158 protein-coding genes, 1 tRNA gene, 3 pseudogenes and 1 riboswitch are annotated in these 206935 nt (G+C 39.9%); of the genes and pseudogenes, 53 read left to right on the forward strand and 109 right to left on the reverse strand.

Annotation, left to right across the window (positions count from 1 at the left end; all coding sequences use genetic code 11):
* The 4 genes from Q4600_RS10410 to dnaQ all read right to left on the reverse strand — a co-directional run bounded on the left by Q4600_RS10410 (window position 1) and on the right by dnaQ (window position 4167).
* Window positions 1–77, reverse strand: a tRNA-Asp gene (locus Q4600_RS10410).
* A gap of 467 nt (window positions 78–544) precedes the next feature.
* The gene (locus Q4600_RS10415; RefSeq protein WP_303516041.1) at window positions 545–1765 is read right to left on the reverse strand and encodes a DcaP family trimeric outer membrane transporter; all 1221 of its coding nucleotides are present in this window, start codon (window positions 1763–1765) and stop codon (window positions 545–547) included.
* Window positions 1766–2098: 333 nt separating this feature from the next.
* Window positions 2099–3409, reverse strand: coding sequence for a TIGR03503 family protein (locus Q4600_RS10420; RefSeq protein WP_102528757.1), 1311 nt, complete (start codon window positions 3407–3409; stop codon window positions 2099–2101).
* A gap of 23 nt (window positions 3410–3432) precedes the next feature.
* A complete protein-coding gene (gene dnaQ, locus Q4600_RS10425; RefSeq protein WP_102528756.1) occupies window positions 3433–4167 on the reverse strand; it encodes a DNA polymerase III subunit epsilon in 735 nt (244 codons plus the stop codon).
* Window positions 4168–4240: 73 nt separating this feature from the next.
* On the opposite strand from dnaQ, the gene rnhA reads away from it, so the two are divergent.
* Window positions 4241–4714, forward strand: coding sequence for a ribonuclease HI (gene rnhA / locus Q4600_RS10430; RefSeq protein WP_102528755.1), 474 nt, complete (start codon window positions 4241–4243; stop codon window positions 4712–4714).
* Window positions 4715–4721: 7 nt separating this feature from the next.
* Here the strand turns inward: rnhA and Q4600_RS10435 are convergent, their stop codons facing one another.
* Entirely contained in the window at window positions 4722–5453 is a 732-nt protein-coding gene (locus tag Q4600_RS10435) for a class I SAM-dependent methyltransferase (protein ID WP_303516050.1), read from the reverse strand.
* Window positions 5454–5820: 367 nt separating this feature from the next.
* Here Q4600_RS10435 and gloB point away from each other — a divergent pair, with 367 nt between their 5' ends.
* Window positions 5821–6612: a hydroxyacylglutathione hydrolase gene (gene gloB / locus Q4600_RS10440; protein ID WP_303516053.1), complete on the forward strand. Its 792-nt coding sequence runs from the start codon at window positions 5821–5823 to the stop codon at window positions 6610–6612.
* A 143-nt stretch (window positions 6613–6755) separates the two neighbouring features.
* Entirely contained in the window at window positions 6756–8273 is a 1518-nt protein-coding gene (locus Q4600_RS10445; protein ID WP_303516056.1) for a LysM peptidoglycan-binding domain-containing protein, read from the forward strand.
* A gap of 164 nt (window positions 8274–8437) precedes the next feature.
* On the opposite strand, the gene Q4600_RS10450 is transcribed toward Q4600_RS10445, so the two are convergent.
* The 3 genes from Q4600_RS10450 to Q4600_RS10460 are packed head-to-tail and all read right to left on the reverse strand — an operon-like array spanning window position 8438 to window position 11350.
* Window positions 8438–8980, reverse strand: coding sequence for a BsuPI-related putative proteinase inhibitor (locus Q4600_RS10450; protein ID WP_102528751.1), 543 nt, complete (start codon window positions 8978–8980; stop codon window positions 8438–8440).
* On the reverse strand, window positions 8980–10797 hold the full coding sequence (locus Q4600_RS10455) for an AsmA family protein (protein ID WP_303516060.1): 1818 nt from the start codon (window positions 10795–10797) through the stop codon (window positions 8980–8982). Before Q4600_RS10455 ends, Q4600_RS10450 begins: the two co-directional genes overlap by 1 nt.
* Before the next feature lie 58 nt (window positions 10798–10855).
* Window positions 10856–11350, reverse strand: coding sequence for a putative 4-hydroxy-4-methyl-2-oxoglutarate aldolase (locus tag Q4600_RS10460; protein WP_303516062.1), 495 nt, complete (start codon window positions 11348–11350; stop codon window positions 10856–10858).
* Window positions 11351–11522: 172 nt separating this feature from the next.
* On the opposite strand from Q4600_RS10460, the gene Q4600_RS10465 reads away from it, so the two are divergent.
* Entirely contained in the window at window positions 11523–11843 is a 321-nt protein-coding gene (locus tag Q4600_RS10465; protein WP_248955316.1) for a hypothetical protein, read from the forward strand.
* A gap of 299 nt (window positions 11844–12142) precedes the next feature.
* Here Q4600_RS10465 and Q4600_RS10470 read toward each other — a convergent pair whose 3' ends face one another.
* From Q4600_RS10470 to Q4600_RS10545, 16 genes are all read right to left on the reverse strand, one after another.
* The gene (locus Q4600_RS10470) at window positions 12143–13789 is read right to left on the reverse strand and encodes a methyl-accepting chemotaxis protein (protein ID WP_303516066.1); all 1647 of its coding nucleotides are present in this window, start codon (window positions 13787–13789) and stop codon (window positions 12143–12145) included.
* A 487-nt stretch (window positions 13790–14276) separates the two neighbouring features.
* Window positions 14277–15431, reverse strand: a complete 1155-nt coding sequence (locus tag Q4600_RS10475; RefSeq protein WP_102528746.1) for a GGDEF domain-containing protein — start codon at window positions 15429–15431, stop codon at window positions 14277–14279.
* A gap of 237 nt (window positions 15432–15668) precedes the next feature.
* Window positions 15669–16169 (reverse strand): GNAT family N-acetyltransferase, encoded by a 501-nt coding sequence (locus Q4600_RS10480; RefSeq protein WP_102528745.1) that lies wholly within the window; start codon window positions 16167–16169, stop codon window positions 15669–15671.
* Between the two features lie 475 nt (window positions 16170–16644).
* Window positions 16645–17178: a cell division protein ZapC gene (locus Q4600_RS10485; RefSeq protein ID WP_102528744.1), complete on the reverse strand. Its 534-nt coding sequence runs from the start codon at window positions 17176–17178 to the stop codon at window positions 16645–16647.
* Window positions 17179–17367: 189 nt separating this feature from the next.
* Window positions 17368–18390, reverse strand: a complete 1023-nt coding sequence (gene pyrD / locus Q4600_RS10490; RefSeq protein ID WP_102528743.1) for a quinone-dependent dihydroorotate dehydrogenase — start codon at window positions 18388–18390, stop codon at window positions 17368–17370.
* A gap of 65 nt (window positions 18391–18455) precedes the next feature.
* Entirely contained in the window at window positions 18456–23300 is a 4845-nt protein-coding gene (locus tag Q4600_RS10495; protein ID WP_102528742.1) for an NAD-glutamate dehydrogenase, read from the reverse strand.
* A gap of 266 nt (window positions 23301–23566) precedes the next feature.
* Complete coding sequence (locus Q4600_RS10500; protein ID WP_102528741.1) at window positions 23567–25921, reverse strand: RND family transporter; 2355 nt, start codon at window positions 25919–25921, stop codon at window positions 23567–23569.
* A gap of 138 nt (window positions 25922–26059) precedes the next feature.
* Entirely contained in the window at window positions 26060–27070 is a 1011-nt protein-coding gene (locus tag Q4600_RS10505) for a YCF48-related protein (RefSeq protein WP_229370312.1), read from the reverse strand.
* Between the two features lie 48 nt (window positions 27071–27118).
* The gene (locus tag Q4600_RS10510) at window positions 27119–28483 is read right to left on the reverse strand and encodes a DUF1329 domain-containing protein (protein ID WP_102528739.1); all 1365 of its coding nucleotides are present in this window, start codon (window positions 28481–28483) and stop codon (window positions 27119–27121) included.
* A gap of 13 nt (window positions 28484–28496) precedes the next feature.
* Window positions 28497–30548 carry a DUF1302 domain-containing protein gene (locus Q4600_RS10515; protein WP_303516077.1) on the reverse strand — a complete coding sequence of 684 codons (2052 nt, stop codon included), beginning with the start codon at window positions 30546–30548 and terminating at the stop codon, window positions 28497–28499.
* Between the two features lie 315 nt (window positions 30549–30863).
* Window positions 30864–31079, reverse strand: coding sequence for a DUF2835 domain-containing protein (locus tag Q4600_RS10520; RefSeq protein WP_102528737.1), 216 nt, complete (start codon window positions 31077–31079; stop codon window positions 30864–30866).
* Between the two features lie 85 nt (window positions 31080–31164).
* Window positions 31165–33726 (reverse strand): aminopeptidase N, encoded by a 2562-nt coding sequence (pepN, locus tag Q4600_RS10525; protein ID WP_303516080.1) that lies wholly within the window; start codon window positions 33724–33726, stop codon window positions 31165–31167.
* Between the two features lie 95 nt (window positions 33727–33821).
* On the reverse strand, window positions 33822–35936 hold the full coding sequence (prc, locus tag Q4600_RS10530; RefSeq protein ID WP_303516083.1) for a carboxy terminal-processing peptidase: 2115 nt from the start codon (window positions 35934–35936) through the stop codon (window positions 33822–33824).
* A 22-nt stretch (window positions 35937–35958) separates the two neighbouring features.
* Window positions 35959–36594: an RNA chaperone ProQ gene (proQ, locus tag Q4600_RS10535; protein WP_303516085.1), complete on the reverse strand. Its 636-nt coding sequence runs from the start codon at window positions 36592–36594 to the stop codon at window positions 35959–35961.
* Window positions 36595–36863: 269 nt separating this feature from the next.
* Window positions 36864–37322: a GAF domain-containing protein gene (locus Q4600_RS10540; protein ID WP_102528733.1), complete on the reverse strand. Its 459-nt coding sequence runs from the start codon at window positions 37320–37322 to the stop codon at window positions 36864–36866.
* A gap of 20 nt (window positions 37323–37342) precedes the next feature.
* The gene (locus Q4600_RS10545) at window positions 37343–37633 is read right to left on the reverse strand and encodes a YebG family protein (RefSeq protein WP_303516090.1); all 291 of its coding nucleotides are present in this window, start codon (window positions 37631–37633) and stop codon (window positions 37343–37345) included.
* A gap of 229 nt (window positions 37634–37862) precedes the next feature.
* On the opposite strand from Q4600_RS10545, the gene Q4600_RS10550 reads away from it, so the two are divergent.
* From Q4600_RS10550 to Q4600_RS10560, 3 genes are all read left to right on the forward strand, one after another.
* Window positions 37863–38492, forward strand: a complete 630-nt coding sequence (locus Q4600_RS10550) for a paraquat-inducible protein A (protein WP_102528760.1) — start codon at window positions 37863–37865, stop codon at window positions 38490–38492.
* A gap of 61 nt (window positions 38493–38553) precedes the next feature.
* Window positions 38554–39207, forward strand: coding sequence for a paraquat-inducible protein A (locus Q4600_RS10555; protein WP_303516273.1), 654 nt, complete (start codon window positions 38554–38556; stop codon window positions 39205–39207).
* Window positions 39194–41833: an MlaD family protein gene (locus tag Q4600_RS10560; protein WP_303516093.1), complete on the forward strand. Its 2640-nt coding sequence runs from the start codon at window positions 39194–39196 to the stop codon at window positions 41831–41833. The genes Q4600_RS10555 and Q4600_RS10560 overlap by 14 nt, the downstream gene beginning before the upstream one ends.
* Window positions 41834–41937: 104 nt before the next feature.
* Here Q4600_RS10560 and Q4600_RS10565 read toward each other — a convergent pair whose 3' ends face one another.
* Window positions 41938–43164, reverse strand: a complete 1227-nt coding sequence (locus Q4600_RS10565) for a nucleoside recognition domain-containing protein (protein ID WP_303516096.1) — start codon at window positions 43162–43164, stop codon at window positions 41938–41940.
* Between the two features lie 135 nt (window positions 43165–43299).
* On the opposite strand from Q4600_RS10565, the gene rsmF reads away from it, so the two are divergent.
* A complete protein-coding gene (gene rsmF / locus Q4600_RS10570; protein ID WP_303516099.1) occupies window positions 43300–44751 on the forward strand; it encodes a 16S rRNA (cytosine(1407)-C(5))-methyltransferase RsmF in 1452 nt (483 codons plus the stop codon).
* Between the two features lie 426 nt (window positions 44752–45177).
* On the opposite strand, the gene Q4600_RS10575 is transcribed toward rsmF, so the two are convergent.
* From Q4600_RS10575 to apbC, 8 genes are all read right to left on the reverse strand, one after another.
* A complete protein-coding gene (locus Q4600_RS10575) occupies window positions 45178–45966 on the reverse strand; it encodes a TatD family hydrolase (protein ID WP_102528728.1) in 789 nt (262 codons plus the stop codon).
* Between the two features lie 44 nt (window positions 45967–46010).
* Window positions 46011–46337 carry a PilZ domain-containing protein gene (locus Q4600_RS10580; RefSeq protein WP_055024454.1) on the reverse strand — a complete coding sequence of 109 codons (327 nt, stop codon included), beginning with the start codon at window positions 46335–46337 and terminating at the stop codon, window positions 46011–46013.
* 12 nt (window positions 46338–46349) lie between these two features.
* A complete protein-coding gene (gene holB / locus Q4600_RS10585; RefSeq protein ID WP_102528727.1) occupies window positions 46350–47309 on the reverse strand; it encodes a DNA polymerase III subunit delta' in 960 nt (319 codons plus the stop codon).
* A 34-nt stretch (window positions 47310–47343) separates the two neighbouring features.
* Window positions 47344–47973, reverse strand: coding sequence for a dTMP kinase (gene tmk / locus Q4600_RS10590; protein ID WP_102528726.1), 630 nt, complete (start codon window positions 47971–47973; stop codon window positions 47344–47346).
* Window positions 47970–48980: an endolytic transglycosylase MltG gene (gene mltG, locus Q4600_RS10595; protein WP_303516104.1), complete on the reverse strand. Its 1011-nt coding sequence runs from the start codon at window positions 48978–48980 to the stop codon at window positions 47970–47972. The genes tmk and mltG overlap by 4 nt, the downstream gene beginning before the upstream one ends.
* A 20-nt stretch (window positions 48981–49000) precedes the next feature.
* Window positions 49001–49846, reverse strand: coding sequence for an aminodeoxychorismate lyase (gene pabC, locus Q4600_RS10600; RefSeq protein WP_303516106.1), 846 nt, complete (start codon window positions 49844–49846; stop codon window positions 49001–49003).
* A gap of 265 nt (window positions 49847–50111) precedes the next feature.
* On the reverse strand, window positions 50112–50750 hold the full coding sequence (gene udk, locus Q4600_RS10605) for a uridine kinase (protein WP_102528723.1): 639 nt from the start codon (window positions 50748–50750) through the stop codon (window positions 50112–50114).
* Window positions 50751–50759: 9 nt separating this feature from the next.
* A complete protein-coding gene (gene apbC / locus Q4600_RS10610; protein ID WP_303516113.1) occupies window positions 50760–51875 on the reverse strand; it encodes an iron-sulfur cluster carrier protein ApbC in 1116 nt (371 codons plus the stop codon).
* Between the two features lie 155 nt (window positions 51876–52030).
* Between apbC and metG the strand changes: the two genes are divergently transcribed.
* Window positions 52031–54073 (forward strand): methionine--tRNA ligase, encoded by a 2043-nt coding sequence (gene metG / locus Q4600_RS10615; RefSeq protein WP_303516116.1) that lies wholly within the window; start codon window positions 52031–52033, stop codon window positions 54071–54073.
* Window positions 54074–54147: 74 nt separating this feature from the next.
* Here metG and Q4600_RS10620 read toward each other — a convergent pair whose 3' ends face one another.
* Window positions 54148–56109: a monovalent cation:proton antiporter-2 (CPA2) family protein gene (locus tag Q4600_RS10620; protein ID WP_248955334.1), complete on the reverse strand. Its 1962-nt coding sequence runs from the start codon at window positions 56107–56109 to the stop codon at window positions 54148–54150.
* A gap of 29 nt (window positions 56110–56138) precedes the next feature.
* Window positions 56139–56906, reverse strand: coding sequence for a Nif3-like dinuclear metal center hexameric protein (locus tag Q4600_RS10625; protein WP_303516120.1), 768 nt, complete (start codon window positions 56904–56906; stop codon window positions 56139–56141).
* A 197-nt stretch (window positions 56907–57103) separates the two neighbouring features.
* Between Q4600_RS10625 and Q4600_RS10630 the strand changes: the two genes are divergently transcribed.
* Window positions 57104–57466, forward strand: coding sequence for a hypothetical protein (locus Q4600_RS10630; protein WP_102528718.1), 363 nt, complete (start codon window positions 57104–57106; stop codon window positions 57464–57466).
* A 77-nt stretch (window positions 57467–57543) separates the two neighbouring features.
* Here the strand turns inward: Q4600_RS10630 and Q4600_RS10635 are convergent, their stop codons facing one another.
* Window positions 57544–57987: a glycine zipper 2TM domain-containing protein gene (locus Q4600_RS10635; RefSeq protein ID WP_303516275.1), complete on the reverse strand. Its 444-nt coding sequence runs from the start codon at window positions 57985–57987 to the stop codon at window positions 57544–57546.
* A 101-nt stretch (window positions 57988–58088) separates the two neighbouring features.
* Between Q4600_RS10635 and aat the strand changes: the two genes are divergently transcribed.
* From aat to infA, 3 genes are all read left to right on the forward strand, one after another.
* Window positions 58089–58796 carry a leucyl/phenylalanyl-tRNA--protein transferase gene (gene aat, locus Q4600_RS10640; RefSeq protein ID WP_229370341.1) on the forward strand — a complete coding sequence of 236 codons (708 nt, stop codon included), beginning with the start codon at window positions 58089–58091 and terminating at the stop codon, window positions 58794–58796.
* The gene (locus tag Q4600_RS10645) at window positions 58786–59499 is read left to right on the forward strand and encodes an arginyltransferase (protein WP_102528715.1); all 714 of its coding nucleotides are present in this window, start codon (window positions 58786–58788) and stop codon (window positions 59497–59499) included. The genes aat and Q4600_RS10645 overlap by 11 nt, the downstream gene beginning before the upstream one ends.
* Window positions 59500–59583: 84 nt before the next feature.
* Window positions 59584–59802, forward strand: a complete 219-nt coding sequence (gene infA / locus Q4600_RS10650) for a translation initiation factor IF-1 (RefSeq protein ID WP_011496276.1) — start codon at window positions 59584–59586, stop codon at window positions 59800–59802.
* A gap of 134 nt (window positions 59803–59936) precedes the next feature.
* On the opposite strand, the gene clpA is transcribed toward infA, so the two are convergent.
* Together clpA and clpS are read right to left on the reverse strand one after the other, a co-directional pair.
* Window positions 59937–62195, reverse strand: a complete 2259-nt coding sequence (clpA, locus tag Q4600_RS10655) for an ATP-dependent Clp protease ATP-binding subunit ClpA (RefSeq protein ID WP_229370343.1) — start codon at window positions 62193–62195, stop codon at window positions 59937–59939.
* Between the two features lie 60 nt (window positions 62196–62255).
* A complete protein-coding gene (clpS, locus tag Q4600_RS10660; RefSeq protein ID WP_102528713.1) occupies window positions 62256–62564 on the reverse strand; it encodes an ATP-dependent Clp protease adapter ClpS in 309 nt (102 codons plus the stop codon).
* 195 nt (window positions 62565–62759) lie between these two features.
* Between clpS and cspD the strand changes: the two genes are divergently transcribed.
* A complete protein-coding gene (gene cspD, locus Q4600_RS10665; protein WP_055024439.1) occupies window positions 62760–62966 on the forward strand; it encodes a cold shock domain-containing protein CspD in 207 nt (68 codons plus the stop codon).
* A gap of 241 nt (window positions 62967–63207) precedes the next feature.
* Here the strand turns inward: cspD and Q4600_RS10670 are convergent, their stop codons facing one another.
* Window positions 63208–65433, reverse strand: a complete 2226-nt coding sequence (locus tag Q4600_RS10670) for an NADP-dependent isocitrate dehydrogenase (protein WP_303516127.1) — start codon at window positions 65431–65433, stop codon at window positions 63208–63210.
* A 283-nt stretch (window positions 65434–65716) separates the two neighbouring features.
* On the opposite strand from Q4600_RS10670, the gene Q4600_RS10675 reads away from it, so the two are divergent.
* The 6 genes from Q4600_RS10675 to Q4600_RS10700 all read left to right on the forward strand — a co-directional run bounded on the left by Q4600_RS10675 (window position 65717) and on the right by Q4600_RS10700 (window position 71543).
* Window positions 65717–66376 (forward strand): rRNA large subunit pseudouridine synthase E, encoded by a 660-nt coding sequence (locus tag Q4600_RS10675; RefSeq protein ID WP_303516129.1) that lies wholly within the window; start codon window positions 65717–65719, stop codon window positions 66374–66376.
* A 134-nt stretch (window positions 66377–66510) separates the two neighbouring features.
* On the forward strand, window positions 66511–66990 hold the full coding sequence (locus tag Q4600_RS10680; RefSeq protein WP_248955338.1) for an NUDIX hydrolase: 480 nt from the start codon (window positions 66511–66513) through the stop codon (window positions 66988–66990).
* Between the two features lie 167 nt (window positions 66991–67157).
* Window positions 67158–68276 carry a tRNA 2-thiouridine(34) synthase MnmA gene (gene mnmA, locus Q4600_RS10685; protein WP_303516135.1) on the forward strand — a complete coding sequence of 373 codons (1119 nt, stop codon included), beginning with the start codon at window positions 67158–67160 and terminating at the stop codon, window positions 68274–68276.
* 3 nt (window positions 68277–68279) lie between these two features.
* Window positions 68280–68900, forward strand: a complete 621-nt coding sequence (gene hflD, locus Q4600_RS10690) for a high frequency lysogenization protein HflD (protein ID WP_102528708.1) — start codon at window positions 68280–68282, stop codon at window positions 68898–68900.
* Between the two features lie 40 nt (window positions 68901–68940).
* Window positions 68941–70311 (forward strand): adenylosuccinate lyase, encoded by a 1371-nt coding sequence (gene purB, locus Q4600_RS10695; protein ID WP_102528707.1) that lies wholly within the window; start codon window positions 68941–68943, stop codon window positions 70309–70311.
* Window positions 70312–70412: 101 nt separating this feature from the next.
* The gene (locus Q4600_RS10700; RefSeq protein WP_303516141.1) at window positions 70413–71543 is read left to right on the forward strand and encodes a cupin domain-containing protein; all 1131 of its coding nucleotides are present in this window, start codon (window positions 70413–70415) and stop codon (window positions 71541–71543) included.
* Window positions 71544–71694: 151 nt separating this feature from the next.
* Here the strand turns inward: Q4600_RS10700 and lpxM are convergent, their stop codons facing one another.
* The 4 genes from lpxM to pheS all read right to left on the reverse strand — a co-directional run bounded on the left by lpxM (window position 71695) and on the right by pheS (window position 76501).
* Window positions 71695–72630 carry a lauroyl-Kdo(2)-lipid IV(A) myristoyltransferase gene (gene lpxM, locus Q4600_RS10705; protein ID WP_303516143.1) on the reverse strand — a complete coding sequence of 312 codons (936 nt, stop codon included), beginning with the start codon at window positions 72628–72630 and terminating at the stop codon, window positions 71695–71697.
* Between the two features lie 180 nt (window positions 72631–72810).
* Complete coding sequence (gene ihfA, locus Q4600_RS10710) at window positions 72811–73110, reverse strand: integration host factor subunit alpha (protein WP_102528704.1); 300 nt, start codon at window positions 73108–73110, stop codon at window positions 72811–72813.
* A 4-nt stretch (window positions 73111–73114) separates the two neighbouring features.
* Entirely contained in the window at window positions 73115–75502 is a 2388-nt protein-coding gene (pheT, locus tag Q4600_RS10715; RefSeq protein ID WP_303516146.1) for a phenylalanine--tRNA ligase subunit beta, read from the reverse strand.
* Between the two features lie 15 nt (window positions 75503–75517).
* On the reverse strand, window positions 75518–76501 hold the full coding sequence (pheS, locus tag Q4600_RS10720) for a phenylalanine--tRNA ligase subunit alpha (RefSeq protein ID WP_102528702.1): 984 nt from the start codon (window positions 76499–76501) through the stop codon (window positions 75518–75520).
* A 395-nt stretch (window positions 76502–76896) separates the two neighbouring features.
* Here pheS and Q4600_RS10725 point away from each other — a divergent pair, with 395 nt between their 5' ends.
* Window positions 76897–78405 carry a methyl-accepting chemotaxis protein gene (locus tag Q4600_RS10725; RefSeq protein ID WP_303516151.1) on the forward strand — a complete coding sequence of 503 codons (1509 nt, stop codon included), beginning with the start codon at window positions 76897–76899 and terminating at the stop codon, window positions 78403–78405.
* Between the two features lie 166 nt (window positions 78406–78571).
* Here Q4600_RS10725 and Q4600_RS10730 read toward each other — a convergent pair whose 3' ends face one another.
* The 10 genes from Q4600_RS10730 to yceD all read right to left on the reverse strand — a co-directional run bounded on the left by Q4600_RS10730 (window position 78572) and on the right by yceD (window position 86671).
* Window positions 78572–79444, reverse strand: coding sequence for an NAD(P)-dependent oxidoreductase (locus tag Q4600_RS10730; RefSeq protein WP_229370364.1), 873 nt, complete (start codon window positions 79442–79444; stop codon window positions 78572–78574).
* A gap of 33 nt (window positions 79445–79477) precedes the next feature.
* The gene (locus tag Q4600_RS10735; RefSeq protein ID WP_102528699.1) at window positions 79478–79963 is read right to left on the reverse strand and encodes an acyl-CoA thioesterase; all 486 of its coding nucleotides are present in this window, start codon (window positions 79961–79963) and stop codon (window positions 79478–79480) included.
* A gap of 272 nt (window positions 79964–80235) precedes the next feature.
* A complete protein-coding gene (gene fabF / locus Q4600_RS10740; RefSeq protein WP_102528698.1) occupies window positions 80236–81480 on the reverse strand; it encodes a beta-ketoacyl-ACP synthase II in 1245 nt (414 codons plus the stop codon).
* Between the two features lie 210 nt (window positions 81481–81690).
* Window positions 81691–81924, reverse strand: coding sequence for an acyl carrier protein (acpP, locus tag Q4600_RS10745; protein WP_011496723.1), 234 nt, complete (start codon window positions 81922–81924; stop codon window positions 81691–81693).
* A 160-nt stretch (window positions 81925–82084) separates the two neighbouring features.
* The gene (fabG, locus tag Q4600_RS10750) at window positions 82085–82831 is read right to left on the reverse strand and encodes a 3-oxoacyl-ACP reductase FabG (protein ID WP_102528697.1); all 747 of its coding nucleotides are present in this window, start codon (window positions 82829–82831) and stop codon (window positions 82085–82087) included.
* A 9-nt stretch (window positions 82832–82840) separates the two neighbouring features.
* A complete protein-coding gene (gene fabD / locus Q4600_RS10755) occupies window positions 82841–83767 on the reverse strand; it encodes an ACP S-malonyltransferase (RefSeq protein WP_303516159.1) in 927 nt (308 codons plus the stop codon).
* 178 nt (window positions 83768–83945) lie between these two features.
* Complete coding sequence (locus Q4600_RS10760; RefSeq protein WP_102528695.1) at window positions 83946–84905, reverse strand: beta-ketoacyl-ACP synthase III; 960 nt, start codon at window positions 84903–84905, stop codon at window positions 83946–83948.
* Between the two features lie 9 nt (window positions 84906–84914).
* Complete coding sequence (gene plsX / locus Q4600_RS10765; RefSeq protein ID WP_303516162.1) at window positions 84915–85943, reverse strand: phosphate acyltransferase PlsX; 1029 nt, start codon at window positions 85941–85943, stop codon at window positions 84915–84917.
* 15 nt (window positions 85944–85958) lie between these two features.
* Window positions 85959–86129 (reverse strand): 50S ribosomal protein L32, encoded by a 171-nt coding sequence (gene rpmF, locus Q4600_RS10770; RefSeq protein ID WP_011496728.1) that lies wholly within the window; start codon window positions 86127–86129, stop codon window positions 85959–85961.
* A 17-nt stretch (window positions 86130–86146) separates the two neighbouring features.
* The gene (gene yceD, locus Q4600_RS10775; RefSeq protein WP_102528693.1) at window positions 86147–86671 is read right to left on the reverse strand and encodes a 23S rRNA accumulation protein YceD; all 525 of its coding nucleotides are present in this window, start codon (window positions 86669–86671) and stop codon (window positions 86147–86149) included.
* Between the two features lie 240 nt (window positions 86672–86911).
* Here yceD and Q4600_RS10780 point away from each other — a divergent pair, with 240 nt between their 5' ends.
* Window positions 86912–87598, forward strand: coding sequence for a nucleoside triphosphate pyrophosphatase (locus Q4600_RS10780; protein ID WP_303516166.1), 687 nt, complete (start codon window positions 86912–86914; stop codon window positions 87596–87598).
* A 1113-nt stretch (window positions 87599–88711) separates the two neighbouring features.
* Entirely contained in the window at window positions 88712–89938 is a 1227-nt protein-coding gene (locus Q4600_RS10785) for a hypothetical protein (RefSeq protein ID WP_303524394.1), read from the forward strand.
* Between the two features lie 142 nt (window positions 89939–90080).
* Here the strand turns inward: Q4600_RS10785 and Q4600_RS10790 are convergent, their stop codons facing one another.
* On the reverse strand, window positions 90081–90737 hold the full coding sequence (locus Q4600_RS10790) for an HAD-IA family hydrolase (protein WP_102528690.1): 657 nt from the start codon (window positions 90735–90737) through the stop codon (window positions 90081–90083).
* Entirely contained in the window at window positions 90734–91690 is a 957-nt protein-coding gene (gene rluC / locus Q4600_RS10795; protein ID WP_229370376.1) for a 23S rRNA pseudouridine(955/2504/2580) synthase RluC, read from the reverse strand. Before rluC ends, Q4600_RS10790 begins: the two co-directional genes overlap by 4 nt.
* A gap of 607 nt (window positions 91691–92297) precedes the next feature.
* Between rluC and rne the strand changes: the two genes are divergently transcribed.
* Both rne and Q4600_RS10805 read left to right on the forward strand, forming a co-directional pair.
* A complete protein-coding gene (gene rne, locus Q4600_RS10800) occupies window positions 92298–95507 on the forward strand; it encodes a ribonuclease E (protein WP_303516173.1) in 3210 nt (1069 codons plus the stop codon).
* Window positions 95508–95697: 190 nt separating this feature from the next.
* A complete protein-coding gene (locus tag Q4600_RS10805) occupies window positions 95698–97257 on the forward strand; it encodes a SulP family inorganic anion transporter (protein WP_102529315.1) in 1560 nt (519 codons plus the stop codon).
* A 109-nt stretch (window positions 97258–97366) separates the two neighbouring features.
* On the opposite strand, the gene Q4600_RS10810 is transcribed toward Q4600_RS10805, so the two are convergent.
* Window positions 97367–98290 carry a bifunctional methionine sulfoxide reductase B/A protein gene (locus tag Q4600_RS10810; RefSeq protein ID WP_102529314.1) on the reverse strand — a complete coding sequence of 308 codons (924 nt, stop codon included), beginning with the start codon at window positions 98288–98290 and terminating at the stop codon, window positions 97367–97369.
* A gap of 182 nt (window positions 98291–98472) precedes the next feature.
* Here Q4600_RS10810 and Q4600_RS10815 point away from each other — a divergent pair, with 182 nt between their 5' ends.
* Window positions 98473–99312: an isopenicillin N synthase family oxygenase gene (locus Q4600_RS10815; RefSeq protein WP_229370384.1), complete on the forward strand. Its 840-nt coding sequence runs from the start codon at window positions 98473–98475 to the stop codon at window positions 99310–99312.
* 119 nt (window positions 99313–99431) lie between these two features.
* Window positions 99432–100376 (forward strand): ribosome biogenesis GTPase YlqF, encoded by a 945-nt coding sequence (gene ylqF / locus Q4600_RS10820; RefSeq protein ID WP_229370387.1) that lies wholly within the window; start codon window positions 99432–99434, stop codon window positions 100374–100376.
* A 79-nt stretch (window positions 100377–100455) separates the two neighbouring features.
* Here ylqF and Q4600_RS10825 read toward each other — a convergent pair whose 3' ends face one another.
* Entirely contained in the window at window positions 100456–100932 is a 477-nt protein-coding gene (locus Q4600_RS10825; RefSeq protein ID WP_303516276.1) for a low molecular weight protein-tyrosine-phosphatase, read from the reverse strand.
* 130 nt (window positions 100933–101062) lie between these two features.
* Window positions 101063–101899 (reverse strand): DNA ligase, encoded by an 837-nt coding sequence (locus Q4600_RS10830; protein ID WP_303516180.1) that lies wholly within the window; start codon window positions 101897–101899, stop codon window positions 101063–101065.
* Window positions 101900–102171: 272 nt separating this feature from the next.
* Here Q4600_RS10830 and Q4600_RS10835 point away from each other — a divergent pair, with 272 nt between their 5' ends.
* Window positions 102172–102546 (forward strand): diacylglycerol kinase, encoded by a 375-nt coding sequence (locus Q4600_RS10835; protein WP_102529310.1) that lies wholly within the window; start codon window positions 102172–102174, stop codon window positions 102544–102546.
* A gap of 64 nt (window positions 102547–102610) precedes the next feature.
* Here Q4600_RS10835 and Q4600_RS10840 read toward each other — a convergent pair whose 3' ends face one another.
* Entirely contained in the window at window positions 102611–103462 is an 852-nt protein-coding gene (locus tag Q4600_RS10840) for a LysR family transcriptional regulator (protein WP_303516185.1), read from the reverse strand.
* A gap of 524 nt (window positions 103463–103986) precedes the next feature.
* On the opposite strand from Q4600_RS10840, the gene Q4600_RS10845 reads away from it, so the two are divergent.
* Both Q4600_RS10845 and Q4600_RS10850 read left to right on the forward strand, forming a co-directional pair.
* On the forward strand, window positions 103987–104874 hold the full coding sequence (locus tag Q4600_RS10845; RefSeq protein WP_102529308.1) for a hypothetical protein: 888 nt from the start codon (window positions 103987–103989) through the stop codon (window positions 104872–104874).
* A 145-nt stretch (window positions 104875–105019) separates the two neighbouring features.
* Window positions 105020–106045, forward strand: coding sequence for a GGDEF domain-containing protein (locus Q4600_RS10850; protein WP_102529307.1), 1026 nt, complete (start codon window positions 105020–105022; stop codon window positions 106043–106045).
* On the opposite strand, the gene Q4600_RS10855 is transcribed toward Q4600_RS10850, so the two are convergent.
* From Q4600_RS10855 to pdsO, 3 genes are all read right to left on the reverse strand, one after another.
* Window positions 106037–106648: a class GN sortase gene (locus tag Q4600_RS10855; protein WP_303516190.1), complete on the reverse strand. Its 612-nt coding sequence runs from the start codon at window positions 106646–106648 to the stop codon at window positions 106037–106039. The two genes, Q4600_RS10850 and Q4600_RS10855, sit on opposite strands and share 9 nt — an antisense overlap.
* Window positions 106635–109112 (reverse strand): marine proteobacterial sortase target protein, encoded by a 2478-nt coding sequence (locus Q4600_RS10860; RefSeq protein ID WP_303516193.1) that lies wholly within the window; start codon window positions 109110–109112, stop codon window positions 106635–106637. The genes Q4600_RS10855 and Q4600_RS10860 overlap by 14 nt, the downstream gene beginning before the upstream one ends.
* A gap of 90 nt (window positions 109113–109202) precedes the next feature.
* Entirely contained in the window at window positions 109203–109973 is a 771-nt protein-coding gene (gene pdsO, locus Q4600_RS10865; protein WP_229370400.1) for a sortase-associated OmpA-like protein PdsO, read from the reverse strand.
* Between the two features lie 250 nt (window positions 109974–110223).
* Here pdsO and pdsR point away from each other — a divergent pair, with 250 nt between their 5' ends.
* The 3 genes from pdsR to Q4600_RS10880 all read left to right on the forward strand — a co-directional run bounded on the left by pdsR (window position 110224) and on the right by Q4600_RS10880 (window position 114392).
* Window positions 110224–110916, forward strand: a complete 693-nt coding sequence (gene pdsR, locus Q4600_RS10870) for a proteobacterial dedicated sortase system response regulator (RefSeq protein WP_102529303.1) — start codon at window positions 110224–110226, stop codon at window positions 110914–110916.
* Window positions 110916–113081, forward strand: a complete 2166-nt coding sequence (pdsS, locus tag Q4600_RS10875; RefSeq protein ID WP_303516196.1) for a proteobacterial dedicated sortase system histidine kinase — start codon at window positions 110916–110918, stop codon at window positions 113079–113081. Before pdsR ends, pdsS begins: the two co-directional genes overlap by 1 nt.
* 117 nt (window positions 113082–113198) lie before the next feature.
* Window positions 113199–114392 carry a cystathionine beta-lyase gene (locus Q4600_RS10880; RefSeq protein ID WP_102529301.1) on the forward strand — a complete coding sequence of 398 codons (1194 nt, stop codon included), beginning with the start codon at window positions 113199–113201 and terminating at the stop codon, window positions 114390–114392.
* A 95-nt stretch (window positions 114393–114487) separates the two neighbouring features.
* Here Q4600_RS10880 and Q4600_RS10885 read toward each other — a convergent pair whose 3' ends face one another.
* The 3 genes from Q4600_RS10885 to yegD all read right to left on the reverse strand — a co-directional run bounded on the left by Q4600_RS10885 (window position 114488) and on the right by yegD (window position 117220).
* Window positions 114488–114970: a zinc ribbon domain-containing protein gene (locus tag Q4600_RS10885; protein WP_102529300.1), complete on the reverse strand. Its 483-nt coding sequence runs from the start codon at window positions 114968–114970 to the stop codon at window positions 114488–114490.
* Between the two features lie 346 nt (window positions 114971–115316).
* Window positions 115317–115748 (reverse strand): CreA family protein, encoded by a 432-nt coding sequence (locus tag Q4600_RS10890; protein WP_198589606.1) that lies wholly within the window; start codon window positions 115746–115748, stop codon window positions 115317–115319.
* A gap of 107 nt (window positions 115749–115855) precedes the next feature.
* On the reverse strand, window positions 115856–117220 hold the full coding sequence (gene yegD, locus Q4600_RS10895; protein ID WP_303516199.1) for a molecular chaperone: 1365 nt from the start codon (window positions 117218–117220) through the stop codon (window positions 115856–115858).
* Window positions 117221–117548: 328 nt separating this feature from the next.
* Here yegD and ppk1 point away from each other — a divergent pair, with 328 nt between their 5' ends.
* Both ppk1 and Q4600_RS10905 read left to right on the forward strand, forming a co-directional pair.
* Entirely contained in the window at window positions 117549–119699 is a 2151-nt protein-coding gene (gene ppk1 / locus Q4600_RS10900; protein ID WP_303516200.1) for a polyphosphate kinase 1, read from the forward strand.
* 2 nt (window positions 119700–119701) lie between these two features.
* On the forward strand, window positions 119702–121198 hold the full coding sequence (locus Q4600_RS10905) for a Ppx/GppA phosphatase family protein (RefSeq protein WP_303516201.1): 1497 nt from the start codon (window positions 119702–119704) through the stop codon (window positions 121196–121198).
* A 156-nt stretch (window positions 121199–121354) separates the two neighbouring features.
* Here the strand turns inward: Q4600_RS10905 and Q4600_RS10910 are convergent, their stop codons facing one another.
* Complete coding sequence (locus Q4600_RS10910) at window positions 121355–122332, reverse strand: rhodanese-related sulfurtransferase (protein ID WP_248955359.1); 978 nt, start codon at window positions 122330–122332, stop codon at window positions 121355–121357.
* A gap of 242 nt (window positions 122333–122574) precedes the next feature.
* On the opposite strand from Q4600_RS10910, the gene Q4600_RS10915 reads away from it, so the two are divergent.
* Window positions 122575–123285 (forward strand): glutathione S-transferase, encoded by a 711-nt coding sequence (locus tag Q4600_RS10915; protein WP_303516204.1) that lies wholly within the window; start codon window positions 122575–122577, stop codon window positions 123283–123285.
* A 192-nt stretch (window positions 123286–123477) separates the two neighbouring features.
* Entirely contained in the window at window positions 123478–123684 is a 207-nt protein-coding gene (locus Q4600_RS10920) for a hypothetical protein (RefSeq protein ID WP_102529295.1), read from the forward strand.
* 208 nt (window positions 123685–123892) lie between these two features.
* Here the strand turns inward: Q4600_RS10920 and Q4600_RS10925 are convergent, their stop codons facing one another.
* The 11 genes and pseudogenes from Q4600_RS10925 to hinT all read right to left on the reverse strand — a co-directional run bounded on the left by Q4600_RS10925 (window position 123893) and on the right by hinT (window position 132778).
* Entirely contained in the window at window positions 123893–124441 is a 549-nt protein-coding gene (locus Q4600_RS10925; RefSeq protein WP_102529294.1) for an NAD(P)H nitroreductase, read from the reverse strand.
* Between the two features lie 91 nt (window positions 124442–124532).
* Complete coding sequence (locus Q4600_RS10930; protein WP_303516279.1) at window positions 124533–125123, reverse strand: DoxX family protein; 591 nt, start codon at window positions 125121–125123, stop codon at window positions 124533–124535.
* Window positions 125124–125217: 94 nt separating this feature from the next.
* Window positions 125218–126063 (reverse strand): DUF6279 family lipoprotein, encoded by an 846-nt coding sequence (locus Q4600_RS10935; protein WP_248955361.1) that lies wholly within the window; start codon window positions 126061–126063, stop codon window positions 125218–125220.
* 44 nt (window positions 126064–126107) lie between these two features.
* Window positions 126108–127193, reverse strand: a complete 1086-nt coding sequence (locus Q4600_RS10940) for a phosphotransferase (RefSeq protein WP_303516206.1) — start codon at window positions 127191–127193, stop codon at window positions 126108–126110.
* A 68-nt stretch (window positions 127194–127261) separates the two neighbouring features.
* The gene (pnuC, locus tag Q4600_RS10945; protein WP_303516208.1) at window positions 127262–127912 is read right to left on the reverse strand and encodes a nicotinamide riboside transporter PnuC; all 651 of its coding nucleotides are present in this window, start codon (window positions 127910–127912) and stop codon (window positions 127262–127264) included.
* 42 nt (window positions 127913–127954) lie between these two features.
* A complete protein-coding gene (locus Q4600_RS10950; protein WP_102529289.1) occupies window positions 127955–128215 on the reverse strand; it encodes a YkoF family thiamine/hydroxymethylpyrimidine-binding protein in 261 nt (86 codons plus the stop codon).
* A 148-nt stretch (window positions 128216–128363) separates the two neighbouring features.
* Complete coding sequence (locus Q4600_RS10955) at window positions 128364–130550, reverse strand: TonB-dependent receptor (RefSeq protein WP_303516210.1); 2187 nt, start codon at window positions 130548–130550, stop codon at window positions 128364–128366.
* Between the two features lie 115 nt (window positions 130551–130665).
* A riboswitch (TPP riboswitch) is annotated at window positions 130666–130777 on the reverse strand.
* 148 nt (window positions 130778–130925) lie between these two features.
* Window positions 130926–131315, reverse strand: a complete 390-nt coding sequence (locus Q4600_RS10960) for a YcfL family protein (RefSeq protein WP_102529287.1) — start codon at window positions 131313–131315, stop codon at window positions 130926–130928.
* 82 nt (window positions 131316–131397) lie between these two features.
* Window positions 131398–131931, reverse strand: coding sequence for a PaaI family thioesterase (locus Q4600_RS21180; RefSeq protein ID WP_324295150.1), 534 nt, complete (start codon window positions 131929–131931; stop codon window positions 131398–131400).
* A gap of 99 nt (window positions 131932–132030) precedes the next feature.
* Window positions 132031–132432: pseudogene (locus Q4600_RS21185) on the reverse strand (PaaI family thioesterase); the annotation flags it as partial.
* Window positions 132422–132778: a purine nucleoside phosphoramidase gene (hinT, locus tag Q4600_RS10970; protein WP_102529286.1), complete on the reverse strand. Its 357-nt coding sequence runs from the start codon at window positions 132776–132778 to the stop codon at window positions 132422–132424. The pseudogene Q4600_RS21185 and the gene hinT, both read right to left, overlap by 11 nt.
* Before the next feature lie 226 nt (window positions 132779–133004).
* Here hinT and Q4600_RS10975 point away from each other — a divergent pair, with 226 nt between their 5' ends.
* Window positions 133005–134762 carry a M61 family metallopeptidase gene (locus Q4600_RS10975; RefSeq protein ID WP_303516215.1) on the forward strand — a complete coding sequence of 586 codons (1758 nt, stop codon included), beginning with the start codon at window positions 133005–133007 and terminating at the stop codon, window positions 134760–134762.
* Between the two features lie 144 nt (window positions 134763–134906).
* On the opposite strand, the gene Q4600_RS10980 is transcribed toward Q4600_RS10975, so the two are convergent.
* The 16 genes and pseudogenes from Q4600_RS10980 to htpX all read right to left on the reverse strand — a co-directional run bounded on the left by Q4600_RS10980 (window position 134907) and on the right by htpX (window position 154037).
* Entirely contained in the window at window positions 134907–135758 is an 852-nt protein-coding gene (locus Q4600_RS10980; protein WP_102529284.1) for a CsgG/HfaB family protein, read from the reverse strand.
* A 1-nt stretch (window position 135759) separates the two neighbouring features.
* The gene (locus Q4600_RS10985; protein WP_102529283.1) at window positions 135760–136167 is read right to left on the reverse strand and encodes a curli assembly protein CsgF; all 408 of its coding nucleotides are present in this window, start codon (window positions 136165–136167) and stop codon (window positions 135760–135762) included.
* A gap of 13 nt (window positions 136168–136180) precedes the next feature.
* Window positions 136181–136771, reverse strand: coding sequence for a CsgE family curli-type amyloid fiber assembly protein (locus Q4600_RS10990; protein WP_303516218.1), 591 nt, complete (start codon window positions 136769–136771; stop codon window positions 136181–136183).
* Window positions 136768–137400, reverse strand: a complete 633-nt coding sequence (locus Q4600_RS10995) for a LuxR C-terminal-related transcriptional regulator (protein WP_102529282.1) — start codon at window positions 137398–137400, stop codon at window positions 136768–136770. The genes Q4600_RS10990 and Q4600_RS10995 overlap by 4 nt, the downstream gene beginning before the upstream one ends.
* A gap of 223 nt (window positions 137401–137623) precedes the next feature.
* Window positions 137624–138940, reverse strand: coding sequence for a hypothetical protein (locus Q4600_RS11000; protein WP_303516219.1), 1317 nt, complete (start codon window positions 138938–138940; stop codon window positions 137624–137626).
* A 26-nt stretch (window positions 138941–138966) separates the two neighbouring features.
* Complete coding sequence (locus tag Q4600_RS11005) at window positions 138967–139515, reverse strand: hypothetical protein (protein ID WP_102529280.1); 549 nt, start codon at window positions 139513–139515, stop codon at window positions 138967–138969.
* A 283-nt stretch (window positions 139516–139798) separates the two neighbouring features.
* A complete protein-coding gene (locus Q4600_RS11010) occupies window positions 139799–141655 on the reverse strand; it encodes a bifunctional protein-serine/threonine kinase/phosphatase (protein WP_303516222.1) in 1857 nt (618 codons plus the stop codon).
* A 115-nt stretch (window positions 141656–141770) separates the two neighbouring features.
* Window positions 141771–143237: a NarK family nitrate/nitrite MFS transporter gene (locus tag Q4600_RS11015; protein ID WP_102529279.1), complete on the reverse strand. Its 1467-nt coding sequence runs from the start codon at window positions 143235–143237 to the stop codon at window positions 141771–141773.
* An 11-nt stretch (window positions 143238–143248) separates the two neighbouring features.
* Window positions 143249–143575: a nitrite reductase small subunit NirD gene (gene nirD / locus Q4600_RS11020; protein ID WP_102529278.1), complete on the reverse strand. Its 327-nt coding sequence runs from the start codon at window positions 143573–143575 to the stop codon at window positions 143249–143251.
* The gene (gene nirB / locus Q4600_RS11025) at window positions 143572–146226 is read right to left on the reverse strand and encodes a nitrite reductase large subunit NirB (RefSeq protein ID WP_303516226.1); all 2655 of its coding nucleotides are present in this window, start codon (window positions 146224–146226) and stop codon (window positions 143572–143574) included. The genes nirD and nirB overlap by 4 nt, the downstream gene beginning before the upstream one ends.
* Window positions 146227–146560: 334 nt before the next feature.
* Complete coding sequence (locus Q4600_RS11030) at window positions 146561–147190, reverse strand: ANTAR domain-containing response regulator (RefSeq protein ID WP_303516228.1); 630 nt, start codon at window positions 147188–147190, stop codon at window positions 146561–146563.
* A gap of 59 nt (window positions 147191–147249) precedes the next feature.
* A complete protein-coding gene (locus Q4600_RS11035; RefSeq protein ID WP_303516229.1) occupies window positions 147250–148440 on the reverse strand; it encodes a glycosyl transferase in 1191 nt (396 codons plus the stop codon).
* Window positions 148433–149323 (reverse strand): uroporphyrinogen-III C-methyltransferase, encoded by an 891-nt coding sequence (gene cobA, locus Q4600_RS11040; protein WP_303516230.1) that lies wholly within the window; start codon window positions 149321–149323, stop codon window positions 148433–148435. Before cobA ends, Q4600_RS11035 begins: the two co-directional genes overlap by 8 nt.
* The gene (locus tag Q4600_RS11045) at window positions 149323–152172 is read right to left on the reverse strand and encodes a nitrate reductase (protein ID WP_303516232.1); all 2850 of its coding nucleotides are present in this window, start codon (window positions 152170–152172) and stop codon (window positions 149323–149325) included. The genes cobA and Q4600_RS11045 overlap by 1 nt, the downstream gene beginning before the upstream one ends.
* A 387-nt stretch (window positions 152173–152559) precedes the next feature.
* Window positions 152560–152895 carry a cytochrome c3 family protein gene (locus tag Q4600_RS11050; RefSeq protein ID WP_102529272.1) on the reverse strand — a complete coding sequence of 112 codons (336 nt, stop codon included), beginning with the start codon at window positions 152893–152895 and terminating at the stop codon, window positions 152560–152562.
* A gap of 286 nt (window positions 152896–153181) precedes the next feature.
* Window positions 153182–154037: pseudogene (gene htpX / locus Q4600_RS11055) on the reverse strand (protease HtpX).
* Between the two features lie 393 nt (window positions 154038–154430).
* On the opposite strand from htpX, the gene pepE reads away from it, so the two are divergent.
* Window positions 154431–155141, forward strand: coding sequence for a dipeptidase PepE (gene pepE, locus Q4600_RS11060; protein ID WP_248955374.1), 711 nt, complete (start codon window positions 154431–154433; stop codon window positions 155139–155141).
* Between the two features lie 132 nt (window positions 155142–155273).
* Here the strand turns inward: pepE and Q4600_RS11065 are convergent, their stop codons facing one another.
* Entirely contained in the window at window positions 155274–157529 is a 2256-nt protein-coding gene (locus tag Q4600_RS11065) for a TonB-dependent hemoglobin/transferrin/lactoferrin family receptor (protein WP_303524399.1), read from the reverse strand.
* 634 nt (window positions 157530–158163) lie between these two features.
* Here Q4600_RS11065 and Q4600_RS11070 point away from each other — a divergent pair.
* The 3 genes from Q4600_RS11070 to Q4600_RS11080 all read left to right on the forward strand — a co-directional run bounded on the left by Q4600_RS11070 (window position 158164) and on the right by Q4600_RS11080 (window position 163172).
* Window positions 158164–159915 (forward strand): sulfatase, encoded by a 1752-nt coding sequence (locus Q4600_RS11070; protein ID WP_303516238.1) that lies wholly within the window; start codon window positions 158164–158166, stop codon window positions 159913–159915.
* Between the two features lie 96 nt (window positions 159916–160011).
* Window positions 160012–161997 carry an FAD-dependent oxidoreductase gene (locus Q4600_RS11075; protein WP_303516240.1) on the forward strand — a complete coding sequence of 662 codons (1986 nt, stop codon included), beginning with the start codon at window positions 160012–160014 and terminating at the stop codon, window positions 161995–161997.
* The gene (locus Q4600_RS11080) at window positions 161997–163172 is read left to right on the forward strand and encodes a hypothetical protein (protein WP_303516241.1); all 1176 of its coding nucleotides are present in this window, start codon (window positions 161997–161999) and stop codon (window positions 163170–163172) included. Before Q4600_RS11075 ends, Q4600_RS11080 begins: the two co-directional genes overlap by 1 nt.
* 68 nt (window positions 163173–163240) lie before the next feature.
* Here the strand turns inward: Q4600_RS11080 and Q4600_RS11085 are convergent, their stop codons facing one another.
* The 7 genes from Q4600_RS11085 to Q4600_RS11115 form a co-directional block, all read right to left on the reverse strand.
* Window positions 163241–164758, reverse strand: coding sequence for an efflux transporter outer membrane subunit (locus tag Q4600_RS11085; protein ID WP_303516242.1), 1518 nt, complete (start codon window positions 164756–164758; stop codon window positions 163241–163243).
* Entirely contained in the window at window positions 164751–167900 is a 3150-nt protein-coding gene (locus Q4600_RS11090) for an efflux RND transporter permease subunit (RefSeq protein WP_248955377.1), read from the reverse strand. The genes Q4600_RS11085 and Q4600_RS11090 overlap by 8 nt, the downstream gene beginning before the upstream one ends.
* Entirely contained in the window at window positions 167900–169123 is a 1224-nt protein-coding gene (locus Q4600_RS11095; RefSeq protein ID WP_303516245.1) for an efflux RND transporter periplasmic adaptor subunit, read from the reverse strand. The genes Q4600_RS11090 and Q4600_RS11095 overlap by 1 nt, the downstream gene beginning before the upstream one ends.
* Before the next feature lie 330 nt (window positions 169124–169453).
* Window positions 169454–169672 (reverse strand): hypothetical protein, encoded by a 219-nt coding sequence (locus Q4600_RS11100; protein WP_303516247.1) that lies wholly within the window; start codon window positions 169670–169672, stop codon window positions 169454–169456.
* Window positions 169673–169945: 273 nt separating this feature from the next.
* Window positions 169946–173533 (reverse strand): VCBS domain-containing protein, encoded by a 3588-nt coding sequence (locus Q4600_RS11105; protein WP_303516248.1) that lies wholly within the window; start codon window positions 173531–173533, stop codon window positions 169946–169948.
* Between the two features lie 65 nt (window positions 173534–173598).
* Window positions 173599–176637 carry a TonB-dependent receptor gene (locus tag Q4600_RS11110; protein ID WP_248955381.1) on the reverse strand — a complete coding sequence of 1013 codons (3039 nt, stop codon included), beginning with the start codon at window positions 176635–176637 and terminating at the stop codon, window positions 173599–173601.
* Between the two features lie 311 nt (window positions 176638–176948).
* Entirely contained in the window at window positions 176949–177920 is a 972-nt protein-coding gene (locus tag Q4600_RS11115) for a polysaccharide lyase family 7 protein (protein WP_241906423.1), read from the reverse strand.
* A 1220-nt stretch (window positions 177921–179140) separates the two neighbouring features.
* On the opposite strand from Q4600_RS11115, the pseudogene Q4600_RS21190 reads away from it, so the two are divergent.
* Window positions 179141–179263: pseudogene (locus tag Q4600_RS21190) on the forward strand (tyrosine-type recombinase/integrase); the annotation flags it as partial.
* 316 nt (window positions 179264–179579) lie between these two features.
* On the opposite strand, the gene bioD reads toward Q4600_RS21190, so the two are convergent.
* From bioD to bioB, 4 genes are all read right to left on the reverse strand, one after another.
* Complete coding sequence (gene bioD, locus Q4600_RS11125) at window positions 179580–180254, reverse strand: dethiobiotin synthase (RefSeq protein WP_303516281.1); 675 nt, start codon at window positions 180252–180254, stop codon at window positions 179580–179582.
* A 16-nt stretch (window positions 180255–180270) separates the two neighbouring features.
* Window positions 180271–181086, reverse strand: a complete 816-nt coding sequence (locus tag Q4600_RS11130; RefSeq protein ID WP_303516251.1) for a methyltransferase domain-containing protein — start codon at window positions 181084–181086, stop codon at window positions 180271–180273.
* A gap of 65 nt (window positions 181087–181151) precedes the next feature.
* A complete protein-coding gene (locus tag Q4600_RS11135; protein ID WP_303516252.1) occupies window positions 181152–182264 on the reverse strand; it encodes an 8-amino-7-oxononanoate synthase in 1113 nt (370 codons plus the stop codon).
* An 18-nt stretch (window positions 182265–182282) separates the two neighbouring features.
* Complete coding sequence (bioB, locus tag Q4600_RS11140; protein WP_102528380.1) at window positions 182283–183335, reverse strand: biotin synthase BioB; 1053 nt, start codon at window positions 183333–183335, stop codon at window positions 182283–182285.
* Window positions 183336–183445: 110 nt separating this feature from the next.
* Between bioB and bioA the strand changes: the two genes are divergently transcribed.
* Entirely contained in the window at window positions 183446–184801 is a 1356-nt protein-coding gene (gene bioA / locus Q4600_RS11145) for an adenosylmethionine--8-amino-7-oxononanoate transaminase (RefSeq protein ID WP_303516254.1), read from the forward strand.
* 383 nt (window positions 184802–185184) lie between these two features.
* Here bioA and Q4600_RS11150 read toward each other — a convergent pair whose 3' ends face one another.
* Window positions 185185–185706: an Lrp/AsnC family transcriptional regulator gene (locus Q4600_RS11150; protein ID WP_303516256.1), complete on the reverse strand. Its 522-nt coding sequence runs from the start codon at window positions 185704–185706 to the stop codon at window positions 185185–185187.
* A gap of 219 nt (window positions 185707–185925) precedes the next feature.
* Here Q4600_RS11150 and Q4600_RS11155 point away from each other — a divergent pair, with 219 nt between their 5' ends.
* The 5 genes from Q4600_RS11155 to Q4600_RS11175 all read left to right on the forward strand — a co-directional run bounded on the left by Q4600_RS11155 (window position 185926) and on the right by Q4600_RS11175 (window position 195605).
* A complete protein-coding gene (locus tag Q4600_RS11155; protein WP_303516258.1) occupies window positions 185926–188076 on the forward strand; it encodes a TonB-dependent receptor in 2151 nt (716 codons plus the stop codon).
* Window positions 188077–188125: 49 nt separating this feature from the next.
* A complete protein-coding gene (locus Q4600_RS11160) occupies window positions 188126–189496 on the forward strand; it encodes a cytosine permease (protein ID WP_303516260.1) in 1371 nt (456 codons plus the stop codon).
* Window positions 189497–189616: 120 nt separating this feature from the next.
* Window positions 189617–190735, forward strand: coding sequence for a DUF917 domain-containing protein (locus tag Q4600_RS11165; RefSeq protein WP_303516262.1), 1119 nt, complete (start codon window positions 189617–189619; stop codon window positions 190733–190735).
* A 667-nt stretch (window positions 190736–191402) separates the two neighbouring features.
* Window positions 191403–194378 carry a TonB-dependent receptor gene (locus Q4600_RS11170; RefSeq protein ID WP_102528375.1) on the forward strand — a complete coding sequence of 992 codons (2976 nt, stop codon included), beginning with the start codon at window positions 191403–191405 and terminating at the stop codon, window positions 194376–194378.
* A 345-nt stretch (window positions 194379–194723) separates the two neighbouring features.
* Window positions 194724–195605 carry an NAD(P)-dependent oxidoreductase gene (locus Q4600_RS11175; RefSeq protein ID WP_102528374.1) on the forward strand — a complete coding sequence of 294 codons (882 nt, stop codon included), beginning with the start codon at window positions 194724–194726 and terminating at the stop codon, window positions 195603–195605.
* Between the two features lie 86 nt (window positions 195606–195691).
* Here the strand turns inward: Q4600_RS11175 and Q4600_RS11180 are convergent, their stop codons facing one another.
* Both Q4600_RS11180 and Q4600_RS11185 read right to left on the reverse strand, forming a co-directional pair.
* Window positions 195692–196294, reverse strand: a complete 603-nt coding sequence (locus Q4600_RS11180) for a glutathione S-transferase family protein (protein ID WP_368501606.1) — start codon at window positions 196292–196294, stop codon at window positions 195692–195694.
* Between the two features lie 60 nt (window positions 196295–196354).
* Window positions 196355–199777 (reverse strand): PAS domain-containing hybrid sensor histidine kinase/response regulator, encoded by a 3423-nt coding sequence (locus Q4600_RS11185; RefSeq protein ID WP_248955390.1) that lies wholly within the window; start codon window positions 199775–199777, stop codon window positions 196355–196357.
* Between the two features lie 186 nt (window positions 199778–199963).
* Here Q4600_RS11185 and acs point away from each other — a divergent pair, with 186 nt between their 5' ends.
* The 4 genes from acs (at window position 199964) to Q4600_RS11205 (ending at window position 205206) form a co-directional block, all read left to right on the forward strand.
* Complete coding sequence (acs, locus tag Q4600_RS11190; RefSeq protein WP_303516266.1) at window positions 199964–201916, forward strand: acetate--CoA ligase; 1953 nt, start codon at window positions 199964–199966, stop codon at window positions 201914–201916.
* A 212-nt stretch (window positions 201917–202128) separates the two neighbouring features.
* Window positions 202129–203877, forward strand: a complete 1749-nt coding sequence (locus tag Q4600_RS11195; RefSeq protein WP_303516268.1) for a DEAD/DEAH box helicase — start codon at window positions 202129–202131, stop codon at window positions 203875–203877.
* A 79-nt stretch (window positions 203878–203956) separates the two neighbouring features.
* Window positions 203957–204799 carry a hypothetical protein gene (locus Q4600_RS11200; protein WP_303516269.1) on the forward strand — a complete coding sequence of 281 codons (843 nt, stop codon included), beginning with the start codon at window positions 203957–203959 and terminating at the stop codon, window positions 204797–204799.
* A 146-nt stretch (window positions 204800–204945) separates the two neighbouring features.
* Window positions 204946–205206: a GrxA family glutaredoxin gene (locus tag Q4600_RS11205; RefSeq protein WP_055026330.1), complete on the forward strand. Its 261-nt coding sequence runs from the start codon at window positions 204946–204948 to the stop codon at window positions 205204–205206.
* Window positions 205207–205321: 115 nt separating this feature from the next.
* Here the strand turns inward: Q4600_RS11205 and Q4600_RS11210 are convergent, their stop codons facing one another.
* The gene (locus Q4600_RS11210) at window positions 205322–206473 is read right to left on the reverse strand and encodes a DcaP family trimeric outer membrane transporter (RefSeq protein ID WP_303516271.1); all 1152 of its coding nucleotides are present in this window, start codon (window positions 206471–206473) and stop codon (window positions 205322–205324) included.
* Between the last annotated feature and the right edge of the window lie 462 nt (window positions 206474–206935).

The following is a 206935-nucleotide window of genomic DNA, read 5'->3' on the forward strand; positions in this document are numbered from 1 at the left end:
TGGCGGAGCGGACGGGACTCGAACCCGCGACCCCCGGCGTGACAGGCCGGTATTCTAACCAACTGAACTACCGCTCCACTTAAGTTGCGAAGAATAATAGAGATGTCGTCAAAAACCGTCAACCGTTTTTTTTATTTTTTTGTCTGTTTAGCCAAAAAATGTTCAACCAAGCTTAATTCATGAGCTTTTTGGATGTAAATAAACCAGTTTAGTGCCCTTCTTGTGATGTCATTATTTTCATCAAACAATAAAACTCATAACCAATAAATATCTAATCAGTAATTAACCACGGGGTTACTCTCTTTTTTCAAAAGAAGAACCTATTTATTGATAAATACTTAAACAAGCGTGAATACTGAATCAAGTGTGAATACTGAAGCAAGTGTGAATACTTAAGCAAGTGTGAATACTGAGTCCATAGCTGATCTACAGCTTGGTCAGCTATAGACTTTTATAGCTTGATAAGCTGCTTTAAAGCTCCTATCAATACTGCTTTTAAACATGAAAAAGCTAGCATTAAAGTGAGCCACAAAACGTTAAGCAGTTACAATACGTATTTAGCTGAAAACATAATGCGATTTAACTCTCCTTCATCGCCATTTTCTTTACTGTTTTTAGCGTACATGTACTCAACACCTACTGTCAGAGGCTTAACAGGTGAATAGAGTAAATTAACATAGCCAGAGTATGAGTCTTTATTGACCTCATCTGCCATCAAGCTGGTATTGTTATCAGCACTAAAGGCTGAAGCTGTTAAGCTAGTACGCCATTTATCATTCCACCAGTGACGATAAGCAATAAAACCCCCATAGGATGAAATGGTGTCAATATCGCCATCAGCATCAATAACGCCGGCATTTACATAATTTAATGCCATATAACGACCTAAACCTTCTCCATATGTCGCTGTAAATTTTAAATCATCTTTTCCGACTGGAAGTATGCCGCTAACGCTTACACCGTAACCCATAGCTGTGGCATCTAACTGAATATCATTGATTTCGGTTTCTATATTGAGCTGCCTTGCAATACCGGCAAAAGAAAACTTAGCCCCCTGCTCTGTTTTAATGTTATATCTTGCGACAACGTCTGGCACCATGCCACTACCACTCACAATTCTGCTTGTACTTTGATAAGCATTTAGTGTTGTTTCGGGGTTTTCTAATGAAAATTGAAACCCACCATTGGTATATCTAACTTGCGTTTGACGAACAAACGGTGTCCCTTCAGCAGCACCAACAAAATCAAGGTTTTCAGGTAACGCTGCAGGGTTTTGAAAAGTGGTCCAAGACTGGCCTACAGTCCAATTGTCAAAACTGACAAAGGCATGACGAATACGCGGCGAATAGCTATTAGAAACACGTTCATTGCCATCAGCATGTGTCATAAAATCTAACTCAATAAAACTCGTTAATTTATGATCGTCGATACTGCTAACCGTTTTAAAATTAAATCTTGATTCCCTAGCTTGAAAATCAACAACCTGACTGCCATTACCATCAACGCCATAGATAGTGCCAGGCACATAAAACTGCCTTGAGATTGAACCAGAGTCAGGTGCGCCATTACTATAATCACTGAACATGGTATCGACTTTTATATAGCCACCAAAGTTCACGTCAGTGTCATCAATCACTGATGCGCTTACATTTGTTGCGGCAAGTGCGCTGGCGACCACTAGCCCTATTAAGCTCAATCCTTTGTTTAATTTAAAAGATTTAACATCTGATGACTTTAGCTTGGCGTTAACTACACAGTTTTTCATTACATCACCTTATTTTTATTTATAACCTTCCATCGCATCCGTAAATGATGAGAAAGATTGGGATTTAGGAATTTTTAATATCCATGGTGTGATGATAAAACTGGAATTTGTTCCAAAATGTGGGTTACTAGAAGGTTTACAAAAAGAAACTCAGTCGTAACAAGAAAGTTAAAAGCGAGTCCCAAAGATTTGATTTTAGTGATAAATGTCGCTTTTTGGATTGAGTACCATAATGTGAATAAGCTTTCTTTAACACGCTAAATGATTAACTAATAGAAGATTGATGGTGAGATGATTAAAAATGGAGCTAACATTGTAGCTCCAACGTAGTAGTTACTTTTCGTCTGGCATGGTTAAATCAAGATCATCAATGCTTGGTTCGTCAGTATTCTCAGCACCACCCTCTTGCTCTAAACGCAGTTTTGTGGCCGCTAACGCTTTGTTTAGCGCTTGTTTCTTGCGCCAAATAATTAAACCTAGAATGCCAATCACTAATAAACTGCCGTTAATGACTAAAATCCAGAATATGGCTTTGTCTTTTGCTGCTGCCTCTTCTTGCGCTGCTTTAATCGCTGCACGCTGGGCTAACTCTTCGGCTGATGGTGGCGGCGCAGGGGGTTCAATTAAATTGAAAAACTGCTCGGGTAAGTCCAGTACAATCTCACGGCCTTCAATGGTCGTTGAGACTGCTGAGCCTTTAATTCGATAGCTACCAAAGCCAGTGACCGATGGGATAGCGAGTAAGGTTTCAGCGAACTGAACCTCATTAAAGCTTATCGGTAACTTAAGGCCAGCGGGTCCGACAATATCAAAATGAAAATGAGTTTGTTCAAGTTGTAAAACGTCGTCATCAACGTTTAACTGAAGATGCCAAACACCGTTTAATTTATCTTCGGGTTCAATTACATCTACAGCAATCGGTTTTTCTGATAAGTAAAATGGGTAGCTAATTTCTCGTTGAAATATATTATTTCGAGCTTCAACCGTTAAGGTGTAATTTCCCCACGGTTGATTGAGGTTTTTCTTACCAGTAAAGATACCATCATCAGGTACTTCATCTAGCCCTTCGCCATTGTCTTTATAGGAACCTACGATGACAGTTCCGGTGGTAAAGTTTGCGTCAGTGTTTTTATGATGACTGGCAAACTTAACAGTCCACTCAATCATGTAATCAAGCCCGGGCAGCCTGACTGTTAATCCATCCCCTAATAAACGCGATGTCACTTTTAAACGCTCGCCTTGAAATAAAGGCTGTGGAATTGGCTCAACGTCAATTTCAAGGTTAGACACTTTTTGAATGGTTGAATTGGGCGCTAAACTGCCCAACAGCTGCCATGGACCAGGCATTGGCTTTTGGATTTTTATCATATCACCAGTCAAGCCATCAACCCATTTGACAGACTCAGGATGCCTATCGGCATACCATTTAGAACCATCGGGTAATATGACAATAACGGGCGCGGAGCCGTATTCACGTTGCACTAATAATGTCAGTTCATCGACCATATGATCAATTCTGAACCTATTTTTAAGTTCAGTGGCCTGTGTATATGGCACAGCTAACGCCAATTGAGAAAAGGTGCTTGCAATCAGTATTAGCAGTGACAATGCCAGTGACATTAAATACGGTTTAATTCCATTCATTACTTGCGCTTTTACCTTAATTTTTAGGCTTCACCTCTCCAGAGGCACTTCCCCGATTTCTTGACTAAATCAAGACGTTCGTCATGTAATACTAATTCATCGGCCGTAGCTGAGATCACTTTAAGATTAAACTCATTTTGATCAATTAATTGTATCCCACCACCCTCTTGCCCCGCTTTTTCATTGGACAAATTAAACTTAATTTGTCCGCCCGTCATGATCAGATAAACATCTGCAAGAATTTCGGCATCTAATAACGCGCCGTGATAAGTACGACGCGAAAGATCGATACCATAACGACGACACAGGGCATCAAGGTTGTTCTTTTGCCCAGGGTGAAGATGTTTTGCAACGGTTAATGAATCGAGAATGCCACAAATATCAGCAGTTTTGGGGCCGATGGGTTGAAGGTTTGCAAATTCGTGATCCATGAAGCTGATATCGAACGGCGCGTTATGTGCGACGATTTCAGCCCCATCAATAAAGTCGATAAATGCTTGGGCTATTTGATGAAAACGTGGCTCTTTTGCTACTCGTTCATCAGTGATGCCATGTACTTCAATTGCTTCAGGATCAATGAGCTGACCAGGGTTAATATATTGATGGTAAGTTCTACCGGTTAATTTACGGTCAATGACTTCAACACAACCAATTTCAATAATGCGGTGACCAATATAAACAGGCCCGCCTGCTTGGTTCATACCCGTTGTTTCTGTATCTAAAATAACCTGGCGACTTGCGCTAGAAATAATATTCATAGGTAACTCAATTAATAGTTGTGTATTTAAGTATAATTGCCGCAATTAATACGTATTGTATGGTAACAATTTGATGTCAGAACTAAAACAAATCAAAATTTATACTGATGGCTCATGTCTGGGTAATCCAGGTCCTGGCGGATACGGTATTGTAATGAAATATAAGCAGCAAACCAAAGAATTGTCTGACGGATTTAAATTAACCACTAATAATCGCATGGAATTATTAGCCCCAATCATAGCATTAGAAGCCTTATATGAACCGTGTAATATTATTTTAACGAGTGATAGCCAATATATGCGTCAAGGGATCACGCAATGGATCCACGGATGGAAAAAAAGAGGTTGGATAACATCCACTAAAACACCCGTTAAGAATGTCGATTTATGGAAACGCCTCGATGCAGTCAGTCAAATTCACCAAATGGATTGGCGCTGGGTTAAAGGTCATGCTGGACACGCTGAGAATGAACGCTGTGATGATTTAGCTAGGTGGGCAGCAGAAGCTAAACCGGAGCAAGAAGATGAAAACTATAAGCCTGAATAAATTTTACTTAGTTTGGGTTTTTTAATTTATTTGAATGACCCGTTCTACCTGCTGTTGATGCTGGCGCCCATTGAGGTGCCCGCGCTTTTTTCTTTTCTCTAATCGGTGTCAAAGGTGACTCCATTTTTCTCGCCACAATAAGATAAACACTACCAATACCAGGAAGCCATCGCTCAATTCGGTTTTGCCACCAAGCACCTTGGTTAATATCGCCTATAAGCGGGTGATATATAAATCGTTCATCTTGCAATATTTTATAACCCAAAAGCCCTAGCCAATCTTTGACCCTTGCAGGCATGAAGAATTGTCCAGACCAAGGAAGTTTTGTTTGATATTTAGGCATAACCTTTCCAATAAATGCAGTGCTAACCGGATTAAACCCGCAAATAAAGATATAACCACCGCTGATCATCACTCTATCGACTTCCCTAAGTAACCGGTAAGGATCTTGTTCAAACTCTATAAGAAAGCTCATTAAAACCGCATCCATAGAACCACTATTGAGCGGTAAATGGTGGGGGTCAGCAATGATTGATGCTCCTTCTCCATCGTGAATAGAAAAATGACGAGCAATGTTGCAGTGTAAACTGGAGATTTGATGGCTAAGAGGGCCAAGTTTAAGTAAATGATAACCGAATATTCTTGGCCACCAACTAGCCAGTTGCTGCTCAACTGCTAATTGGATCTCATCACCACAAGGTAATTGATGCCATTGCTGCGGTTTCTCATTTTTTGACATGAACAATAACCCTTTAAGATTGTAACGCCTCACTTGAGTATAACGATTTTTGAGTTTTTTTGAACTAAAGTCCCTAAGGCGATTCAATAAATTATGCTATTGACAACAGTAGGTAAATTAAGCAGAATTTTCGAATATCTGGACTTTGGCTACCAACATGCGAGCCGCTCAAAGTTTAACGATCAATACCAATTCTGTATCAACATATGCTCTTCATTTCTAGTCTGTATTTCCGCTTTAATAGATGATTCAATCAAGGCAATTTGTTCAGATAAGGTATACAAGACTCTCAAGTGGCAGGCCATTATTTGGCGTCTCTAAGATAATCCGTTAATCTGTAGCTTCATCTATTATCAAGGTTGCTTTCATGCTCTCTGTTATTACCATCCCAGCTTTTAATGACAATTACATTTGGCTTTTCCATCAAGCTAATTCTAACAAAGCTTATGTGGTCGACCCAGGTTGTGCACAGAGTGTATTAACCTATTTAAATCAAGCTGATGCTCAAGGCAATAAACTAGAATTAGTGGGTATTTTGATTACCCATCATCATGCTGACCACACCGGTGGTATCGCTGAACTACAGCAAGCTCATCAACAGCAGTTAGCGGTATATGGTCCAAGCAAAGAAAAAATTAGTGGTCTGACTCAATTAATCGAGCATGATCAGACAATGTCACTACCCCATATAAGCAGCCCTGTTAAGGTCATCGAAGTGCCAGGCCATACCCTTGGTCATATTGCTTATTCAATAGAGGACGCCTTATTTTGTGGCGATACCCTCTTTAGTGGCGGCTGCGGACGATTATTTGAAGGAACGGCTGAACAAATGAGGGCTTCATTAGCGAAACTATCATCCTTAAATGCAAATACAAAAGTCTATTGCGCCCATGAATATACCCAAGCAAATTTAGCCTTTGCCATCGCTGTTGAGCCGAATAATAGTGCACTGCAGCAATATCAACAGTCAGTTCACAAGGCAAGAGAGAACAACATTTCAACAATCCCTACTACTATTGCAACAGAATTAGCAATTAATCCATTTCTGAGAAGTAATTGTACAGAAATCAAACAATCTATTTCTGAGCAATTTAATGTAGAGAATCCGACCGATTTACAGACATTTACCCTATTAAGGCAATGGAAAAATAATTTTTAAAAATACTGACAAAGCCAAGCAAACGTAACTAAGCAAAGACATCAAGCGTGTTTTGCTCTACAATGCCGCTTTAATTTTGACCAATACTTTAGGCTTACAACCTTGTTAAGCCTGTTTTGCAAGACTTAGGAATATTGTTTTTGATGCACAAATCTTTATATATTTTTATTGGTGGAATGGCCTTTTTAACAGGTTGTCAAACTCTTACAACACCAAAACCGACCCCAGAGCCGATTGCTATTCAAAAGCCTGTAGAGCCTGAAGACACTATCGTAAAAGTTGAAAAACCAGTTGAAATTACCGATGTATGGCAGCGTATTAGCCTACAAATGGAAATGCCGATAGATGATCATAAACTGGTTAATCAGTATCGTGACTGGTATCTGGCTAACCCTAGACATTTGGAAATTGTTTCAAAACGTGCTGAGCCATATCTTCATTACATTGTAGAAGAGCTAGAAAAGCGTGATATGCCAATCGAAATCGCGTTATTACCTATTGTAGAAAGCTCATTCGACCCTTCAGCTTATTCAGCAAGTGCTGCGTCTGGACTCTGGCAATTAACCTCACCTATCTCCAATCATTTTGGCGTAAAGAGTGACTGGTGGTACGACGGTCGCCGTGATGTGCCAGCTGCAACGATTGCCGCATTAGATTTTCTTGAATACCTGTACGACCGTACAGGCGAGAACTGGTTGTATGCCATTGCAGCTTATAATACTGGTGAAGGCCGTGTAAATAATGCTGTGCGCCGTAATAAAGCTGCAGGTAAAAGCACAGAGTTTTGGGCTTTATCATTACCTAGAGAAACACAGCGCTATGTCCCGCAGTTAATTGCCTTATCTGACGTTATTAAAAATGCTGATAAATATGGCATTAATCTAACACCTATCAGTAATGAACCTCATATCGCCATCGTTGATATCCAAAGTCAGATGGACTTAAAGCTTGCTGCTGATTTAGCAGATATGAATATTAATGAGCTTAAAAGTTTAAATCCTGGGCTTGACCGCTGGGCGACATCACCTGATGGTCCCCATACTTTGGTTGTGCCTTACGACAAAAAAGATGTTTTTGAGCAAAAGCTTGCCCAATTAGATCCAAAATCAAAGCTAAATTGGCATCGCTATAAAATTCAATCTGGTGATACGGTCAGTCATATTGCGAAACGTTTTGATACTTCACCCTCGTTTATCCGTTCTAGTAATAACCTAAAGAACAACAATATCCGTGCTGGCCGATATCTTATAATTCCAGTTCCACCTGAAGGGGCTGATTTAACAACCGATGAGCTATTAGCACAAAACCAGTTAACACCTAAAGCGATGACGTATACCGTTAAGTCTGGCGATTCATTATGGGTTATTGCACGTCAGTTTGATGTCTCTGTAGATGCGTTAATTCGCTGGAATAGATTACCTAAAAATGGCGCATTAAGCATAGGTAAAGTACTGACGATTGGCAGTCCAACATCTAGTAATGCCACAGAGCGTACGGTTAATTATAAAGTGCGTTCAGGGGATTCTTTAGCACGTATCGCTAATCGGTTTAATGTCTCAGTCGATGACTTAATCAAGTGGAATAAGCTGCATAACACTAAATACATTCAACCAGGTCAAATGTTAAGACTCGTTGTTGATGTGAGTAAAGTGAACGCGTAACAGTGTTAATCTAATGAAATGATGATTGTCGATGAATACCACATTCTATAATGTAGCATTCAATAACATTCAATAACATTCAATAGCACAACGAATAAAAACGGCCAGTGAAATCACTGGCCGTTTTTTATTTCATGCATACTAAATCAGTTCAATAAGCTGTTTTATTTAACGATAAGCGGCGTTGAACCTGCATTGATTAACGGTAAGCTACTGCCTTCGGCTTTACCTGCAAATTTTACTTCAAAGCGATAACCAGGGCCTGAAACTTTTTCCATAATCGCAGCAGGAACACTGAATCTAGATTTAATCGTTTGTGCTGGTGCTAACGTCACATCTCTTAACGCTTGGGTATACATCATATCTTGCGATGATGACCATACCTTTTGCCCTTTAGGATCGTATAACCACAAATCAGCTGTCATTCCCGAATTAAATCTTAGATTAACACTACGACTTTGGCTGTTAGTGACTGTATGTGTCAATGACATTGCTTTACTTGGATCGGTATATTCTTTAGCTTCTAAAAATCCGACTAACAGTGTTTCAGCCATTGTTGAGACTCCAGCGCCTAACATAATTGTTTTGGCTTGCATTACGGGTTTCACCTCTGCCGCTGCCTCTTTGCTGTTTTGTGCTGTAACATCGGTACTTGTCGCACTACAACCTACTAACAGTAAACTTAAGCAACCTATAAAACGTTTCATTAAAACCCTCCTAATTTTTTAAACAAGCTATCTTTTAGCTTATCAGTTTCACCTTTTAACTTAGCATCAAACAATGCGCTAGTATCAATACCAAATTTAGGGTCTTGCATACTGCCTTTAATGGTTAAAGGTATATCCACACCAGCTAACGCATCGCTGCCACCGCCTTGACCTGCAAGTGAACCAACGACAGATGTCGTAAGTTTATAATCAACAGTTTGCGAGTCAATATTGGCACTACCATTACCAGCTAAACGTATTAATGGCGAAGCCATTGATAAATCTGGGTTAGTAAATACCGCATTTTTCAGTGAATAAGAACCGGTTAAACTGGTGAAGTCAGTTTTGAGTTCTTCATCATTTTTAGCTGATAAATCCCCTTTTAACTTATCTTGAGCACTACGGATCATTTGCGGAATATTCACCCCGTAAAGCGAACCATCAGCAATAGCAAAATCACCATTTGCTAATAGGTTTTTCTTCAAGTTGTCAGGGATTAAACTCTTACCAGAACCTTTGACATTAAAGTTTGCAGCGCCAGAAATTAAATCAATATCAGCAGCATCTTTTAATAGCGGACGGAATTGTACCCCTGAAAGCGTTTGCTCGAAATTGTAACTTGCCACTTTTTGGCGTCCATCAAGTTTTGCTTTAGCTGTGATACTACCCTCGTACAAATTAGCTGAAAAATCACTCAGATTAGCAATACCATCTTTCACAGTCGCTTTCATTTTCCAGTCTTGAGTTAATAAATTTGAAACCTTTATCGACTTAACCGTCATGCCTAAGGTTAAATCAATCGTTTTAAGCGCCGATAAATCGGGCTCCTCGGCAGGTGTTGTTGAAGCAACTTGCTCTGTTTCTTTGGTTTCAGTTTGTTCACTTGCTGGCATTATGGAATCAAGGTCTATATCACCAAAATCCATCTGCACATTAATTTTCGGGATCTTATTGCCATAGTTCACTTTGATGTCACCAGTAGCATTAATATCCATTGCTGACAGCTTACTAATTGCAACCTGAAGCGTTTGCGAATCAAGTGCAACATGAATATCAGTGACTAGTTGGGTTGATAACTTCTTATTGGGGATACTGTCACCGGCTACATCAGTATTGATAGAAAAACCACTTATCATCACTTTCGATAAATCATGTTGCACAGTCAATTGGCCTTCGCCGTTACTATTTACCGTCATATCAGGCATCTGCGCTGAAAAGTCATAAGCAAAATCAGCAGCATTGCCTAACGAGAATTCACCTAAGGTTAAGCTATTTAACATGAAGACTTGTTTGGTATCACTAACCTCATCAATGAGGTTAATCCTAGTATTGGTAATTGATACGCCACCGATTTGTAGGCTTTGAAGTTGCAAATCGCTTTTTTCTGAAGGTGCAGCCTCTTCTTTAGGTGCTGTGGCAGCCTTGTCACCACTAAGACCATCTAAACTGTTAGCGCCATCTTTTTTTGTCACCATGTTAAGTGTCAAACCATCTAATGAAAGCATGGCAATTTCAACTTCTTGGCTTAATAGCGGCATCAATGCCACATTGGCAACCGCTTCATTGATTTCAACAAAAGTCGCTGGGGCGAAGTTCTCAGGGTTGGACAATGTTATTCCGCCCAAATTAATGCCGATAGAAGGAAAGAAACTCCAACTTAAATCATCTTTAATAGCAAACTCACGCCCAGTTTGTTCTTTTACCGCATCTACAATTTGTGGTTTAAAACTATTGAGATCAAAAAATACCGTTAAATACACAACCAGTATTAAAATCAAACTAGCCATAATACCTAATAGCCATTTAAGTGCCTTCATGTTTGCATCCTTGTAAGCAAATTGAAATTTAATGAGAAATTCTGTTCTATATATGAGTTTAGCTTAATACCATTAAATCTAAAGGTTTTTCAGAGACTGCTATACCATTTTTATCGGCATAAACCATCATGTTAGGTTTTATTGTGACTCCAGCGATTTCAATATTCGCATTCACTAGGCCGACATCTTTTTTATCGGTTTTGATTGGGTTGCTCGCAAGTGCTTGAACACCAATATCAATAGTAGCAAGGGTACCAACATCACGCACAGCGCCATAAATAATGATCCCTTCCCAATCATTATTTGCCGCAGATTCTGCAATCATATCACCTAATAACGCACGTCGGCATGCACCGCCACCATCAACGACTAGGACTTTTCCTTTACCTGAACTGGCTAATGTTGATTTAACTTTTGAATTATCTTCAAAACACTTAACCGTCACTATTTCGCCATAGAAAATAGTTTTACCACCATATGTATTCCAATTCGATTGAACCAAAGTCAGTTTATCTTCATAATAATCAAATAAATCAGGCAATAAATCTAACATCTCACACTCCATGTACTAATTTAATAAGACTATCATTAATATAAACGTGTATAGCTATTGAAACAATTCATTAATCTGAATAGACTGTCGCTATAGTTGATTGTTCATGGATGAAAACACTGCAATATCCTTATTGCTATTCATTAACCCACCTTTCTAAGTAGTTTTCAATATGACAGATATTAATTTACAAAATGTTATTAATGCTTTCGATGAATTAGATTTTGAAAATCGTACCACTAAGAGTTTAGAGAATGCTCGTAACAGAGTTCAAATGAAGACCTATTTGTCTTCTTTAGATTACAGCTTACGTCGTATCAAAATTCTTGAGGAAGTCGTTTCTGAGTTAGTTGAAGAAAAGCAAACCGAACTCGTAAAACAAGAGCATATTCAGACATATAAAGCCAAAGTTATTCAGCTTTCTAGAGAGTTCAAAATCTCTTATCAAGATGTGTTAAGTATTATGTTGAAATTAAAACAAGATGAGAAATGAATACAAAGTAAGTTATTCACTCAACTCTGAAGATATTAATTATATTTTATTCAGATAAAACTGATGTCTTTGGGAAAATGAAATTTCTGAAATACAGCATTAAATTATCTTAAATATAATCATCAATATCCGCTGTAGCAATTTACCTATCGTTAAACTCACTTAAAATAATATACCAGATAAACATATGACCTAAGTGAGTGATGACTTTTATAAAGCGAGTTAGCTTTTACAGTTAATCCTGTCATTGATATAAAATTTGTATCAATGACACAAAAGCTGAGTATTCGAAAAAGCCATTAGACTTTAAAATTACCAACAATACTTTCTAATTGAGTAGAACCTTCTGCTATTTGTATACTACTATTAGAAAGTTGTTCATTGTGAGTTTTATTTTCAACAGACATGTCATTGATTCTTGTAATGTTCATATTAAGTTCAGATATAACAGCGCTTTGCTCTTCAGTAGCGCCAGCAATTTGAATGTTCATTTGCGATATGTCACCAATCGCTGTTTTAATCGAATTGAGTGCAGCTTCTACTTTTTGGGTTTCTGTCACCGTTTCATCAGATTGCGTTATCGCGCGTTCGACTGACTGGTTAACATTTTCAATAGCTTCTCTGATAGCATCAATAATGCCATTAATTTCGCGGGTAGAATCTTGAGTTCGGCTCGCTAATGTTCTTACTTCATCAGCTACAACTGCGAAACCTCGACCAGCTTCACCAGCTCTTGCTGCTTCGATCGCTGCATTCAGAGCCAATAAGTTAGTCTGCTCCGCAATACCTACAATAACATCCAATATTTGCCCTATTTGGCTGGAACTGACCTTTAATCCTTTCGCTACAGTTTCAGTTTGTTGAAGTTCCGTGGATAAATCGCCAATTTTCACTATCGCATTATCAACAATCTCAGCCGTTTTATCCGCTTCGCTATCAGCAACATTAGCACTTGATGCTGCAGTTTGGGCGTTTGAAGCCACTTCAGCTGCAGTCATCGACATCTCATTAATTGCAGTGGCGACATTTTCAGTTTCCATTTGCACGTTGGAAGATATTTGATTGGCCTGTGAAGAAATAGTCGATAAATCATTAGCCAGAGTATGACTCTCTGACACAGAATCCGCGACCGAGGACACTAACTTTTGAATTTTATCAGTGAAAATATTAAAGTTTTGCGCGATTTGGTTTAATTCATCTTGACCAGCTTCAGACAACCTTAATGTTAAATCCCCTTCGCCTTTCGCAATATTCTCAAAAGCAGTAATGGTTTGCGACATGGGTTCAGCAATACTGCGAGTAATGACAAACAAAATAATGATGATTGGCAACCATACAATCAGTAAAAGTATTAAATATTGCATAGCAAATTCTGTCTTTTGAGCTTGGATATCATCGATATAAATGCCGGTTCCGATAATCCATCCCCATGGCTGAAAACGCTCTACCACACTCATTTTAGGACTAGGTGAATCTTGTTCTGGCTTATTCCACATATAATTCACAGTGGCATTCTTAGCGGAGTTTGTATGTTCAATCATTAACTGGAATAAAGGAACATTATCAGGATCACGCATTGATAACACGTTAGTATCGATTAATTTTTTAGCGAAAGCATGCTGCACCATTATCCCATCAAGGTTGATAGTAAAAAAATACTCATTGCCAGAATAACGTAGTTCATTTAGCGCTGTTATTGCCGCCGCCTTTGCTTCAGCCTCGGTTAATTTTCCTTCTTGTGACTGCTGATGAAACTGCGAAATAACTGAACTCGCTACCCCAACCAAAGAAGTTAACTTCGATTCTTTTTCTTGTACTAGAACATTATCAATACGATTAAAAGCGAAGAAGAACATTAGGATAGTGGCAAATGCAGCCACGATAATCATTGCTAGTAAGCGATTTGCAATGCTTGTTTTACGAAAGAAAAGATAGACAGCATTCATGATATATCACCGTATTCTTATAATAGGGATTAGATCACATGCGTGATCACTGTGAGGCTTCCCAGATCAAATACCACTTAATTAAGTTTAGAAATACCACACCTATACAATCGACCATATATGGGAATTATTTAGGGTTTAACGCTACAAATATCTAAATAAAAATATTATCGATAGATCTAGTCTGTTTTTCACACTACAACTAATGCAACAATTTAAACATCAAAGAGGCATAAAAATTGAGATAATTACTAGTGTTAACCATCTAATTTAACAACGAAAAATTTGTAATATAAAGAGTTACTATTCAGTAAAAGTAGTTGATGTATTTACATCTCGCAAGTACTTAACTGCCCGTCATGGTTAGTTATTCTTTAATTAGACAATAATATTTTATATTAGATATTAATGCTTAAATGAAGAAAATTAAAACAGAAACGCTGCTACCGCTTTATGGTTAGGGTTAGGGCTATAACTAGAGCTATAACTATGGCTTATCGCTATATATTTCGATTCTATTTTTACCTTTTTGTTTCGCTAGGTATAAAGCTTTATCGCCTTGATTAATTAACTCATGCATATTCAATGACTGATTTTTGTTGGTAGCTAAACCAATAGAAACGGTGACTCTTAAGTTTTTATCAGGCCAATAGAGTTTTGCCACGTCGGTTAATATTGATTCCGCAATTTGCTGTAGCTCTGACTCACTAAAGCAATGGAATACCGATAAGAACTCTTCCCCACCATATCGAATGTTCATCCCTGTATAACGTCCACAATGCTGCCTGATGATTTGTGCAACACCATAAATCACATTATCACCCACTTGATGCCCGTATACATCATTGATTGATTTAAAGTTATCTATATCAATCATGAGTAAACTCATACCTTGCTTTGATTGCTTTGCATTTTGGACAAATAGAGCTGCATTTTGGGTTAAGTAGAGTCTATTTTTTAATTCGGTTAATGGATCGGTTACCGCTTGTAGCGATAATTTACGCTGGCTGGCTTTTAACTTAAGTTGCTGACTGCGGATTTGTGAATATTGTTCAAAACTTGTATGTGTTTCAGACTCTCGTCTTAAACAAGCAATAAGGCACATGATATAAATAGCCGACATGATAGATAAACGATCTATTTCTTCTGCAAAATCATGCTCTAACCTTAAAGGAGATATCATCCATACGTAACAAATTGCCATAAATGTAAGTGCGATAAAACTGGCTTTGAACGGCAAGCGTGACAAGGCGCCGACATAAGCCATGACCAATATACCGCCCGATTGATAGTTAAAATCCCCTCCGTGCATTGCCATTTGGCCAATATAAGTCAATGACCAATAAACACATAACACTAAAGTTAATTCAGCTAAATCTAAATGTTTTGGCGAATAACGTTTTAATAATAATAAAAGTGCCACACATAAAAAAGAAAAAAACAGGCGGGTCATTGTTGCTAGCCACGCATCTTCCTGTAAGTGCTGATAGTCAAAATAACCAAATAACAGGTATATCGGAATAACTGAAAGCACAAACCCCGAATAAGGCAACATGACTTGGTAAATGTGAAAGTGTTTAAAGCGCCAAAAGGTATATTCTGAACGATGTATTTTGGCAGAGCCTTTCAAATAATCGAACATATAATTCCCTGAGTTATTTTAAGGTTATACTTGTTTAATTTGATTGTAGGACAACTGAAATTAGGTAGCAATAATTGACCATAAAATCATAAAATAGTTATCGAAAACAATCTTTTTTGGAAATAATCTAATAGAACACGCTGTAATGACAATCTATCTGAGAGTTGTGAATTTCGATTAAAGATTGGTGCAATGGATGAAGGAGTACAGGGAACGTTGTAAAAGATCACTCGCCATTTAACAACCCGAATCTGTACTAAACTTTTTAAGCATCCAAACATCACAGCCACCGTGAATGGTACCATCCAGAGGTTGGTTAAGATGCTCAAAACCTACTTTCTCGTATAGCTTAATCGCAGCGGTCATACTGGTTAATGTATCTAAATAACATTGTTTAAACCCCATATCTTCAGCAAATTCCAAGCAAGCTTGAGTGAGTTGCATGCCTATACCTAATCCACGGCTCTCGGGTAGCAAAAATAACTTACGAAGCTCACAAGTATCTTCTGACTCATTGAAAGAAGCGACGCCACCACAACCTAAAATTTTCCCATCTAACGATGCCACTAGATAGATACTCTTATTATTGTAATGATAATGCTGACTCATTTGCTCTACTTCAGGATCTGACGGTCCAAAACCTTCGCCAATCGCACCAAATTCCTTGCCAACGGTTTTAATAATTAATGCAACTTCGCTATCTTGTTCTGCAACAATTGGTTTAATCACTATATTCATCTTCATAGTCTTTTAGTATTCCAACATTTATGACTTTTCACCTTACCAGCTAAATTTAACATTTCAAAGATTAGCAATATTCATTAATACATATAGACATGATTATACTAAAACGAACCTTTAAAGCTCACAACTGCATCAAGTAATAGGTTTTGATTTTTAGCTATTCTAGGCATTTTTACGATGAGTAATAACAAGAGTTGCTCAGTAAGACATGCATCTGACTAATAATAAGTGATGAAAGGAGTTAATGTTGTGAAAAGTAAACTTTGTTGCAAAGTCATCTTATACAGCAAAATAGATATAGAATAGTTAAACTTTATAGCTTCTAAAACAATTATAGATAAGCTTCGCTAAAGTGTGAAGCCTAAACTGATGTTGTAAAAAACGATGTTAAAGAAACCTATGTTAGAGAAACCAATGTTAGAGAAACCAATATTAAAGAAGCTAACCTCGAAGAATCAATTCTATTTGATTATGCAGCAACCACAAGTTGAGCTTTTCTAAGCGGGTTGAGTCTATTATGCATCACTTTAATTGTTTCAAATTGCTGCAGAGTTTTGTTCTCAGATAATGGACACTCTTTAGACAGTACCATCACTAATGCAGCTTGTAGGCTATTCTCAACTACCATGACTAAAACGCGAGTACCATTAGCATTGAGGTTAAATAACTTACCGACTTCACAATAAACACATTCTTGGCTTATTTCAAAAAACCAAGATTTAGGCATTTGTGGTTTTAACAAAAAATGGGCAGCGGTTGCATTTAGTGCTGTTTGAACAACAGCAGCATCTGACATATTGATAACTTTTGGAAGCGTTTCAAGCAAGTTGATATAGAATTTAGCGTGCTCGACACTAAATTCCGATGTTATTAATGCATCAGGAATGAGCGCTTTAGTTTTGTATGGGGTTAAGAACTCCATCTCGGAACCTAATGAAATACTTAATTGCTTATAGTTTTCATTATATTCCCACTGCCAGTCCTTATTTGGCATTAATAACATTTTTTAGTACCTAATTATAAGAATACAAGGTGATAATAGTTTATATTTCAGACAATATCAAAACATTATTGAATATTTTTGATATAAAGATCATAAAGTTACAACGATCGAAAGATCGTTATTTCGATCGCTATAACTTTATTAGATCTAAAAAAAGGATCTTTGGTTGGTTTTTAAACTATTCAGATCTTATTTTGCTTTATAGGCTTTTACAATATCATTAATTAATCCAGGACCTTGGTAAATAAAGCCAGTATATATCTGAACTAATTGAGAACCTGCGTCAAATTTAGCTAAAGCATCTTCTGCACTATTAATTCCGCCAACGCCAATAATTGGGATCTCACCGTTTAAATATTCAGCTAATTGTTTGATCACTTTAGTTGAAAGATCGGTTAACGGTTTACCACTCAAACCACCCATTTCATCCGCATTATCAAGGCCAACCACAGCATCACGACTTAATGTAGTGTTTGTGGCAATTGCGCCGTCAAATTTACTTTTCAATAATGACTCAGCAATTTTCTCAATTTCTTCAGTGGTTAAATCTGGCGCTATTTTCAATGCAACTGGAACATATTTATTATACTTTTTAGCTAGCTCTGCTTGCTTTTCTTTTAGCGAGCTTAATAAATCATCTAACAATTCACCGTATTGCATTGTACGAAGACCCGGTGTATTTGGTGATGAAATATTAACCGCAATATAATCTGCATGTTGATAAACTTTTTCCATGCAAATTAAGTAATCGTTTTTGCCTTCTTCAACCGGAGTATCTTTATTTTTACCAATATTCACACCAACAATAATGTCTGTTTTTTTAGCCATTAAGTTTCGGACTAAATTATCAACACCTTTATTATTAAAACCCATACGATTAATAATCGCTTTAGCTGGTTTTAATCTGAATAAACGTGGTTGCTCGTTACCTGGTTGTGGTCGAGGAGTGACAGTGCCGACTTCTACATGCCCAAAACCCATGGCATGGAATGCATCAATCGATTCACCGTCTTTATCTAAGCCTGCAGCAAGGCCTACAGGGTTATTGAATGTAATACCCATGCAAGTCACTGGAGCAGCGCTAACATTTTGACTATAAAATAGGTTTAAAGGGTTGTTTCCAGTGTTTTTTAAACTTCCAATAGCGATGTTATGCGCTACTTCTGGATCCATTTGAAACATTACTTTTTGTGCAACTTTGTAAAAAAACATGCTTTCTCCTAAACCTAAAAAAAACCCCGGCTATTTGCCAGGGCTTGTTCACTTATTATAAATAATTATCTCGGTCCTTCGCAATGAAGGATCAACAAATTAAGTTCACGTAACGCCACCGAGAATTTGGCAAAGTCATGACTTTGAGAGACTTTAAAGTCTGCTAATAGGTGGAACCAACGTTCCAATAGCTTCTCGTTATTGTCTATCCATTGCTGAATAATTGAATCGGCATTACAAGTATCTGTACACGCTCGCAGCACAGTAGAGCTCAGTGCGCGTTGCTGCCAATCCAATTCTTCTCTGAAGGCGGCACGAGCAAGCGCTTGCCAATGGTTAGATACGGGCTGATTACTAATTTGTTCAAGGAACCAATGTAATTCAACTTTTGCACCAAGTCTGAAATAGGTTTCAGCCACAAGCTGAACTGACTTACCTTCGATTTGGGCAATTTGGGCGATATCTAACGCTGAGAACAAGGTACTCATTTTAGCAACAACTTGTGCTAAAGACTCAGGTACTTTTTGTTCTGTTAGTGATTTTATTTCAGTTGAAATCGCAATCACTTCAGCAGCAATCATATACTGATCAACATTGGTCTTTAATTCTTCAAATACAGGTTTGAAGAACGCCACTGTTTGCTCAATATTTTCACCTTTGGTGCGATGACGGATGAACCAGCGACAAGCACGGCGCATATTGCGACGTAATTGATGCAGCATTTCACTTTGCACGTCAGCAGACACAATACCGTTTAATTCAGTAATTGATTGAGTTAAATCAGCTAAACCGAAAACTTCGCGAGCCATAGTATAACAAATTGCGGCTTCGGCTACTGTGGCACCTGTCTCATCTTGCATGCGTTGCACGAAATTAAAGCCCATGTCATTAACAAGTTCATTAGCTAATGAAGTCGCAATAATTTCACCGCGCAATGGATGCGCAATCATTTTATCAGCATATTTGTCTTGTAATTTCTGAGGAAAATAAGCCGTTAGCAATTTACTTAAGAATGTATCTTCAGTGATTTCTGCTGTAACTAATTGCTCTTTTAATACCATTTTTCCATAAGCAACTAACACAGATAATTCTGGACGAGTTAATGCTCTGCTATTGGCTAAACGATCTGCAAGTTCATCATCTGTTGGAAGGAACTCTAACGCTCTATCCAACTTGCCATCTTTTTCAAGATACTGAATATAACGAATGTGTTCTTTTAATTGTGAAACACCGTGAGCCTGCGTCACTGAAATTGTACGAGTTTGATCATTACAATCTTGAAGTACAATATCCCCCACTTCATCAGTCATTGATTCTAATAAGCGGTTACGTTGCTTAACGGTAAGTTCACCGTCTGCCACTAACGTATTGAGTAAGATTTTAATGTTCACTTCATTATCTGAACAATCAACACCGCCAACATTATCAACAAAGTCAGTATTAACTCGACCACCATTAGCCGCAAATTCAATACGGCCTAATTGTGTCGCACCTAAATTACCACCTTCACCAATGATCTTAGCGTTTAATTCATTACCATTGACACGAATAGCATCATTTGCACGATCGCCAACTTCAGCATGCGTTTCAGAAGTTGCTTTAACGTAAGTACCAATACCACCATTCCAAATCAAATCAACACGCATTTTTAGCAATGCTTGCATTAACTGGTTCGGGGTCATGGTGTCTGAATCAGTTTCAAGCATTCCCTTGATTTCTTTAGTCAACTTAAGTGACTTAGCAGAACGATTAAAAATCACCCCACCTTTAGACATCAATTTAGTGTTGTAATCTTCCCAGCTTGAACGCGGTAGATTAAACAAACGCTCACGCTCTACGTAACTCTTTTCAGTATCCGGGTTTGGATCAACAAAGATATGCATGTGGTTAAATGCTGCAACGAGCTTAGTATGGCGCGATAACAACATACCGTTACCAAATACATCGCCAGCCATGTCACCCACTGCTAAACAGGTAAAATCAGTTGTTTGGCAATCAATACCTTCTTCACGGAAATGACGTTTAACCGATTCCCAAGCGCCTTTCGCAGTAATACCCATTTTTTTATGGTCATAACCGTTACTGCCGCCAGATGCGAAAGCATCACCTAACCAGAAGTCATACTCAATGGCAATTTCGTTGGCAATATCAGAGAAAGTCGCAGTACCTTTATCAGCTGCAACAACGAGGTATGCATCATCTTCATCATGACGTACTACATCTTTTGGCGGTACCACTTTGCCTTCAATGATGTTGTCGCTGATATCAAGTAAACCACGGATAAATAATCGGTAACATGCTTGGCCTTCATTAAAGAATGCCTCGCGGCCACCTTCAGTTGGTAGCTGTTTACACACGAAGCCACCTTTTGCACCAACAGGTACAATAACGGTGTTTTTAACCTGTTGCGCTTTTACAAGACCAAGCACTTCAGTACGGAAATCTTCACGTCTGTCAGACCAACGTAAACCACCACGCGCTACTTTACCGCCACGTAAATGAACACCTTCAACTCGCGGAGAGTATACGAAGATTTCAAATTTCGGTAATGGGCGAGGCATTTCAGGAATGTCTTCAGGTAAGAACTTAAACGAAATGTACGGCTTGTTTTCGTTTTTGTTCAATGTTTGATAGAAATTGGTACGTAGTGTTGCGTTGATCAAATCTAAATAACGACGAATAATACGATCATCATCTAAGCTCGATACGTCCTCAAGACGCAAATCCACCTGTTCTAAAAACTTATTTAACGTACGAGTTTTTAATTTTGGATTAAATTTACGAATGAACATTTTAACTAGTAAGTCAGCTATTTGCGGATAGCGATTAAACGTTTCTTCAATGTATGACTGACTAAAAGTTGCATCTATTTGACGCATATATTTAGCGTAAGCACGCAAAATAGACACTTCACGACCCGTTAAGCTGGTCGCTAAAATCATTCGGTTAAAGCCATCATCTTCAAGTTCTTTATCCCAAACTTGTGATAATGCATTTTGAAAACGATCTTGGCTATCAGCAAGGTTTTCAATGGCAGCGCCCTGCACTGTCATTAAGAAGTCTAAAATCCAGAAGGTTTGACCATCTGCAGTTTTAACTTCGTACGGACGTTCATTAATGACCCGCAAACCAAAGTTTTCAAGCATAGGTAGCACATCAGAAAGATGAATAGGTTCATCTTTATGAAATAGCTTTAAGCGAACTTTATTATCATTTAATGCCGTTTCTTGTGGCTGATAAAAAAGCATGCCCAATTTATGTTCGTCGTTCAATGCTTCAAGGTGTTGAATATCAACCACTGCTGAACTAGGCAACACATCTTCTTTATAACTCGGTGAAAATGCCGTGAAGTAACGCTTAATAAGACCCGTTCCTGACTGCTCACCAAGAGCATTATTCAGTGAACTATGTAGTTTATCTTCCCAAGAGCGAGCTGCTTCAATTAGGTTTTTCTCAATAGCAGCCACATCGACGTCCATATTATTATTGTCAACTTTAATGATGTAATGAGTACGCGCTAAAGTTGATTCTGAGAAGTAAGTGGTAAATTCAACATCTTCACTACTGTTAAAATGTTGAGCCAAAATGCGTTGTGTATCTTGACGTAATTTGGTGTTGTAACGATCTTTTGATACATACACCAAACAAGATAAGAAACGACCAAAACCGTCTTTACGGACAAATAACTTTAATTTGTCACGATCTTGCATTTCTAAAACGCCGCGAGCGATATGAGCAAGCTCATCTTCTTTAGCTTGTATCAGCTCATCGCGAGGTAAGTTCTCAAGGATATTCATTAACGCTTTATAGTCATGAGAGCGAGGCGTTAAACCAGATTGCTCCATAACGCGTTCAACTTTACCAGCAAGTAGCGGAATTTCACGTGGGCTTCGGTTATATAAATTAGAAGCATATAGGCCTAAGAATCGGTCTTCGCCTATGACATTACCTGCTTTATCAAAACGTTTGATACCCACATAATCGACATATGCAGGGCGATGTACACGACTTTTGGTTGAGCTTTTAGTAAGCACTAATAAGCTTTCATCCAGCGCTTCTTTACGGGCAGAAGCTGAGAACGTAGACAAAAGTAATCCACGATCTGCATGTTCAGCACTCGAGCGGCTCATTAAGCCTAAGCTTGAATCCAAATCTGGTACTAACTCAACATCACCTTCAACACGCTTTAACTCGTAATGTCTGTAACCAAGTAATGTAAAATGATGATTATTGAGATAAGTTAGGAATTTAGTCGCTTCTTCCATTTCAGCTTTATCGCCTGGAAATGGTTGTTTTGGTAATTGCTTAACCGTCTCGGTTAACTTATCTGACATTTGCTGCCAATCATCAACTGAAGACACAACATCAGCAAAAACTGATTCAAGTTCTTTACCAATGGCTTTAATATCGGCTTCGCTACTTTGACGATCGATTTCAATTAAAAATACCGCAACATTTTCAGTTGCTTCTGGCGCATCTTTAATAAAAGAAACTTCTTTAACCAATTCCTCATCACGAACTAATGCTAACGGTGTATGTAACACCATGTGCGCCGTAATGCCCATGCGGTTTAATGCCATAGTCACTGAATCAACCAAGAAAGGCATATCTGGTTGAATAATTTCAATAATACTATGGGTAGACTGCCAGCCATGTTTCGACTGACTTGGGTTAAACACACGGATGTGGCTGTTGGTTTTAGCTGATTTGTTTAGCGCATTCCAAAGGCTTAGTACGGCACCATAAAGGTCGCTGTCATTACGAGCATTTAAGTCGTCTTTTGACATATGGGCGTATATACAATTGGCAAATTGCTCAACTTGTTTAGCTTGAGAATTAGGGATTTTTTTATGAATTAAATTGACTACATTTTCTAGTAGTACTGAAGGCATTGCATCTTTAAAGGCCATGTTGCAGTTTCCTTAAGCGTTTATGGCAGCGCTTTTATCATTATATTGGATGCTTCGGCTTGTTGATTCAGTCTAAAACTGAGATCTGGAGCAAAGTTTATTACTAATTAACTGCTATATCGAGCACTATTTTAGTGGTAGATCCTCTAAAATCCTTGTTAACTATAGAATTATAGTCACTATTTGACCAATCAAGCGTTTAGATAGACTAACTATGCAAAAAAAAGAGGAGCCTAAGCTCCTCTTAATATTTTCAAACCGTTTATTTACTTGGGTTTGCGCCAGAATACCGCTGACAACGCAGGTAAAATAATTATCGCACCCAACATATTTACTAAAAACATGAAAGTTAACAAAATACCCATGTCCATTTGGAACTTAAGTGCTGAAAAGAACCAAGTACTCACACCAATAGCTAAAGTTAACCCTGTAAAGATGACCGCACTACCACGTTCAACTAAGGCTTCAAAGTAGGCTTGCTGGACTGCCATACCTTGAGTAAGTTTACCTGACATGGTCGATAAAATATAAATACCGTAATCCACGCCAATACCCACACCCAATGCAATAACAGGTAATGTACTCACCGCTAAACCGATATCTAGCCACGTCATTAATGCTTGCGCTAATGTTGAAACCACATATAAAGGCACAATCACGGCGATAGTCGCTTTAATTGAACGGAAGCTGATGAGACATAAAACAAACACCGCGCCATAAACATAAATCATCATTGGTAGCTGTGCTTCGCTAACAGCCTCATTTGTCGCTGCCATCACGCCAACTGGCCCTGAAGCTAATTTAAACTGCAATGTGTCAGTATTAAGCTGCTCAGCAACTTGTTTTACTTTGGCAGTCACAACTTCAATGGTTTCTGCTTTATGATCTTTTAAGAACAAGAAAACTGGCATCACTGAACAATTACCGTTAAGTAATCCAGAGGTAGTTGGCACACGGCCTACAGCTTGCACTAAGCTCGCTGTGGTACGAGGAAGCACTTGCCATTTAGGATTACCTTCGTTGAAACCGGCATTCACTCGCTTAGAGACTGACGCTAAACTTGCGGTCGACTCAACACCTGGTGTATTGCCAACCATCCATTCAAACTGATCAATTTCATTTAGAATGGAATGATATGTACAAGCTTCAGGTGTCGCTTCAACAATCACAGTCATATAATCAGTCGTAATTGAATAATTGTCTGTTATATGGAAAGTATCTTGGTTATATCGAGAATCTAAATGAAGTGCTGGCGCACCGCCCTGCAAGTCACCAATTTTGATATTGCTTGCTTGCTGAAAACCAAAGCCGTATAGCACTGCGGTGCAAACTAGTACAATGACAGCATATTTAGGTGTCGCGAATTTTGACAAGCTGCGCCACAAACCTTCAATTTTGGCTTTTTTAACTGGATCTTCTTTTTCTGGCTTAATCGTGGTGTATGAAATCACCAAAGGCAATAGAATGAGATTGGTTAAAATAATAACAGCCACACCCAGTGAAGCTGAAATAGCGAGTTCTCGGATAATACCAATATCAATCGCCAATAACGTTAAAAAACCAACGGTATCTGATAATAGCGCTACGCCGCCCGGCACTAATAAACTGCGAAATGCCGATGCTGAAGCTGCTTTGGTATTTTGACCATCGAGTACACGACGTCTAACAGCATTGATCATTTGAACGCCATGACTAACGCCAATTGCGAACACTAAAAACGGTACTAGAATTGACATAGGATCTAAGCCAAAACCGACCACAGTTAATAACCCTAGCTGCCAGAAAACAGCGACAAGGCTGCACACAAGTGGGAGAACCGTTAGAATTAACGACTTAGAAAATAAATACACCATGACTGCAGTAATCAAAATCGCAATCAAGAAAAACAGTAATACGCCTTTTGCCCCTTCTGCGACATCACCTGCCATTTTAGCAAATCCAATAATATGGATTTTAATCGTTTCCGTTTCGTATTTGCCGCGTAATTGGTTTTCTAATTGTTTAGCGAATTGAATCGTGTTGAGTGGTTTAGTCGTAATATCTTTTTCAGCACCTTCAGACTCGGCCATTTCTTCGTCTGTTTTAGCCACAAAATCCATTAACTGCGCTGTTAACATCGCTGATGAATAATCATTTGATACTAAACGACCAACAATACCTGCCTTTTCCACATTGTCACGAACAACATTCAGGCCATATTCATCGTTACGAAAATCTGCAGGTATCACTGGTCCGCCAGCAAAACCATCTTCAACAACTTCAGTAAAACGTGTTGAAGGAGAATATAAAGACTTAACTTGGGAACGCTCTACACCCGGGATAAAAAACAGTTCATCATGAACCTGTTTCAGGGTTTCGAAATATTCAGGATTAAATATATCACCGCTAGTGTCTTCAACAGACACCATAATCCTATTCGCACCACCAAAATCTTTTTGATGCTTTGTATAGGTTTTCATGTACTCATGATTAAGCGGTATGTTTTTACTAAAAGCCGCATCCATTTTTAATTGGCTTGCTTGATAACCAAGAAAAAGTGTAATTAACATGAATGACAAAATCACCCACATGCGGTTTCTGAAAAGATGGGTTTCAAATCCATTGACCAGTTTTTCTAACATCTTATCGGCCCTATTATTGTTGTTTTATTTTTACACTAACTTAGTGTTTATTTTGCTCAATTTACACCGTAACCGTATCTTCCAGACACGTTTACTTGCCCCGTCACTGAACAAATCCATCGTAAAGCTTAAGCGACTCTATTTGAGCTGAAATAAACCTTTTGAACCAGCAAACCAAACTTGACCTTGATTATCACTTTCAATAGCGACGATATTTTCGCCTTGTCTACGTGCAATGATATTAGCTGTATCAGTATTATCTAACTCGATAACAACACCTGCGTTACCAACAAGGTACAAAGATCCAGAATCAGTAATATAAGCGTTATTAATTGAAGACTTCACCGGTAAAGCGATTTCTTGCCATTGACTGAATTGCTTATCGGTTTTGAAAACATGGCCACGCAAGCCCATGACAAACACTGCGGCATCTGTTTCTATAGCATTAAACATTGAACCTTCATAATCAAAAGGCTGTGTAACAAACGTTACGCCATTATCATCTGATGTGGCGACAAGTCCTAATTCACCTACCATCAACAGTCGATTATCAGCTAATTGGATGACACGGTTAAAGTGAGGTAATAACGCTGATCTTTCTGATAAATATAAAGCTTCATCTTCAGCTTTTAAATCAGCAAGATATGAGACATCTTCAGGGAATAGTAATTCTTCATGAAACTCTTGAACCCAATTCTTGCCACCATCAGCTGTGCGATAAAACAAACCATACGCGCCAACGGCAATACCTTCATTTTCATTAAAAAATAAAATATCCAAAAGCGGTTTTTCAACTTCTGTAGATTGGAATTGTACTTGCCAAGTTAACCCACCATCTTCAGTGTGAATGATGGTTGCATCATGACCTACCGCCCAGCCTTGTTTTTCATTTAAAAAGAACACTTTGGTTAATTGGGAAATTACAGGTGAACTCACTTGTTGCCAATCTTGTTGTTTAACTAACACATGACCGCGTTCACCCACCGCAACAAGGTTTTCACCTGCTTTGGCAATATCTAGGACTAATGAAGACTCAGCGAGTGGCTGTATTTGAACGGTAAGAGGATCGAATTGAGCATGGACTGGCGCAGTAGAAATTAAACAACCTAAGCTGATTGCGACAACATTGCGAAGTGTGCGAAACGACATACAAACTTCCTTAGAAATAATAGGGGCGCAATGCGCCCCATAAAGGTCTTAGCGAATACCTGCGCGACGTAATGCGTCAGGTGTGAAATTAGCTTCAGAAAGCTTAGCATCGAAATCGTACATGCGGCCTTCATTATCTAATCCCATTGCTAAATATCGACGAGATTGTAAATCGTGGAAAATTTCTAACGTGCTCCAATGTGTTGGAACTTCGTAGTAGTTAATCGAATGTGCTGTACCTACACGGTATAACTCATCACGGTTATCGTACATATCCGTTAGCGAAACCTGCCATGAATCTTCATCGATATAGAAAACACGTGTTTTATAAATATGACGCATGCCATCTTTAAGGGTTGCTTTAACTTCCCAAACACGGTGCTTTTCCCAACGAGCAAATTCAGGGTTGATATGACCTGGTTTTAAGATTTGATCATATTCAAGTGAATCTGAATGAAGTTTGTAATCGTTGTAAGGGATATAAAGCTCTTTCTTGCCGACCAGTTCCCAGTTATAACGCACAGGAGATCCGTTAAACATATCGAAATCATCAGTTGTTCTTAGACCATCAGACACTGTACCTGGTGTATCAAAGGCAACATTTGGCGCTTTACGAACACGGCGTTGACCTGTGTTATAAGTCCAAGCTTGGCGCGGAAGTGCTTCTTGATCCATTGTCTCTTTAACAAGCAAAGCAGTACCTGCAAGACGCGCAGGTTGACGTACAACTTGTTTAAAGAAGAACAAAGTATTTGATTCTTTTAATTGATCCAGAGTCACTTCAGGACGGCTGTAGCTAAAGCGAATTTCTTCAGCCGTTTCAATTAATGTATAAGAACCACCTGCCGTTGGAGCCGCTTGGCTACGAGCAGTTTTGATATCAACACCACGATAACGCAGGATGTGGTTCCAAATCACTTCTAAACCATTATTTGGAATTGGAAATGGCACACTAATAGAAGCGCCACTTACACCGTTACCATTAGCAACCAACTCTGCATTTAAGGCGTTAGCTTTAGTTGCATCATAGACATACTGAGGTAAAGAAGCCGTACGACGACTTTCATACACATTCATTTTGTATGTATCTGGGTATAATTCAAAAAGCTTGTTTTGACCCGGCGTTAAAAATTCAGCGTACTGTGCTTTGTTAGCATTTGTAATGGTGAACAAAATTTTATCAGAAGGAAAAGGATCTGGATGATGCATTCCCTTTTCATAGCCAGCAACTGGAGAAGTAATACCATTATCCCAAGCAGGGATAGAACCGTCAGCATTACCCGCTTTAACAGCACCTATTGGCGTAAGTTCATTACCCAATTTAGCTGCTTCAGCTTCAGATACTTTCGCCATCGCTGCCGGCGCACTAAACGCCATGATCATTGCAGCCGATAATATCGTCAGTTTCTTCATTATTATTATCCTTCTAGATAGAATACTTGACGTTAAACGAGACGTAATCTCGGTCAGTCATTGCATTTGTTGTTCCTACACCACCAAAGAAGTTGTTGTAAGAAATATCTGCTCCCCAGCGGCTGCGATAATCAAAACTAACGCCTAAAGCAACTGATTTACGACCTTCAGTAAATAAGAACATTGGATCAGGAGTGATACCGTCTACATCGTGAGAGAAAATCACACGTGGAGACATGTTCACGCCAGCAAAGATATTATTGTAGTCAGCTTTAGCCACTAAACGATAACCCCAAGCAAAATCAGTTGGGAATGGATTCGTTTCAGGACCATCATGCAAGGCTTCGATAATACCTGGCATATCAGGGTTACCACCTGAACGCGCGGTTCCAGGACCATTTAAGCGTAGTTCATCAAAACCAGGCATGTCATGGATCCACACACCACCGACTTCAGCAAGCATGGTTAAATTATCTGTTCCAAAGGTAGGACCAAATAAATGTGTCAATGTAAATTGAGCTTGAGTCGTATCGGATAAAATGAAACCATCAATGGTTTCACCAGCCTCTACACCTTCAATTTGCGACACACCATCTAAATCAGGGCGTATACCAGCATTAGCAAGTTGCTGTGGCATACCTGCAAATAACAGTTCAACGTCATCAATTTGTAATGGTTCATCAACACGGTGAGAAACTTCACCCGCAACAGATGTGTCACCGACTAAGGTGTTAAAACTCGCGCCGTACAATTGAATATCTTCAGGGTATACCACTTGAGCCTTAGTAAACGATTCCATACTAAGCATCAACTCACGGTCAATTTCACCGCCACTTGCAGCTAAACGGCCGTAGTCTCTTGCTAAAGCTTCACTGCTAAAGTTAGATGCTGTACCGCTGATAATAGGGCGGCGACTGTGATAATTCATGTAGTACAAGCCAAATTCAGTTTCACCTAAACTCGGCGCGTAATAACCTAACTTGATACCGTATTGACCATCATCACTTGGTTCTGCTTCATCTTGAAGTAAAGCCACTTTAGTAGCATATGGCACCATGTAAGCTGCGAATGCAGGATCAAAACTAGCCGCAGCTGCTGCACCATAAAGCGCGGCATACTCAGACATTAAAAAATCAAGATTGATATCAGGGTTTGAGTTGAAACCTAACTGAGCGTTTTGGTTATAACCACCAAAACCAACAAAGTCATTGGTTGCAAAGTTAGAACCCGCAGATGGAACCCAAACTGGCTCCCAATCATATTGATAATAAGCTTCAACATTTAAATTTTCGGTAACACCTAACGATGCCCAAACCATTCCTTGCGGACGGAAAGCTTCTTTAAGTTCAGCACCAGGTGTATTCAAGATATTTAAATCAACGGGGTTAATGACACCAATACCGTGAGGAATTAATGTGCTTTCACCCCAAGAAACAACTTGGTTACCGATACGAACTGATAATGGGTTTTTACCATCATTTAAGTCAAAGTTACCGTAAACAAATGCATCTAATAAACGAATGTCTTTACATTGAACTTCTTCTGCTCGGCTATCCTCACAAGGATCATATTCTTTGCCAGTCAATGGATCGTTATAATCAAAATCGCCATCACTTAATTTGCGATCATAAAAATACATGCCACGTACAAACAAACCGAAGTTCTTATATTCTAAAGATAGCTCATGCAAACCTTTAAAACGTTCAGAGGTAGTGTCACCCTGAGAATAGAGTAAGTTACTTAAGTCGTTGTTACTTGAGTATGAACCAGGCTGGCCCCAAATTTGAGCTGAAGAGTAGATAGGCGTTTGCCCAAATGGCGCACCGAAACCAGAATAACCAGACCAATCAAACTGTGGCTGGTTAACTTTACCGATTTGGCCTTCCCAATCACGCTCAGAAACACGCCAGCTTGCGCCGACTGTCCATGTTGAGTCAAAGGTGCCTTGTACTTCACCCCAATCAAATGATACAGCATTAGCGCTACTGCTCATCCCTAAAGTCAATGCCGACACCACCCCCAAAGCGAGTGCCGACTTGTTAAAGCGTCTTTTAACAATATTCATTTTTGCTTCTCTCCGTAACCTGCCGGATTCGTTGTTATAGGATTTGAACCAACATTTTGTTAGCCTGCAGGCAACACCATTGTTACAGCAATTAACATCATTGAGCAAGTTCAAAAAACAGAAAATTTGTTAACGAATTGGTGCAGTTAGGAGAAATTAATACAGAATAATCGAACGCTTATTTGAATTGGATCACACGAATTGACTACAAGCAGTAAAAATGAAATAAAAACAAAACTTTTTCAACAGGTTACATAAAACCAAGTGAAGCTAAATCACCATTTAACAATCAATTGGTCGTTTGAAGTAATTACTCTAAACTTTATTAAGAGAAATAAATTTTCCAGCAGGTTCTAGTTGCAAAATGAATTGCCCCTGTATCCCTGCAGAGGTCACAAATGGTCTAAAATATTTACCATTTATGTGTAAAATTTTGCCATTAATATCCTTTACCTCGACATTTTTAACTGTGCCTTGGTAATAAGGAAGAAAATCTTTAAAACTGATGTACATTGAAAATATAAATTGCATAACTCAATTACTACAAATTATAGAGTGAAATAATGATAGGCAACGATCTAGCATTTAAAATGATAAACCGTCACCCAATTTTAGATTAAGCGTGTTCTAACGCCTTTTCTACTTTCTCAAACAAATCTTTCGATAGGTTAGGTAGCGCTTTTAATCGTAATAAACAGGCTTTCATTTTTTGTTGGCGGCCATCATCAAATTTACTGAACTGAATAAGTGGTGTGATCATTCTGGCAGCAATTTGCGGGTTCAACTCATTCAGTTTAACCAAGATATCCGTTAAGTATTCGTAACCACTGCCGCTCGCATCATGGAACTGGTAAGTATTTGCAGCGACAAAGAAGCCAATTAACGAACGCACTCTATTTGGATTGTTAAAGCTAAAACTTTCATGTTCAGTGAGTGCTTTGATTTTTGTTAAGACTTCAGGCGTGTTTTGTGAAGCTTGTAAACTAAACCATTTATCCATAACCAGTGGCGTTGAAACCCACTTTTGCTCAAAGTCTGCCATCAACGTTTGTTGACAAGTTAACTGACCTGAAACCGCAGCTTTAAGTGCAGCTAGGCTATCGGTCATATTCGTAGCTGCATGATATTGCTCAGTCACTAAGCCTTCATATTCTGATGACACACGCGATAACAATACTAAACAGATATTCTTAAAGGCTCGCGAAGCTGCATTATCTTCCTTAATCAATGAACGATAACGCGTCACTAACTCATCTAAACAGGCTTCAGCAAGTTCATCGATAACAAATTCTCTAGCAGCTTGTAAAGCATCTAAGTCGACAGTTTCAACCTGTTCAATTAAAGCAGCCGCACTCGGGAATGCCAGTATTTCTGCCACTAACGCTTTGTCTAAGCTTTCATCTAGAATAATGCCTCTTATTGCTTCAATCACTCTAGCATCGAGATGCATTGCCTCTTTAGCAACTAAACTGGCGACATTTTGCCAAACAGCTTGGCTGAATAAACCAACAGAAGCTTCCCAACGTGCTACTTCGCTTGATGCAAAACGTGTTAGATGTACAAGTTGGTCAACATTAAATTCATAATCTAAGCGAACTGGTGCTGAAAAATCTTGCAGTAAAGAAGGCACTGGCATTGCGTCAATATTATCAAATACAAATGTCTGTTCAGCTTCTTTCACATCAAGCACTTGGTTTGTTAAAGGTTGACCAGCAGAATTCAATAGCTCAAGGCTGAATGGAATATGCAGAGGGTTTCCTTTCACTCCTTGAGAAGTAACCGATTGACTGACAGTTAACTGGTACTGCTTGTTATCTGCATCATATTGATCAACCACAGTCACCACAGGGGTACCGGCTTGGCTGTACCAATTTCTGAATAAGGTTAAGTCGATACCACTCGCCGTTTCCATTGCATTGACGAAATCATCACAAGTTACCGCTTGGCCATCATGGCGTTCAAAATAACATTTCATCCCTAACTGGAAATTTTGCTCACCTAATATGGTATGCATCATCCGAATAACTTCAGCGCCTTTGTTATAAACAGTCACGGTATAGAAGTTATTCATTTCAATAACAGATTCAGGACGAATTGGATGCGACATAGGGCCTGCATCTTCAGCGAACTGTTGATTCTTCATGACGCGAATGGCTTGAATACGATTGACAGCACGAGAGCCTAAATCTGAACTGAACTCTTGATCTCTAAATACCGTTAAGCCTTCTTTTAAGCTTAACTGGAACCAGTCACGACACGTCACACGGTTACCGGTCCAGTTATGGAAATACTCATGGCCAACAACCGATTCAATACCATGATAATCTTCATCTGTCGCACTGGCAGTATCAGCTAATACGTATTTAGTGTTAAACACGTTTAAGCCTTTATTTTCCATCGCGCCCATATTGAAAAAATCAACGGCAACAATCATATAAATATCGAGGTCGTATTCTAAATCAAAACGGCTTTCATCCCATTCCATCGATTTTTGTAACGACACCATTGCATGGTCAGCTTTATGCAAGTTTCCTTTATCTACAAATACTTGCAGTTTTACCTCTCGGCCACTACGAGTAATAAACTTATCTTCAAGTAAATCGAAGTCTCCTGCTACAAGGGCAAATAAATAGCTAGGTTTTGGGAATGGATCTTCCCAACGCACAAATTGACGAGATTCACTCACATCGCCCTTTTCAACCAAATTACCATTGCTTAATAAAAACGGGAATGCCGCTTTGTCAGCTTCGATTCTTACCGTATAGATAGCTAAAACATCAGGACGGTCAAGGAAGTAAGTGATCCTTCTGAAGCCTTCAGCTTCACATTGGGTACAGTAAGCGCCATCAGACATATATAAGCCTTCTAGGCTTGAGTTTGCTTCAGGATCTTGCTTAGTAACGAGCATTAACTCAAAATCATTTAAAGAGGTGCTGATAGATAATTGGTTATCTTTTTCTTGGTAATCAGCTGGCTCGCCATTGATATGCACAGACACTAAATTAATTTGCTCGCCTACTAGCACCAATGCTTCGCTGTGCTCGCCTACCCTTTGTATTTTGCTTATCGCAATAACTTCAGTGTCTGAACCCTTTAAATTAAAATCTAACTCGATGTGACTAATAGTGAAAGTCGGTGCTTGATAGTCTTTTAAATGTTTTGCTTGAGCTTGAGTCATAAATAATCCTTGAATAACACTTAGCATTTAACGGGCATAAAATTTACATAATAAAAAACGCGCTAAAAGCGCGTTTTTTGACAATGAAATAGCGTTTATTTCACTGCAGATTTTTTAGCATCAACCATGTCTAGGGTGATTAATGCTGTTTCTTCTAAAAACGCATCCGGTACTTCTAATTCGTCTTCTTCAGACTCTTCAGCATCTGCCGTTTCGTTTTCAGCAACTTCTGTTGATTCTGCATCAGTTTCAGTGGCTTCTTCATCTTCTTCATCAAGTGATGCTAAAGGCTCAAGACCATTTTTAACACGACGCTCATTAGTGCGGTCAAGAATACGCTTTTCATCTTCTTCACGAGAAGCAATGCGCTCACTTTCCACTAATGAAATCGTTTTATCATCATGATGCTTTTTAAATTCAGCAATATCATCAAAGATATAACCAAATTCTACATCGGTTTTGATACGCTGCTGATGCTTGGTATCAAGTTTAGATACCAATTCAGGGTAGATATTACCTAAAGTACCGTATTGCGCTACCGGAACTTTATCCCATGGTAATGCGTTCTTCTCTTCAGATTCACCATATTCACCAGGCTCAAGTGCACTAGGGAAATTGATATCTGGAGTAACCCCTTTTAACTGTGTACTACCGCCATTAATACGGTAAAACTTAGCAATGGTGTACTGTACATGCCCAATAGGTTTTTCGTACATATCATAAATGCGACCTAAGCTTTTATGCTGCTGAACTGTACCTTTACCAAAGCTCGCCTCACCTACAATCAATGCACGATCATAATCCTGAAGCGCTGCAGCAAAAATCTCTGATGCTGAGGCACTGTAGCGATCAACCATAACTGTTAATGGTCCGCTATAGGCACTTTTACCGTCATTATCACGGTTTTGAGTAACTCGGCCATTAGCATCACGGATTTGAACCACTGGTCCCATATCAATGAATAAACCAGTCAGTAATGTCGCTTCGGTTAATGCACCGCCGCCATTACCACGTAAATCAATGATAATACCTTCAACGTTATCTTCTTTTAATTTAGCAATTTCTTTTTCTACATCAACGGATAAGTTCATGTAAAAACCCGGAATTTGAATAACACCGACTTTACGGTTAGCGTATTCGCCTTCAGTAGGCTCAACAACTTTAGAGGTTGCAGCGCGATCTTCTAAGCGAATTTTGTCACGAACAATCGTCACTTCAAATGCTTTCGCGTTTGCGCCACCTTTGTTAGGCAAAATTTGAAGATTAACTTCACTGCCTTTAGGGCCTTTAATTAATTCAACAACATCATCTAATCGCCACCCGATGACATCGACTATCTCTTCGTCTTTTTGACCGACACCAATAATTTTGTCTTCTGGAGATAGTTTTTCACTGCTCGCGGCAGGACCACCAGCAACTAAGCTTTTAATTACCGTGTAATCATCATCCATTTGCAACACTGCACCAATACCTTCAAGGCTTAGGTTCATTTCCATTTGGAAACGTTCAGCATTACGTGGAGAGAGATAACTTGTATGAGGTTCAACAGTGCGTGCAAAGGCATTCATAACACCTTGGAACACATCTTCACTGTGAGTTTGACTTAAACGTTTGATGGCATTGTTGTAACGCTTGCCAAGAATTTCGACTGTTTCTTCCCAGTCTTTATCAGCAAGTTTTAAATTTAATGCATCGTATTTGACACGTTGGCGCCAAAGTTCATTTAATTCTGCTTCATCTTTTGGCCATGTAGCTTCTTCGCGGTCAAACTCATAGGCATCATCGGCTTCTGTGAAGTCGAATTCTTTGTCTAATAAAGTCAGTGCGTAAGCAAAACGTTCATAGCGACGTTGTTGCAATAAAGAGAACATAGTGAAAGCAGGTTCGATATTGCCTGTTTTGACCATATCGTCAAACAGATGTTGATATTGTTTAAAGCTATCAACATCTGCTTGTGTAAGCACATTACGTCTGAAATCTAGCTGTTGCAGATAACGATCATAAATCAACTCAGAAAAAGCATCATCAAGTTCAAAGCGATGGTAATGAGAGCGTGTGAATAAATTCGTTACCCTCTTACTCGCAACCTTGTGTTGAGGCTCTTGCTCAAGTTTAGGTAACTCGTTGATTTGAATAGTTGGTGAAATTGCCCAAGCCGAAAAACCGACAAATAAAGTGGCAATCGACGCAGCCAAAGTGAGTTTTCGCATCAACAAGTTACTCCTTAAATGATCACGATAATAAAATATGCTCTGCACGTACTTTAACGACTAAACCAGAATCAAGCTGTACATGGACATCTTCTTTCTTGATATCAGTGATAACGCCAGCGACAGGATTTTGTCCTAACTTGACACTAACACGTTGTTTTTGTTTAAGCTCGTCAAATTTTGCAGGGACATAATTAACTTTTGGTGCAGCAGGCTTTTTAGGCTTAGCTGGGCGGTCTTTCTTAACAGGAGCTGCTTTTGAAGAAGGTGCTTTTTTAGCTGGCTTCTTAGGATTTGCTTTAGCAGCTTGTGCTTGACGCTTAGCCTTGGCTTTTTCTTGACCTTCTTTTAAAGTCTGCTGAGCATGATCGATATGCTCTTGCTCAAGTTCGCCACAGTCTTGTCCGTCAAGATCAATACGTTGAACGCCGGCTTTAACACCTTTAAGGTAGCGCCAGCTACTTGTATAACGTCTAAGTGCAACACGCAGTTGTGTTTTACTTACTTTAGAATCATCAGCCAACCTTTCAGCTAAATCTTGAAACAACCCAATTTTTAATGGCTTAGTTTCACCTTCTGCAATAAAGCATAAAGGAAATGTTTCATATAAATACGCTAAAACTGCGTTGGTGTCGGTCAACTTGTCTGTTGATTCCATTTTTACTTCCACGTTATATAAGGGGACTGGTTTATAGCTATCTTAGCTAGTTACAGTCGTTTATCTTTCGTTAAACAGAGTCTTGCTTAACGTTCAAATTAGCATTTCCTACATGATTGCTAAAGCAATTGAAACATGCCCTAACAAATTAACTTACTTGCCTGCATATTTACAGTAAATAAATTTTAAACATAGTAATGCGTGCAGCTCAGTATTATAAAGCCCATGTCAGCGATTGCGACCTGCAATTTAGCTTATTTGTTCGCAAATTAAGCAAATAAGCAAGATTCGAAGCTTTTAACTAAGATTTCTAAGCCTTTTTGATCATCTTTATCAAAACGATTCAAAGAAGGACTATCAATATCTAACACAGCTATGACATTTTTCCCGTCATGAACTGGCACTACAATTTCCGAATTACTGGCTGCATCGCAAGCAATATGACCTTCAAATTGGTGGACATCTTCAACAAGTTGAGTTTCATCTAAGGCTGCAGCTGTGCCACATACACCTTTGCCAATCACAATGCGTGTACAAGCAACTTTTCCTTGAAATGGTCCTAACACTAATTGGTCGTTGCGCTTAATATAAAAGCCAACCCAATTGATATCATCCAAATTGTCATTTAATAAGGCTGAGAAATTTGCCATACCAGCAATTAAGTCGTCTTCGCCTTCCATTAAGGCCAACACTTGTCTGTTCAAGGTGTCATACATTTCAGCTTTCATTTTACTTCCTAACTATTCTTTTATTCTGCTGCCGCTTTTTTGGGTGCTTTTTTGGCTGCAGGTTTAACTGCAGGCTTAGCTTTTACGACGCCTTTGAGTAGATTTGCGAGTTCATCTTTATTAGATGCAAGATAAAAAGCAAGTTTCTCTACACTATTTTCGTCAATTTTTAACTCAGCGCTAGTAATAAAAGGAACTAAGTTATCCGCAATATCGAGCATTTTGTCATAGGCATCGGCTTCTTTTTTAGATGTGAACGTCATCTTTTCCACCCCTTCTCTGACCACGACAAACTTTGTAATTACCGCCATGATTAACCTCCTACTGTTTTTATATACAGTGCATAGAGTGTCATAGAACTAACTTCTGATGCAAGTATTCTGATTATTCTGGTATTATCTCATTTCATTGTAACTCGAATCATGATGAATAAACTCAGATAGTGGTCATAATTAGTCACAATAAGTGGCTATAATATGTCTCAACTTGGATCATTGTTTCGCTGCTCATATTTACTAAATGGATGGTTTTAGCTTTTATATGCCCAAAAATTTAGATCAAGACACTATTATATTGTGCCGCTCTTGTGATTTAGCTGTGCAGCGCCGTGCTTTGCCCTCTAATGTTCGTGCATTATGTCCACGTTGTCATACGGCACTGTATGATGTGCCATATTGCTCTTTAAATGGCATGCTTGCTCTATGTATTGCAGCCATTCTGTTTTATATCCCTGCTAATTTTCTTCCCGTGCTTGAAATACATTTTTTAGGCAGTATTCGAGCAACCACAGTTTATGAAAGTGCATTTGCTGTTTGGGTTCAGGGTTACTGGATTGTTGCTGTCGCCGTTATCGCTGCAGCGGTCGTCGCTCCAGGATTACTTATATTGTCGATATTGCTGCAAATTATCATTGTAAAGCGCCGACTTCATTCTGCTTTTTGGCAACAAACATATCGTAAATTGCTGAAAAACCATGGCGTACTTTCTCAATTAACAATGTTAGAAATCTATGTCATTTCTTTTTTAGTCGCAGCATTCAATTTATCTGACTTTTCAGATATCTATTTAGGCATGGGCACTTTTTGTTTTGGGATGTTATTTTTGGTTATCCTGTTCTTACAGCGAGAATATAACTTAGAACATATGTGGAGAATGGTTCATGACGAATAATACTTCACACTCAACGACTCAAGCGTCAACGTGTACTGAGTCTACAAGTACTGAGACAAAGATGTTGCAAGAAGATAACGCCACTAACAAATCCAATCTTGGCCAACAAGGTAAAGATATTGGCATGACGCTTTGCGGTACATGTCGCAATATTAACCCTATCGACCAAGGGCATTGTAGCCGTTGCCATTCTAAAATTCAGCCGCGCAATTATCAAAGCCTACAACAAAGCTGGGCATTACTAATTACCGCCGCCATATTATTAATACCCGCTAATATTTACCCAATCACAATGCTAACTAACCAAGGCAAAGTGACCTACGACACGATTTTTACTGGCATTGTACATTTGGTTCATTCAGACATGATCCCAATCGCGATTATCGTCTTTACCGCCAGTATTTTAGTGCCATGGTTAAAGATTGTAGGCTTGGCGATATATTTGTCAGCAATCAGTTTTAATCTGCCCGTTTCAAAAAAGAAGCTCATGGTGGGATTTCATATTATTGAGTGGATTGGTCGATGGTCTATGCTTGATTTATTCGTTATTGCTTTAACAGTGGCAGTAGTGAATATGGGACAACTTCTTGATGCAAAACCTGCACCTGCAGCAACAGCCTTCGCGCTGGTCATTTTATTGACCCAGTTAGCTGCAAAGGTACTTGATACACGTTTACTTTGGGATCGCTTGGAAAAAAACAATGACACGAATTGAATCACCAAAAGTCGTTAAAAAGAAACTCTTCTCTCCAATTTGGTTACTGCCAATTGTGGCTCTCGTACTGGGAGCTTGGCTTGGAGTGAAAAGTATCAAAGAGTCAGGAATTGAAATACAAGTTCATTTCCCCAGTGCCATTGGTATTGATGTTGGTAAAACCTTAGTAAAATACCAAGGATTAACTGTTGGTAAAGTCACTGACATCAGCCTTGATAAGGACTTATCAGGGGTAAATGTCAAAATTGTGATGGATTATCGCTCTGATCCTTTCCTAAATAAGAACACCCTTTTTTGGCTGGTTACGCCAAAAGCCAGTATTACGGGAATTGAAGGGTTAGATACCCTATTTTCAGGAAATTATATTGCGATTGAACCGGGTGATGGTAGTTCAACATCTGAGTTCATTGCATCCACTGAAGCCCCGTCAATGATCCCCAATGAAGAAGAAGGTATCGTTGTTAAGCTAACGACCCCAACTTTAGGTTCATTAGATGTAGGCTCTTTAGTGTTTTACCGCCAAGTACCTGTCGGTAAAGTCGTTAATTATCGTTTGATAGACAGTGACACTATTATCATTAGCACGTTTATTGAGCAGCAGTATGCTCACCTTGTTAACCAGAATTCGCAATTTTGGAATGTGTCAGGACTTAAAATTGATGCCTCACTTTCTGGTATAAAAGTAAATACTGAAAGTTTAGCGTCATTGCTCGCTGGCGGGATTAGTTTTAACTCTGATACTAAAGCGGACAAAGCAATCACCGGCGATAATTACGTTTTATATCCAGATGAAGAAAGCGCTGTAAAAGGGGTTGAGTTTGTATTAACAGCAGATAATGCCGATGAGATTAACCAAGGCTCTGCACTGGTATATCGCGGTATTGAAGTCGGTAAGGTTCATCAAACTCAACTGACTGAAAATGGCGTTAAGTTTTCAGCTAAGTTTGATATTGAATATCAACACCTTTTAAATGCTGATAGTCAGTTTTGGGTAGCGGGTGCTGATATTTCAATGGATGGAGTTAAGCATGTTAGTCGCTTACTGACAGGTAGCGTCGTTAATGTACTTCCTGGTGTATCTGACGAAACATTACCTGAGAAATTTACATTACTTAAGCAATCACCAGACTTATTGAATGACAGTAAACTCAAGATCCAGCTCAGCTCTGATGAGCATAGTGGTCTCACTGCAGGAGCTGAAGTTCGATACAAACAAATGCCAATTGGTGAGATCACTCGAGTGACCTTTACTAAAGATTTTAGTGGCGTTGAGTACCAGGTAGAGATCCTGCCTGAATATAAAGGTCTTATCACTACCGATAGTCATTTTGTGTCTGAATCAGCATTAACCATAGATGCTTCACTCGATGGTGTTAGTGTGACCACCCGTGACTTAAACACTGTTATAGCCGGTGCAGTTTCATTAGTCAGAGGCAAAACCAAAGCGTTAGTAAGAGCAAATAGCCAATTTGCACTTTACCGTTCAACAGATCATGCTACTGCGACATTAAGTAAAAATAGTGTCACCACGCTAACCCTTGACAGTATCGATGGCGCAGGCCTTTCAGACGGCTCACCGATTTATTATAAAAAAATGCAAATCGGTAAAGTAACTGAAGTTAATTGGAATAATAAAACAGACCAGTTTTCTATTAGCCTCGCGATTCAAAATAAATTTAGTCAGCTAATACGAGATAATAGTGTCTTCTGGCGCAATGATGCTGCCAGTATTAATGCGAGTTTATCCGGTGTTGAAGTGAATGTGGCACCACTTGAAGGGGCGCTAAAAGGCAGTTTAAGTTTAGGGCTGTTAAGTGATGAGCTAATCGGAAATCAACAAAGATTATACGATTCAAAAGAGCTAGCCTTGAAACAAGCGCAAACGATTACGTTAGTTTTACCTGCTGAAGCAAAAGTAGCAGCTAAAGCCGCGATTCGATATCAAGGGCATCAGATTGGTGTCGTTCAGCAAGTAAAGCTTAACCAAGATCTTGATACATTAACGGCAAGCGCTTATTTATATGGAGAGTATGCAGGTCACTTCACTAAAGCTGATACAGAATACTTTATTGTCGATGCGCAAATTTCATTAGCAGGCATTAAAGCGCCTGAAACCTTGATAACGGGTCCGTATATCGGTGTGATACCCGGTAAAGTCAGCGATGCTATAGATACTTTTGAGGCTCATTTATCAGCTCGTTATGATGCTGACATTGAAGATGATGCTTTAACGCTCATACTTGAAGATAGCCAACTTGGCTCGATAAAAGTGGGCACGCCAATATTCTTTAGAGGTATTTCAATCGGTCAAGTTGATGGTTATACATTGTCGGATAACGGCAACAAAGTCTTAATGTATTCACACATTGAAAAGCAATACACCCACCTAGTAAACCAAAGCAGTCGTTTTTGGGATGCTTCTGGTATTAAATTAGAAGTGGGTATTTTCTCTGGTGCGCAAATTGAAACGGGTTCACTAGAAACATTACTGTCAGGTGGTATATCAGTTGTTACTGAGGATGTGACTTCAGAGCAGAATAAACTATCAGATAATAGCCGTTTTGATCTTTATAACAAGATGAAAGAAGAATGGCGCAGATGGCAGCCTGAACAGGTAAAGCCATAAAATGTGCAATCCAAAAAAGTCGGCATATGCCGACTTTTTTATTGAGCAAATGTAATATGAGTCAGCAGATATGATGACTCTACCCTTATGGCTCCTTTAAGTCTTTATCCGTAAAACCAGTAACAAACCCCAATCGCAGCCATGATACCGCCGACATCAGCAGCTAAACCACAGCCAAGCGCATGGCGACTATTTCGAATGCCAACAGAGCCAAAATATACCGCGAGAACATAAAATGTAGTTTCTGTGCTGCCTTGAAAAATAGCTGATAATCGGCCAGCAAATGAATCAACACCATGGTGGTCCATCGTTTCAAGCATCATTGCTCTTGCTCCTGAGCCACTAAAAGGTTTCATTAATGCTGTCGGCATCGCATCAACAAATCGGTTATCAAAGCCGAATAAGGTCACTAAGCTTGATAAACCCTGTAAAGCGAAATCTAACGCGCCTGAAGCCCTTAATAACCCTATTGCCAATAACATCGCCAATAAATAAGGGATCAGCATAATAGCTTGGGAAAAGCCGCCTTTAGCGCCTTCTACAAACTCATCATATATGGCAACCTTTCTATAACCAGCAATCAGTATAAAACTTAAAATTAGCACCAGTAAAATACCGTTACCTAAGGCGGTAGATAAAGTGCCAATAGCCTCAACTGATAAAGTCATTAAATAAAATACACTGGCAATAAGCACACTGATTAAGGTTGCACCGTAAGCAAGCACAACACTATTTAATAAAGAGATACGTTGCACAATAGCTACAACTGACAGCCCCACTAAAGTTGATGCAACTGTGGCAAGTAAAATGGGTAAGAAAACATCTGCGGGGGCAGCTGCGCCTTGTTGAGCGCGATATAAAAATACTGTTACAGGCACTAATGTTACAGAAGAAGTATTGAGTACTAAGAACAAAATTTGCGCATTGGTCGCAACGCTTTTTTCGGGGTTTAAACTCTGTAAGTCATGCATCGCCTTAAGGCCGAGTGGAGTTGCAGCATTATCAAGCCCAAGCATATTTGCAGTTAAGTTCATCGACATACTGCCATAAGCTGGGTGTCCTCTTGGCACTTCAGGCATCAACTTGGATAATAACGGCTCGAACAATCGTGCAAACACCGCTACAACACCCGCCTTCTCACCCACTTGCATCAAGCCCATCCAGAGCGCCAACACACCAATGAGTCCAATTGAAATCTCAGCAGCAAGTTTCGCACTACTAAAGATCGCATTGACTGAGTCACCCAGCACTTCAACATGGCCATTAAATAGTTGCACAATGATGGCAATAGCTGCCGTTATAAAGAACAATAACCAAACTCGATTCAGCACTTAATACTCCATCATTATGACCAATGCTAACCCGTTTAGAACTGATGCTTAGTCCACGGAGATAACCTAACTCTTGTTAATGCATGATATAATCTATTTCATTATTACACAGTTGTTTTATCGAAATATTTTACTATGGCTCAAATTAATCCAGATTACCTCACCCACATTGCCGCAGAACTTCCAAAACATCTTGATATGGAAGAGTTTGTTGCAGCTTGTCATCGCCCTTTAAGAAAATCTATACGCATTAATACGCTAAAGATTTCAATAGCCGACTTTAAACAGGTTATGTATTCAAAAGGCTGGGAATTTGAACCTATTCCATGGTGTAAAGAAGGTTTTTGGATAACCCATAACGAAAACCAACAACCTGGCAATTGTGTAGAACATATTCAAGGGCTTTTTTATATTCAAGAAGCCAGTTCAATGTTACCGCCAGAAGCATTATTTAACGATTTAGGCACCAATGAAACTTATCAAGCGGATATTGTTTTAGATGTTGCTTCCGCTCCTGGATCTAAAACAACCCAACTTGCCGCATTAATGAACAACAAAGGCTTACTGATAGCCAATGAATACTCATCTAGCCGCGTTAAAATTCTGCATGCCAATGTACAACGCATGGGGGTCCGTCAAACAGCATTAACCCATTTTGACGGCAAGGTATTCGGTGAATACCTTTACGAAAAGTTTGATGCCATTTTGCTAGATGCCCCCTGTGGTGGTGAAGGCACAGTACGCAAAGATGTAAATGCATTGAAAAATTGGCAACTCGACGATGTCACAGACATTGCAGAAACCCAGAAACAACTCATTGAATCAGCCTTTTTAGCATTAAAGCCCGGTGGCGCTTTAGTTTATTCAACTTGTACACTAAGCCAAATTGAAAACCAGCAAATTTGTCACTATATTCAGCAGCAATACCCCGAAGCAGTGAAATTCGCCTCATTAAATAACTTATTCGCAGGCGCTGAGCAAGCCTGTACAGAAGAAGGTTTTCTACATGTTTGGCCACAAATATTTGACAGTGAAGGCTTCTTTGTCGCTAAAATCATCAAGACCGCATCTGTACCTCGCTTGAAGAAAAGCCCCAAACAACAGCGAAACTTCCCGTTTGTTTCTGCTAACCCAACGCAGACCCTAGCCGTTTCTGAGTATTTTAGTCAGAGCTTCAACATCAGCTTACCTAAGCAATATAACGTTATGATCCGCGACGATGAATATTGGTTATTTCCAGAACAATTCAGCCATTTTATCGGCTTAATGCGTTTTCAACGCATTGGATTTAAACTGGCTGACGTAATGAAAAAAGGTTTTAAAGCTAAACATGAAGCCATTATCGCCTTAAGTGACTTTATTGAAAATCAAGATAGCGTTATTGAGCTTAATCGTCAGCAAGCTATTGAGTTTTTGATGGGACGCGATATTCCAACCAATGAAGTTAACGGCTTAGATATAACCCCTGCTGGTGAAATGATAGTAAGCTTTCATCACAAACCATTGGGCGTAGTAAAACACTTAGGTCACCGCCTGAAGAATAATTTACCGAGAGAGTTGGTCAAAGATAAAATCGAATCAGTCTAAAATTAGGCGTTAAAGTGAGCATTAAAGTTAAAATCATCCAAAAGTTAAACAGCTTTAATAGACTCATTTCGCTAGTGATTTAAGCATTATTAGTTAAATATGACGATTTATATACGTTAAACATTCATTTATAGCGCATTAATTGTGCAATATAGAAATACACAACTATAATTTACTCAGACGTGTTTAATTAAAGACTTTTGTAGCAAGAATTGAATGTTGGGAATAAGCGGGAATAACGGCTTATTCTCATAACGGTTTACTGAGAGACAACTCTCAACAGTAGCGCAAGGCTCTTTTCAATAAGAGCCATTCCCCTAGACCCAGAACAATTGGATAGTTTTGGGTCTTTTTTTTGCCTGTAGTTTAATAGAGCAAACCTAATGATTAACGAATGTCGTTAGAATCTTGTCGCTAAAAATAACTCTATCGGCCAATTAATTTGGCAGCATCGGTGAATAGGTTGAAGAAGTTTTCCGAGGTGTAATGAGCTAAATCTTCATATTTTTCACCACGTAGCTCAGCGACAAACTCTGCGACATCGCGAACATAAGCCGGTTGATTTTCTTTGCCGCGATGTGGAACAGGTGCTAAATAAGGCGAATCTGTTTCTACCAATAGCCTATCTTGTGGGACTTGGCGAATAACACTTCGAAGTTCACCTGCATTTTTAAAAGTGACAATACCTGAAACTGAAATATAAAAACCTAAATCAATCGCCGCTTTTGCCATTTCCCAATTTTCAGTAAAACAGTGTAATACGCCACCCACTTTATCCGCATTGCCTGCTTTTAACATGGCAATGGTATCTTCACGTGCATCTCGGGTATGAACGATCAAGGGTTTATTCACATCAACAGCTAATGCAATTTGTTGTTCAAAACATTGCTGTTGAAGTGTTTTAGTTTCTGGGGCGTAAAAATAATCAAGACCAGTTTCACCAATTGCTACCACTTTTTTATCAGTGGCAAATTGTTTGATTTCTTCAACATTTAAACCGTCTTGAACATCTAAAGGGTGAACACCAGAAGAAAGGAAGACATTATCAAATTGCGCCATTTTTTCGCGCATAGATTCGAAACCTTGCTGACGCACATTGACGCACAGTAGGTAATCTACGCCACGAGATTTAGCACCATCAATAATGGCTTGTAAACTAGGTTGATCAGGTGCCGCTTTTAAACGGTCTAAGTGGCAATGAGAGTCGATTAACATGGGAATTCTATCAAAAGCTAAAATAAGCCAGCAAGAATACCTAGCTACATTGTGCAGGTCAAATCACTTGAAGAAAGTTCGCTCGAAAGTAACTTTTCAATGTGATGTTTATGACTTTCAGGATCGGTTTTAATTTTAACCCCTATCCCTGCAGGTCTGCCACCAGAAGCGCCTAATGGGTTAATCCAAACCACCACACCTTTAAAGTCAGTCATTTGTGATGTTCCAGGTAACTTATACGATATCGACAACTCTTGGCCTAAAAAGTGGCTTTCTGTTGTTGAAATAAATAAACCCGCAGGCTTAATAAAAGGCATATAAGCTCTGTACAACTGGTGCAGAGTATCAAAATTTACAACAAGATCGGTCATAATCTCAGTCTATTATTTAATATGAATAAGTTGTCTAAATTCGAGTATGTAATCTTGGCATAATGCCGGAGCATTCACACTCGCCATCGTTGCTAGCCGTTGGCACATTTGCGCCACTTTTGAAGACAAACCAATAATGTTACTTATAGCTAATGCATCTAGCTCTTTACTTTTTAACACATATTGTCTTAAGTACAAATATAAAACATTAAGTGCATCAACAATTTGATGCTCTGAAACCTTAATTAAACTGCCATTCAAATGGCCAGATTTAATGCTTAACGCCCAATCTGTTCGAAACTGAATCAACTGTTGGTAATGCTGACTACTGAGGCTTTCAGCAAGCTTTAATGGCCCGCCAATCATACTTAAACACCAAGTGACATCATGGGGCTTCTCGCCAGCACGCACTGAAGGTAGCATTTGGTGGGCTTTTAACCACTCATATACTTGTTTTCTATCAGGAGCGTGAAATGCCACTTGCTGACAACGACTTTTAATCGTCGCCAATATTCTTGAAGGCACATCGGTTTGTAAAATAATTAATATATTATTACCCGGCTCTTCTAATGTTTTCAGTAAGGCATTGGCTGACGCTAAATTAAACTGCTCACAATTAAGAATAATAGCAACTCGTTGGCCGCCTTGCTGAGCAGTTACAGTTAACTTTTGGCATAAATCACGGATTTGGTCGACTTTTATTATCGTGCCATCCGCTTTGATAACATGACAATCGGGATGTGTGCCGGCCTTAAATAGCAAGCAGCTCTTACATTGGCCACAAGCCCCCACTGGCGTGAGCGCTGTACACATAGCAGCTTCAGCCATTTCGTTTGCCAAAACATGACCACCTAAGCCTTGATCAATACTCACCAGTTGAGCATGAGCGCTATGGCCGCTATGGCGTTCGTTAATAAAACGCTCAAACGGTGCATCCAACCACGGTAATTGCTGTATACCAAATGCTTGCATTATACGCTCGCCTTTACCCAATAATATGTCATTTTCAAGCTAGCCTTGCTGTTAACTCAGCCGTAATCTGTTGGTGTACTTGTTCAATAGGCTTACTGGCATCAATAACAATAATTGAGTCATCTTCGGCTGCAAACGCTAAAAATGTCGCTCTAGCACGTTCAAAAAACTCAATTTGTTGCACTTCAATTCTGTCTAAAGCGCCGCGACTAGCAGCTCTTGCTAGCCCAAGCTTAGGCTCTATATCAAGATATAAGGTTAAATCGGGTTTAAAGCCTTTTAAAGTGATATCACTGATAGATTTTACTAAAGGCATTAATCCCCTACCGCCGCCTTGATAGGCAAGCGATGATAAATTATGACGGTCACCTAATACCCAAGTACCATTAGCCAAAGCGGGCTTAATAACATTAGCAATTAGTTGCGCTCTCGCAGCGTAAAACAATAAACACTCAGACTCATCGCAAAGAGGGTCGGTTTCATCTGCAACCTTAACTAAATCACGCATTTTTTCGGCAAGTGGCGTTCCACCTGGCTCACGCGTGCATACTGGGGTTTGTTGAGTGTGTTGTGTGATAATCTGTTTAACCAGTTCAATGGCACTGGATTTACCAGCGCCTTCTAGGCCTTCAATTACAACAAATTTAGCTTGTTCTTGGGTCATTTTCTATTTCTCTGGTATTCATTCACAGCGCGGTTATGTTGCGCTAGCGTCTCGGAAAAAACATGGCTTCCATCATTTCTTGAGACAAAATATAAGTAATTAACATCTGCAGGCTTAGCCGCTGCAAAAATGGCGGCTTTACTTGGTGCGGCGATAGGCGTAGGCGGTAAACCATTAATGCGATAAGTATTAAACGCGGTATGCTCTCGTAAATCACTGCGGGTTATATTACCGTTATAGCGTTCTCCCATGCCATAAATCACTGTTGGATCAGTTTGTAAACGCATACCTAGCTTCAAACGGTTGTTGAATACTGCTGCGACCCAGTCACGCTCAGATGGCTTGCCGGTTTCTTTTTCAATAATGGACGCAATCGTCAATAACTCATAAGGTGTGGTTAATTTAAGATCTTTATCTCGCTCACCCCAAGCCGTAGCAAGGGTTTTCTGCATCATTTGATAACTGCGGTCTAATATCGCCTCTAATGAATCATTGGCTTGATATTGATAGGTTTCGGGGAAAAACTTACCTTCAGGTAAACCCGACTCATCACCATTTTTTATCAACACGCGATTAAAGACTTCCTCATCAAATGTTAAATGCGGCAAATCCACTAATGACTCATGCCACTCTTTAATCGTTTTACCTTCAATTAAGGTAACAGAGAAGGTCATTTCGTCACCACGATTAAGTTTGGTTAGCAAGCTATCAATGCTATCACCTGGGTTAATTTGGTATAAACCAGTACGAATATGGGCATATTCAGGCTTAATCTTTAACAGGTATTTGAGTTTCCAGCTGTCGGTAATAAACTGCTTGTTTTCTAGATCAGCCCCAAGTTTTGTGACATTCATTCCTTGTGCGATAGTCAGTTCAACTGGCTTTTCAATTGTTAGAAGTTGGCTAGGATAAGCGATAATTTGCTGATATCCCCAAAAGCCTACAACACACGCGACCGTAGTCAGTGTCATTAGTGATGTCAGTATAATAGTGATGGTTTTTTTCATATTATTATAATCAGTACTTATTAGAATGATAGTTTGAGCTGGGTGAGTAAAGTATGGGTCATATTCCAGGTTTTATAATGATAGCTCGAGCTTAATTGGGTATTAATCGAGTCTATATTAATGCTGTTTACATTCACCAAACCTAATAAGCTGTTGGTGATAAATACATGTTCCGCATCGAGCAATTCATCCAAAGTGACCTTTGTCGCCATTACTGCAATATCATTTGTCAAAAGCGCATCAATAACATGTTCACGCATGACGCCAGACACCCCGTTTTGACTCATCGCAGGTGTTTTAACCTGATTGTCCTTAACAATAAAAATATTTGCCATTGAAGATTCAACTAAACAATTATCTGCGTCAAGTACAAGCCAGTCATCGGTGTTTTTGGGTAATGTCTGCTGTTTGATTAACACTTGCTCTAAACGATTTAAGTGTTTCATCCCTGCCAGTAAAGGCTGATTACCTAACGTTACTGGCGACAAGGACAATGTGATTCCTTTAGATTGCCACTGCGCATAAATATCCGGGAGCGGATGTAATGAAATAACCTCTGTGATATCAGGGGATGTAGGCGCAATATAACCTCTGCCGCCAACCCCGCGGCTAAGCAGTAACTTAATACAGCCTTGCTTTAACGTTTTCGCGTGTGATTCAAGGCGTAAAACTAATAACTCGATGTGAGAAATAGTAAAACCTAAACGCAAACAGGTTTGTTCTATGCGTTGCAGGTGTGTATTAAGGAATAAGATTTCGCCTGCAGCAACTCGCATGGTAGCAAATGCGCCATCGCCATAAGCAAGCCCTCGATCAAGAGCATCAATAGTATTATCAGATTTTCCATTCACAAATACCGACTGCATAACGTCCTTAACTCAAGGTTGTATTAATCTCATCTTGAAAATGCGATTTAGTTAACTAAGTGGATTGACTATCATATTTGCATCTAATGCAATGTAATTCAAATCGTCACTAAAGACTGTAATGGCTAAAAATAACTAAAGCGAATTCGAAACGAGAAACTGATACCAGAAATGGCCTCAGCATATGATGAGGCTCCAATTCTCATGGAGCCGTCAACTTGTACATCTGAGATCACATCCTTGTTATCTATAGCTTAACTCTATCTTATCTGGCTAACAGATGTTGGATCCTTGCTTTCAGTATATCTGTCGCAATACGGTTTTTACCGCCGCGAGGAACGATAATATCAGCGTGCTGCTTTGATGGCTCAATGAACTGCAAGAACATTGGGCGAACAGTGGCTTTGTACTGAGAAATAACCGACTCCATCGTACGTCCGCGCTCAGCTACATCACGCGTCAAACGACGTAAGAAACAAATATCCAGCGGTGTATCCATGAATACACTCGCATCCATGAGCTCACGTAATTTAGGGTCTGTTAATAGTAAAATCCCTTCTAAGATAATCACCTTTTTAGGTTGCATATCAAGGGTTTTAGTCATACGAGTATGTTCTTTATAGCTATAACAAGGAATGTTTACCTGCTCACCTTTCTTTAATTGCTTAAGGTGTTCAGCTAATAGCTGATGATCCAGTGCTTTAGGATGATCATAATTCGTTTTAACACGGTCTTCCATTGTCATATGACTTTGGTCACGGTAATAAGCGTCTTCATTAATCACACCGATTTGGTCGGTGCCTAGGTCACGCTTAAGTTCTTCAAAAATCGTTTGGGCAATTAAACTTTTGCCTGATGCTGAAGCACCTGCGATACCAATAATGACACATTGCTGAGAATTCATTACTTAACCTTACTCGTCGTCTGAAATACTGATTGAAACGGTGTTTTTGTTTTGCTGCTTCGCAAGTTGAGCACCCACTTTACGGGCGATTTCACGATAAATAGCAGCAACTTCTGAATCTGGCTTACTGACAACTGTTGGGTTGCCTTCATCCATTGACTCACGAATGTTAATATTAAGCGGTAATGCGCCCAATAACGGCACTTCATATCGCTCAGCAATCTTGCTTCCGCCATGGGTGCCAAATGGGTGTTCTTTATGGCCGCATTCAGGACATAAATGAAAACTCATGTTTTCAATAATGCCTAACACTGGGATATCCACTTTTTGGAACATGGTGATACCTTTTTTGGCATCTTCAAGTGCGATATCTTGCGGTGTTGTCACCACAACTGTGCCACTTACTGGAAACTTCTGTGACAATGTTAATTGTATGTCACCGGTTCCAGGAGGCAAATCAATCACTAAGTAATCCAGTTCTGGCCACTGAGTTTCAGTTAACAACTGATTTAATGCGCCTGCAGCCATAGGACCGCGCCAAACCGCAGCTTCACCATCGCCTAGCATAAAGCCTATAGATTGGGCTGAAATACCATGAGCAGACGCAGCAGTCATCATTTTGCCGTCTGGAGATGTCGGTTTAAAACCTTGTAAACCCAGCATCATTGGAATTGAAGGGCCATAAATATCAGCATCTAATATGCCGACTTCAGCGCCTTCAGCTTTTAACGCTAATGCAAGATTTACCGCAGTGGTAGATTTACCCACACCGCCTTTACCTGATGCAACTGCAATAACTTGTTTAATATTAGGGATTGGTTCTACTGAGGCAGTAGCTGAAAAAACACGTGGCTGAAAGTCAATTTCACATTCTACTTCGTCAATAGCATCAAGTACGGCTAACTTTTTAGTCACATCCATGACGGTATCACGATATTGCGTCATACAAGGGTAAGGATAAACCAATCCAAGTAGAAGGCGTTTACCTTCAATTGCAAGTTTGTTAACACAACCCGCAGATACTAGCCCTTCAGCTAAATATGGATCTTGGTATGCATCTAAAATACTCAATACTGGACCAAGAAGGTCATCACTTAATTGATAATCTGTATGCGAAGTAGACAAAAGCAGAACTCCCAGCGAAAAATTTGCCCAAGTGTACCAGAATTAGAAAAAAATGAGCGCTAATTTAGCCGATTTTGTTGTTGTTTGATGAAATAATCACTTTGATCGGTTAGTATCTTGACCATATATTTAGTGTAATCGATTGTTGAGACAAAATGACAAATTCACAACGTAAAATTCTGGTGACAAGTGCCCTCCCGTATGCAAATGGTCCAATCCATTTAGGTCATATGCTTGAGTATATTCAAACTGATATTTGGTCTCGCTACCAAAAACTTCGTGGACATGAATGTCACTATATTTGTGCAGACGATGCCCATGGCACGCCAATCATGCTCAAAGCTCAACAAATGGGTATTACCCCAGAAGAAATGATTGCTCAAGTTCAAAAAGAACACGAACAAGATTTCGCTGATTTTAATATTCAATTTGATAATTTCCATAGCACACACAGCGAAGAAAACCGCGAATTAGCTAGCGACATTTATATCAAGTTAAGAGATAACGGTTATATTAAAACCAAAACTATCTCGCAGTTATTTGACCCTGAAAAAGAAATGTTTTTACCAGACCGCTTCGTTAAAGGCACATGCCCTAAATGTAAAAGCGAAGACCAATATGGTGACAACTGTGATAACTGTGGCGCGACATATAGCACCACTGATTTAATTAAGCCTTATTCGGTTGTTTCTGGTGCTACACCTGTCATGAAGGATAGTGAGCATTTCTTTTTTGATTTACCAGCATTTGAATCAATGCTTGGAGAATGGTTATCTTCTGGCTCATTACAGCCTGAAATTGCTAATAAATTACGTGAGTGGTTCGATCAAGGTCTACAACAATGGGACATCTCTCGTGATGCGCCTTATTTTGGTTTTGAAATACCCGATCAACCAGGTAAATTTTTCTATGTATGGTTAGATGCACCAATAGGCTACATGGGTTCATTCAAAAACTTATGTGATAGACGTGATGATTTAAACTTCGACGACTTTTGGAGCATTGACTCAAAAGCCGAAATTTATCATTTCATTGGTAAAGATATCGTTAACTTCCACGGTTTATTCTGGCCAGCAATGTTACATGGTGCAGGGATCAGAAAACCTAACAGTGTTTACGCCCACGGTTATGTCACAGTGAACGGCGCTAAAATGTCTAAATCTAAAGGCACATTTATTAAAGCCCGTACTTACCTAGATAACTTAAACCCTGAGTATCTACGTTATTACTACGCTGCGAAATTAAATAGCCGTGTTGATGATTTAGATTTAAATCTTGAAGATTTTGCTCAGCGTGTAAATTCAGATTTAGTCGGTAAATTAGTTAACTTAGCTTCTCGTACAGCTGGTTTTATCAGTAAACGTTTTGATGGCAAGTTAGCAAAAATTAACGACACATCGTTAACCGAAGCCTTCCTTGCTAAACAAGACACCATTGCTGAACTATACGAAACTCGAGAGTTTGGTAAAGCAATGCGCGAAATCATGGCACTTGCCGATATGGCTAATGCTTATGTCGCTGATGCAGCGCCTTGGCAGTTAATCAAGCAAGAAGATAAACAAGAAGAAGCACATCAAGTATGTAGTAATGCACTTAACTTGTTCCGTATTCTGGTCACTTACTTAAAACCAGTACTGCCAAAACTTGCTGAAAATGTTGAAGGTTTCTTACAAGTGACACTGACTTGGGATAATTTAGACCAAGACCTAGCTGGCCATGAAATCGCAAAATTCAAAGCATTAATGCAACGCATTGAAATGAAGAGCATTGAAGCCATTATTGATGCATCGACTGAAAACCTGCAAGTGACTCAAACTGAAGTGCCAAAAGTTGAACAAGTGCAAACTGAACTTGAAAAAGAGCCGTTAGCACCAGAAATCAGTTTCGATGATTTTGCTAAGATTGATTTACGCATTGCGTTAATTTCTAAAGCTGAACATATTGAAAAAGCCAATAAACTACTTCGATTAGAACTGGATTTAGGCGGCGAAACTAAGCAAGTCTTTGCAGGAATTAAATCAGCTTATGCACCAGAAGACTTGATTGGTAAACACACTGTAATGGTTGCCAACCTTGCACCACGTAAAATGAAGTTCGGTGAATCTGAAGGCATGGTATTAGCCGCAGGTCCTGGTGGAAAAGATATCTGGATTTTAGAGCCACATGCAGGTGCAAAACCTGGTATGCGTGTGATGTAATAAGTTAACTGACTTATTAACAACAAAAAAGCCGTCATTTGACGGCTTTTTTAATGGGTTATGAATAATAAAATTTAAGACATCAACTTAGTTTCTGAGTCTTTGTCAGTGTCATTACTATTTATTTTACCGCAGTTTTCTTTGTCTGGGTCGCAAGGATGTTCTTGGGCGAATCGTTGACTTTTATACGCTTCAGTATCAGCTACGATAGCCTCTTTTAAACGTTCCTCGTATTCAATAAACAAGTTGATAAAATCGCCACCAAATTTTTCACCATCTGAACGATTAGCCCACTCGTTATAAAGCACTTCAGAAGCTTCACTCTCAACTCGCATGTAAGTCTTCTTTTGTCTTTGCACAAGCTCATCAGAAAAGCCCATCGCTTTCATTGATTCAGCTCCGACTTTTAACGCTGAGCGAAACGTCTCTGACTCAACGTAATCAGCCCCCGCCTGACGTAATAAATGGCCATGTCCACGGTCAAATGCTCGGCTAATCACTTTCAGTTTAGGGTATTTATGTTTTAGGTGCTTAACCAGCTCTACACTGGCTTGTGGATTATCTATCGCTACAACAAATGCTGATGCCGTGGCAACACCTGCGGTCTCAAGTAAATCTGGTCTCGTAGCGTCGCCATAAAAGGCTTTAGTATTGACTTTACGTAGATTATCGACTTGGGTCGCTTGATGATCTAACACCACCGTCTTAACCCCATTAGACAGTAACAGTCGATTGACTATCTGACCAAAACGGCCTATCCCAGCAATGATAACGGTGCCTTGTTCATCAACTTGATCTTGCTCGCGATCGTTCGATGTTTGTTGATATTTAGGTAAAATTACTTTTTCATAAAAAATAAACAATCCAGGGGTTAGGAACATCGATAAAGCCACGACAATCGATAAAGGCTGTGCGACTTCTGCTGAAATCACATGGTTTTGCTGGCTAAAGCTGAGTAACACAAACCCAAACTCACCTGCCTGGGCTAAACTTAAGGTGTATAGCCATCTATCACTGCCTTTAATCCTAAATATAAAACTCAATAACAATAAGACTAAGCCTTTTACTATCATCACAGCGGCTGTAGCACCAAGAATAACACCTAAGTACTGCCACAAAATTTCAAAATCTATTCCCGCACCTACGGTGATAAAAAACAAACCGAGTAATAAACCTTTGAATGGGCCGATATGAGTTTCTAATTCATGTTTGAACTCACTATTAGCCAGTACTACACCCGCAAGAAAAGTGCCTAACGCAGGCGACACGCCAACTAAACTCATTAAAGTTGCAATACCAATGACTAACAATAAAGCCGCTGCAGTGGATATTTCACGCACGCCAGAATCGGCAATAAACCTAAAAACAGGTCGGCTTAAATAGTGCCCACCAAACACGACCAATCCTATTGAAAGCACTAACACCAAGGCGTATAAGCCACCGGGTAAGTTAGCGACTAAAGATAGTTCATCATGGTGTTCCGCTGCCGCAGCAACAGAGGATTGAGCAGCTTCCACCAGCTCTGGTAATGCTAGAAGAGGAATCAATGCCAGCATTGGAATGACGGCTATATCTTGAAATAACAAAACTGAGAAAGCGTTCTTACCTGCCGTTGTCTTGGTTAGACCTTTTTCATTTAAGGTTTGCAGCACAATGGCCGTTGAGGATAGCGAGAAAATTAAGCCGATTGTTAATGCGACAGTCCATTGGAACTCAAACATCAGCGCAATGGCCATCACAATACCGGTTGATAAACCAACCTGTAAGCCCCCCATTCCCAACAGTCGGTTCCTCATCGACCAGAGCATTTTAGGCTCAAGTTCTAAACCAACTAAAAATAGCATCATCACAACACCAAATTCGGCAAAATGCTGAATGGTGTTTGTTTCACTGCCGACCAGCCCCACAATGGGACCAATAATCACCCCAGCAATTAAATACCCCAGCACAGAGCCTAAGCCCATTCTCTGCGCTATAGGCACTGCTATAACAGCGGCAGACAAATAAATAAATGCTTGGATAAAATATTCTGTCATGATGCTATTCCTTAAGCGATATCAGAAAGTTAAACTGGATTAACAATATCAATAAAATGATGGGTCAACCCAAATTGTTCAGCTAAATGCTCACCCAAAGCTTGTATGCCGAACTGCTCAGTCGCATGATGACCTGCCGCAAAATAATGTATACCTTGCTCCATTGCACAGTGAAAAGTTCGCTCTGAGACCTCACCGCTGATGAAAGCATCCACGCCAAGTGATGCCGCATGATCGATATAATCTTGAGCACCACCGGTACACCAAGCTAATGAGCTAATAAATTGTTCTTTATCACCAATGTGTAATGGTGTTTTGTTGAGTTTTTCTGTAAGTAACTCACTCATTTGTGAAACACTTAACGGTTTCGGTAACTTGCCCTGCCACAATAAATCTTGTGAAATATCGGCACAAATTTCTACATCAACCAAGCCTAATTTATTCGCAAGCTCGGCATTATTACCTAATGTTGGATGGGCATCTAAAGGTAAATGATAGCCGAATAAATTAATATCGTGGGTCATTAACGCCTTAATTCGATTGTATTTCATCCCGGTGATCACTTCAGGTTCGTTTTTCCAAAAAAAACCATGATGTACGATAATGGCATCAGCATTGAGTGCTGCAGCTTGCTCAATGAGTGCTTGGCAGGCTGTTACGCCAGTCACGATAGTCTTAATGTTGTCACTGCCCTGCACCTGTAGACCATTTGGCGCATAGTCTTTGAATTGTTTTACATTAAGAAAATCATTTAGATATTTGGATAATTGTTGGCGAGATACAGACGTTAATGACATAAAACTAACCCTAAAATTTTTGTTAATAATAGTGTAACTCAGTCCAATACTTATTGAAAAACCCTTGTTAAGATTGATTATTTGCTAAGCTATTTTGGCTTAAATTGGACTTTTGGGTGCATTAAACACTAAAATTAGACCTAAGGGATGTTGAAAACATTAAATAAACTATTCATTACAAAAAAATAGGTCTCAAAATGTCTAACTTGACTAAAGAAGCGCTTATCGCCGAATTAAAAGCTGCTCTTGAAAAGCAAACTTCAAAAACTGTTGAAATTGAACAGAAAGGCAGTTGGTATAAAATTGATGGCGGCAAGTCTTTACGCTTTAGCGATCTTGAGCAAATGCACCTTGAAGCGACACAAGGTCAATCAGTAGAAGCGCCTGCAGCTAAGCAAGATGTAGCTAAAAAACCAGCGGCTAAGCCTGCTGCAAAAAAAGCAGTGGCCAAAAAGCCAGCAGCAAAAACAGCAAATAAATCTGGTGGCAAAACGCCAAAAGAATTATGGCGCGAAAAATTAGCGAACGCCGGTAAAAATACTCTGCCACGCGGCTTCTAATCTTTGCTTATATGATAAAAACTAAAAAGGAGCCAATGGCTCCTTTTTTATTCATTGCATTAATCATTGCTAGATTGCTACATGGCGATATCGACGCGAACATAACCTTTAAGATAAACAACGCGAACTTCATCTCCTGCGACAAATGACATGCCAGGGTCTAAGTCCTGTATCACCATCACTTGTGTGCCATCATCTAAATTTATCATCATTTCAATGAGCTTATATTCAAGTGTGCGAGTAGAGTTACCGTACTGATTTGCAGCTGCGCCGCCTAGTAATGCACCTAAAACGGTCGCAACATCTTGGCCAGAACCGCCGCCAAATTGATGACCAACGACGCCCCCTATTAATGCGCCTCCGAAAGTTTTCCAACCTAGATTACGATCTTCAACTAATTGAGTTTGAGTGACATGTTTTATCGACTCAACCTGACCATAAACCACTTTTTCAACCGGTACAGCTTGGTTTCTATCGTAAGCTGCACTCGCTGACGTGCTAACAGTAGCCATTAATAACATTAAAAGCGCACTAAATCGTATCACTAAGCTGTTTGTGAGTTTCAACATAGGCAAAATTCCGCTAACGTATATATAAGGTTTAGTAAATAATATACTTAATTGTGAACTCACTGTCTTATTTAAATCATCTTCCGCACTTTCCTGATCCACAACAAGCACTTGATGAACCCAATGGTTTACTTGCTATCGGAGGTGACTTATCACCTCAACGTTTAGTTGAAGCTTATTATCAAGGCATTTTCCCTTGGTTTAATGATGATGACCCTATTCTATGGTGGTCACCTGAGCCTAGAGCTATTTTCAAACCAAAAGTTCAGCCGCTTAATAAAAGCATGAAAAAATATCTACGTAAAACACAGTGGCGTTACACCATCAATCATGCCTTTGCTGATGTCATCAAAGCCTGTTCAGAGCCACGACTCACACAACAAGGCACATGGATATCATCTGACATTCAGGAGGCTTATATCCAGCTACATAGGCTTGGAAAAGCCCATTCAATTGAGGTTTGGGACGGTAACGAACTTATAGGCGGCTTGTATGGCATTGCTGTAGGCAGTGTATTTTGTGGTGAATCCATGTTTCACCGCCAAACGAATGCATCCAAAGCGGCCTTTGCCATGTTAAACCAGCATATTTCTCGATACGGTTTTAAGTTAATTGACGCTCAAATAATGAACCCACATTTAGAAAATCTTGGCGCACAAGCCTGCCCTCGTGAGGACTTTCTGTTATCGCTTCGGCAACTACGAAATAGTGTCATCGACAATAATGCATGGATAGCACAAGAGGTCTGTTTTGAGTTCTAGAAGCGTCAGCGTTGGCATTAGCCACCCATTTGATTGCAGTTATATCGAAGGATTAACTGAGCAGTTACTTATCATTCAAGAGTCTCAACTTGATAGTCAATTATTTGAGCAGCTTTTAGGTATGGGATTTAGGCGCAACGGAAATTCAATTTACAAACCGCGCTGTCCGAGTTGCTCTGCATGCCAGTCCATTCGAGTCGTAGTACCTGAATTTAAGTTATCAAAAAGACAGAAAAGGACCTTAAAAAATAACCAAGACCTGCACTGGAAAGTCACTCATCAAGTCACAGAAGCCCATTACGAGTTATACGAGCGATATATTATTGGTCGCCATTCTGATGGCCCTATGTATCCGCCAAGTGAAGACCAGTTCAATGATTTTTTAAAGTGTACTTGGTTAGAAGCGACTTATATCGAGGTTTATCTACAAGATAAGTTGATTGGTGTAGCAGTAACAGACGCGATGAATAATAGTCTCTCTGCGATTTACAGTTATTTTGACCCTGATTACGCCAAACGTTCGTTAGGGGTTTATATGATCTTAATACAGTGTGAATTAGCCCAACAGTTAGCTAAACAATTTTTGTATTTGGGCTATCAAATTGATGAAAATAGAAAAATGAATTACAAACGTTTATATCGTCCATATCAAATATTAACAGCAAATGGATGGCAACATATTGAAAAAGAACCCACGCTATAGTGTTTCAATCCTTTACAGCAAGCGCTTTTTGGGGCATGATACGGCGAATTTTTTTATATTTGAAGGCATAAAGGTAACCAATTAATGGCGAAAGAAGACAACATTGAAATGCAGGGCACAATCCTTGAGACCTTGCCAAATACAATGTTCCGCGTTGAACTTGAAAATGGTCATGTTGTGATTGCACACATTTCTGGCAAAATGCGCAAAAACTACATCCGTATTTTAACGGGTGATAAAGTTACGGTTCAGTTGACTCCTTACGATTTAAGTAAAGGTCGTATCGTCTTCCGCGCACGTTAATACTGCCTCATCTATTTAAAAACCCGGCTTAATTGTCGGGTTTTTTATTGGCTAAAGATTAACGTTGATGCGAAAAAAATGGCTATCTGATTTCAGATAGCCATTTTTATTAACCCGATAAATTAATTAGCGAATTACGATACTTTCTCTAAACATTCACAATGAATAACAATCTCGTTGTCCTTAACATCCACTTTAGCTGTACCGCCAGCTTCAAGCTTACCGAAAAGTACTTCATCAGCTAATGGACGTTTAATGAGTTCAGTCACCACACGCGCCATTGGTCTAGCGCCCATGTTTTTATCGTAACCTTTCTCAGCAAGCAGCGTCCGCGCTTCATCAGTCACTTCCAGTGTTACTCGTTTCTCGTCTAACTGCGCTTGTAATTCAATTAAGAACTTATCAACCACTTTCGCAATAATGGTCATGTCTAAATGATTAAACCATATGATTGAATCTAAGCGGTTACGAAACTCTGGGGTGAACACTTTATTGATTTCTGACATTGCATTAAGACTATTATCTTGCTGCTTAAAACCAATCGATGTACGAATTGTTTCTTGCACACCCGCATTGGTTGTCATCACTAAAGTTACGTTTCTAAAATCAGCTTTACGACCATTGTTATCTGTCAGTGTGCCGTGATCCATCACTTGCAGCAGCAAGTTATAGACATCTGGATGGGCTTTTTCAATTTCATCCAATAACACTACACAATGAGGATTTTTAATCACGGCATCAGTTAATAAACCGCCTTGCTCATAACCCACATAACCTGGAGGCGAACCAATAAGGCGTGAAACCGCATGACGTTCCATGTACTCAGACATATCGAAACGAATTAACTTCATGTTTAAGCATGAGGCCAATTGATTGGTGACTTCTGTTTTACCGACACCTGTTGGGCCAGCAAATAAGAAACTACCCACAGGTTTCTTTTCTGCGCCTAAACCGCTACGAGATAACCTAATCGCTGAACTGAGCCCCTCAATCGCCTTATCTTGGCCAAACACCAACATTTTAAGGTTACGCTCAAGGTTTTTAAGTAAATCCTTATCAGTCGAAGATACCGACTTCTCAGGTATACGAGCAATTTTAGCAATTATCGCTTCAATTTCTGGTTGGCCGATGGTTTTCTTGCGTTTACTTTGTGGCAGCATCACCATTCGAGCACCAGCTTCATCAATCACGTCGATGGCCTTATCAGGCAAGTGACGATCATTGATATGTTTAGCAGATAAGCTCGCTGCTGAACTAATTGCTGCTTGGGTGTAACGCACACCATGATGCTCTTCGTATTTAGACTTAAGACCTAACAGAATTTTTGTCGTCTCAGCCACTGATGGCTCATTAATATCAATTTTTTGGAAACGTCTTGCCAATGCACGATCTTTCTCAAAAATGCTTTGATATTCCTGGAACGTAGTTGAGCCCATGCAGCGTAGTGAGCCGTTAGACAATAAAGGCTTTAACAGGTTTGACGCATCCATTACTCCACCGGATGCCGCACCTGCGCCAATAATGGTATGGATTTCATCAATGAACAAAATAGCATGTTCATTTTTACCTAACTCCTTGAGTAAACCTTTAAAGCGTTTCTCAAAATCACCACGGTATTTAGTACCAGCAAGCAACGAACCTAAATCTAATGAATACACAGTTGCATCTTTGATGACGTCTGGCACTTGTTCGTTAACAATACGGTACGCGAGGCCTTCAGCAATGGCAGTCTTACCCACACCGGCTTCACCGACGAGTAATGGATTATTCTTTCTACGACGACATAAGGTTTGAATCGCACGTTCGACTTCATCATCACGACCAATTAATGGATCAATCACACCGTCTTTAGAAAGTTGATTTAAATCGGTAGCAAATTGCGATAACAAGCTTCTGTCTTCAGCAGCTTCACCGCCTTCCTCTGAAGCTTCCGGGTTATTAATTTCAGAGTCGTCATCATCTTTCGGTAAACCATGAGAAATAAAGTTAACCACATCTAAACGGGTTATTTCACAACGGCGGAGTAAATATACTGCTTGTGACTCTTGCTCACTGAATATCGCCACTAACACATTTGCGCCAGTGACTTCATTACGACCGGACGATTGCACATGAAATACTGCACGTTGAAGTACACGTTGAAAACCTAAGGTTGGTTGGGTTTCACGTTCTTCTGTGGTTTCAGCGATCAATGGGGTTGTTTGTTGAATGAAGTTAGATACTTCCTCGTGGAGACGAGTAATATCCGCGCCACAAGCCAATAATGCTTCTTTGGCCGATGGGTTATTAATTAATGCTAATAATAAATGTTCTACCGTCATATATTCATGACGTGAATCTCTAGCTTGTTGAAACGCTAGGTTCAAGGTGACTTCGAGATCTTTGTTTAGCATAAGCACCCCCTAAAAATACTCATAAACTGCAGAGTTACCGACGGAGAATCAACTAATTCATTATGCGGTTTCTAATGAACACAGTAATGGATGTTGGTTTTCTTTGGCAAATTGATTTACTTGTAACACTTTCGTTTCGGCAATGCCAAACGAGTAAACACCACATATTCCCTTACCTTGGTGATGGATAGCCAACATAATATCGGTGGCTTGCTGTTCATCCTTATTAAAAAAGCGTTGTAACACTTCTATCACGAAATCCATCGGAGTGTAATCATCGTTATTTAACACGACTTTGTACATTGAAGGTGGTTGTAGCTCCGATTCAACACGTTCTTCTGTGTGCTCTACGCTGCCTAATCTACCCATGAGTTAATACTAGCCTCTAGTTTGGTACAAGACCAATTGATATTATTAAATTAATTAAATGTTGTCATTTTGTTAATTTTTACTTGACATCTTTTCGTACAAATTTCATTCTGTTCTGAGGCGGCAATAGAGACCGCTGATAAAAATAAGTTTTACTATCTTACTGGTAAGTAGACAACAGAAGGAAGTGGAAGTATGGCAAGCGGAACTGTTAAATGGTTCAACAACGCCAAAGGATTCGGGTTTATTTGCCCAGATCAGGGTGGCGAAGATGTATTTGCGCATTATTCAACAATCGAAATGGAAGGTTATAGAACGCTAAAAGCGGGCCAACCGGTAGATTTCGAAACTGAGCAGGGCCCAAAAGGGATGCATGCTTCAGCCATTTCACCAACTAAATAGTCGGTGAAACTATAATACAAAAAGGCAGAGATTTTAATCTCTGCCTTTTTTATTTAGCCAATTAATTATCAATAACGATTTGTTTGCCTGAAAAACACTCAACATTTATTTTAATATTGATAAACTTAGTTACAAAAATCTTTGTATCATCACGTTAATATCACTCATTTTTAAACCCAAATAAAAAAACAGAGACACAAGGCCTCTGTTTTTATCTTAAGCGATACCGCTAAATATTAAATTACGCAGTAATAAACGAATTCAATAATGCACTTGGACGCATTGCTGTTTCAGCTTTTGCTGCATCTAAACGGAAATAACCGCCTAAATCGACAGCTGGGCCTTGTGAACCATTCAGTTCAGCAACAATCTCCGCTTCGTTAGTGGTTAATGACTCAGCTAATGCAGAAAATTCAGCTGCAAATGAGGTGTCAGCCGTTTGAACTGATAAAGCTTGTGCCCAGTACATAGCAAGATAGAAGTGACTACCACGGTTATCCAATTCACCTACACGACGTGAAGGAGACTTATTGCTATCTAAGAACTGTCCAATCGCAGTATCAAGCGTATCAGCTAATACCTGTGCTTTAGGATTATTCTGAGTTTGACTTAAGTGCTCTAATGAAGCCGCTAATGCCAAGAACTCACCTAAAGAATCCCAACGTAAATGCCCTTCTTTCTCAACCTGTTGAACATGCTTAGGTGCACTACCACCTGCGCCAGTTTCAAATAAGCCACCGCCATTCATTAGTGGTACGATTGATAGCATTTTAGCACTGGTACCCAGTTCTAAAATTGGGAATAAATCAGTTAAGTAATCACGTAAAACGTTACCAGTGACTGAAATCGTATCTAGACCTTCATGAACACGGGCAAGTGTCGCTCGTGTTGCTTCAACTGGTGCTAAAATTTGTAAATCAAGACCAGCTGTATCGTGATCTTTTAAGTACAATTCTACTTTAGTGATGAGCTGCGCATCATGTGCACGCTTGCTGTCTAACCAGAAGATTGCTGGTGTGTTGCTTAAACGAGAACGATTAACCGCTAGTTTAACCCAGTCACGGATAGGCGCATCTTTCACCTGACACATTCTGAAGATATCACCCGCTTCAACATTGTGGCTCATTAGCACATCACCCGCGCTATTGATCACTTTAACAACACCTGCTGATGCTATTTCAAATGTTTTATCGTGGCTGCCGTATTCTTCTGCTTTTTGCGCCATTAGGCCAACGTTAGGCACGCTGCCCATTGTCGTTGGGTTAAAGGCACCATTTTCTTTACAGAAAGAAATAGTTTCTTGGTAAACACCCGCGTAACAACGATCAGGGATCATTGCTTTAGTGTCTTTTAATTGGCCGTCTGGGCCCCACATTTTACCTGATGAGCGGATAGCCGCTGGCATCGATGCATCAATAATGATGTCACTCGGTACATGAAGGTTAGTAATGCCTTTATCAGAATCTACCATCGCAAGTGCTGGACGCTTTGCGTATACCGCTGCGATGTCAGCTTCAACTTCAGCACGCTGAGCTTCAGGTAAACCTGCGATTTTAGCGTAAACATCACCAAAACCATTGTTTACATCTACACCTAGCTCATCAAATAATGCTTGATGCTTAGTAAATACATCTTTAAAGAAGACCTTAACAGCATGACCAAATAAAATTGGATCAGAGACTTTCATCATTGTCGCTTTTAAGTGAAGAGATAATAAAACGTCTTCAGATTTAGCAGCTTCAATTTCACGCTCGTAAAATGCTTGCAGCGCTTTATTGCTCATAACTGCAGTATCAATGATTTCACCTGCAAGTAATGGAAGCCCCTGCTTAAGTGTCACTTCTTGACCATCAGTTTGGGTCAGTACGATATTAACAGTATCAGCAGCAGTTAATGTGACTGACTGTTCACTACCGTAAAAGTCGCCTTCGCTCATGTGCGCAACATGAGACTTTGAATCACTCGCCCACTTACCCATTGAATGTGGGTTTTTCTTAGCATAGTTTTTAACTGACGTCGGCGCACGGCGGTCAGAGTTACCTTCACGTAATACAGGGTTTACTGCACTGCCTTTAATTTTGTCGTAACGGCTTTGAACATCACGCTCAGCATCTGTTGCTGGCTCGTCCGGGTAATTCGGAATGTCATAACCTTTAGTTTGAAGTTCTGCAATACACGCTTTTAATTGCGGAATTGAGGCACTGATATTAGGTAATTTAATGATATTGGCTTCAGGAGTGCCAGCCATAACACCTAATTCAGTTAATGCGTCAGAAATTTTCTGCTCAGCAGTTAACTTTTCAGGAAAGTTTGCGATTACACGGCCTGATAAAGATATATCTCGGGTCTCAACTTTAACACCTGCAGCATTAGTAAATGTACGGATGATAGGGAGTAATGAAAGCGTCGCTAATGCGGGTGCTTCATCAGTTTCAGTATAAATGATCGTTGGAGAGTTATCTTTCATGCTTTTTCCTACATTATTGAAATAAAAAGTTTTTATAAATTATTATTGTAATAAGTATCTACCTAAAACAGCTTCAATCTAATTGTCGAAGTCTATTTATCTGCGGCACAAATCCATATGAAATAGAAAAATTAACTGTGACTGCGGGTACAAAAGTGGGCACAGATCACATTTTTTAGGCCAACATCATAGATCATTATCTCGCAGATTCAAATTCCACTAAGGCCCAATGCCAAGTAAACTATGCAAAATAACTTAATTTCGCTCTTAAATAGGCTTATTTATGCCAGCAAATGACAAAACAAAACGATTTAATAGCAAACCGGCATTTGCCAGAACAGCCAAAAAGTCTAGCAACAATACCAGAAAAACCATTAAACGCCCTGTAAAAAAAGCAGTTGAGAATCCAATAATAGTGTTATTTAACAAACCTTTTGATGTGCTATGTCAATTTACTGATGAGTCAGGAAGACAAACATTAAAAGATTTTATCCCAGTAAAAGATGTTTATGCTGCTGGCAGATTAGATAGAGACAGTGAAGGTTTATTATTGCTGACTAATGACGGTAAATTACAAGCTCAAATTACTCAACCTAACAAAAAAACATTTAAAACTTATTGGGCGCAAGTTGAAGGTGAACCCAGTGAGCAAGCCATTAATGCGTTATGCCAAGGTGTTGAATTAAAAGATGGTATGACTTTACCGGCCAAAGTGACTGTGATGAATGAACCAGCGGTGTGGGACAGAATTCCCCCAGTTAGAGAGCGTAAATCCATTCCAACAACTTGGTTAGAAATCCAAATTTGTGAAGGCCGGAACAGACAGGTTAGAAGAATGACAGCACATATTGGTCACCCTACATTAAGATTAATTCGCTATAAAATAGGCCAATGGAGTTTAGATGATATTGCCAATGGCCAATATAAAACACTTGCACAGTAACAATTGATAACCATCATAAGCTTAGCTTTCAAGCCATGCTTAAGCTTAAAATAAAGCCCAAGCCCAAAGAATAGCCCAAGCCCAAAAAATAGTTCAATGACAAAAGACTAGCTCAATGACAAAAGGATAGCTCAATGACAAAAGAACGTTATAAACCCAATACTACGGTCGCTTGTGTTATCCATTGCCAAAATAAATTTTTATTTGTCGAAGAAATCATTGATGGTGAAACTCGCTTTAATCAACCTGCAGGTCATATTGAAGCGCAAGAATCGATACCAGAAGCTTGTAAAAGAGAAGTTAAGGAAGAGACGGGGCTAGATATCGAGCTTCTCGGTATTATCGGCGTCTACCAGTTTAGCCCGAATGAACAATTATCCTTCGTGCGTTTTACCTTTGCCGCTGAGACTAAAAACCTGATAATTTGTCAGCCTTTAGATAAAGATATCCTTGCCTGCCATTGGTTCACTCTGGATGAAATTAAAGCGCGGAAACATCAGCTTAGAAGCCCGTTAGTGATTAAATCCATAGAAGACTTTTTACATAAAGCTCACAGCCCATTATCACTGATTAATAGTGACTTGCAGATCATAGCCGACAACAACAATGCATGATAGAATATGCGCCGCACATTTTTGAGATTTTCGTGATGTTTTTCTTCGGTTTTTATGACCGATTTTGATAACAGAACTTGGCGATATATATACAGCGACTTGAAAAGCGCTAACGTCGACCACATGATCATCTCTTGTATCCGTAAATTCACTGGTTTTTAGGTTTTATGACATCAATCAATCCCAATTCAAATGGTAAAAAAGTCATCGTAGGTATGTCCGGCGGTGTAGATTCTTCAGTTTCAGCTTATCTGCTTATGCAGCAAGGCTATCAGGTTGAAGGATTATTTATGAAGAACTGGGAAGAAGATGACACGGATGAATACTGTCTTGCAGCCGAAGATTTAAAAGATGCTCAGGCTGTTTGTGACAAACTCGGTATTAAGTTGCATACAGTTAACTTCGCTTCAGAGTATTGGGACAATGTATTTGAACATTTCCTTGAAGAATACAAAGCGGGTCGCACGCCAAATCCCGATATCATGTGTAACAAAGAAATCAAATTCAAAGCATTTTTAGAATTCGCAGACGAAATTCTTGATGCTGACTTTATTGCTATGGGCCATTATGTGCGTCGTCGAGATAACGAAGACGGCACCACCCAAATGCTACGTGGCGTTGACGGCAATAAAGACCAAAGTTACTTCCTCTACACCTTAAGTGACAAGCAAGTTGCTAAAAGCTTGTTCCCAGTGGGCGAGTTAGAGAAATATCAAGTTCGTGATATCGCCAAAGAAATGGGCTTAATCACCCATGATAAAAAAGACAGCACCGGTATTTGCTTTATTGGTGAGCGTAAGTTTACCGACTTTTTAGGCACCTATTTACCTGCACAACCTGGTGATATAGAAACCGCTGAAGGTGAAGTCATTGGTACCCACCAAGGTTTGATGTATCACACCTTAGGGCAACGCAAAGGTTTAGGTATCGGCGGCTTGAAAAACAGCAATGACGACCCTTGGTATGTGGTTGAAAAAGACTTATTACGTAATGTATTAATCGTCGCACAAGGTGGCAACCACCCTCGCCTAATGTCTCATGGCATGTTGGTCAGTCAACTACATTGGGTTGACCGCCAAGGTCCTAGCTCACCAGCAAGCATTACGGTAAAAACTCGCTATCGCCAACACGATGTAAAATGCACCATGACAACAGTAGATGCTGATAACATCAAAGTCATGTTTGATGAACCTGTTGCAGCGGTAACGCCAGGTCAATCAGCCGTATTTTATGATGGTGAAGTCTGCCTTGGTGGCGGCATTATCGATACCTTAATTAGAGGATAGGTCGTGAGCCAAGTATTATTTGAACGCACTATGGCGTTTGCAGGTATTTTACAAGCGGTTGCTCAAGTTCAACACCTTGCTCGTCATGGTGAATCAGACGAAACCGCAATGGCTGCGAGTTTGAACACCATTATGGTGACAGACCCAGAATCAATTTCTGATATCTACCAAGATAAGCATGCATTAAATAAAGGCTATCAATTAATTGAACAACAATTAGGTGATGGTAATAGCAAAGATGTTGAAACCACACGCTATCTTGTCGGTATGCTCGCTCTGGAGCGTAAACTCGCTCGCTCAGCAAATGGCTTAGGCATGCTTGCAGAACGAATTAACCAAGTCCATCGACAGTTACACCACTTTGCCATCACAGATGAGCAAATTGTCGCAAGTTTAGCGAGTATTTATAGCGATGTGATCAGCGAACTTGGCCCTAAATTACAAATTTCTGGTAATCCAGCTTGCTTGCAACAACCGCAAGTACAACAAAAAATCCGTGCTTTACTTCTATCAGCTATGCGCAGTGCTGTTTTATGGCGTCAATTAGGTGGCAAACGTCGTCACCTTGTTTTTGCTCGTAAGGCCATTGTGGATACTGCAATTAGTAGCCGTAAAAATAATTAATCGTATCACCCTACAACAAAAGTTCATCAAGGAGCTTCAAATGGATCTTTCTGCACTGACCGCTATCTCTCCGATAGACGGTCGTTATGGTAGCAAAACCACCTCATTACGAGGTATTTTCAGCGAATTCGGTTTAACTAAATACCGTGTTCAAGTTGAAATTAACTGGTTAAAACTACTTTCAAGTTGCCCAGAGATTGAAGAAGTTCCGCCATTCAGTGAAGAAGCATTAATCTTACTGGATAGCATCAAGGATAACTTCAGCGAAGAAGACGCATTACGCGTTAAAACAATTGAAAGAACCACCAACCACGACGTTAAAGCGGTTGAGTATTTCATTAAAGAACAAATTGCTGATAATGCTGAATTAGTCGCTATTGACGAATTTGTTCATTTCGCTTGTACCTCAGAAGACATTAACAACTTGTCTCATGCGTTAATGCTTAAAGAAGCGCGTGAACTTGTTCTAGCACCTCAGTGTTTAGAAATTGTGGATGCCATTAAAAAGTTAGCGACGGATAACAAGTCTGTACCGCTAATGTCACGTACTCACGGTCAACCAGCTTCACCTACAACTTTAGGTAAAGAAATGGCAAACGTAGCAGTACGTCTAGAGCGTCAACTAAACCAAATCAACGCTGTTGAAATCATGGGTAAAATCAATGGTGCAGTAGGTAACTACAACGCACACATCTCAGCTTACCCAGAAGTTAACTGGCATGAGCTGTCACAACGTTTTGTGACTAGCCTTGGCATTAACTGGAACCCATACACGACTCAAATCGAACCGCATGATTACATTGCCGAATTATTTGATGCCGTAGCACGTTTCAATACAATCCTAATCGATTTCGATCGTGATATCTGGGGTTACATTGCCATGGGCCACTTCAAGCAGCGTACTATTGCTGGAGAGATTGGTTCTTCAACCATGCCGCATAAAGTTAACCCTATTGATTTTGAAAATTCAGAAGGTAACTTAGGTATTGCTAACGCGCTAATGCAGCATTTAGCCGCGAAATTACCTGTTTCAAGATGGCAACGTGACTTAACGGATTCTACGGTTTTACGTAACCTAGGTGTTGGTATGGCCCACTCGTTGATTGCTTATCAAGCAACGATGAAAGGCATCAGCAAGTTAGAAGTTAACGAAGCTAACCTGTTAGCAGAGCTCGACAAAAACTGGGAAGTATTGGCTGAGCCCGTACAAACAGTAATGCGTCGTTATGGTATTGAAAAGCCATATGAAAAATTAAAAGAGCTAACACGTGGTAAGCGTATTGATGGCGAGCAACTTGCTTTATTCATCGATGGTTTAGAACTGCCTGACAGTGTCAAAGCAGAGCTTAAAACAATGACACCAGCTAACTACATCGGCCGTGCAGAAGCATTTGTTGACGAGTTAAAATAATCTTCCAAACAAATGCTTATATAAAATTATTTATAAAAGTCACTTGTTTGTAGAATAAGGAATGGCGACACCTCTTATGAGCTGTCGCCTTTTTTACAATTATGTATACATTAAATTTTGATACTGCTGAATTCATACGTGAAAACTGGCAAAAAAAACCTATTGTGATTAAAAATGCCTTCAATGCATTCGAAGATCCTATTTCTGCAGATGAACTAGCGGGTTTAGCCATGGAAGAAGATATTTCTTCACGTATTGTGCAAACACAAGCTCAAGGCTGGAATGTGGTCCAAGGGCCATTTGAGGATTATGACGAATACGGTGAAGATGGCTGGCAATTATTAGTTCAAGCCGTTAACCATTGGTACCCTGAGTCACAGCCATTAGTGGAAGCCTTTCGTTTTTTACCTGACTGGCGCTTTGATGATCTAATGGTCTCTTTTGCGACGCCAAAAGGCGGTGTTGGACCACATATCGATAATTATGATGTATTTATCATTCAAGGCGAAGGTGAGCGTCGCTGGCAAGTGGGCAATAATGGTCACCATAAGCAGCGTGGCGGTGATAAAAACAGCCCTTTAGTAGACGACTTTGAGCCTATCATTGATGTTGTATTGACCAAAGGCGATGTACTGTATATTCCCCCTGGTTATCCACATTGTGGTGAAACGTTAACCCTTGCGTTAAGTTACTCCATTGGTTTTAGGGCCCCTAGTCAGCAAGAGCTATTAACTGAACTTGCTGACTCTTTAATTGACAATAACGCGGGTAAACAGCGATTTATTTCAATTGAAGAACAAGCCAATAAAGGCATTGTTAGCCAACAGCAACAACAAGGTATGATGAACTTGTTAGCTGAGCTAGCAAATAACCCGAATCAGTATCAAACAATGTTAGGTAAGTTGCTTAGTCAAAATCGTTTTGAACTTGACCTTAATCCATTCGAGCAACCTATTTCGGCTGAAGATATGATTGAAGCCATTGAAGACGGTGCAAGTATGCAACGTATTGGTGGTTTAAAAGTATTAACACTTGAGGCGGATACACAAGCCCATCTCTATGTGAATGGTGAAGTAGTCAGTGTTGAAGGCATCGATGCAGATATTATCAAGGTTATCGCTAATGAGCATTCAATCAGTCAACCAATGTTATCGACTTGGAGTCATCACCCCGCTTTACTATTAATACTCACAGAGTTTATCAATCAAGGTTGGTTTTACTTCTCTGAATAACCCATTATTTATCATTGATGGGTTATAAGATACATATTGAAAAGGCACAAAAGATTCATCTTTTGTGCCTTTTCAATTTAATTTTAATATTGGTTAAAGTGATTGAAACACAACTATCACTTACAACAGCACAAATCACTGACTGTAGGATTTAATACAGTTTACTCTCGCCATCAGGTCTTGTTTTCAAAAACTTTAAAAACCACATGTATTGCTCAGGATATGCATTGATAACCTGTTCAACCATTTTGTTAAGGGCAATGGCTTCATTATCCTTACCTTGCATGTCTTCTGGGTCTACTGCCTGCATCACGGTTAAATTAAACTGTCGCGCTTGTTTGTCATAACCAATTTTAACTGGCAGTACTTGCGCTTTTCCTGCTTGAGCTAAACGGCCAACCACTGGCAGTGTTGCTTTAACAGTCCCCAGTAATGGCGCAAAAACGCTTTGTTCTGGGCCTAAATCCTCATCTGGCAGGTAAAAGAAACTATTATCTTGTCTTAATTCGCTGATTAGAGCACGTATACCCGCCTCTCGCATGTAAACACGACCGTTTTGACTACTACGTAGACGGTTGCTAAACCAGTTAAACAAGCCATTCCTGTGAGCTTTTGCCATTGTCACCATCGGCAGTTCGATATTAAGCCTGATCCCAGCATAATCGATTGGCCAAACATGAGGCATGATAAAAATCATCGGCTGCCCTACTTGTCTTGCAGCTTCGACATGTTCAAAACCTTCAATCGTGACACGACTTTTAATATGTTCATTAGAGCGCAGTAACAACTCAGCTTGCGACATTAATGTTAGAACAAACATATCGACATTGTCTTTAATCAAGGCATCAATTTCTGCTTCTGGCTTATCTGGAAAACAAGTACGCATATTAATTCGTGCAATATTAATTGGTTTTTTAGCAATCGACATTACAAGCTTGGCGAGGAGTCGCGAAATGGGATCGCGTAGCCAAGCCGGCATAATGCCAAAAATGAATAAAATCAGAATGACAAACCAAGTACCCCAATATCGAGGGTGTAACAAAGAAAGAGTAAATCGACGATCGAAATGTTTTGCTTGTCTAGCCAAAAGAAACCTCAAAATTACATCAGCGCAGTGAAATGAATAGCGGAGCCAAAGACATATAATAACAATTTTCTACTACTCACAGCACGATATTTTTACCTCTCCAACATCAGGAGTAGTGATTAATTAATTTTAGAAAACAAAAAAGCCACTCAATTGAGTGGCTTTTTGAATAAAGCGAAACTATTTCTTAGCCGAGTTCGATTCTTCAACTCGAGTTTTCAACTTTTGTCCTGGACGGAACGTCACAACACGTCGAGCTGAAATTGGAATATCTTCACCAGTTTTTGGGTTCCTTCCCGGTCTTTGATTCTTGTCGCGCAGATCAAAGTTTCCAAAGCCAGATAACTTGACCTGCTCACCACTTTCGAGTGCTTCTCTAATTTCTTCAAAGAAAGACTCAACCATCTCTTTGGCAACACGTTTGTTCATGCCCAGCGTTTCAAAAAGATGTTCTGCCATTTCGGCTTTGGTAAGTGCCATACTTTTAGTCCCTCAACGATGCGTTGAACTCGGTCTTAAGTGCAGATACAACTGAATCAACAGTTTCGGTTATATCTTTTTCTTCAAGCGTACGAGTAATGTCTTGTAATGTAAGTGCTATTGCTAGGCTCTTTTTGCCTGCTTCAACACCTTTACCTCGGTATACGTCGAACAAGTTTAAGCCAACCAACTGATTTTCGCCAACTTTTCTTATCAAATTCATAACATTAGTTGCAGAAACTTCTTCTTCAACAACAACAGCAATATCACGTCGATTTGCAGGAAACTTAGATACAGTCTGGGCTAGCGGCAAACTGGCATGCAGTAAAGCGTCCAGTTCTAACTCAAAAATAATTGTTTTGCCATTCAGTCCAAAAGGCTTTTCCAAACTAGGATGGACAGCACCAATGATACCAATGACCTGATTATTTCTTAGTATTTCAGCACATTGCCCCGGATGAAGAGCAGAATGTGTTGCACTTCTAAAAGTAAATTCAGAAGTCGAAACTGTCAAGCCGATAATTGATTCTAAATCACCTTTTAAATCAAAGAAGTCGACAGTTTTTGAATCCATTGACCAATGTTCGTCATTTTGAACACCTGAAATCACCGCACCAATCATTGCTTCTTGTCTAACACCAGAATCTGCTTCTGCATCAGGGACAAAGCGTAAACCAGTCTCAAATAAACGCACTCGACCTTGTTGACGGCTTTGGTTATAACCAACTGACGTCAATAATCCAGTGAACATAGAGAGGCGCATCGCTGACATTTCAACCGAAATAGGATTCGGTAAAATCATCGCTGGCGCATCAGGGTGAACAAGATTTTGTTGCTTAGGATCAACAAAGCTGTAAGTCACCGCTTCTTGGAAGCCACGTGCGACTAAAACATTACGTACTTTACGTAGTGAAATATCAGCTTCTTTGTGATCAGACATGGTTAATGAAGCTACAGGCGCGATATTAGGGATATTGTTATATCCGTAGATGCGAGCCACTTCTTCAATAAGATCTTCTTCAATCGCCATATCAAAACGATAAGTTGCAGTGACAACATCCCACGTTTCAGCATTAGCGGTGACATTGAAACCTAAACGCTCAAGAATTTCAGTCACGTCAGTATCAGGAATATGATGGCCGAGAATTTTGTCTAGCTTGCTGCGACGTAATGTCAATTCAACAGGCTTAGGCAAGTGAGCTTCAGTCACAGCTTCTTCAACAGGGCCAGCTTCGCCGCCACAAATGTCTAATACTAGACGAGTCGCACGATCCATAACCTTATGTTGTAGTTCAGGGTCTACTCCACGCTCAAAACGGTGTGAAGCGTCGGTATGAAGACCTAAGCGGCGTGACTTACCCATAATCGCAAGAGGCGCAAAGAATGCACACTCTAAAAGGATATCTTGAGTTTTAGTGGTAACACCGGTTTTTTCACCGCCAAATACGCCGGCTAACGCGATTGAACCGCTGTCGTCTGCAATCACTAACGTATCATTAGGCACAGTAACTTCATTACCGTCTAGAAGCGTTAATTTCTCTACGCCGTCGCTTAAGCGAACTTGAATAGCACCCGCTAAGGTAGCCAAGTCAAATGCATGCATTGGCTGACCGTATTCAATTAATACGTAATTAGTAATATCTACAATTGGATCAATTGAGCGAATACCACTACGGCGCAGTTTTTCTTGCATCCACAATGGAGTTGCTGCAGCAAGGTTAACGTTTTTAACTACGCGGCCTAAGTAACGAGGACATGCTTGTGCATCGATAACATTAATCGCAACTTTATCGTCGATAGTCGAAGCTACTGCTTCCCAAGTTGGCTCTGTTACTGCTTCACGGTTTAATACGCCAACTTCACGCGCAAGACCAGCCATGCCTAAACAATCTGCACGGTTTGCCGTTAAATCAACGTCAATCACCGCATCGTTAAGGTCAAGGTATTCACGAACATCCTTACCAATTGGAGCATCTGTCGGTAATTCGATAATGCCATCGCTTTCGATGTCGATACCTAATTCACCGTACGAACACAACATACCAAATGATGGTTGACCACGTAATTTAGCTTTCTTAATTTTAAAGTCACCAGGTAAAACAGCACCTACCATAGCAACAGCAACTTTAAGACCTAAACGACAATTTGGTGCACCACAAACGATATCGATTAACTCTTCTTCACCGACATTAATTTTGGTTACACGCAATTTGTCAGCATCAGGATGCTGACCACACTCAACCACTTCACCGACAACAACACCGCTAAATTCGGCGGCTACAGGGTCAACGCCGTCTACTTCAAGACCTGCCATTGTAATTTGGTGTGATAACGCGTCACGACTTACTGATGGGTTAACCCACTCACGAAGCCAAGATTCACTGAATTTCATCTTTATATTGCTCCGTTATTTGAATTGCTTAAGAAAACGTAAATCGTTTTCGAAGAAGGCACGTAAGTCATTTACGCCGTAACGCAGCATTGTTAAACGCTCAACCCCCATACCAAAAGCAAAACCAGAGTATTTTTCAGGGTCAATACCGACACTGCGAAGGACATTAGGGTGCACCATGCCGCAACCTAATACTTCTAACCACTTGCCATTTTTGCCCATCACATCCACTTCTGCAGAAGGTTCAGTGAATGGGAAGTAAGATGGACGGAAACGAACTTCTAAATCTTCTTCAAAGAAGTTACGCAAGAAATCATGCAAAATGCCTTTCAGCTCAGCAAAGTTAACTTTCTCATCAACTAACAGCCCTTCCACCTGGTGGAACATTGGCGTATGAGTTTGATCGTAGTCATTACGGTAAACACGGCCTGGAGAAATAATACGTAAAGGCGGTTTTTCGTGTTCCATAGTACGAATTTGAACACCTGAAGTTTGCGTACGTAGCATCACTTTAGGGTTAAAATAGAAAGTATCATGATCTGCACGAGCCGGATGATGCTCTGAAATGTTCAATGCATCAAAGTTATGGAAATCATCTTCAATTTCAGGACCGTTCTTAACCGAAAATCCTAACTCGCCAAAGAAAGTTTCAATACGTTCGATAGTACGGGTCACTGGGTGCAAGCCACCCAATTCAATTGTACGACCTGGTAAGGTAACATCGATTTGTTCAGCGATAAGTTGCGCTTCTAATTCTGCAGACTTTAAGCCTTCAATACGCTCAGAAAGTTCTTTCTGTACCGCTTGTTTTGCTTTATTGACTGCTTGTCCAAAAGCAGGTTTCTCTGCTGGACTTAAGCTACCCATCAATTTCATCATGTCAGTGATCTTACCTTTTTTACCAAGGTAATCGACACGGATATCATCCAATGCCTTTAGATCACTGGCCTTACCTATTACTTCTAAGGCTTGTTCTACGATCTCAGTTAACTGCTGCATTATTTCTTCCACTGCATTCTTGCATATCAAATGCGTTTGGGCGTCTAAGGATAGACGACATATTTAGTCTAGGCATAAATGTAAAATTAAACCTAAAGCATGGGGTTAAAACAAAAGATGGGATTTTACGTGACCTAGGCTTATTTTACTAGCATTTATTGCAATTTAAACCAGTAAACTCCTGCGTTATCATGAGTTAGCCTCATGTAAATTGAAATTTATCAAACGCTAAAAAATCTTATACCCCTAAAAGTATAATTTTATGAATAATTCAATATATACAAGCCAGTAGCAATTAATCCGTCAGCCATTATTGCCTTTAACAAAACTCCATCTAAAGTTTAATCAGTATTATCCGATAAAACGACATAGCGCGTATAAAACAAGAGGCCAAAATGAAAGAAGTAAAGTTTAGATGGATTGATCAATTTTTAATTAAATTATCCATTAAATCCAAATTCACAATATTGGCGATTGTTCCGATTGCATTGATTTTATTGCTGACTTTTACATTGACAAGCAGTTTTAAAACGACCTTAGCTGAAGCTGAAATTGAAGAAGCTATATCCCTTAACAATACTTATAATCATGCAGTTGAAGCTGCCTTAGATTTACTTGAACAAGATAAACAACAAGCTTTCCTATCTGACTTAAATGGCTCAAGCCGAGCGGTTAATATTGATACGCTTTCTCGCCAAGAACAACAAATCGCACGTCAAGGTGGCGGTTCCCTCGAAACAGGCCAAGGCTTTAATGTCTTTAGTAATGTTAATTCTCACGATATTGTTATCACCACTCAAATAGCGCACAAAACTATCGATGATAAAACCAGCGGCGATAATAATTTGGCCTATTTATTAATGGTGTTGATTATTGCAATTATTTTGTTCTTTTCTTATTACATCTCAACGTTTATCGGCGGCGCGTTATATACCACTGTGATGGCGCTACGTAGAGCAACTGAAGGCGATTTAACTAGTCGATTAAACTTTTTCGAAGTCCCCGATGAATTTAGTTTGCTGGCTATTAGTGTTGATGAATTGGTTGACAGGCAACACAAACTTGTCGTTCAAATGACTCATGCTACTGAGCAAATTAGGCATGTAGTACATTCATTTAGAAACACGGCTGAAGAGGGTCAAACTGTCGCTGTTAATCAACGTCAACATTTGGACTCACTGGCTACAGCCATGGAGGAAATGACTGCAGCCGTTAAAGAAGTGGCCCGTAATGCAGAACAATCTTCAGCAGAGACTCAAGAGGCGAATAATCAGGTTACAGCAGGGTCTAACGACATTGAAACCACAGTGCAAGCCATTGATTTACTTTCAACTGAAATTGCTGGCGCTTCAGACGCTGTGAATGAATTAAATGACAATGCCAGTAAAATTGATGCAGTTGTAACCACAATTAATGCCATTTCTGAACAAACCAACTTACTTGCCTTAAATGCTGCTATTGAAGCTGCACGTGCGGGTGAGCAAGGTCGTGGGTTTGCTGTCGTTGCCGATGAGGTTCGTACTCTTGCAGGTAGAACACAATCTGCCACGGTAGAAATTAAAACCATGATTGAAGCTTTACAATCTGGTACTCAGAACCTAACACAAGTTATGTCTCGCACCGTTGAACAAGCAGAAGAAGGTAAAAAGCATGTCCTTCAAACTGGTGACGATTTAGAAAGCATTGCCCATCATAGTGGTAAAGTGTTTGAGATGAGCGTATTAATCGCTACATCAGCAGAGGAGCAATCAGCTGTCGCAAATGAAATAGCCTCTAATTTAATGGAAATTAGAAATCAATCCCATAATGTTGAGGAAGCGGCCAATTTATCAGTATCTGGTTGTAATGAGCTAAACACGACGGCTGAAGAACTCGATAAACTAATGATTGGTTTGAAGATTTAAAATCAAATCGGCATATAAATGCAAAAAAGCTCGTCCCTAGATGGTGACGAGCTTTTATTTACCAATTTTAACTGGCTGTTTTATCTGACAATATTATCTAGCTATAAGTAAGTTAAACGCATTAATCTAGCAGTGCTAATACAGCTTAATTAACACTAGTGAAGCATTAACGGTTTTTCTCTAATCGAGCCAATAAACTTGAAGTGTCCCAGCGATTACCTTTCATTGACTGCACTTCTGAATAAAACTGATCGACCAATGCAGTGACGGGAAGATGGCTGCCATTACGTCTACCTTCTTCAAGGGCGATACCTAAATCTTTACGCATCCAATCAATCGCAAACCCAAAGTCATACTCGCCCTGCCACATGGTTTGGTAACGGTTTTCCATTTGCCAACTTTGTGCTGCTCCCTTACTGATAACTTCAACCACCTTTAAACCATCTAAACCAGCACTTTTAGCAAAATGGAGCCCTTCAGCGAGCCCCTGCACCACACCTGCAATACAGATTTGATTAACCATTTTAGTTAATTGACCAGCGCCAACATCACCTAATAATTCAGCGCAGCGGCTATAAGATTCAATCACGGGTTTGACTTGATTGAAAACCGACTCTTTCCCGCCCATCATCACGGTCAGTACACCATTTTCAGCCCCAGCTTGGCCACCAGAAACAGGTGCGTCTAAAAACTCGACATTTTGGCCAGCTAATAAAGCAGCAACTTCACGTGCCACATCCGCTGATGCTGTTGTGTGATCGACGAGTACAGCACCTTGATTAATACCGTGAATAACACCGTTGTCGCCTAAGATAACTTGTCTTAAATCATCATCATTACCAACGCAGGTAAATACAATATCTTTATCTTTTGCAGCTAAAGCTGGCGTTAACGCGAACTCACCTTGATAATCTTGAGTCCACCTTTCCGCTTTCGCCGTGGTACGATTGTACACAGTGACTTGATGGCCTTGTTTGACAAGATGACCCGCCATTGGGTATCCCATAACACCAAGTCCGATAAATGCTACCTTTGCCATATTATCCTTCTTATTATTTTAATGGTTTTATAATTACAGTGCAGGTTTAACGTGCGCTTCCATTTCTGCGCCAATACGCTTACGCATATCCATTAATCTTAATGCAGAGTCTCTTAAACGAACATCGTCTTCATTTTGTGGGATCCACTCAGGTACAGAAGTTGGTTTACCATCATCATCAACCGCAACCATGATAACAATACAATGGGTGGTTAAATGGCGTTCAGGTTCTTTAGGATCGCCCGCTTTTACATCAATACCTAAGTGCATTGATGATGTACCGGTATAAATTACTTTAGCGCTCACTTCGACAATATTGCCAACATGAATAGGTTTCACAAAACGAATACCGCCAGCATAAACCGTAATACAGTATTTCCCGCTCCAACCTGCCGCGCCAGCATAAGCCGCCAAATCAATCCATTTCATTACCGCGCCGCCGTGCACTTTGCCGCCAAAGTTAACATCTGCGGGTTCGGCCAAAAATCGTAAGGTTATTTCTCTATCAATACCGGCCATACAGCCTCCTAAATGAATCATCTAGACTCAGTTTACGATATTTTTAAACCTAAAACGTTAAAAAAATCAGCTTTGTAATAATTTAGTCATTATATTATTGAATTGTTATTTATCCTCGAAAATATCCACGTTTCGATAATAAAGGAATGAATCTATTAAACAGCAAATATAAAAAAGCAGTAACCGAAGTTACTGCTTTTATTATGTATTCATTTTGAATGTTAATTATAATTCAAAACTGATTTATGGCATATTTTAAGATGTGCTTTACTCTACGAATCCGCTTTTTTGAATAAAAGCGAGCCGTTAGTGCCACCAAAACCAAATGAATTACATAATGCGTAGTCAAATGTATGCTCTTTTGCTTTATGGGCAACGAAATCTAAATCACAGCCTTCATCTGGGTTATCTAAATTAATGGTTGGCGGTACGATTTGATCACGTAATGCCAAAATAGTAACAATAGCTTCAACTGAGCCCGCAGCGCCTAATAAATGCCCCGTCATAGACTTAGTCGAACTGACTAATAAATCATAAGCATGAGGGCCAAATACTGATTTAACCGCTGCAGCTTCTGCTTTGTCACCTGCTGGTGTTGATGTGCCATGAGCGTTAATGTAGCCCACTTTTTCATTTTCAATTTGCGCATCATTGATAGCATTAACCATTGCAGCAGCAGCACCTGCGCCATCTGCTGGAGGTGAAGTCATATGGAAAGCATCGCCACTCATGCCAAACCCAACAAGTTCAGCATAAATTTTGGCACCACGTGCTTTTGCATGTTCATACTCTTCCATGACCATCACTCCTGCACCATCACCAATAACAAAGCCATCACGGTCTTTATCCCATGGACGGCTTGCAGCAAGCGGATCGTCATTACGAGTCGATAACGCTTTAGCCGAGCCAAAACCTGCGACTGCAAGTGGTGAAGTCACATCCTCTGCACCGCCTGCAACCATCACATCGGCATCGCCATATGCAATGGTACGCGCTGCAAAACCAATGTTATGCACACCAGTAGTACAAGCGGTTGTTACAGCAAAATTCGGGCCTGTCATGCCATATTTGATTGATAAGTGCCCTGCTATCATATTGATAATAGTACTTGGGACAAAAAATGGAGAAACCTTACGCGGGCCACCTTTTAATAATGCGGCGTGGTTTTGCTCAATTAATGGCATCCCCCCCATTCCAGCACCAATTGCAGTTCCCACTCGTGAAGGGTTTTCTTTTTCCATATCCAAACCGGCATCGTTCATGGCTTGAATACCAGCAGCCATGCCGTATTGGATAAATAAGTCCATTTTGCGCGCATCTTTACGCGATAAGTACTGCTCGACGTCAAAATCTTTTACAGAGCCACTGAAACGCGTACTGAATTCAGTTGCATCAAATTTGGTAATGGGTGCAATACCACTTTTACCCGCTAATAAAGACTGCCAAGAAGAATCGACATCGTTACCCACTGGAGTAACTAGTCCTAGGCCTGTAATGACAACACGACGTTTAGACACAGTATTCACCTTTGAAATAAATAGGCATAAGCCAATAATAAACAATATTGGTTAATCCATCATCAATGACTTTGTACCGGTACATTTAGCATTGAGTAGATAAGGATGGAGCTGAGGATTAACGCTTGGAAATTAAGTCTAGTCGAAAAGTATCGACTTCAGAAACAAAAACAGGCGGCATAAATGCCACCTGTTTTTGTGAATCTGGGATTACTGATTTTTTGAAACGTAATCGATCGCTGCTTGAACAGTAGTGATCTTTTCAGCTTCTTCATCAGGGATCTCGGTATCAAACTCTTCTTCTAGAGCCATAACCAATTCAACAGTGTCCAGAGAATCTGCACCTAAATCGTCTACGAATGATGCAGCTGATTTAACGTCTTCTTCTTTAACGCCAAGTTGCTCAATGATGATTTTCTTTACACGTTCTTCGATGTTGCTCATTAGTTTTCTTTCCTATTCAAATTACACACTTGCGTAAGATTGCGAGTAGTTTATTCGATCCAGCTGACAATGCAAGCTTAGTTTTCGTGGTCTAACCACGAAAATTATCATACTTTGATATCAAACCAGATTCAATAAAAGTCGTTGCCTTTGAAGGCGATTAAACCATGTACATTCCACCATTTACATGCAGGGTCTCACCCGTTATGTAAGCAGCAGAGTCAGATGCTAAGAACAATACTGCGTTAGCAATCTCTTGTGCCTGCCCTAAACGCTCCATTGGAACTTGTGACATGATAGCTTGCTGTTGTTCTTCAGTTAGCTCATCTGTCATGTCAGTTTGTATGAAACCTGGTGCAATAGCATTCACTGTTATTTGACGAGATGCAACCTCTCTTGCAAGAGATTTTGTAAATCCGATCAAACCAGCTTTAGCTGCAGAGTAGTTTACTTGGCCTGCATTGCCCATGGTACCAACAACTGAACCGATGTTAATGATGCGTCCATTACGTTTTTTCATCATTGAGCGCATTACAGGTTTTGATAATCTAAATAGCGACGTTAAGTTAGTATCAAGGATATCTTGCCACTCATCATCTTTCATTCGCATTAATAAATTATCACGAGTGATACCCGCGCTGTTTACAAGAATATCAACATCACCGGCTTTTTCTTTGATCTGGGCGAATAATTGTGCAACTGATTCTTTATCAGTAACGTTTAATACTAGACCGTGACCTTTGTCGCCAAGGTACTCTTGAATCGCCGCAGCACCTTTTTCACTGGTTGCAGTACCAATAACAACTGCGCCGGCTTCGACCAAGGTTTCAGTGATTGCACGTCCAATACCACGACTTGCGCCAGTGACTAATGCAACTTTACCGGTTAAATTAAAGCTAATGCTCATGAAAATTCCTTATTGGATTAAAGCAGATAAAGACGCTGCATTGTTAACCGCATGCCCCTTTAATGATTTATTAATTCTTTTTGTTAAACCCGTTAAGACTTTACCTGGGCCCATTTCTACTAAATCTGTGATGCCTTTACTTGCCATTAGCTCGACCGATTCACTCCAACGCACAGGGCAATATAACTGGCGAACTAAAGCATCTTTAATGTCACTTGCCGCAGTTGGCGTAGCAACATCAACATTATTTATCACGCTAATTTGAGGCTCATTAAAATTCAATTCGGTTAATGCTATCGCTAACTTATCAGCTGCAGGTTTCATCAGTTCACAATGAGACGGCACACTCACTGGTAATGCTACTGCCATTTTGGCCCCTGCCGCTTTACACGCAGCCGCAGCTCTTTCTGCCGCTTCTTTTTCACCAGCGATAACGACTTGGCCAGGACTATTAAAGTTAACCGGGCTAACCACTGCGCCATTGGCTGATTGTTCACAAGCTGTAGCGATTGCATCATTATCTAAACCGATAATAGCAAACATCGCACCTGTGCCTGCTGGAACAGCCTGTTGCATGAGTTGACCACGAAGCTCGACTAATTTTATAGCATCTGCAAAATCAATCACACCAGCACATACCAGCGCGGAGTACTCACCTAAGCTATGGCCTGCTAATAAAGCAGGTTGAGCCGCACCGCTTGCTTGATAAGCGCGGAAAATAGCCACACTTGCGGTTAATAATGCAGGTTGAGTTTTATCTGTTTCATTTAACTTTTCAGCGGGTCCATCTTGAGTTAGCGCCCAAAGGTCATAACCCAATACTTCGCTTGCTTGTGCAAATGTCTCAGTGACAACCGGAAAATCCGCAGCAAGATCTGCTAACATGCCAACGGCTTGCGAACCTTGACCAGGAAAAACAAAAGCCATATTTTCCATTATTTTTATTACCTTTATTCGTTCATGAAAAATGAAATTATTCGTCTGTCGTCTGTATAAAGCGCTAACTTTACTGACAAGTAATATTAGAACAGTTAATGAATGAGTCTCTATTCAAAATATTAATTATCTTACTGACGTTTTAACGATAAATCTAGAATCTAACCAGCTGGTTAAATCAAAACCTAACTAACGCACTGCCCCATGCAAAACCGCCGCCAAACGCTTCTAGCAAGATTAATTGACCACGTTGAATGCGGCCATCTCTGACGGCTTCATCCAGAGCAATCGGAACCGATGCAGCTGAAGTATTACCATGCTTAGCTAACGTCAATACCACTTTATCTAAGCTCATATCCAGTTTCTTAGCTGTAGCTTTAATAATTCTAAAGTTTGCTTGATGAGGCACTAACCAATCAATTTCTGATTTATCAATATTATTAATACGTAATGTTTCAGTCACAACATGCGAAAGCTGAGTGACTGCAAACTTGAAAACATCATTACCTTTCATAGTCATAAAACTAACGGCTTCTGATGATTCTGCAGCTCTTGGCGGGAAAGAACATTTTAATAAATCACCTTGACGGCCATCAGCATAAATATGAGTCGAAATAATACCTGGTTGCTCACTTGCACCAATCACGGCTGCACCAGCACCATCGCCAAATAATATGACAGTAGTACGATCTTCAGGATCGCACAAACGTGATAATACATCTGCGCCGATAACCAATACTTTTTTAGCGGCTCCTGTTTTTACAAACTGGTCTGCAATAGATAATGCATAAACAAAACCTGAGCACGCTGCTGCAATATCAAACGCAGGAATAGTATGAATGCCGAGTAACTTTTGAATTTCACAGGCTGCAGCAGGAAAAGCATTGCTAGCACTTGTGGTACCACAGACAATCATGTCTAGTTCACTGGCTTCAATCCCTGCCATTTCTAGCGCTTTTAAAGCGGCTTGATAACCTAATGTAGTAACAGTTTCGTCTTTTGCTGCAATACGTCGTTCAGAAATACCTGTACGCTCCACAATCCATTGATCTGAAGTGTCGACCATTTTTTCTAAATCGTGATTACTACGAACTTGCACCGGCAGATAACTACCAGTTCCGAGAATTTTTGTTTGCATATAATGAGATCAGCTATTGATGTCTAAAAGAATCGTCTCCAAACGATCTTTAATCATTTCCGGAAGACGACGTTTTGCTTCTGTAGCAGCTAAATTGATTGCTTGTAAGTAAGCCGCTTCATCAGCGTTTCCATGACTCTTTACTACTATTCCGCGCAATCCTATCAGACTTGCGCCATTGTAGTGGTCGGGGTTCATCTTACTGAGCACTGATTGTATACGTGGAGCGAGGAGTTTAGACAACATCCGAACGAACAAACCTTGCGTTAAGCCACGTTTTAATTGGTGGACTAACAGCTTAGCAATGCCTTCTGATGTTTTTAACGTGATATTGCCAACAAAGCCATCACAAACAATGACATCAACCGTTCCGGTGAATATTTCATCACCCTCAATAAAACCGGTGTAATTGACTTGTTCAGTATCCAATAAATACTGAGCAGCTTGCTGGACTTGATCGTTGCCCTTCACGTCTTCGATGCCGACGTTCAGTAATGCAACTTTTGGTCTTGCGCGTTTATGGACTGCTTCACATAACACTGATCCCATGACTGCAAACTGAAATAACGTTTCAGAGTCACAGGAAACATTTGCGCCAAGATCTAATAAATAAACAGGTTTACCTGTTACTGCAGGTAAGCAACTCACTAAAGCGGGCCTATCAACCCCAGGAAGCGTTTTAAGTAAAATTTTGGCCAATGCCATTAATGCACCAGTATTACCGGCACTAACGCACGCTTGGGCTTTACCATCTTTAACTAATTCTAACGCCAAACGCATTGAACTTTGTTTGCGCGAACGAATAGCTTGGATAGGTCTATCACACATGGTGATAACTTCAGTGGTATGAATAATTTGAATACGTGCACGAATAACACTATCAATATCAACTAGGAAAGGATCTATTTCGGTTTGATTACCGACAAGAATAATGGATAGTTGAGAATTGAATTTCAGTGCCTGCAAGGCTGCAGGCACTGTGACGAGGGGGCCATTATCGCCCCCCATCACATCTAACGCGAGCGTCAGATCCGTCATAAGATTAGCAACAAATTACTTGTTGATAACCTTTTTTCCGCGGTAAAAGCCATCAGCAGTCACGTTGTGACGTAGATGTAATTCACCGCTAGTAGCGTCTACAGATAATTGAGCTGTGCTCAATGCATCGTGTGAACGGCGCATGCCGCGCTTTGAACGTGATTTTTTATTCTGTTGTACAGCCATTTGACTTGTCTCCTAGATTACTTGCTCTTCAGTTTTTCTAACACTGCAAACGGATTTGGACGCTCCTCTTGAGAGGGCTCGATTTCGCCTACAACTATGTCTTTTGTTCCTAAGTTGCAATCAACATTCTGATGCATAGGAATAATTGGCATAGCGATTATCAATTCATCTTCGATCAACTGATGCAGACGAACTTCACCAATTTCATTGCACTCAATCGGCTCATACGCATCCGGGAGCTCATCGATTTCTTCTTGTGTCTTACAAAGACCAAAGGAGAAGTCGACCGTAACCTCTGTGGTATATGGTGTCATACAACGTTGACATAGCAGAGTGAGCTCCGTCACAGCCTTCCCGCTAAGGTAGACTATCCCCTGAATATCGACGCCACATTCTAGCGACACTGTCACATCGGAACAATCGCCAGCACATAACTCATTTAATCGCTTATTCTGTTTGCCGGGCACAACACCTTCATAACGAAGACCGCTGGCTGCAGTTCGAATAGGATCAATTGATACTGGTATCTTTACTGTTTGCATAAGGCGCGCATATTATAGTTTGAAAACGCTAGAGTCAAAGGAAATTTATCCAAATTGCGGTTAATTGCTTAACTAAACAAATTGAACAATTTACTAAAACGCCAACATTAAAATTGATCGAAGCGAAATATTACCTGTCACAGCCTGCGATCACAAGCGCGATCCGGCTAAATTTACTGCATTTGAACGCAATTTTGACTTATTATAGTCGTAATTATCTAAATACATGAAAGACGTAACATGAATACCAAAATAATCTTGGCTTCTACATCAGTATATCGCAAAGAAATTCTCGAAAAATTACAACTTCCTTTCGACTGTTTATCTCCCAATGTCGACGAAAGCCCCATTAAAGGTGAAACAGCACAAGCATTAGTATTACGCCTAGCAAAAGCAAAGGCTGTAGCAGGTGCCAAACTCTACAATACAATTAATAATAATCTCGATACGCATAAAAAAGATGTGAACAATAATCCAGAGACTAAACTCGATAAAATTAGCTATATAAAGAGTGGATCAAACGAAATACAACCTGCGGTGATAATTGGCTCGGATCAAGTGGCAGTAATAGATGGCAAAATTGTTGGTAAACCCCACTCCAGTGACAAAGCCATCAAACAACTTCAACAAGCCTCCGGCAAAGCTATCACTTTTTATACTGGACTCAGTGTTATCCATAGCCAAACACTGCAAGCATTCAGTTTAATCGAACCATTCACCGTGCACTTCAGAGAGTTAACCCTCGCAGAAATTACCCGTTATGTTGAACTAGAACAACCTTTATACTGTGCTGGCAGCTTTAAAGCTGAAGGACTAGGAATCGCTCTATTTGAAAAGCTTGAAGGCGATGACCCTAACACCTTGATTGGTTTACCACTGATTAAGCTTATTCAGTTACTTAAAAAACATGATATTCAAGTATTGTAAAAGTCACGTTTTTTAAAAAATATATGAACCTTTGTTAAGAATAATCAAAGGTTCAATTTAAAATCGGTAATTTCTGAATGACTATTATCGGGCGCAATATAATTTTGCGTCTACTTTATTGAATAACTCACTTCCAACTCATTTAATCAACAAAGATAAAAGAATCATTACAAAAATAGAAGCAAGGATTACAAAGAATAGAATAAAACAAAAATCAATTAATGCTAATGAAAGTGACAATCAGCAATATAAATACACAAACCCACTTGCAAACAATTAAAATTAGTTACCCGGCAAGTATTCCAGACTGATGGAATTACTCCAAAATGAAATACCAAGTACACTCAACCTTTCAATTTAATATTCATCATTAATATAACCTCTTTCATTTCGTATAAATAAGCCTTCTAACTTGACGATATATTTACATTATTACAGATTAAAAAAAAGACTAAAAAGTTAATGAAACGATATGGTAATGTTTCCCCCTTTAATTAGCGATTTAGCACCACTTTGCAATAAAAAATTAAACAGCCAATGCAAAGCCAGCTAACAAGCCATTAATAACAGCAGCTTAAACAAAAACACAGCAATAAGCCCAAACAACTTAAGGTTGTTCTAAACTAATGTTCAGTTCTCAAAACAACTTAAATATACATTTAGATCACATTGCAACTAATATCATTTACCATGTAAGAATAAAATTGACATTCATCACATACTATTTCTTTGCAAACATTTACATTCCTCACCGAAGCAATCACCGCATTACTAATACTAGATAATAGAATTAGTAATGAATCAAAGTTAAAGCTGCAATATCAGAGGTGTTAACTAAAGCATCGATATTGCACAAATGATTTTGTGAGCACTGCTTTATTTACATCTAAATTAAATTTGGATGTTCAAACATATTAAAGCTGAACGTAGTTAAACGTTTTATTAACGTATAAATAAAAGATTGTTCGTCTCACCTAGTGTTTTACAAGACATTCATTTAAATGGACGTCATTAAGCTATTAAGGTAAAGACTGCTCATTCTATCCATCGCTTTAAATTGTAGGTTGAAATAAAAATAATATTAAATGCTAGTCACAAACTAGTAGGGGAACAATGATGAAAAAAACTTTTAAATTAAGCCTTGTCTGTATTTCAGTTTTGGCTTTAACTGCTTGTAACGATGATGATACTGTTACAATCGATCCTAATCCTGAACTAGAAGTACAAATTGCTGAATTAACTCAACAAAACCAGCAATTAGATGAGGCTAATAAAGGTTTAACAGAAGATAACAAAAATCTATCTGATACCAACAAAGAGTTAGATGAGAAAGCCACTAGCTTTGTTAGCACATTCCAACAACAGTGTGCCAACATTGGTGTCAATTTCGAATATGAAAACCCGAATCCTGATACGCCGTATGTCAATAATGGTAAATCACCAGAAGCGAGTTTAGTGGGCGTATTTGGTATGCCTGAAATTCCTTTTGAGCATAATGAAGGGTCCACATGTACTTCATGCCACAACGATGGCCACGATAACGGTATGACTTGTGATACTTGTCATAGCTTTGCAGCAGAACCTGTTGAGCCAACAGATCCTGTTGATCCAGTTGAACCAACAGACCCAGGTGCGCCAGGGGTTCCTACTCATCCAGCTGATGGAAATTGGGATAGTTATACTGGAGCATCAAATGTAGGTACTTTCTATTACAATGCAGACGGTGCTTCATTTGTTAATGCTGCATTCTTAGAAACTCGTATGGGTAAACAAAATACTTTCTATGAATGGAAAGAAGCTGCTGAAGGCGAAGGTGTTAAAACACTTAAAACGGCTTGTGGCCAAGAAAATCGTGAATTTATCACCCATGAATTCCCAGACGATGGCAAATCTTATAAGCTGAATAGTTATTCTAACTTCAAAGGTGCTTCTACTTTCACTACTCATCGTATGGAAAATGGCACGCCAATAGCGAGTTCAGCTACATTTGGTCCTGGTATGAGTTTAGAAGATGACGGTGAATACTACATCGACTTATTTATTACCAAGAATAATACTTGTAAAAACTTAATCACCAACGGCAGTGGTGAAGTGCATTACTATGAGTATGATACTCGTTCTAATGTTAAGAAAGGCTCACCAGATATGGGACCACGTAATGCTGGTGCACGTATACAAGTAACCGCTGATTTACATAAGTCAGTACTGAAAAGCTTTGACTGGTTCACACCTGTTTATGGAGCTGATGGCCAATCATTCGATCCACTAGCTGTAGACTGGAACACTGTAGGTTCTTGTGATCTAAAACTGAAAGTGCAAGTTATCTACCCACTAGGTTAATTAACACTTAGATACAAAAAAGCCGGTGAATGATTCATCGGCTTTTTTATGATTAATTCTTAAGGCAATAACTAGTTATGATTCGAGACTATTTTTTATAAACTGAAACAAGTAGCCAAATCGTACAAGATAACTCTACGAGCTAAAGATGCAATAATATATCAGTCGGCTTATTGACTGTTGCTGTTGGACTCTGACTTAATAAATCTTCTAAGCTATGTGCACCATAAGTGACCGCAATGCTACTCACACCCGCATTATTTGCCATTGCAATATCAAGCTTTGAATCACCAATCATCACTGCCTGTTCAGCATTGATATCTAACTCATCAAGTAAAGATGTGATCATCGAAGGGTGAGGTTTAGACTCAGCTTCATCAGCAGAACGAGTAGCCACAAAATATTTACCTAAACCCGTTTCAGACAACATTCTATCAAGACCTGCTCTGCGTTTACCGGTAGCAATGGCTAACGTGTGCCCTGCTGCTTGAATTTGAGATAACACATTCTCAATACCGTCAAACAAAGGCGAAGGCGTCACATTAATGTTTAAGTAGTAGTTTTTGTAAGCTTCCAAAAGTTCGTCGTACATATCAGCATTGTGAGGAAACAACTTTTCCATCGCAGGTAAAATAGACAAACCGATAATATCGCGGACTTGTTGCTCTGAAGGAACAACTAAACTTAATTCTTTCGCCACACATTGCATGCAATCAACTATTTTACCGATTGAATCCATTAATGTGCCATCCCAATCAAAGATGACTAACTGATACTGTTTTGTCTGATTTGGGTTCATGCGCGCTTTAACTTCTCTAAGGTTGCTAATAAAACATCATCTAATGGCGCTTTTACTGTCGTCACTTCATCATTTTCAGGATGTATAAACTTAAGTTCAGCCGCATGCAAAAATAAACGATTTAAACCTTTGTCACGCATAGCATCATCAAACTTCTTCTCACTGTACTTATCATCACAGGCAATTGCATGACCTGCATATTGACAATGTACTCGAATTTGGTGAGTTCGACCTGTTACTGGACTCGCTTTAACTAATGTGCAGCCTTGGTAACGCTGCATAATCTTATAACGGGTTTCAGATGCTTTACCTTCAGGGTTTACTCTGACTATTCGCTCACCAGATTTAAGAGTGATTTTAAGTAACGACGCTTTAATGACTTTATCTTTAGCTTGCCAATCACCGCGAACCAAAGCCATATAATCTTTCTGCATCGTTTTCTTACGCAGTTGATCGTGTAAATGTTTTAATGCGCTGCGTTTCTTAGCAATAAGTAACACACCTGATGTGTCTTTATCTAATCGATGAACCAACTCTAAAAACTTTTGTTGTGGTCGTAATGAACGAAGGCCTTCAATCACACCAAAATCAACACCACTGCCACCGTGAACAGCAATTCCCGCAGGTTTATTCAATACGATAAGATGATTATCTTCATGAATAATACGTGCTTCTAACTGAGTCACTTTCGATAATTTAGCTGAAGGGGCTGTACGATGATCTTTTTCAGCCATTCTCACTGGCGGAATACGCACCACATCATCAATTTGTAATTTATACTCAGGTTTTATCCTTTTCTTATTTACACGCACCTCTCCTTTTCGCACGATTCTATAAATCATGCTTTTAGGAACACCTTTTAATTTGGTGAGAAGAAAATTATCAATGCGTTGCTCAAAATGATCTTCATCAATGGTGACCAACTGAACTTTTGTGGGAGTTTCTGTATTCATGATGCGCCTATAGTAATTACGGCGCACATTGTACCCTAAGTTTTACCTTGATGGGATAATAAGAATTCGTTGTTTTGATTGCTGTCTAAATTGTTTATTGCTATATTTGCGCAGTGATTGAGGATAAACAGTGAATAAATTGTTCACAACCTCAATTTATTATGGTGTTTTTTCAGTAGAATTCATGAGCACGGCAGGTCGCAAATCATTGATTTGCAGACTGTAAACATCACAAAGCAATAAGAATTGCTTTTACAGTTAAACCGTCTGTTTCATCATTATTTAAAAAGTTTTCCTGAAACATTGCACCCCCAAATTCGAACAAATTTTAGCTTGTTATCAAACAGACCGATTCGACTTGGGCATTACCGGATAAGAAATTTTAAAATTTATGGGGTTGGTTGCGTATTAACAACGAATTCCTTGTTTTTGTAATCATTAAAAAATAAGCCATAAATAGGATGCGACACGCAGCGAATGCGTCTTACAGCAATGCGCACCTAACTTGCCTAAAAACCAGCCGTGAGGCTTTGTGAATAATAATTTTAGGCCCGTAATGCAACGATAAGTCTTTGTTTGATGACCTTATTAGAAGAATTAAGTCATCATGAAACGTATGTTAATAAATGCAACTCAATCGGAAGAGTTGCGCGTTGCCCTAGTAGATGGGCAACAATTGTATGATCTGGATATCGAAAGCCCAGGCCATGAACAAAAAAAATCAAATATCTATAAAGGCACCATCACTCGCGTAGAACCTTCTTTAGAAGCTGCGTTTGTTGATTACGGCGCTGATCGTCACGGTTTCCTTCCGCTTAAAGAAATCGCACGCGAATACTTCCCTAAAGGATACTCTTTCCAAGGTCGCCCAAATATCAAAGAAGTGGTATCTGAAGGCCAAGAAGTTATCGTACAAATCGACAAAGAAGAACGTGGTAATAAAGGCGCCGCCTTAACAACGTTTATCTCTCTTGCTGGTTCTTACTTAGTGTTAATGCCTAATAACCCACGTGCTGGCGGTATTTCTCGTCGCATCGAAGGTGATGAGCGTACTGAGCTTAAAGCAGCAATGTCTGAGTTATCTGTACCTAACGGTATGGGTCTTATTGTACGTACAGCTGGTGTTGGTAAAGACGCTGCTGAACTAAAATGGGATCTTAAAGTTCTTCAACATCATTGGGATGCCATTCAGGAAGCTGCTCAAAGCAAGCCTGCACCATTCCTTATTCACCAAGAAAGTAACGTAATTGTTCGCGCAATCCGTGATTACTTACGCCGTGATGTTGGTGAAATCTTAATTGATCACCCACGCATTTTTGAAGAAGCGAAACAGCATATTGGCCTTGTTCGCCCTGATTTCGTTGAACGTGTTAAGCGTTACGAATCTGAAGTACCGCTATTCACTCACTTCCAAATTGAGTCTCAAATTGAGTCTGCTTTCCAACGTGAAGTACGTTTGCCTTCTGGCGGTTCAATTGTTATTGACCCGACTGAAGCATTAACGTCTATCGATATTAACTCTGCACGTGCTACAAAAGGCGGAGATATTGAAGAAACAGCATTAAACACTAACCTTGAAGCCGCAGATGAAATTGCACGTCAATTACGTTTACGTGACCTAGGTGGTTTAGTGGTTATCGATTTCATCGATATGACACCAGTTAGACACCAACGTGAAGTTGAAAACAGAATGCGTGATGCGGTTCATTTAGACCGTGCTCGTGTGCAATTAGGTCGTATTTCTCGTTTTGGTTTGATGGAAATGTCACGCCAACGTCTACGCCCTTCTCTTGGTGAATCTGCAGGTCATTTATGTCCTCGCTGTCATGGCCAAGGTACGATTCGTAGTACTGAATCTTTAGCTCTTTCTATCCTTCGCTTAATGGAAGAAGAAGCGATTAAAGAAAACACCTCGCAAATCGAAGCTGTTGTACCTGTTGATGTTGCTGCATTCTTATTGAACGAAAAGCGTAAAGCAATTCGCATCACTGAAGAACGTCACAATGTTGAAGTGTACGTAATCCCAGATTCGCACATGACAACACCTGACTACCGCGTATCACGTTTAAGAAGCGATGATGAAGTCGTTGAGTCAAGCTATAAGCGTGTAGAAAAACCTGAAGCTAAGTTGTACGAACCACGTAAACTAGAACGTGCAGAAGCACAACAGCCAGCTATTAAAGGTTTTGGTACGCCAAAAAATGTAGCGCCAAAACCGACTGTTGAACAGCCTGCTAAAGTTGAAGCTACTGCATCAGAGCCTGGTTTCTTCGCTAAAATGGTTTCAGCGATTAGCAAACTATTCTCATCAGATGAGCCTGCAAAAACTGAATCTAAGCCATCAGACAAAAATCGTAAAGATGGTCAAAACAACCGTCGTAACCGTCGCAATGATTCACGTCGCACTGACAATCGTCGCAATCGTAATGACAACCGCAGCGATAACCGTAACGATGCTGATAACAAAGGCAGAGACAACAAAGGTCGTAACAAGAAGTCTGACAGAGATGTTGCTAACAAAGAGCAAGCTGATAAACGTCCGACTAAGAATGACCCTAAAGTTAATACAAATAAACCTGTTGCAGATAAGCCACGTGCTGAAGGCGAGAAATCACCTAAGCAGGAAGCTGCCAGAGAACGTCGTCAACGTCGTAACATGCGCCGTAAAGTTCGAATTGAAAACGAACAAAATGAAGCTAAGTTAAATGACGTTGCCACAACTGAAACTACTGCTTCAGTTGAAACAGCTAAGCCTGTTGCGACAGAACAAGCAGCTAAACCGGCTCGTACTCGTCGTCCAAGAAAAGATAACACAGCAAAAACTGAGCAAGTTAAGTCTGAATCAGTTGAAGCGGTAACATCTGAATCAGCAAAAGATGCTCAAGTTATCAAAACTGAAAAAACTGATTCTGAAGTGAAAGTTGACTCTGCAGTTGTCGAAACCACGGTTGAAGCAACAAGTTCAGCGCCTGTAGCTGCCCCAGCTGAAGCATCAGCAGAAGCATCAGCAGAAGCGCCTGTTGTTACATCTGAAGATAATGCTGAAGACAGTGATGAGAAACAAGGTCAGCGTCGTAGCCGTCGTAGCCCTCGTCATTTGCGTGCAGCGGGTCAACGTCGCCGTCGTGATGAAGATGAAACTGCGCCAGCAACAGCTGTATTTACTCCAGTTGATGAACTAGAAAAACAACTCGATGCAGAACAAGCTGAAGCAGCAGTTGAAGTTAAAACTGAGGCTCCTGCTGTTGAAACAACACCAGTTGTTGAAGGAGTTAAAGTTGAAGCGCCTGTTGCTCAAGAGCCTGCAGTTGAAGAAGTTAAAACTGAAGCGCCTGTTGCTCAAGAGCCTGTAGCTGAAGAAGTTAAAACTGAAGCGCCTATTGCTCAAAAGCCTGTAGCTGAAGAAGTTAAAACTGAAGCGCCTATTGCTCAAGAGCCTGTAGTTGAAGAAGTTAAAACTGAAGCGCCTATTGCTCAAGAGCCTGTAACTGAAGACGTTAAAGTTGAATCGCTAAAAGCACCAGCTAAAGATAATTCAATCGCTTCTGCACCTATGGCTAAGCCTGCGGCTATTCAACGCAAAGTTGTTGCTACACCAACAGCATCTGCCGCGAAAGTTGAAGCGCCAGCTAAAAAACCTGCTGCCGCTAGTCGCTTTGGTTCTATGGTGATGTCAGATACAACTAAACCTGTTTCTGAAGCTCGTACTCAGCAAGCTGTCCCTAAAGGTCGTGAATATGAAAAATCACAACCTGATGCTGAAGCATCTAAGTCTAGAATGGCAAATAGTGCTTCGTCTGATACGACAAAAGCTTAATGATTTAAGTTCAGTCTAAAAGACTCATTTAAAAACCACGCTAATTAGCGTGGTTTTTTTATATTTACAATTTAATGAATTATTCTATTTATAATCAATTAAGATTAATTTCAGGTTTAGCGCAGCATTAAATTTTGTTAACATACGCACACTTTTATTATCAAACACATCAATTGTTTTCAGGGGCTAAATGTTCGATCTACTTCGTCACAAAACAAGCAGTAGCAAAGCAGATATTTTATCTGGATTGACTGTTGCACTAGCACTTATACCAGAGGCTGTTGCTTTTGCATTTGTCGCTCAAGTTGAACCTATGGTCGGTTTATACGCAGCCTTTATCATGGGTATTATTACTGCTGTTATTGGCGGGCGCCCAGGCATGATTTCTGGCGCAACCGGCGCTATGGCAGTTGTCATGGTATCGCTTGTTGTTGAGCATGGAGTACAGTATTTATTTGCAGCGGTGGTGCTAGCGGGGATAATTCAGATATCCGCAGGTATATTCAAGCTCGGTAAATTTATACGCATTGTTCCTTATCCTGTGATGATTGGCTTTGTAAACGGTCTCGCTATTGTTATTTTCCTTGCCCAGCTTGGACAATTTAAAGTCAAAGATGCCGCAGGAAACATGATCTGGTTGGCACAAGAGCCATTAATGATTATGCTCGGCTTAGTCGCTTTAACGATGGCGATCATCCACTTTTTACCAAAATTAACCACTGCGATTCCGTCTTCATTAGTCGCGATTTTAACGGTTACCGCAATCGTAGTTGGTTTAGATTTGGATACGCGTAATGTACTCGATTTCTTAAAAACCATGAGTGGTGATGAGCATGCAACCATTGCAGGCACCTTGCCTAGTTTTGCCATTCCAAGTGTGCCATTTACTCTAGATACCCTATTTATTATCCTTCCGTATGCATTTATTCTTGCTGCAATTGGTTTAATTGAATCACTGTTAACCCTTACCGTTATTGATGAAATGACCAATAGTCGTGGTAAAAGTAACAAAGAATGTGTTGGTCAAGGTGTGGGGAATATTACCAGTGGCTTCTTCGGCGCTATGGGTGGGTGTGCAATGATTGGTCAATCAATCATTAATATCAACTCAGGTGGTCGTGGTCGTTTATCTGGCATAACAGCAGCTTTAGCACTACTTGCCTTTATCTTATTTGGCTCAGCATTCATTGAAATTATCCCCCTAGCCGCGCTAGTCGGTGTAATGTTCATTGTGGTTCTCGGGACATTTGAATGGGCTAGTTTTAAAGTCATGGGCAAAGTACCAAAGCATGATGCATTCGTTATCGTCTTAGTCACTGCTGTGACCGTATTTACCGATTTGGCATTTGCTGTTTTTGTTGGTGTTATTGTTTCAGCACTCGTGTTTGCATGGGAACACGCAAAACACATCAACGTTGAAACTAATACAGATGCCAATGGCTGGAAAGTTTACAAGTTAAATGGCCCATTGTTCTTTGGCTCTGTATCTAACTTCTTAGATCTTTTCGATGCAACTAATGATCCTGAAGATATCATTGTAGATTTCCAAAATTCACGCGTTGCTGATCATTCAGCACTTGATGCTATTGATACGTTAGCTGAACGATATGTTGCAGCAGGTAAAAAGTTACACTTACGACACTTAAGTCCAGACTGTAAAGATTTACTCCATAAGGCACGTGATTTAGTTGAAGTTAATGTGATTGAAGATCCACATTACAAAGTGGCAGATGATGCACTGGATTCTTAATCCGAATCAATAAGTGATGTTATTCCATCAACAAAAAAGCGAACTAGATAGTTCGCTTTTTTATTGGGTTACCGCTTTGTCAACGTAGGTATTTCTTACATCAACTAGACTAATCTTTCTTTAGTAATGCCTCAAATTGTCTCATCGCCTGTTCAAACTTGGGCTTGATAAGTAGTTGGCAATAAGGTTGTTCTGCATTTTTAGCAAAATAGTCATCATGAAAGTTTTCTGCATGATAAAAAGTTTCGTACATAGAAACTTCAGTCACAATAGGTTTTGGCCAAATCCCCTGCTGTATCAATTTACTAATTGCAATTGTCGCTTGATCGACTTGCTCAGCATTATGAGTAAATATCACCGAACGGTATTGTGGACCTTTATCATTACCTTGTTGATTCAAAGTGGTAGGATCATGAATCGCAAAAAATACCGACAGTAAGGTGTTGTAACTAATCACAGCTGGATTAAATGTCACTTGTATGACTTCGGCATGACCTGTAATACCACTGCATACCGCATCATAATGTGCATCTTCTGTTGTGCCGCCACTATAACCAGAATAAACACTCTCAACCCCGTCGAGCCTTTGGAAAACGGCCTCTATACACCAAAAGCAACCTGCACCAAATGTGGCCATTTGCATCGATTTGGCCGCTTTAGATTTCTCTGCTTCTATTTCATCGTAACTTTTAAAAACCATTGAAATAGAGTTGACACAATGACGCATATTCTTACCGGTGAGCATTTCACCTTTAAACACATGACCAAGATGACCGCCACATTCATAGCAAGTAATTTCTGTGCGTTGGCCATCTGCATCTACAGTACGCTTGATTGCACCATGTATTTCATCATCAAATGCAGGCCAGCCACAAAAAGCATTAAATTTATGTTCGCTTTTATATAAAGGCGCTAAGCATTTTTTACACAGATATAAACCTTCAGCTTCATGATTGACGTATTCTCCACTAAATGGACGTTCAGTTCCTTTCTGCTCAATGACATACTTTTCAAACTCAGTTAATTCATTCATTTGCATCGTCCTAACTTCAATCTTAGCCTTCTCACTTTAAAGCAATAGTTAAACAGATGGCAGTATGCCGAATAAAGATCACTATTTCGACTTATAAGACCGCTTTTTAGATCAAAAAATTGCGACAAAGTGTGACGGAGGTTAAAATCACATTGGGTCAAATAAAACAATAAGTAGAAAACATGAAATTAGAAACAATTGATTACCGCTCAGAGGGCTGTGCAAAGCAGTTTGTTGAGTCATTAAGAGAAACAGGGTTTGGTGTATTATCCAATCACCCAATCAGTAAAGAACTCGTCGAAACCATCTATAAAGAATGGTATGAGTTTTTCCAGTCTGAACAAAAAAATGATTTTTTATTCAAACCAGAAACACAGGATGGGTTTTTCCCAGCCTCAATTTCTGAAACGGCCAAAGGCCATAGCGTAAAAGATATCAAAGAATATTTTCACGTTTACCCTTGGGGCCGCATTCCTGAATCATTAAAAGCCAACATTCTGGCTTACTATAAACATGCTAATGAATTAGCTGCGGAATTATTAGGTTGGATTGAAGAGTATGCACCTGCTGAGGTAGCTGCAAAATTTTCAATTCCGCTGCCAGCCATGATAGCTGAAAGCGAAAAAACATTATTACGTGTTCTGCACTACCCACCAATGGCTGGCGATGAAGAACTAGGCGCAATTCGCGCAGCAGCACATGAAGATATTAACTTAATTACTGTACTACCCGCAGCTAACGAGCCAGGCCTTCAAGTACAAACCAAAGATGATAATTGGATAGATGTACCCAGTGATTTTGGTAATATCATTATTAATATCGGTGATATGCTTCAAGAAGCATCTGGTGGTTATTATCCATCAACGTCACATCGAGTCATTAACCCTGAAGGAACAGATAAGACCAAATCGCGTATTTCGTTACCACTGTTTTTACATCCCAACCCAGAAGTGGTGTTATCTGAGCGCTACACAGCAGATAGCTACTTAATGGAAAGACTACGAGAGCTTGGCGTTATTTAAGTTCTTGAGTATTTCCAATAAGTTTAAAGCGCCAAATGGCGCTTTTTTTTATCATTTAACGGCATAACAAGGTAGAATATGCCCCCTTTGTTAGTAGTGGTTTTAAAAAAGGCAAACACATGGCAATTCAATGGTACCCAGGACACATGCACAAAGCTCGAAAAGAGATTGAAGAGGCAATGCCTCAAGTCGATCTTGTCATCGAAGTATTAGATGCGCGTATTCCATATAGTAGTGAAAACCCTATGGTTTCAACCTTAAGGGGCGATAAGCCATGTATTAAACTACTCAATAAATCTGACCTAGCCGATCCTAAAGTGACCGCACGCTGGATTGAATACCTAGAGCGTGAACAAGGTGTAAAAGCAACTGCGATAACCACACTTCAACCAGGTCAAGTTAAAAGCATTCCTGATATTTGTCGTAAGTTAGTTCCTTCTCGCGACAAACTTGAAAAAGATATTCGTACCATGATTATGGGGATCCCGAATGTCGGTAAGTCCACTATTATTAATACCCTTGCGGGTCGCACTCTCGCAAAAACAGGTAACGAACCCGCTGTCACCAAGCGTCAACAACGTATCAATTTAAAAAATGGCATCGTACTGTCTGACACTCCTGGTATTTTATGGCCAAAGGTTGATAACGAATCAAGTAGTTATCGTTTAGCTGTCACAGGTGCGATTAAAGATACTGCAATGGAATATGAAGATGTCGCCATGTTCGCTGCAGAGTATTTTCTTCACGCTTACCCTGAAGAGATTTGTGAGCGATATAAACTCAAGTCACTGCCTGAAACCGATATTGAATTACTCGAAGAAATTGGCCGTAAACGCGGTGCATTAAGACCAGGCGGTCGTATTGATTTACACAAAGCATCTGAATTACTACTCCATGAATTCCGCTCAGGAAAAACAGGCTTATTGACCTTAGAAACCCCTGAAATGGCTGAGATTGAAAAAGCTGAAGTAGCGCGAGTGATGGCAGAAAAAGAAGCCATTAAACAGCAAAAAATTGAACAAGAAAAATTAAAACGTTCAGGTAAACGTCATCAAAATGGTTAACCCTAATTAGTTTTTACGTTACGATAGAACAAATAAAGGCTTATCACATGATAAGTCTTTATTTGTTAAATTAGAGAGATTATGCCGATTTAATCCGCTTTGCCAACGCAACTAAACTTGCATCCAACAAATCTAAAACCACTTCAAAACCATTCTCGCCGCCGTAATAGGGATCGGGCACTTCCATTACACCGTTAACGTCATCTGCTGCAAAGGATAAAATCAACCTCAATTTATGTTGGTATTGAGAAGGACAGCGAATGATTAAATCATCCATATTAGTGTTATCAGCTGCCAATATTAAGTCAAACTGCTCAAAATCTTGGTCTATTACTTTACGTGCTTTCATACCACTGAACTCTAATCCACGAGCCTCACCTGCATTGATTGAACGAGGATCCGGTGGGTTTCCTTGATGATAGGCCGCTGTTCCTGCTGAATCTATATGAATTTCAAGACCTAACTCAGCAACTTTATGGCGAAAAACAGCTTCAGCGCTAGGCGAACGGCAAATATTACCGAGACAAACAAAAAGTACTGACTTAACCTGACTCAAGTTTAGCGTTTGTATCGCATCAGCTTTAGAATGGGATTGGAATTCCAATACTTACTCCTTTATTTCGCTTGGAAAAATCGTAGATTTAGCGAACCTAATATTAACTAGGTTTAGATCAAAAAGCCTATATTTATTCATTCCTTAATCTTAAAAAATGTGCGAATCGTGGAATGCCGTTTTTCGTCAGCCCTAAATATTGGTAAGTGATGATAGAGCCAATAGCTGGCGGGTTAGCTCTTTGATGATCACTAAAACCACTGCCAATTTTAAACTGTTTTCCATCAGGCATTTCAACAGTGAGAGAGCCTAGTAAACCTGAATATTTTCCCTTACCTTCGTTATAAGCGATGACAATGGCTTCTGCATCGTAGCGAGGTTTGAGTTTAACAATATCTTGGCTGCGGCCCACTTTATACAAGGCCGATTTTTTATGTAGCATCAGGCCTTCAGCTTTAAGTGCTATAACACGATTAAGTTCTTGATATAGCGCTTCGTGAGTTGAGAATGATTGTTGGGGGATCATGTTTATGTACTTAGAGTGTGACGCTATTTGTGCCATGTCTTGCACACGCTGGCTAAATTCACCCTTATGTTCTGGCATATCAAAAATCATAAACTTAACTTGCCGCCACAAGGGGTTATCGACCCTCTGACTTCGCGATAGCGCGGACACTGATTCAAAATCATTACGTTTAATCCATAACTCGCCATCCAGTTTAGACGCTGGAAAGTCTGCGACAAACCAATCAGGCACTGATATCTTTCTACCAGAGCGAGACAACAGATGTTCACCATTCCAATAGCCTCTTACACCATCAAGCTTTTCACTAACAAAGTATTGTTCAACCTTGATGTCATCTTGAAACCGGCTAGCAAGTTGAATGGGAGGCTTTTCAGCTGCAAACAATGAAACAGAAAGTAATAAATAGATGGGAAGAAATATAATAGACAGTAAATATCTTTGCATAGTAGCATCCTTGCTAGTAATAATTTGAAAATGAAACCTATTGGACTTGATCAATACACTGCTGCCACAACAGCGACCATATTGAATAGCAACAGTAGTCGGCTCCTACCCTAGTTAACAGCTAGCATAGTTAACCCCAGCTATAGACAACAACTCTGACACTAAACAGCATTCAAGATAATTGATTTTAGTAAAGATTTTATATTTTGCTATGTTAAGGGCTGATATAACAATCTACCTACGTTACAAACAAAATGAGATATAGGCATAAAATGAAACCGGTAAATAATAATGGCTTTAAACGGATCATCCGAGCGACTGGCTTTTCATTACAGGGGTTAACAAGCGCCTGGAAAAATGAAGCTGCATTTAGACAAGAACTTATCTTAGCAATGGTATTACTCCCTATTGCACTTTTCACCAATGTCAGCTTTATCGAATCAATATTAATGATAATGACTTTGTTCATCGTACTTATCACAGAGTTACTTAACTCAGCCATCGAAGCGGTCGTCGATAGAATAGGTGATGAAATCCATCCTTTAAGTGGTCAAGCCAAAGACGTGGCTTCTGCAGCGGTATTTTTAAGTTTGGCATTGTGCGCTATAACGTGGGGCGCAATATTGATTAATGCTTACTTATTATAACTATTCGTCCGAATCACTCTCTTGTCATAAAGACAGCTAAAAAAATTAAATGATCCAGCTAAGATCAACGATAAATTTTATGTGTTAGTACTAGCAGAGCTTGTTCAATTTCATCAATTCGCTCACTGTTAATCCAATGCGCGGCGTAAATATGTCTGCGCATTGGCTCAACGCCTTCAACTAAAAACAGTTCAGATTGTAAAAGCTTTTCCTCAACCATCGTTTCAGGCAAAAAAGCACTACCGCCATTGCTCATTAGATAATCAAATGCTATTTGCGCAGAACTGGTATGTAGAGATGCCATGGGAAAGTATGCTAACTCTTGCGCATGCATGATATTAAAAGCGGTACCCCAATCCACTTTCACATACTGGTATTGGCTTATATCATTCACCGATAAATCAGACTTGTCAGCCACCAATATTAAATTCACGCGGTGTAGTTTAGTGATTTCGATATCATCGATACGCAGCGGATCAAAACTTAGCGCGATATCTAGCGTTCTTTCCGACAACTGTTTTGACATCACAGCCGTGGTTATCACATCAGTTCTTAAAGACACGTCTTGTAAGCCAGAACATAATGGTTGCATCAATTTATTTAAGTAGCTATCCCAAACATTGTGTCCAATACCAAGGCTAAGTTGTACTAGCTGACTGTCTGACAATGATACATCTTGCTTTGCCCTTTCAACTGCGGTTAACACGGCATTGGCATGCTCTAGTAATCGCTCACCCGCTGGTGTGGGCTGAATATTATTTCGCTCTCTATTAAACAGCGAAACACCTAACATATTCTCAAGCTGTTTAACTCTGAAGCTCACCGCGCTACGAGTTAAAAATAGATTATCTGCAGCTTTTCCAAAATGACGGGTGCGATAAACTTCTAAATACGTTTTTAATAAATCAGTATCCATAATGGATTAATACTCAAACAGGAATGTACGAGGTTATTTTAATATCGCTTTATAGCAAAATTATGGCAAAGAGTAATTAGCTTTAACACTTGTAGACGTAATATCAAATCAGCAAAAAATTGACAAACCCTCTCAATTACAAATTTTTAACACTTAGTCAAAATACTGACTGTAAATTCCATAAAATAATCAGTAAATATTCCATTAATGTTCCCTTAAACACACTGAACACTTCATTTTAAAGATTCATTAAACCAAGCCAAGCCTCACCATAAAACTCAATTTAAAGTTTTTAAAACAGGCACTTAAATTTATCATACAAATATTTAGCTTTAGCCCGATGTTTGTCGATACTTCTAAACTTTGATCTAGGATCACTTTTCAGCACATTTTAACCAACAAAGTCTTCACATTTAGTTACATAGTGCTAGTATTAGTACGCAAAAAGATATAACCCTGATTATAAAATAAAAATAAAAAGCACGTCTAACTCACAATGAGTTCATATTAAGTGCGGAGATAAAATGTTTAAGCGAGCCTCTTTAGGACTTTTAGCTGTGGTTTGTACTACTGGCCATGTTAAAGCTGACGAATACAAATTTACCCTTGGTGCATTTTACGCTAGCTCAGATTCAACGATGCTAGTGAAAAGTGCTAAAGATACGGGTAATTATTATTTGCTCGATTTTGAGGATGACTTGCTGTTAACCGAAGATCAATTCCTACCTTTTTTTGAATTCCAATATAGCTTCAAAGAACGCCACCACATTTATGTCGATTGGAAGTCATTACACCGTAATGCCGATACCCCACAGTTAGGTTTTGATATCGAAATCCCTGAGTTCGGTGATAATGATCAAAGCTATGTCATTGACGGCAGTGCTAAATTATCGACCACATTAAATATCGATATTTTAAGAATTGGTTACGGATATGATATTTGGGAAGGCAATGATTATACTGTAGGCGGCTCAATTGGTTTGCATACTATGTTTGTAGAAACCATATTTGAAGGCGACATTAGCCTCTGTGGCGAAACTAGCGAGCCAAATAGCTTGTGTGATACCGTCTCATTTACGCCTAAAGTTGTTGATAACGCGTTAACAGCACCTTTACCAAATATTGGTTTATTCGGCATGTACGAATTTTACCCAGGTTGGCAGTTTAGTGCTCATGCACAATACTTTGCTATTAAGTATGATAATTTTAAAGGTTCATTAGTCGATATTCGAGCAGGTGTTAGTGCCATGATCTGTGAAAACTTCCACTTATCTTTGGCGTATAATTATTACGATGTTGACGTTGATATTGAGCGTTCTCGTAGTATCTTGGATAAAGAATTTAGAACTTTAGATTACAATATAAATTATAGTTTTACTGGCCCCATGTTTGCCGTATCCTATTCATTCTAATGTTCAAAAAGCACCTTAATAAAGGTGCTTATATAACGTTGAAGATTAATAATTAAGTCACTTTCAAGCATCAACATTCATTAAAATTATGCCTCTTTTCTTTTGATAGTTTGCAAAGTGACCTCAACTGGTATTGAGGAATTGCATGTCAACTGATCTACTAAAATCTGCCGCTTTAAATTTAAAAAAAGCCGTTCCTTTAATGTTGAAACACAGCATTCCAACCACGCCGACCAATTATGCACTTTGGTACACATATGTGGCCGAATCCAATCCCAAGCTTAACCTTGCCCTCGATTCAGCTATTGCACAAAACCAGCAATACTCTCCTGTTTCCAGCGAATTACTTTACCGAGAACACATTTCAGATCCCGTTGAGCTAGATGTGCGTGATATGAGACAAAACCTTGATGCAATGGTTTGCGAGCTGTCTCAATCCTTAAAAGACACTAATCATGACACCAACAATTTTCAATCAAAAATCGAAAAGGAATTTAGTAAGTTAAGCGAACTTGAAAGCAAAGGCTTTTCACTTGAACAAGTTATCAAGGTCGTTCGCAATATCGTCAGTGAGTCAGCAAATATACATTCAAGTACCGTTAGTTTTACCCAGCAATTGGACAAAGCACAATCAGAGATAAATACCCTCAAACAACGCCTAGCTGAATCTGAAAAAGATGTTTTATTTGATGCATTAACTGAAGCATTAAACCGCCGTGCATTTAACGAAGATATTAATGCCCTTATCAGTCAATCTCCGTCAGGGGCTTGTTTGATCATCGCCGATATTGACCATTTCAAACAATTCAATGACACCTTCGGCCACCAGCTGGGGGATTTAGTCCTCAAAGTAGTATCTAAACGGTTACAGGAGTCTTGTCGTGATGGGGTTAAACTTTACCGATTTGGTGGCGAAGAGTTTGCAATTTTATTGCCTAACAGCAAACAACGCATTGCAAGACAACTGGCTGAAGCCATGCGCCGCTCTATAGAAAAACTGAGCGTCAAAGACCGACGCAGCGAAACACGTATTGATAATATTACTGCTTCATTCGGCGTCAGTGAATGGAAAGAAAAACAAACAACCAGTCAGCTGATTGAAAGTGCTGACAAGTTGTTATACGAAGCAAAACGATTAGGTCGTAATAGAGTGATGCCCATTTCAAATTAAACGATGACCACTGTTTACTTTCTTGGCCGTCACCACATAGCGATAATCGCTGTTAGCAGATAAATCTTCAAACGGATAACACGTTATTAAAGTTAACTGGTTATCCGTTGTCATATTAAGTACCTCAGTTTGTGTTTCGTGAACGATATCAATATGCGTGATTAAGTAGTTCTGCTGCATTCCGTATGATGTTTCAAGCTCAACAATGTCCCCTTTTTTCACTTGTTGCAGTGGTAAAAAATGAGTATCTCTATGCCCTGCAATAATGGTATTACCTTGCTCACCCACTCCAGCGCCACTTAATACTAAGCTTGGGCCAAATGCTAAGTTTCGCCCTGAAGCCCCCGCGAGAACAAACATTGGCTGGCCTATTGGATATAAGTCAGTTTCTTTATCTGCGTATAATTTTAACTTAGCCACAGGGTGTGTATCTGCCCAGCTCCAAGGTTTATGCGGTAATTGATCTTCTAAGGTTTTACTCCATGCCTGCTCAATCAAATATTGAGCAAAATTAGCTTTAATTTGCATATACGCTCCTTGCGATAAAAAACTCACTCCTATCAATGCCACACAACTCGGAATAACCCATTTAAATGACATCATAAGACCCGCCTTGCTCGTTATTTTTGGGCAAAATGAGTCGCTGCGCGGGTAACAAACCTTTTAGCCACAGGCCATGTAGCAAAGCAATGATAAGTAGGCTTAGCCCGATTAAAATGTTTAGCCGACTAGATGTTGCTGTTTGAGGCAAAACACCTTGAGGTCTTTTCCAGCCATCAGGCATATGTCTTTTCACCTGTTGATTGCGATTAAATTCGGCCATAGGGTTCACAGGTGTTTTATCAACCGCAACTAGGCTTGTTTGCGATGTGACTAAATGATATTTCATTCCCAATGCCTCCACTTGCTTTTTCACTCGCTGTAAGTTGCTGCGACTTTGGGTGGCTTCAATGGCATCAATTTGCGCATTTGCCCAGATTAAATCCAGACCCGCTGCTTGTTTGGGTGCATTACGGTTTATCTGATGTTGCCAATATTGTCCTTGGCTATAACCTGAAACAATTAAATTTTGTTGGTTATATGAAGGCGATTTATAACTCACTAATAATGGTTCATCTTGATATAAATCGGGGATCTGAGCAGGCCAATAATCAGGTACTGTGCCATCTTGATAAGTTAACTTAATATCTGTACTCACTGGTTTCTCGATTTTAGCGAGTAATTGCGAAATTTTGCTTTTTACTTCAGACGTTTTACCAATGTATGTATAAGTACCGCGCCCAAACATAGCTGCACGTTCCATAAAGTATGAATTAGGCGCCGAACCGATCCCTACAGTGAATAACCTGCTGTCGCCTAATTCAGCTTCAATTTGCTGAAACAAGCCATGCTCATTACTCACCGCACCATCAGTGATAAAAATAACTTGCCTTAACAACGTTGAATGCTCTTGTGCGCGATTAAATTCATCCTCGTGATTTCCAGCTTGATTTGCAGCGTGAGTCAAAGACACTGATAAGGCTTTACTGATTTCAGTCCCACCATTGGCTTCAAGTTGACGGACAAACTGATTAGCTTTGCCGATATTGCTACTTGAGCCTACTAATGATTGTTCAGATAACTGACTCGTCGCGTGATTAAACTCAATCACATTGAATTTATCTTGGCTGGTTAATCCTGCAAGCGCATAAAGCATCGCTTGTTTGGCCTGTTCTAAAGAGCCGCCTGACATTGAGCCTGAAGTATCAATCACTAAAATTAACTCTCGTGGCACGTGATGTTTACTGATGTTATCGTTTGTATTTGGGTCCCTTTGAACAGATTGGTTTTGATTTGACGCTGTTGGAGGTGTCAGCATGACTAAACCATATTCCACTTGATTAAGCTTTGCCTTGTTATCAATATGCTCATTACTCTTTTTATTACTATTTTTATTACTATGTTCTTTACTCTGTTGATTAACGACTTCATGAGTCTGACCTTGCTGAGTAAACACTGCTGTCAGCGGCGATAAGCTTTCATTAGCCTGGGCTCGCCAGGTCAGCACAAAATCTTTATTGGCTTTTTGTTGCCCCACAAGCGATATTTGCCATTTATCCCCTGCACCAACCTTTTTAATCTCTTGGTATGGACTGTTGATATCTGCAACATTAAAGCCTGCTTCTAATTCCACTAGTAAGTTGACCGTTACCCCGTCTGAGTTTTTATCATCCGGCTCGTAATCAATCTCACTTCGATCGTCTGCCTCTGGGTACAATAAAAATTCAGGTGAAAAACTTAACAGTGATGACGGCAATGTTGGCGATAAAGATTCATACGATTGTTGCGATAATTCAGACGTTACAGTCACCCCATTTAATGGCTTATGATTAACAGTCTCGCCATCAACCGCCGAAGTTCCTGGCTTATATCTAGGGTTAATCGTCATCGGAAATCGTAAGCTAAACTCACCGTCTCTATAGCGCAGTTTTTCTTGATAACTAATTTCAACCGTTAATGTTTCCTTCGGCCCAAGATTAGCGACTTCTGTGGTAAATATATTAGCGCGTTGCTGTGATACGAGACTGGCTCTTTTCCCCTGAGCTTTTGCTTTTTCAAATGTGGCTTTAGCTTGCTTTTTAGGTTGAATATCGCCTTCAATAACCCGCTCGCCGATAATGAGGCGCATTTGATCAACCGCACTATTAGACGATAACGGGAAAATATAACTACCATTAATCCAATCACTAGATTGGTTTGTGAAGGTTTGCTTAACACTCACCCTATTTGTCCAGCCAGAGACTTTCATCCTGACATCAGTTTTTAAAGGTAAACTTTCAAATTGCTGACCATTAACCTGATAACGCAATATTCCTTGGGTCACTTCGGATAAGTCATTTCCTTTATGCTCAGAGCCAGTATTTCTGCGATCTGATGATCCCATAGCATGCACTGGAAACAACACATTCAAAACCATCAATGCCAACAGAATTAGGCCTGAACAGCCATAGGCTGCTAGATCAAGCTTGTTGGTGGTATTGCTAATTATAGGTATTTTCCTGTTTCTATAACGGGTTAACCTTTTCATCGTTTCTCTCCTTGAACTCGGTACTCCCTTCGATGAAACGCTGCCAATTCAGCAAGGTTTCACGAAGGTTGAATCTTTAATAAAGGTTAATTAGTTAGCAGCGAGAGCTTCACCGACAGGCATAATTTTCAATGTGACACGACGGTCAAAAAAGTCATTTTCAAAACTTTGCTGGGCATGTAATGGCGCTGATGCTCCAAATGCTTTGGCATGTAGACGCTCAGCTGATACGCCTTGGCTTTGTAGATAACTTGTCACTTCAATCAGTCTTTGCTCAGAAAGCGCCTGGTTAAATGTGCTATCTCCGCGACGATCTGCGTAGCCCGTCAAATCCAACATTAATTCAGGAGATAAAGCCATTAAGTAAGCCACGTCATCAAGTTGTTGCTCAAAGTGTGGCTCGATAGTGGACGACCCTGTTTTGAACTGCACATTCAAGCCAATAGCTAATTCTTGTAACTGTTGTTGCTGCGCTTCACGCAAGTCAGTTAACTGCGATTGCACGAGTAAATACTCATCCGTCACCTCTGCAAGTGATTGCTGTTTTTCATGTAAGGCAGTTAACTCAGACGTTTGGATTTCAATAGATTGCTGTTGCTGCACTAACATTTCTTTCTGAGTTTGAATTTCAGAATCATCACCTACTGTTTTACCAATTAAGGTACCGGCAAACGCGCCGATAATTGCACCAACAGGCCCGCCTACCACTGCGCCTAATACTGCACCTGACGTCAGTCCGACTAACTCTTCAGTGTGTTCACGCTCAGTGACTTGTTCGGTCATTGGCTCAGTATTAGCGACTGAGATAGTAGAAATAAATAAACTGCTGATTACGGCTACTGCGATTAATTGCTTTTTCATGGTGATTCCTTTTGTGTTCTAGTTAAGTCATAAAATGAAGGAGACAATGAGTGATTCAATAAACAAACTTGAATGTCGCTGCGTCTCATTCGATGTCACTATTAAACACAATAGAAATGGCAACCAAGGGGCATAAAAATGGCAATGTAGAGATGAAATGTGGCAACAATATGGCAATTACTTTGTGACGATTTTTTTGGATTAAAAATCATGTATAGTCAGCCATATAAGTCACAAGAAAAACCAATACATGAAAAGAATTGCCATCGTTGAAGATGAAGTTGCTATTAGAGAAAACTACAAAGAATTGCTACAACAGCAAGGCTATAATGTGCAGGGCTATGCCAACCGTCCCGCAGCAATGCTGGCCTTCAATGCTCGCCTTCCGGACTTAGCTATTATTGATATCGGTTTGGAAAATGAAATCGATGGGGGTTTTACCTTATGTCAGTCACTTCGTTCAATGTCGAGCAGCTTGCCGATTATTTTTCTCACCGCAAGAGACAGTGATTTTGATACCGTTTGCGGCCTTCGCTTAGGCGCAGATGATTACTTATCAAAAGATGTTAGCTTTCCGCATTTAATTGCCCGTATTGCCGCGCTTTTTAGACGTTCAGAACTCATTGGCGCTGCCACCGTCGAAGATAACCTCATCGAACATGGTGCATTAACCATTGATGGCAATCGAATTCAAGTATATTGGAACCAACAACCCATTGAGTTAACCGTAACTGAGTTTTGGATGGTGCATGCGATGGCAAAACATCCCGGGCACGTCCGCAGTCGCCAAGACCTAATGCAAGAAGCTAAAATTTTTGTCGATGACAGTACTATTACTTCTCATGTTAAACGGATTCGTAAAAAGTTCATCAGCGCAGATAAAGACTTTAATTGTATAGATACCGTTTACGGCATGGGTTATCGCTGGGATAGTGTTAGCTAATGTTTAATATTCCCATAGGTCTGCGTGCCAAAGTCGTTATCTTGTCTTTATTCTTACTTTGCTTGCCTTGGCTGGGTTATGAGTATGTGTGGGAGATGGAAAAGTATTTACGACATGGGCAAGAAAAAACCTTAGAAGGCACAACCCAAGCATTAGCAACTGCGTTGCATGAACGGCCGAAACTGTTTAATCATCAAGCGAGTTTTTTAAGCCAAGTTGAAAAAGGCCGCGACCTTTATGCTTACCCATTATCAGGCCCAATTCAATTAGATGGTAAGCTGATTGATTGGCAGCAATACCAGCACCGTATGATCAATTACGCTAGTGATCATGTGATTTTTAATCGAAATGAAAATCAACCGGTTAATATTCACTTTACCCACATGGTGGGTAAATATGCTGGCTACTTATATGGTTTCTTTAAAGTACACGATAAACAGTTGGTTTATCGCAGTAAAAATAGCTTACGTGTCGATAAGAACGACCACTTAGTGATTGCCACTCAATCACCAGATGGCCAATTTAGACGTTATATCGTTGCTAACACACAAGATGGCTGGTTAAGCGCATTTGAATTGCCTCAAGATCCAGCTCAGTCCATGCCAGTAACACCAGAAATTCGTATCCAAGGACAGTGGCTAGCGACGAAAGATGGCTACAATATCGAGTTTAGAATGCCGCTTTCTATGGTGGGCAGTAAACTTGGTTTTGCGATTTATAATGTCGACGATGTTAAAACTCGCACTGTGAATACCATTATTGGCACTTCCGCTATCGACTCTGTGGCTCAATTAGGGACGGTATTGGTGCCCTCACCTGAAATTGAAAACATCATTAAAGGCATGAGCCATAACAGCTCGCGTATTTGGGTGGTTGATAACCACGGCCGTGTGTTAGCAAAATCAGGGGATATCCGCGCGACTAACAATGTCTGGTCTTCAAGTTTAAATGAAACAGAAACAGCCAGTGCTTGGCGCCAATTTAAAAGTGATCACTTATTGCCTTTGTATTATAAAATTCTCACTAAACCACCACAGGATTTTGTTGACTCATTGCAAGATTCAACCGAACTCAATGGCAGTCACATTCAACAGGCTTTAAATGGCAAACGGGCATCAACTTGGCGTCTAACACCAGATAACAAAGCCGTTGTCTTAGCTGCTGCTAGCCCTATTTGGATTGATGATAAAGTCATGGGCGCTGTCATTGCAGAAGAAACCACCCATGGGATCCGCACGTTACGTAACCGCGCTTTAGAAAAGTTATTTAATGTCATCTTAACGATTATGAGCATGGGCACATTGGCGCTATTCATATTTGCCTCAAGTATCTCAAGCCGCATTCGAAAACTGCGCGACCAATCTGAGCAAGCCATTGATAGCCAAGGCCGAGTGAGACAACAAATTGTGCCGTCTAAAACCCGTGATGAAATAGGCGATTTGTCACGTAGCTTTGCTAATATTGTTGGCAGACTAGGACAATATACCCATTACCTTGAAAACATGTCATCACGCTTATCCCATGAGCTTAGAACCCCTGTGGCAGTGGTGCGATCTTCTCTTGAACACTTAAGTCTACAACCTCTTGAACCTGCAAGTGAAAAGTATGTCGCCCGCGCCCAAGAAGGTGTGAGCCGTTTACATCTTATTTTAAATAACTTAAGTGAAGCAACTCGTCTTGAAGCCAGTTTATCCCATGTTGAACAAAGTGATTTTTCACTGCAACAAGTTGTCAGCGGTTGTATGCAAGGGTATCAATACACCTATCCTGATAACGAGTTTGCTGTCGCCATTGATGAGCACACTATGTCTATGAACGGTGTGCCAGAATACATTGCCCAATTAATGGATAAACTGATTAATAATGCGATTGAATTTAGTACTGAAGATCCGATTGAAGTTTCGTTGAAACAATCAGGAAAAATGGCCAAGTTAACGGTTAGCAACCGCGGCCCTTTATTACCTCAAGATATGAGTGAGCAAATTTTTGAATCTATGGTGTCGATCAGGCCACAAGGCATGCAAACAAAGCCTCATTTAGGCTTAGGGCTATATATCGTGAGATTAATCACCGAGTTTCATCAAGGGGAAATACATGCACAAAACCTCGCTGATGGTTCTGGTGTGCAATTTAGTTTGGCGTTTCCAATTACAGACCCTAAGTAAGCTAAGCACACGATAAATCGTCATTTATATTCGACTAGCGCTTTATTATGGCCGTATAGATGGTAGGATGGCTAAATTAATAGATAACATCACCTTGTATCAATTGGGAATGAGTTTATGAGTAATCAGCAAGACAAACTAGCCACTCAAATTGTCAGTGTCGGTAGAGAAAAGAAATACTCGAAAGGGATTATTAACCCACCAGTATATCGCGCATCGACAGTTGTATTCGATACCATGGATGACATGCGTTTTGCGATTAAAAACAAAACCAATGGCGAAATGTTTTACGGCCGCCGTGGCACCCCTACTCATTTCTCTTTTCAACAAGCAATCAGTGAATTAGAAGGCGGCGCAGGTACTGCGCTTTACCCATCTGGTGCTGGTGCTATTAGTGCTGCTCTGTTGTCCTTCTTAAAAAGTGGCGATCATTTATTAATGGTCGATAGCGCCTATGAACCGACGCGTGATTTATGTAATAAGCTGCTGGCAGGCTTTGGCATTGAAACCACTTACTACGATCCGCTTATTGGCGAAGGGATTAAAGACTTAATTCAGCCGAATACAAAAGTCTTGTTCCTAGAATCCCCTGGGTCTATCACCATGGAGATTCAAGATGTGCCAACATTAAGCCGAATCGCACATGAACATGATGTTGTGGTAATGCTCGATAATACTTGGGCATCGCCAATTAATTCCCGCCCTTTTGAAATGGGCGTGGATATCTCCATCCAAGCTGCAACCAAGTACATCGTCGGCCATTCAGATGTGATGATGGGCACAGCAACAGCCAATGAAGCACATTGGGAACAACTGCGTGAAAATAGTTATATCATGGGCCAGACAACGTCACCTGACGATGTGTACCTCGCCGCGCGTGGTTTACGCACATTAGGTGTAAGAATGGCCCAGCATGATAAGAATGCGCTTAAAGTCGCCAATTGGTTAGCTAGCCGACCTGAAGTGGATCATTTACGTCATCCTGCCTTTGAAACCTGCCCTGGTCATGAATTTTATCAACGTGATTTTAGTGGTGGTAATGGCCTATTCTCATTTGTATTAAAACAAGGCAACTTAGCCTCTGTCACTGCATTTGTTGAAAACATGCGTCATTTTAAAATGGGCTTTTCATGGGGCGGATATGAGAGCCTTATTTTAGGTGTATTCGGTATTGACAGACTGCGTACTGCAACAACATGGGATACCAGTAAACCACTGATTCGACTTCATATTGGCTTAGAAGATCCTGATGATTTAATTGCGGATTTAACTGAAGCATTCGAGCGCTTTAATGCTGTTATTGACAAATAACACGATAGATTAACAGCCAATAAAAACTAAGGGCCTTCTCAGTGAGAAAGCCCTTTTTTATATTTTTCAAATACAATTAAACGCGCTACAGCAATTTAGTTAGCATTAACAATAGACTGTAATACTTTACGTAATTCATCACTGTTAGCTTTAGATAATCCAATAATCACACTGGGTTTCTGACCACGAGTTTCAATTTCAACCTTGTCCCAAATAATACCGCTACGGTAATTAAACCCTGCAATTTTATTCCATGGTACTTCATCCGTGTTATTCCACAGTCTAAACACACCGGGTGTATTAATCGTGATTTTATCTTCATCAGTTATGATTTCTTGGGGAAGAAGTCGAAACCTAAACAGCAAAGAGGCCAACACTTCCGTGTTGAATGCCATGGACAACTGACCCACATCAACACTTATCTGGCTAAAGCGATAACGACAGTGCATGCACACCTTGGCACCAGCAGGTAATGTCCCATAACAGTCGGGGCAGACATGCTCTGATAAATACTCATGACAATGAGCGCATTTAAGAGCGCCTTCATTCAGTTCACTTTGGCAAAAAGGACAATCCATGTAATCACCATTTATTTTATAAGTTAACCATTAACTTAAGCTATGCCCATGATACTTCAAGATGCAAAGTCAGTAAGGCAAATAGTGCCAAGATGCTAGGCATAAAATTGAAGTATAGTTATTCTACATCGATATTTTATAACAACGCAGATTGGTGCTATTTGACTTGCCCTACGGGGCGCAAGCTCGAAAACCATTGCTTCGAAAGCCATTGCTACGTTGTAACCTTTGAAAAGTGAATAACAATTACCTCAGCTTACGCCTTGCATTGTTATCCGAGCTTGTGCCTGACAAAGCATCTTGAGGTAACATGGGTATATCAGTACCTCAACTAGCAAGCTTAAAGCTAAATCGCAGGCTGCGGCTGACGATAAGCCTTTGTAGCCCACAGAGGTACAGTGGATAAACTGTGTTTGTAACTGCCAGATGTTTCTTTCGTTGAATATGAAACATACATTAAAGTTTGATTTTCTTTATCAAAAATACGTCTAATTTTCATGGTTTTAAAAAAGATACTTTTTGATTTCTTAAATACAATCTCGCCTGATGCAGACATATCAATTTGTGCAATCATTTCTGGTGTAATTTCACCCGTTTGTCGACATGAAATAGCCGAATCGGATGGATCTGAAAAGCTTAAATCAGCTTCAATACTGGCAACATGACACGTTACACCTGAAACGATCGGGTCGACCATCATATTTAGCTTAATATCTTTGGTCGTAAAAACACCTAAACTGACTTTACCAACATCATCACTGCAACTCATTGTTAGCATGCTAGCAGCCACAACAAGTATTGCCGCAGTAGTTTTAGTCAGCGAAGGCATTAACGCTTTGTTATTCAGTGTCGACTTTAATGGAGCAAACATCATTTTACTTTTCCTTAAGAATTAAATACTTTACCAGCCCAGCGCACAAGACCACTGGTCACACTACCAAAATGATCACCAACAACGATTTCTGCATCAGTAAATTGCTCGGTAATGCATTGATGAATAACCGGACTTTTTGCGGTGCCGCCAGTAACATAAACCACATCAGGCATAACGCCAGTCCCCTCCACCGCTTGCTTCATAATTGTCACCAACTTAGCAACGGGTTGATCAACCGCAGTTTCAAAATCAGTTTGATTTACCGGCACAGTAAATAAAGGCTCAATAAATGACAAGTCAGCGCTGTACTCAGACTGTGATGATAAACCTATTTTAGATTGCTCCGCTTGGCGTACAAACTGATAACTCATTTGATGTTGTCTTAATGATTTAAGACGTGTTAATAATGCAGGTTTTGACGAATCTTTAATTAACTCATCAATTAATTTTGCCGTAGCAAGCGAGCCAAAATCACGCTGAGCGCTGATATCATTTACCGCAACACCATTCCAAAACGGTTGTCTTGGTACGGTTAAATTGTTTTTCAATTGAGAACCAAGACCAAGGTGCGGCATAAAACAATTCATTGCTACGGCAATATCTAAATCGTTACCGCCAACACGTTGTCCACTATGGCCTAGTACATCTTCACTGCGATCTGTTTTGTGTTGTAAATCTGGCCCCATTTTCACCATAGAACAATCCGTAGTACCACCACCGACATCAACCACTAATACGGTTTGATTACGTGTCATTGAAGCTTCATAATCCATCGCTGCAGCCATTGGTTCAAACAAAAAACTCACCTCTTCAAAACCCGCGCGTTTAGCTGCAGTTTCTAAAATAGTTTGCGCTTGTTGGTTGCTTAACTCTCCGCCAATGCCTTGAAAGTTAACCGGTCTGCCAATAACGGCTTTGGTAATAGGTTCATTGATCACTTTATTCGCGCGAGACATCACTTCTAACATCATAAGCGTCACGATGTCTTCAAACAGTCCTACCTGCTCAACTCTTAACCCACTGGCACCCAAAAATGACTTTGGCGAACGGACATAAAACCCTTCGTCAGGCAGCTCCAAATAAGCTTCAATCGCCTCAGGGCCAACAAACACCACTTGTTCATCTGGGTAAATATCCAAATCATGGCGAACCATTCTTGCGCGGCTAAGTTGTGCAGAGCGCAGCTTGCCATATTCAGCTTTTAGCTCTGGTGCAATACGCTGATAAACAGCTTCGGCAATTAATTCTCGGTCCATTGCATATAAGGTCGATGATAAGAAATTACTGTCGCCATTGATCGGAATTAACGTCACTTCACCATTTTTTTCAATTCCTACGGAACAATTAGCACTGCCATAATCAAACCCAATAAACATTTCTTACCACTCAAAAATTCAAATCAATGCTAAAAATAACACAAGCGCTATATAGGATCTTATAAAGTTTAGCGTTCACTGTTATTTCGCTGACATTTTCATCAATTGGTTTAATTTGCTTAATCAATTTGTTGCGTCTTTGAATTTACTGAAAACAGTGTTCACACTCAATGTGTTCACATAGCTGTCATATAACTGCAGTAAAATACCTTCCTATTTTTATTCATATTAAACAGCTGATTAGCTACCTCTATCCGATAGTACTATTTAAGCGCTACCTATTTAGTGATAGATTAATTTTTGCAGCATTGCTTTGCAGGAGCCCATCATGAACGAACCTCGACATCACAGATTTATCGATAAAGAACTCTCTTGGTTATCATTCAATGAGCGCGTATTGCAAGAAGCTTATGACACGTCAGTGCCTTTAATCGAGCGAGTTAGATTCTTAGGGATTTTTTCTAGCAATATGGATGAATTTTTCCAAGTCAGAGTGGCTGCAGTTCGCCGCGCTATCTTGGTATCGGGGATCAGTTCAAAGCAACTAGAATATCAAAGCTTGATGGCTAAGATTCAAGCTAAAGTATTAGATTTACAAGAAAAGTTTGATCAAATATATCCAGTGCTAATGAAAGAGCTCGCGCGCTGCAATATCTTTTTAATCAATGAAACTCAACTAAGCGAGTTTCATAGTGCCTGGCTTAAGAAGTATTTTAAAAATCAACTTAAACGACATATTGCACCGCATATTATCAATGAAGATAGTGACTTGGTTCAGCACTTAGTCGATGGCACAACTTATCTCGTGGCCAGTTTACAAAGCGGTGAAAACAAAGAATACGCATTAGTTGAAGTGCCGAATAAAAATGTACCGCGCTTTCTTGAATTACCTACTGAAAAAACCTCTAAAATAAAGCACTTAATATTACTCGACAATATTATTCGTCATTGTATTGATGATTTATTTAGACCCTTTTTTGAATTCGATACCATTAACGTGTTTTCAATGAAAATGACCCGAGATGCTGACTACAATATCAGTAATGAACTTGAGCAAACAACTTTAGAGCGCATGACTAAAGGGATTAAGAAACGCTTAAAAGCTCAGCCTGTAAGGTTGGTTTACGATAGAAATATGCCTGATGATATGCTCGAGATGTTAAAGTCTCATTTGCATATCAGCTCGACAGAATGCTTAGTTCCTGGCGGTCGTTATCACAGCTTTAAAGATTTTATGGATTTCCCTAATCCAAGTCGTAAAAAACTAGTCAATGAAAAGCTTCACCCTATTGATAGCAGTCAGTTTTTAGCCTTTGATAATAGCTTCGATGCCATTAGACATAAAGATATCATGCTCAATTATCCATATCATAAATTCTCGCATTTCACTGAGTTAGTCAGACAAGCCGCTTATGATCCAGCAGTTAAATTCATTAAAATAAACTTATACCGTGTGGCTAAAAAGAGTCACATAATGCAATCACTTATTGATGCGGTTAAAAACGGTAAACGCGTCACCGCTGTAATTGAATTAAGAGCGCGCTTTGATGAAGAGTCCAATATTAACTGGACTCGCCGCTTAGCTGAAGCAGGTGTAAAAGTTCATCACGGTATCCCTAGTTTAAAAGTGCATTCAAAACTGTGCCTAATTGGTCGTAAAGAAGAGAATAAAACCCAATATTATTGTCATATTGGTTCAGGTAATTTCAACGAAGGAACTGCGCGCTTTTACACTGATTTCTCGTTATTCTCTGCAAACCAAGATATTGCTGGTGAAGTAAAACAAGTCTTTGACCTCATTGAACGACCTTACCGCAAAGATGAATTCAACCATTTAATTGTCTCACCTTATAATTCTAGAAATAAGCTCATTGGTTTAATCAATAATGAAATTGAACAAGCTAAGCAGAATAAGCCTGCCAGTATTCAACTGAAATTAAACAATCTAGTCGACGACATCATGATTAATAAACTCTATGAAGCGTCACAAGCGGGTGTAAAAATCACCATGCTAATACGCGGTATGTGCAGTTTAATTCCTCAAGTCCCTGGGCAAAGCGATAACATTAAGGTTTTCAGTATTATTGACCGCTATTTAGAGCATTCGCGCGTTATGTTGTTTCATGCTGGCGGTGAACAAAAACTGTTTATAGGGTCGTCAGATTGGATGACACGAAATATTGATGAACGAATTGAAGTCACTACGCCTGTATATGATAAGCAGTTAAAACAGATGGTTATTGCTATACTTTCACTGCAATTTAAAGATAATACAAAGTCTAGGGTGATTAACCAGCAGCAAGACAACCGATATCACCCAAGAGGAAATAAACGAAAGCTCCGCAGCCAAGTGGCCATTCATCAATACCTCAATGGCTATGAGAAAAAAGTAACAAGTGCACTCGCTGCAATAAGTAACACAACAACTCATTGTTTAAATAACAATAAGAAACTACAAGAATTACCACAAGAGGCGTAGATTTGGCAGATGTTATTGCAGAAGACTCACAACATTTTGTCGCTATCGACATGGGGTCTAATAGTTTTCACTTAGTCATAGCCCGCGAACAAGATGGGCTATTACAAGTGCTGCACAAAGAAAAGCGCCAAGTGCAATTGGCTAAATATTTAGACAACCAAAATGTGCTAGATGAAGTTGCTATCGACAATGGTGTTCAGTGTCTTAAAGATTTCAGTCAACGTTTTTCAAACTTAGCCAAGACGCAAGTCAAAATAGTCGCAACCCACACACTTCGTGTTGCTAAGAACCGACAATCATTTTTAAAAGCCGCCAGAAAAATACTGCCCTATCCCATTGATGTGGTCTCAGGGCATGAAGAAGCTCGCTTGATCTACACTGGTATTGCCCACAGCCAAGTACTGAAACAGAAAAATATTGTCATTGATATTGGTGGTGGCTCAACAGAAGTCATTGTGGGGAATGAAAAACGCGCAAAACATTTAGCCAGTTTAAAATGTGGTTGTGTCAGTTATAACAAGCGTTTCTTTATTAATGGTCAGTTATCAAAAGATGCTTTTAAGCAGGCGATTTTAGCAGCAGACAAGCAGTTTGCAGGCTTAAGTCAAGTGTACTTTAATCAAGACTGGTCACTTGTATTGGGTAGCTCAGGTTCTGCTAAAGCCATTTCGCTTGCGATTAGTGAAATTACCGATAACGGCGAAGGCATTACTGCTAAAAACCTGCTGGCATTAAAGAAACACCTGATTAATATTGGCAGTATTGAAAAACTTGTATTTGAGCATTTAGATGACAGAAGAATCCCATTATTGGCTGCAGGCCTAGCTATTCTTATCAGCTTTTTCAGGCAGTTAGGTATTGAAAGCCTACAAGCAGCTAAAGGCGCTCTACGTGAAGGGGTATTGTACGAACTGGCTAAAATTGAGCAGCAAAATGATATAAGACAACGCACGTTATCAAGTTTAACTCAGTTATATCATACTGATTCAAATCAAGCGCTTAAAGTAACCAATACTGCGCTGACATTATTTGAGCAAGTCACAGAAAAGTGGCAGTTAACGGATTATCGCTGGCTTTTAGAAGGTGCCTGCCAGCTACATGAAATAGGTATTTCGATTAACTCAAAGTCTCACCATAAACACGGAAGTTACATTCTTGAAAATAGTGATTTACCAGGTTTTAATCAGCAACAGCAACAATTATTAGCCTTGCTCGTTGGCAACCATAGAAAGAAAATCAATTACCTGTCAATCACCATTGCAGATGAAACACAGCGCCTTGCCTTTTTCAGATTATTGACCCTTTTTCGATTAGCAGTGCTATTTAATCTTGGCCGTACATCCAGTAGTTATCAGCACATAATCGTAAAAGCACAACAGGCAGATTTCAATGTCATATTTTCTGATGAGCAAGCCAAACATAATGAATTATTACTGCAAGATTTATACGCTGAGCAAAAGAGATTGGCCACAATTGGGATTAACCTCAGTTTTGGTTAGTCTCGGTTGCCGTTAATCTGAACAGCTAGTTTTAAAACTAAAAAAGCATCCATGTGGATGCTTTTTATACTTTGGTTAATCACTAAAACTCTGATACGAAGCTAGAAATTTAACCAATAAATCTTAGCGTGCAACATAAACTAGCTTACTTAACTTTTACTTTTCATTTTGCGCTTGTTTTAGTGACTCTTTGTCTTTACGACGCTGGGCAATCACTTGCTTTACTTCGCTACCAATATGCGCTTCGCCGCGCTGTTTCGCTAGCTGAACTTGGCGCTCACGTTCGATAAAACGTTGGCGTTGCTCATCAGATATTTTATCAATGCAGTGGGGACAACTTACACCTTGCACATAAGCTTCTGATTGCATTTCTTCTTGAGTGATAGGCATACGGCATGCGTTGCACTGATCGTAAATGCCTTTTTCAAGGTCATGATTTACTGCAACTCGATTATCAAATACAAAGCACTCACCTTCCCACATGCTTTGTTCAGGCTTTACTTCTTCAAGGTATTTTAAAATGCCACCTTCAAGATGATAAACATCTTCAAAGCCTTGCTCTTTTAGATAAGCAGTCGATTTTTCGCAGCGAATACCACCGGTACAAAACATAGCCACTTTTTTGTGTTTAGCAGGGTCTAGATTTTCTTTGACGTAATCAGGAAACTCTCGAAATGTCTCTGTAACTGGGTTAACGGCATCTTTAAAGGTACCGATTTTAACTTCGTAATCATTACGCGTATCAACCAGTAATACTTCAGGGTCGGAAATAAGTGCATTCCAATCTTTTGGTTTAACGTAGGTACCAACGACTTCACGAGGGTCGATACCCTCTACACCCATGGTCACAATTTCTTTTTTAAGTTTTACCTTAGTGCGATAAAAAGGCATGTCTTCATCAAAAGAAAACTTACAGACAATATCAGCTAAGCCTTCTTGAGTTGCCAGCCATGCAAGTAACCCATCAATGGCTTGCTGACTACCTGCAACTGTGCCGTTAATACCTTCTTTAGCGAGTAATAAGGTACCGCGGATCTCGGCATTTTCCATATGGGCTAGTAATGGCGCTCTAATGGATTCGAAATGAGGTAACGCAACAAATTTATATAAAGCACAAACAACGACTTGTGACATGGGGTTCTCCGCAAGCTGGAACTTAATTTCCAGAGCATTTAATGTAAGCTGACTAATGCAAGACTACTTAAGGTGACAGACCTCAAATAAAGGCGCGAAATTGTACCCTAATCACAGTCTTTACGGCAATTTAATTTGATTCAGATCACACACTTTGATGGTCAAGTTAGGATTTATCACTAACAATTCATTTATTAACCTCTTAAAATGAATCAAATACTTAATAAAAACTAACTCAATTTATGATCCTATATAGTTTTAGACGTTGCCCATATGCTATGCGCGCCCGCTTAGGGTTACACTTATCTTCATTAAACCCGCAAATACGTGAAATAATACTAAAAAATAAACCGACTCAATTACTCGACATTTCACCTAAAGGCACGGTACCTGTATTAGTGGTAAACACGCAGCAAGATACTGGCGGCGCTGGTGTAGACCATCACCCTTTTGTACTAGAAGAAAGCCTAGACATTGTCCATTTTTCTCTAGGTAATTATCCTGCAGCCAATAGCGAATATTTATGCAAAGATGAATATGATTTATTAATTCGCTCTCTAAATGATGCCAATGCTAAAGCGCTAATTGAAAAAAATGATAACGAATTTAAAACCTGGCTAGATAAATACAAATACGCAGATAGACACCTTGAGTATTCTGAAGAGTATTACCGAGAAAACGCATGTAAATTCATTGCATTACTGGAACAGAGATTAAGCGACTCCCCGCACTTATTTGCTGACAGCCCTACCTATGCAGATTTTGCTATTTTTCCGTTTGTCAGACAGTTCGCCCATGTAAATAAAAATTGGTTTGAGCAGAGCCAATACTCCAAAGTGAGGCAGTGGCTAAAACGTCACATTGAAAGCAATTTATTTCAGGTAGTTATGCGTAAGTATCCACTATGGCTTGATGATATTAATCAACAAATGAGTTTAAAAAGCACACTATAGTTTAGTAACTGCTTAATTAAACAGCTCAACTTCAAACTTTTGTATAAATATTCATAAAAACCATTGAATTAGTAAGACTAATTAGAGTAAGTTATATCAACTTAAAGATGGATTTTTAATTGTTTTTACTGCGAAATCCTAAAATGAGATTAAGCTTAAATAAGTCTCTTTGCAGTAATCAAGGATGTAGACATGGAACAAATGGATTTGGTGATGTTATTAATACTGTTATTAAGTATTTTGCATATCATGTTTTGTCATCGAGCAATAACAACGGGTGCTCATATCGACAATGTACGAAGGTATCTATGGGGAACAATTAGCTTGATTTTTGGGCCTTTAGGTTATTATATTTATCAAAATTTACTCCCGCTAGACTCCTTAGACCCAAGTGAATAAAAGCTCAAGTATATGACGCTGATACATTACAGCGTCATATTTTATCTACAGATGTTTTCACCTGATAGCGCCGAATCCTTCACTATTTATTAAAGCCTATATTTGGTGAATCAATACTCAAACTTATTAGACTCAAGCTCATTAGACTCAAGGTTTGTATTAGCCCAGATTTTATCAAAGCTAGTCATTTATCTAGGCTGAGCAAATATCAAAGAAAGCGAGCAAATTGACGTCCAGGCTTTAACGGTTTAACAGGTGCGTTAACTGCTGGCGTACCTACGTATAAGAATCCCACTATTTGCTCATCTTCGGCTAAGCCTAAACCTTCATTAACAACCGCGCTAAAAGCAAAGTCACCTGTGCGCCACACTGCGCCAAGCCCTAATGAAAAAGCCGCTTGCTGCATTGCCATCGTGGCACAACCTGCTGCCAGTTGTTGCTCAAGTAAAGGAACTTTAGGGTGCTGCTGATTTTTGGTCGCGATAGTGATGACCATCGGGGCACGGTGTGGCATATTTTTAGCTTTAGCGATAAAGGCTTCTTCTGCTCCGTTTGCAGTCGCTGCTTTAACAAAAATATCGCCTAACTTATTAAGACCATCACCAGTAGCAATGATAAATTCCCATGGCGTTAATGCACCATGATCAGGCACACGTGCGCCAGCATTAAGAATGAAATCAAGTTGAGACTCTGAAGGAGCAGGTTGAGTTAATCTCGGCGTTGATTGTCGGGTAAGTAATAATTCTGATGCGTCCAATGAAATGTCCTTTTTATCAATCACATTAATTAAATTCTGACTGATACTAACAAAAATCCCACATTGAAGTGGGATTTTTTAATGACTCAATTTATGACATAAAACGCTTTCGAATAAAGTAATCAACGCTAGTGTATCGGCCACCACCCATCATGAGTAGAGCCAGCAACATAAATAAATAGGTAATGGCAAACTCTATACCATTATTTAAGATAACAAAGTTACCTGAGCTAGTAAGCCATTCATAATTACCGTGCTGTTGCAAAATTGACTTCGCAGCAGCCAATTTTTCAGCAGATGCGGCAACATTATCATTCGCAAGCCAAGAACTAGCATCTGCAATAGCTAACCAGCCGTTATCAATGTGAACAGCAAATGCCGCAACCAACATGGTAAACATCATTGGAATAGCCACTAATCGAGTAGCTAAACCAATCAATAATAAGAAACCACCAAATAACTCAGTACCTGCAGCAAGTGCTGTCATCACCTCAGGCATTGGTAGTCCCAATCCCCAATCTGGATTACCAAACCATGCAGCAGTATCGCTAAAATGCGACAACTTATTATAACCTGCCTGCATTAATACCGGCGCAAGATAAATACGTAATGCTAATGGTGCTAAACCTTCAAGGTGTTTTAAAAAATTTAAAAACTGCTGGTAAAGGTTGGTCATATTTATTCCTTAAAATATTCATTCATTACGTCAATAGACCAAGCTTAGTCGATAATTATTTCATCGCAGGTAATTAAAACAGCCAAAAATAGTACCTGAATTATTTTATCTCACTTGAAAGATCACTTAAGTCAGTAATTAGTTCTTCCATTTTACCGGTAAAATGTTGCCTTTGTTTGGCGGATAAACTGCGATTAATATCAATCACCAATTGACCAAATAATCGAGAATTTTGATCAACATGTTGCTGGTAAACCTCTGACTTTAATTCATCTGGTGAGGTCATTAATAAACGCATACGTTGTTCTAATAAGCGTTCATCATCACGCATTTCAATCGCTTGTTGAAACTCTCTTAACCATTCAAGTCGATATTCGAGCCACATATCTAAGGTCGCAATACGCTGTTTATTATACTTTTTAACTAAACTTTGTTGTTCTGTAGATACGCTGCCTAGCCAATCATCAATACGATCTAATATCTTTTCATTGGAATCTTCTAATAACTCTTGTTGTGTCTTTCCTGCATACTTTTTGTTTAAGTCTTTATTATCTTGTTTGAGCTGTTCAATCATGCCATTGGCTTGTTCATCAGATAAGCTTGCAAGGATGGGTAATAAATCAGGTAGGATAAAGTCGAAAATACGGAACCAGTGAGCCTTTGCATCCGTAACTTGTTGCTGCCACATTTCGGGCGTCACAGTTTGCGTTTCAATCGCAGTAGAAAGTGTATTGAGTTGTTGGCTATACCTTAATAATTCATCTTTTTGATGCCAGATGAGGAATTTATCTAGTAGAACATCAAATTGTTTTTGCTGACTCTTATCTAAAGTCACATATTCCTCGACCCGCCATTCTATGGCCCAATCAAGAAAAAAATAACTAAATTTAGTTGAGCAGCCAACTAAAAATACCACCAGCAATATTGGAACGAATGACTTCTTCAACGGACGTTCTCCTTAATCTTGGCTATTGATTAAGAATAATAGTCTTATGATATTAAAGATAGGTATTTGTTGAATAACGTAAAATATGAAGCTTTTACCTCAGCAATATCTGTCAGCTTGTTACCTACAATTGGTGCTTCAGCTTCCTTTCCCGTGTCTTCAACCTCTGTTCCTGCCATCATTAATGCCCAAGCGGCAGCAAACATCCAAAAACAATTAATGATTTGCCTTACATACTGGCTAGCGCCAGCCTTAAGATTTGGTTGCTCAGCAAAATATTGTTTACATAAGCTGGTCACTTGATGCGAAGTTAATTGGTGAGTTGTCAAAACAGAGGCCAAATCAAACATTGGGTGACTGGCCGCACAATATTCAAAATCAATGCATTGCAATTTATCATCGCAAAACAACAAATTATAGGGTGATAAATCTCGATGGCAAAACTGAGGAGCTATCAAGCATGATTCCAAATCAGCCAACCAAGCATTCATCTCAACTTGTCGTTGCTTTAACTGTCTGAACGAACTCTGCCATTGTTGATTTTTTTCAACTTGAGAAATGGTTGTTAAAGACTCGAGGTAAACTTGCCATTGCTGCGTTAAGCTGATGACTTTAGGTGGCAAAGGTAGCTTTGATAACTCGCAGAGTAATTTTAACAGGTGCTCAACGGGGTCAAGTGCTTGTTGTTGCTTATTTTTTAATAGCGTTTGATCCTCTGCGGATTGAGATATTGGATTTAGATGAAAAACAGAATTAACCGGGCGTTCTCGGGAATTAAAGCCGTATTCAGAGTATATAGATGACCAATCAAACCTATCTTGCTTAATAAATTCGCTCAAATAAAACTGTTTATTAGCACTTTTCCAGATCAGCTTTGGCGCTAATTTAACTGCTTCAACCATCTGCCAGCAAATGACTTCATTGTCTCTATCACACCATTGTTGAACATTTTTATTATCACGCAGCACCCAATCTTGATGAAGCATGTGGAGCCGATAATTACTATTGCTTAAACCAGCAGATAGCTTAGTGACGCCAATACAATGTGAACTTATCTCATCCACTAAATTAGACGGCAGTAGTCTTTGAAATGATGCAGGCAATACAGACCAAGGATTAAATTTTTTCATCTATTTCTGCATTTTAGTTCAGGCTCCACTCTTGCTCCACTCTGGCTTTAAAGTCATTCTAAACGCCTTTATTTTGCTAGAGATAAATTAACGTCAAGGTTATCTTGCTGCATTTTCTTGCGCCACATGAAATAACCACTGACAGCCATGAACAGATATAAAATAAGTAAACCAGATGTGAGCATCAAGCCTTTCTGTAAGTATAAATAAATCGATAGTGAATTAATCACCATCCAGTAATACCAATTCTCAATGACCTTTTTCGCCACTAGATAGGTTGTCATCACAGCAAAGCATGTCGTTAATGCATCAAGATAAGGAAACGAAGCTGAGGTATTCGTTGCCATTAAATAACCTACGACTAGAGAGATTATGCTTGTGACGGCAATAATAATTAGATGTGTCTTCAGTGACCAACTGATAATGGGAGAAGCCGTGTTGTGGACATCGCCGGCACCATAACGCCACAACCAAAAACCATAAATAGCCATTGCCATGTAATATACATTCAACAATGACTCCATCAATAATGAGACTTTCCAAAACAACACGGTGTAAATTGCCGTACTGACAAATGCTGCAGCCCAGCACCAGATATTAGTTCTCATGGCGAGAACTAAATATGCGATGGCCAATATGACAGCAACGGCCTCCCAGCCAGTCATAGCGGTGGCTTCAGCGATGGCAGTTTGTATTGATTGAAAAATCTCAGCAAGCATAATAAGGCGTTTCTTTTTCTATATTGAGCGAATTAACAAGTTTTATTCTGTATGGCTTAAATCTAATTCGCCACCGATAAACTTACATACAAAAACAGCCTTGCCCCACTTTTGATGGGCGGCTTCCATTTCTACCGCAAGCATTGACATCACATCTGCATATTCGCCACAGATTTGTGTTGCCATCGCATTGGTTTTTCTTTCAATGTTTGAATAGCTATCAACACGACCAATAAACCATTTAATCGGATCTAAATAGTTTTCGTTAAATGGATACATACTGATTTCAGCAGTTAATTTCATCAGGAATTCCTTAGGTACGTCTCAATTAAAAATACCGCCATAGTCTAGCAAATTATGGCGGTATTTCACTGAAATACGTTGTAAAAATATATTGTTAAAACTATTGTAATTATTAAAGAAAATGATCTTTAACGATTACTCATTAACGCTACATAAACTTCACATCAAGGGTAATACCTAATTGACGAGGGTCGCCATAACGAACATATTGTTTGTCAGCCCAATCTAAATCTGGCTCGTTACCAAAGTAGAAACCTCTTACACCATATTGCTCATCAAATAAATTCCTGCCCCACAGGTATGCTGACCACATTTGTGACTCATAGCCAATGCGAGCATTGAAGATAGTATAAGCATCGGACTTTGATTCATTACTGTCTGAGTAATAAAAATCACTTTTGCCACTCGCATTAAGGTTAGTAAACCAACCTGAATCACTGACATAACTCATACCAGCACTATAGGTAAAGTTAGGCGCATGCGCTTGGTCACGACCTGTCAAATCAATCACGTTGCCATACTTATCGTTATATTGATAATCACCGTATTCAGTTTCTAACCAACCAACACTGCCATAAAACTGAATATTATCTGTCGCATAGTATTTAAAATCAGCTTCTGCACCGTAATTTTTGGCGCTGCCTGCATTTTCTGTATACAGAATAAAGCGCTGCTGATCATCTGGATCTTGTTGTGACGCAGATACTTGCTGGTTTTGACGGTCCATATAAAATAACGCCATATTCGTCGCAACCACACCATCTAACCAAGATGACTTAAGACCTAATTCGTAGTTATATAAGATTTCAGTATCGAACTCTTTTTTATCCGCCAATTCCGGTGGTAATGTCATGTTAAAACCACCAGCTTTATATCCTCGTGCGATTCTGAAATAAGCATTATGATCTTGGTTTAAGCTTTTCGAAATCGCTAAATGACCGCCCCACATATTCTCTGTTGGGTCGAACTCATCGCCGTTACTATCGCTGTATTCACTTTCTCGGCGCTCTAAACGCACACCAGCAGAAAAGACATAACCGTCGCCAAACTGGGTATCTGTTTGAGCAAAAACAGCATAATTGGTTGCTTCATATTCAGATTGTAAAACCTCGTCAGGCCAGCCGTTATATTCAGAATATAAATCATTATCTTCTTTTAGGTTCATACCATATAAACCGAATAACCAATCAGTTGAATCATTAAAGATTCGACCCGCTTCGTTGGAGCTGATCCTAAACTCTTGTGAAATAGTTTTACGATCGCCTTGTTTATCCCATGTGTAATCGTACACACACGGCTCAGTGCCAATAACAGCCCAACTGTCATCATAGGCTGGACATTCTTTAGATGCCCAATATTCAGGGTTAGCCCAGTCACCGTCATAATTATGATGATGATCAGTTTGCGCAAATGAGGTTAACGAGGTGAGTTCAAATTTTTCAAACTGAGAGAAAATAGCTTTTAAACCTACACCTGTGGTTTTTTGAGCATCAACACCTGGGGCATCTGTAATGGTATCAAAACCATTGTTATCCAGTGTCCAAGCATCATAACCATTATCAAAGTTAGCGTGTAATAGGGTTAAATCTAATTGGACATCATCAGATGCGTACCAGCGCAGTTTAGCTCTAGCCGTAAACTCGTCGCGGGCATTGGTATCTTCACGTTCAAGGTAAGTATTATCGCGGTAACCATTTTGAGAATGCTGCTCTAGAGATACGCGATAAAGTAATTTTCCTGAATCAGATAATGGTCCAGAACTGAAACCGGAAAATGTCTGTAAGTCATCGTCGCCCATTGATACTTGCGCGCCATGTTCAAACACATCTGTAGGGTCATTACTTTTTAAATAAATCAAACCCGCTAACGCATTAGCACCGTATTGCGTACCTTGAGGCCCGCGCAAGACTTCAACTTGTTGCATATCGTACATGCTCGAAACCATGCCAATACCAGACAAGTCGATATCATCTACAATAAAGCCAACCGATGAATTAGGTGCGCCCTGATACTCTTCTTGTTCACCCACACCACGGATTTGGAAGTATTTAGGGCGAGAGCTGCCACCAGACCAGTTAAAGTTAGCAATTGAGTTTAAAACGTCTTCAAAATGTTGAGCGCCTTCATCTTGCAATTGTTGACTGTCAATAACGGTGACACTAGATGGCGCTTTTTCAAGTTCTATACTGCTAAAATCAGCATTAACAACAATCACTTCCATTTTTTCAGCATTAGGAGCAACGCGTTCGATATTTTCTGTTTGAGCAACAGCGGAAGTTGATAAAGCAGCGAGAATGGCTATCGCAATAGGCGATTTAGATTTTAATAAAGACATAGGACCTCAAATAATAATTTTGAGATCCGGCAAGCATAGCGAATGAGTGATGTGCATCTGTGACAATCTTGTCGCATTAACTATGTGTTAATTACGCTATGATAAATCAGTTGTCGTAAATAAATGCAGCCTATTCCTACGCCGGTATGAGCCGGATCAGGTTCTAAGGGTTTGTCATTAGACATCTCAGTTAGCTCAATATTGAGTTAACACCCCTTGGCGAGGCGGATTATAAACGATTCAACTTAAGTACGACACTATTACCGTGAACTTTTCATTAACTATTTAAGTACAAATTTATATCACACAGCAATAAAAAATATATAGCGATAAAAAAACACCCAATTAGGGTGTTTTTAATACTCAAAATACAGATTAGTTAGAGAATGCTTTACGCACGTACACATCAAAACGTGTCGCATTGGCATTAGGCGCTAACGCTGTTACTTGCATTTGCTGTTTGCCATGTAACTTTAACGACTTCCAACTTGTGGCCTCATCTTCGATAGTAAAACCGCTGACATCATACCAAGTGAACTTATATTGTAGGCGTAAATCGCTGCCAACTTGGCTCATAATAAGTGCTGAACCTTGTAGCAAGTCCCCTTGAGTACGTACTCTTACTTGCTCAACGGCAACTTCTTGACCAAATGAGTAATTATCCACTCTCGTGACACCATTTGAACCCGCTGAAACCCCTGCTGTGTGATTGGCACAAGCAGACATCATTAATACTAATGTTACAACAACGATAGACAGTTTCATGATTGTTCCTCTGGGTACTATTTTCTTATTAAGAATACTTATTAAGAATACTGTAAAAAATGGCTTATGTTTAATTTACACTTTATTGGTCTAATAAAAAATGGGCTCTAGCTGTTGCTATCAACTGCTTTCTATTAGTTTGCCAACAATTTATCGTTACGTGGGCGACTCTGCGCCCCTGACGAGTAATTTTACACTCTGCAAAGGTATCTTGGTGTAAGCCAGCACGTAAGTAATCAATTGAGAAGTCAATGATCTTAGGTACCTTCTTCGCCTGCATAAATACCATTAATTGCACAATCGCCGACATTTCCATAAAGCCCGCAATAACACCCCCATGGATGGCAGGTAAAATAGGATTTCCGATATTGTCGTCTTTTTGTGGCAATTTAAACACCATTTCATCACCGAAACGGTTAACACTCATGCCAATAAATTGCGTGTACGGCACTTTTGCCAGCAGATAACTGTAATCGTTAAGATCAATAGCACGCTTCACAATATCATGAACGTTTAATTCATCGTCAACGAGTACTTCGCTGTCAGTTTTTGAAGAAGTGCCAGTACTAAGGTTTTTATTAACAGCGAGCTCATCGCTGGTGCTAGTGTCTCCCATTAATGCTTGGCGGAATTCTTCGCCGACCATTTCTGGACTTATTCGCATAAAAGAGCCAACAGCATGAGCAATAGGATCATCAACACTGTCTTGATAAGCAATGGCTCTTGTAAAAGCAACGTTAGCTGATAAACGATAACACTCAGCAATCGCATAAAGTGGCTTATCAGGTTCTGCGGGTTTCATATAATCAACACGCAAATCCAAAGTTGGCGATATCTCTAGAGACTCATATTTAGCTAAAATTGCACTCACAACCGACGTACCTGATGCCGTGTCGATTAACGTAGTTACCACACCACCATGGATAACTCCGGTATCAGGATCACCAATAATATCTTGGCTGTATGGTAGTTCGAGTAACACATGATGCTCACTCGCCTCAAGTACGCTGATGTTCAGGCGGCGACATTGGGCTAACTGGTTCACGAAACGAGTCGCAACTTGCGTTAGCGGAAAAAATTCACTGTTTATTTTCATTGGGTTAGAACTATCCTGCATGATTAAGCATTGAACCTAACGGTTTGCCGCCTACTAGATGCATGTGGATATGATAAACCTCTTGGCCACCATGCTTATTGCAATTCATGATTAATCGATAACCGTCTTCGGCTATCCCCGCTTCATCAGCAAGCTTTGCCGCAACAGACATCATGCGTCCTAAAGCTAACTCATCGGACGCTTTGATATCGTTAGTCGTTGGAATAAGGTGATTTGGGATAATTAAAATATGCGTTGGAGCTTGCGGGGAAATATCACGAAAAGCGGTCACCAACTCGTCTTGAAATAAAATATCCGCAGGAATTTCGCGGCGAATAATTTTACTAAAAATGGTTTCTTCGGCCATGGGTAATCATCCTTATCGTTATTTGTGAGGTGAACTTTACTATAGAGCGCGCCAACTAGATTATCTTATAGTATCAACTACGACCTTTGTCACTCCAGTAAATGTACATTTTAGATTTTGTCGTCTTGTACATATGCATTTGCACATTGGCAGTGATTTTGGCAGCATTGTGGTTCTTCTAGATCGCATTTCTTTTTAGCAACACCAACTTATTTGGAAATTGTTCATGCATTATCACATCATTGCTATCGATCCTAAAGCGCATTTATTTGAAGTCACTCAAACAATTAGCAAAGCAAAACCGCAGCAAACACTGTCATTGCCTTCTTGGTTACCAGGAAGCTACATGATCCGTGATTTTGCAAGAAACCTAATCGATATAAAAGCAATAGATGAAAATGGGCAACCAATTGAGGTACTTCAGCTAGATAAACAAACTTGGCAATGTCAAAACAGCGACAGTTTTATTAACATTTCTTATCAGGTTTACGCTTGGGACTTATCCGTGCGATCTGCTCACCTAGATACGACTCACGGATTTTTTAATGGCAGTAGTGTTTTCTTATGCGCTGAAGGGCTTGAGCAAGAAAAACACACATTAACCATTGAAAAACCAGCATTGCCTGAATTAAGTGATTGGAAACTTGCCACCAGCATGAAACGAACCTCTGGTGAACAATTTGGCTTTGGTGAGTTCTACGCTGGTAATTATGATGATTTTATCGATCATCCTGTAGAAATGGGCAACCTCGCGATTGCCAGTTTTGAAGCAGGCGGCGTACCTCACGATATCGTACTCAGCGGTAAACATCGCGCATCACTACCCCGTTTATGTAAAGACTTAAAGGCCATTTGCGAGTACCAAATAAACCTCTTTGGTGGCAGTGCACCATTTGAGCGATATGTGTTTCTTACCACAGTATTAGGCAATGGTTTTGGCGGTTTAGAACACAGAGCAAGTACGGCGCTAATGTGCTCAAGAAAAGATTTACCTACTGATATGCACCATGAAGTGAATAAAGATTACCGGGTTTATTTATCCTTATGCAGCCATGAATATTTCCACAGTTGGAATGTAAAACGGATTAAACCTGCTGAATTCACCCCGTTTGATTTATCCAAAGAAGCTTATACAGAGCAATTATGGGCTTATGAAGGTATCACATCCTACTTTGATGATTTTTTAACTTATCGCAGTGGCTGTGTCGATCAAACTCAATATCTCACTATGTTAAGCGAGATAATGACTCGAGTGTATCGTTCACAAGGGCGTTTTAAGCAAACCTTAAAATCATCAAGTTTTAATGCTTGGACTAAGTTTTATAAACAAGATGAGAATGCCAATAATGCCATTGTGAGTTATTACACTAAAGGCGCCTTGTTCGCCTTATTCTTGGATCTCACCATCAGAATTGAAACAGAAGGCAAACAGAGTTTAGATGATGTCATGCGCACGCTTTGGCAAGAGTTCGGCGCAAAAGGAGTTGGCACTGAGATTAATACTCACCAACAAATTGTCGAAAGCTTGTTAAATCGCAATTGTGACGAGTTATTTGCTTACCTCGATAACACCCAGGATATCCCGCTTGAGCCTTTGCTTAACCAAGTCGGTATCACACTTCGCCTTAGAGCCAGTGCCGGCAATGCTGATTTAGGCGGTGGAGAAACCAAAGGTTATCAAATAGCATTTGGCGCAAAAACGAAACCTGAATATCTAGGCCTTAAAGTCTTGACGGTTACCCAAAGTAGTCCTGCTCATCAAGCTGGACTGAGCGCGGGTGATTTATTGATCGCAGCAAATAACTTACAAGTTGATGCGCAATTTGAAGCACAATTACAATCAATGAGTTTGGGCGATGAAGTCACGTTAACTTGGTTTAGAAGAGATGAGTTAATGCAAGGTGTTATGACAATTAGCTCTGCAATAACTGATACCGTTAGTCTTGATATCCACGACCAAGAAAAACTGAATATTTGGCTGTAACGCTATAGCCATGACCTAAATATCAAATAAAAATTGAATACGCTTTTATTTCTGAATATAAGACATATTCAATTATTTACAACAATAAAAAAGGTGCCATATAGGCACCTTTTTTTACTGTAAATAATGGAGCTTTAACGTGTGTTAGCCGCGCTTAATTCTTGCACTCACTCTGGCTTCACTGTGGGCTTCTAACCAATACTTTTGCAAAGTTTCATTTTGCAGACCTGTGACAGAATCACCTAAGTTCCAAGCACCTTTCCAAATACCATCTGCAATTAAATGTACTACAGCACTTTCAATCGCTGACACAACACAAAGGCTTACAGGTTCATTTGAGGTGTAACCGACTTCAGCTTCTAGTAAATCTTGAGCGTCAATAAACTTAAATACACCAGCGGTGATTTCTTTTGAAATTACCGATTTAGTTGTAGTAACACTACTTAAAAGGCGACCAGTTCGAATATCAACCGCACGTAGGTTTACAGTAATACTATCCACACGATACTGACCAGAAGCGCCAATACCTAAATATCGCGCGCCAGCACCACCTGTTTTGATGTTAGTGTCATAAGCAACAATACCGCCTTCCATCAATACTTGGGCGCTGTTTAATTGAGGCAGTTTATTTTTATTGCCATTTAATCCAGCACGTAAAATTTTACGCTCGGTTAATAAGTTTTGCAGCCCTTCTCGCTCAACAGGTATAAACCATGCAGAATCATTCAATGATTGCGCTAAAAATGCAGTTCCAGATTGCGGCACAGCAGTTGAAAAGTTACTAGACGGAATTGGTTTATATTGACCTGTTTGATCTCTAAAGTCATAAACTGCAGCAATCATGGCACCTTGAGGAAAAGGCAAGCTGACCAAATCGTAGTAAGTCTCACCTTTTGGCATTAAACTCGATGTTGCGTCTATGTCTGCAAACTCATCATCAACAGAAGAACATGCTGTTAACGAAAGAAGAAATAAACTGACTAAAATCTTATTCATTTTATCCTCCTGTAGACACTAGGCCGCCGACTTCGATTATCGTCGTTTCACCCGTTAGTAGATCTGTAATATGTACGAGTAACGTTCCATCTTCATTAACAACGTTAATTTCGAAATCATCGGTTTTAAGATAACCTTCATTACCATTAGCTGCATCATTAAAGAGTTGAGACATTAACCTAGATTCTAACGAACTTGCTAAACGTTCCAAAGCTGTTGGCGCGACATATCCCGTTCCACCTGAAGATTCAGGCTCATGATCATTTTGAGCAAGTGCATTATTTAATAAATACTGACCATTTAAGTAGCTACCACCAAAAGCCGGATTAACCGGAGTATAAACTAACTGAGTGGCGCTAATATTTGCCGAAAAAACTAACGCCGCGGAGGTAAATAATATTTTTTTCATGTGCGGTCCCTGCCTATATTTCATCGGGAGCTAAGTCTGGGTCTAAAAAAGCTCCCAAAAGCGCCCGTTCATTTTCCTGTTTAATCACTGTGTTAACTCTTTTCGCAGCATAATTTGCTTGATCATCCAAGTTTCTACTGATTGGGGAAACAAAGGTGACGAAAATAGTTTTTCGATTCTGTTGAATCAACATTTTACTACCGCTTCTGGCAGTAGCTTGTTCGATAATAGTAATGCCTGAATGTTTCGTTATTCCGCCAATATCTCTATAAGCCCCGACAAACTGACGATAAAAACGATGCCCAAGACGTGTCATTGCACGATTTAGAATGAGTCCATCGATTAAGTCAGTTTCATCTTTAGGAATAGAATCACTCGTATCTTGAGGTTTTACTTTAATTTCTTTTTGTATATTTTTATCTGTAGCAGAGGTTACAGGCTCTTTAGCATCTTCTTGACGTTGAGCCTGTGTTTGATCAATCACTTCATTTGGAGCTTTATTGATGGTCTCTACTGTATCCACAGATTGAGATACAGAAGAGTTTTCAGCAAGTACGTTGCCTGAAATTAATAGTGTTAAAAACATCAAATTGATGTTTTTCATACTCTAACCTCATGCATATGAGTTTGTGCCCAAGCAATTGCCTGGCCTCGACTTGAAACACCTATTTTTCTAAAAGCACGATATAAATGTGTTTTAATGGTACTTTCACTGACAAACAGTTGGTTAGCAATATCCAAGTTTGTGCTACCTGATAGTAAAGCTTGTAGCACTTCCCTTTCTCTAATCGTCAAGTGCTCACTCTCATCATCAGCAATATCACTCAATAATGATTTATGTAAATCATTCGGAATAATACTTCTTCCTTTCAATATTTCATTTAATCCACTACTAACTTGACTTAATTCTGCATCACAGTAAAAAACACCGGCAGTTGTAGCAGGATGAATTAGAAATTTTGCATCGACTTGCTTAGGAAAGTTTAAAAAAACAGTTTTTACAGCATAATGTTCCCTTTCTATCAATTTTTGTAATTGATAGACCTGCTGTAAGTCAATTGTCGCTAAATCAAATACGACTAGAGAATTTTGATGAGATGACAGTTGCGAACTCATTGTTGCTGGGGTGGCTTTAGCTAACTTCACAAGAAACTCTTGCGGCCAACGACAGTCTAATAAATCAACTAATAACTGAGAACGAGAAACTATCATCCAATTGACAACTTTAAACATTAATTACACTCCATTGTGACTAGATGATTAAATTGAACATGTATTGATAAATCATTTACAAGGTAATCTGACAATCCAAGTACAGATAACATTAACTTGTAAAGCAAAGAGCTAGCACTTAACAACGTACTAGCTCTTGTTAAATATTATCAAGGTAGATATGTAATAACTATTAGCCTAACGGGTGTTTTTACTTACTCCAATAGACGAAAGTATTACGATATTACATGCCTTGGTTAACCGTAATGTTGTTACCCGCACCTGAGGTTACTGCAAATGAGCTGTTACCATTACCTATTTGAGATACCGATACAGTACTACCTGAACTCATGTAACCACCAGCGAATGAAAGGTTGCCTTCACCTGTTTGAATAACTGAAACAGTGTTAGAGTCACCCATTATTGCACCAGCATATGATTCATTTAAATCACCAGTCTGAACTAAATCAACTGTAGAACCTAAATCATCAGTCAAAGTGAATGAATAGTTGTCATTACCAGCTTGAGTAACGTTAACCATATCGCCTGCACCGTACTGTTCGTTTTCAGCGGTATTTAAATCACCAGTTTGGGTTAATGTTGCTTGGTCACCAGCACCAAACTGTTGCGAAGAAGCCATGTTACCTAAACCGCCAGGTGTAGAAGTTTGTACCACGGTAGCAGTATTATCAGTCCCTGATTGTGCCACCCCTGCCTCATTAGAATCTTCATTTTGAGTTACAGAAGCTTCATTATTATCACCTAATTGTGCAGTAACTGCGGTGTTCGCATTACCAGTCTGAACAACGGTAGCCATATTTGAGATAGAGAAATCTTGAGCAGTCGCTGCAATGTTATCGTTACCCGTTTGAGTAATGACTGCAGAAGTATCATCACTACCTGCACCTAACAAATGGTTGTCAGTTCGTTGCCCTATTAATGCATCATTACCTGAGCCAGTTTGATTAACAGTACCGACAGCAGCATTAGAAACAACTTGAACAATCGCAGCTCTATTAAAGCCAGAACCGCCACCATATTGATTAATCGTTGCCACAGCATTATCTGATTGAGTATTTACTGCAGCTGCATAATCATCATTACCATACTGATTAATTGTTGAATTAGCTGTATCACCACTATCTTGAATAATACGACCCCAGTTGTTATCACCCATTTGAGTAACAGTGGCTGCAGCATCAAGGCCGTTATTAAATCTTTGTTCAACTGTTGCTAAGTTACCAGCACCAACTGACGTAATTGTCGCTGTTGCAGAATCTGTTGCGTCATGCTGATAAACACTACCCATATTTTCAGAACCATCTTGGGTAATAAAAGCATGTGAATTAGTGGTATCAGCTTGTTCAATACTTGCAACACTGTCAGAGCCGTACTGCATAATAGTCGCATCATTATCCATGCTATTTACGACTTGCGTTACAGTTGCAGACTGGTTCGTCCCCATCTGCTCAACCCATGCTTCATTATCATCGCTAGATGCATTAACAGAAGATGCTAAAACCGCTGCCGAAACAAGTATTGCTAATTTTGAATATTTCATGTCGTCTTTCCCTTTACTGAATTAAATTAAAGATTTCCTTGGGTTACTTGGTAATTCTTAAAAGCACCCACCTGATGAAACGTTATATCGTGATTTGAGCCTAATTGGTTGATCTCAATATTGTTATAGAAACCAGCTTGGGTTACTTCAGCATTGTTGTAATCTCCTTCTTGATATAAATCGATAGAAGAACCAACCCCACCTTGCCCAACAAACGCTGTATTATTTGTCCCTATTTGCATTATTTGTAATTCTAAATAAGCACCAGTTTGTATTACTTCTGCGCTATTTTCTTGCCCTTGTTGCTGTACATTAAGAAAGTTGCTTTGACCAAATTGATTCACGTTTGCCACATTACCTTGCCCAGACTGACTTACAATCAAGTCATTAGACCAACCAAACTGCGTAATTGTTGCCTCGTTAAACCCATGGGACAATTCATCAATCTCACTGATATCTTGACCTGCAAAACTCGGAAATGATAAGCACAATCCAATAGCACTTAATACGGCCATTTGAAACATACGAAAATTCGCATTATATCCATTGCAGATTGAACACTTATTCAAGGTCATGCTTCCTGCCTCCTTGTTTTTCGATGTATATCAATTATGACTTGATATATGAACTTTTAAATCCGCCCCGAGTATTAAAGGGAGCTATACCAATAGGTTAAAAAAATTCTCAACCCCCACTTTAGTACTAGACTGACAAATAGCACTAATAGAGATAACAAACTGTTATTAAAGGCAAAAAAATTATTGAGTTACTTAAAGGGGATATTACGAAAGAATGAGGAAGAAACTATAGACGGCAAGAAGCATCAAACTTTATCAAACTCTATTGCATTCAAATAAGTCAACTTAGCAGTAAGTACATAACCCATATAAGCAGAGTTGCGCACGTACTTTGCCAGAACTTAATTGGGTTTCTTTGAATAAAAGGAGTGAAGGTTTTAGAGTCGGTTTGACTGGGCGTAGTTAAGGCGTGAATGAACTCATTGGTGTCAACAAAACGTAATGATGGCTCAACTGATAAAGCCTTTTCTAATGCTTTATCCATCCACTCTGGCACCATAGGGTTGGTTTTATACACAGGCACATAGCATAATTTAACAAAATCATTTCGACTATGACACTTGGCTAATTGACCTTTAAAAGGTGGTTCACCCGCTAGCATTTCATAAGCTATGACTGCAAATGAAAATAAGTCTGCCCTACCATCTGATTGATAACCTAAGATCACTTCAGGCGAGGTATAGTCAGCGGTGCCAAGAATTTGATCGCGTTTAAGTGGTGTATTAATTTCAGCTATACCTTTTATATGGCAGGCGCCAAAATCAATAATTTTAACCACACCTTCACGAGTGATAAAGATATTGTCAGGTTTCAAATCTTGATGAAGGGTTTCTTTACGGTGAAACGCACGAATGCCAGTTTCAATTTGTTTTAATAACTGCAGCACATCTTCAACTGGGCCACGTTGATGCTGCACCATCCAATCGGCGAGGCTTAAGCCTTGTAAGTATTCAGTAAGATAATATAACGCTGACTTATTAAGGTGGTGATCGACGACTTTCACCACATGCTGACTACTTATTCGGTGGCCAATCCAACTTTCAAGCATAAAACGCTCAATATAAGCAGCATCATCAATATAATTAACCGATGGGGTTTTCATGCAGCGTTCTTCGCCCAGCTTATTTTGTACAATATACACCTGGCTTCGCTGACTTTGATGAAGCACCTTAGTGACTTCATAATCATCCAGCTTCATGCCAACCTCCATGGGTGGCGGAAATGGACGACTAGACAGTTTTTGGTATACATCATCGATTGCTTGGGTGGGCAATTGTTTTATGCTGATAAGTTGTGCACTTAAATTATCGCCACTGTCCAACTCATAAGCTTTATCGACTAGGTTTTGACAAAAGGTTTCACAGGCATCATCTGTTAATAAAGGGCTACTCTGTTGAAATTTTACTAAACTTTTTAATAATTCATGATCGGTCACCACATCATGAATTCCATCCGTGGTTAGCAAATATATGTCATCAAGCTCAATATTAAATTGTTTGTAATCCACCTCTAAATTGACATCCATCCCTAACGCACGGGTTAAGTAACTGGTAAATTCATTAATAGAAGTACTATGATCACGGCTAAGTTTAACAAGTTGACCTTGGCGAAAACGATAAATTCTTGAATCACCAGCATGTAACATGTGCGCCGAGCAAGATTTAAATACTAATGCGCTGAAGGTACAAACGTAACCTTTACGCGCATCACGATAGTCTTGACCTAACCCATAAAGCCAGCGATTTAATGCTGTTAAAACACGGGTACTGGAAGTCAATACGCTCCAAGACTCAGGTGTTGAATAGTAATCAGCGATAAAGTTAGACACACTAATAGCAGATGCCTTGGCACCACCTTCAGCCGCACTCACTCCATCGCTGATGACACTCACAATTCCTTTTGTCGTTAAGGTCAATCCCGTAGGTATTTTAATCCCAATTGCATCTTCGTTTTCTGGTTTACGGCCTTTGCTCGAGACTTGTCCAGCAAACACTGCTAATGCGCCAGAGATGGGTAATTGTTCTTGTTTTTCTGGGCTAGTTTGAATCGACTTAGATGTGATTTTAGAACGGCTAGTCTCATGTTTTGTCATAGCATCAGTTTCAGACTCTACATTTTGTTTAAGATTCAATTGCATCTCAATCCTTTAAAAGTCTAACACCGTAAAGTGAATACAATACGGTGTTAGCTGTTGGTATAAAAGCTTAAACACTAGGGCCGGTTCAATGCTTTATGATGATTAACCTAGCGCTTTAGTTAACACTGATTAATGTCACCTCACCTTTTTCATTAACTTCTGTCATATGACCTTTAGGTTCTGCCATAAAGAATAAAGTGATAAATCCAAGTACGGCACTCACAGCAATCACATAGAAAAAGGTTGATGTGGGTACCATCGAATAAACGGTCAGAAAGAATACTGCACCAACATTACCATATGCGCCTGTCATACCCGCAATCTGGCCAGTTAAACGACGCTTAATCAAAGGAACTGCAGCAAATACCGCACCTTCGCCACCTTGTACAAAGAAAGAACAAGCCATAACCACCACAATTGCAACTGGTAATGACCAAGTGCCATCAATTTGCCCGACGGCAAAATAACCCACCGCTAAACCCGCAGTTAAAATTAATAAGGTATTTTTGCGGCCAAACTTATCGCTTAACCAACCACCGCCAGGACGAGACATTAAGTTCATAAAGGCATAGCTTGAAGCGACCATACCTGCTTGTGCCATACCCAAACCAAATGTTTCCGCAAAAAATAACGGCAACATTGACACCACTGCCAATTCAGAGCCAAATGTGGTGAAGTACAACACATTTAATACCGCTACTTGCTTAAATGGATAACGCTCAAATTCAGGCACTTCTTTAACAAAAATATCCTTGTTAACCTGATAAGTCTGATACAAATCGACAAAGAATACTCCTACCAACGCAGCATAAATAATGTTAGTGGTTTGCTCATCTAGCATACTGACGCCAGCAGGAGAAAGCTTCCAAGCAAGTAACGCAAGGGTTGCATACATAGGGATTTTCATGAAGATCAGTAAAGCAAAATCACCTTTACTGGTGACTTCCAAGCCACCTGCTTTTTTAGGCTTAAAATAAGTCGAACCTTTGGGTGTATCGGTGACATTAAAATAATAAACAAAAGCAAACACTAAACTCATCAAGCCTGTTAGGCCAATGGCATAGCGCCAACCATCTTCACCACCAAAAAATATGGCGATAGCAGGTAAAGTAAATGCCGCTGCTGCACTACCAAAATTACCCCAACCACCGTAAATTCCTTCAGCAGTGCCAAGCTCTTTCGCTGGAAACCATTCACTAACGATACGGATCCCAATCACAAAACCCGCGCCAATAAAACCAATTAAAAAACGCGCTAAAGCTAACTGCTCAAAGGTATCTGCTACTGCAAACATAAAACACGGTATCGAACACACACCCATTAACACTGAGTAAGTGAGCCTAGGGCCATATTTATCCGTCACCATACCAATGATAATTCGAGCTGGAATCGTTAACGCCACGTTTAAAATGAGCAGGGTCTTTATTTGTGATGTAGTCAGACCTAAGGTATCTGCAATCACACTAAGTAAAGGCGCAGCATTAAACCAAACTACAAAGGTGATAAAAAAAGCCATCCAGCTTAAATGCAGCGTTTTCATCTTGCCCGAAAACGAAAATAAGTTAAATTTTTCAGCACTCATACAAAGGCCCCTTATGACTTAGCCAAGATCAGAACTTGACCAGCTTCTTTTTTAATTTCATAGGGAGAAGCCACTAACGCTTCATCTTCGATACAAATACCCGTTTCAAGGCTGTAATGTTGTTTATAAAGCGGTGATGCGACACATAACACCCCTTCCATATCACAAATTAATCCTCTCGCTAATAAGCTCACGCCAGTAGCAGGGTCAACATTATCAATGGCATATAAACCATGTTGACCCAAATCAAATATTGCGACGGCTTTTCCTGCAACCCAAGCTGCAACACCGGTTCCTTGAGGCAAAGTAGACTCATTACACACGTTTACCCAACTCATACTAATTCCTCCGCTACCGCTTGCTCGTTTTGTTCAGTGGTGATGTCTTTAATCGCAATATTTCCGGCACCTGAAGGTTCAGGGCTTAACGGGAAACGTTGATCACGAACTCGTTCATATAAGTGCGTTTCACCATCAGGTTTAGCATCAGGGTTAACGAACTCATTAAAGCGAGATAAAAATTCTGGTTTTTCAAGACTGGTCTTCCATTCACACTGGTAGGTATCAGCGACATTATTCATTTGTGCATCAAGTTCTGCAGCAATGCCTAGGCGATCTTCAATTACGACTGACTGCAGGTATTCAAGACCACCTTCTAACGACTCCATCCAAACAGACGTACGTTGAAGCTTGTCTGCCGTTTTAATATAGAACATTAAAACTCGATCAATGTATTTAACTAAGGTTTCGGTATCTAAATCTGTAGCAAATAAATCACCATGGCGCGGGCGCATTCCGCCATTACCCGCTACATACAAGTTCCAGCCTTTGTCTGTTGCAATCACACCGATATCTTTACTCTGCGCTTCGGCACATTCACGAGTACAACCCGAAACAGCAAACTTAATCTTATGAGGACTACGCAGGCCTTTATAACGATTCTCTAAATCAATCGCAGTACCAACTGAATCTTGAACGCCATAGCGACACCATGTGCTTCCCACACAAGATTTAACCGTTCGCAGTGATTTACCGTAGGCATGACCTGTCTCAAATCCTGCATCAATGAGTTTATGCCAAATAATCGGCAAGTCTGACAATTTTGCGCCAAACATATCAATACGTTGACCGCCAGTAATCTTAGTATATAAGTCAAATTCTTTTGCAACAGCGCCAATAGCAATTAAGCCATCTGGCGTGATTTCACCGCCCGCGACACGTGGCACAACGGAGTAAGTACCGTCTTTTTGTAAGTTACCTAAATAGGCATCATTAGTGTCTTGAAGCTGCACATGACTGCTTTCTTGGTTTAATACATATTTATTTTGTAATGAAGCAAAGATTGAAGCGGCAGCAGGCTTACAAAGGTCGCAACCAAAAGTAGTTCGCTGACCTGTTGGGGATTGTTTACCGTGCTTGGTAATTAAGGTGTCAAAGTCAGTAATTTTCTCTACCTGACATAAATGATAAAGCGACTGTCTATCATGCTCAAAATGTTCACAAATACCGGTGTTACATTCCACGCCTTCAGCAATCAATGCTTGATCCATCACTTGTTTTACTAGCGCTGAACAACCGCCACAACCTGATGCTGCACGTGTACAAGACTTAATTTCTGCAATGGTGTGATTGCCTTCTTTCACTGAATTAACAATGTCAGCTTTAGTCACTTGATGACAAGAACAGATGATTGATGTGTCTTTTAATTCAACCGCAGATTCATCACCTGTCATCAGTAATTCAACCGCATTACCTTCAATTTCATCTTGTGAAAGGTAACAATCTAATAGACGGTTATAATCGCTGTTGTCACCAACAAGCACAGCACCTTTTAAATACTTGCCAGTTTCGTCTAGCCACAGCTTTTTATAAATCCCAGACTGGTTATCTGACAGCTCAACAAACTGCGCATTTTCAAAGCCGCGACTTTCACCAATTGCAGCAACATCCACACCCAGTAATTTAAGCTTGGTGCTCATGTCTGCGCCAGTAAATGTCGTCGTTGAATCTACCTCATTAGCACTGGCTGCGATATGTGACACTGCAACACGCGCCATTTGATAACCTGGTGCAACTAGGCCAAAAATTCGATTCTGCCATAATGCACATTCGCCAATGGCGTATACGTCTGGTGCAGAAGTTAAGCAGTTATCATCAATGGTAATACCGCCGCGCTCGCCCATGGCTAAACCACTTGAACGCGCTAATGCATCCTGGGGGCGAATACCAGCTGAAAACACAATCATGTCGGTTTCAAGGAAAGTGTCATCATTAAATGTCATACGGTGCATGGCTGACTCGCCATCAACAATCGCCGTCGTCGCTTTTGAAGTATGAACAGAAACACCCAGCTCATTAATTTTGCTTTTCAGTAAATCGCCAGCTTTGTCATTTAACTGTACAGGCATTAATTGCGGTGCAAACTCAACAACATGAGTGGTCACACCCAATGCCATAAGGGCATTTGCGGCTTCTAACCCTAATAAGCCACCACCTACAACCACACCCACTTTAGACTGGCTGGCTGCGGCTTCAATATCTTGTAAATCTTCAATGGTACGATAAACCACACAGCGTTCACGATCATTACCGTTAATCGGCGGTACAAAAGGATATGAACCCGTTGCCAACACTAAGCTGTCATAAGTGCTTGTTACGCCATCTTCAGTAGTAAGGGTTTTATTTGCTGTATCAAGTGCTGTAATACGGGTTTCGAGGTGTAATTTTACGCCCCAATCTTGATAATCTTGCGCACTTGTCAACATCAGCTCATCAGCGCTGCCGGTTTCAAAATACTTAGATAACTGCACACGGTCATATGCTGGACGTGGCTCTTCACCAAAAACTTCAATATCAAATTGATTTTGTAAGCCTTGAGTGCATAACTGCTCAATAAAATGGTGCCCGACCATGCCATTTCCGATCACAACAAGTTTTGGTTTTACACTTGTCAGTTTCGTTGAATTCGACGTTCCTGTTGAATCAGCCATCGTAGGCTCCTTTTTTATTTTGAATTGAAAACAAAAAGGCGCCACTCTCTGAATAAACAGAGATGGCGCCTTTGCCTAAGATTCAAATTTTAAATTTTAAAAATATAAACTAAATAACATGCATGATGATAACGAATTCAAGTTCGAGTTATTCAGACGCCATTGCCTGCGGTAACACTCATCATGATTAAATTAATGATTACGCTTAACACTTTATGCTTTACCTAACTAATGCATTGACTATTGCATTGACTATTGCATTGACTATGCCAATCAATAAATTAACTTAAGCTTCTGATTTTATGTGAAATATTAAAGCTTCCTGTTAACAACTTTACGCTTCTTTGTTCACCGCAGGAGCATTCGCACCAAATTGATGCATTTTCTTTGCCTCAAGTTGTTGCGCTGCAATAATGACTTGTTGTGCCATGTCAGCCAAACTGATGCTTTTACTCATTGCCTGTTTCTGAATTAATTCATGTGCTTGAGACTCAGAAAGTCCTTGTGTTTGTAAAAGTGACTTTGCTTTAGATAATTGCTTTAATCCAGTGCATTGCGCGTCAAGCAGTTTGACTTTCTCCAGCATATTAGAGGCACTGTTAAAACGAATTTTAGCGAGGCCAACTAAAGAGTTTAATCGCTTTGGGGTCATTTTTTCTGGCACAAAAGTGACTCGACCACATTTCAGTAAATTCTCGAGATGCGTTTCATCCCAAGAGTATGCATTGACAATGATCGGCAACGCAGTACTTGCCAGTAGTCGTTCAATAAACACTTGCTGTAATGGTTGTAATGCTTCAGTGAAAAAAACCAAACATAAACCATTACCTTTCAAGGCTTGGCGCTCTAATTGACTCAATGATGTCATCTCGATACAAGGCTCTTCACTGCTCAGTTCAGACATGCAATCAATAAACAAATTTTCGTTTTTAAACGAAGGATCACGATAAACTAAATTAACCATGGGCTAGCTCCTAACTTTCTGGTTAAACAACAAATTTGATAACGTTAAGTTCAGTTGCTTCATGTTCTTTGTTCACAAAAATTTGCATTAGCAATGAACGAGAACATAAACATTTCATCAGGCTGACTGAATGTATTTTTCAAAGAGTTACTATTGTTACGAAGCAGCCAATCTTTGTTCGCTCTTTTTATCGATTTATCAATAGTTAATGAAGGCGACAATAAGACATAAACCAATGCCATAGTTGCAGTTATACTGCTGATTGCTTGCTGTAACTGTAAGTCAGTCAAATCAGTTTCTTCAATGTCAGATCCGCGCCATAGTTGTGCAAGTAAGTAAGCAGGTAAATCAGACTGACCGACTTTTGCACCAACAAAAGCTTCGAGTCGAGTGGGTAATTCAAACTGAGTGCTTTGAGGTAAAAACGTTGAACCTTTAGCACTAAAACGAAGCATGCTCACTTGAGTCGCTACTCGAGGATTTATTTCGGTTTCACCCTGCAAGCCTTTAAAAATCACAATACTCGGTGGTTTACCTACTGCGCTAGGCAAGTGATTTTCAGCCAATAATGATGCTACTTGTTGGTGCTGTTTATCTAAACCTGGATGAAAATAACTGCGTAAACTGAACGGCGAATTGGTTGGGTTGATGCAGCGCACTGACATCTGGATCAAGCTGCGTAAACCTAATTCTTGATGCAAACGGCGACAATCATTTAATACCGGAACAATATCTGCGGAGTTAACGTATATGATCCCTGAACTAGCAAGATTGACTTTCGCTTGTTCGGCGGTAAAACAACGCGGGATATCTAATGCAGAAATAAACCCTTCAACATGTCGTCGGTGAGGCAATGATTGACTATCACCGTGTAAAATAATGGTTTGACCATTTTTGGCTAAGGTTTTAGCCGCTAACAATAACCAAGGTAATTGCTCTCTTTTACCAGCATAAACGGGCCAGTCAATATCGGCCTTAACGGATTGCCATTCTGCGGAAACTAACTTTTTAAGTCCGGCAGCGACACCCGCTAATTCTTCGATTGATTCACCACGAACCCGCATTAACATCATCGCTGCAGCCATTTGACTGCTTGAAACATCGCCTTTAGCAAATGCGGTTATCAGATGAGAAGCTTCAGCAAAATTTAAGCTGCGACTACCTTTGATGCCTTTACCCAATGTTTTAACTAATTTACGATGATCAAAATCTTCAGATTCGAGCATTGCCTGTGTGTGTTGCTCAACCATTAACAACCTCTGCCATGTCATAACGGCCAAATGCATCTGCACTGCGATCAATATTATTAAGTAATTCAGTCAGCTCTTGCCCTACAGCAACCACTTCACCAATAATAATTAACGTCGGGCCACTGTCTTTAATTAAACTGGCTTTGTCAGCCATATTGCTCACGGTTGCAAACGTGACTAACTGATTAGGTCTGCCACCATTGGTAACAAACGCAACAGATAATTCAGCTGGTGCATCGACGGCCATTAAGCCTTGTGAAATTGCAGTAGCTTGCTCTTTTCCCATATAAAATACGAGGGTCGATTCCGCAGCAAGTAATGCTTTCCATTGTGTGGGGGCTTGATGATTGCCTTCACTGATAAAACGAGTTCCTGTCACCAAAGTAACCGAGCGTGCAGTGCCTCGATAGGTTAATGGTATGCCAGTTGTTGATGCGCAACCTAAAGCCGCTGTCACCCCTGGAGTGAATCGACTGACAATGCTTTTTTTAGCAAGATATAACGACTCTTCAGCGCCGCGGCCAAAAATGTGTGGGTCGCCACCTTTTAAACGCACAACTTTTAATCCTTGCAGCGCAAGTTTTGCAAGTAAGGCATTAATATCATCCTGCTTGTAGCTAGGTTGGCCACAACGCTTTCCAACAAAGTGACGTTGGCAATCTGGTGACACTAAAGAAAGGATATCGCTACTGACTAAGCTGTCATAAACCAAAGCTTCAGCTTGCGATACAATACGCGCGGCTTTAATGGTCATGAGATCTAACTGTCCACAGCCTGCGCCTACAATTTCGACTTCGCCAGCGCCTAAGATGTTAGCACTCGATTCGTTAACAGAAGTGATAGCTTGGTTAAAATTCACTAACTGATTAAATGAATGGCTCATCACGCCACCTCCTCTTGTGTTGATTTACGTTGCTTTTGTTTGCCGTCAGTATCTTGATTGCTCAGCGCTGCAGTTTCTAAACCCATATCTTCAAGGCCAATCAACCATATATCACTGGCACATTGCACAACTTCACTGTGACAACTTCCGCACTGCTTACCGCAGCCAAGTGCAGATTGAGTCTCATTAAGCGCCGTATCAAAATCATCTTGGTTAATCGTTGCATTAGCTTCTGAGCTGCGTTTACTGAACACCATATTGTCGAGCTTTTGCAGCATTGCATCTTGAATCTTTGCTTCAGTTACACCTGTACAAGCGCATATTAATGGGCTGTTACCTGCTCTAATTAACTGATGTAACTGCTGCATTAATCCTGTATCCACTTCTTTGCCAATTAACAAATGCATGGGTTCTAATGCCACCTCAACTTGGGTTTTACTTAATAATTTAAGTGATACCAGCAGGCCTTTATTGATGTTGCACTGAACATGAATAAGTTGCTGGCTAATTAAGCTAACCGTCCACTTTAGTGAATACGCAGTTGATTGGAATGCAAAACCTTGTTCTGCATCAGCAAACGCAATGTGGTAACACTCCCCAGTTGAAAGCGTATGCTGAACATTCCAACATGCACCTTTAAACGCTGAATCATGCTCACCAAAAATAACCCCCTGTAAAGCTGTTTCAACTTTTGATATAGAGACGGTTTGACATTTAAATGCGGGTTGCTTTGAAACAGGATCGTAAGCACTGGATAATGCTTGATTCACGCCTTGGCCAATTGAAAACTGTGAAGACCAATGCATTGGCATAAAGGCAATTTCAGGTGCTTGGTTATCATCAGCTACTACCCTTGCTGAAGCATGTTTATTGCTGTCATTAAAACTGATTAAGTCACCTTCAGATAAGTTAAGCTCTTGAAGTTTAACTGGATGTATTGCAATAAATGGCTCAGGAATACTGGCGCGTAAACTGGCTATATGCCCCGTACGAGTCATGGTATGCCATTGGTCACGGCTACGACCACTATTCAGTTTAACCTGATGTTTACTGACAATTTCTGTAGATTGGCTGTCATTGGTAGCGATAAATTGTGCTTTATTGCTGGCGGTTGAAAACGTCCCAGTTTGAAAGACCCTTTGATTGGATTGCCCAAGCTGTGATGACGTTGATATAGGCCATTGGGTTGGCAATAATGCATCATACTGCGCATCGGTTAATTCGCTCATGCCTGTTAAATCAAATTGTTTTTCAGGAAAGCGAGCTTTGACTGTTTTTGATAATTGCGCAAATTCTTTAAATACAGCAGCACTATTGCTAAATTCAAATGCGCTTTCAAAACCCATTAATTTACCGACTTCAGCCAATGCCCACCAATCTGCTTTGGCTTCTCCTTTAGCTGGCATAAAGCCGCGCTGACGAGTAATCGTTCGTTCACTATTGGTGACTGTGCCACATTTTTCTGACCAACCTAACGCAGGAAGTAAAATATCAGCTTCCTTAGCCGTTGCAGCATCTTGCGTAATGTCAGACACCACCACAAAAGGACAAGTATCAAAAGCTTGTTTGATTTTTGCAGTATTAGGTAAAGATACTAATGGGTTTGTTCCCATAACCCATACCGCTTTAATTTTACCCTCTGTCATCGCATCAAAAAGCTCAACAGCGGTTAAGCCCTTTTCTGTTGCAATCACACTTTTGGTATTATTTACCTGCCAAAAGTCTGCGAGTAATTCACGTTCTGGATCTGAAAAGCCCATATGACAAGCAAGTTGTGTGGCTAACCCGCCAACCTCACGTCCGCCCATTGCATTAGGTTGACCTGTGAGCGAAAAGAAACCACTGCCGGGCTGGCCAATATGACCCAATGCCAAATGACAGTTAATCATCGCATTGGTGGTATCTGTTCCTGAAAGTGTTTGGTTAACTCCCTGACAACTCGCTGTCATCACTTTATCGTTGCCAATAAAGAGTTGGTAAAAATAAATAAGCTCGCTACTTGTAAGGCCTAACTCTGTAGCGAGGTTGTCAATGTCATAACTGAGTTTGTCTTTTGACAAGTGCGCAAGAAGCTCATCAAACCCTTGTGTGTGGGCTTCGACATAATTTGAATCTGTCGCATCGTTATCCGCGATAAATTGCAATAAACCATTGAACAATTTGCAGTCTACACCTGGCGTAATTTGGAGATGTAAATCAGCTTGGCTAGAGGTGGCTGTTTTCGCGGGATCGATAACCACAATTTTAGTGCCCCGTTGTTCGCGGGCTTTTATCATGCGTTGAAATAATACAGGATGAGTCCACGCACTATTAGCGCCAACTAACACAATCACATCGGCTAACTCAAAATCTTCATAACACCCTGGCACAACATCTTCGCCAAATGCACGCATGTGGCCACTCACAGCAGAAGACATACATAAACGGGAGTTAGTATCCACGTTTGCAGTTCCAATAAATCCTTTAGCGAGTTTATTGGCAACATAATAATCTTCAGTGAGTAGTTGTCCTGACAGATAAAATGCGACCGAATCAGGTCCGTGCTCAGCAATGGTTTGCGTAAATGTTTCAGCAATTGTGCTTAACGCTGAATCCCAGGAAGTCGGTTTACCCGATTTAAGTTTTGGGTAACGTAAGCTATTGGGTTGAACCAAGCTTTCAAGAAGACGTTCACCTTTAGCACAAAGCTGACCTTTATTGGCAGGGTGAGCTTGATCGCCAAATAGTTCATCAACAGATTTTTGCGCCTCAGCAGCAGGTAAACCCATTTTATGCGAGCCTGAATTTAAAGAAACAGTAACGCCACAGCCTACTCCACAATAAGCACAACTCGATTGGATATTAGACATGCAACTTCCCTTTACTGACAAAATGTTATGTCAATAACATCGCAAAAGTTGTGCCAATTACTAAGGTTATGATTTAACAGTGGTTTAACAAAAGGAAATCTAGGAAGTACCGAGAAGTGTGCAACTCAAGTGCATTATTTTGCACCAAACCTGCGCAAGCTATTGAAAACAAATGAATTTAAATACCTCTTTAGGGGTAGTCAAATTCATAGCATTAGTCATATCTAGAGCAAAAAACCTCATCACAATAACCAGCTTAAGATTAATAGGTATAAAAAAACGCCAACATCTGTGGCGTTTTTTACACTATCTCGCATCGTTTTGTACAAGCGCTCTTATATAAGCAATATGCGTTGCCGATGTAAAATAGCAGTCGATTCATCTCATTTACTGAGCAGAACGTCCATCATCATGACAACTGTCACATGTTGGCACATCACCAACATTCATGTCATGAGGTGCGTGACAATCGGCACACATTAACATTCCATCATGTGGTGCGTGATTATCATCCATTTCAGCAAGTGTTCCGTGACAGCTTTGGCATTGTTCAAACTCATACTCACCATCAGCTGATGGTTCGCCGTCAGCATGACAGCTTTCACATCCACCCATTTCGGCGTGGAAATCTGCTAGATTTTCATCAGCAGCAAAAGCATTCGATGACAATGTTAATACAGCAAGAGCTGCTGCAAACAATGCGACAAGAATTTTATTGCTCACTATAGTACCCTCCATTTGTGATAATCGAGAAAGTAATCATCAAGTCACTTTTTCGATATCGGTTATCAGCACGACATTTATTTGCTCATTATAAACTTAGCTAACACTGGTTGATTTAGCAACAGCAAGCGCAACCACTTAAACCTAACAACCAGCTCAACCCTTTAATATGCGTTACTTTATGTATCCGCAAGATTAAAGTGGTCATTATTCTACTCGTTCAAGCGCAAATTGAAAGCAATAAAAAAGGAGCCTTCAGGCTCCTTTTTTTAGATATATTAAGATATTAACTGTTTTTAAGCGCGCTAATACGCTTATCTAATGGCGGATGGCTCATTAGGAACTCAGCCATTGAACGTTTACCATTAATACCTAAGGCTGACATTTGTGCTGGCATAGCGCCTGCTTCTGGGCCTGTTTTTAAACGCTCTAATGCAGCAATCATTTTATGCTTACCAGCTAGTTTTGCAGCGCCTTCATCTGCCTTAAATTCACGAATACGTGAGAAGTAAGCCACGATCATTGATGCTAAAATACCAAATAACATGTCCATGACGAATACAACGGCCATATAAGCAAACATGCCTAGGCCTTCACCATCTTCACTGTTATTAGCAACAACATTATTCACAATGCCAGCAACCACACGGGCAGCAAAAATAACAAACGTGTTCACAACACCTTGAATTAGCGTCAGTGTCACCATGTCACCGTTAGCTACGTGGCTAACTTCATGAGCAAGTACACCTTCGATCTCATCTTGAGACATACCGTAAAGTAAGCCTGAACTTACCGCGACTAATGCATTGTCTTTACTCGGGCCAGTAGCAAAAGCATTCATTTCCTGTGACTGGTAAATCGCCACTTCAGGCATTTTGATGCTCTGCTTGGCGAGCAACAGTTTCAACCAACCAGCGCTCAGTGTTATCACGTGGCGAAGTAATGACTTCACAACCCATGGTCTTTTTAGCCATCCATTTTGAAATAGCTAAACTGATGAATGCGCCGCCAAAACCGAACATCGCAGCAAAAATTAATAAACCGCTCATACTTGAAGTACTGACACCAAGTAGAGACATAACAATTGAAGCCACTAGCAAGATTGCTAAGTTAGTTCCAATCAATAACATAATACGTAACATTACAACTCCTATCTGGCACAAATGCCACTTTACACTTAAATAGCTTGAACCAATCAGTTCGCGTTAATCGCGGTACTGTTTACACTCTTTCGAATTTCTTATTCAAACAATTGATGAACACTTAATGACATAATATGTCCTAAAAATCGTTTTTCAAGGGCAGGAAGTTAAAAATTGAAAATTAATTAACGACGATATAGAAAAATATCACAGCAAACCTTACCTAACCTGAATGTGTCGCTTGTTTGCCGCAGAGTCTAGGTAGCTAGCATTAATCTAATCTTAAAATTTACACCTAAGTCATTAGTTAAGTTATGGAAAGCGATTAATCTTTGTTAATATCGATATATACAAGAATAAAAAGTTAATAATTAACCAGTTAAGGATTTTTACATGGCTATGAATGCATTGATGTTAAGCAGCTCTCGTGAAGGCAATACCGATTATTTAGCCCATGCTATTGAGTACATCAAACCTCTGACAACCCATGCTAAAAAATGGGTCTTTATTCCCTATGCCGGCGTGAGTGTTAATTACGATCAATACCTTAGTATGGTCACCGAAGGTTTAGCTCCACTTAATATTAATGTGAGCAGCATTCATCAATACAGCGATCCTAAACAAGCAATAAAAGACGCTGATGGAATTCTAGTTGGCGGCGGCAATACTTTCCAATTATTAAACGAGCTATACCGCTACGATTTAATTCATTTAATTAATGAACAAGTGTCTAATGGTAAGCCTTATATTGGCTGGAGTGCAGGCTCAAACATCACTGGCTTAAGCATTCGTACCACGAATGACATGCCTATTGTTGAACCAGCATCATTTACAGGTTTAAAGCTGCTCCCTTTCCAACTCAATCCTCATTACACTAATTACCAAGCACCCGGCCATAATGGTGAAACTCGCGCGCAGCGTTTACTAGAGTTCACCTTAGTTGACCCAATTACTCCAGTAATTGGCATACAGGAAGGCACAGCTCTTTGGCGCCGCGGTGATACATTAACGCTTGTGGGTGATAAAGAGGCATACTTATTTCACGGCAAGCAACAAGAAGTCGTTATTCCTGTTGGTAGTGATTTGAGCAGTTACCTTGATTAACATTAACAAGAATTGGAATAAAACAGTAACAAGTATCTGATTCAAAAAGCCTAATCTAATTAAGCAAAAAGCCTTAAACTCAGTAAGAGTTTAAGGCTTTTTTCAATCAATAAACCGCAATAATTCTGCGTTTTAGAAGGTGTAGTTCACTTTCACACTGAAATAACGACCTGGCTGGCTGTAGGTTTCTTCAGTCACACCTAAGTTAGACATCAAGAACTTAGATTGGCCTGCCACATCGGCATAATCAGTATATTCTTTGTCTAGTACGTTGAATACACCTGAACGCAGTGTCCAATTATCACTCAATACAAAATTAGCGGTGATATCAACCACGGCATAACCAGCAGTATTAAATACTTCGTTAAAGCCCATATCAGGCATACCAGGAATCGGTGGGAAAATATCTAACTCTGTTGTGCGGTCCATACTGTCAGCAAAACGCACTGTTAAGCCAAAGTCCATTTCTGTATTGGCAAGATGAGTATAATAATTAACCCCAACGTTGCCTTTAAGCGGACTGACTGAATTTAAATAGTCACCGTTTTGATCTTCGCCGTGGGTATAAGCAATGTTACCCCAAAGTTCAATCTCATCAGTAAACCACTGGCTAAATGATGCTTCAGCGCCATATAAGGTTACTTCATCATAGTTAATATATTGGTATTCAAGTGAGCGAGGCATTACACAACCTAAAGGACCGCCACAACCAACAAACTCCCAATCGATGTAATCATTGGCTTGGGTATAGAAAGTGGTGAATTCATACTGGGTATCACCATGATGACCACGTACACCAAGCTCAATGGTATGGCTTGATTCAGACTCTAAATCATAGTTTGCTTGGATCATTACTGGGAATGGCATTTTGCCATCTTTCACTTCAAGCTCACCCCATTTTTGATCCGGCGTCGGCATTTTGTAGCCGTAAGCATATTGTGCATACACATTAACGTTTGGCGTCATGTGGTACACAAGGCCTAGCTTTGGCGACCAAAAACCATCACTCATTTCTTCGAAATCAGCTGGGTCGCGGCCTGCTTCTTCAGCTTGGTTTTGATCTGGCGTGTTTTTAAAGTAGTCATAACGCAGACCTAAAATCGCGTTTAACTTGCCATCATAAAAAGTAATGTCATCTTGAATGAACGCGCCAACTCGAAGGCTTTTAGTATCAGCGAATGAGAAAGTGTCTGTTTCAGAAGGCGACCAATTACCATTATCATCTTTAACTTGATAATCACGTGGACGACTCATTTCTGACTGCTCAACATCAACACCATAAATGATGTTGTGATCGTGACCCGTTAACGATAATGATTTGCTGAAGGTGCTGGCGAAACCAACACGGTATTCGTCAAATTGGTAGTCTCTGTGCTCGGTAATATCACGAGCACCGCCTTGCGCGCCGTCGTAATAATCACGCTTTTCACTTTGGTCTGTTTTACCGTAATAAAGTACAAAATCTACATTGTCATGGATTACACGGTCTTTAGTAGAACGAAGACGCAATGACGTGTTTAAAGACTGAGTTTGACGGTCGTAATCAATCGAACTTGCTTTATCTAGATTATTTTCCCAGCGGTCTAACTGCTGGTTCATGTAATCGACTGTTAACTGCAGGTTAGTGTCATCATTAAAGTGATACTTACTTTTAAGTAAAAGGCTATCTGTGATCAAGTCACTATCAGGCAATGTTTCGGCATAGTTTTGTTGCTCTTCACCTTCACGACGTTGATACGTTACTAAGTTATCAAAGTTGCCTGCTGAAAACGCACTAGTGAAACCCGCGCTGTATTCATCATTCATGCCGGTATAACCAGCATTCGCAGAGAAGTAATAATCTTCACCACGTAAATAGTCATCAGCATCTTTAGATGTCATCACTAATACACCGCCAAGCGCGTCTGAACCATACATGGTGGATGCAGCAGCCTTTAACACTTCAACTTGTTTTAAGCCTTCAACTTCAGTTAAACCACGGCCAGTACCTTCAGCACCTGGGCCTAATGGTGAAGCATATTGGTTATTCACACGAACGCCATCTTTCACCATCATCACACGGTTACCACCAATACCACGGATTGTCACCGAGCTTGGTTTACCTGCACCGCCTTTAACATCAACTGCCGCTTCATTTCTGAATAACGTTGAAAAATCAGTGCTCATGTTACGTGCAATGGCTTCTTCATCAATCACAACGACAGAGCCCGCAACTTGATCAAGCGTTTGCTCCATACGTGAACCCGAAATAACAATCACTTCATGGAAGTTTGAGATAGATTGTTTAATCTCTTCTTGTGATACAACCTGTGACTCTGCCATTACTTGTGGCGCAAGCGCTGCGGCTACGGCGGCGCTAATTAATTTGATTGAAAGCTGCTTCATCATCGCGAACCTTAATTAAAGCTTAATAGGAATTAATCTCATCTTGAATGGCGCAGGAGTCTACCATGAAGAATATTTCACATCGGGATCACGATCCCAATATCAATTGTTTATAATGATTCCTATGCAAGATTCAGCTTGATACGCAAAACAAAAACACACTATTAACTCAAAACCCAATCAAAAAACCACTTTCGCAAACAAGAAGCCAACTTTTGCAAACAAGAAACCAACAAAACCTCATTTAAAACATGTAAGCAGCACAATGATTGCTTAACAGCATCAAGTCCGACTGCAACAACAAACCTAAATAATGAAAAAATTAAGTGCTGAACGAACGTCGAATCGAATTAATCTACGACCAACAAAGCAGACATTATCCCAACTATTAGATAGACGGACTGAACAATTTAAACTCAGCATTGATTGAGAATAACCTCCAAGTACATACCGAAAATCCAAACCCTGTAACTTCCCTCAATCACTTATTTCATTGAGGAGCATAAACATGACCTAGCAATAAATAGACAAATAACATCTGAGATAGTTGACAAAATGACCAATTTAAAAATAACATAACATCATATGTTTATTTAGATACAATGTTTAAGTGATTAGATAAATGAAAGGTCTCCAAGTGGCTATATATACAAAAATAAATCTCAAAGTCGTGATATCGATACTTTGGGGGTGCTGTTGTTTATCCTCTGTTGTTGTAGCAAATACCTTCGATTCTAGTATTAAACCTACAGGTTTAAATAAGAGCGATCTTAGCCAACCTAATGTTGTATTCATCGCAATTGATGATTTGAAAGCGGGATCAGGCGCAATTACTCCAAACATTGATGCAATAGCAAAGGGAGGAGTCCGATTTACTCAAGCATATGCACAGCAAGCAATATGCGGTCCTTCAAGAGCAAGTGTACTAACAGGAACGCGCCCTGATACCACAGGGGTAATTCATAACTACATTAAATTTCGTGATAAATATCCTGATATCATTACTTTGCCCCAGCACTTTAGTGCCCACGGATATAATACAAGTTACGTTGGTAAAATTTTTCATCATGGTGATAAAGATGACAAACTTTCTTGGAATTGGCCTGCGGTTCAAACCATTCCAAATCAAATAGCAAAACCTAGACGCTACGCATTGAGCATTAACCAACAGCAGCAAATAGCCAATAAAAAAATTATGAAACTGCGTTATGGCGAGCAAGCCAAGTTTGGGCTTGGAAGTGGACCAGCATTTGAAAAGGCAAAAGTTGCGGATACCGCATATAAAGACGGTTACAATGCTCAGTTAGCTATTTTGACTATTCAAGAATTAACAGAACAATCACATAAACCATTTTTTTTCGGCTTTGGTTTGAATAAACCACACCTTCCATGGGTTGCTCCACAAAAATTTTGGGACTTATATCAAAATCATGATATTGAATTAACTACGCTAAGAGCGCCTCCGAAGAATGGCGCTAGCGTAGGACTGCACTCTTCCTTTGAGCTAAGAACTTTTTCTAACATCCCCAAAAAAGGTCCTATTAATGACACATTAGCTATTGAACTGAAACATGCTTACCTTGCATCGGTGAGTTACGTTGATGCACAAATAGGTAAGCTAATTAGAGCTTTAGAATCTCAAAACATCATGCAAAACACCATAATTGTCTTGTGGAGCGATCATGGATATCACATAGGTGAAATGGGAATTTGGGGTAAGGCCAGTAACTATGAAACAGCAACGCGTGTTCCGTTAATAATATCTACCCCTGAGACCAGAAAAAATCCGAAATCAGTCACTTCACAAGCATTAGTTGAATTAGTGGATCTTTATCCAACATTAACAGAGCTTGCAGGTTTTTCAGCCCCCGTTATCACCCAAGGAAAAAGTATGGTGCCTTTACTGGAAAACCCTAATCAAATTTGGAAACAAGCCGCTTTCAGCCAATTTCCAACACCTGCACTACGTGAATGGGGAGCATACCCTTTACGAAAAGGCATGCGAGAAACCTATTTCGGACCATTATTACAACAAGTAGAAACTCAAATTCAGCATCAATTCAAACACAACCAACATGCTACTAAAATAAATGAGTGGAATAGAGAGCTTTTTGAGAAATTCCTTATGGGGTATGCCATGCGTACCTCTCAATATCGCATTATCGCTTGGAAAGACCACAGAGATCCGCAGCTGAGTCCACTTTTTGTAGAAGTGTTTGATCATCATCAAGACCCTCATGAAACAGTCAATATTGCAGAGTTAAAACCAGATTTAACAACAGCTCTGTTGGCTCAATTGAAGGAAACCTGGCCGAATAGCTCTGTCTCATCTATTGAACAAAATAAGGGACGCATCAATTCAGTAGATACTATTAATAAAGATCATTAAACAGCCTAGATAATCGCTTCTATTGTATTACACCTTTAACTAGCTGGTTTCACTGAGTGATTTTGAATTCAATTGTTAACAAGGAAGAACTAAAACATGAAAAGAAGAAGCTTTTTTAAAGCTGCAGCTCTAGCATCTGTATTTCCAGCAAGTGCTAGCCAAATGGCTATTGGTATCGGCTCTGCTGATAAAAATAAAAACTCAAATACAAATACACCACTCTCCGATGGGTCCAAAAGTCAATTCAATCAACAAGACCGCACTAAAGACAAATGGCTAAACTTAGGTACGAATAACAATACAGATTTAAATCGGCCCAGTCGAAATGTCAGCCTTAGTGCTGATATTGTTGTCATCGGCGGTGGCGCCGCTGGTATATGTGCAGCCGTCTCTGCAGCAAGATTAGGCTCTAAGGTGGTACTGGTACAAGATAGGCCTGTTTTAGGGGGCAATGCTTCAAGTGAAATGCGTGTGCACTTAAATGGCGTCAACCGTTTAAACTCAGGCCTTGCAGAGCGTGAAACTGGTATCATTGAAGAAATATTATTGCATAATCGTTTCGAAAACCCACAAGAATCATTTCCTGTTTGGGACCATGTTTTGTATGACTTTGTCATACGAGAACCTAACATTGAATTGATGTTAAACACCCAAGCTATAGCAAGTATCGTCAAGGATAACCAAATTCAGCAGGTTCGATGCTGGCAACTCACAACGGAAACTGAATATTTAATTAGCGCACAATATTTTATCGACTGCTCAGGCGATGGACTTATGGCCGCTACTGCTGGCGCAGAATATCGAACTGGACGTGAAGGAAAATCTGAGTTTAATGAACAATTTGCCCCAGATGTTGCAGATGGGTGGCAAATGGGCGCATCATTACTAATGTCTGCGAAAGACATGGGCCGTGAAACCCCCTACACCGCGCCTTCATGGGCGATCAAATTTGATGCTAAAAATGCCCATAAGCGCCGAAAATTTGCAGCTTACGATGAAGGTATTTGGTGGGTTGAAGTCGGTAGTGAATATGACATTGTTGGTGAGCAAGAGATTAATCGACACAAATTAATGGGTTACCTTCATGGTGTTTGGGATCATATTAAAAATTCTGGTCAATTCCCTGAATCAGCAAACCTCGCTCTAGATTGGGTGGGTTCATTGCCATCAAGGCGTGAATCTCGGCGCTTTATAGGAGACTATATACATAATGAACGAGACTTAATTGAACTACGACACTTTGAGGATGCTGTTGCATTTGGCGGTTGGGGAATTGATGAGCACAATCCAGGAGGTATGGATAACATCCACATGGCACCTACTATCTTTCATGCTCACTTTGATGAAGTCTACCAAATTCCTTTTAGAAGCTTATATTCACGAACAATAACTAACTTATTATTTGCAGGAAGAAACATCAGTCAAACTCATATCGCACTTGCCTCTTCTCGTATCATGGCAACTTGTGCCCTTATGGGCCAAGCTGTGGGTACCGCTGCAAATTTATGTCAAAAGTTGAACGTAAGCCCAAGGCAGTTAGGGAAGAGTCATATCAATGAATTACAAGAGCAATTATTACGTGATGATGTCTTTATTCCGAAAAGGCCAGCAAAAGCACCGAATGATCTAGCACGTAAAAGTACTTTATTTGCTTCAAGTACCTTGTCTGGAGATATCAGTCTCCTATTAAATGGCATTTCACGAGATATAGACAATAAAATCAATCACTGGCAATCTCGACATTTGCCAGCCAATATACAATTGGAATGGCCTAAGCCTGTTGGTATATCAACAGTTGAAATAAAATGTGACACCAATGTGAAACGCAATATCATGATGCGTAAAGATTCCAAGAATGACCAATACTTTAGTAATAGCGTGCCTGATGAAATGGTTAAAGATTTAAAGCTTCAAGCTAGAGTTAAAGGTCAATGGATTGATGTTGCTAGCATTAAACAAAATCGAACACGCTTAATTAAAGTCAACTTCCCATCCGTTAATGCTACAGCGTTAAAACTAGAGATACTATCAACATACGGTAAACCAACAGTAAAACTTTTTGAAATAAGAGCTTATAGCTAATGTCTATTTTAAGGCGAGTATCTATTTTATTGTTAACTATATGTTTAACGGCTTGTAGTAAACCTGAGCCGTTAATCAGTATTTCGGTAAACTTTACTCACCCAGGTAGCAAAACGAGCGTAGCGGAAAGTAACATATTATATGTCTCATCAGAATCAATTCGCAGCTCAGATTTGAGCAAAAGCTTTTCAGGCTTACCAGAAGAGTTAACTCGTAACTATTCGATGAATGTCATATCCGTTTTTTGCGGCGAAGATCTTTGCAAGACAGATCTTGTGACTTTACATTGGGATGCAATAGGTCAATTCACCCATTACACTATGGCCGATAACCTCAAACTGGAAAAAGGCCAAGCACAGGATTTTGAGCCGCAAGATTACGTAAAGTTAACAAGTATCTTATCGAATAAGCAATCAGGCTTAGCAGATTTAAAAGCCAGTGAACTGATCAATAAGACAAGTAGCGGGTCAGCGCCTACTGTCGGCGCAGATGCTGTTACAGGCGCTACTGTAGCCATTAACAAACAAGATTATATTGAAGGGGCAATTTGGACTTGTTATACACTTTGGCATTTTGCTCAAGGTGAACTAGTCAGCATTGTCGCCAATATTACAGGCAGTGAACTTAACCAGTTGGAACTGCTGAACTTACTCAAACATGAAAAAAATGAGTTACAGCAATTTGCCATTTCACAGCTAGCCTACCAGCAATATCAAGATAACAAAACAATCGCAGCAGTCACTGAATTTGCTTTAACAAACCAGTCAGGTTTTGAAAATGACATCATCGCGTTCTCCAAGAATTTAGCAATGCCGCAGTACCAGAAAATGGTTACAGAACTCACTTTATATGGCAGTCACTCTCTCAGATTGAGAATATTGCAATCTCTACTAGAATCAGAGGAAATAATTAAACTAAATAGCACGTTAATATTAGCATTAGCGAAACAAATATCCGCTTGGCAAGACCCACAATCTTTACATAGCTTTCTGCAGCTATTGCAGAAGCAAAATAATCAGAGTCCACAGCTGATTCAAGCATTGATTCCCTCATTACAACAAGCAGATTTTATCAGTGCAAGAAACGTGTATTATTATCTAATTAATCATGTGACTCATACTCAGCATCAACAAAAGTTGACTTTATTTCAGCAATTACATGCTGAGAAACTATAGTCATAAATCATACTTGCACTAAAAGCTTATTCCGCTAATCTTCCAAACTCAATCAAGAATGAATCATGCTAACTTTCGCTTCCAATAATTGCACTTGATTCAAGTTCACTTAAATTATGAACATCTAGCAATTCTTGTTCTGTTAACACACCACCGCCTAACGAGCGATAAAGGGTAATCATTGATAACAAGCGGTCACGCCTCACTTGGCTTAAGGTTAGCTCGGCATTGAATAAGCTTCGCTGAGCATCCATTAAATCTAGTGAGCTAGAAACACCATTTCGGTATCTCAGCATGGCTAAACGAGTATATTCCTTCGAAGCAGCGACTAAATCTTGCTGCGCCTCGATAGCGAGTTCTGAGCGCCTGAAACTATTCATCGCATCATTCACTTCAAAATAGGCACTTAGTACCGTACTGCGATAGGCAAGATTTGCCTGTTTATATTCTTGTTGCGCAATCTCGTATTGAGCTGAAATACTACCAGCATTAAATATAGGCGCAGTAATACCACCAAGCAGCGACCATGTTAGTCCTTGGCTATCAAAAATGCTGCTGAGGTCATCTGTTTCAGTGCCGTAACTGCCGCTAATGGTAAATTGTGGGAAAAATGCAGTTTTAGCCACACCCACATTCGCATTCGCTGCAATCAATGCTTGTTCCGCTGCTTTTACATCTGGCCGTTGAGATAACATTTGCGATGGCACGCCAACCACAAAGCTATTGGGAAATAACGTTATATCTTCAAGTAGCTCACCACCTGTTTTAGCTTCTAACGGATAATTAAATTCCCCAAGTAATATTTTTAGCTGGTTAGATTTGGCTTTCCTTTCAAAATCTAAATCTGGCAAGGTCACTTTCGCGCTTTGATATTCGACTTCAGCTTGGCGTACTTGTAAGCCTGAAATCACCCCGTTCTTTTTACGCAAACGCGATAAGTCACGCTCTTTTAAACGAATCTCAACGGTATTTAATGCAATTTGATAACGCTGTTCAATATCAAGCCACTCGTAATATCGACTAGCAACATCACTAATAAGACTAATTACCGCTAGATTTAACGCATCTTGTGCTGACAAAAAGTTTGCGTACTCAGCTTCACTTCGACGTCTATTGGCTCCCCAAATATCTAATTCCCACGAAACCGTGCCAGCAAGATTAAACTCATTACCATGCTCAGGATCTGTGCTAGTAATCGCACTATCAATAGCGCGCTCAGCGCCAGCTTCAAGCCCTAGTGATGGATATAGGGCAGCGCCTGTTACTGTAACCTTTGAACGAGCGGCAATTAAACGCGAACGAACTGATTCGAGATCTAAATTTTGCGATAACGCATGCGAGATAAGTATTTGTAAGTCTGGGTCTAAATAAAACGATTTCCATTTCGATAAACCAAGATTCGTCTGTGGCTCTTGGGCTAAATCATCGTGATACTGGGCAGGCAGCTCCATCTCAGGGCGTTGATAATCAGGCCCCATCGCACAGCTTGTTAGCAGTATGCTTAAACCAAGTGGAACAAAGGATCTAGCTGGTTTCTGAACAAGACCGTTTTGAACAAATATTTTTTGCACAAGTAATTTAAACACTGTCAGCCCCCTTTACATCAGTAAGCTTGTTAATGTGTTTATCTTCTGACACTTTAGACTTTAACCAACCTGCGGTGGTGACAAAAAATAGCGGCACCATCACAATACCGATACTGGTCGCAAATACCATTCCGCATAGGATTGGAATAGAAATACTTTGGCGACTGACAGCGCCCGGGCCTACTGATAACACCAGCGGTAACACGCCTAATATGAATGCCATCGAAGTCATTAAGATAGGTCTAAAACGCATGGTCGCGGCTTCTAATGCAGCATCCACTCGACTTTTACCTTCTTTATGAAGTTGATTAGCAAACTCAACAATTAAGATTGAATTTTTAGCCGCCATACCAATCAAGGCAATAAAGGCCACTTGGAAAAATAAGTTACTTTCCATGCCGCTTATCAAGGTGCCTAATGAAGCGCCTAACATCGCAATCGGTGCTATTAACAACACTGCTATAGGAATCGTCCAACTCTCATAAAGCGCGGCTAAAAATAAGAATACAAACACCATAGCCAACGATACGGCAATGCTGGTTTGGTTTGCTGATTGCACTTCCTGATAAGTAATACCTGTCCACTCGTAGCTGAACTCATTCGGTAGCATAGGTTTAGCCACCCGCTCAATGGCTTTAATTACATCACCCGATGCGTAGCCTTGTGCTGGCGTTGCGTTAACAGAGGCGCTACTGAACAAGTTATAATGGGTTACTGAAGCTGGTCCAACGGTGTAGTCATACTTAGCAAGCACACCAATAGGCACCATCGCACCAGTATTAGATCGAACGTAGTAATCTTTAATTTGTTCAGGGAATTGACGGTACTGCTCTTCAGCCTGCACTTTTACCCGATAAACACGGCCAAACAAATTAAAATCATTCACCGTTGAGGAGTCAGTAAAGGTTTTAATCGTGCTATAAATATCTGCGACATCCACTCCAATGGCCATAGCCTTAGCTTCATCTACAGTTAAATGAAGTTGCGGAATGGCACTTTGCAACGACAAACTTGCTGAGGCAATTTCAGGTTGTAACTTTAACGCTTCAACCAGTTCATCCGCCGTTTCCATTAGCCCTTTAAAGTTAGTCCCTGATGTATCTTGCAGTTCCATCTCAACACCTGAGCCATTTCCAAGCCCAGGCACAGCAGAAGGTAAATACAAATTAAATTCAGCTTCTAGCACCTTATGTAATGAAATACGGATGTCTTTCATCACTTTTTGTACTGTGGCATCACTTTCAGCCCTGTCCGCCCAAGGCTTTAAAATAACTTCAAATTGACCATTAGCCTGGTTAGAACCTGAGCGTTTATTTTCGCCCGCTAAGGTAAATGAATATGCAATTGCAGGATGGGATAACACATGAGCTTCAGCTTTTTTCAGCACAGCTTGCGAGCGGTTAACCGTTGCACCATTTGGCAAGGTCATATCAATAAAGAATCGGCCTTGATCTTCATCAGGCATAAAGCTTGAGGGCAGCGACGACATAATGAAATAAACACCACCGACCATTAATGCAAACAAGAAATAACTGCGCTTTGCATGTTTTGTGGTCAGCGCGACTAGAGCACTGTATTTGCTGGTACTGATATCCAGTTTATCGTTCATCCATTTGAAAAAGCCGCTCGTGGCTTTATCACCCGGTTTTAGCAATAATGCACATAAGGCAGGCGACAGGGTTAACGCCACGACGGTTGAAATGAGCACTGCGACGGTAATCGCAACCGCAAACTCACGGTACATAATGCCAGTGATACCTGACAAAAATGACACTGGCACAAATACAGCGGCGAGCACTAAACTGGTAGCAACTAATGCTCCTGATAGCTCTTTCATTGCCACTTTTGTGGCTTCGACAGAAGACATACCATTTTCATTCATTAAGCGTTCAACATTTTCAACCACCACAATGGCATCATCAACTACGATACCAATCGCAAGCACTAATGCCAGTAAACTCACTGTGTTAATCGTAAAGCCAAACGCTAACATCGCTGCTAACGTACCAATCAAAGAAACAGGCACCGCAATAGCTGGAATCAATGTTGCGCGGACATTTTGTAAAAATAAAAACACCACTAGAATCACTAAAATCAGCGCTTCTACCAGTGTCTTAACCACTTCATCTATTGAGTTTTCGATAAACACAGATGCATCAAAAAAGACTTCCCAGTTCATGCCTTGGGGGAATTTTTCTGCCAGCTTTGCCATTTCTGCTTTTACGTTTTTTGTCACTTCTAACGCATTGGCACCCGGTAATAAGTACACCTGTAAAATGGTCGCATTAGCGCCATTTAACTGCGATTGTAATGTGTAAGATGAGGAGCCTAATTCGATTTGAGCAATATCACGTAAACGGATAATTGAACCATCGTTATTTGCTCGCACAATGATTTCTTTAAATTGCGGCACACTGCTCATACGACCTGCCGCAGTAATCGGCAATGTCATGCTAAGTGAGTCACTGTTAGGTTGTGAGCCAATAGAGCCAGCTGGTGATTCTTTATTTTGCGCTTTGATTGCACTTATCACATCGGCAGTTGTTAAACTGTAGCCAGCCATCATGTCAGGCCTTAGCCATACTCGCATTGAGTAACTTCTTGCACCTGTGTTTCTCACTCGGCCAACACCTGGGATCCGCTTCAGTGCTGATTCAATATTAATGGTGCCGTAGTTACTGAGATAAATTTCATCAAAGCGTTCATCACTTGACGTTAGTGCAAGCTTTAATAACTCAACTGAAGCTTCTTTAGAAACCGAAACACCTTCGGTTTGTACGTCAATCGGCAAACTTCCTGTAGCTTGTTGCGTTGAGTTTTGTACATCAACAGCTGCAAGGTCGGGATTAGTCCCCACGTCAAAAGTAATGGTGACATTGGCACTACCTGAGTTGGTGCTTTTTGAACTCATGTAAATCATATTCGGCAAGCCGTTTAGCTCTTGTTCAAGCGGCGTTGCGACAGATTCTGCTGCAGTGGTTGATGTTGCTCCGGGGTATGACGCTGATACTTTGACTTGCGGCGGCGTAATGTAGGGATACTGATCAATTGGTAGCTGAAACATGGCAATAAGCCCAAGTAACACGATAACAATTGAAATCACGCAAGCATAAACAGGTCGATTAACAAAGAACTGAGCCATCAGTTTTGCTCCTGCTCTTGTTCTAACTCCTGCAGCTTAAGCGCCTGTTCTTTAAGAATCACATCTTCTTTCTTATGATATTCCTCTGCTGTTAATGGCTCAGCTAATTGACCATGGCGAACACGGTGCATGCCTTCAACAATCACTAACTCCCCTGCTTTTAAGCCACTTTTAACCACAACGCCCATTTCGCCTTGATGCTCAATGACAATAAATCGACGTTCCACTTTATTGTCTGGTAGGACGACCATCACGTAGACACCGCCCTGCTCCACTTGCGTGGCTTTTTGAGGGATGACGATGGCATTATTCACTTCATTGAGTTTAATGCGCACATTAGTATATTGGCCCGGAAGCAACTCTCTATCAGGGTTGGGTAATTCGGCTCTGACTTGGAATGTACCGGTTTCTGGGTTGACTGAAGGATCAGTAAAACCAACATCGCCTAAAAAACGGTATTGACTATTATCAGGCAGTGTAATTCTCACAAAACCCTCAACTGCTTTACCTTCAGCTTCTGCTTCTTGCTGTGCAGAATAACTGGTCATACGACGGCGAGCATTAAGGTAATCCAGCGCCGACATATTAAACGTCACATAAATTGGATTGACTTGTTTTACGCGAGTCAATAATGACTGGCCGCTGCTACCGACTAACGCGCCAATATCCACTTCAGAACGACTAACAAGCCCAGATATTGGCGAGCGGATTTCGGTATAACTGAGTTCAAGTTCAGCTTCTTCTAATTCAGCTTTACTGGCTGCTAAACTTGATCTTGCTTGTGACAATATCGATATCGCATTATCAAAATCTAGCTGACTGGTGGCATCTTGCTCATAAAGAGGCTTTAACCGCTCAACATCACGTTTAGATTTATCTAGCACTGATTGTTGCGACTCAACATTAGCTTTTAATCTATTAACCACAGCAAGATAAGGTCTATTATCGATGGAATATAACAGCGCACCTTCTTTCACAGCGCTGCCTTCAATGAAGCTTTTTCCTTCTACAAAACCGTCAACACGAGCTCTAACCTCGACATCTAAAGAAGCTTTCGTTACCCCGACATAATTACCATATAAAGGCACAGTCGCGGTATTCACTTGCTCTACTACCACTAATTTAGGGGTTATTTGAGGAGCTGGCTTTTCACAGCCCGATAAAGATGCTGCTGTAATAATAACTGCGAGTGAAAATGTTGGAGGAGTGAAAAACGATGCCATAGCTATCCCTAAATCCTTGATGGTGAGTGCTAATCCATTACTTGCTTTTTGTCCATAAAAACACAATAAAACAGCAAGAGGTTACAGTTACACTTTTATAACAGTGTAAGTTCAATTATCTAACACATCAAGGAATGGATAGGATTAGTTTTTACAGCAAGCACAGGTAGTTAGCGACTTTGTCTACAATGGAAGAATAAAATAATGCTACTGGCTAGAAGCATCATTTATCCAAGGTAAATATGCTTAAGCCGTAGAGTTAGTTAGCGCAATGAAGTTTATTATAATAGGTTCGCAGTTGAGGCATATTCTCAAAACAAAACGACTAGTTCAGTTCAGTCGAGTCACGTCAGTTTTATCGTCTCTGGCACTTTCGTGAAAGATGTCGCCTAAATACCGAGCAAGCTCATGTTCTGATAATTCACTCGGGATCACAACATCATATACCCGAGTGCGTAACCCAGTATTTGAGTCTATAAATAAATGCCATTCATTGTCTATTCTTTTAACTGACATAGCTTTTCCAAACACATCAAACTTTAACAACATACGTTCTCCTCTAATGTTTTTAAAACATCTCAACAAACAACTGGAGATGATAACTGAATTACATCACTTTAAAATCTCGTTAATGATGAATATTACTTACATAAAAAATCTTTGAACAATCGTTCCATTTCAACTTTATCGATAAGTTTTGCACACTCATTAAAGTCAACATGTACTGGTCTACAAAATAAGAACAAAAAATGCCGCTATCAATAAGCGGCATTTTTAACACATTGTTTAAAAAATTAATTTACAACTGCAACTTGATTAGCCTTATTGCACAGTTGCTTCAGCAGAACCAGAGTAAGTCGTACTGAGATCGTAACCCACAGCATAACTTTCGAAGTCCTCAGATAAAACCGACGTATCTGTTGCATCATCAATCAGGATATCATCAGCGAGTAATTCTTTTGATGATTCTTTATCCGAGGTACCAATACGGACTTGGTACGTTTCTGTTGCTGTCCCCGTTTTAATTGCAACATAAGGACCAAAGAACGTAGAACCACCATCAATTGACACTGAATAACCTGTCGCAGTCCACTCAATAACTACATCAATATCAGTACCATCAGTATAGGTTAAGTCTCCAATAGTTTGTTGCTTTTTATCTGCATCGCGATATTGAACAACGCCATCATTACTAAAGGCAACTTCACCCGTTAAGTTACTTGAAGAAGCAGAGCCACCGTAAATACTAATGTAAACGGTATTGCTTTCACCAACACCTGTTGTAGGAGTAAAGCCATCAATAGCTTGTCGCTTAATGGTTGCAGAAATAGAGCCTTCAGCAAGTGCCGCCGTTGTTAAGCGTAATTCAGCATCAGCATCTGTTGTTGTGTCTGCCATTCTGGCAATTTTATTTACACTAGTTCCCGCTATGGTTTTAACGGTTGCTTCAGCAGAGTTTGAGTAAGTCGTGCTTAAATCTTCACCCTCAGCAAATGTCTCGAAGTCTTCAGACAGAACTGCCGAGTCTGTATCATCAGCAATGACGATATCATCAGCGAGTAATTCTCTTGATGATTCTTTATCCGAGGTACCAATACGGACTTGGTACGTTTCTGTTGCTGTCCCCGTTTTAATTGCAACATAAGGACCAAAGAACGTAGAACCACCATCAATTGACACTGAATAACCTGTCGCAGTCCACTCAATAACTACATCAATATCAGTACCATCAGTATAGGTTAAGTCTCCAATAGTTTGTTGCTTTTTATCTGCATCGCGATATTGAACAACGCCATCATTACTAAAGGCAACTTCACCCGTTAAGTTACTTGAAGAAGCAGAGCCACCGTAAATACTAATGTAAACGGTATTGCTTTCACCAACACCTGTTGTAGGAGTAAAGCCATCAATAGCTTTTCGCTTAATGGTTGCAGAAATAGAGCCTTCAGCAAGTGGGGCCGTTGTTAAACGTAATTCAGCATCAGCATCTGTTGTTGTATCAGCCATTCTAGCGACATTATTATCTCCAGTAGCAACAACAACTGTACCTGTAATTGTGATAGTAAATTCAGCGGTAGTGCCATCAACTGATTCAATGGTAAAGGTATCAATTTCACTTTCACCCACAACAAGCGCAGCAATAGTGGGATCCGTGGTATCAAGGGTATAAGTCCATGAACCATCATCTAAAATTTCTAATGTACCGTACATACCCGTTAAGGTTGACTGAACAATAGAATCTTCGCCAACATCTGGGTCAAGTATACTTACAGCGCCTGTTAACGTTGCCTCATCAGCCGCAATTCTTCCTACTAAATCAAAAAATGCCGCTGGCGTATTTTCTACTGTGCCGTCACCAGCATCAAATACGATAACTTCTGAGTAAATAGCTACGCCATACTTGCTGCCTGTACCATCTAAAGTTTCGCCTGCATCATAAACTTCAAAGTCATCTGAAAATATACTAGTTGTGCCAGCGGTATCAGAGAAGACCTCGATGTTATCAACATAAAAAGAACCAAAAGGAATCGTTCTATCATTATCACCGAATCTAAATTGGATAGCTTTCACACCATCAGCGAACCACTGGTCTAAGCCAGTATAATCAGAGTCAACAACCGCTGCAGTAGAGAAAGAACCGCCACCAATCACTTCACCATCAATAGTCACGGTGATTTGTTCCGTTTCGTCTAAGTCCCATGTGATTTCTACATCATAAAACTGGTCTTCAACAAATGGTGCAGTGATTAAATTTCCAGGGTAAGCGTCACTGTCAGTATTTCGAACAAAGAAACGTGGATCAATTATAGTGCCGTCGTCTCCAGTTTGAGTTCCTTGAATACGTAAATCCATTAACGCTTCACTAGAACTACCAGAAGAACCATAAAGCGTAATATAAGCATCTTTAATATTTCCATCACTACCAAGCGCAACCTCTTTAGTGAAAGAAGCACTTAGTTTACCTTGACGAAGGTTATCAACGCTAAATCTAAGCTCACCCGTATCGCCGCCTGTATCGCTTATTTTTACAACCTGAGTAAGCGAAGCTACACGAATATCAATGTAAGCAGTGGTACCGTCAATAGAAGCGATAGTGATTGAATCTCTTACAGAATTACCTAACTCAAGGCTAGCCACTGTTTCGTTTGCAGTATTAACTGTATACGACCAGCTTCCGTCAGCGCTGATACTAAATGTACCATAATCAAGTGCTACATCAGTTTGCGCAACAAAAGCATCTTCTTGAAAGTTTGGATCAATAATGGTTAATGAACCAGTTAATGGATCCGTAGTAGTATGTTGAACAGTACCACCTAATTCTCCTTCGATGATTGCAGCAACAGGGTCATTGTTATAACCCACAGACGCGCCAATGACGTCAAGTAACGCCTCATCAACAGAACTAGCGACTTGTGAAGTCGTTTGCAAATTAATTTGTGCTGTCTCAAGTGTCACTAAAGACTCTTCAGAAAAAGAACCATCAGCGACGTCACTTGCAAGATCTTGCATAACGGTAGATAAATCTGCGTCTGCGTTGTCTGCATCAACTTGTGATAGTAGCGCTAGCACAGAACCATATCTATCAGCATCTTCAGCACCATCAGCGCCAAGTTCAACAGTACCAACTAAAGTAGGAAGCACTTCTGTTGTATCAAAACGAATACCAAAACGAGCATTAATTATTTTAGCTTCGTCAGCAAACTGGTTTAAATCACTACCCGCGTTTTGAACAGCCATTTCGGTTAAAGGAGAAACAACATAGGTAGGTGGTGGTAGTATAGTTTCCAGACCCGCTGCATCAGTCTCTACTATATTTTCAACTACATTCACTACAGATCTTAGTTGAGGAGCATCTAAGGTTAAACCTGTTGATTCGTCCGTATAAGTACCGCCAGTACATGCAATTAAACCTGTACCTTCGAAGTGTACGTCGCTAAATGTAACACCACCTGAAACATCAGAGGTTGCAGCAGCTTGTGCAGGAAGAACCGCTGCACCACTATCATCAACTTCAAATATGTCACAAGTTGCACCATCAATAGGGCCCTTAATAATGCTAGCAGAAACATTTAAGGTTGGATTGATAGTAGGTGTAGATGCACCAACACCTTCGGTAAAACCTGCCTCATCAGTATAATTAGCAGAAACAGAAATGACTGAACCTTCATCGGCTTCAGTAATGGTGATGGATGTACCAATAACACCTGTTGACCATACGTAAGTAAGTGTATCAGCTATAATTCCGTCAGCATCAGTAGCTGCTGCAGAGATTGTTTCGCCAGCGATAAAATTGCTTCCGGTTATTGCTATACTACCGCGAGTATTTCCATCTAGTTCAGCACCGTCATCACCGCCACAACCTAATAGACCTGTCGCAATGATGAGCGGTATAAAGGATTTATTATTCATTTTTATGACTCCAAAAAAGATTCTTTTTCCAAATTTAGCTTGTTTTATTTAAGTACTAGACTTGGCTAGTACTTAAAGCTGACACCTGCAAACAGGCGAGGACCGTAATCACTTACTTGACCTAAGTTACCTTGGGTATAGAAGTCATCACTGCGAGGCTCACTGAACAAGTTAATTGCTGAAACTTTAATACGAACGTGTTGATTGATTTTGTAAGCAGCACGAGCTTCCCAAATACCTGCCTCATCAACATAACGCAGTCTTGTGCCGTTAGAAGTGTATGGTTGGAAGTATTCACTACGATACTTGTAGATAAGAGCAGTATCAAAACCGCCTATTTGATAGTAAATCTGTCCATTGAATACATGTTCAGAAAACCCAGGTACTGAGGCAGGAGGAACAATACCTACGGTATCCTGAATAGCAACACCATCTAAATCAGTAGTAAAGGTACTACCGTAGTTACTATCTTCAAACTCATAGGTTGTATCTGCATAGTTATAACCAAGCTTCACACCAATGCCTAAGTCCCAACGATAGGAGAATGTCGCTTCAAAACCATAAAGGTCACTATTTTCGTCAGTAGTGACTGAATTAGTAATAGGTAAAGAAACTTCCACACCGTCAACGATAAAATTCTCTAACTGTGTTTGCTGTTGGTAACCGCCATTGAATTGCTTGTAGTAAACACCTAACGCTACCATAGAGTCATCGCTTGGATACCATTCAAAAGCAGCGTCATAGTTCCATGACATTAATGGTTGAAGATCAGGATTACCTGAACCATTAACACCAACCAACAAATCTTCAACTGATTCAGGGTCATCCGAGTCATCGGTTACGAATGTGCGGCTATAACCTAGATCAGACGGATCTGCACGTGACATACCTCGGTAAATACCGGCCCTTAGGAGAATATCGTCACTATAATCAACGACTAAGTTAAAGCTTGGTAGTACTTCAGTGTAATCACCACCACCAACAATCTTTTCAATACTTCCGTCTGGTACTAATTCGACGATACCTGTCGCCGGATCAGTGACAACGTCGAAACCTTCTCTAAAGCCAATAGAGGTAATGTCAGAGTTCACTACACGAACACCAAAGTTACCACGAATAAATTTACCAAACATTTCAGTGTCGTAATTAAGCATGGCGTAAGCAGAGATAGTTTCTTCTGTTACGTCAATAGTACCCGCATTCTCGTATGTAACCTCTGGGTATGCGAATTCGCCGCCTTGTGATGCTGCTACTGCTTGAGAGAAACACTCGTTATTGTAAGTTGCCCACGAAGCGCCTGTACCGCTTTCTACAACATTACCTGAACTGTCAACATGGGTGATAATATCACCGTCAGAAACACTAGATAAAAAATCAGTCTCAGGGAAGGCTATTTGGCAACCTTCAAGTACGTCGATGGCCGATGTTGCAGATTCATCTAAATTAAATGTAGTTCTTGAGCCATTACCGTTCGTGCCACCAAATTGAACAAATGTTAGCTCAGAAACGCGAACGCCAGCTTGAACGCTACTGAAAAAATCACCGTCTAGAATATAATCAATATCAAGGCGTGCACCCATAATTTCGTTGTCGCGGACATTTTCTCTGTCGATACGAGTACGAAGGCTGTCAGTAAAATTGGAAATATCAGTCACATCAAAATCAGTAACTGTGAAATGAGGAATATGTTCACCTAAATCCCAAGAAAAGAAAGGACGAGAGCTCGTTCTTCCTCGGTTTGTTATTTGTAGTTCTTCACGGCTAGTTTTAGAATAGCCAAGGTCAAGACTAATCTTTAGATCATCAGAGAAAAAATGTTCAACGTTCAAGCCATATCCACGATAATTTTCTTCACGCGAAAATTGCTCGCCCGCAGATTCGATACGTTCTTCACCTTCCCAATGTAGAATACCGCCAACATCGTTTGTGATCAGATTTTGTCCCGTTACACCCGGTGTAACGCGCTTTTGTAAGAAAATTAAATCATGACGCGCTTCTGCTTGGGTACGATCTGAAATTTGCGCGTCAAAATTGATATCCCATTTATTTGAGGGTTGGTATTGTAGAGCAAAGAATAAAGCATCTCTTTCATCAGATGTTTCATTTTGACGGAAGCTTCGGCTTGAGCCAGTCCATGCGTATTCTCTGCCATCATCTACTGCAAGACCGGTTTCTGGATCAATTTCATTATTATAACCTTGGTTATTCGAGCCAACAATTTCATCTTCACAATCGCCCGCTTCACTGCGGAAAAAGCCAGTATTGGTATCGGTTGGATCATTCAAACATGCCCACAAAGATGAACCCGTTGGGCTTGAGCTTCTATATTCAGCTTCTGGCTGGCTAATATCTTGACGCTGAAAACCCACACTTAAACCAAATGCTTGGCCGTTATCAAACTCAAATTGATCAACATAACTTAGTGTTCCACGGTAGCCCAAATCATCTTGAAGTGAATTGTCAACGTTTGCTTGGTCTGGGTTGTAGTTAGCTTTTACTTCAGCCTGAAAACGTTGCTTACCAAAATCTAAAGGCTTAAGTGTCTCCAGGGTAATAACACCGGCAACACCACCTTCAATCATGGAAGCGTCTTGTGTTTTATAAATAGCTACTTTCTGCATCAACTCTGATGGGAACTGAGAAAAGTTAACTGAACGGTCACCACTACCATTGGTCGCTTCACGGCCATTGATGTTAGTGGCACTTAAGAATGGGCCTAAACCACGAATACTGATTTCAGTAGCACCACCATTTTCACGGTGAGATGATGCACCCGTTAATGTTTCTAGCGCCTCACCAATTGAAAGTGCAGGTAAATCACCAATATCTGAAGCAGATAAACCGTCAACAACCGTGGTAGATTCACGCTTTATTGCAATTTGGTCTTGAATTGTTCTACGTGTACCAGTAACTACAACAACTTCTATATCATCATCAACTTTATCTAGATTTTCAGTTTCTGCTTCTTGTGCTATTGCCGAAAATGCAAAAGAACTGGTTAAAGAAGTAAATGCAGCAAGCTTCATCCATTTTGCTATAGGTGAAAGCTTGAACTTCCCTATTTTATGGATGGGTTTTGTTTTTTTACTTATTTTCGTCGACATACCGTACTTCCCCTTAGTATTTTAATAAGCATGTTAATGCCATATATTGGTATATTTTTTATTGCTAGCAGGTTACTGCCATTAAAGTCTTATATTTATTATTGCAAGCAGATTACTGCCATTAAATTCTTATATTTATTATTGCAATCAGGTTACTGCTATTAAATTCTTATATTTAAATTAGAGTTATATTAATTTCAACAGACGAAACCCAAACAAAGGTTTTAACCTATTAATTTAAATAAAAATATAACCAATAATTGTAGTTACGAATTACGAGTTACGAATTTTAAATTGATGTGTTAAATGCGCTAAAACTTATAACCTTTATGCATGTTGTGGATATGATAAAAAGTGGCTTGCACATAATCGCCTTCGGCGCCGCCATTGTTTTGGTTATAAACACCCGCTTTAAAGTACATATACTGGTTACTAGCACTGTAACCACTATCTTTCATATCGTAGTACTTAGTAATATTAGGCTTACCTTCCCTGATTATAGTGACGAACAACACTTCATCTTCGACGGAAATTTTATAAGAGAATTTTTCGTTTAAGGCGATTCCGTCATCAGGGTCTGACAAAGTATGTGAACGTGAGCCAATCATATTTATCCAAATATCATCACCATCATTTATTTCATGGGCAAAATAAATAGCCCCTTTCGAGTTGGCTGGTAATTTTCGATAATATAAACGAATAGGTTCGTCATCCGTCGCGTGAATTTGCCCGATGACCACGCGTCCAACCTTTTTTTTATCACCTGTGGTAGATACTCGGTTTATTGCCAACGTCCCTTCCAAACTGCCTTCAACACCCCCAGACTTAGCTTTCGCCGAACCATGCGCATTGCTGAAAACCCAGTTATTTTTAGTCAGGCCACGAGTTTTTATTCTGCTATTACCTCTACGTAGCATTTCGCGTAGTTCGGTTCTCGCATATTTTGTATTTTTTGAGGTCTTGGCACCTACGTTTGGGCAAGCGAATACCAAACCACCATCATCTGCTGTATAAAAAAATGGCTTTAAGTTAAAGCCCTTACCTAATGATTTCTCATAGACGGTATCAGCTTTTTTATCTTTGTTGAGATCGGTTGGCAACGTTAACGACCAATCGAGTAAGTCAAAATTTTCACCTGGCTTTTTAAGCGGATCGAGTTTTGACAAATCCCCCAGTAAAACACCTTCAGCAAGACTAGTGTGTGACTTAGGAATAAGCGTATTCTCCTCAATCTCCTGAGCATTGAGTGATGCGCTAAAAACAGTTAAAGCAAAAACTAGCACAGCGAAAACGTCACACATTTTCTTTTGAATATGTCGGTAAGATTTATATGTGTTGATATTGGAATCCTTTATAATTTACGATCTCTTTGTTGAATATGATCGTGTATTGTTCGGCTTAACTATTTTCATAGCTTACTTAGAATACCTATATGCGCAGCATGAAGTGACGCACCTACACATGAACTTAACTAACCCTGAAAAACGTAATAAAAATAGGTAAGACTTTGCTTCTAATTAACACCAAAATTTATCTAATTTCGTTTTAAAAATAAGCAGAACTCTTTGTTGTATATGATCAAAGAGCTATGATTAATTGTTACGCACAGAATCACACACAACCCACCTAAAACACTCACACACTTAACAACTTGTTTACACCTGTAACTTTGTGTTAAACAAAATATAACCAACACAACATATCATTGTCAACCAAAATAGTGCCACAAGCATTACCAAAAACCAGAATTGGTAGTAACAAGGGATTAAAAAAGACTAGCGCATTGGCTTGACACATTTTTCACAAAATAAAAAGAACATGATAAACAGAAACTTATAGGAGGAACGAGCTGTTATTGTTGAATGGTTTTTATATTCACTACCAATGGATATGACAACATTACCAAATAACAGAACAAAGTTAGTCAGTGACTCAGCTGTATCCCAAATTTACAAAGGTTTATTACCAATTATTCATATAGGTATTACCAATAAATAGTGTAATGAGATTACAGTTCAGAACTAATATGCAGATTATAAGCTGTACGATAATTCGTATTGATTGTGATTTATCATTAATGATCTTGTTGAACGAAGCTGCGCTGTCAGGCGCATTAGTGCTTATTTCGATGCATGTCCTGATAACCTTTCAATCGATGATTTGAAGCGCTACTTTGCCAGTTTGATTGCCTTACATTCGTGGAGCACCGTGAAACTTGACCGTAATGGGTTGCACAATCACTTGTAAATAGGTCTATCGATATGTCCTTGACCAGCACTGGCAGTGGCTTAATATTGTTAAGCCGCCACAAGTCAATAGACTGCCAGATATGCTTACGCCCGCAGAAGTCTCTATCGTTATTAGTCTTACTCATAAGCTGCGATATCAAGTGTGTTTTCACACCTTATACAGTATGGGATTGCGCCTCGGTGAGGCTATTTCACTTCAGGTTGGTGACATCGATTCACAGGTGATGCAGGTGCACATACGTAACCCCAAAGGTGGGCATGATATAAGGACCGTACAAGAACTACTTGGCCATAATGATGTAAAAACAACCCAAATATATACCCATGTTGCAGGCTTACACCAAACAGGTGTTTTAAGCCCTATGGATATAAAGTAATAAATGTAAAAAGTGATTAACTTTTAATGCGATTTACTTTTAATGCGCTAGGGCCTGTTGATCTTTCGAGGTTATTTTTGCAGCGAATTGTTGGTCATTTGTACAAGGCAGAGACTTTGTGGTGTAGTTATTCTACATAAAAAGTCGATAACGCAGTAAAAATGACCAACAAACGCTGCCCAAAGGGTTCGACTAAAAGCGTTTTACTCTTTGTTGAATGCATCTTTGTGAATAAAAGGTGCTTAGATGACTAGGCATCAATTCATTCGCCTCGATTAAAACGCTTTTATTTCGAACAAAACTTAACCAGCAAAGATCAACAGGCCCTAGTAAAGCGAATAGATTGAGCAGCTTGTTTTGCGGTTGGGTTAGATAAGTGAGGAACATAACCCATAAACTCAGAGGTCATTATTTGTGTTAACGTCGCGAGGTTTTCATCTTGATATGCCATGTCAGGATCCACTTGATTCGCAACCCACCCCACGATGGTTAATCCATCAGCCAATATCGCTTCTTGGGTTAATAAAGCATGATTAAGGCAACCTAACTTCATGCCAACCACCAAAATAATACCGACTTGATGTTGTGTTGCTAACAATTTAACACTGTCAGATAAGTACTCGCCATTGCCTAGCGGTAAACGCCAGCCACCAGCGCCTTCGATTAATCCAAAATCAGCCTTTTCAAGCTCAGTTAGTGGTAAGGAGTCCACTACACCTTGTGCCGTCAACGCTAGCCCTTGTTGCTTAGCCGCAATATGCGGTGCAATAGCTGGCTTAAATGCAACGGGGTTGATTTGCTGATAATCAAGCTTGATATTTGACTCTGCAATTAGTGCCAAGGCATCGCTATTTCTCAGGCCGTTTTCGGTTTGTTCACAACCAGAAGCGATGGGTTTAACACCAATTTTAGTGCCTTCTGCCGCATGTAATAATGCTGACGACACTAAGGTTTTACCGCTATCGGTATCAGTGCCTGTGATGAAATAAATCATTGCAATAAACCTTCTATTTTTTTGTTAACTGCAAATAGGTAATTTGATATGTCAGTGGAATACCTTCTGCCTGTCGCATCGTTTCAGCATGTTGCTTTAATGCTAACCAATCCTTACGGCCACGAAGTGATACCTTTTCTAATCCTGTGCGGCTTGTATGCGAGCGACTTTTATTTGAGCCGCTTTTATCTGAGCAGCAGCTATGCAAGTTTTCTTGGTGAGATTTTACCGAAGCACCAACACCTTTTATTGAATAAAGCATTGTTCGTAAATCATTAAAATAGAGCGATTCACTGCATTCATTAACTGAATCAACTTGCCAATATTGGCTATCGATTGCTGCTGTTATTTGTTCAACGGTTCGAAAAGCGTTGTGCCCTAACCCCAATGTTTCAAGCTCAGGTAAACTGCCACTGGTAACAATACTGATAAAACACGTGGCTTTAGGTTTAACGACTCGATGAAACTCGTTAAATACTGCCGTTAAGTCACCGCACCATTGCAATACTAGATTTGAATATAGCCCATCAAATTGTTGCTGAGATAAAGGTAGGTTAGCAGCATCGGCGCACAAGGTAAGATATGAAGGAAAAGACTGGTTTACTACTGCCAGCATTTGCTCTGATAAATCCACCGCGGTCACTTTGGTAATGTCTTGTCCGTACGCAGTGAAATCAGTGCCAGGACCGCAACCAATATCAACAAGACTGCCTTTAAGCGCCGCTTTGCTTAATAGTTTTTCAGCGGTGATCCGCTGCAACACATCATGTTGTTTATAAGTTGTCGCTGCCTGAGAAAACTTCACTGCCACAGGGTTATTTGAGTTCATTCACGCTCTCGAAACGATACATTTATCATAAAAGTATGCTTATATCATAAAAGTATGCTTAAAAATTAAATTAAGGTGGCTAATACACAAACCAATTCAGCAATATCATGCTTACTATGCTGCGCGTTAATCGTAATGCGAAGCCTTGCTTGCCCTGCGGGTACAGTCGGTGGCCTTATCGCCCCAACTGCAAAGCCTAAATCAAAAAGTTTGCTCGCTATTAACACTGTCTTATTACTATCACCAATGAGAACAGGTTGAATAGCAGTGGTTGAATCGGTGAGTTCAATATTGTTTTTGCCACAAGCCTGCCTAAATTCGGCAATATTGGCATTCAAGGCTTCAAGCCTTTGTGGTTGTTCTTGGGTTAATTTTACTGCGGCTAGTGCCAAATATGCACTGGCAGGTGATAACGCTGTTGAATAGATATATTGGCGAGACTGAGCAACCATAAAATCAATCACTGCTTTGGGGCCTAATATGGCTGCGCCCTGACAACCAAGAGCTTTACCAAATGTCACCAATTGGATATCGCAAAACTTACCATTGGCTTGAGTTGGCGTGACCCCAAAGCCATGGGCATCATCAACCACAAGCAAACTATTATACTGCTGACACAAAAGCTGTAACGACTTTAATGGTGCTTTATCACCATCCATGCTGAAGACACTTTCGGTAATAACCACGCTATTGGGATTGCGTTCGAGTAGCTGCTTGGCATGATTTAAATCGTTATGTTTAAAGCGTTTAAAGACTGCCCCGCTATCTCTTACTCCATCAATGATTGATGCGTGAATAAGCTTATCGGCAATCACCACATTATTTGCATCAAATAGAGTTTTAATTAACGCTTGATTGGCGCTGAAGCCTGAGCAAAAAAGTAGCCCCGCTTCGTGTCCTGTGAGTTCACATAAACTCTGTTCTAATTGAAAATGTGCTTGGTTATAACCTGAAACTAACGGCGAGGCTTTACTGCCTACGCCATAGATTGTTGCCCCTTGTGTAAGGGCATCAACCATTTCATTGGCACTCGCTAATCCTAGGTAATCATTATGGCTAAAATCGATAACGCTTGGATTGCTATTGTCGTGAGACAATTTACGCTTTCTGAGTAAGCCATCATTATTCAGTTGCTGCATTCGCTGACTGATTTTATCTAAGATTGGATGACTTACCATATCAAAACCTATTAACGATTAAATTGCGCCAGCATCAAAAAACTGTTGAGTTGCTTTATCTTTTTTGGCATTTGCTTTGGCAAGTAAAGCACTGTCTGATTCGATATCAGCAGATGGACCTTGCTCAGGATGTAACCCCAAGCGTTTAAATAAAGTCATATCATCGTTTTCTTCAGGATTTGGTGTTGTCAGTAACTTACATCCGTAAAAGATCGAGTTTGCACCAGCAAAGAAACACATAGATTGCAGTTCATCGGTCATGTTCTCACGACCTGCAGATAAACGTACACGAGATTTAGGCATGATGATGCGCGCCACTGCAATCGTGCGCACAAATTCAAGTGGGTCTAAATCATCAATTTTTTCAAATGGTGTGCCTGCTACTTTAACAAGCATGTTAATAGGTACTGAATCTGGATGTTGTTCAAGGTTAGCTAGTTGCTGCAATAAACCTGCTCGGTCTGTTGCTTTCTCGCCCATGCCTACAATGCCGCCTGAACAGACCTTCATGCCAGATGCGCGAACATTTGATAGGGTATCAATACGGTTTTGGTATGTACGAGTCGTGATAACGTCGCCGTAGTACTCTGGCGATGTATCTAAATTATGGTTGTAGTAATCAAGGCCTGCACTGGCTAATTCATCAGCTTGATCAGGTGACAACATGCCTAAGGTCATGCAGGTTTCCATGCCTAACGCACGAACATCTTTCACCATTTGAGTTAAATAAGGCATGTCACGTTCACGCGGGTTACGCCAAGCTGCTCCCATACAAAAGCGTGATGCCCCTGCAGCTTTGGCACTTTTCGCTTCGGTAATCACTTTTTCGATTTCCAGTAAACGTTCTTTTTCAAGACCCGTGTCGTAGCGCGCACTTTGTGGGCAATATTTACAGTCTTCAGGACAAGCACCAGTTTTAATCGACAATAAACGACTAATTTGCACTTCGTTAGGATCAAAGGTTTCACGATGAATACTGTGAGCTTTAAACAGTAAATCATTCATTGGTAAAGCAAATAGTGCTTCAATTTCTGCTTTAGTCCAGTCGTGACGGATCGCTGACGATGACATGATTAATCCTTTTTTATTCATTTTATATTCACTTTATATTGGGTTAGGATACCTTCAGCGTTTAAACTGTCAATGCTACCAAGCACCACACCTTGACTAACGGTTAAAATATGAACAACTTAAATTCTCAACACTCTGACTCGACAATTAATTCCGAAATAGACTTTGCTTTCGATAAGCAACATATTTGGCACCCATACACTTCAATGAGCCAAGCTGCGAAAGTCACCGGGGTTCACTCAGCCGATGGTTGTGAATTAACCTTATCAGATGGCCAAGTAGTAATTGATGGCACTAGCTCTTGGTGGGCTTGTATTCATGGCTATAATCGTCCTGAAATTATTGAAGCCATGCAGCATCAATTAACCACATTAAGTCATGTGATGTTTGGCGGCATTACCCACGCACCTGCAATTAACTTGTGTAAGCGCTTAGTGGATATGACCAGTCCTAATCTGACCAAAGTGTTTCTAGCCGATTCAGGTTCGATTGCAGTAGAAGTTGCCATGAAAATGGCCATGCAATATTGGCAAGGTAAAAACCAGCCATTGAAACAACAATTGCTCACCGTTAAACGTGGTTATCATGGCGATACGTTTGCAGCCATGAGTGTCTGCGATCCTGATAATGGTATGCATACTATGTTTGGTAATGCTGTCACTGAACAATTATTTGCCCCCGCGCCGCAGTCAGACTTTAATCAGGCGTTGGTCAGTGGTGATACAGATGAATTAGAAGCGATTTTAATAGAAAATCACCACAAGATTGCCGCCCTTATTATTGAACCTATCATGCAGGCAGCTGGCGGAATGCACTTTTACTCAGCCGATTACTTAGTCGCTTTACGCGCCTTGTGTGATAAATACCAAGTGCTGTTAATTTTAGATGAAATAGCAACCGGTTTTGGCCGTATAGGTAAGCTGTTTGCCTATGAATATGCCAATATTGAAGCTGATATTTTATGTTTAGGTAAAGCGTTAACGGGTGGTTATATTAGTCTCGCCGCAACAATTTGTTCAGATGAAGTCGCAACCGGCATAAGTGACTCACCTGCAGGAGTCTTCATGCATGGCCCTACTTTCATGGGAAATCCATTAGCTTGCGCCGCTGCTGATGCCAGTTTAGCCATATTACAAACGGGCAAGTGGCAACAACAAGTCAGCGACATCGAATCGCAAATGACACTTGAACTCGCAGAGGCTATTCATTATCAACATGTAAAAGATGTGAGAGTGCTTGGCACTGTCGGTGTGATTGAAATGGACAGTGCAATTAATACCGGCGCACTTCAGCAAGCCTTTATTCAACTTGGAGTATGGATAAGACCCTTTGGTAATGTCATATATATCACCCCGCCCTACACCATTAGCTCAGTTCAGCTTACTAAGCTGACCACAGCAATGAAAACCATTGCTGCAGATATTACTCAAGAACAAAGCAGTGGTGATACTTTTAGTAATGGCTAGCTTTTTTAATGACAAAATTGCAGTAACGGCTGCCTTTTAACATAACTGACTTGTTATTATTCTGACTTTGAAATGCTGGCTGTGTTTAATCTCTGCAATTCATGCCAGTAAATAGTGCCAGTCAAAAGTTAAATACGGCTAGATTAAAGACCTGTTATCAGCTTTGATAACGGGTCTTTTCATTTAGAATAAAAATTATGGTTTATCGATTTAGCAAACAAATTTACGCTGAACTTATTCTGTATAAAGAGTCATTAACCCAAAAATCCTAACCAGAATCTGCGACAGTTTTAAATAATAAACAATCTAATGTGAATAACTATGATAATTGTTCTGAGGACATTAATTCCTGTGTCACAATAAACCATATTAAAGTTCAGTTATTAAGCTGATTCGCTCTCTTGCGCATTATCATCTAGCCATTTAAGGCTGCCTAATGGGTAACCTAAAAACCACTTACTGCGCTCTAATACGATACGGGTTTTAATATTTTTAATGCTTAACTCTGGACGATCTGATAATTCAGTACAAATTTCATTAAGCTTTTTGATATTTGGAAAACAACTAAGGGACATATAATCCACATCACCACTTAGCTGCATGCAATCCATAAATTCTGGAATGTCTTGAATCGCACTCACAAATCGGCGGCTAGAAGGCGCACTGTTGTCATGTAAGGTAAACTCGACATATGCCATTACGTGTTCACAAATTTGTTCTAAATTCACATCAGCGTGAAAGGTTCTAAAATAACCAGCTTCTTTCAGCGCTTTGACTCTTTGAAAACACGCACTGGGTGATAAGCTGACTTTATCGGCTAATTCGATATTAGTGAGATCGCCTTCAAGGTGAAGTGTGGCCAAAATTTTCTTATTGTAACTATCAATTTTTACTTTCTTTTTCATTTTCAGAAACCTAAGCCTATATTTACCTTGCCTATAATGGATTATCTCTCATTTGGTTGCAAAATTTCGTTAGTTTTATCTCAAAGCGATAATTTTTCACTGCATTTAAATAGCATTACAAAATATTATTTTTCCACAAAGCGCCACAATGGTTGTAACGGATATCACACATGCACAATATTTACATATTTATGCATATCAGCCTATGAGGGCAAACACATGAACCACAGCCATCGTCAGTTTTTTTCAAAAACAATTTTAGCCTCTGCCATCAGTTTATCTTTTATTAATATTGCTCATTCGGCAGAAGAGCAACAATCGAGCAATGCTGATACTGGTATTGAGCGAATTGAAGTAAGCGCTCGTGGCCGTGTGGAAACCCTGCAAAATGTACCTGACTCTGTTACCGCATTCAGTGGTGATATGATCCAAAATCAGCGCATTGAAAACTTTCGTGATGTTGCTGATCTGACCCCAAACTTAAGCCAATTAGATAACTTTCGCCCTGGTTTAGCGCGTATTACGATTCGAGGCCTCATCACCCCACAGGTAGGAGATGCGCCATTAGCGTTTGTCGTCGATGGCGTTACAGCCCCTGATTTAGAGTTTATCAACCAAGACTTAGTTGATATAGAACGTATCGAAGTGATGCGTGGTGCCCAAGGTGCGCTATACGGTAAAGGCGCTATCGGCGGCGCAGTCATTGTGACCACAAAAAAACCAACTGAAGAGTTGGAAGGTACGCTAAAAGGCTCATATGGTAATGGCAAGACCTATAATTTAAATGGTGTCGTCTCTGGTGCATTAAATGATGACAGTAGCGCTTTCTTTCGCGTCGGTGGCTACACCAAAAATTCAGATGGTTTAATTGATAATGTATTTTTAGATGAACAAGCAGATTATTTTTCCGAAGACTCGGTTTTTGGTCAGCTAGAGTTCGAATTAACTGACGATACCAGTTTAAATCTTCGCGGCAGATACACCACCAGCGACGCGGGTTTTGCTTATTATCAAGGTGTAACAGAGGAAACTGCTGAAGATTTTGATATTCCAACCTCTCAAAATATTCGTAATAACGATCAACGTGATGTTTATGAAGTCAGTGCAAAATTAACTCAACACTACGACCTTGGTACATTCGATTTAATCACAGCCTATAGCAGCTCTGAGAACAATCACTTTTACGATGGAGATTACTCGGCTGATCCAACCTTTATTGACGAAGAAGACTTTTTCCGTGCCCCATTTGGCACTGAAGGCCTATTTGATGTGAAATCATTCACGGTGGAATCTCGATTCACTTCTCAAAGTGACCAACCATTAAGATGGGCAGTATCTGCGTTTTATCAAGACAAAAAACGTGATAACACCATTAACTTCTTCGACGATTTCTTAGGTGATGTCCCGTTAGACAGAGATGACTTTACTGACGATATGATTTATCTGACCATTGCTGATAAAAATAGCAGTAAAGCCTGGGCACTATCAGGACAAATCAACTATGACATTACCGATAAACTTGAGTTGACTGCTGCGCTTAGATACGACAATGACAAGCGAGAGTCTTACGATCCTAATTATCCAGTAGACACATTTGCTGAAGATACATTCAGTGAGTGGCAACCTAAATTCACTTTAGCTTATCAAATGAACCAAGATTTATTACTTTATACCGGTTACTCAAAAGGCTTTAGAAGTGGTGGTTTTAATGAACCAGCAGAAGGAATTAATCGCGTATTTAATCAAGAAGTATCCGATAGCTATGAAGCGGGTTTTAAAACGACATTATTTTCAAATACAGTAACCTTAAACGGTGCAATCTTTATGATTTCACAATCTGATGCGCAAATTACCCAATTTAATGTTGATAGCTTTACCCTAGAAAATCTTGCTATCGATAAAGTAGAAACCAAAGGTGCAGAAGTTGAATTAGGTTGGGCTGCGACAGAGAATCTTGATGTGCGTTTTAATGCTGGCATTATTGATTCTGAAATTAAAGAGTTCTCTGATAGGCCTGAACTTGAAGGCTACTCACAAGTGTGGGTGCCTGAATACAGTTATACACTTTCAGCTAACCACTTCTTCCCTATTGGTGCTAATTGGTCAATCGTTTCGCGAGCAGATATTCAAGTACAGGGGCCACAATATTTTGATATTGAAATTCCCGATGTCACTTCATCAACGTTCACCTCTATTAACGCTGGCGTTGGTTTACAGTCTGACGATTGGACAGTACAACTTTATGTGAATAACCTTACCGATGAACGCACAATTGAAGATATCTTCTTTTATGGGGATGGCGTAACTGACTTAGCACGTATGCCAAACAAACCTCGTACCTATGGTATTGAAGCCATATATAATTTCTAATTCATTAATCATTAAATCAAAGGCCTCAATTGAGGCCTGTCGAGGGTTCATGTCAGTAAATCAGCCAGTACAACCAAATAGTCAGTCAAGCTCGGCACCATCAAATGCTGATAAATCAAATTATGATGGATTACTTGACGACTATGCCACCAGCCCTGTTCCTTTACATAAAACCGTAGGTGGCATCCGTATTGGAATGATTAATGGCGGCCTTGCCTTTGCTGTTCCTGGACTCATTACTGGCTTAGAATTAGGCGGCGCACTCGGTATAACACAAAGTATTTATGCATTCTTAATAGGTGGTGTCATTCTATCTGTGCTCGGTGCGATAACGGGCTTAGTAGGCATGCATAACCGCTTAGCATCATGTATGACGATGAAGTTTGTGTTTGGTACAAAAGGCGCCAACCTGCTTACTTTGGCATTTGTCTTGTCTTTACTTGGCTGGTACGGCGTTAACATCAATTTGTTTAGCGAAGTATCGCAAAGCTTAATACTGCAAATGTTTAATTTTACCTTTCCTATCTGGGCGTTAGAGATCTCTGCAGGGGTCCTTATTACGCTGACCACTATCTGGGGCTTTTCGCTTATTGAAAAAGTATCCAGTTTGTTTGTTCCCGTACTGTTTATATTGACCGCATATATGCTTTACAAGAGTTTTGGCTACGTGCTCCCCGCGACAGAAACTGCAGCACAGACTAACCAAATGGACACTATTTCACTTAGTTTTGGTGAGGCTGTATCCGCCGTGGTCGGAAGTTTTATCGTCAGTGTGGTACTGATGCCTGACTTTACTCGATTCGCTAAAACCAAAACCGATACTGTTGTCGCCTCATTCCTGCCCTTTTTACTGCTAAATACATTTGTGTATATTGCTGCGGCAATGGCTGGCTTAGCAGTTCAGCAAAATGACATTTTACAAGTGATGCTTACGCTTGGAATTGGTACATTAGCCTTTATATTATTAATCATGTCCAGCTGGGTCACTAATGTAGTTAACCTTTATAGTGCAGCATTAGGATTTAATGCCATTAATGCTAACTGGGAAGAATGGAAAATTATCGTAGTGGCTGGTGTACTGGGTACTATCGTTGCTTCATTCAATCTATTAGCAAACTTTACCGACTTTTTATTTAGTTTATCGATCATTTTCACGCCTGTTGCTGCTATTTATGTCGTCGATTTTTTTATCCTTCGCAGACAAAAAACTTATCAATTAGCACAAATTTCTCATTTACCTGCAATAAATTATTTAGCCGTTATAGCTTGGGGAATTGGTATTTCGACCTCGCTACTCGTCAATAACGGTTATTTCACTTTTACTGGAATTGAAGTGTGCGATGCAATCATCATCACAATGCCGAGTTATTACCTATTGATGAAAGTTTGGCAAAAAAATCGTTTGTCTCGCTCAAACTAAACCATCATTTGTTTTGTGTAGTCGCCACTTTTGAAAACATATTTTTTAGCTAGTCCCTAACATTAACGCGGTTAGCCCCTTTTGACTTTCCCTTAACCTATAGCTTAAGAGATGTATACGATGAAAACACTGACTCGATTAGACTTATCAGACATATTGCACGGTTGCGCTATTTTAGGAACTGGTGGGGGGGGTGAGCTTGACGAGGGCTTCTATTATATTGATAAAGCACTCGCAGAAGGTAAAACCTTTAACTTAGTCAGTGTTGATGATGTGCCAACAGGTAAAAAAATCTGCACTCCTTATATGCTCGGTGCATTATCACCACTCACAGTAGAGGAAGAGCAGGAATATACGCGTCTGCCTAAGTCAAATAGCAGCTCAATCATGACCGCTTTCAGACGCTTAGAAAAATACACGGGCGATGAATTCTACGGCACCATTTGTTGTGAATTAGGCGGTTCAAATACCGCTATCTCATTCTACGTTGCTGCAATGGCAAATGGCTATATTATTGATGCTGATGTAGCAGGACGAGCAGTGCCAGAGATAACCCATTCAACTTACTATTTTAATAATATTCCAGCAGCACCAATAGTCACAGCTAATGAGTTTGGTGAGTGTTTTATCTGTGAAAATGTCATAGATGATTTACGCGCTGAAAGCGTTGTCCGTGCTTTATCTATGATAAGTCGCAATGACATTGCCGCGATTGATCATGCTATGCCCATTGAGCAAGTAAAAAATGCCGTCATTAAAGGAACAATTTCTAAATCATTAGCGATTGGTCAGGCTTATCGTCTAGCCAAAGAACAAAGCGAAGATATTGCAACTGCGATAGCAAGTCACGGTGAAGGTTATGTGGCATTCAGAGGTGTGGTCACTGATTTTAACTTTAAAACCCAAGATGGCTTTACTATAGGCGAAGTATTTATTGACGGAACGGGTGAATATAAGAACAACCGTTACCATATCGAAGTAAAAAATGAGAACCTTGTGGTTAGGGTCAATGACAAGGTTGATATCACTATTCCTGACTTAATTTGCAGCTTAGATATGGATAACTTAACCCCTATTACCAATCCTAATTATCATAAACAGATGAACGTGGCCATTGTAGTACTTCCCGCACCTAAAGAGTTCATCACTGAGCGCGGACTTTCAGCTTTTGGACCTGCTTACGTCGGGATCGATACCCCTTACCAACCTGCCGTTACACGTTATTTTGCTAACAAATGAGACTGCATTAACTAAAAACTAATCTCATTAACTAAATTGCTGAACTTGATATTGAGTTCCGCAATTAATCCCTCTGCCAATGTTTAACAACTATTTATATTGAGCACCAATATGTTAATTTTTCACAGGTTCGTTACATTATTACAAGTTTGAAAAATCCTCGCCTGAAATTGCAAGTTTTTAAATATGAGTTTAACACCTGTTTTATAAGTACTTTTTACAACATCACCTAATTTAAACTTGATTTATTTCAATTAAAATCTAGGACTACGTGAATAAGTTCTGTAATAAAAACAACACCAACTGGTATTACCAATACGTAGGTTGATACATTACCAAAATTTAGACAACTGTATTTAAACTATCAAAGCCCCACATCTACAGCACGACCGCCTACACAGATTAAATCCCATAAAAACAGATAGATAAATCAGAATATAGCTCAGAGCAGGCCCCTGTCTTAGCACTACTAAAGAACAGCCAGTATCGTTCATAAATAGCGACAAACCAAGAAAGATTAGACCTTGGTATACCAATGTGAACATTTTGGTAATAATAGGTTGCATTCGAATTACCCTTGTTATATAAATGTTGCTGTTGATAAAAACAACAACAATTGGTCATACCAAAGGGTAATGTATGACCTGATACCATTCTTGGGGGAATTATGAAGCTGAATAAAATAAGTGCCATGTTTAGTGACACTAAAAGTAAAGCGACTAATATATCGATTTTCGGTGCTGCATTAACAGCACTGTTAACACTACCAGCTTACGCTGCAGAACCAACTGAACAAGCAGATACTGATGACATCGAAGTGATTGCTGTTAAAGGTATCTTCGGTAGTTTAAAAGCGGCAAACTTAATGAAACGAACTGATGATCGTATCGTTGACGCTATTGTTGCTGAAGACATAGGTAAGCTACCAGATAACAACATTGCAGAAGCATTACAACGTATTACAGGTGTTTCAATTGGCACTGACTTTGGTGTTGGTGAATCTGTCACAATTCGTGGTGTATCAGAAAACCTTGTACTACTTAATGGCCGTTCAACTGCTGGCGCTGGCCGTGGCGGTATCGGGTTAGATGACTTCCCATCAAGTTTCTTAAAAACAGTAGAAGTGATTAAGTCACCGACTCCTGACATGATTGAAGGTGCCTTGGGGGGTACTGTCAACATGAAAACGATTCGTCCATTAGAACTTTCAGAGCCTCTAGTAGCGATAACGTTAGACGGTGAATACGCAGACAAAACAGAAAATACAGCACCTAATTTCTCTATGGGTATTGGTAATAACTGGGACCTCGGTGATGCGGGTTCATTTGGTGCGTCAGCTAACTTAGCTTATCTAGATCGTGAATTACGCCGTGATGAGTTTTTTAGCAAAGTAGATTTACAAGACAATATTGACATTGATGGTGACGGTATTGTTGATGATTCTGGTGGACCAAATGGTAAATACCTGCGTCGTACTCAGAATACAGTAGAGCAAAAAACAGAAGAACGTGAACGTACTGCTTATGGTATCTCGCTACAATGGGAACCTGTGAGTGCAGAAGCTAATATTTATCTTGATTTGAATGCCACAAAGCTTGACGGTGGTCAATCAGCGTACTCTATTCTTGATGTGGGCGGTTCTAGCGTCGCTAGAAGTGATTCATACTATGATAGTAATGGTGAGTTACATAACTACGATTTAGATGGCGTATTAGTGATTCCAAAAACATGGAGTGACTTCACTACATCGGATACCACTTCACACGCTATTGGCGGTGAATGGTTCTTAACAGATTCAATTGAAATTTCTGCTGAGTACTCTTTATCAAAATCTGAAGAAAAACAAACAGCAAACGAATTCAACTTACGTCCTATCGAACGTACCGATCCTACAACTGATTTAGTGACTCACACCAGTACGAGTAGCTCTTATTCAGGTGGCGGCATTCCTGGTTATATGTATGCCGACTCGGGTATGTTAACTAACCCTGATAACTTAGTGTTCCGTGAATTTTTCCACAAAACACTTGAAACAGACAATGAAGAGCAAGCACTTCGCTTTGACTTTAAAATGTCTGATATCGGTGTAGATTGGGTATCAGCGGTTAAAGCTGGTGTTCGCTTTACTGATAGAGACTACACAGCTAATCGTTATGATCTTAAGCCAATTAATGGCAATACCACGCTAAAAGATTCATATAAGAAAGCCGTTGATGATAATGGTAATTTTGCGCCAATCTGGATTGATAATGCGCTTCTTAGCGACAGCATGAACATTGTCAATTTAAATAACTCATTTGATCAAACAGGTGTGAACGGTCAAAACGATTTATTAACATACAATGTTTACGATGCTGATCAGTTGCAAAATACTGAAGCAACTTATGAACTTGTTAAGCAAATGCTTGCAGGCACGTCTTATGCTATGAACGGCTCTTTAGCTGACAACATGGTAGAAGATAATGGTGCATATAAAGAAATTAATGAGAAAACCAGCGCGATTTATGCTCAATTCCATTTGGATTTCGACGACCTAACAGCGGTATTCGGTGGTCGTTATATTCAAACAGAACTTGAATCAAGTGTTGTTGCATCGGTTGATGCTGATGGTAATAAAGTTTTAGATACAGGTAAAAATGATTATTCGGATTTCCTACCTAGCTTAAACGTAACTTATACGTTAACTGACGAAACCTTAATGCGTTTCGCAGCTGCTAAAGTAATGCGTCGTGCAGACTTTGATGAATTAAGCCCTGCATTATCAATTGATAACTCGTTAGTGACTGGTACTCAAGGTTCTTACCAACTTGAGCCATACCGTGTAACGCAATATGATTTCTCGGTTGAGCATTACTTTGGAGACGGTGGTCTAGTTTCTGCTGCACTTTTCTATAAAGATGTTAACTCATTTACCCAAACTGACAGCAGCTGTTTAGCAGATGCAAGCACTGTCTCAGGTCAAAACACCACTGAGTGGGGCAACATTTGTTTACTCGACACAGCAGGACAAAGCCAAGGCGATGTTAACTTTGCTACAGAAGATCAAGGTTTAGCTTACGTTGACCAACAAAAAGCGGCTGGCCAAACGGGTATCGTAATCGATACTGACGTTAATGGCGGTAGCGGTGAAGTAAAAGGTATTGAATTAGCTTATCAACAGCAGTTTACCTTCTTACCTGGTTTCTGGTCTGGTTTTGGTGTTAATGCCAACTATACCTATGCAGATAGTGCACAGCCTGACGGTAACCCTCTTCTAAATATTTCAGAAAATACGGCTAACGGTCAAATTTACTGGGAAAATGAAGATCTTCAGTTCCGTTTAGCATACAACTGGCGTGACCGTTACTTATATTCACAAGCTGAAAAACGTGTTCAAACAGTGGGTGCTTTAGGTTATAACGTATTTAACCAAAATGACCCTACTGCAGACAACTTTGATGCAACTGTGGGTAACAACTACCGTGAAGCGCGTGGTCAGTTTGATTTCTCTGCTAGCTGGGATATCAATGAACACTTTGCTGTTGTCGGTAACGTTGTGAACTTAACAGGTGAACCAATTGAGTACACAACTGAGCTAGGTTCAGTATGGAAATACAGTGAATCAGATCGTCGTTACACTCTAGGTCTACGCGCTAGATTCTAATTTAGCCACACCTTCGAAGAGAGCCTATTAAACATTAATGGGCTCTCTTAAATAAATACAAATAGCCACACCACTTTGTTTACTTCAAAAAACAACCAACATCACAAAATCACAAATTGGTAAACCAATTAAGAAAATTGGTCAGTAATAGTTTGGCTTTACAGTCTTATTGTAATACAATTAAAAAATCAGAAGTAAGTAAAGAATTCGAATCATTAATTGAATATATAAAGCCAACACTGAAATTCAGTCATCGCTTTATAAAAATAACTTAGCACGCCTATTCTAGATGCTAGATTTTATTAGCATTCGGATAGCATTTACCAATATATTTAGGAGTTAGATATGACAAAGCCTGTCATTGGTTTCATCGGACTTGGCCTTATGGGCGGCAACATGGTTGAGAACCTTCAAAAGAGAGGTTATCAAGTCAATGTAATGGATCTTAGTGCAGAAGCTGTTGCTCGTGTTATTGACCGTGGTAACGCAACTGCCTTTACTTCAGCAAAAGAACTAGCAGCAGCGAGTGACGTTGTTCAATTCTGTTTAACAACTTCAGCTGTTGTTGAAAAAATTGTTTACGGTGATGACGGTGTTTTAGCCGGTATTAAAGAAGGATCTGTATTAGTTGACTTCGGTACTTCTATCCCTGCTTCTACTAAGAAAATCGGTGCTGCACTAGCAGAAAAAGGCGCAGGCATGATTGATGCACCTTTAGGCCGTACTCCTGCACACGCTAAAGATGGTCTATTAAACATCATGGCTGCTGGCGAAATGGAAACATTCAACAAAGTTAAAGCGCTTTTAGAAGAGCAAGGCGAGAATGTATTCCACCTAGGTGCATTAGGTGCTGGTCATACTACGAAGTTAATTAACAACTTCATGGGCATGACAACCGTTGCAACTATGTCTCAAGCATTTGCTGTAGCAAAACTTGCTGGTGTTGACGGACAACAACTGTTTGACATTATGTCAGCTGGTCCTTCTAACTCACCTTTCATGCAGTTCTGTAAGTTCTACGCTGTAGACGGTGAAGAAAAATTAGGTTTCTCTGTTGCTAACGCAAACAAAGATCTTGGTTACTTCCTTGCAATGTGTGAAGACTTAGGTACTAAGTCTTTAATCGCTCAAGGTACTTCAACAAGCTTACAAGAAGCGGTTGATGCAGGTATGGGTCAGAATGACGTACCAGTAATTTTTGATTACTTCACTAAACTAGCAAAGTAATTTAAAACTGACTCAAAAAACCTTACTAGGGTGTCACTGTTTGAACAGTCACACTCGGTAAGGTTTTTTTATGCCTGTAATATCCCTTAGTCTATCATTGCCACATACCTAATTTGCTCAGTGATTCTAAATAACCAGTTTTGAATATTGGGATATACTGACAAGTCAAAACCGCCTTCATGAGCAACATGAGTGTATGCATAAAGGGCAATATCAGCCAAAGTAAATTGCTCCCCTATCATAAACGGCTTAGCCAGAAGCTCTTTATCGAGCAAACTTAATATCTGCTCACCTTTCTCATGTAACACAATATATTCAGATTGACGTTCAGCAGGCATATTTTGATAAAACTGAATAAAACGCGCCACTGCGATGCAAGGTTCGTGTGTGTATTGCTCATAAAACATCCATTGATACATTAATGCCTTGTCGAATGTATCATGAGGGATCAACTGCGAACCTTCAGCTAAGTAACCAATGATTGCGTTTGATTCAGCCAATATTTTGCCATCAGGCAATTCAATAATGGGGACTTTACCTTGTGGGCTTTTAGTTAAAAAATCAGAGGTTTGCGTCTCCCCTTTAAGTAAGTCTACGTTTTTCCACTGATAGTCTATGTTGAGTAAACTAAGAGTTAACTTAATTTTGTAACAGTTACCTGACTTTTCATCCCCAAAGACTGTAATCATTCTTCATCCTTTCAATTTGTTTTTTCAATACTTAAGTCTGTGACTTATTATCTAAAAATTTTATTTTACTAGGCTTGAAATAAGTGCCCTCAGCGCTGCGGGTTTTACCATTTTCGCCATATAGTGATAGCCACGTTTTTGAACATCATCAACGAGATCTTTATTAGTATTGGCTGTAATCAAAATGCCAGGTAGATGCTCACCATAACGAGAGCGAATACCGTCCATCGCATCCACGCCATTTTGGTCATTATCTAAGTGATAATCCGCTAACACAATATCTGGTGCCACGCCTTTTAAGCCCAGCTTAATACGTGCATCGGCTAAATCAGAGGCGCAAACCACTTCACATTTCCAGCGGGTTAATAAACTTTCAAGCCCTGCTAAAATAGCTTCTTCATTATCAATACATAACACTTTCACCCCCGCTAACGGTTGAGTTAATGTTGGTACTGGCTTTATCACTTTCTCGCTAACCGTTTCTCCAAGGGGCACAATTATCGAAAATACAGAGCCCTGGCCGAGCTTTGAGCTCACTTGAATTTGATGGTCGAGTACTTTGCTTATTCTATCTGCAATCGCCAACCCTAACCCCAATCCGCTGACATTACGGCTACTAGGATGATTTAGCCGTTTAAATTCTTTAAAGATTTCTTCGGTTTCGTTTTCGTCAATGCCACAGCCTGTATCCAATACTTGGATCTCAACAAAATCACCACGGCGGCGACAACCAAGCAATACTTGACCACCTTTGGCGTAACGATAAGCATTGGTTAAGAAGTTTTGTAAAATACGTCTTAATAAGGATAAATCAGAATTAATCGTGGCATTACAAGGCATCATGTTAAATCGAATTTGATTATCTTTCGCCATCGCCTCAAACTCTACTGCTAAACCATTTAACAGTTCTCCCAATGCGAAATCTCGGCGATTAACTTCGACCATGCCTGAATCAAGCTTAGAAATATCGAGTAAATCCGTTAATAGCTCACCAGCTGTGCGCAAAGAGTTATTAATATGCGAAATGGTGGTTTTACCTTCCAAATCCAAATTTGGATATTGAGCAAGCGAAGCGGTAAATAATCGAGCGGCATTTAAAGGTTGCATCAAGTCATGACCAACAGCTGCTAAGAAACGACTTTTCGAGGCATTAGCAAGCTCTTCTTGGGCTTTAGCCTCAAGCAGTTCACTGTTAAGCATCGCCAGTTCATAAGTACGCTCTTGCACACGAGTTTCTAAGGTTTCATTCGCTTCAATTAATGCTTTTTCTTGTAGGCGATATTGCGTAATGTCAGTAAAGGTCATTACAAAGCCACCATCAGGCATTGGATTACCTTGTATCTTAATGACTTTGCCATCACGGCGCTGACGCTCAGAAGTATGCTCTGTGCCATTACGCATGTGTTGCACCCGAATATCAACTTGAGTTTCGATATCTCCTTCACCGCAATAACCTCTAGCAGCATTAAAGCGAACCACTTCACTAATCGGCATACCTTGCTGTAAAAAACCTTCAGGATAATCATACAGCTCAGCATATTTAAAGTTCCATGCAACAAGGTTTAAGTCTTTATCGACAACACTCATACCTTCATATGCATGCTCAATCGCACCACGAAGCATGTCTTGGCTTAAAATGATTTTTGAAGAGGCTTCATCCACTAAGCTGAACACTTCATCAAGGGCTAAGTCACGACCTTGTAGAACAGAATCCATGACCAATGAGGCACTTGAAGCACCTAACACACCTGCCAGCATATGTTCTGTGTGAGAAATAAGCGGCTCCCCTGCCACTTTGTGCCACGAGTCACTGCGCACTGCGTCGGGTGAAAATTTACTAAAGCTCTCATAAGCCCGAGTAGGACTGACAAATCGACTCGCAAGGATTAATAAATCTTGCTGTGAAATAGCACCATGTTTACGGTTAGCATCTTTTTTATCGCCCTGCTTATTAACCCCAGGATTAATAAAGTGACTTGCTTGAATACGTTCAGCGACACCGGCTCTAAACCATAAAGAACCTAAAACATAACAAATTACATTGGCTAAAAGTGCAATCAAGGTATCAGCAACTTCAGGGCTGATTGAAGCTAATAATCCTGTGTCTCCGCCAAGTCCGACACTGCCTTCAAATAAAATATAACACCAAAGCGAAAAGCCAACCGCTAAACCAAGAAACACCCCAGAGCGGTTACCATACTTCCAATACATTCCGCCTAATAAAGCCGGTGCTAATTGCGCAAATGCACCAAAAGATAACTGACCAAGATGTGATAATGACTCACTATTACCAAACAATAGGTAACTTAAGTAACCTAACGCCAGAATGATAACGATGGCTAAACGGCGTGCGTTTAATAAGAATCTAGCAAACTGATTAAAATTGGTACCGTTAACGCGCCCAGTACGTAGCATAAATGGGACTAACCATTCATTACTTATCATTACACTAATGGTCACAACCGCTACGATGACCATCCCTGTAGCAGCAGATAAGGTACCCAGTAGTGCAATAACCGCAAGCACGGGTTGATCGAGTGCTAACGGCAGATTAATCACATAAGTGTCAGCAGCAACGTTATCTCCTAGCAATAAGGTGCCAGCTAAAGCAAGCGGAGCAACAAACAAACCAAACATGGCGAGGTATAGCGGAAATATCCATCGCGCTTTATTCAGTACAGTTTCTTCAGCACACTCTACGACCATCACGTGGAACTGACGTGGCATACACATAAAGGCCGCAATACCCACCAACATTTCGGGTAAAAATGAAACAATATTCAAATTACCTTTTTTAATAATGTCCTTTTCTGATGCTTGTTGCCAAATGTCGCCAAAGCCATCAAAAAAACCATAGGTAATCACAAAACCAACAATCAAAAAAGCGGCTAATTTGACTAATGACTCAAATGCAATTGCCACCATCATGCCAGGGTTATGCTCGGTAGCATCTAGCTTTCTTGTGCCAAATAAAATCGCAAAAATGGCTAAAACGAAGGTGATTAATAAAGGGACACTCACAGGACTGAGTGGCTGATTATCGGGTTGAAAAAGATTTAAACTAAATACCATCGCTTTAAGTTGTAAGGCGATGTAAGGCATTATTCCAAATAAAGCAATTAAGGTAACGATGGCGGCTAAGGTCTGAGATTTACCATATCGCGCAGCAATAAAATCAGCAACAGAGGTAATATTTTGTGCTTTTGAGATGATAACCATCTTGCGCAGTACCCCAAAACCTAGGGTAAAGACCAGTATCGGACCTAAATATATTGGTAAAAATGACCATAAATCGTTTGCAGATTGACCTACTGTGCCCAAAAAACTCCATGACGAACAATAAACCGCTAGACTTAAGCCGTATATCCAAACCTGCACCTTTTTGGTGATCTTGCTAAACCACCGCTCAGCACCCCATGCCAAGATGAACAGTAAAGAAACATAGCAAATTGCAATGACAGCAACGACTAAGGTTAAATTCATGGCTTTCTCTTCTTATTATATTTGCTTAATAATTGGGCAATAATTCTGTATCAATTTGATGCCATGCTAACATGCGCAACAGGTTAAATATTAAGGATATTTTAAAACTAGACCAAGGTCTAATAGTGTTAACCTCACCTTGCAGACGATACTTTCGTAACGCTAAATTCGACAAAGGGAAGCCATATGAGCTCGCAGTCTCTCTATAAAGTACCAGCAGATTTTGCAACCAACGCACTGGTAGACAATGATACCTATAAGAAAATGTACCAAGAATCTGTGGTAAATCCAGAAGGTTTTTGGAGAGAACACGGTAAGCGTATTGATTGGATCAAACCCTACACCAAAATTAAGAAAACATCATTTGATGATCATAACCTTTCCATCAATTGGTTTTATGACGGTACATTAAACGCATCAGCGAACTGTTTAGATCGCCACCTTGAAAAAAATGGCGACCGCGTTGCCATTATCTGGGAAGGTGATGATGCCAGTGAACAACGCAAAATAACCTACCGTGAGCTTCATACTGATGTATGTAAGTTTGCTAACGCCCTGCGCAGCCAAGGTGTTTGTAAAGGCGATGTAGTCACCATTTATATGCCTATGGTGCCAGAAGCTGCCGTAGCAATGTTAGCTTGTGCCCGCATCGGTGCTGTTCACTCTGTAGTCTTTGGTGGTTTCTCACCTGACTCAATTGCATCACGTGTGATTGATGGTAATTCAAAAGTTCTTATTACTGCCGATGAAGGTATACGTGGTGGTCGTAAGATTCCGTTAAAGCGCAGCATTGATGATGCACTGAATAATCCAGATGTTGATTGCGTTGAAAAAGTTATCGTACTTAACCGAACAGGTGGCGACATCGATTGGGTTGAAGGTCGTGATATTTGGTGGAGCGATGTAATGGCAACAGCTTCAGAGCATTGCCAAGCAGAAGAAATGGGCGCTGAAGACCCGCTTTTCCTACTTTATACATCAGGCTCAACCGGTAACCCTAAAGGTGTGTTACACACCACGGGTGGTTACATGGTTTATGCGTCAATGACTCACGAATATGTATTTGATTACAAAGAAGGTGAAGTGTACTGGTGTACTGCTGATGTGGGTTGGATTACCGGCCACTCGTACATGGTATACGGCCCGCTTGCTAATGGCGCAACCGTACTAATTCATGAAGGTGTTCCTAACTCCCCAGGCCCTTCTCGTTTAGGCGAAATGATTGACCGTCATAAGGTTAATATTCTTTATACTGCTCCGACATTAATCCGTGCATTAATGGCTGAAGGTAAAGAGCAGTTTGAAGGTTTTGATGGCAGCTCGTTACGTGTTATGGGCTCAGTGGGCGAACCAATTAACCCTGAGGCATGGCGTTGGTACCACGAAGTGATTGGTCATGAATCTTGCCCTATTGTCGATACTTGGTGGCAAACAGAAACTGGCGGTATTTTAATTAGCCCACTTCCTGGCGCGACGGACGCAAAACCAGGTTCTGCAACTCGTCCGTTCTTTGGCGTGCAACCTGCACTAGTCGATAACATGGGCAATATTTTAGATGGCGCAATCGAAGGTAACTTGGTCATCCTAGATTCATGGCCTGGCCAGATGCGCACTGTTTATGGCGACCATGATCGTTTTGCACTGACCTACTTTAAAACCTTTAGAGGCATGTACTTCACTGGTGACGGTGCTCGTCGTGATGAAGATGGCTATTACTGGATCACAGGTCGTGTCGATGACGTTATCAATGTTTCTGGTCACCGATTAGGTACTGCAGAAGTTGAAAGTGCCCTCGTTTCACATGAGCTAGTTGCTGAAGCTGCTGTAGTTGGTTACCCCCATGACATCAAGGGCCAAGGCATCTACGCTTATGTGACACTTACTAAAGGCGTTGAAGAAACTGAAGAACTTCGTCAAGGTCTGCGCCAATGGGTTCGTAAAGAAATTGGCGCCTTAGCAACCCCTGATTTAATTCAATGGGCTGGCGGCTTACCTAAAACACGTTCAGGCAAAATTATGCGTCGATTCCTACGTAAAATTGCCGCTAACGAAGTGACGAATTTGGGTGACTCTTCAACTCTGGCAGATCCAGCGGTAATCGATACCCTTATCGAATCCCGTTTAAACAAAACCGAATAATACTGACGAAGTCTATTTATCAGTTTGTTCGTAACCATTACGTCCTACCCACCTAGAGAGTCTTGACCAGACTCTCATTGCCCCCTCAATTGAGGGGGCTTTTTTATGTTAAAGCTCAGCTTAAGCAAATCGTAATAACCTAACATCCACAGCGTTACGTGATAAAGTAACCCCTCAATTATCTTTTCAACACATTCAACAATAACGAGTTTATGTCAGTAACAATTTCGCTTCGTGATTATCAGCAAGACTCAGTCAATGCTGCCATAGCCCATTTTAAACAAAGCAATGACTCAGCGGTGCTGGTATTACCCACTGGCGCAGGCAAAAGCATCGTCATCGCTGAGCTTGCACGTATTGCACGTGGAAATGTTTTAGTGCTCACTCACGTCAAAGAGTTAGTGGCACAAAATGCCGAAAAAGTGGGTTTACTAACCGAAGAAGCCAGTATTTATTCTGCAGGACTCAATCAAAAAAAAGCCGTTGGTAAAACCGTTGTTGCCAGTGTTCAATCTGCAGCAAGAGCGCCTGAAAAATTCAATCAGCTTTTTTCTTTGGTGATCATTGATGAGTGTCACCGTGTGAGTAACGATGAAAATAGCCAATATTGGCAACTGCTGGCTCATTTAAAAAAACGTAACCCACAGCTTAAATTATTAGGCTTAACCGCTACACCATATCGCCTAGGTTTAGGTTGGATATATCGTCACCATTACCATGGCAAAGTAGGCAACACTGAAAAGCCGATTTTTGAAAAATGTATATTTGAACTGCCTATGCGGCCTTTAATCAAGCAAGGATATTTAACTGCACCTAAGATTTTTGATGGCTTAAGTGCCCAATACGACTTTAGCCAACTCTCGCCATCAGAAACTGGCGAGTATCAACAAAAAGAAGTCGACGACCTACTCAATCATCAAGGTCGTGCAACCACAGCAATTATCAAACAAGTTCTACAACTTGCAGAGCACCGTAAAGGCGTGCTTATTTTTGCAGCTACGGTTAGGCATGCAAAAGAAATCATTAAATTGCTGGCAGATGATGCCGCTTTAATTACTGCTGATACTCCTCATATTGAGCGTGATGAAATAATTACTCGCTTTAAACAACAGCAACTCAAATTTATTGTTAACGTTGCAGTATTAACCACTGGCTTTGACGCCCCTCATGTAGACTTAATTGCGATTTTAAGACCCACAGCATCAGTGAGCTTATTTCAACAGATGATTGGCCGAGGGCTCCGTTTAGCGCCTGATAAAGACGATTGCCTAGTCATTGATTACGCTGCAAATGGCTATGACTTGTACTTCCCCGAAGTTGGCCAAGTGAAAACCAACAGTAAATCTGTTCCTGTGCAAGTTCATTGCCCTGTTTGTCAGTTTGCCAACACCTTTTGGGGATTAGTTGATAGTGACGGCGATATTGTTGAGCACTTTGGCAGGCGGTGCCAAGGCTTAATAGAAAATACTCATGATAAGCAGAGGCACCAATGTGACTTTCGATTCAGGTCAAAATCCTGTCCTGATTGCGGCGCTGAGAATGATATTGCCGCTCGTATATGCCAAACCTGTCAATCAACATTGATAGATCCTGATAAACGCTTGAAGCAAGTCTTATCTTCTCAACATCACCATCTCTTTAAATGCCAAGAAATGCAGCTAACGGCAGACGACAACAAATTGATCGTGCAATACTTCGATATTGAAGCCAATGACTTCAAAGAAACCTTTAGAATGGAAACCCCTGCCCAGCGCCGCGCTTTATTCGCTATCTTTATCGCGCCGCACTCAAGAGCGCCAGGAATGAAGCACCCACAATATAAAACCCCTCAACAGCTTGTTGCTCAAATCGACAGATTTAAAAAACCAGATTTGCTGCTGCTTAAAAAACAAAAACATAAATGGGATTTAGTGGAGAAGTTTTTTGACTATAAAGGCCGATATAAAACCATTAATGAATAACGTAGTCTATATATTGTAAAGTTCTAATTTTAGATAGATTACCAGTAAGCAACAGTAAAGAGCGTTAAAAGGAATTGAAATGAATGATGGAAAAAGTTTTCAAGATATACAAACTTTAGTGATTGAATTAATCACACGAATATCAAATAATGGTTTTAAAAGTGAAAAAGAAAATGTTTCAAGTACAATTATTGAGTTACAAGATTTTATAGCCTCTAACCTTTACGACACTGCAACTGAAAGAAAAGAGGTAGAAGCAGACATAAAAACATTGCTCAAAATGAGGAAAGAATATAAAAGTTTACGTAACTTAAATATTTTGTCTTTTACCATTGTCCCTTTGTCTTTTGCCGTAGCTACATTCATTTTCTTAATGATAGTTAGCGATGTAAGGATGGGGTATTCAAAAGAGCAAATTGATCAAAGTATTCGAGTCATGATTGTAAATAATTCGGATTTAACAACATTAGATTTTGCTCTTAAAAACCCTCGAATTGATAACCCATCACGAACAACAAAGTTTGAGAGATATCCCGATAATGTCAATTTGAATGATGTACTCATGTCTTTGAAAGCAGAACACTACACTCAAACAAACCCCGAGACTCAATTCTTAAATAAATTGAACGCAATTATCATTGAGCACAATGAAGTAGATCCATTTTCAAAACTTCTAAATCACCAAAAAGATTTATTTGATAACGTTCGATTCAAAGCTAAAGGCTCTTATAACGATATAGATGATGATATCAATAAAATAGCTCAAGAATTATACAGCAAAAATAAATTGGTGGATGAATATTTGGATAAATCAAATTTGTCGTTTTGGGTGTCGGTTTTTGGTCTCGTAATTGCCCTACTAACAACATTAGTCCAGTTTATCGCTACTAGGAAAAATAAATACGTACTTCAAAAGTTATAATAATGCCTGAGTCGAATAGAAAGTTTTTTGACTATAAAGGTCGTTATAAAACCATTAATGAAAGTAGTTTTTAGTCGAGTTAGCTATAAATTATCAATTCGATAAAACTTATGGTATAAATCGTCAAATCAAAAAAAGGAGTCACTATGTTTGTTGTAATTTTTGGCCGTCCAGGCTGTCCATATTGTGTACGTGCAGTTGAATTATCAGAAAAATTAACTGAACAACGTGACGGTTTTAAATTTAAATACGTAGACATTCATGCTGAAGGTATTTCTAAAGCTGATTTAGAAAAAACAGTGGGTAAGCCTGTTGAAACTGTACCGCAAATCTTCGTAGATGAAGTTCATGTTGGCGGTTACACTGAATTTGAACAATACGTTCGCTCAAATAACTTACTAGGCTAAATCGTTCATAACGACGGGTTTATTGGTTATTAAACGAAAAAGGGTTAATTCTAATGAATTAACCCTTTTTTAATGCAACTAATTTATCGGGAAAAGTTGCTGTTTATCATCAATCTTAAAGCACATATTTAGCCGAGAATAAGATACGGCTTAAATCGCCATCACTGCCATCTTCTCGTTCATTCATTGCATACATATATTCAACACCAAACGTGAGTGGCTTAGTTGGTGAATACAGCAAGTTAATATAGCTAGAATATGATTCAGCATTCACTTGGTCGCTTGATAGCATAGTATCGTTATCTGCTTTAAAAGCTGACACGGTTACACTTGTACGCCACTTATCATTCCACCAGTGACGGTAAGCTGCATAACCACCATATGAACTAATGGTTTGTATTTCGCCAGATGCATCTAGATTACCCGCATTAGCATAGTTAAGTGCCATATAACGACCTAAACCTTCACCGTATGTCGCTGAAAATTTAAAATCGTCTCCACCTACAGGAATGATGCCTGCGATGCTAGCGCCGTAGCCCATTTCAGTTGAGTCAACAGCTTGTGTACCAACATTTTGTTCTACGTTTAACTGACGTAAAATACCCGCAACAGAGATAGCTGTGCCACCTTCTGTTTTAAAGTTATAACGTGCAACAACATCAGGGACAATTCCGCTACCACTGGTTAAGCGAGATGCTGTTTGGTATTGGTTAACGGTTGTTTCTGGGTTTTCTACTGCTAATTGGAATCCGCCATTGGTGTAACGGATCATTGCTTGACGCACAAACGGTGTACCTTCAGCGGCGCCAACAAAATCTAAGTTTTCAGGTAATGCACCTGGGTTTTGGAATGTGGTCCATGTCTGACCTACAGTCCAATTGTCATAGCTTATAAATGCTTGGCGAATACGCGGCGAATAACTATTAGAAACACGCTCGTTACCATCGGTATGCGTCATAAAGTCTAATTCAATAAACCCCGTTAATTTATGACCATCAAAGTCAGACACTGTTTTGAAATTAAATCGAGTTTCACGGGCTTGAAAATCGACAACTTGATTGCCGTTTCCTTCCTCACCATAAATAGTACCAGGTACATAAAACTGACGAGATAAACTACCTGAGTCTGGCGCCCCATTACCATAATCACTGAACATCACATCAGCTTTCACGTAACCACCAAACTTCATTTCTGTATCCGCATAACTAACATTGGTTAATGCCAGCATCGAAATACCAATTGCTAAACTCAATTTTGCTTGTTTCATCATGCTCTCCCTGTTCTTATCATCCATTGCAATATGACCCACATAACAAATAAGCAACATTAGCAATAGGTCTATTAGACAAAAGTAGATGAGAAAAGGCTAAATTGAATCGGCGAGGTAGATTGAACCTAAAGCAAGCTGTTAATAGCTTTAAGGTTTACATAAAAATGTAGAATGAAACTTTAAAGATAAAATACCATTCAAAAACAGTACTTAAGACTGATGCACAAAATTTGACAAAAACGAGATGCTAACAACTATTTAAAAACTAGCTTTTATTAGCCAATAAAGTTTTTAAAAAAAGAAAGAGTTAAAGATTGATAAAAAATAATGATTTACTTGGAAGGTTCTGAATTAAAGCCAAACGGGCAATCTCACTTTCAGAAAAGTGGTGGGTCGTGAAGGATTCGAACCTTCGACCAATTGGTTAAAAGCCAACTGCTCTACCAACTGAGCTAACGA

The sequence above is a fragment of the Shewanella sp. 2_MG-2023 genome (assembly GCF_030548905.1).
Lineage (GTDB): Bacteria > Pseudomonadota > Gammaproteobacteria > Enterobacterales > Shewanellaceae > Shewanella > Shewanella electrodiphila.

What these genes read in the sequence shown, in the direction of transcription:
- Q4600_RS10540 (WP_102528733.1), bottom strand. Translation starts at nt 37,322, where the DNA reads ATGAAAGCTGAAATGTATGACACCTTGAACAGACAAGTGTTGGCCTTA.
- Q4600_RS10850 (WP_102529307.1), top strand. Translation starts at nt 105,020, where the DNA reads ATGTCAACTGATCTACTAAAATCTGCCGCTTTAAATTTAAAAAAAGCC.
- Q4600_RS10950 (WP_102529289.1), bottom strand. Translation starts at nt 128,215, where the DNA reads ATGAAATTAACTGCTGAAATCAGTATGTATCCATTTAACGAAAACTAT.
- Q4600_RS10435 (WP_303516050.1), bottom strand. Translation starts at nt 5,453, where the DNA reads ATGTCAAAAAATGAGAAACCGCAGCAATGGCATCAATTACCTTGTGGT.
- Q4600_RS10475 (WP_102528746.1), bottom strand. Translation starts at nt 15,431, where the DNA reads ATGTTCGATTATTTGAAAGGCTCTGCCAAAATACATCGTTCAGAATAT.
- Q4600_RS11000 (WP_303516219.1), bottom strand. Translation starts at nt 138,940, where the DNA reads ATGAAATATTCAAAATTAGCAATACTTGTTTCGGCAGCGGTTTTAGCA.
- ihfA (WP_102528704.1), bottom strand. Translation starts at nt 73,110, where the DNA reads ATGGCACTTACCAAAGCCGAAATGGCAGAACATCTTTTTGAAACGCTG.
- Q4600_RS10735 (WP_102528699.1), bottom strand. Translation starts at nt 79,963, where the DNA reads ATGGCCGGTATTGATAGAGAAATAACCTTACGATTTTTGGCCGAACCC.
- Q4600_RS10510 (WP_102528739.1), bottom strand. Translation starts at nt 28,483, where the DNA reads ATGAAGAAACTGACGATATTATCGGCTGCAATGATCATGGCGTTTAGT.
- pepN (WP_303516080.1), bottom strand. Translation starts at nt 33,726, where the DNA reads ATGACTCAAGCTCAAGCAAAACATTTAAAAGACTATCAAGCACCGACT.
- prc (WP_303516083.1), bottom strand. Translation starts at nt 35,936, where the DNA reads ATGCGAAAACTCACTTTGGCTGCGTCGATTGCCACTTTATTTGTCGGT.
- fabD (WP_303516159.1), bottom strand. Translation starts at nt 83,767, where the DNA reads ATGGAAAATATGGCTTTTGTTTTTCCTGGTCAAGGTTCGCAAGCCGTT.
- Q4600_RS10700 (WP_303516141.1), top strand. Translation starts at nt 70,413, where the DNA reads ATGTATACATTAAATTTTGATACTGCTGAATTCATACGTGAAAACTGG.
- Q4600_RS11110 (WP_248955381.1), bottom strand. Translation starts at nt 176,637, where the DNA reads ATGTCGACGAAAATAAGTAAAAAAACAAAACCCATCCATAAAATAGGG.
- bioA (WP_303516254.1), top strand. Translation starts at nt 183,446, where the DNA reads ATGAACAACTTAAATTCTCAACACTCTGACTCGACAATTAATTCCGAA.
- Q4600_RS10575 (WP_102528728.1), bottom strand. Translation starts at nt 45,966, where the DNA reads ATGTTAATCGACTCTCATTGCCACTTAGACCGTTTAAAAGCGGCACCT.
- Q4600_RS11105 (WP_303516248.1), bottom strand. Translation starts at nt 173,533, where the DNA reads ATGAATAATAAATCCTTTATACCGCTCATCATTGCGACAGGTCTATTA.
- Q4600_RS10855 (WP_303516190.1), bottom strand. Translation starts at nt 106,648, where the DNA reads ATGATGTCATTTAAATGGGTTATTCCGAGTTGTGTGGCATTGATAGGA.
- Q4600_RS10955 (WP_303516210.1), bottom strand. Translation starts at nt 130,550, where the DNA reads ATGTCTTTATTAAAATCTAAATCGCCTATTGCGATAGCCATTCTCGCT.
- Q4600_RS10785 (WP_303524394.1), top strand. Translation starts at nt 88,712, where the DNA reads ATGATGAAAAAAACTTTTAAATTAAGCCTTGTCTGTATTTCAGTTTTG.
- Q4600_RS10505 (WP_229370312.1), bottom strand. Translation starts at nt 27,070, where the DNA reads ATGTCGTTTCGCACACTTCGCAATGTTGTCGCAATCAGCTTAGGTTGT.
- Q4600_RS10940 (WP_303516206.1), bottom strand. Translation starts at nt 127,193, where the DNA reads ATGAAAAAATTTAATCCTTGGTCTGTATTGCCTGCATCATTTCAAAGA.
- Q4600_RS10560 (WP_303516093.1), top strand. Translation starts at nt 39,194, where the DNA reads ATGACACGAATTGAATCACCAAAAGTCGTTAAAAAGAAACTCTTCTCT.
- Q4600_RS10460 (WP_303516062.1), bottom strand. Translation starts at nt 11,350, where the DNA reads ATGTTAGATTTATTGCCTGATTTATTTGATTATTATGAAGATAAACTG.
- Q4600_RS10805 (WP_102529315.1), top strand. Translation starts at nt 95,698, where the DNA reads ATGTTCGATCTACTTCGTCACAAAACAAGCAGTAGCAAAGCAGATATT.
- rluC (WP_229370376.1), bottom strand. Translation starts at nt 91,690, where the DNA reads ATGAATACAGAAACTCCCACAAAAGTTCAGTTGGTCACCATTGATGAA.
- pnuC (WP_303516208.1), bottom strand. Translation starts at nt 127,912, where the DNA reads ATGCTTGCTGAGATTTTTCAATCAATACAAACTGCCATCGCTGAAGCC.
- Q4600_RS11175 (WP_102528374.1), top strand. Translation starts at nt 194,724, where the DNA reads ATGACAAAGCCTGTCATTGGTTTCATCGGACTTGGCCTTATGGGCGGC.
- Q4600_RS21180 (WP_324295150.1), bottom strand. Translation starts at nt 131,931, where the DNA reads ATGGGAGACACTAGCACCAGCGATGAGCTCGCTGTTAATAAAAACCTT.
- Q4600_RS11200 (WP_303516269.1), top strand. Translation starts at nt 203,957, where the DNA reads ATGAATGATGGAAAAAGTTTTCAAGATATACAAACTTTAGTGATTGAA.
- dnaQ (WP_102528756.1), bottom strand. Translation starts at nt 4,167, where the DNA reads ATGAATATTATTTCTAGCGCAAGTCGCCAGGTTATTTTAGATACAGAA.
- fabG (WP_102528697.1), bottom strand. Translation starts at nt 82,831, where the DNA reads ATGAGCATTAGCTTTAATTTAACCGGTAAAGTTGCATTAGTCACTGGC.
- pepE (WP_248955374.1), top strand. Translation starts at nt 154,431, where the DNA reads ATGGCTATGAATGCATTGATGTTAAGCAGCTCTCGTGAAGGCAATACC.
- ylqF (WP_229370387.1), top strand. Translation starts at nt 99,432, where the DNA reads ATGGCAATTCAATGGTACCCAGGACACATGCACAAAGCTCGAAAAGAG.
- Q4600_RS11195 (WP_303516268.1), top strand. Translation starts at nt 202,129, where the DNA reads ATGTCAGTAACAATTTCGCTTCGTGATTATCAGCAAGACTCAGTCAAT.
- gloB (WP_303516053.1), top strand. Translation starts at nt 5,821, where the DNA reads ATGCTCTCTGTTATTACCATCCCAGCTTTTAATGACAATTACATTTGG.
- Q4600_RS11005 (WP_102529280.1), bottom strand. Translation starts at nt 139,515, where the DNA reads ATGACCTTGAATAAGTGTTCAATCTGCAATGGATATAATGCGAATTTT.
- Q4600_RS10500 (WP_102528741.1), bottom strand. Translation starts at nt 25,921, where the DNA reads ATGTTAGAAAAACTGGTCAATGGATTTGAAACCCATCTTTTCAGAAAC.
- tmk (WP_102528726.1), bottom strand. Translation starts at nt 47,973, where the DNA reads ATGACCCAAGAACAAGCTAAATTTGTTGTAATTGAAGGCCTAGAAGGC.
- Q4600_RS10810 (WP_102529314.1), bottom strand. Translation starts at nt 98,290, where the DNA reads ATGAATGAATTAACTGAGTTTGAAAAGTATGTCATTGAGCAGAAAGGA.
- Q4600_RS11210 (WP_303516271.1), bottom strand. Translation starts at nt 206,473, where the DNA reads ATGAAACAAGCAAAATTGAGTTTAGCAATTGGTATTTCGATGCTGGCA.
- Q4600_RS11180 (WP_368501606.1), bottom strand. Translation starts at nt 196,294, where the DNA reads ATGATTACAGTCTTTGGGGATGAAAAGTCAGGTAACTGTTACAAAATT.
- Q4600_RS10995 (WP_102529282.1), bottom strand. Translation starts at nt 137,400, where the DNA reads ATGTTTAAAGTTGTCAATTGGATGATAGTTTCTCGTTCTCAGTTATTA.
- Q4600_RS10555 (WP_303516273.1), top strand. Translation starts at nt 38,554, where the DNA reads ATGTTGCAAGAAGATAACGCCACTAACAAATCCAATCTTGGCCAACAA.
- mnmA (WP_303516135.1), top strand. Translation starts at nt 67,158, where the DNA reads ATGACATCAATCAATCCCAATTCAAATGGTAAAAAAGTCATCGTAGGT.
- Q4600_RS11100 (WP_303516247.1), bottom strand. Translation starts at nt 169,672, where the DNA reads ATGTTGTTAAAGTTTGATGTGTTTGGAAAAGCTATGTCAGTTAAAAGA.
- Q4600_RS10515 (WP_303516077.1), bottom strand. Translation starts at nt 30,548, where the DNA reads ATGAATATTGTTAAAAGACGCTTTAACAAGTCGGCACTCGCTTTGGGG.
- Q4600_RS10910 (WP_248955359.1), bottom strand. Translation starts at nt 122,332, where the DNA reads ATGTCACAAGTCGTTGTTTGTGCTTTATATAAATTTGTTGCGTTACCT.
- Q4600_RS11045 (WP_303516232.1), bottom strand. Translation starts at nt 152,172, where the DNA reads ATGTCTAATATCCAATCGAGTTGTGCTTATTGTGGAGTAGGCTGTGGC.
- Q4600_RS10450 (WP_102528751.1), bottom strand. Translation starts at nt 8,980, where the DNA reads ATGAAACGTTTTATAGGTTGCTTAAGTTTACTGTTAGTAGGTTGTAGT.
- Q4600_RS10495 (WP_102528742.1), bottom strand. Translation starts at nt 23,300, where the DNA reads ATGGCCTTTAAAGATGCAATGCCTTCAGTACTACTAGAAAATGTAGTC.
- nirD (WP_102529278.1), bottom strand. Translation starts at nt 143,575, where the DNA reads ATGAGTTGGGTAAACGTGTGTAATGAGTCTACTTTGCCTCAAGGAACC.
- pheS (WP_102528702.1), bottom strand. Translation starts at nt 76,501, where the DNA reads ATGCAGCAGTTAACTGAGATCGTAGAACAAGCCTTAGAAGTAATAGGT.
- infA (WP_011496276.1), top strand. Translation starts at nt 59,584, where the DNA reads ATGGCGAAAGAAGACAACATTGAAATGCAGGGCACAATCCTTGAGACC.
- Q4600_RS11155 (WP_303516258.1), top strand. Translation starts at nt 185,926, where the DNA reads ATGAACCACAGCCATCGTCAGTTTTTTTCAAAAACAATTTTAGCCTCT.
- Q4600_RS10760 (WP_102528695.1), bottom strand. Translation starts at nt 84,905, where the DNA reads ATGCAAACAAAAATTCTCGGAACTGGTAGTTATCTGCCGGTGCAAGTT.
- Q4600_RS11135 (WP_303516252.1), bottom strand. Translation starts at nt 182,264, where the DNA reads ATGGTAAGTCATCCAATCTTAGATAAAATCAGTCAGCGAATGCAGCAA.
- Q4600_RS11075 (WP_303516240.1), top strand. Translation starts at nt 160,012, where the DNA reads ATGAAAAGAAGAAGCTTTTTTAAAGCTGCAGCTCTAGCATCTGTATTT.
- pyrD (WP_102528743.1), bottom strand. Translation starts at nt 18,390, where the DNA reads ATGTTTTTTTACAAAGTTGCACAAAAAGTAATGTTTCAAATGGATCCA.
- Q4600_RS11205 (WP_055026330.1), top strand. Translation starts at nt 204,946, where the DNA reads ATGTTTGTTGTAATTTTTGGCCGTCCAGGCTGTCCATATTGTGTACGT.
- Q4600_RS11030 (WP_303516228.1), bottom strand. Translation starts at nt 147,190, where the DNA reads ATGGTTAATTTAGTTTATCGTGATCCTTCGTTTAAAAACGAAAATTTG.
- Q4600_RS11010 (WP_303516222.1), bottom strand. Translation starts at nt 141,655, where the DNA reads ATGCAATTGAATCTTAAACAAAATGTAGAGTCTGAAACTGATGCTATG.
- Q4600_RS10780 (WP_303516166.1), top strand. Translation starts at nt 86,912, where the DNA reads ATGAATACCAAAATAATCTTGGCTTCTACATCAGTATATCGCAAAGAA.
- Q4600_RS10545 (WP_303516090.1), bottom strand. Translation starts at nt 37,633, where the DNA reads ATGGCGGTAATTACAAAGTTTGTCGTGGTCAGAGAAGGGGTGGAAAAG.
- rpmF (WP_011496728.1), bottom strand. Translation starts at nt 86,129, where the DNA reads ATGGCTGTACAACAGAATAAAAAATCACGTTCAAAGCGCGGCATGCGC.
- Q4600_RS10465 (WP_248955316.1), top strand. Translation starts at nt 11,523, where the DNA reads ATGACAGATATTAATTTACAAAATGTTATTAATGCTTTCGATGAATTA.
- Q4600_RS10860 (WP_303516193.1), bottom strand. Translation starts at nt 109,112, where the DNA reads ATGAAAAGGTTAACCCGTTATAGAAACAGGAAAATACCTATAATTAGC.
- Q4600_RS10420 (WP_102528757.1), bottom strand. Translation starts at nt 3,409, where the DNA reads ATGAATGGAATTAAACCGTATTTAATGTCACTGGCATTGTCACTGCTA.
- udk (WP_102528723.1), bottom strand. Translation starts at nt 50,750, where the DNA reads ATGAATTCTCAGCAATGTGTCATTATTGGTATCGCAGGTGCTTCAGCA.
- Q4600_RS10520 (WP_102528737.1), bottom strand. Translation starts at nt 31,079, where the DNA reads ATGCAATTTATATTTTCAATGTACATCAGTTTTAAAGATTTTCTTCCT.
- Q4600_RS11090 (WP_248955377.1), bottom strand. Translation starts at nt 167,900, where the DNA reads ATGGCTCAGTTCTTTGTTAATCGACCTGTTTATGCTTGCGTGATTTCA.
- holB (WP_102528727.1), bottom strand. Translation starts at nt 47,309, where the DNA reads ATGCAAGCATTTGGTATACAGCAATTACCGTGGTTGGATGCACCGTTT.
- Q4600_RS10835 (WP_102529310.1), top strand. Translation starts at nt 102,172, where the DNA reads ATGAAACCGGTAAATAATAATGGCTTTAAACGGATCATCCGAGCGACT.
- pdsO (WP_229370400.1), bottom strand. Translation starts at nt 109,973, where the DNA reads ATGAAAAAGCAATTAATCGCAGTAGCCGTAATCAGCAGTTTATTTATT.
- Q4600_RS10890 (WP_198589606.1), bottom strand. Translation starts at nt 115,748, where the DNA reads ATGCTAACAATGAGTTGCAGTGATGATGTTGGTAAAGTCAGTTTAGGT.
- Q4600_RS10990 (WP_303516218.1), bottom strand. Translation starts at nt 136,771, where the DNA reads ATGAAAAACATCAATTTGATGTTTTTAACACTATTAATTTCAGGCAAC.
- acs (WP_303516266.1), top strand. Translation starts at nt 199,964, where the DNA reads ATGAGCTCGCAGTCTCTCTATAAAGTACCAGCAGATTTTGCAACCAAC.
- Q4600_RS10840 (WP_303516185.1), bottom strand. Translation starts at nt 103,462, where the DNA reads ATGGATACTGATTTATTAAAAACGTATTTAGAAGTTTATCGCACCCGT.
- Q4600_RS10580 (WP_055024454.1), bottom strand. Translation starts at nt 46,337, where the DNA reads ATGACCGATCTTGTTGTAAATTTTGATACTCTGCACCAGTTGTACAGA.
- rnhA (WP_102528755.1), top strand. Translation starts at nt 4,241, where the DNA reads ATGTCAGAACTAAAACAAATCAAAATTTATACTGATGGCTCATGTCTG.
- Q4600_RS10470 (WP_303516066.1), bottom strand. Translation starts at nt 13,789, where the DNA reads ATGAATGCTGTCTATCTTTTCTTTCGTAAAACAAGCATTGCAAATCGC.
- Q4600_RS10985 (WP_102529283.1), bottom strand. Translation starts at nt 136,167, where the DNA reads ATGAAAAAAATATTATTTACCTCCGCGGCGTTAGTTTTTTCGGCAAAT.
- purB (WP_102528707.1), top strand. Translation starts at nt 68,941, where the DNA reads ATGGATCTTTCTGCACTGACCGCTATCTCTCCGATAGACGGTCGTTAT.
- nirB (WP_303516226.1), bottom strand. Translation starts at nt 146,226, where the DNA reads ATGGCTGATTCAACAGGAACGTCGAATTCAACGAAACTGACAAGTGTA.
- ppk1 (WP_303516200.1), top strand. Translation starts at nt 117,549, where the DNA reads ATGAACGAACCTCGACATCACAGATTTATCGATAAAGAACTCTCTTGG.
- Q4600_RS11185 (WP_248955390.1), bottom strand. Translation starts at nt 199,777, where the DNA reads ATGAATTTAACCTTAGTCGTTGCTGTCATTGCAATTTGCTATGTTTCT.
- Q4600_RS10730 (WP_229370364.1), bottom strand. Translation starts at nt 79,444, where the DNA reads ATGGCAAAGGTAGCATTTATCGGACTTGGTGTTATGGGATACCCAATG.
- pdsS (WP_303516196.1), top strand. Translation starts at nt 110,916, where the DNA reads ATGTTTAATATTCCCATAGGTCTGCGTGCCAAAGTCGTTATCTTGTCT.
- Q4600_RS10480 (WP_102528745.1), bottom strand. Translation starts at nt 16,169, where the DNA reads ATGAATATAGTGATTAAACCAATTGTTGCAGAACAAGATAGCGAAGTT.
- yceD (WP_102528693.1), bottom strand. Translation starts at nt 86,671, where the DNA reads ATGCAAACAGTAAAGATACCAGTATCAATTGATCCTATTCGAACTGCA.
- Q4600_RS11150 (WP_303516256.1), bottom strand. Translation starts at nt 185,706, where the DNA reads ATGAAAAAGAAAGTAAAAATTGATAGTTACAATAAGAAAATTTTGGCC.
- Q4600_RS10445 (WP_303516056.1), top strand. Translation starts at nt 6,756, where the DNA reads ATGCACAAATCTTTATATATTTTTATTGGTGGAATGGCCTTTTTAACA.
- Q4600_RS11015 (WP_102529279.1), bottom strand. Translation starts at nt 143,237, where the DNA reads ATGAGTGCTGAAAAATTTAACTTATTTTCGTTTTCGGGCAAGATGAAA.
- Q4600_RS10455 (WP_303516060.1), bottom strand. Translation starts at nt 10,797, where the DNA reads ATGAAGGCACTTAAATGGCTATTAGGTATTATGGCTAGTTTGATTTTA.
- Q4600_RS10845 (WP_102529308.1), top strand. Translation starts at nt 103,987, where the DNA reads ATGTTTAAGCGAGCCTCTTTAGGACTTTTAGCTGTGGTTTGTACTACT.
- Q4600_RS10815 (WP_229370384.1), top strand. Translation starts at nt 98,473, where the DNA reads ATGAAATTAGAAACAATTGATTACCGCTCAGAGGGCTGTGCAAAGCAG.
- Q4600_RS10790 (WP_102528690.1), bottom strand. Translation starts at nt 90,737, where the DNA reads ATGAACCCAAATCAGACAAAACAGTATCAGTTAGTCATCTTTGATTGG.
- Q4600_RS10975 (WP_303516215.1), top strand. Translation starts at nt 133,005, where the DNA reads ATGCATTATCACATCATTGCTATCGATCCTAAAGCGCATTTATTTGAA.
- pdsR (WP_102529303.1), top strand. Translation starts at nt 110,224, where the DNA reads ATGAAAAGAATTGCCATCGTTGAAGATGAAGTTGCTATTAGAGAAAAC.
- Q4600_RS10960 (WP_102529287.1), bottom strand. Translation starts at nt 131,315, where the DNA reads ATGAAACTGTCTATCGTTGTTGTAACATTAGTATTAATGATGTCTGCT.
- Q4600_RS10630 (WP_102528718.1), top strand. Translation starts at nt 57,104, where the DNA reads ATGTCTAACTTGACTAAAGAAGCGCTTATCGCCGAATTAAAAGCTGCT.
- Q4600_RS10635 (WP_303516275.1), bottom strand. Translation starts at nt 57,987, where the DNA reads ATGTTATTAATGGCTACTGTTAGCACGTCAGCGAGTGCAGCTTACGAT.
- Q4600_RS11160 (WP_303516260.1), top strand. Translation starts at nt 188,126, where the DNA reads ATGTCAGTAAATCAGCCAGTACAACCAAATAGTCAGTCAAGCTCGGCA.
- proQ (WP_303516085.1), bottom strand. Translation starts at nt 36,594, where the DNA reads ATGGAATCAACAGACAAGTTGACCGACACCAACGCAGTTTTAGCGTAT.
- Q4600_RS11095 (WP_303516245.1), bottom strand. Translation starts at nt 169,123, where the DNA reads ATGGCATCGTTTTTCACTCCTCCAACATTTTCACTCGCAGTTATTATT.
- Q4600_RS10830 (WP_303516180.1), bottom strand. Translation starts at nt 101,899, where the DNA reads ATGCAAAGATATTTACTGTCTATTATATTTCTTCCCATCTATTTATTA.
- Q4600_RS10880 (WP_102529301.1), top strand. Translation starts at nt 113,199, where the DNA reads ATGAGTAATCAGCAAGACAAACTAGCCACTCAAATTGTCAGTGTCGGT.
- clpS (WP_102528713.1), bottom strand. Translation starts at nt 62,564, where the DNA reads ATGGGTAGATTAGGCAGCGTAGAGCACACAGAAGAACGTGTTGAATCG.
- Q4600_RS11035 (WP_303516229.1), bottom strand. Translation starts at nt 148,440, where the DNA reads ATGGTTGAGCAACACACACAGGCAATGCTCGAATCTGAAGATTTTGAT.
- Q4600_RS11065 (WP_303524399.1), bottom strand. Translation starts at nt 157,529, where the DNA reads ATGATGAAGCAGCTTTCAATCAAATTAATTAGCGCCGCCGTAGCCGCA.
- Q4600_RS10920 (WP_102529295.1), top strand. Translation starts at nt 123,478, where the DNA reads ATGGAACAAATGGATTTGGTGATGTTATTAATACTGTTATTAAGTATT.
- Q4600_RS11165 (WP_303516262.1), top strand. Translation starts at nt 189,617, where the DNA reads ATGAAAACACTGACTCGATTAGACTTATCAGACATATTGCACGGTTGC.
- Q4600_RS10725 (WP_303516151.1), top strand. Translation starts at nt 76,897, where the DNA reads ATGAAAGAAGTAAAGTTTAGATGGATTGATCAATTTTTAATTAAATTA.
- plsX (WP_303516162.1), bottom strand. Translation starts at nt 85,943, where the DNA reads ATGACGGATCTGACGCTCGCGTTAGATGTGATGGGGGGCGATAATGGC.
- Q4600_RS11130 (WP_303516251.1), bottom strand. Translation starts at nt 181,086, where the DNA reads ATGAACTCAAATAACCCTGTGGCAGTGAAGTTTTCTCAGGCAGCGACA.
- Q4600_RS10620 (WP_248955334.1), bottom strand. Translation starts at nt 56,109, where the DNA reads ATGACAGAATATTTTATCCAAGCATTTATTTATTTGTCTGCCGCTGTT.
- Q4600_RS10680 (WP_248955338.1), top strand. Translation starts at nt 66,511, where the DNA reads ATGACAAAAGAACGTTATAAACCCAATACTACGGTCGCTTGTGTTATC.
- rne (WP_303516173.1), top strand. Translation starts at nt 92,298, where the DNA reads ATGAAACGTATGTTAATAAATGCAACTCAATCGGAAGAGTTGCGCGTT.
- Q4600_RS10415 (WP_303516041.1), bottom strand. Translation starts at nt 1,765, where the DNA reads ATGAAAAACTGTGTAGTTAACGCCAAGCTAAAGTCATCAGATGTTAAA.
- pheT (WP_303516146.1), bottom strand. Translation starts at nt 75,502, where the DNA reads ATGAAATTCAGTGAATCTTGGCTTCGTGAGTGGGTTAACCCATCAGTA.
- cspD (WP_055024439.1), top strand. Translation starts at nt 62,760, where the DNA reads ATGGCAAGCGGAACTGTTAAATGGTTCAACAACGCCAAAGGATTCGGG.
- pabC (WP_303516106.1), bottom strand. Translation starts at nt 49,846, where the DNA reads ATGCAGTCGGTATTTGTGAATGGAAAATCTGATAATACTATTGATGCT.
- Q4600_RS10550 (WP_102528760.1), top strand. Translation starts at nt 37,863, where the DNA reads ATGCCCAAAAATTTAGATCAAGACACTATTATATTGTGCCGCTCTTGT.
- metG (WP_303516116.1), top strand. Translation starts at nt 52,031, where the DNA reads ATGACAAATTCACAACGTAAAATTCTGGTGACAAGTGCCCTCCCGTAT.
- cobA (WP_303516230.1), bottom strand. Translation starts at nt 149,323, where the DNA reads ATGAGCCATTCATTTAATCAGTTAGTGAATTTTAACCAAGCTATCACT.
- Q4600_RS10915 (WP_303516204.1), top strand. Translation starts at nt 122,575, where the DNA reads ATGATCCTATATAGTTTTAGACGTTGCCCATATGCTATGCGCGCCCGC.
- Q4600_RS11170 (WP_102528375.1), top strand. Translation starts at nt 191,403, where the DNA reads ATGAAGCTGAATAAAATAAGTGCCATGTTTAGTGACACTAAAAGTAAA.
- Q4600_RS10675 (WP_303516129.1), top strand. Translation starts at nt 65,717, where the DNA reads ATGCCAGCAAATGACAAAACAAAACGATTTAATAGCAAACCGGCATTT.
- Q4600_RS10625 (WP_303516120.1), bottom strand. Translation starts at nt 56,906, where the DNA reads ATGTCATTAACGTCTGTATCTCGCCAACAATTATCCAAATATCTAAAT.
- Q4600_RS10980 (WP_102529284.1), bottom strand. Translation starts at nt 135,758, where the DNA reads ATGAATAAGATTTTAGTCAGTTTATTTCTTCTTTCGTTAACAGCATGT.
- Q4600_RS11080 (WP_303516241.1), top strand. Translation starts at nt 161,997, where the DNA reads ATGTCTATTTTAAGGCGAGTATCTATTTTATTGTTAACTATATGTTTA.
- acpP (WP_011496723.1), bottom strand. Translation starts at nt 81,924, where the DNA reads ATGAGCAACATCGAAGAACGTGTAAAGAAAATCATCATTGAGCAACTT.
- mltG (WP_303516104.1), bottom strand. Translation starts at nt 48,980, where the DNA reads ATGAAAAAAACCATCACTATTATACTGACATCACTAATGACACTGACT.
- yegD (WP_303516199.1), bottom strand. Translation starts at nt 117,220, where the DNA reads ATGTTTATTGGGTTTGATTATGGCAGTGCTAATTGTTCCGTAGGAATT.
- Q4600_RS10885 (WP_102529300.1), bottom strand. Translation starts at nt 114,970, where the DNA reads ATGGATTGTCCTTTTTGCCAAAGTGAACTGAATGAAGGCGCTCTTAAA.
- clpA (WP_229370343.1), bottom strand. Translation starts at nt 62,195, where the DNA reads ATGCTAAACAAAGATCTCGAAGTCACCTTGAACCTAGCGTTTCAACAA.
- hinT (WP_102529286.1), bottom strand. Translation starts at nt 132,778, where the DNA reads ATGGCCGAAGAAACCATTTTTAGTAAAATTATTCGCCGCGAAATTCCT.
- Q4600_RS10485 (WP_102528744.1), bottom strand. Translation starts at nt 17,178, where the DNA reads ATGTTATTAATGCCAAATAAGGACTGGCAGTGGGAATATAATGAAAAC.
- Q4600_RS10670 (WP_303516127.1), bottom strand. Translation starts at nt 65,433, where the DNA reads ATGAAAGATAACTCTCCAACGATCATTTATACTGAAACTGATGAAGCA.
- rsmF (WP_303516099.1), top strand. Translation starts at nt 43,300, where the DNA reads ATGGCTCAAATTAATCCAGATTACCTCACCCACATTGCCGCAGAACTT.
- bioB (WP_102528380.1), bottom strand. Translation starts at nt 183,335, where the DNA reads ATGTCATCGTCAGCGATCCGTCACGACTGGACTAAAGCAGAAATTGAA.